The sequence below is a fragment of the Frankia umida genome (assembly GCF_023242945.1).
GTDB classification, from domain to species: Bacteria; Actinomycetota; Actinomycetes; order Frankiales; family Frankiaceae; genus Frankia; species Frankia umida.
This window is the reverse complement of sequence record NZ_JALKFT010000001.1, coordinates 368,430-530,266: the sequence shown is the minus strand read 5'-3', so window position 1 is coordinate 530,266 and position 161,837 is coordinate 368,430. Positions and strand designations below refer to the sequence as shown.

Below are 161,837 nucleotides of genomic sequence, written 5' to 3'. Positions count from 1 at the left end.
CCGTTCGGGTCGAACCGCTGCCAGGCACCACTACCATCCTGACTCGTCAGCAGATGAGTGCTGTTCTGCCAGGTATGGGTGAAGTTCTCCGGCGCATGCGGAACCGGCCGCTGCACCGTCGCCGTCCCGGCCGGAACATCGATCTCCAACCGGCCGACCTGAGCTCCACCGATATCCCGCGCCGGCATCTCCAGGCCGATCAGGTTCCCGTTCGGGTCGAACCGCTGCCAGGCACCACTACCATCCTGACTCGTCAGCAGATGAGTGCTGTTCTGCCAGGTATGAGTGAAACTCCGCCCAGCACCAGCACCCGGCGGGTGCAACGTCGCCGTGTTGGTGCTGGGATGCACCTCGAGGTGCCCGCCAGCCATGCCAGAAATATCATGGACTGGAGTTCTCAGGCCGATGAGCTGACCACTGACGTCGTACTGCCACCAGCTGCCGCCATCGTTTCGGCTGGTGAGCCGATGACCGCCACCATGCCAGGTGTAGTCGAAGACCTCCGAAACGCTGCGATCCGCCCGGTACAGGGTCGCGGTGTCGGTTTCGAGGTTCACCTCCAGCCGGGTACCGGGGTGACCGAATCCGTTGTGCACCGGGATTTCCAGGCCGGTGATGTCCCCGCCGGCGTTGAACTGCTGCCAGGAGCCGGTGCCGTCCTGGCTGGTGATCCGGTGGCTCTCGCCCGACCGGGTGTAGGTGAACTGTTCGGTGTGGCCGTCGTGGGTGCGTTGCAGCGTCGCGAGTTCGCCGCCGTCGAGGATCTCGAGTTCACCGAGGGGACCGGTCTGGCCGTGGAGCGGGGTGCCGCCGCCGAGCAGCCGGGGTCGTTCGATCAGGGAGAGCCGCAGGGCCTCGTCGTCCGCCGCGCGCAGCACGCGGGGGTCGAGACCGAGGTTGTCCAGCCGCTCCTGCGCGGCGGCGAAGCCGGTGAGCGCATCGTGCAACCGGCCGTCGGCCGCCAGCTGCGCGGGAGTCATGGACGCCTTGCCCTTGACCGCCGCCGAGGAACCCTCACCGAACGGCCGCGGGGTCGAGCCCGGATTGAGCTGCTGGTGTTCGGCGCGGGCCTGCGTGAGACGCACCTCGGCGATCCGGAACTGCTCCCAGGCGTGGTCGCCGGCCGCCGCGATCGGGTTCGACACCCCCTTCGCCTGTAGGTCGTCGATGGCGCGCTGGTGCACCGACTCGAGGATGCGCAGGTTGCGGTCGGCCCGGGCCACCTGGAGCGGATCTGTTCCCAGCTGCGAGCCGCCGCCGAGCCGGACGGTGCCCTGAACGTTCTCGAGGCTCTCCCGGGCCCCCCGCACGGCCGCGGCGCTGTGCGAGAGATCGTCGAACGCCCCGCCCAGGCCCGGCACGCCGCCGGACTGTTCGGGCCGCACCGCCAGCGGGGTCGGCGTGTGCCCGGCGAGCGCCGGGTTGGCCTGCGGCGCCGCCTCGGTGCTGGGCCGACCCGCGGGAACGCCGGCGGTGTCCAGACCGGGCCGCACGCCTCGCTCCCCCGCCAGGGACGGATCGACGATCTTCGCGCTCACCCCGTCCGGAACGGAACTCGCTCCCGATCCCCACCCCGCTCCGGAGCGGTCCGCGGTGTGCGGCGGTGTGGCCAGCAGGTTCAGCACATCGCTGGTGAGCCTGGAGTTCGCCAGCGCGCCGGGCCGGGCCGCGGAGGTACCGGCACCGCCTCCGGCGCCGTTCGAGACCAGCGCCGAGACCGGTGTGGGCGTGGCCGGTGTCGGCGTGGCCGCCTGGCCACGGATCTCCACTCCGCCGGCACCGATGACCACCTCGACCTGCGCGGCCGCGGGCCCCGGCGCGGCGTTCACCGTCTGGGCACCTGGCAGCGAGGTGGGCCCACCCGGGTGCAGGGCCACGACGCCTGTTCCGTCCACGGCGCCGCTCGGCGGCAGATGGACGGACGTCGCGAGGTCCGGATGGGCGGCGCCGACCGAGGGCAGGGGCGCCGGCGAGGCCAGCCGTCCGCTCTGGCCCAGATCGCCCAGCTGGCCCGCGTTGCCCAGATGGTTCGCACCAGGAAGCTGGCCCGCGCCGGGAACGTGGTTCAGACCAGTCACCGGGTTCAGGCCGGTCGCGTGGTTGAGGCCGGTCAGGTGGCTCGCGCCGGTCAGGGGGCCGGCGTCACCCAGGAGGCCGCCGACGTGGCTGAGGCCGCCCAGCGCGGGGGGTGCGGCCGGCAGGTTGGCCGGGCTCGCCCCGATCACGACCCGACCGTCACCGGCCGCGCCAAGGTTGAACGCCACCTGGGTGTCGGACATCCGCACGGCCGAGATGTCGCCGCCGAGCGCCGCGTTGATCTCGGGCAGTCTCCCGGTGGTGGGCAGGTCACCGGCATGGTTCGCGGCGAGCCGGGCCGCCGAACCGAGGTCGCCGCCGGAGTGCGCCCCCACCCCGCCCAGCTGGGTCAGCTCACCCAGCCGGGTGAGGTCGCCGGCCGAAGGGACGGCCCCGGGCAGCTGCGCACCGTCCATGTGGATGGTGCCGTTGACATGGATGGTGCCGTTGACATGGATGGTGCCGTTGACATGGATGGTGCCGTCCAGGTGGACCGTGCCGTCCAGGCTGGTGGTGCTGCCCAGGTGCGGGCTGCCCAGGTGGGTGCCCGAGATGGACGGGACGTCCGTCAGGCCGGTGGCACCGCCGTGGGCCAGCGCGGCGCCGTTCGGGAGCTGGACGCCGGAGACGACCATGGTGGGCAGGTGCACGTTGGACGCGCTGGCGCCCGGCAGGTGCAGGTCGGGCGTGGACACCCCGGCGGTGGCGAGCCTGCCAGGCAGCCCGCCCCCACCCAGCTGGGCCGAGACGCCGCTGCCCAGGTTCGCGTCGATGGCGGAGACGCCCTGGGCTGGCTTCGGCACGATCAGGCCCGAGTCGGTGCGGGTCAGGCCAGGCCCGGGCGGGTTCACCGCGTGCAGGACGCTGTCGCTGATCCGCAGCGACCCGCCGGCGAGCTGCGCCAGGTTGACCTTCTCGACGAGGTCCGCGTACTGGCCGGTACGCATCAGGCCCCGGCCGAGGACCGCGAGGCGGAACGCGTCGTGCACGCCGAGCACGCCGATCTCGACACCGTTGAGCGGAAGGAAGATCTTGAGCCATTTCCAGCCGCCGAACTCGTTGCTCAGTACCCGCGGCACCGCCCGTACCCCGGTACCGAGCAGGCTCGCGATCTCACGGGCGAGCCCGGGGACCGCGCGTACGCCCGCGACCAGCGCCGCCGGCAGTCGGCCGCCCGCCACGGCGATCGAACGCAGCAGGTCCACCGAGGCCGCCGGGGCTGTCACCACGAAGTTCTTCAACGTGATCGCGCCGCGCGCGGCGAGTCCGTCGGCGGCGGTGAAGGTGTGGAACACCCACACGCCGCCGCTGCGGATGGTTCTCGCGACGGTGGCGGCGATGTCGCCGATGCCGTCGACGACCGTTCTGAACGTGAGTGTCGAGATGACATGCCAGAAGTCGGCGCCGGCCCGGACGATGGCCGATCCCGCCGAGGCCACGCTGGTTTTGATCACCTTCGCGGTGGCGCCGGCGATGCCCTTGAGGGTCGACAGCGCGATCAGCGGCTTGGTGGACGGGCCGAGCAGGCCCAGCAGCCCGAGGGCGAGGCCGCCGATGTTGGTCTTGCCCTCGGCGAAGTCGACCACGGCCTTGACCGCCATGATCGCGCCGAGGCCCAGGGCGATGAGGCCGAGCGTTCCACCGGTGAAGATCGCCACGACCGAGATGACCAGCACGATCCAGCCGAAGATCTCCCAGAAGACCTCGCAGGCGGACTTCTTCGGGTTCGGCGAGTGGATGAGTTCCCGGGCCGAGCGGATCGTCGCGGCGGCGGTGCGTGCGGCGGCCTTGAGGTCGGCGCCGGCCTGCTTGGCGTCCGCGGTGAGGGTGGCCTTGCGGGGGTCGTCCGCGGCGAGCCCGGTGGCTTCGCTCAGCGCCCCGTCGGCGCGGGTCTGGGCTTCGCGCAGGGCCGCGATGTAGGTGCGCACGGCCGGCTCGGTCTGGTGGAAGGCCTCGCTGACACCGCCGACGAAGTCGCGGATCGCCGTGGAGATGGTGTCGCGCAGCCAGTCCGCGGTCTTGCCGACGAAGGCGCCCTCGCCGCTTTTGGCCACCACCTGGTTCAGGCCGGTCTTCGCGGTGTCGGCGTGGCCGGCCATCGTGACCATGAAGTCGGCGACGCCGCCCAGCGCCTCCGGGTCGCCGGGAGTCGGATCACCGCCCAGGCCCAACGGCGACCAGTCGGTCGGTCGTGGCATCCGAGCCTCCCGCCTGCGTGCGGCACCGCGCTGTGGCCGCCGCGTCTCCGGTCGGAGTCGACGTCCCCATCAGTGAGACGCAGCGGTGCCACGTCAGGGTTCACCGCCGCACGGATCCGCGAACCGTGCGGGCCCCGCCGCGCGTAGTAGCTGGTGGGAATGACCCGCCGGTCACCCGCATCGCTGCGGACAGGAGCCGCCATGGCCGACATCGTGCTCGACTACGGGCTGTTGCACGAGCTGTCCGGCACGCTGCGCACGTTGCGCGGGGAGATCGAGACGGACGTCGATCACGTCTCCGGTCGCGCCATCGTGAGCACCACCGGTGAGGTCGGTTCCGACGTGGTCGGCGACTCGACGCTGTTCGCCGCGCTCAGCGCCTTCTACGCCACCTGTCATCAGCCGTTCAAGGATTCGATGACGAAGCTCGCCGATCTCGCCGACCTGCTCGACAGCGTCGCGAAGGCGTTCTTCGACCAGGACGCCGACTTCGCCACCAAGGTGAACTCCGCGCGGTTGCAGTCGTCCATCGACACCTGGCAGTCCCAGCAGAACGCCTGGCAGCACTATCAGGAGACCAAGGACAAGGTCGTCACCTACCAGTACTACGACGAGAACGGCGTGTTGCAGACCGCCACGATCCCGTTGTGGGGCAAGGACCGCCCGCCGCCCCCCAAGCCCGGCGAGCGCCCGACCAGTGTCTCCGGCCCGGGCGGCACCACCAACTCCTCCAGTCAGCAGGTGGACGCGAACGGAAAGATCATCTCGGAGACGAGCACGGTCACGACCGCGAACGGCCTGAGTTACACCGAGACGACCACCTACACCTACACCGACCTCAACGGCGACGGAAAGCCCGACAACGTCGACTACACGACCACGGTGACGCACTCGGACGGCACCAAAGAAGTGATCACCAAGAAGACCGGCTCCGATCACGGAACCGTCCTGACCAGCACCACCGACGACGGCACCACGACGACGACGGTGACTCCGGGCCAGAACGGCGCCTACCACAGCGTCACCGTCGACCCGAAGGGTGAGACGACGACCACCGATGTGGCCGTCGGCACGGACGGGAAGGGCACGAAGACCGTCCTGAACGCCGACGGCAGCACCGACACCTACAGCGGCGACCCGGTCAAGGACCGCTGGACCCTGACCTCCCACGAGGACCCGCCGGTGGACGACACCTACTACGCCCCGGTGTTCTGATCCGGTCCCTCCCCCTCACGTTCCCTGCCCGCCCGCGGGCCCGAAACGACAGGAGCGGCTCATGGCCGACATCACGATCGACTACGCGAGCATCGACACCGTCGCCGCCTCGCTGAACGCCGCCGTCGCCGAGACGGTGCCGAAGCTGACCTCGCTGCAGTCGGCGGTGACGGCGCTGCTGTCCAGCGGCGGCGGCCTGTGGCTGGTGAAGTCGAGCCCCGTCCTGCAGCAGCAGTACGTCGACTTCAACACCTCCGTCACCGCGGCGGTGAACAACATCATCAGCTTCGCGAACCAGTTCAACAACATCGCCTCGCAGCTGCAGGCGATGGACTCGGCCATCGCCAGCTCCTGAGCCCGTCCACAGCCCGAAGGAGAACGCCGCTCATGGCAGACATCGACGTCGACTACGCCCAGGTCAACTCGCTGGCAACCCGGCTCATCAACGAGGGCACCGAGATCACCTCGACCCTCACCCGGTTGCAGGGCCAGGTGACGGAGCTGCTCACCAGCGCCGGCGGCCTGTGGATGCAGCAGTCGAGCCCGGTGATGACCGCCCAGTACACCGAGTTCAACGCGTCGCTGACCGCGGCGATCGAGAACATCCCGAAGTTCGCCCAGAGCTTCCAGGCCATCGCCCAGAACCTGCAGTCGATGGACGCCTCCCTGGCCAAGCCGGCACCCGAGGCCGCCCAGACCTGAGCCGGCCGGCCCGGCGGCTACTTCAGCACCGTGTGCGGGATGACGATGGCGCGCAGCGTCCCGGCCGCGTCGGCGACATAGCCGCGGCCGGGCCGTATCCCGCCGCGCAGCAGGCTCGGCGGGATACGGCAGCCCACCAGGTCGCCTTCCAGGGAACTCTGCGGCGCCAGCAGCACGCCCTGCCGGGAGCGCCGGGCCTCCCCCAACCAGCCACTGATCGCCTGGGACAGCACCTCGCCGCTACCCGCGTAGGCCAGGCCGACCCCGCGGTCACGCCCGGAGGCGACGATCGGGCGCAGCGCGGGCTCCAACGGTGAGTTGAACCCGAACAGGTCCACGTCGTCGACGATCAGGACGGCCGGCCCCTCGACGGTCAGCGGTTCGGCGCCGGTGAGCACCTCCGGGGCGGCCAGCCGCACCTGGGGGTGGGCGGCCAGCCGGCGCAGCGGCGACTCCCGTGGGGTCAGCACCACCAGGTTGGTGCCGCCGGTCAGCAGGGAGACGGCGATCGTCGCCAGGGTGTTGCTGCGCCCGGAACCGGGCGGTCCGGCGACGAGGAAGGTGTGCGACCGGCCGGCGAAGTCGAGCAGCACCGGCGCCGCCTCGTCGCCACCGAGACCCAGCAGCGCCTGCAACGGTCGGCGGTCGGCGACCGCGACGCGTTCGAGCGCGTCCGCGAAGGTCAGCGCGCCGGGCAGCGCCGCGACGGGGAACGCCCGGCGCTCGGCGGGCACGTCCCGGTCGCGGGCCAGGGCGCGCACCCCGATCCGGCGCAGCGCCGTGGCCTGGGCCTGCCCGGACGGGTCCGGGTCGAGCAGGGCGATCTGCAGCTCGGCCTGGTTCGTCGAGTGCCAACCGCGGCCGGGTGGGACGTGGGCGGGAATGCGCTGCTGCGGGACGCGGATGGTGGTGTAGTCGGTGCGCTCGCCCATCCGCAGCAGGATGCGATGGTCGTTGAGTGCGCCGGCGCGCCCGGCGAGCAGGCCCCGGTCGGAGGTCGCGACCACGTGGATACCCGCGGCCGTGCCCTCGCGCAGCAGTGTGAGCAGGGATTCGTACCGCCAGCCGCCGTCGGTCTCGGGCAGGGTGGCGGCCAGGGAGTCCCAGCCGTCGACGAACAGCAGGATGTGGGCGGGGCGTTCACCTTCGGGCATCGCGGTGCGCAGTTCGTTCAGGTCCGCGCAGGAGTACTGGCCGAGCAGCCCCTGGCGGCGGGCCAGTTCCGCGGTGAGCCGGTTGAGCAGCCGGCCCAGGCGTTCCAGGTCGGAGCCGGTGATCACGGCGCCGGTGTGCGGCAGTTCGGTCAGCACCGCCAGTGCCCCGCCGGCCGCGTCCACCCCGTAGAGGTGGACGTCCGCGCAGGAGCGGGTGTGCGCCAGACCGGCGGCGAGGGTGCGCAGCACCTGGGATCGACCGGAACGCTGCGTGCCGATGACGAACAGATGCCCGAAGGTCGCCAGGTCACAGCTGACCGGCCGCTGGACCTGCTGGTGCGGAACGTCCTCGAGCGCGTACGGCACCGCGTGCGGGCCGCCGAGCCGGCGCAGGTCCTCGAACAGGATCCGGCCGGCGAGCGCCGGCAGCCAGGGACTCGGCTGGGCCTGGTAGCTGGTCTGTTCGGCGGCGCCGCGGATGAGTTCGACGAGCAGGTCAAGCTCGGTGGGGGCCAGCTCGTCCGGTTCCCCCGGGCCGCCCTCGGACGGGTCGTCTTCCTCGTCCAGGGCGGGCCGTGGCCGTCCCAGCGCCGTCCAGGTCAACGGGACGGCGCGGACCACCCGGGCGCCCTCGGGGGTCTGCTCCGGCGCCGCCCCGCCCGCGGGGGCACCGCAGTAGGCGGTCTGGAACAGCACCGTCGAACGATGCGCGAGGCGGGCCAGGGCCCGTCCCGGGGTGGCGGCGGGGATCAGCGCCGCGTCCTTGGTGTCGACGACGTCGGTGCTCTCCATCGGGTCGGTCACCCGCAGGGCGATCCGCAGGTTGGTGTTGGCGCGGATGTCACCGGTCACCACCCCGGCGGGCCGCTGGGTGGCGAGCACCAGGTGGATGCCCAGGGAACGGCCCCGCTGGGCGAGGCTGACCAGCCCGGGGATGAAGTCGGGCACCTCCCGGGCGAGCGTGGCGAACTCGTCGATCACCAGCATCAGCCGGGGCAACGCCGGCAGCCGCGGGTCTCGGGTACGCAGCGCACGGTAGTGGATGATGTCCTTCGCGGCGGCTTCGGCGAGCATCACCTCGCGGCGGCGCAGCTCCGCCGCCAGGGACTCCAGCGCCCGTACCGCCAGCGCCGGGTCCAGGTCGGTGACCATGCCGAGGGTGTGCGGCAACCGGGCGCAGCCGCGGAACGCGCTGCCGCCCTTGTAGTCGACCAGGACGAAGACCAGCTCATCCGGACGGTTGTGGGCGGCCAGCGACCCGACGAGGGTCTGCAACAGCTCGGACTTGCCGGCGCCGGTGGTCCCGGCCACCAGCGCGTGCGGCCCGTCGCGGACGATGTCGAGTACGACCGGCCCGTCGAAGCCGACCCCGAGCGGGAACCGGGTCGAAGCCGGATGCGTCTCCCAGGCCGCCGCGATGCGTCCCGGATCGGGCGGTTCGGGCTGGTCGGGGCCGGCGAGACCGAGCAGTTCCAGCAGCCGGGTCTGGTCGGGCAGCCCGTCGGCGGCGGCCGGGGTGATGTCACGCAGCGGCGCGAGGGCTCGGGCGACCCCGTCGCACCAGTCGGCGCCGACCAGATCAGGCCGGATGCCGGTCAGTTCGGGCACGTCACTGCGGCGCACCGACAGCTCGTCGTGTTCGCAGACGACGACGGACGTGCACTCCTCGGGCAGCAGGCGGATCTCCGCGTCCAGACAGATCGAGAAGACGCGCACCGCGGGCCCCTCGGTGAGCACCTGGATCATGCCCGGCACGTCGCGCAGCCGGCGGGCCCCGTCCGCGAGGACCACCACGTCCGGCTGGGCGAACATCACCGGGCCCAGCGCCGAACCGCGGGCGACGGTGCGGGCCCGGATCTGCGCCTGCAACTCGGCCACCCGATGCGCGATCGTCTCCGGATCGTTGCCGATCAGCACCGGCGGCGCGCCCTCGCCCATCTCCCGCGGCGGGCGCACATGTGGCAGCCAGCGCACCCACTCCCAGCTGGTGCGGCCGGCGGCGTCGGTGAGCACCACGATCTGGGTGTCACGCGGGCTGTGCAGCACCGCGCACTGGGTGAGCAGCCAGCGGCCGAGGGCGTGCAGGGTCGCCCGCTCTCCGGCGACCCCGACGACCCCGAGCGCGGCCAGATCCAGCGCCAACGGCACCTGCGGGACGTTCCAGCGCAGCCGACGGTCGTGATCGTCGAGGGCGGGATCGTCCACCTCGATCAGCGACGGCTGGTCGACCGTGCCGACCCGCAGCAGCAGATGGTCCGGGTCGGTGCGGCGCCGCTCCCACAGCCGGTGGCCGGGGCAGCTCGCGGTCAGTCCGACGAGCGCCGGGTCGGGGGACGCCGCGCAGCGCGCCTGACGTTCGCCGCGCACGGCCACCGCCAGCGCCAGTTCGGCCTCGGCCCGGGTACCGCGGTAGCGCGCGGACTCCGCCCGGAACCGCCGACGGCCGCTGCGCCGGTCCTGCAACCAGTTGGCGAAGGCCAGCAGCGGACTGAACAGCATGATGACCAGGAAGAAGTACGAGTTGAAGAACCAGACGAACGCCAGCCCCAGCAGCAGCGGGGCCAACATCAGCAGCAGCGGGATGGGCCGACGGTTGGGCGGCGTCGGCGGCGTCGGGAACCGTTTGCGGGAGGTCAGCAGCGGCGGCACGAGCCGTGGCGGCCGGTTGAAGTCGAGCCCCAGCACATCCTCGGACGGGCTGACGTCTGTGTCCGGCTCGAACCGTTCGGCCAGTCGCAGCAGCAGCGGGCCGACGACCAGATCCTCCCCCACCGCCCAGGGCACGCTGCCCGGCGCGTCGGGACCGTAGGGCGGCCAGTCCGGTGGCAGCGGCGGCAGCGGCAGGTCCCGCGGCTGCACCCGCATCGCCGCCCGATGGTCGTCGGTGAAGGTCATCTGCGGGGGGCGAGGCTGCGTCGTGGCGACGCCGTCCGGGGCGAGCTCGCTGAGCCAGGTCTGCCCCTGCTGCCCGATGTGCAGCACCGCCGCCAGCGGCGGGACGCCCGGGTCGAGCAGCCGGACCGTGACGCCCTCGGCGGCACCGATGTCGTGCGCGCCGAGTCCGAGCCGCCAGATCCGTCCGGCCCGCGGGCCGCCGACGACGTGCAGTTCGAACGTGCGGTCCGCCCGCACCGCCGGGGCCAGCGGCTCGACCGGCCCCGCCGGGGCACCGAGGCCGATCCGCTGCCCCGGGGTGATGCCGCTGGCGCGCACCGTCTCGGCCGGGTCGAGGGCCCGCCCACCGAGGAAGCAACGCTGCTCCGTCTCGGCGAGACCCGCGGCGAGCTCCCGCACGGAATCGGTGGGCCGCAGCCGCACCAGCATGTCGCCCGGCTCGCCGCCACCGGTACCCGCGGCGCCGGGCCGGCCGGACTCCCCCGCCAGCCCGGCCGGCGTCGACCGCTGCCCACCGAGCGTTCCCGCTGTTCCGGGTGTTCCCGGTGTTCCCAGCAGGCCGAGTGGGCCCGAGGTGACGCCGGCGGTCCCCGGCCCGGTCGGCGCCAGCGGCCCGGGCAGGCCGGCTGCCGGCGCCAGGGGGTGCCGCGTGCGGGTTCGCTGGGCCGCGTCCGCCTCGATCGTCAGGATGACGTCCGCGCTCATTCCTCCGTCGCCACCGTTCCCTCGGTGCCCGGCCGCGCGCCGGCCGTCCCGGCCGCGGCCGGACCCGGTGCCGCCGCCACCCCGGCCGCGGCGGCCTGGCGACCCTGCTGCCGGGCCGGTTCCGGCTGCGCCAGCTCACCCGCGTCAACGCCGGGCACGCGCCAACGCCCAACCGTCCCCCGGCGACCTTCCACGGTCCGGCCAGCGGCCGGTGCGGCCTGCTCGGGCGGCGCCGTCCACCTCGACGCCACCCGCGGTTCGGCGGGCACCGGTGGCCGGGTGGGCGCTGATGCTTCGGCGAGCACCGACGTCTCCGGAAGCGCCGACATCTCCGGAAGCACCGTGGGAGGCGGTGGGAGGGGCGATGCGGTCGCGGTCGCTCGGGCGAGCAGTTCGTCCAGCGCGGAGGGCACGGTCAGTTCGGCCGGAACCGTCAGTTCGGCCGGAACCGTCAGTTCGGCCGGAACCGTCAGCCTGGCCCGTAGCCGGGCCCGCTGTCGGACGGCCCGGGCCAGGCCGCGCTCGAGCGGGCCGCTGTCGATGTGCAGGGCGAGTTCGGGCGCCGTGATCCGGCCCGCGGCGTCGATCTCCAGACGCCAGCGGGAGCCCGGATGCCGGCCGATGACGAGCACCCGCAGGTGTCGCTGCCGCTCGGCGACCTGGCTCACCCGGGCCAGGTCCGCCCGGGAGGTCGCCGTGCAGATCAGAATGGTCGACACCATGGTGTCCGCCACGTCGTCGCGGTGGCCGTCCGCCGGCTCCACCTGGCCGGGCTGGTCGGCCTGGTCGGCCTGGTCGGCCTGGTCCAGCCGGTCGAGTGCCGCGTCCAGGGTCGGTCCACCGAAGCCGGGCAGCACGAGGTCCGTGACGATCAGATCGATCTCCCTGGGCACCAGGATGCCGGCGGCGAGCTGGGCGGCGATCGCCGCGCCAAGACGACGAGCCGGGCCGGACGGACCAGCAACGGTGCCCACGCCCGGCAGCACGGCCAGGTCGACCATGCCAAGGGCACCGTCCATCGTGGGGAGCAGACCGAGCGCGACGGGACAGCTGCCCTGCGCGGCCAGCTCGGACAACGCCCGCCGCGGGGAGCGTGCCGGGCCGCCGAGCAGGTGGGCCTCGTGCACGCAGGGCCGGTTGAACACCCGCAGGCGGATACCGGATTCCTCGTCCATCCGGCTGACCGCGATGGAATCCGTGCGCACGGCGGCCAGGAACGCCCGTCCACCCGCGCTGGCCTCGTCCTCGGCCGGCACGGCCGTCGCGATCTCCGTCGTGTCCCGGCCGGCGGTCGCGGCCCCGACGGCACCGGCGTCGTGGACATCCCCGACCGCGGTGGCGTCGGTGGCGTCCGGACCGGTGGTGGCCTCGGGTGGGAGGCGGGACGGGGATGGGGGCGGGACCCGCTCGGCCGCCGCGTCGAGCAGGAAGGCGGTGCGGGTGTCCAGGCCGAGCCGTGGGTGGGCGAGCAGCCTGGCGATGCGGCGCGCGTCCCGGCGAAAGCGCCACGGCGCCGCGACCAGCCGGGTCAGGTCCCGCAGACCCGCGGCGAACTGCCGGCATCGGTAGGTGAGGGTCCGCCGAAAGCCATGGGTTCGGGAGAACCACTGGACGAACACCACCAGCAGGATGAACGCCACCAGCCCGGTCAGGGCCACCGTGATCGCGGTGTGGTGGGTGCGCAGGAAGTCAGCCACGGGTCCACCGCTGGTACGAGCCGCCGTTGCAGCCCAGCGCGTAGACACTGCCGCTGGCGTTGCTGTCCAGGCACCGTCCGGACGCGGCGTTGGTCAGCGTCACCGTGCCGTAGCCGGCGTCGGTGGTCCGCCACTGCTGGCTCGCGGTGTTCTGGCAGGTCCGGGTGAACACGTCCCCGGAACTGTTGCTGTCCAGGCAGAACCCGGTGGCCTGATCGGTGAGTACCAGCCGGCCGTAGCCGAAGACCCGCCAGTGCTGGTACTGCCCACCGTTACAGCCCATCGTGTAGCTGACCTGGTTGGCGTTGCTGTCGAGGCAGAAACCGGTCGCCAGGTCGACGAAGGTGAAGGGGCCCGCCGGTGCGGCGGGTGGGGCCGGCGCCGCGATGGTCGTGCGCACGGGAGCCGGGGCGCTCGTGCGGGCCCGGGTCGGGGCCGGGGCTGCCGTGCGGGCCGGGGCCGCCGTGCGCGCGGGTGTGGTGGGTGCGGGCGCGGGCGCCGGTGAACGGGCCGGCGGGGGCACAACGGCATGCGCCGGCGCGGCGCGGCGGGCCGGCGGGGCGGGTGTCGACACCGGCGCGGCGGCCAGGCTCGCGGGCGGGGTCGGCGGTGCCAGGCTGGTGGGGGCGGGCGTCGGAGTGGGCGTGGGCGTCTCGCCCGTGGCGCTGCGAGCCGCGGTCGGTGAGCTGGCCCGGGGTGAGCTGACCTGGGGTGCGCGGTCGGCGGTCAGCGTCTCGTCGCCACCGAAGCGTCCCGACGTGCCCAGCAGGACGGCGAGCAGGGCGAGCCCGGCGAGAACACCGAGGCCGACGAGCGCGCCCCAGGAGCGACCCGCCATCCGTGCGCGTGGCCGACGAGCACGGGGTGCCTCGCGCCACGCGGCGAGGAAGGCATCCGTGCCCTCCTGCGGGGGGTGTGCCGGGTCGGACACTGCCTCACCTAGCCGTTCAGGGCATTTACCCGGATATGTATGAAATTCCCGCGGCCCATCCAGATCGGTCCCATCGTGCGAAGAGGGAGGTTACCCAATGCATTCGGGCGGGTCGAGAGCGTCATCGACCGTTCACGTTCGATTCGCGAGCCGGCCACCCAGGGCTGCCATCCAGCCCAGGCGACGCCAGAACGGCAGCCCGCGGCCGCCAGCCCCCAGAATGGGCCAGACGACGGGACCGGGCGCATCCGCCTGGCGCGGGCGACCACCCGACCGCCAGAACGGAGGGGACGCACCGATGAACGACGAAGCGCCCGACCCCCACCGGACAGCGCAGCCCAGCCAGCATCGGCTCGCCACCCTGCTGGTACTCGTGGATGGCCGGCTGCCGGCCGGTGGGCACGCGCATTCGGGTGGCGTCGAGGCCGCTGTCACCGACGGCAGCCTCACCGGCGTGGCCGACCTCGACCTGTTCCTGCTCGGCCGGCTGCACACCGCCGGCGTGGTCGCCGCCGCGTTCGCCGCGGCCACCACCCATGCCCTGAACGGGCCAGGCGCGGATGGTCCGGCGCGACTCGACGAACTGGACGCCGAACTCGACGCCCGCACGCCCTCCCCCGCCCAGCGGACCGCCAGCCGCGCCCAGGGCCGCACCCTGCTCCGGGCGGGACGCGCCGCCTGGCCGGTCCCACCCGGCCCCCGCGCGCCGCATCACCCGCTCGCGCTGGGCATGGTCGCCGCCGGTGGCGGTCTGCGCCCCGCCGATGCCGCCCTCGCCGCGGCGCACCTCACGGTCACCGGCCCGGCCACCGCCGCCATCCGGCTGCTCGGCCTGGATCCCCTGGCCGTCACCGCCGTCCTGGCCCGAACCGCGCGGGAGGTCGCCGAGGTGGCGCGGCTGGGCGCCGACGCGGCCAGCTGGTCTCCCCGCGCCCTGCCGGCCCCCGCCGGCATCCGCCTCGACCTGCTCGCCGAGCGGCATCGCCTCGCGGACCTGCGCATGTTCGCGTCGTAGCCGGCGGGCCGTCGCCGTCCTGCCGGCTGCTACGTTGCCGGGATGCGCGCCCATGCGGCAGTTCGGGTCGAGCGCGACGTCCGCGGTGCGCTCCGGGTCGCCGAGCTGCGCTCGGCGGTTCCGCTGGTGCTGCGGCTGACCGGTACCACGCCCGCGGGGGTGTCCCCGCCGACGGCGACCGTTCATCTGGTGAGCGCCGCGGCCGGCCCGCTGGCCGGCGACGAGCTGCGGTTGGACCTGACCGTGGGCAGCGGGGTCCGGTTGGTCATGCGCTCGGTGGCGGCCATGGTCGCCCTGCCCGGACGCGGGGCTACCGGGCCGTCCCGCCTGGTCGTGCGGGCGTGGGTGGACGACGACGGCGAACTCGACTTCCAGCCGGAGCCGACGGTGGTCGCCCGCGGCGCCGACCATGTGGCGGTCACCGAGGTGAGCCTGGCCCCGTCCGCCCGGCTCTGCCTGCGGGAGGAGATCCTGCTCGGCCGGTTCGACGAACCCCCGGGGGCCTACCACGGCACCCTGCGCGTGGACATCACGGCCGGCCCGCACGACCGCACCCCGCTGTTGCGCCAGGAACTGGCACTCGCCCCCGACCTGCCGGGACTACACGGCCCCGCCCACCTGGGCCCCGCGCGCGGGGTGGGCGCACGCCTCGTCGCGGGGCCCGCATGGGCCGCTCAGGCGGCCAGGGCCAGGCCCGTCACGGTGACGGATGGACGTGGGGAGGCCGCACTCCTGCCGCTGGCCGGCCCCGGCTATCTGGTGACGGCACTCGCCATGGACGCCGTCACCCTGCGCCGCCTCCTGGCCATCTCCCCCACGCCTGATCCCCCCGCGTCCGAACCCTCCGGTTCCGAACTCTCCGGTTCCGAACCCCCCACGCCGCATCCTGACCGCGGACAGTGAGCGGGCTCGCGGGTCAGGGGACGGGCCGCGAGCGGGTCAGGAGGACGAGGTGCTGCTGGAGTTGGTGGCGGTGGGGTCTGCGGGGGTGGCGGGCACGGGGAGGTCCCAGGGGTCGCGAGGGGGCTGGACGACAGCGACGTGGGGGGCGGCGACGTGCGGCGCGAGGGTTGTCGTGCCCAGGCCGCGCCGCTCGGGGGTGCCGTGGCCGTCGTAGGTACGGCCCTTCCAGGCGGCGCCGCGGCCGGCCCGCTTGAGCCGCGCGGAGTCGACCGTCATCGCCAGGTAGAGCGCCGCGGCCCCGGGCAGCAACAGCGCGGACGCCAGCGGCTGCCGGTAGTAGCGGACCATCGGGACGTAGGTCAACGTCATGATCAGCCAGGTGACGGCGCCGATCAGGGCGACCGTGAGGTCCCCGGCGGCGATCCCGACGACGGTGGCGACCACCGGCACCAGGAACACCAGGCTCAGCCCCAGCACCGTGCCGATCAGCAGGAGCGGCGAGTGCCGCAGCTGGGCGTAGGCGGAGCGGGAGACCATCTTCCACAGGTCGGCCAGGCGTGGGTACGGGCGGCGGCTGTGTACCTGGTCGGCGAGGCCGAGCCAGGTCCGTCCGCCGGAACGCTTGATGATCCGGGCGATGGCCACGTCGTCGATGACCGCGCCGCGCACCTCGGCGAGCCCGCCCGCGCGGATCAGGGCCTCACGGCGCACCAGCGAGCAGCCACCGGCGGCCGCCGCCACCCGGGACGTCGACCGGTTCGACCACCGGAACGGGTAGAGCATCGCGAAGAAGTAGACGAACGCGGGGACGATGATCCGCTCCCAGAACGTGTCAGCGCGCAGCACCGCCATCTGGGAGACCATGTCGAGGCGCTGGGTGCGGGCGGAGGCGACCAGCGCCGTCAGCGACCCGGGGTCGTGGGCGATGTCGGCATCGGTGAGCAGCAGGAACTCGACGTCCCCGGCGCATTCGATGCCCCGGCGCAGCGCCCAGAGCTTCCCCGTCCAGCCGGGGGGTGGTTCGGTCGACGCGGTCACGGCCGCCGTCACGTTCGAGCCGCCGCGCTGCGCCGCCTGTTCGGCGAGGGCGCGGGCGACCTCGGGGGTGCCGTCCGTCGAACCGTCGTCGACGAGGATGAGCCGGACCGGACCGGGGTAGTCCTGGGTGAGCAGGCTCGGCAGGGTCACGGGCAGTACGTCCGCCTCGTCCCGGGCCGGGATGACGATCGCGACGCTCGGCCAGCTCGCCGGGGCCTGGCGCCGCGGCAGCCGCTGGTCGGTCCGCCAGAAGGTGCCATGACCGACGGCCAGGTACAGCCAGGCGAGCAACGAGGCGAGGGCTATCCACTGGAGTACAGTCACAGAGAGTAATCCTGCCACGAAGGTCGAACTCCAGTCGGGCGACCGGGGTAATTGTGTGTAAAGAACCGTCCGCTCGGCGGGTACCGCCCGCGGTGGCGCCCCGTCCGGCTCACCACCGCCAACAATGCCGCTGACCTGCGAGAATGCATCCCCACCCGGCCGGAGGCAACCCGTTCGCGCACGGACCGGTGGGCCAGGATCGCCGGCCCGGTGCACGGGCGGGATGACCCGGCCAGGCAGCGTAAGCGGGCACCTCGGTGCCCGGCGAACCCACACGTTGGGAACCCCCGGCCCACCGACGGACACCACACCCCCTTCAACCCCCGCATGGGCCAGCGGCTGCACCATAATCGGGGGGTGACCCGCCGTTCCGAACAGACGACTGACACCCGTGCGGCGCTCGTCGCCGCCGCCCGCCGTCGGTTCGCCGAGCAGGGGTTCGCCGCCACCGGAACCGAGGAGATCGTCGCCGACGCCCAGGTGACCCGCGGCGCGCTCTACCACCACTTTCGCGACAAGGCCGACCTGTTTCGCACCGTCATGGAACAGGTCGCCACCGAGGTGGCCGAGAAACTCGTGGCCGGCGAACTGGCCCGCGACGCGCAGCTCCCCAGTGACGCCTGGACCCAGCTACGCACCGGTTTCCAGTCCCTGCTGGACATCTCCACCGCGGACAGCGACTTCCAACGCATCGTCCTGGTGGATGGTCCGGCCGTGCTCGGCAGCGAGGCCTGGGACGCCCTGGTCGAACGGCACGGCTATCGGCTGCTGTCCGAATGGCTGCAACGGGCCATGTCCGAGGAGGGTATCGACCAGTTGCCGGTCGCCCCGCTGACCCGTCTGGTCGCCGCCCTGCTTTCCGAGGCGAGCATCTACACCGGGCGGGCGGCCGATCCGGACGCGGCCCGGGTCGAGATCGGCATCGTGCTCGACCGGCTGATGCGCGGCCTCAGCCGCGGCGGCGATCTCAGCGCCCAGCCCTCGGTCGGCGCCGAACCGGGCAGCCGTCCGCGCTGATCCCCGCGGGGGATGCCGGTCCTTCCCGGCCGCGCATCCCCCCGCCCCGCCGAGGACGAACGTCGATACCCACGACATCCGCGATATCGGCCCCACACGCACGAACGCCGCCCCGGCCGGGAAGGGATCCGGTCGGGACGGCGCCGCTCATATTGTGCGCTGCCGCGTCACCGCAGGAACATCGCGGTGGCGCCGGGGCAGCGCGGTCGTGCCTGTCGTGCCTGTGGTGCGACGCTGCTGTGGTGCTGTGTCACCGGGGTCGGACGCGGGGCTCAGGCCTCGCGCACGGCGCGGATCGACTCCTTGAGCGAGCCGATCGTGGCGAGCACGGCGGACGTCTCGTACCCGCAGTGCGCCATGCAGTTCGCGCAGCGCGGGTCCTTGCCGCGACCGTAGGAGTCCCAGTCGGTGGTCTCCACGAGCTCCTTGTACGAGGAGACGTACCCGTCGCTCATCAGGTAGCAGGGCTTCTGCCAACCGAACAGCGAGTAGCTCGGGATGCCCCACGCGGTGCAGGCGAGCTCCTTCTTCCCTTCCAGGAAGTCAAGGAACACCGGCGAGTGGTTCAGCCGGAACTTCTTGCGCCGCCCCTCGGCGAAGACCTTGGCGAACATCTCCCGGGTCTCCTGGACCGCGAGGAAGTGCTCCTGGTCGGGAGCCTTCTCGTACGCGTAGCCCGGGGAGAGCTGGATCTGGTCGACCTTGAGGTCGTCGTTGAGGAAGGTCAGGATGTCGATGACGTCCTGGGGGCTGTCATTGTTGAAGAAGGTCGAGTTCGTGCCGACCCGGAAGCCCGCGGCCTTCGCCGCGTGGAACGCCCGGACACACTCGTCGAAGGTGCCCTCCTTCTCCACCACCGCGTCGTGCCGCTCGCGCAGCCCGTCGATGTGCAGGACGAAGGTGAAGTAGGGCGACGGGGTGAAGTTCTTCAGCTTCTTCTGCAGAAGCAGCCCGTTCGTGCAGAGGATCACGAACTTCTTACGCTTGGTAAGCTCGTTCACGATCTCGTGAATCTGCGGGTGCATGAGTGGTTCACCGCCCGCGATCGCAACAACCGGAGCGCCGCACTCCTTCACAGCGGCGAGAGCGTCGTCGACGCTCATGCGCTGCTTCAGGACGGACGCCGGGTGCTGGATCTTCCCACAACCCGTGCAGGACAGGTTGCAGGCAAACAGTGGCTCCAGCTCCAGCACGAGCGGGAAGTGCTTGCGACGCAGCAGTTTCTGCTTCGCCAGATAGGTACCTACACGGAGCTGGTACCGCCACTCGACCGCCACGGCGTAGCTCCCCTCTCTTTGGTCTCCGGTTAATGACCGATGATCGCTGCACTGACCATACAGCCTGTACGTACAGCCTGCATGTCGATCGCTCGATGAAGTGCCGCACAACCGGATCCCCTGCGTGACCGCATCCCCCATCTGGGCGGAATCAGACAGCATCTCGCCAGGTCAGGGGCAATTCAGGGACCGAATGTGCCGCGTGCCACCCAGGCCGGAAACGGCTACTTCGACGTCTCGTCGGACGTGTCAGGAGCGCTTCCGTTTCGGCCGGGTCTCCCCGGCGGCGCCCGCACGCCCGACGCCGCCAAGACCATTTCTGTCACTGAGAGTGACACAATCAATGCCCACGCGCGACTCGAGGACAGCCCACCACCCGGACGACACTCCACGTGTCCACCGGACCGGGACAGGAATCGCGATCCCGGTCCCGGTCGCGCGGCGGGTGGGTGAGGTGGACCAGGTGTCGGGATCGCCAGGTGCGGACAGCAGGGTCGGCCCCGAAGGCGGGCCGGGACAGACGAATCCCCGGGCCCGCCGACCACCTGGCGGGCCCGGGGAACCCGACGTTAGGACGTGGCCCGCGAGGCGGCCGGCCGCGACAGCGGTGCCGGCGAGGAGTTCCCCGCGGCCCGACGCAGCTCCTTGGGCAGATGGAAGGAGATCGACTCCTGGCCGACGGAACGGACCGTGACATCGGTCGGGCCGAGGCCCGACAGCGCCGCGGTCAGTTCCTCGACCAGTGCCGGCGGTGCGGACGCCCCGGCCGAGATGCCGACCGTCTCCACCCCGGCGAGCCAGGACAGCCGCACGTCACCGACGTTCTCCACCAGGTGGGAGGAGACACCGTCGCGGTTGCTGACCTCGACGAGGCGCACCGAGTTCGCGCTGTTCGCCGAGCCGACGACCAACACGAGCTGCGCCTCCTGGGCGACCTTGCGCACGGCGTTCTGCCGGTTGGACGTCGCGTAGCAGATGTCGGCCGATCCGGGGCCGACGATCGCCGGGAAGCGTTCCCGCAACGCGTCGACGATCTCGGACGCCTCGTCCAGCGCGAGGGTCGTCTGCATCAGGTAGGTGACCCGTTCCGGGTCGGGGACCTCGAGGTCGGCGACCTCGGCCGGCGACTGGACGAGCTGGATCCGCCCGGGCGACTCCCCGAGGGTGCCGTCGACCTCCTCGTGGCCGGCGTGGCCGATGAGCAGGACGGTGTCCCCGCGGGCGGTGAACCGGCGCGCCTCCGCGTGCACCTTCTCGACCAGCGGGCAGGTGGCGTCGATGACGGACAGCTCGCGCCCGTCCGCCTGATCCCACACCGCGGGGGCGACACCGTGCGCGGAGAAGACCACGGTGGCGCCGGCGGGCACCTCGTCGAGTTCCTCGACGAACACCGCGCCGCGGGCGGCGAGGTCCGCGACGACATGGGAGTTGTGCACGATCTGCTTGCGGACGTAGACGGGCGCGCCGTGCAGGTCCAGGGCGCGCTCGACGACCTCGATCGCCCGCTCGACCCCGGCGCAGAACGCCCGCGGCTCGGCCAGCAGCACCGTGCGCCGACCGACCGCCGCGGCCCACGCGGCCAGCGGCGTACCGAGCCGGCTCATCGTGAGCAACCCCCGCACACCGCGGCGGACCAGGTCGAGCCGACCCAGCGGCTCGTCCATGGTGTCGACGATGACGCGGACGGCCGCGAACGGCACGTCCCCGCTGCCCTCGGCGATCGGCGCGCTCTCCATGTCGACGGCGATGGCGCCGGTGGCGGCGAGCCGGGTCCGCTCGCTGCCGTGGGCCACCCTGGGCACGGTGATGATCGGGCCGACGTGCACGGTGAAGCCGAGTCGGCGCAGGTCACCGGCCAGCAGCGGAGCCGAGGCGCACGGGGTGACGGTCCCGTCGGACGAGCGGACCTCCTGCGCCACGACGATGTGCCCGGGTTTCACCCCGGGGGCGAGCCCGCCGGAGAGGCCGACGATGGCGACCGCGTCGGGCCGTGCCTCGCGGACCACCCGGGCGGCCTGGCGGGCTCGGTCGGGGCCCATACCCGTCCGAATCATGATCGTGTCGGAGGGCAGCCCGGAGCGGCCGGCCGCCATCGCCTCGAACCGCAGCGCGGTCGCGACGACGAGTCGTCCCGTCCGGCTCGCACCGCCGGACGTCCCCGCCACCGCGGAGGCGGCAGCCGGGGTGGTCGCGGAGGCGGAGGTCGCGGCCGGGGTGGTCGCGGCTGGATTGGTGACAGCCTGGGTGGTGGTGGTGGAGGTGGCAGCCGTGGGGGCAGCGGCGGCGGTGGGGCGACGGGCGCCGGCGGCCGGTGTGCGGAAGGGCAGCACGGGCGCGCGCGACGGGTCCGCGGGTGCTCTGGAGGGAACGGACGGTGACAGTGTGTCCTGGGCGGGGATCACCGCGGGCACGGCCACCGGCGTCGGATGCTCTCCGGCGACGGTGCCGTCCCCGCCCGGGGATGCGGAGGTGTTCATGGTGTCGTTACCCCGGTGAGGCTCACGTACCGGCCGAGTGCGGTCAGAGGGAACACCAGCCGGTACAGGTTGTAGTTCAGGGAGAAGTCCCCGGGGAAGCCGGTGCCGGTGAAGTGGGGCTCGTCCCAGGTGCCGTCCGGACGCTGGGTCTCGCACAGCCACCGAACCCCGCGTTTGACCGCGAGGCTGTGCGGGTCGACGGCGAGCAGGGCGAGCAGGGCCCAGGCGGTCTGTGACGCGGTGAGCGCGCCACGTCCGATCCAGGCCGGGTCGGTGTAGGAGCGCAGGTCCTCACCCCAGCCGCCCTCGGGAGCCTGGTGTTCGAGCAGCCAGCGCACCGATGCCGTGATCGCCGGGTGGTCGGTCGGCACACCGGCGCCGATGAGCGCCGGCACGACCGCACCGGTGCCGTACACGTGGTTGACGCCCCACCGGCCGAACCAGGAACCGCCCGGCTCCTGGTTGTCCAGCAGCCACCGCACCGCCCGCTGGGTGATCGGGTGATCGGAGCGGCCCAGGTCGGCGAGCATCTCGACCAGGTGGGCGGTGACGTCCGCCGACGGTGGGTCGACGACCTCACCGAAGTCGCAGAACGGGATCTTCATCGCGAGCATCTGGACGTTGTCGGCGTCGAAGGCACCCCAGGCGCCGTTGGACGAGCGCATCCCGACGCTCCAGTCGACCCCGCGGGCGGCGGCGGCGCGGATCGCGGCGGCGAGCGCCGGATCGGCATCCTCCACCGTGTTCGGCCGGCTACCGAAAGCCCCGGCACCGCCGTGTGAACCGGCCCGGCCGGCGCCGGTGACCGAGGCGTGTCCGTCACCGAGCAGGCGGCGCAGCGCCAGAACGACTTCGGCGGTGTCGTCGACGTCCGGATAGAAGTCGTTGTCGAACTCGAACGCCCAGCCGCCGGGGGCGAGTTCGGGGCGGCGCACCGCCCAGTCGCCGGCGACCCGGACCTCCTCGTCCACCAGCCATCTGCCGGCCTTCACCATCGCCGGATGGTCACCGGGGACGCCGGCGTCGGAGAGCGCGACGACGGCGAGCGCGGTGTCCCACACCGGTGACTGGCAGGCCTCGATCTGGCGGGCCGGGCCCTCGGGGGTGTCCCGGCGGATCACGTAGCGGTCCATGCCACGGAACGCGGCGGCGATCACCGGGTGGTTGAGCGGGTAGCCCATCAGGTGCAGGGCCATCACCGAGTACACCCAGGGCGGCTGGATACCGCCCCAGCAGCCGTCGGCCTCCTGGCGGGCGACGACCCACTCGGCGGCCCGGCGCAGCGCCAGGCTGCGCAGCAGCTTGATCGGCCGACGCTCGTAACGGTGCAGCAGCTTGTCGAGCCGCTCGAAGGCTCCCTCCCAGCTGCGCAGGGGCGCCAGCTTGCGGGGCGGCGCCGCCACCTTGAGCTCGTCGATGTCGAAGCCGAGGTCATGCGCCGGGCGCAGGGAACCGACGATCGTGAGCGCGACGATCGTCTGGCGCGCCCAGCAGGCGAAGTCGTAGACGTTCAGCGGCAGCCAGGACGGCGCCAGGATCAGCTCCGGCGGGATCACCGGCACGTCGTCCCAGGACCACTGGCCCAGCGCCGCCAGCCAGATCCGGGTGAACACCCGGGAGGCGGCGATGCCGCCCTGCTCCCGGACGAGTTCGGCGGCCCGCGCCATGTGCGGCGCGTCGACCGCGTCCCCGGCCAGTCGCAGCGCGATGTAGGCCTCGACAGTGGTCGACAGGTCCGCCGGGCCACCGTAGAAGGTGGCCCAGCTGCCGTCGGGCTGCTGCTGGGAGCGGATCCAGCGGGCGGTCTGCTCGGTCTCCTCGACACCACGGATGCCGAGGAACTGCTTCATGAACAGGTCCTCGGCGTCCATCGTGACGTTGGTCTCGAGGTTGCCCTTCCACCATCCCTCGTCCGCCTGGAGGGCGAGGAGATGGTCACGGGCTCGCTGCGTCGCGACCTGGGCGCTGGCCGTGACGGCGAGGTGCGCGGCGGCCGGCGCGGTCACCGCACCCGACACGTCCGGTGGACTGGTCGGCGCCGCCGCCTCCTCGGTCAGCGGCGGCGACGACCGGGAGATCCCATAGGCCTCGGCGGTGGCGGGCACCGGGATGGCGGGCCGCTTCGGAGTCTCCTGCGCGGACGGAGCAGCCGGGGACGGGTCCGAAGTCAGGCTCATCGACGACTCCCCTCGTCGTACGGGCGATGGTCAAACAGGCGATCGTCGGGGTGATCGCCGACCGCGTGAGCGCCGGTGCGCACCTGCGGCCTCCTAGCTATCGCGCTCGGTCACGAAACGGGCGAGGGCGAGCAGCTCGGCCTCGACCTGCGCCGGCATCGACAGCGAGCGCAGAACGCTCTCGCAGGCCTCGAGCTGCCGGTCGGCCTCGGCGGTGGTCCATTCCCGGCCACCGGCCCGCTCGACGAGTTCGGCGATGTGCCTCAGTTCCGCCTCGGTGGACTCACCCGACGCGGTCAGGAACGCGCGCAGTTCGTCGGCGGCGGCTCCGCCGGCCTCCAGCGCCACGACCACCGGCACCGACTTCTTGCGCGAACGCAGGTCGGAGAGCACCGGCTTGCCGGTGACGGCCGGGTCGCCCCAGATGCCGAGCAGGTCGTCGATGAGCTGGAAGGCGGTGCCCAGGCGCGAACCGTACTCGGCCAGGCCGTCGACCATCTCGTCGCCGGCCCCGGCGAGCACGGCGCCCAGCGACGCCGAGCAGGCCAGCAGCGCGCCGGTCTTGCCGTCTTCCATCTGCAGCGTGTCCGCGACCGTCACGTCGGTGCGGCTTTCGAACATCAGGTCCTCGGCCTGGCCGCGGACCAGGTCCTGGATACCGGCGCTGAGGATCAGCGCGGCCCGGCGCGCCGGGTCGCCCTCGACCTCGAGCAGGATCTGCACGGAGAGCCCGAGCAGGGCGTCGCCGGCCAGGATCGCGCCGTCGGCCCCGAAGACCGTCCACGCCGTCGCGCGGTGGCGGCGCTCGCGGTCGCCGTCCATCAGGTCGTCGTGCAGCAGCGAGAAGTCGTGCACGAGCTCGACGGCGCAGGCGGCGGGCAGGCCCACCTCCGGCGGCGCGCCCGCGGCCTCGGCCGACAGCAGTGCCAACGCCGGACGGACGAGCTTGCCGCCCGAGCCGGTCAGTGGCTTGTTCTCGGCGTCGACCCAGCCGCGGTGGTAGGCGACAATGTGGCGAAGACGCGGGTTCAGGCGGTCCACCACGGCGCGCAGCGCCGGGACGGTGAGGGTCCTCCCCCGCTCGATCGCATCCGGAACCGTCATGGTCATACCGGGAATCCCCCTGTGGATGAGTGCTCCTGCTGGCCGGTGGTCACCGGTCCGACAGCCTCCGTGGAACCGGCGGCTGTCGCGTTCGCTCCCCGTGGATCCGGAAAATCCGACGAATCCGATGGTTCTGGTCTGTCCGGCAGGTCGTCTGACGCCTGCCGTGGCTCCACCGCGAGCCCGCCCCGCGCCGCCGACGCCGCTGGCCCAGCCGACACGGCCGACACAGCCGGTGCGGCTGGCACGGCCGAGGGCCGCTCAGCCAGGTCGACCAGGTCGGCCAGGTCCCCCACGACTACCCCCATGCCCGCCAGGCTCTCACGGGCCGCAGCGACTCCGCTACGCACGGCCGATTCCATGGTCGCCGGCCAGCCGGTGTCGGTGTAGGTACCGGCCAGGGCAAAGTGCGCCAGGCCGGTCGACGCGCCCGGGCGCAACGCGAGCGAACCGGGCACCTGTCGGAAGGTCGCCGTGCGCTCCCGGGTCACGAAGACCTCGATCGGCTCGGCGGCCCGCGCGGCCGGGAACAGCCGCGCCATCTCCTCGGTGAACAGCGTCGCGACGTCGCCGGCCGGCATGTTGATCCACGGCTCGGCGGCCGACTGGGACAGCGCCAGGTACTGTGCTCCGGGCGGCCCGGAGGCGGCCAGGCCCGAGGAGATCGTCCGGTCGAAGATCCACTGGATCGGCGAGTCGACGACCGCGAGGAACGGGCCCTCGATCACCTGACGCGGGTAGATCATGTGCACGTTGATGATCGGCGAGTCGCCGAGCGCGTGCAGCCGCCGCGCGTCGACGGTGGCGCCGTCGGGCAGCAGCCCCGCGGCCGCCGGCGCCGGGGTGGCGAGCACCACCGCGTCGGCGTACAGCGAACCGGACGGGTCCGCCCCGGGCACGGCCTCACCCCGGCTGGTACCGCCGGCGGTCACCGAGACCCGCCAGCCCGCGCCGTCCGCGGTGACCGAGCGCACCTTCACACCGGTACGCACGTCCGCGCCGACCGCGGTCAGGGCCGCCAGCGCCGCGTCACCGTGCAGACGTGACAGCGGCACCTCCGCCCAGCCGATGTCGCCGGCGTCGGCGGCCTCCAGCAGGCCGGTGCGCACCACCTTGGCGGCCAGGCCCAGCGAGGCCTCGTCCGCGGGCAGGTTCAGCGTCGCCACGGTCAGCAGTTCCCACAGCGCGCTGGTCGCCGCCGGGCCCTGGCCGTGGCTGGCGAGCCAGGCGCCGAACGAACCACTGTCCACCCGCGGGGAGCGTTCGTCGAGCCGGCCGAGCTGGAACGCCGCGAGCCCGGCCCGGACCCGTTCGGCCAGCGGAAGCGCCTTGTAGCCCAGCAGCGCCGGCGCGAGATGCAGCGGCGCGGGCAGGCGCACACTGGTGCGGCGCAGCCGGGTGCGGGTCTGGGTCGCACCGAGCAGCACCGGGACGTCCAACCGGGGCTGCAGGGTGGTCAGGTGGGTCACGCCGAGGCGGGCGATCAGCCCGCGGTAGGCGGTGCAGCAGCGCATGAACACGTGCTGACCGGTGTCGATCCACAGCTCGCCGCGGCGAAACGACGTCGTCGCCCCGCCGAGGCGCGGCCGGGCCTCGAGCATCGTCACCCGGGCGCCGGCGTCGGCGGCGACCAGCGCCGCGGCCATCCCGGCCAGGCCCCCGCCGATGACGACCAGGTGCGGCTGACCGTCCGTCCCGGCGGCGCTCATGCGGCGCTCGTCTCGGGGCGTCCGGCGAGGCTACGGGCGGCGACGACGGCCTTCTGCCAGCTGGGCAGCGCGAGCCGGCTCTCCAGCACGGCGGCCGGCTCGTTCTTGATCCGACGGTTGAGCCGCAGGTAGATGCCGGCCATCGCACCACAGCAGGCGGCGCTGCGCCGGTCGAGCAGGTCGAGCAGCACCATGCCGCGGTCGTACCAGTCCTCGGCCCGCTGCGCGGCGAAACGCAGGTAGCCCAGCAGTGCCACCTCGGGTCCGCCCAGACGGCCGCTGGCGTCCACGGTGAGGTCGACGCCGAAGTCCTCGAGTTCGCGGGCGGGCAGGTAGATCCGACCACCGAGCAGGTCCTCGCGGACGTCACGCAGGATGTTGGTCTGCTGCAGCGCCACCCCGAGCGCGTCGGCGACCGCCGGGGCGTCGCGCACGGACGCGGCCTGTTCGGTGCCGAAGATGCCCAGCGACAGCCGTCCGATGGTGCCGGCGACCAGCCGGCAGTAGCCGACCATGTCGTCGAAGGTCTCGTATGTCGAGCCGTGGACGTCGCTCTCGACACCGTCGGCGAGCTCGATGAACGCCTCCAACGGGATAGGGAAGCGGCGGGCGGCATCGGCCAGCGCGACGTAGACCGGGTCGGTGGAGCTGTTCTCCCCGAGGTCGTTCACCTCGGCCCGCACCTCGGCGAGACCGGCGAGCTTCTCGGCGTCGGGCAGGTCACCGTCGCCGATGTCGTCGAGGCGGCGCGACAGGGCGTAGACGGCGGACAGCGCGCCACGCTTGTCCGGCGGCAGCAACCGGATGCCGTAGGAGAAGTTACGAGCCGCCTCGCGGGTCAGCGCCTCACAGGACGCGTACGCCTCGACGACGGTCGGCCGGCCGACCAGGCGCGGGAACTCGGCGCTCATCGGCCGCCACCCGCCACACCGGAGCGTCCCGCCACAGCGGAGCCGCCGACCGAGGCGCCGGCGGGGTCGCCGGTCACCGGTGGCCGGGCGGGCAGGCCGCCGGCGCTGGTGGCGCTGGCCACCGCGGCGGCGGTGCTGGCCGCGGCACCCGAACCTCGGGCGGCCGAGCGGGCCAGGGCGAGGGCGATGGCACCGGCCATCCGCGGCTTCGCCGCCTTCGGCGTGCCGCTGAGCACGTCGTAGTCGGCCCGCCGGATCGCGTCGAGCGCGGACCGGCCGCCACCGACGAAACCGGCCAGGGCCAGGCGCAGGCGACCCGGCACCATCGAGACCAGCGGCGCGCCCGCGTCGATCACGGCGCGGGCCCGGGTGACCTCGAAGGCCATCAGGTGGCGCACCGCCGGACCGGCGCTGGGTGCGCGCAGGTCGTCCTCGGTCACCCCGAAGGCGTCCAGGTCCTCCAGCGGGAGGTAGATCCGCCCTGCGGCGAGGTCCTCGGCGACGTCCTGCCAGTGTTCGACCAGCTGGAGCGCGGTACAGACCCGGTCGGAGAGCACCACCCGGTCGGGGGTGGCCAGGCCGAACACGCCGAGCACCATCCGGCCGACCGGGTCGGCCGACAGAGTGCAGTAACGCACCAGGTCGTCGAAGGTCTCATACCGGGTGACCAGCTGGTCCTGCCGGTTGGCCTCGACCAGCCGCTCGAACGGCTCGGCCGGCAGGTCGCAGGCCCGCACGGTCGGGGCGAGCCGGCGCAGTACGGGTAGTTCCGGCTCGCCGCCGGCCCAGATCACCGCGAGGTCGACGTCGAGCCGGTCCAGCAGCGCCAACCGGTCGCCGTCGGCCTCGTCACCGAGGTTGTCGACGAAGCGGCAGTAGGCGTACAACGCGTTGAAGTGGGTGCGCACGGCGGGCGGCAGGACGATCGGTGCGACCGGGAAGTTCTCCGCCGGCGCTGCGAGCAGCAGCTGGTCGGCGGAGGTGGTCAGGCCGGTCGTGCGCGGCGGCGCGGCCGTGCGCGGTGGCCCGGTTGGGGCGTCGATAGCGGTCATACGCCTCTCCTTCGATGACGGTCCGCACCCCGGGCGCGGTGTGCCGGATCGGGACTGCGCGAACGCCGTGACCGGCGCCGCGACTCGGACTACCGAGGGTCAGCGCCGATAGTCGACCAGGTGGTCAGCCGGGACGGGTCGCGTCCGCCGGGCGGCCGGGGCGGGACGGATCATCCGAACACCCCGGCCAGCCCCCGGTACACCGACGGCGCAGCGTCGTGGATGCGCACCGCGCCACGCAGCCAGGCCGGCGTCCAGACCTCGGCGCGCCCCCTGCCGGTGGCGGCGAGCATCCGCTCCGCGACAAGCGCGGGCGGGATCGGCCGCGGCCAGCGACGCACGTAGGGCGCCCCACGCCGTTGGAAGAACGGCGTGTCCACCACACCTGGGATGCACAGTGTCACCGTGATGCCGCGTCGCCCGACCTCGGCCCGCAACGCGTCGGTGAAGCCCACCATCGCCGCCTTGGTGGCGGAGTAGGCGACCTCACCGCGCACGCCGAGCGAGCCGGCGATGCTGCCGACGATCAGAATGCGGCCGTGGCCCCGGTCGAGCATGGCCGGTAGCATGGCCCTGACCAGCGCCATTGGCGACAGGACGTTGACCGCGACGAGCTGTGCGATCGCGTCGGGCGACATCGCGTCGAACGGGCCGGCCGCGCCGAGCCCGGCCGAGCACACCACCAGATCGATGTCTCCAAGCAGTTCCGTGGCCCGGGAGGCCACATTGATCTCGGCTCCTGGGACAGCCAGGTCGACCGCGATGCGGTGACTCTCCGTAGCAGCAGCGACTTCGTCCAGGGCGGCGCCGTTGCGTCCGACGAGCAGCGAACGGCAGCCACCGGCGGCCAGCAGCAGCGCGGCCTCGCGACCGATGCCACTCGAGGCGCCGGTGACGACCGCCGTGCGCGGCGGCCAGGCTGGCGTGGTCGCGCCCGTGCGCGCGACCCGGTTGGCGAGAACGGTCAACCCTCCGTCACGGAAAGCAGGCCGGGACCGTGTGCTCATGACACACCACTTCCGGTCGTTCCTTTCACGCAGTTCTCCCCCGCGGGCACTGGTTGCACGTCACCTACTACTTTCCCCACTCATCTCGCCCCGCGTCGCGAGGTGGTGCGATCGCGCGAACTCGTCCGCCGGATCGGCGCGGTGGCCCCGGGCACAGGACCTGACCGACCGGAACAGCTACTCGATATCAACTGTCGAACTGCGGACCACGGTGCATCGGCAGCACCGCGCGAGCGCGTGCACTGCCTCCTCCATTCCACCGTCCGATCGCCGGATCGTCCATGGTCAGATGGGCGACATCGGGTGGGTGGAACCCCGCGGATGGCTCCGCACTCCCTATCACACTCCCTGTCGGGCGATGCCCCTCCGGTCAGGGAGGTGACTCCCGTCAACGCCGGGTGAGTGACCCGTTTGACGGACCCATGATGGTTTCGGGATCTTCCGGGTAACCGGATGACCACTTCATGGGCGGACGATTACGGTGATTTCTCACCACGTTGTGGGGGGCGGATTTACACACCGACCCGGATGGGGACTCCCCGGCACCCGACCGGCCCAAACGGGCTGCACAGCCCCGTGGCCGCAGTGGGCGACGACCCTCCGCCGCCCCGGCCTGAACGGGCCCGACGACGCCGACCAACCGGGAACCAGGCGCATTCGGCACACCTCCCGCGCCGCGGCGAACAGGTCGACACCGCGGGCAGGACGACCCGGTCGGGCATCGTCTCAGCGCTGATCCATCCTCCACACGACAACACCCTACCGGCACTCACAAAGAGGTTCGAAAGAGACGATTTACCGAACATCGCGGACGAGCCATCGGCCGGCATATCCGGCCACTCGTGATATCCGACACATAGTCTCTCCTCATGTCCGCCGATGGTCCAGATGTGGCGAACACTACGACGATACCGGCACGTTCGGTGGTCATACCCGGAGGGAGACCCCCGATCGGATACCCAGTCGATCCACCCGATTACCGATAACCGGGGATGATCGGGTCGTCCGACCATCCGGCGGAGGCCCTACCCCGGGTGGTTACCCGGATGGTTTCCGGTCCGCCGATCACCGGGATCCGGCTTTCGGTCGCGGCCGAATCCCGGCCTACCCGCGGGGCCGGACAACCACCGGGGCCTCGCTGCCCAGCGCGGCCAGTGCGGCGGCCACGATCTCCCGCCGCTCCTCGCTGGTGACCAGGCACGACGAGGCGATCGAGGTGGCCGACGCGGCCGAGCCGGTCGCCGTGACCGAGCAGGCCACGGCGGTGGCCCGTTCCAGGGCGCGGCTCATGATGCCGGCCTTCAGCGCTCCGATCGCGCAGCGGGCCCGCAGCAGCCGTGCCTCCGACGGGTCCGGACCGGCCAGGGCCCGCACGAGCATGCGCTGCAGCGAGAGCATGTCCTGCTCGCCGATCCGCCGGTGGATGATCGAGGGATCGTCCGCCAGTAACAGCAGCATCCCGCCCGCACTGGCCATCACCTCGGCGATCCGCTCGATCACCAGGTCGGGGCTCGGCGATGGCGTCTGGCGCGTCAGCTCCGCCAGCCGCCCGAGGTCCCGCACGAACGGTTCGAGCAACGCGTCGAGGATGGTCTCCTTCGACGGAAAGTGGTAGTAAAGCGCCGCCTTGGTCACACCGAGCCGCTCGGAGATGTCCCGCACCGACGTTCCGGCGTAGCCCTGCTCGCTGAACAGGGCGGCGGCGGCGGCGAGGATGCGCGACCGGGTATCTCCCGAGGACCGCGGGGACTGTGGTGACCGGGAGGGCTGTGGTGATCGGGAGGGCTGTGGTGACCGCGAGGACTGTGGTGACCGCGAGGACTGCGCGGGCTTGGCCAGGGGGCGCACCTGTGCGGGCATGGTGGTGCTCACTCTCCGATCCAGTACGCCCGGATGTTGCCGTCATCCCCAACCTACCGATCGATCGGTAAGCCTGCGCGTCCGGATCGGCCGATCGCCACCGAGGTGCCGCCGGCCAGCTTCGCTACCGCGACCGAGGGTTCACTCGACGCCGCCGCGGATGAGGCGGGCGGTCTCCTGCGCTATCCGACTCAGCGACTCCTGCGGCAGGTCACGCTCCGCGGTGGACGCGCTGATCCGCGGCCCCGGCCGCAGACCGAGGTAGGCGGCGGCCGCCAGAGCAGCGCCGAGCAGCGGCGCGACGACGAACAGCCACAGCTGACCCACCGCCCAGCCGCCGACGAACACGGCCGGCCCGAGCGAACGGGCCGGGTTCACCGACGTCCCGTCCATCGGGATGCTGATCAGATGGCACAGGGTGAGCACCAGGCCGATCGCGAGGCCCGCGAACCCGAAGGGCGCCCTGACATCGGTCGCTCCCAGCACGGTGAACACCAACAGCGCGGTGAGCAGCACCTCGACGAGAAAGACACCGCCGAGACCGAAGCCGCCCGGCGAGTGGGCGCCGTAGCCGTTGGCGCCGAGGCCCCTGGTCCCGGCCGAGTAGCCGAACGGACCCGAGTCGGCGAGCAGCCACACCGTGGCCGCCGCGATGATGCCGCCGACGCACTGGGCGACCACGTAGCCGACCGCGTGCCGAGGCTGGATCTTGCGGCACAACAACAGACCCAGGGTCACCGCCGGGTTCACGTGCGCGCCCGAGATCGGACCGATCACGTAGACGATCACCAGCAATGCCAACCCGAAGGCCAGCGCGATCCCGAGGGTACCCATCACGTCGCCGGCCAGCACCGCCGTTCCCACACCCCCGAAGACCAGGACGAACGTTCCGATTCCTTCGGCCAGGTACCTACGCACGTGGCCTCCCCCCTGCACCGGGACGCGCCACGAGCCGTGGCCGGACCGCAGGACGCGTCCACCTTGATAACTACGGGTCCTGAAATGGTTCCACAGAGTCCCGAAGTTCGCCGGGCGACCAGCCTGGACGGTGACGGATCGTGCCCGTCGATGCTCAGCGCACTCGGGAGGTGACCGCACCGTCCGTGCTGGCGGGACGCTCGGCGCCGTACTCGAGGTAGCCGGCCCGCCGCGAGGTGCCGCGCAGCCGGGCGGCGGCGGTGACCCGTCGGGCGTGCAGCGGGGGTAGCAGCGCGCCCACCTCGTCGATCGGCACGAAGGCGAAGTTGACGAGTTCGTCCATGTCCAGCTGGATGCGCTCGCGCCAGTCATCGGTGAGCCGCCCGCCGTCGAAGACGAAAAGCAGCATCTCGCCCTCGAGCCAGCCGTCGTGTGGGCGCGGCGCCCAGTCGACGGCCAGCAGCTCGCCGATCGGCGGGGTGATGCCGAGTTCCTCCTCCACCTCACGCACGCAGGCCGCGTACGGCGACTCACCGGGTTCGACGAAGCCCCCGGGAATGTCCCAGCCGGGCTTGTAGGACGGCTCGACCAGCAGGACCCGCTGCTGGTCGTCGAAGAACAGGGCACCGGCCGCCGCGAAGGGCCGCGCCATCGGCGGGAAGGTCCCGCCCGAACTCGCCTCGCTCACGGTGGGCACGCCCCTGACCCCCCGTCGCCGCGCCCCCCGCCCCCCCCCCCCCCCCCCCCCCCCCCCCCCCCCCCGGGGCCCCCCCCCGCCCTACCCACCCGTACCGAATCGCACTCCGCCATGAGATCCACGCCCACCCGTCGTCCAGGGAGTCTCACGATCCCCATTCACGTACATCATCATCCGACCCAGGACCAACGGCCAGACAGTACAGACAGCCAGACAGCCAGACAGCCAGACAGCCAGCCAGCCAGCCGGACAGCGAGCCAGCCGGCCGGCCACGAAGCCGACCGCGTGCGCGGTGGCATCCTCGATACCCGACCACGAAATGCGCCGTCCTGCCAGTGATTCACCTCCGTGGACCGGCGAAGGATACGCGCGTCCAGGTGAAGACGGGAAGCCACAGCAATGCACGAGACAACGGGTTAATTTCGCTGACATCTACAGCACTCACCCCCGCGCCTTCACCACCACCGGGCGGCATTACCCGTCGCCGTCGCCAGATGGCCCGAGCGTCACCGCCGACCGACGCCGACAACGCGGTGAGAACGACACACCACCGTGACCGCCCGCCTTCAACCTCGAGACATCTCCGCAGTTACGTCAGATTTCTCGTAAAAGTGTTGTTTTTGCGGATTTTTGGTCCTTGCTTCGACCGCGGTGGAGGACCTTCCGGCGACATCGGAGATCGGCCGGCGAAGCCGCGGCGCACCCCGCGCCGACGAGCCGCAGGCGTGGCTCCCGCGCAGGCCCGCCGACACCGTTCGAGTCGGATCGCCACCGGCGCCCTCGGTGATGTGATTCCGGACAAGTAGCAAGGCCAGAGCGTCGCCAGGGGCTTTTCGATCATACCGGCAGGGAAGGGTGATGGACCGCGGCGGCTACCCGGGGCCGTGGCGTGAGCGCTCCGGCCGATCCGACCGAACACCCGCGGATCCGAGTTGGTGACTCATCGCTGCCAACCCACCCCGTTCGGCATCAGATGATCGCGTCGAGCGAGCCGGCGTATGCCCCGCTGACACCCTCTCGATCCGCACCGGACTCGGCCGCTGGAGTCACAAAAGAATGTCTTGCCAACCGCTTTAGGTTGCCCTAACTTAGCTGAGGTTAACCGCAGGATTTCGCAATCGACAGGCCACCGGGCAACCGCGGGCTACGACGGACGGAGGCCACGTGCTTCCCACATTTGTGATCGGGCTCCGCGAGGGCCTGGAAGCGGCGCTGATCGTCGGGATCGTCGCCGCCTTCCTCCGCCAGCGCGAGCGGCGGGACGCGCTGCGCCAGGTCTGGCTCGGCGTCGGTCTCGCCCTGATGCTGTGCCTCGGAGTGGGCGTCGGGCTGCACGTGCTGGACCGGGAGCTGCCCCAGCGTCAGCAGGAGGGCCTGGAGACGGTCATCGGGCTGATCGCGGTCGCGATGGTCACCTACATGATCGTCTGGATGCGCCGGCACTCCCGTGACCTGCGGGTCTCCCTCGAGTCGGCCACCGAGTCGGCGCTGGAGAAGGGCTCCACCCGGGCACTGGTGCTGATGGCGTTCCTCGCCGTGCTGCGGGAGGGCTTCGAGACCGCGGTCTTCCTCATCGCCGCCTTCAACGCGAGCAACAACGCCACCACGGCGGGCGGTGGCGCGCTGCTCGGCGTGGTCATCGCCGTGCTCATCGGGTTCGGTATCTACCGCGGCGGGGTGCGGATCAACCTGGCCCGCTTCTTCCGGGTCACCGGTGTGGTCCTGGTCGTCATCGCCGCCGGGCTGCTGGCCACCGCCGCGCACACCGGGCACGAGGCGGGCTGGCTCGACATCGGCCAGTCCCGCACGGTCGATCTGAGCTGGCTGGTGCGCCCGGGCACGGTGCTGGCCAGTGTGCTCACCGGCGTCCTCGGGTTGCAGCCGCGGCCGGTGGTCGCCGAGGTCGTCGCGTGGCTGGTGTACCTCGTCCCGCTGCTGCTGTACGTCACCTGGCCGGCCAGGCGTCGGCCCAGCCCCCGTTCCCCGGTCACCGCGCCGTCGGACGGCCCCGCGTCCGAGCCGGTCGCCGCGCGTGAGGCGGAGACCATCGAGACGTCCGCCGTCAACACGACCAGTTCGGCGGAGACCTGAGAGCACCGCGTCAGCGGTGTACATCGCATCAATGGACAGACGAGATAGGGGCACCACGTGCGTCGCGCACCAGTCGCGTACAGCGCCATCGCCATTGTCCTCGCGACGAGCGCCGTCGCCTGCGGAGAAAGTGATTCCGGCAGCTCCGGCGGTTCGGGATCCGGCGAGAAGCAGACCGTCACCCTCACCCTGACCTCCAAGGGCTGCTCGCCGAGCGTGACGAGCATCCCGGCGGGCCCGACCACGTTCAACGTGGTGAACAAGGACGCGGGCGCGGTCACCGAGGCCGAGCTGATGAAGGGCGACACCATCCTCGGCGAGAAGGAGAACATCGCACCCGGGCTTTCCGGGTCGTTCTCCCTGAACGTGAAGCCGGGCAGCTACCAGCTGTACTGCCCCGGTGGTTCCGGCCCGGAGAAGGTCGACTTCACCGTGACCGCGGCGGCGAGCGCCGCGCCGGCGACGACGTTCAGCCCGCAGGTCACCGCGGCGCTGACCGCCGCCACCACCGGGTACGCCACCTACGTTCGCCAGCAGGTCGCGGACCTGGTGAAGAACACCGCCGCGTTCGTCACCGCGGTGAAGGCCGGCGACCTCGACCAGTCCGCGAAGCTGTACGCGGCGCCCCGGCTCAACTACGAGCGGATCGAGCCGGTCGCGGAGTCCTTCGGTGACCTCGACCCGGCGATCGACGCCCGCGCCGACGACGCGCCCGACCCGGCGACCTGGACCGGCTTCCACCGCCTGGAGAAGGCGATCTTCGCTGACAGGTCGATCGCGGGCCTGGGCACCGTCGCCGACCAGCTCAACACCGACGTCGGCAAGCTGAACTCGCTGGTGGCGACGGTCTCCTTCCAGCCCGCGCAGATCGCCAACGGCGCGACCGAGCTGCTCAACGAGGTCGGCCAGTCGAAGATCACCGGCGAGGAGGAGCGGTACAGCAAGCTCGACCTGCTCGACATGCAGGGCAACATCGAGGGCGCCGACAAGGCGTTCAGCCTGCTGGAGCCGGCACTCAGGACGCTCGACCCCAAGCTCGCGACCACCGTGCGGACCCGGTTCACCGCGATGTACAAGGCCCTCGAGCCCTACAAGAAGGGCGACGGCTACGTCTCCTACGACACGGTGACCGAACCGCAGCGACGCACCCTGTCCCAGGCAGTCGACGCCCTCGCCGAGCCGCTGTCCCAGGTGGCCGGCATCGTCGTCAGCTAGCCCCCGGCCGCCGGGCTGACCCGGCAGTCGACGCGTTTCACGGCAACAGGCCTGGGGCCGGACGGTGACACGTTCGGCCCCCACCGGCATGAGATGGCCGGGCATGCTGGATCGGTCGCTGACGGTCGATCACCCTGGCAACGCCCGGACCCCGCATGAAGAGGAGCACGTCATGGTCGAGCGGTTCACCGTGTCCCGACGGCGAGCGCTGTTCGGCGCGGCGGGACTGGCCGGAGCGGGGGTCGCGGGCGCCGCGGCGGTGGCGGGCTGTTCCGACGACGGTTCGTCGGCGGCCGCCTCGTCCTCCCCACCTGGGCTGGTGCCCTTCCACGGCGCGCGCCAGGCCGGGATCATCACCGACGCGCAGGACCGACTCGCCTTCGCCGCCTTCGACGTCTCCCCCGGCGTGGATCGCGCCGCGCTGCGCGACCTGCTGGTCGGCTGGACCGCGGCCGCGGCCCGGATGGCCGCCGGCCAGGCCGTCGCCGACGACGAGGCCGCCCCGCAGTCACCGCCCCGGGACACCGGGGAGGCGATCGGTCTCACCGCAGGCAACCTGACGATCACCTTCGGGGTCGGGCCGAGCCTGTTCGACGACCGGTTCGGCCTGGCCGCCCGGCGCCCGGCGGCCCTCACCGAGATCCCGGCGATGCCCCGCGACAACCTCGACCCGCAGCGCAGCCACGGCGACCTGTGCATCCAGGCCTGCGCGGACGATCCGCAGGTCGCCTTCCACGCCGTGCGCAACCTGCGCCGCCTCGCCCAGGGCACCGCCGTGCTGCGCTGGTTCCAGCTCGGCTTCGGCCGTACCAGCACCACCAGCGACAGTCAGGACACCCCGCGCAACCTGATGGGCTTCAAGGACGGCACCAACAACATCAAGCGGGAGGACACCGCCAGCCTGGACCGGTTCGTCTGGGTCGGCGAGGGCGGCGACCAGTCCTGGATGCGCGGCGGCACCTACGCCGTCACCCGCCGCATCCGGATGCTGCTGGAGGCATGGGACCGCGACTACCTGCTCGACCAGGAGAACGTCTTCGGTCGGACGAAGGTCTCCGGTGCGCCGCTGGGCGCCGCCGAGGAGTTCGACACCGTGCCGCTGACCGCCCGTGGCAAGGACGGCGAGCTCGTCATCGGCGAGGACGCCCACATCCGCCTGGCCGCGCCGGCCACCAACAACGGCGTGACGCTGCTGCGCCGCGGCTACTCCTACACCGACGGTGTCAGCCAGGAGACCGGCCAGCTCGACGCGGGCCTGTTCTTCATCGCCTTCCAGCGCGACCCGCGCACCGGGTTCATCCCCGTGCAGCGTCGCCTCGCCCTGTCGGACGCGCTCAACGAGTACATCCAGCACACCTCGAGCGCGGTGTTCGCGATCCCACCCGGTGTCCGCGACGGCAGGGACTTCTGGGCCAGCGGCCTGTTCGCCACCTGACGGCCAGCTCGTCCAGCCGGGCGGGGCCGTCAGTCGAGCAGGGCCGTCAGTCGAGCAGGGCCGGGGCGGCCGGGTCGTCCAGGAAGGCGAACATCAGGCGGAGCTGCTCGGCGGTGATGCGGTTGGTCGACAGCGGCGGCAGCGCGTCGCGGGTGAACCAGCCGACATCGGAGGTCTCCAGCCCACCCGCCGCCGTTCCGCCGACCACCCGACACCGAATGAAGATCTTGTAGGTGTCGTTGGGGTAGGGCGGATGCGCGTGGCGACGCTTGTCGAGCACACCGAGCAGCCGCACCGGCTCGGCGACGAGCCCCGCCTCCTCCCAGATCTCCTTGACGACGACCTCGGACGGGGTGAGTCCGACATCCGCCCAGCCGCCGGGCAGTGACCAGCCACCGTCGGACCTCTCCCGCACCAGCAGAATCCGGTCGGCGTCGAAGAGCACCCCACGCACGTCCACCTTGGGGGTTCGGTAGCCGATCTCACCGGCGAAGATGCCTTCGGCCACCGGCACGCTGACCGCCGCGCACCGCGCCGCGATCTGCCCGGCGAGCACGTGGAGCTGCTCGAAACGCTCCAGGTCGTACGGGTTCTCGCAGTACGTCAGGCCCGACTGCGCGATGGAGTACAGCTCCCGCACCCAGGCCAGCCAGTCCGGGTTGTGCGCGCCGGTCGCAGCCCACGCCGGTTCGGCACCCCCCGCCCGCTCCGTGCCCGGCGGGGGGTTGGCGCTCGGCGGAGCTTCGCCGAGTTCGGTGGCGGGCCCGGGGAACGAATCGGAACGCTCGGTCACCCCGTGATCCTCCCCCATCAGCCGGCTCGCGACCGGCACACCGCCCGTACCCGGATGTGGCCACCGCGACCGGAGTCCCGGCGTGGTGGTCGCGGGGGTGGGTCGCGCCCACCCCCGCATCGGTGTCGCCGGGCTAGTCGCCGGTCTCGCCGGTCGTGCCCTGGGCTCCCGCGGTGAGGGCGGCCAGGAGGTCGGCGATGTGGGTCTCGACGGCGGCGCGCTCGAGGCCGGCCGCGCTGAGGATGCCGGTGCCGTCCTCGACGGCGAGCAGCGCGAGCAGGAGATGCTCCGTACCGACGTAGCCGTGGCCCAGTCGCAGGGCCTCCCGGATGGCGAGCTCCAGCGCCTTTTTCGCCGCGGCGTCGAACGGGATGAGCGCGGGGACGGTCGCGGACCTGGGCGGCAGGGCCGCGGCCGCCGCTGCCAGCAGCGCGTCGGGCTCGACGCCCACCTCGCGCAGGACCCGCACGGCGATGGACTCGGACTGGTCGAGCAGCCCCAGCACGAGGTGCGCCAGGACGATGTGATCGTTGCCGGCGGCATGCGCGGCGTTCTGGGAGGCGACCACGACGCTGCGGGCCCGCGGGGTGAAGCGGTCGAACCCGGTGGCGCCGTGCAGGTCAGCCGGGTCGTTGGCGGCCTTGGCGACGAACCGCTTCTGCGCGGCCTGCTTGGTGACGCCGAGGCTGCGGCCGATCTCGGTCCAGGACGCGCCGGAGCGGCGGGCCTGGTCGACGAAGTGGCCGATCAGATGGTCGGCGACCTCGTCGAGATGGTCGGCGAGCAGGACGGCGTTGGAGAGCTGGTCCAGCGCGTCGGTGTGCGCGGAACGGATCGCGTGGATCAGATCGTCGAGGCGGACGGTGGGGGCGACCTTCACGGCTTCACTCATGCGTCAACCTTAGGTTGACGACATCCCAGCGTCAACCCTAAGTTGACGATTTGCGTGCTCGGGGGCACGGGGAACGTCACCGCCGACCGCGAGACCGCCGGACGGCTCAGAGCGGGCGGGACCATTGGGCGCACCACGTCCTGACCGGGGGGCACCGGCACGTCACCGGATGGTGCAATGGGCCAGTGACGGCCGGAGCGGATCATGACAGCGGTGTGGTGTCGGACGGGCGACTCGAAGAGCTGGTGCACGCGGTGCTCGAGGCGCCCGCGCCGTGGGCGATCGTTCAGGCCGGCGAACCGGTGCTGCGCCGGCCGGCCGCGCGCTACGACGGGCAGCTTCCCGACGAGCTGCTGCACCGGCTGCTCGACGCGATGCGCGCCTACCTCCCCGAACGGGGGGTGGGGCTGGCCGCGCCGCAGATCGGCATCCCGCTCGCCCTGGCCGTGATCTCCGATCCCGCCACCGTGCCGGCCGAGTTCGCCAAGGCGCGGGAGCGCTCGCCGCTGGCCGCCTTCGACCTGATCAACCCGGTGCTCACCCCGATCGGGACGTCCCGGCGCACCTTTTACGAGGGTTGCCTGAGCGTCGTTGGCTACACGGCGGTCGTCACCCGCCATCATCAGGTCCACCTCGACGCGTTCGACCGGCACGGCAACGCCTACCAGCGGGAACTCACCGGCTGGCCGGCCCGGATCGCCCAGCACGAGACCGACCACCTGCACGGCGTGCTCTACCTGGACCGGGCTGAGCCGCGCTCGCTGTCCTCGATGGTCAACCACGAACGACTCTGGACCCAGCCGACCCCCCTCGCCGCGGCCCAGGCCCTGGGATTCCCCGCGCCGACGGACCCGTCCGTAGCCGGCGGCCACGAGTCGCAGTCAGGTGCCGGACAGACCGGTTGAGCCATCCGCAAGGCGGACGAAAGGCCCTCCCGTCATCATGGGAGATCGACATCGGAGTCGTCGGCCAGACGACCGGCACCGCGGGACGCGCCCCACACCGCGCCTTCGCGACAGTCCAGTCCGGCCCCGCCTGTGCGGGTGGGCGCCGGGCGGTGAGGGGCATCATGGCGGAGACCGCGAGCAGCGCACCGGTACGGGTGAACGTGCCGGAACAGGACGTTCGCAGTCCGCGGCGCAGACTGTCACACCTGTTCGATCCGGGCACCCTCGAACTGGACGAGATCGTCGCCGGCAGCCGGGTGGTGACCGCCCGGGGGCGGATCGACGGCGCGGTGGCCGTCGCCTTCTGCACCGACGGGACCCGGATGGGTGGGGCGCTCGGCGCGACCGGCGCGGCGGAGATCGTCGCCGCCATCGAGACGGCGGTCCGGCTGGGGCGGCCCGTCATCGGGCTGTGGCACTCCGGCGGGGCGAACCTCAGCGAGGGAGTGGCCTCGCTCGACGGTATCGGCCGCATCTTCGCGGCGATGATCCACGCCTCCGGTCGTATCCCGCAGATCTCGGTGGTGCTGGGGCCGGCGGCGGGCGGGGCGGCCTACGGACCGGCGCTGACCGACGTCGTCATCATGGCGCCCGAGGGGCGGGTCTTCGTGACCGGACCAGACGTCGTGCGCAGCGTCACCGGTGAACAGATCGACCAGGAGGGTCTGGGTGGCGCCGAGGCGCACGGGCGGCGCTCCGGGGTCGTGCACGTGCTGGCCACCTCCGAGAGCGACGCCCTGGCCCGCGCCCGGCGGATCACCGGGCTGCTCACCGGCGCGCCCGGGTTCGGCGCCCAGGACGCCCGCCTGCGGCGGCTCGATCCCGACTTCGACCCCGGCTCCGACGCCGACGCCGACCTCGACGATGGCCTCGGCTCCGAGCGGGGCTTCGAGGTCGTCGACGTCGACGCGTTCGAGCAGGCCGAACAGGGCCGTCCGGACCCGCGCAGCCTGCTTCCCGAGCGACCCCGGCGGGCCTACGACGTCCACCCGCTGGTGCTGCGCGTTCTGGACGAGGGGCCGCATCCGTTCGAGGAGCTGCAGGCCCGCTGGGCGGCGAACGCCGTCGTCGGCCTCGGCCGGCTCTACGGCCAGCCGGTCGGCGTGATCGCGAACAACCCGATCCGCAAGGGCGGTTGCCTGGACTCGCTGAGCGCCGAGAAGATCTCCCGGTTCGTGCGGATGTGCGACTCGTTCGGCGTCCCGCTGGTGGTCCTCGTGGACGTCCCCGGCTATCTGCCCGGCGTCACCCAGGAATGGGACGGGGTGGTGCGCCGCGGGGCGAAGCTGCTCTACGCCTTCGCGGAGGCCACCGTGCCCCGGGTGACCCTGGTGACCCGCAAGTCGTTCGGCGGCGCGTACATCGCGATGAACTCCCGGGCGCTGGGTGCCAGCGCCGTGCTGGCCTGGCCGGAGGCGGAGGTGGCCGTGATGGGCGCCGAGGCCGCGGTCAACATCCTGCACCGGCGGGCCCTCGCCGCCGCCGCCGAGGACGAGCTGGCGCACCTGCGCGGCCAGCTCGTCGAGGAGCACACCCGCGAGGCGGGCGGCGTCGAGCGGGGCATCTCGATCGGTGTCATCGACGCCGTCATCGAACCGCGCGACACCCGCCGCCGCATCGCCGCGGCCCTCGCCGCCGCCCCCGCCCGCCGCGGCCGGCACGGAAACATCCCGCTGTAGGACCCGCGAGGCGCATCCGCACGGAGCCGTGGATGTTCGCGGTAGGCACCGAGCCATTCTCGAGGAGCACCCGCCGAGCGCCGAGCCACGCCGTCCAGCCTCGTTCGCCGTGCCGAGGCTTGGTCGACGCCATGCCGAGGGTTCATCGGCTCCACACCCTGGAAATCACCAACTATCCCTCGGCATGAGGTTCTCGTCGCCAGATCTCCGGCCTTCTGGATGCGGCAAGCGGGATCCTTGACCCCGGAACCCAGCCACGGACAATCCCAGCCGACGACCGTCAGTAATACCCAACCACATTCGGCCACATTCGGTCATGTTCGGCCACCATCAGTCGCGACTGGATGATGACTGGGGTGTGGGACGGCATCCGGCGGGGATTCCCCCAGAAGTCTCCGCGCAGGCGAGACAACCCTGGTGGGAGAGGGAACCTACTCGGATCCCTTCCGGCTCGGCACCGTACGCGGAAGCTTCACCGCCATGGGCACGCGACGATGGGGGCAGCGGCGATCCCTCGGCGTCCAGGGAAAACGAAAAGCGGGAGGACCTGGTTATCCGCGGTGACCGCCGCGCGCCTGGGTCAGAGACGGGGGTCGACGGGTTCGGATTCGAGGGCGAGGACCGCGAAGACGCATTCGTGGACCCGCCACAACGGCTCCCCGGCCACCGCCCGTTCCAGCGCTTCCAGTCCAAGTGCGTACTCCCGCAGTGCCAGCGAGCGCTTGCGGCCCAGGCCGCGTGAGCGCAGCCGGTCGAGGTGCTCGGGCTCGGTGTAGTCGGGACCGTAGATGATCCGCAGGTACTCGCGGCCACGGACCTTCACACCAGGCTGGACGAGGCCACGCTCGCCACGCACCAGAGCATCGGCGGGCTTGACGACCATCCCTTCGCCACCGGCTCCGGTCAGCTCCTCCCACCAGCGAACGCCCGCTGCCACCGAGTCGGTGTCATCCGCCTGGACGGTGATGTGCCGGGTCGCGGTGATGAGAGTCGGATCCGCGGCGGCGAGCCGTCCGGCGACGTCAAGATGCCAGGAGTGCGGGCGCTGCGCACAGGTCGCTCCCGTCGTCGCCCCCGCGGCCCCCGCCGGTGCCGCTGGTGTCGCTGGTGTCGCTGGTGTCGCTGGTGTCGCTGGTGTCGCCTTCGCGGCGGAGGCCAGCAGCATGAACGGGGCTATGCGGATGCCGGTCAGGCCGTCGACCGGCCAGCAGTAGCGGCGGTAGGCGTCGGTGAACGCCTCGGCGTTGGCGAGTCGGGTGCTGGTCCGGCCAAGCAGGTCGGCGACGTCGATGCCACGGCCGGCGGCGGACGTCAACGCCTCGAGGGCGACGGGCAGGGCGCCACGGGCGGCGGCTCCCGCGGCGGCGTACTGACGGGCGACGAGGTCGCTGGCCTTCGCGCTCCACGGCATGATCTCCGCGTCGAACACCAGCCAGTCGGCGGCGAGCTCGTCCCACAGACCGGCGCGTTCACTCGCGGTCCGCAGCCGGGCCAGCAGCCCCTCGGTGAGCTCCGGTGCGAAGAACGGCCGTCCGGTGCGGGTGTACACCGCGCCGGTGGCCGCACCGGACGGGCCGTCGGTCGCGCCGAAGCGGGTGGCGGCGACGCCCGCGTCCCGGCAGAGGACGACGACGGCCCGCGAGCCCATGTGCTTCTCCTGGCAGATGAGCCGGTCGACCCCGTCGGCGCGGTAGGCCGCGAACGCCTCCGCGGGATGTTCGAGCAGGCCGGGCTGGGCCGACGTCGGCGGTGGGCTCATCGTCGGCGGCAGGTAGACCAACCACCGCGGGTCGAGCGCGAAGCGGCTCATCACCTCCAGCGCCGCCAGCGCGTTCTCCTCGTCGATCCGGACGCGTCCACCGTGGCGGGTCTCCAGGAACCGCCGTCCGAGCACATCGGTGACGTCCAGCAGGTCCACCACCCCGACCGGACCCCTGTCACGCGGGGTGACCGGCGGGCTCACCTCGATCGCCAGCCCGGACGGACCCGCGTCCGGCGCGATGGCGGACGCGGTCGGCGCAGTCGTGGACGCGGTCGGCGTGATCGTGGACGTGGACGGCGCGGACGTGGACGGCGCGGACGGCTCGGACGTGGACGGCTCGGTCGGGGTGGTCTGCGGGTCGGTCAGCGGGCGGGTGGGTTCGACGTAGACGCGGGCGGCGGGGACGGCGACCAGCTCGCGTTCGGGATAACGCAGGGCGCTCAGGCTGCCGCCGAACACACAGCCGGTGTCGACGCACAGGGTGTTGTTGACCCACTCCGGTTCGAGCGTCGGGGTGTGGCCGTGCACGACCGTCGCCCGGCCGCGGTACTCGCGTGCCCACGGGTGCCGCACGGGCAGGCCGTACTCGTCGGTCTCGCCGCTGGTGTCACCGTAGAGCGCGAACGAGCGCACCCGGGCCGAGGCGCGGCCGTGGTAGGCCTCCTTCAGGCCGGCGTGCGCGACGACGAGGCGTCCCGCGTCGAAGACGTAGTGGGAGACCAGGTCCTGGCAGAACGCCGTCGCCCGCGCCTGGAACTCGGCCGGTTCGGCCGCCAGCTGCTCCAGCGACGCGGCGAGACCGTGACCGATCGTCACCTTTCGGCCGGCCAGGGCGCGCACGAGCTTGTTCTCGTGGTTGCCGCAGACGGCGAACGCGGTGCCCTCGGCGACCATCCCCATCGCCAGACGCAGCACGCCGGGGACGGCCGGCCCACGGTCGACGAGATCCCCGACGAACACCACGCGCCGCCCGTCCGGATGCCACGCCGAAACGGGCCGTCCGCCGTCACCACCGCCGCCGTCTGCACTGCCGTCGTCTGCACTGCCGTCGGCGTCGCGGCGCAGGTGGTAGCCGAGGCGGGTGAGCAGCCGCTCGAGCTCGTCGAGGCAGCCGTGGACGTCGCCGATGATGTCGAACGGGCCGGTCTCGTGGCGCAGGTCGGTGAACAGCTTCGTGTACTCGATGGTCGCGTCCGCCACCTCGTCCACCGAGCGCAGCACGTGGACGCGGCGGAACCCCTCCCGGGCCAGGCCGCGCAGCGACCGACGCAGGTCGGCGGCCTGGCGGCGGATGACGGCGGGACCGAAGGCGCGGTCGGCACGGTCTGCGTTGCGCGCCACGCAGACCCGTTCGGGCAGGTCCAGCACGATCGCCACGGGCAGCACGTCGTGTTCGCGGGCCACCTGGACGAGCGACGCCCGCGCCTTGGCCTGGACGTTCGTGGCGTCGACGACGGTGAGCCGTCCGGCCGCGAGCCGTTTGCCGGCGATGTAGTGGAGCACGTCGAAGGCGTCCGGTGTGGCGCTCTGGTCGTTCTCGTCGTCGGCGACGAGGCCACGGCAGACATCCGAGCTCAGCACCTGCGTCGACCGGAAGTGCGCGCGGGCGAACGTCGACTTCCCCGACCCCGACACCCCCACGAGCACCACCAGACACATCTCGGGAATCGCCAGCGTCCTCGCCTCAGGTACCACCCCGACCTCGGACGCGCTGGCCTCGGACGCGCTGGTCTCGGACGCACGGGCCTCGGATGCGGCGTCGGATGCGGCGTCGGATGCGGCGCTCGGGTCGGTCAACGGTCGTCCTGCCGTTCGAGGATGGCGAGCTGGGTGGGGGCACCGAGGGTCGGGTCGGTTTCGCCGATGCCGCCGAGGCGGGCCGTGTACGGGTAGGTGGCGCTCAGGCCGTGCACCCAGGTGGCGAACTCGGCGCGGGTCCACTCGAAGCGGTGGTCGCGGTGGCGCGGCGTCCCGGCGGCGAGACCCTCGTAGCGGACGTTGAACTCGACGTTCGGCGTGGTGATCACGACCAGACGCGGACGGGCCGCGCCGAGCACCGCCTCGGCCAACGCCGGCAGCCGCGGCGGGTCGACGTGCTCGACGACCTCACTGAGCACCGCCGCGTCCAGCCCGGCCAGGCGGGCGTCCCGGTAGGTCAGGGACGAGGCGACAAGGCGCAGCCGGCCGCGGACCCGTTCGGGCATCCGGTCGAGGTGCAGCCGGCGGGCGACCAGCTCGAGCGCGCGGTGTGACACGTCGACGGCGATCACCTCGGTGAACGCCGTGTCGGCGAGCAGGGCGGCCACCAGTTTCCCGTCGCCGCAGCCGAGGTCCGCGACGCGGCCCGCTCCCGCCGCCCGCAGCACGTCAAGGATCACCTCGCGCCGCTGCTGCGCCAGCGGCACCCGTTTCGGCGCCGCCTCGGCTTCGGCCGCGGACGAGGCCCCCGCGGAGCCGACGACCGCCTCCGCCCCGGCACCGGCCGCATCAACATCGGCCGCATCGGTGCTGGCAGAGTCGGTGCTGGCGGGGTCGGGTTCCTGCTCGGTGGGGACGAGGCCCGGTTCGAAACCGGTGGCGATGCTCTCGTCCGGGAGGTCCTCGGCCACGGCCAGCTGGGCGAGGGCGAAACTGGCGAGTCCGCGGCGGTGGGCGAGGTAGCGGCGGGCGATGAGATGGCGTTCGGGATGCTCCCCGAGCCAGCGCGCCCCCTCTCGGACGAGCTTGTCGGCCTCGTCCCGTCCGACGTAGTAGTGCTTGCCGTCGTCGAGGACGGGCAGCAGCACGTAGACGTGGGTGAGCGCGTCGGCGAGGCGCTGGGTGCCGGTCAGGGTGAGATCGTGATGGGGTGCCGTGCCCCACTCGGGAAACCGCGGGTCCAGCGGCGCGGGGCGGGCCTCGACGGCCCAGCCGAGCGGGGCGAACAGCCGCTCGGCGAGCGCCGCCCCACCATCACGGCACGGCACCGCGGGAATGCGGATCTGCAGGGGGATGGCGGTGGCGGCCAGTTCCGGACGGGACGTGCAGATGCCCGCCATCGCCGTCGAGAACACACCCGCCAGGGCCACCGCGAGCAGGCTGGATGCCGCATACGGCCGATCGTCGACATAGCGTGCCTGCGCGTCCGCCGCCGATCCGCCGCCTCTGCCGCGGCCGCCGCGACGACCCGCGGGCCCGCCGCCTCGGCCGCGGACAAGGCCGACCGGGTCGATGTCGAGCAGCAGCGCCGCCGTCGTGCGCTCCACCGTGGCCTCCGGATAGAACACGTGCGCCGTGCCGGCGGCGGTGGCGAACTGCTGCGCCCGCTCGGGATGCTTGTGCAGCAGAAACCCCAGGTCAGTAGCGGGCCGTACGGTCGTCGACACGGTCAGCAGCACATCGGCATTCTGCCAACCACCGACCGATCCGGCTAATGACTTTCCCCGCACACCGCTGCCAGTGGGAGCGCCGCGCCACCGTCGACGTTCGAGGTCGTCGCGGTGCGCGCCCCGGCGCCCGGGGTGGCCATCGCCCACATCCGACGGCAGGCGAACGACGCCAGCGGATTCTCTGAAATGGCGCTTTACACCCTGGTCGAGCGGGACGGCCAGTGGTGGCTGGCCGCCGCCCAGAACACCCCGATCGCCGCACCCCCAGCGCGGACCTGACCCGGCAGTCAGCCCCCGTCGCTCACTGCGTGAAGGTGGGCAGCGCGGTCAGGAACGGCCGCACCTCCAGCCATTCGTAGATCGGCGCGCCGTCCGGGCCGGGTGCGGCGGACAGCTCGCCGGCGAGTTCGAGGGCCCGCTCCCAGGACTCCACATCGATGACCATCCAGCCGGCGATCAGATCCTTCGTCTCCGCGAACGGACCGTCGGTCACCGGGGGACGGCCCTCGCCGTCGAAGCGCACGAACGCGCCTTCGGGCGAGAGCGCCTGCTCGCTGACGAACTCGCCGCTGCCCTCCAGCCGGCGGGCGAACTCCTGCATGAACCGGATGTGCGCGTCCACCGCCCGCGGCTCCCACTGGTCCAGCGGCGGGAAGTCGACAACCCGGTCCGGGCCACCGCGGTAGTGCTTGAGCAGCAGGTACTTCATCTCGGTTCTCCTTCGGTATCCGGTGGCCCGTCGCGGCCACTCATGCCCCAGGGACGGAGCCGGCCCACCGTTCTCGACACCCGACGCCGAAGAATTCCGAGATTTTTTCGCCCCCCGCCCGGACCGGCTCAACGCACGCCGTAGCCGTGCAGGAACACGCGCACTCCGGCGTCCGAGGTGGCGTGGATCTCGGCCGGCTCGAGCGCGACAGCACCGTGCAGCGAGCGCTGGCCGCTGTCCCCGGCGACCAGCAGGACCAGGTGAGCCGCGGCGAGGTCGGCATCGGCCAGGGACAGGTGCCCGGCGTCGGCGATCCGCCGCAGGTGGGCGGCCAGTGCGCGCCGGACCCGCCGCGGCCCCTGCTCCTGCCAGGCCTCCAGCGTGGCCGGCGGAACATGCGCCGCCTCCGCGATGACCTGCCGCACGAGCGTGAAGTGATCGGCGAACTCCGGGGCCGGTGTCGCCCAGACCCGGCCGAACTCGAGCAGGTCGGCCTCGATGTCGACGATCTTTCCGAGATACCGGTCAGCGAGGATGATCTGCGCGTCCGCGACCCGGCGGGCACTGTCCACGATCACCGCGTGGAACAGCCCCGCCTTGTCGCCGAAATGGTTGTAGATCGTGCGGCTCGAGGTGCCGGCGGCCCGGGCGATCGCGTCGACGCTGGCCCGGGTGTACCCGTCGCGGGCGAACGCCGCGAGCGAACCGTCCAGAAGGTCGCGCCGCTTGTCGCCGGCGCGCCACGAACGCCCCGTCCGCGCCGCTCGACCGGAGGCGGCATCGGCCACACCCGTGCGGATCCCGCCCTGGCTGTCCATGGTTCCTCCTCGCCGCCGAGCATAGCCACGGCGACCTTCAAGTACAACGCACGTTGCACAAGATGCAACGATCGTTGTAAGTTCGGGAGATCCACCCGTCGACGAACAACGATGATCGAGGTGTCAGGATGATCCGAATCGCCATCGTGATGGGCAGCACCCGTCCGGGCCGTCGTGTCGACCAGGTGGCCACCTGGGTGTTCCGCGAGGCACAGGCCCGGGTGGCCAGCGCCGACGACACCGTCGTCGAACTGGTCGACCTGGCCGACTTCGCCCTGCCGCTGCTCGACGAGCCGGTCCCGGCCGCGATCGGCGACTACCAGCACCCGCACACCCGGCGCTGGGCGCGGGCGGTCGCCTCCTACGACGGCTTCGTCTTCGTCGTCCCCGAGTACAACCACTCGATGCCGGCCGCGCTGAAGAACGCGATCGACTACCTGTTCACCGAGTGGAACGACAAGGCCGCCGGCTTCGTCAGCTACGGCATCACCGGCGGCACCCGTGCCGTGGAGCATCTGCGGCTGACCCTGGCCGAGGTCAAGGTCGCCTGCGTGCGCAGCCAGGTCGCGCTCTCCCTGTTCACCGACTTCGAACTGACCGACCCGGCGCTGCCCGGCACGTTCCGCCCGGGACCGCACCACGGGCAGATCCTGGACCGACTCCTGGACGAGGTGCGGGCCTGGTCGCGGGCGCTCGCACCGCTGCGCCCGTCGACCAGCCCGCCGGTACCCGGCCCGACATCGGACGACGCCGGGGAGAGCCTGGTCGGCGGATGACCGGCGCCGCGGACGACCGGCTCGGCCGGCGACACCAGGACCAGCCCGGTGCCAAGCCGTCGTCCGAGCCATCGTCCGAGCAGCGGATCGGCTGGCCGGTCTGGCGGCTGGCGGGGGTCATCGTCTTCGGCGCGTTCGCCAGCGGGATGGACGCCTCACTCGCCAACATCGGCCTGAAGTCGATCAGTTCCGACCTCGGCTCCACCCTCGCGACCACCCAGTGGGTGACCAGCGGTTATCTGCTGGCTCTCGCGGTGTCCCTGCCGCTTTCCGGCTGGTTGGGCCGCCGGTACGGGCCGGGCCGGGTGTGGCTGGCAAGCCTCGTGGCCTTCACCGTCGCCTCGGGGCTGTGCGCGGCGGCGCCGACCGTCGCGGGCCTCATCGCGCTGCGGTTCCTGCAGGGCCTCGCCGGCGGGCTGCTCATCCCCGCCGGTCAGACCGTGCTGGGTCGGGCGGTCGGCTCGGCCCGTCTCGGGCGGGTGATGGCCACACTCGGCATCGTCGTGGCCGTCGCGCCCGCGCTGGGTCCGGTGATCGGCGGCCTGATCCTGCACGGTGGGTCGTGGCGCTGGCTGTTCGCGATCAACCTGCCGATCGGGGCCGTCGGTCTGGCCCTCGGGCTGCGCTACCTCCCCCGCGGCGAACGCGGCCGGGCACCGCACCTCGACTGGCCGGGCCTGCTGCTGATCAGCACCGGTCTGCCCGCGCTGGTGTACGCGCTCACGGCCTGGGGGGACCGCGGCTCCCTGGCGCATCCCGTCGTGGTCGGGGCGCTCGCCGTCGGAGTGGGTGCGCTCGCCGCCTTCGTGGCCCGCTGCCTGCGCCACCGCGAGCCGCTGCTCGACCTGCGGCTCTACCGGCGCAACCAGGTGTACCGCGCCGCGACGGTCACGACCGGCCTGACCGGGATGATCCTGTTCGGCAGCGGTCTGGTGTTCCCGCTCTACCTCCAGGTCGGTCAGGGCCAGAGCGTCCTGGCGACCGGTCTGCGGCTGCTCGGCCTCGGCGCGGCGACGGCGCTGGTCATGCCCGCCGCCGGGCGGCTCACCGACCGCCACGGCGGCGGGGTGGTGTCGGCGATCGGCTGCGCGACACTGGTCGCGGTCAGCGTCGCGTTCGCCCTGCTGCCGCTCGACGCCGGCGAGGTCGTCATCCAGATCGTCCTCGCCCTGTTCGGCGCGGCGACCGCGTTCGCGGCCGTCCCGGCGGGCATCGCCGCCTACAAGACGGTCACCCCCGAGCAGCTCCCGGACGCGACGACCACGGTGAACATCGTGCAGCGCGTCGGCGGCGCGCTCGGTGGGGCGCTGTTGGCGGTGGTCATCGCACGTAACCTGCCCGACGATCCCGAGGGGGCGTTCCGGCACGCCTTCTGGCTGATCGCCCTCACCGGTCTGCTCGGCCTGCTGTCCGCGCTGTGGCTCCACCACGCCCTGCGCGGGGCAGAACAATCTGGTCGCACGGGGTGCGCTCCCCGTCCGGGCGGAGGTTCAGCGCCCGTCGAGCCAGGTGCGGGCGTTCTGGAAGATGCGTAGCCACGGGCCGAACGTCTCGTCACCAGTGCCCAGGCCGGGTTCGTCCCCGGCGCTGTCGGTGCCGGTGCGGACGGGCAGCCAGGAACGTTGCTGGGTGAGGAAGGCGCGCTCCGGGTGGGGCATGATCAGGGTGACGCGGCCGTCGTCGGAGGTGACGGCCGCGACGGCGGCGGGGCTGCCGTTGGGGTTGGCCGGGTAGTCCTGGGTGGGCTTGCCGTGGTTGTCGACGTAACGGGCGGTCACCGCACCGGGGGTGCCGGCGGGGCCGAAGTCCATCCGTCCCTCGCCGTGGGCGATCGGCACGGCCAGCACCGAACCGGCCATCCCGGCGAACAGCACCGACGGTGAGTCCTCGAGGAGCAGGCTGGACACCCGGGCCTCGAACCGTTCGGAGGTGTTCTCCAACAGGGTCGGCCAGCCGGTGGCGCCGGGGATGAGCGTGCCGAGGCCGGCGACCATCTGGCAGCCGTTGCAGACACCGAGGGTGAGCGTGTCCGGGCGGTGGAAGAAGGTGCGGAAGGCCGCGGCGAGGTCGGGATGGGCGAGGATCGACTTCGCCCAGCCAAGGCCAGCGCCGAGCACGTCACCGTAGGAGAAACCACCGCAGGCCGCGAGCACGTGGAAGTCGTCGAGGGCGGCGGTGCCGGTGAGCAGGTCGGTCATGTGCACGTCGACCGCGTCGAAGCCGGCCGCGTCGAACGCCGCCGCCATCTCGACATGCCCGTTGACGCCCTCGTCCCGCAGGATCGCGGCCTTCGGCCGGGCGGACCGGGCGGCCGCGGCTGGTCCGGCGGCGGCCGGTAGCAGGGGGAACGTGATCCGTTCGGTGATGCCGGGGTCGGCGTCGTCGAGGATCGCGTCGAACTCCGCGTCGGCGGTGTCGGGATTGTCCCGCAGCCGTTGGACGAGATAGCTGGTCGTCGCCCAGACCCGTTCGAGCTCCGCCCGGCCGTTCGCGTAGACGACCGTCTCCCCGTCGCGCAGCACGATCCGCTGCGTCAGCGTGGGCCGGCCGAGGACGTGGACCCGGTCCGCGCCCAGCGCGGTGGCCAGCACCGCGACCACCCGGTCGACGGCGGGGCCCGCCACCTGGAGGACGGCACCGAGTTCCTCGGCGAACAGCCGGGCCAGCAGCGTGCCACCGGGCAGTCCGGCGAGGTCGACGTCGAGGCCGACCCTGCCGGCGAACGCCAGCTCGACCAGCGTCGCGAGCAGGCCGCCGTCGGACCGGTCGTGATAGGCAAGCACGTCACTGTCGGCGACCAGCCGCCGGGAGGCGGCGAAGAACGCCCGCAGCACCTCGGCATCGGCGTCGGGGACGTCCGCGGGCGCGTGCCGTCCGTACGCCAGGGCCAGCGCCGAGCCACCGAGCCGCCCCCCGGTGCGGCCACCAGCACCGACACCCCTGCCGGCGCCGTCACCGTCGCCAGCGCCGTCGCCGGAGAGGTCCACGAAGATCAGGCGACTGTCCTCGTCGCGGGCGAGCTGGGGGGTGAGCACCCGGGAGACGTCCGCGACCGGCGCTCCGGCGGTGACGATCAGCGACACCGGCGAGGTGACAGCGTGTTCGCCGGTGTCGTCCGTCCAGACGGTGCGCATGCTGGTGGAGTCCTTGCCGACCGGGATCGGGATGCCGAGCTGCGGGCAGAACCGTTCGCCCAGCGCCTCGACCGCGTCGTAGAGCGGGGCCTGCTGGTCGTCCACGCCGACGGCGGCCATCCAGTTCGCCGAGAGCGCCACCTGACGCAGGTCGGCGACGGCGGCGCCGGCCAGGTTGGTGAGGGCCTCGCCGACCGCCATCCGGGCCGCGGCCGGGGCGTTCACGGTGGCCAGCGGTGTGCGCTCCCCCATCGCCAGCGCCTCACCGGTGCGGCTCCCGTACGCCGACGCGGTGACGGCGACATCGCTGACCGGCACCTGCCACGGCCCGACCAGCTGGTCGCGCACGGTGTGACCGCCCACCGTGCGGTCACCGATGGTGATGAGGAACTTCTTGCTGCCGACCGCGGGCACCCGCAGCACCCGCTGCACGGCCTCGGCCAGCACGATCCCGGACTCGTCGAACGGCGCCGTCGCGATGGTGACCGAACGTGCGGTGCGGGTCTGTCGGGATGCCTCCCCGAACAGCAGCGACATCGGCACGTCCACCGGCGCCGTCGCGAACAACCGGTCGCGCACGACGAGACGCTGCTCGTCGGTGACCGTGCCGACCACGGCGAACAGGCAGCGTTCCCGCGCGCACAGGGCGGTGAAGGTGTCCAGATCGGCGGCGGCGATACCGAGCACGTAGCGTTCCTGCGCCTCGTTGCACCAGATCTGCAGCGGGGTCATGCCGGAGTCGGCGTTCGGCAGGTCGCGCAGCTCGAACACGGCGCCGCGGCCCGCGTCGTGCACCAGCTCGGGCAGCGCGTTCGACCAGCCGCCGGCGCCGACGTCGTGGATGGACACGATCGGGTTGGCCTCGTCCAGCGCCCAGCAGGCGTTGATGACCTCCTGCGCCCGGCGCTGCATCTCGGCGTTGCCGCGCTGCACCGAGGCGAAGTCGAGCTCGGCGTCACCCGCGCCGGTCTGCATGCTGGACGCGGCCCCGCCGCCGAGCCCGATCAGCATCGCCGGCCCGCCGAGCACGATGACCAGGTCGCCCGCCGCCAGCTGTCCCTTGCCCACCAGCGCGTCCCGGACGTTGCCGATCCCACCCGCGATCATGATCGGCTTGTGGTACCCCCACCGCTGGCCAGGAAGGTCAGCGGTGTCGCCTGGGCCGTCCGGTGCCTCGAAGGTGCGGAAGTAGCCGACGAGGTTCGGCCGGCCGAACTCGTTGTTGTAGCCGGCGGCGCCCAGCGGCGCATCCGTCATGATCTCCAGCGGGGACGAGATCCGCTCCGGACGGTCCTCCTCGCCCTCCCACGCACAGTCGTCGCCGGGGATGCGCAGGTGGGAGACGGTGTAGCCGGACAGGCCCGCTTTCGGGACGCCGCCGCGGCCGGTGGCCCCCTCGTCGCGGATCTCCCCGCCGACACCGGTCGCGGCACCGGGGCCGGGCGCGATCGCGGTCGGATGGTTGTGCGTCTCGACCTTGACGAGGATGTGCGCGGGACCGTCGTGGCGACGGTAGGTGTGGGTGTGCGGGTCCGGGTAGAACCAGGACGCGGGTTCGCCGCGCAGCACGGCCGCGTTGTCCGAGTACGCCGAGAGCACGTTCTCACCGGAGCGCGCATGCGTGTTGCGGATCATCGCGAACAGGCTCTTCGGTCGGGACTCCCCGTCGATCACCCAGTCGGCGTTGAACACCTTGTGCCGACAGTGCTCGCTGTTGACCTGCGCGAACATCATCAGCTCGACGTCGGTCGGGTTGCGGCCAAGCTCGCGGTACCTCTCGCCCAGATAGGCGATGTCGCCCGCGCCGAGCGCCAGGCCAAGGCCGGCGTTGGCCCGGGTGAGGGCTACCTCCCCCTGGGTGAGCAGGTCGACGTCGGTGTGCGGCTGCGGCCGCCCGGCGGCGAACAGCGCACCAGCGGCATCCAGCGACGCCTCGACGACCTCGGTCATCCGGTCGTGCAGCAGCGGAGCGAGAGCGTCCAGGTCGAACGGGCCAGAGCCGTAAAGGTAGTAGACCGTACCCCGCTCGATCCGGCGGACGGCGGCAAGCCCCGCTGACGCGGCGATGTCCGATGCCTTCGACGACCACGGCGAAATCGTCCCCGGTCGTGGCAGCACCACCAGCATCGCCGAAACTGACGCACGGTCTCCCGTGAACGGCTCCCCGTAGGTCAGCAGTCCCCGCAGCCGCTCCTCGTCCGCTTCGCCGGCTAGGTCGACGAAATGGACGTACTCGGCCGCGACATCCGTCACCGCCAACTCGGCCGCCCGCAGCCGAGCGACAAGCCGCCGCCGAGCCGGACTGGTCAGCGCCGCGATATCTCCGTACGTCCTCATGCCCACCTAACCGTAACCGTGTGACGCATTCATATTGCGCCACGTTTCGGCTGACCCCGTCAGAGGCTATCTGATGCGGACCCCCTTACGCAAGAGTTCCTCCCGAAGTGACCAGAAAGTCTTTTTGATCGAGTTACGCGGGAACACCAGTGGAGGCGTCGCTCCGATGTCAGGAAGAAATCGACAGCCCTCCTCCACCAAAATTATCACTCGATCCTGCCCGTATCGGCCCTGAAACAGACCTACTTCGTGAACGACGTTCTGTCGAGCAAATCCGCGACCATGCTCAACGAGATCCTCGGTGGTCAGCACGCAGATGGCGGTTCCGCACAGGTTCAGATACTTCTCGAGGACACTGCTGACCTGACTGCTGCCCCACACACCCGACTCGAAGCTGTGGACCGGGGCCGCAAACTCGCGCTCGAGATATTCCTTGACTGCCAACCACTGTGGGTCTCCTCCATGCGCGACGAAAATTCCGCCAGGGTGCGGATCCTCATACCTCTCCGCTTCCCTGGCCGCAATAAAACTACGGGTCAGGGCAGCAAAGCTGGCATGACCCTGACTGCCCACATACCTGAGCTTCTGCCGCGCCAGCCGCATGCCGAGCAGCGCACCCAACTCCAGTTGCAGGCGCGTGCTGCCGAGCACGGAAAGAAGCCCGGCGGCAAACACGTCACCAGCACCCGTTGCATCCCGGATTTCCTCGGTGGGAAGTGGCTGCTGCGGAAAAACATCAGCAGCGATCCGGTCGCCGTCCTTGCGGTAGAGGGTAATTCCGGCCGGCCGTTTGACCAGGACAACCGCCTGCGCGCTTGCCATAAGATCCAGTACTCGCGCCGCAACTTTTTCGTCCGACTCTCCTGGACTTGCCCGCCCCATCAACGCGAGTTCGGCGGCGTTGAGCAACAGATAGTCGGCCAGGGCGACCATGCCGAGTACGTCGACGGAGCGCTCGGCCGACCAGACGTGGCCTGGGTCAAAAGTAATGGCGACGTTCGGCGAGGCAGCCCGGAGCATGGTCAGCAACCGCAGCAGCCTCGATGGCGTTTCTGGGTCAAGAAACGACGTCACGTGAACAACACGGGCACGGGTCAAATACGAGACGATCGCCTCAAAATTTTCCTCTATAACGGCACCCATGCGAGCATTCGCACCACCATGAGTGAGCAGGGTCCTTTCCCCGGCATCCATCAGCGAGAAGCAGACCCCGCACATCGCCTCCTTGATGGGGTAGGTCTGGCAGGTGTCCACCCCCCAACGCGCCAGTTCTGCGATGCTGGACTGGCCGCGCAGTGGCACCCGGCCGGCCACGCCCACATAGCCCAGTCGAAGGTCGAGACGCATCTGGGCGAGCGCGTAAATCGCATTGAATGCGGACCCGCCCAGCGATGACGAAAGAGACGACGCATCGACGAGTTCCAGAATCCCGTAGATGGTCCTCTCGTCGACCGCGCTTTCCCCGCCCCAGGTCAGCGGCATCGGGCCACCGCTTCCGACGGCAATACCACCGTCCGCAAGCAGCCGACGCAGCCCAGGGTCGCCGGACGTATCGGCGATGTAGTCGAGGTTGAGCGCACCGATACCGACGATGTCCAGCGGCTCGGGCAGCCCAGGAACACCTGTCGGAGGTGGCTCGGAGTCAGGAACCGTGTCTGGCCGGGACAGGTGCTGAGTCAACTGCGGTTCTCCTTCATCACGACCGGCCGGGTCCAAAGGTTCGCCGGGCAGCGTGGCAACGACATGTAGCCGAACCGATCCGCGGCGACCGTCATTGCATCATCCCCTCCCTGCGGAGCATCCGTTCGAGCTCGACAAAGGAATCCTGGACACTACCCGGCCGGAACCCAAGGCAAAGGAGTCCCGCCATGTTACTGAAGATATGACAGCCATCCTGAACAAGTAGCGCAACCCGGTCGAAACCGAAATATCCCTGCAGGTAGCCAGAAAAGTGGACGAGCCGCTCGTCGGCCCGGCTGGCTGGACGGTCCGAGTCGGCCTCGGGTGCGATCACACAGATCGCAAAGCCGGACTCCTCGAGCTGCCGGCGAGACAGGCTCGACGGCATCGCCCCCGGATCCGTCGGAGTGAGCCTGGTCACGCGCACCGCGCAGTTCTCCACAAGAAATCGCTCCAGCGGTTCCCAGGTCGAACCACCATCGTGCGCGACAAGAACCGCGTCTCGACGCGGCCTCGGCATAGCATACTGTGCTCTGGTCTGCAGGTATCCACGTGCCAGGTCCGGAAAACGAAAATGACCACTGGCAGCCATGTAGCGAATCTTCAGACGAGCCAGGCTGGTGCCGAGGTGCGCGCCGAGCTCCAGCTTGAGTCGCTGCGACAACAACGCGGAGATGACCGCCGCTGCAAACACATCACCGGCTCCCGTGGCGTCCTCTATGTCCCGGTCGGGATCTGCAAAGTCGTAGGTGTAGCGACTCATGTCGGCACTCGATCCGCCAGCCTCACCGGAGAAAACTTCAATGAGGTCATAACGTTTCGTCACCAAAACGGTCGCCCCTGGCGCACATCTCCGGACAACTCTGCGACCAAGCTCGTCGTCAGCCTCTCCATGGGAGTATGATCCCAAAGCCTTGAACTCCTTGTAGTTGACAAACAGAACATGCGTCAGCTCAAGTATTCGCAGCACGGCCTCCGTTGGGCGAACGGCCCATTCATGGCCTGGGTCGAAACAGATCAGGAGATCGGGGTTTCGAGCAACCACCGCCTCCAACAGGCGCGCCACGGCATCCGGAGTCCTCGAGTCCAGGAACGAAGTGAGGTGTACGGCTCGAGCGCCCGCGAGATAAGCCACAAGATCATCAAATCGACTGTCGACATAACTGGCCATTTCCAGGTTGGCACAGGGCGAGGTGAGCATAACCCGAACATCATCTTCGATGAAGGAGAGGCAGATCCCGGCCCTCAGGTCAGGACGGACCGAAACCATCCTACGATCTATTCCGAGGTCCACCATCTGCCGCAGAAAGGAAAGGCCGGGCGCCTCGATGCGGCCAAGCACGCCGACGTATCCAAGCGTGAGACCGGCATCCATGTTAGCCAGGGAAAAGATGGTGTTCCAAGCGGAGCCACCCAGCGAGGAATCCAGCGTGTGGGCGCCCAGGTTCTCCATCGCCCGGAGGACCACCTCCTCGGCGACCGGTCCCTCTGCGTTCCACTCGAATCGTGAGGTCGACTCGCCGATTTTCTCTTCAGCCCGCGCAGACAGCCGCGATGCCGTGGCGATGAAGTCGACATTGAACGCCCCGACGCCGACGAGATCCGGCACAGCTGGTAGCACACGTTCCCCCGATGATCTGCTGGGAAGCCAAGAACGGTAAAGTGTCGCAACATATCATCATGCGCGGCCGAGCCTGCTGTCATCCGAATCTCCATCACCGACGAGCGTTCCGGTAGACGCAGGTAGGTACAGGTAGCTGAGAGTTCGCGGCAGGCAGCTTGCTCCGACGCCGCACGGGGCCTTCACCGGAACCCGGGGTGGGTGGATCGCTGATCTTCGAGCAGTAACCAGCGCTCTTCACCTACAGGCGGCAGCGCGTAGGCGATCCCTATCAGTTAGCGGTTACACACGACGCGGCAGCGGCGTGCACGAGACCCGGGCGGGCTGGCGGATCCGTCCGCCGCGAACAGTCGCCGTCCCGGACCCCGAACTCCCCAGCCGCTACACCCCGCGGCCAGCCACGGAGCAAGATCACAGCAAACAGGTCGCCGTGGGGGGCAAATCGGGCACGAATGCCCCCACGACGACCCCTTTGGCTCTCAGCGCCCCACAACAGCCCGCAACATCGCTACAGAAAGTAACTTTGTTCGAGAGCGGCGGAGCGGGACGGTGCACCTTCGTCGACATCGCGCTACGCGGCCGGCAGGGTGAACACCACACACGTTCCGACGGCGCGATCGGTGTCGAGGCGGATCGTGCCACCGTGGTATTCGATGATCTTCTTGCAGAGGGCGAGGCCGATGCCGGTTCCGGGATAGTCCTCCCGGCTGTGCAGGCGTTGGAAGATGACGAAGATGCGCTCGCTGTACTGGGCCTCGATGCCGATACCGTTGTCGGTCACGCTGATCTGCCACCGGTCGCCGTCGCGTTCGGCGCCGACGTGGATGACCGGAGTGCGCTCGGGGTGGCGGAACTTCAGGGCGTTGCCGAGGAGGTTGGTCAGCAGGATCTCCAGGTGGGCCGGGTGTCCGGCGACCGTCGGCAACGGGTCGTGGGTCAGCCGCGCACCGCTTTCCCGAACAGCCAGCTCGAGACCTTCCAGGGCGCGGCGGTGGACCACGTCCAGGTCGACGTCCTCGGCGGGGTGATCCGCCCGGCCGGCGCGGGAGAACGCCAGCAGGTCCTGGATGAGTTTCTGCATGCGGGCGGCGCCGTCGACGATGAAGCCGATGTACTGGTCGCCGCGTTCGTCCAGCTGGCCGCCGTAGCGGCGCTGCAGCAACTGGCAGAAGCTGGTCACCTTGCGCAGCGGTTCCTGCAGGTCGTGCGAGGCGACGTAGGCGAACTGCTCGAGGTCGGTGTTGGAGCGGCGTAGTTCCTCGGCCCGGCGGTCGAGGTCCGAACGGGCCTGTTCGGAGGCCACGAGGGCGGCGGCGAGGCGATCACGCATCAGGTCCACGGTCCGGGCCACGGTCTGGATGTCCGCGGGACCGCCGGTGCGGATCGGATGGTCGAAGTCGCCGGCGGCGACCCGGTCGGCGTCGCTGGCGAGCCGGGCGAGCGGTGCGGACACGGCGCGGCGCAGACCCACGAACGCGAGGACCGCACCAGCGAGGATCACGGCAGCGATCGCGCCGAAGGTCCAGTTCCGCAGCCGGCGCACGTGCATCAGGTCCGCCCGGGCCTCGGCACGGGCGGCGCCCAGCTGTTCCTGCAGGGTGTGGCTTGCCGCGCGCAGGGCGTCGAACGCCGTCTTGCCGGTGGTGGCCCGCGCAGTCGCGAACGCCACCGGTGCGCCCGGAGGTGCGGCGACGACCCGGTCGGCGTACACCCGGTGCCAGCTGGTGGCCCGTCCGAGCAGGTCGTCGAGGGTGTCAGTGCGGCTGCCGTCGGCGGTCAGCAGCCGACGCAGCTCGCTGGCCAGCCGGTTCTGTTCCTCGACCCCCTGGCGGTACGGCGCCAGGAACTCGGCCTGCCCGGTCATCCCGAAGCCGCGCACGCCGGCCTCCTGGCCGACCAGGGCGGCGTCGAGGCGGACCGCGGCGAGCAGGGCGGGGGCGCTGCGGTCGATGAGGCGCTGGTTCACCGAGGTCGCGTGGGCGAGCAGCCAGGTGCCGAGCACACCCAGCGTGACCAGCACCACCAGGGCGCCGCCCACCCCGGCCGACAACCACCGGCTGGTGGTCCAGCCGGACGGCCGGCCCTGGACCGCCTGTTGCGACGTCACCTTCGTCCGCCTTCCACCGGTCCGTCGCACCGGGGGTCCGCCCGCCGGACACCCTTCAAGATCGCCACACTGGACGTCCCGGTCATGCCATGATGACGTGGCACCAACCACCGCACGACGAGTGTGGGGCGATCGAAACCGGGATCCGATGACCGCTGCCGCACCAAGCCGCCCCTACGACATCCTGCTCGCCGAGGATGACGCCGGTGACGCCCTGCTCATCGAGGAAGCGTTCCTCTCCCGTGGACTCGGCCAGAATCTGCACACTGTCGGTGACGGGGTGCAGGCCCTGCAGTACCTGCGTGACCCGGCCCGTCCGCGGCCGGACCTGATCCTGCTCGATCTGAACATGCCACGGATGGACGGCCGCGAGACGCTTGCCGCGATCAAGGCCGACTCCGAGCTGCGCACCATCCCGGTCGTGATCCTCACGACCTCCGATGCGCCCGACGACATCGCCGGCAGCTACCAGCTGCACGCCAACGCCTACGTCTGCAAACCCACCGATCTGGACGACTTCCTCGGCACCATCCACACCATCGACGACTTCTACCTGGGCCTGGTTCGGCTACCTCGTCCCTGACCGGGCACCTGCGGCCCACCGCACCCGCCCGGTCCGTCCCAGGTCTGATCCACCCCAGGTCTGATCCACCCCTTCCTGGTCCGTCTCACCTGTGGCCCGAGTCCGGGGACTCGGCTATTTTCGGCAGGAACATTCGACTGTCATCGGCCGTGCACGACAAGGGTGGGAGCAGTGACCGCGGGCTCGGAGCGGGACCTGACCCCTGTGGAACGTCAGGCCTGGCAGCTGTTGCAGACGATGCCGGTGGGCTTCATCGCCTGGGATGGCGACTGGCGCTGCAACGGTGTCAACCCCGCCGGTGAGCGGTTGTGCGGCCGGTCTCGCGAGGAACTGCTCGGCAGATCGCTGTGGGAGATCTTCCCCGCGGTGGTCGGCACCGAGTTCGAGACGGTCTACCGGCGCGTCGCGCGCCTGCGCAAGCCGGAGAACATCGAGATCTACTACCCCGAGCCGCTCTGCCGGTGGCTGGACATCCACGTCATCGGAGACATCGAAGGCACCGGCGGGGTCGTGGCCTACTTCCTCGACGTCACCGAACGCCACGAGATCCTGGAGCGGGAACGGTCCATCACCCGGTCGCTGCTGCACGCGTCGGCGGAGCGCGACGTGGCGGCCCGCCAGGCCGCCACCCTGGCCGAGGTAGCCCTCGCGCTGACCTCGGTGGACACCGTCGAAGCCCTGGAAGCCGTCGTGGTGGGCCAGGGGCTGGCCACACTCGGTGCGGACGGCGGTGCCGTGGTCTCCCCCGACGAGACCGGCAACTGGCGGATCACCCTCAACGCCGCCCTCGGCGAGCGGGCCCGGCTCACCTACAGCGCCGTCCCGTATGACAGCCCGCTACCCAGCTGCTGGACCGCCCGGACGGGGCGGCGCGTTCTGCTGCCCACCGTCGCGTCCGGCCACGCCTTCGATCCGATCATGGCGGACGTCTACGCCGACACCGCCCGACTGGGCTGGGCCATCCTGCCGCTCACCGTGCAGGGGGAGGTCCTGGGCAGCCTCGCCGCGGCCTGGGTGGACGAACACGAGCCGTCCGCGAGCGAACTCGACCTGCTCGACGGCTTCGCCGCCCAGTGCGCCCAGGCGCTGCACCGCATCCGCGCGACCCAGCAGGAACGACAGACCGCCCGGGAGGTACGCGAACTCGCGGAGGCCCTGCAACTCGCCCTGTTGACCCCACCACCCACCCCCGCCGGCCTGCAGATCGAGGTCCGCTACCAGTCCGCCCAGGACGCCGCCCGGGTCGGCGGCGACTGGTACGACGCCTTCGAGCACACCGACGGCTCGACCGTCCTGGTGATCGGCGACGTCACCGGGCACGACAGCACCGCGGCCGCGAAGATGGCGCAGCTGCGCGGGCTGCTGCGCACCCTCGCCTACACCGCCGACCTCACCCCCGTCGCCGACGGTCGCATCCCCGCCGACCGAAGCCCTGCCAGCCAACCCTCTGCCAGCCAACCTTCGGTCAGCCACGTCCCGGCCGGTGGACAGGACCGTCCGGACCGGTCCAGTCCACTCGCCGCCGTTCTCAGCGCCCTCGAGCACACCGCGGCGGGTCTCGGCGTGGACGCCCTCGCCACCGTCGTCCTCGTCCGCGTCGAGGCCGCTGCCGACCCCGGCGACAGCGACGCCGACAGCCTGCGTACACGCACTGTCCACTGGTGTAATGCCGGACATCTGCCGCCGATCCTCGTGCACGCTGACGGATCCACCGAGATCCTCGAAACGGCCCGGACCGACCTGCTGCTCGGCTTCGACACCCACGCCGACCGCCATGACCACAGCGCGTTCCTCCCGCCCGGTGCCGTCCTGCTGCTCTACACCGACGGCCTCGTCGAACGCCGCGGCACCTCGCTTGACGAGGGACTCGACGCCCTGCGCGGGGTCCTGACCGGCCTCGCCACCGAAGGCCTTACCACCGAATCCCCTGCTGGCGAAGGCCATGCTGGCCAGGGCATTGCCCTTGCCGGCCTCTGCGACGGTGTCCTGGCCGCAATGGCGCCGCGGACCGGAGAGGACGACATCGCGCTTCTCGCGCTGCGCGCGGCGCCCCTGTACCGGTCGTTTCCCGCCGGCCCCTGAACCAGATTCCGACCTGCGTGGCCACGGCAGCTCTGGGTACGTACGAAGCCGACTGGAATTCCGGTCCCGTGGGCGCACGCCGTCTGTGGTGCTTTTCCATGGCCAGGTACAGGAGGGGTCGCGTGCCGAAGGGCGATCAGCTGGATTTCGAGGCGGCCGACCGGGGTCTGATCGGCGCGCTGGAACCATGCGTCGTGCGGGATGAGGCCGGCCGGACGGTGTGGGACAACGAGGCGTTCCGATTCCTGGCGGACGAATGCCCACCCACGGTACATCCGAGCCTTTGGCGACAGTCCCGACTGTGCGCGAGGCACGGCCTTTACGAGGTAACCGAGGGGCTTTATCAGGTGCGGGGCCTGGATCTGTCCAACATGACACTGGTCGAGGGCGAGCGCGGAGTGGTCGTCATCGACCCGCTCGTGTCCACGGAGACGGCCGCCGCGGCACTCGGACTGTACCGGCGACATCGGGGCGACCGACCGGTGACCGCGGTCATCTACACCCATCCACATATCGACCATTTCGGCGGGGTCGCCGGAGTGGTCACCGGCGGGGTCCCGATCGTGGCACCGGTGGATTTCATGCGGCACGCGGTGACAGAGAACGTCTACGCGGGCGGGGCGATGTTGCGCCGCGGGATGTACCACACCGGCGCGTCACTGGAACCGGGGCCTCGCGGGCTGGTCGGTACCGGCCTGGGACAGACGGCGTCAGCCGGCACGGTCTCGTTGATCCCGCCGACGGTGGACGTCACCCGCACCGGGCAGGAGGAGGTCCTGGACGGGGTCCGGTTCGTGTTCCAGATGACGCCCGGCACCGAGGCGCCGGCGGAGATGAACTTCCTTCTTCCGGACCATCGTGCGCTGTGCCTGGCGGAGAACGCCACCCACACTCTCCACAACGTCCTGACGCTGCGCGGTGCGGTGGTGCGCGACGCCCGCGTCTGGTCCCGGTATCTCCAGGAAACGATGATCCTGTTCGCGGACGAGGCCGATGTGGCTTTCGCCTCGCACCACTGGCCCACCTGGGGCACCGCGGCCATCAGAGCGTTCCTGGCGGACCAGCGGGACACCTACGCCTATCTCCATGACCAGACCCTGCGGCTGATGAACCTGGGTTACACGGGAACCGAGATCGCCGAGCTGGTCGAGCTGGATCCCGAGCTGACGCGGTCCTGGCACACCCACGGCTACTACGGCTCGGTCAGCCACAACGTGAAAGCGGTCTACCAGCGCTATCTGGGCTGGTTCGACGGCAATCCCGCGCATCTGTGGGAACACCCGCCGGTGGAGTCGGCCCGCCGATATGTCGACTGCATCGGCGGGGTGAAAGCGGTCGTGGCGAAGGCGCGGGCCTACCGGGACGACGGCGACCTTCGATTCGCCGCCGAGCTCCTCAACCATGCCGTCTTCGCCGATCCGGCGTCGGAGGACGCCCGGGACCTGCTCGCCGATGTCTACACCCGCCTGGGATTCGGCGCGGAGAACGGCACCTGGCGCAACTTCTACCTCACCGGAGCCCAGGAACTCCGCCAGGGCACGGCCCACGGTGCGGCGGACGTCGACACCACGGCCCTGGCGGGCGCACTGACGATCGAGCAGATCCTCGACTCCTTCGCGATCAGGATCAACGGCCCACGAGCCTGGGGGCAGGCCTTCACCCTCGACTGGGCCATCACCGATCAGAAGGAGATCCACCGCAGCCTGCTGTCCCACGGCGCCCTGACCCACTGGTCCGATCCCGCCACCGATGCCCCGGATGCCACCGTGCGCCTGTCCAGGGCGGAACTGCTCGGCTTCCTCGGCGGCCGGATCCCCGCCGACGATCTCACGGTCGACGGCGATCCGAGCGTCCTGTCCCGGCTGCGATCGCTGCTCGACGACCCGAATCCCGCCTTCGCGATCGTCACTGCCTGACCCCGGCTGGGAGAAACCATGACGTTCACCTGTCGGTGGAGCTGCGGACCACGGGCACGCAACCGCGGGCGTAGACGCGGCGGACGACGTCCTCGATGTCGGGTTCCTCGACGGTGAAGTCGAGAACCTCGGCGCGCTGCGCGACGGCGGCGAACACCTGGGCCGCCGTGGTGATCTCCGCGTCGAACGCGAGGCGTTGCCGCAGCCCACGGGCCTGGCTGGCCAGATGGCGGGTACCGAGAACGTCGGTCAGGTCTGTCGTGGGTTCGGCCAGCACCACGGCCAGCACCCGTTCGGCGCCGGACGCGCGGGCGAGACCGGCCAGGTCGCCGTCATAGGCGAGCCGGCCGTGGTCGATGACCAGCACCCGGTCGCACAGCCGCTCGACGTCACCGTCACCGGGCAGAGCATGGATCGCGGCCAGGATCCGGAACGACTCCCGCAGCGGCAGGTCCCACCACAGCTGGGAACGCTGGCCGAACACCACCCCGACCTGCCGGGCGATCCGGCGACGGTCGGCGACCGGTCGCAGCCCGCAGGTCGTCACCGTCCCACCGGTCGGGACGAGAATGCCGGTGAGTATCTTGATGGTGGTGGACTTGCCGGCGCCGTTCGCGCCGATGTAGCCCACCGCCTCCCCCGGCAACGAGCCGACCCCGCGCGCCGAACTCGCTCGTCGCGATGTCGGCCGCACCCCGGCGGTAGCGCTGATTGTTGGTTTCGTGGGTCACACAACTGTCTCACTTCCATTGTTGTTCTAACCGGCCGGGTCGGGCGGTGCCGTAGATGATCCGGACACGGCGGGATAAACTCGCGGCGCCAGCCGGGGCGGCGACCAACGCGGAGCGGCGAAGCGCTCGCACACATGGCGTGCGGCACTTCGAGTGCACCTTCCATCGGCGAACATTCCGAAGGTCAGCGGCAACGCCGATTTCGCCGGGGCGGCGACCGCGAGCTGGAACTCACCCGGTATCGACAGGTGCACGACGATCATGTCGCGCACACCGACGCGCTCGCCTCCTGGGCGGACACGACCTCGGGTACGCCCTCGGGCACCCCCTTGGACGTGCCCCCGGACCGCCGCCGCGGCCCTGTTCGTCTCCCCGCACCCGGTGCGGGATCACCGCAGGGGCGCCTTCGACAAACTCCGCGAGGGAGTCCGGCGAGAGCCCGCCACCCGCCTGATCCTGAACGAAGCCAGTCGGTCGCGACCCGTACATGGCCGCCCGGAAACAGGCCGGCCGAGTCAACATCGTTTGTTTGAACGGGTGAGTTACGCGCCACAGGTGTGACACCCCCAGCGATTTTCTCCATTGCACCTCGCTGACCGAACTTTTGGCAGGCGGTGCATTCGAACAAGGGGTCAGGTGGGAGGATGCCCGGGAAGATCGAGAGGAGATCTTGTGAATAATGCCGGACCCGAGGGTGGACACGGTGGGAACGTCCACGAGGTCACGACATTGATGGCGCAGCGGGCCCCTTCGTGGCCCCCGTCAGCGGCGCCCGCCAGCACGGCGACCTCCGCGAAGCCGACGACGCCCGAGGTGCCGGCGATTCCCGTGCAGGCCCACGTCGCCGGCGGCGTCGACGACCCCGCCGCGCCGGCCACCTCCACGCGGCTGGCGGACCTCGCGCCCCTGACCGACGACGCCGCCTGGGTGCGGGTGCCCGTGAGCCGAGCACGGGCGGCGGCCGGGCCCGTGCTCGCGGTCGTCGTCGTCCTGATCGGGGCGGTGTACCTGACGTGGCGGGCCGGTGGCCTGGGCGGCACCGGGGTCGCCGGTGGCCTGTTCTACGCGGCGGAGGTCGCAAGCTACCTCGCCATCGTGTGGACGGCGGTGATGACCGCGCGCATCCGGCCCGGTCTGGTCCGTCGTGCGCCGGCGCCGGCGGGGACGCTGGACGTCTACGTCACCGTCTGCGGTGAGCCGGTGGAGATCGTCGAGGCGACCCTGCGGGCGGCTCTGGCGATCGACTATCCGCACCACACCTATGTTCTCAATGACGGTCGGATCGCCCGGCGGGACAACTGGCGCGAGATCGACGAGCTGGCCGCCCGGCTGGGGCTGACCTGCTTCACCCGGACCGACGGGCCCAGGGGCAAGGCCGCGAACCTCAATCACGCCCTCGCCCGCACCACCGGCGAGGCGATCATGACTTTGGACGCCGATCACATCGCCGTCCCCGACCTGGCCGAGCGGGTGCTGGGTTATCTGCGTGTCCCCACGGTCGGGCTCGTCTGCACCGAGCAGCGTTTCGACGTCGGCCGCTACGACGTCCTCAACAATGCCGAGCCGATGCTGTACCGGGCGGTGCAGCCGGCGAAGGACCGCGACGGCGCGGCGAGTTCCTGCGGCAACGGAACGTTGTACCGGCGCACCGCGCTCGAGTCCGCCGGTGGTTTCAGCGAGTGGAACATCGTCGAGGACCTGCACACGTCCTACGAACTGCACTCCCGGGGTTGGCGCAGCGTCTACCATCCCCAGCCGGTGTCCGTCGGTATCGCACCGGCCACCGCCGCCGAGTACGCGCGTCAGCGCAGCCGTTGGGCGATGGACGGCCTGCGCCTGACCTTGTTCGACAACCCGCTGCGCAAGCCCGGCCTCACCGGTTGGCAACGCGCCCACTATCTGCACACCGGCGTTGGTTATCTGGTGGCCTGTGCCCAGATGATGTTCCTGCTCGGTCCGCCGCTGAGCGCCGTCGCGGGAATCCAGATCGCCGCCGGAACCTCCCTGACCGCCTACATGCTGCACGCGTTGCCGTATCTGATGGGCTCGATGCTGCTCGTCGCGTATCACGCGGGCCTGCGTGGCGCGCATCGGACGATCGCGAGCACCCTGTTCAACGCGCCGCTGTACGCGTTGGCGTTCATCCGGGTGGTGATCGCCGGACGGCCGGAGTCGGGCACCACCGCCAAGACCGCGCTGCCGAGAATGTCCCTGCTGCTCCTGCCGCAGGCACTGTTCGCCGCCGCGCTGATCGTCACCATCGTCGTGGTCGGGCTCGGCCGGGACACCGCCGACCTGTCCGCGCTGGTGTGGGCCGGGGCGCTGCTGGCGATGATCGCCGGGCCGCTGTCGGCGATCTCACGGCGACCGTCGCTGGCCGAACGGGCCCAGCTGCCCATCCGCATCACCATCGCCGCGACGGTGCTCGGCCTCGCCACGACCACCCTGCTCGCCGGCTGAGCGCCGGTTAGAATCCGTGTCGATGCGCCTCATGCTGCTCCGACACGGCCAAACCCCCCACAACGTCGCCGGCGCCCTCGACACCGGGCGTCCGGGTGCCCCCCTGACCGTGTTCGGTCAGGGGCAGGCACAGGCGCTGCCCGGCGCGCTGCGCGGGCAGCGGATCTCGGCGATGTACGCCTCGGTCCTGATCCGCACCCAGCTCACCGCGGCCCCCCTCGCGCAGGCCCGCGAGCTTGGGGTCACCGTGCTGGAGGGCCTCGAGGAGATCACCGCGGGCGACCTTGAGCTGCACACCGCCCAGGCGTCCGTCACCGAGTACCTCGACGTCATCGGCAGTTGGATTCACGGCGATCTGGGCCGTGCGATGCCCGGCGCCGACACCGGGCACGCGTTCGTCGACCGTTATGACGCCGCCCTCGCGTCCATCTCGGCCGCGCACGACGACCACGACGGGGTCGTCGTCGTCAGTCACGGTGCCGCGATCCGAGCCTGGGTCGGCATCCGGGCCGCCGGCGTCGGTTCGGTGGAACATCGCTGGCTCGCGAACACGGGAATGGTCACCCTCGAGGGCAGCGCCGCGACCGGCTGGACCTTCGTGGACTGGCACGCCCAGCCGCTGGGTGGCTCCGTTCCCGCCGACGTGGCCGCCCACGACGTCACCGGCGCCCCGATCCCCGAGTCCGTCACCGAGAACTAGGCACCGTCCCTGCCTCGTTCGACCCCGGTCATCAGCACGTCGGTCATCGCCTGCCCTCCGGCGGCGATGCGTCCTCCGGTGGCGATACGTGTCCGCCAGTGGCGATGCGTCCGCCGGTGGCGGTCGGCCCGCGGCTCTCGACGGTCCTGCTCAGACCTGGCGGGCGACCCACTGATCGATCGCGGCCACGGCGGCGGACGGGTCCTCCAGCATCCAGAAGTGGCCCAGCCCCGCCAGCCGCAGGACGTCCGCGCCAAGCGCCCGTGCCACCTCGTCGGAGCGGGCGGCGTCGTCGAACAGATCCGCGGTCGGCTGAAGCACCAGTCCCGGTCGGGTCGAGGGACCAGACGATGCCGCCGCCCAGCCGGTGTGCACGTTCGGCACCGCCGACCGGTAGAGGTCGAGGATGGCCGCCGCCATCGTCGCGTCGAAACGCGCGGCCATCTTCCGACCCTCGGCGGCCGGAACCCCGAACTGGACAAGCTGGGCGAAAAGGTTAGCCGGGTCGTCGAAGGAGGTCGCGAGCGTCTTCTCCATCCACCGCTCACCGTCGCCCGGGGTCTGCCAGAGCCGCGCGAACTCGTGCCACCCGTAGTCCGGATGGGAAACAGCGGCGACGTCGACAGCCCAGCTGCGCACCCGATCCGGATACGCCGTGGCGATCCGCAGGACCAGCAGCGATCCCCAGTCGTGGCCGATCACATCGAGGGGACCTGGGATCGACTCGAACTGCCGGAGTATCCAGTCGACCTGGGCATCCCGCCCAGCGGTGAAACCGGGTGGCGGGGCCGACCCGAAGCCGGCGAGTGTGACGGCCACCGACGGCGCGTCAAGCCGAACCCGAACGGCGTCCCAGACATCCGCCGTCTCCGGCACACCATGGACGAGAACGACGGTCACAGCGCCCATTATCCACCACGGTCCCCCCCGCACCATCGTCGCATCGCCGAACAGCCGCTGGTTATCCGGCCGCCACGCGGGACGCTGGAGATGGGCCAGACACCGCCGACCCGCACCAGGGGACGGAAGCAGTTCCACCGAAGCTGTTGTTCACTCGATCCGGAGTCCGGAGATCGCCCGCGAGATGATGAGTTCCTGGATCTGCTCGGTGCCCTCGTAGATGTCCATGATCTTCGCGTCCCGGTGCCACCGCTCGACCGGGAACTCGCGGGTGTAGCCGTAGCCGCCGAGGATCTGGATGGCGCGTTCGGTGACCCACACCGCGGTTCGGCCGGCATACAGCTTCGACATCGACCCCTCCGCGTTCTGGTACGTCCCGTTGTGGGCGAGCCAGGCCGCCCGCCAGGTCAGCAGCCGGGCCGCGTCGATCTGGGTGCACATGTTGGCGAGCATGAACGCGATGGACTGTTTCATGATGATCGGCTGGCCGAAGGCGCGGCGTTCCTTGGCGTAGTCGAGCGCGTATTCGTAGGCGGCTCGGGCGACACCGAGAGCCTGGGCGGCCACGGTGGGGCGGGTGGCTTCGAAGGTGGCCATGGCCGGCTGCTTGCCGGAGCGCTCGCCACTGGGCCGTACGAGCGCCTCCCGAGCGCGGGCCAGTTTCGCGTCGAGCTTCTCCTTGCCTCCCAGCAGGTGCGAACCTGGCACCCGCACGCCCTCGAGAACGACCTCCGCGGTATGGGAGGCCCGAATGCCGTGCTTTCTGTACTTCTGGCCCTGACTCAGGCCGTCGACCCGGGGAACGACGAAGCTCGCCTGCCCCTTGCTGCCCAGGTTCTTGTCGACGGTGGCGACGACGACGTGGATGTCGGCGATGCCACCGTTGGTGATCCACGCCTTGGTGCCGTCCAGGACCCACTCGTCGGTCCTCTCGTCGTAGACGGCGCGGGTACGCAGGGAGGAGACGTCCGATCCCGCGTCCGGCTCGGACACGCAGAACGCGCCGAGCCGGACGTCGTCGGCGGTCCCATAGCACTGCGGGACCCATTCCATGAGCTGCTCGGGAGTGCCGTTCGCCGCGATGCCGGCGGCCGCCAGCGCGGAACCCATGATGGCCAGGCCGATACCCGCGTCGCCCCAGAACAGTTCCTCGACGGCGATCGGCAGAGTGAGGCCGGTCGGGTCACCAAAGGTGCCGTTGCTGACGAAATCCACACTGTAGAGACCGATTCTGGCGGCTTCCTGTACCACCGGCCACGGGAACTCCTCGCGCTCGTCCCACTCGGCGGCCACAGGGCGCATCACGTCCACCGCGAAGTCGTGTACCCATTTCTGCAGTGCACGCTGGTCATCGTTCAGCGAAACAGAGAAGTCGGTCATCTTCGACCTCCGGTCGACAGGTTTGCACTGACAGTTCATGTGACGGCGGAACGTGTGACGGCAGAGGTTCGGCGGTAACAGTGTGGCGGTCGCTCGCCGGCGTGCCTTCCTACCTGCTCGTCGCCAGTCCGCCATCCACCGGGATGACCGCGTGCCGGGTCAGGTGATGGAGGGCCGCCTTGCTCGCGGAGTGGGCACAGGTAGGCCCGACCGGAACCGTCAGCCCGTCGATGCCGCCGACGTTGACGATGCGGGCCGGGTCGTCGTCCGTGGCCGCCGCCTCGACCGGCCCGGTCTGGAGCAGACCGCGCGCCATCATCATCCCGATGCCGCGGGTGCCGCCGGTGACCACCGCCGTCCGGCCGGTCAGGTCGAACAGGTCCACCCGTCGTCCTCCTCGTCGATCGACACGACAACGGCCGTCAGCAGGTGACAGCCGGCCCGGTCTCCCGCCAGACCAAGGAGTCGCACCGGGTGGTGGACGATCGTGGTCAGACCCGCTTCGAGGCGGTGCGTCACTGGTGTCAGCGACGTCCGCGACCGAAGTCACAGCTTGTATACCAATGTGCCGGTTATGCGGGCAAGCAGAAGGAACCGTCGCGGGACGTCGTCCCGTGAGTGCGGCCTGGCACGACCCGTGCCACCGCAGTCCGATCTCCTCGCAAACCTGCCTGGTCGCCGGATCCGGCTTCGACCAGAACACTTCGATGGGGGCATCACCCGTTCGACGACTGTCACCCGACCCGTCGTCTACTCACACCACGCCACGAAAGAAGGCGTCCTTCTCGCCGGCGTTCGCCGAGCCCGCGAGAAACTCGAAGGCCTCCTGGACGCGTTGGACGTCAACGGGATCTCGACCAGGCCACCCGAACCTTTTCCGTCTTCCCCGCGCATCGCCGAACGGCCGCGGTCATCCGGCCGCGAACGCGCCCACCCGCCGAAGATCGCGAACCAGTGCGTCGACCAGGTCTCGGGTCACGTGCCGCATCGTGAACAGATGGGCACAGGGTCGCCGCTGCCCGCGGACGTGGGTCGTCTCGTACGACAGCGAGTACTTCTGGACGATCCAGGGGGCGGGCCGGCGGAAGCGAACGGTGAGCGAGAACGGGCTGCGTGCGACCCACAGGTCAAGGCCCAGCGCCGTTTCGAGCGCCCGCAGACTGCTCTCGGCGTACGCCGCCATCCGGTCGCATTCGGCCGCCCACCGGGCCTGGTCGTCGTAGGAGTGACGGGCCAGATAGTCCCACATCAGCAGCGGCGAGAAACCGTTGCGCGATCCGGCGAGCGTCGTGTCGGATGAACCCGTGTACTCCACCTCCCGCGGCGGAACCATCTGGAATCCGGTACGGGTCATGAAGATTCCGCACGGCCAGGGCGCCCCCATCCACTTGTGGCCGCTCGCGGTGATGGAGTGCACCGTCGGCAGGCGGAAGTCGAACACCGGGGGTGCCGCCGCGACCAGGCCGGCTCGACGGGCCATCTCCAGATAGGGCGCGTAGCCGGCGCCCAGAGCACCGTCGACGTGGACCCAGTACCCGGTGCGCAGATCGAAACCTCCGGAACCGTCCTGCTCCTCGGCGGCGCGGTCATCGTGGCGGCCGCGGTGGTCGTGGTGGACGGGGCGTTCGTCCAGGCCGTGTTTCGCGCAGATCTCGTGCACCGTCCTCGACGCGACCTCCACATCGTCGTAGGCGCCCTTGAAGGTCGAGCCGTAGTTCAGGTTGACCAGGATCGGAAATCCGCGGGACGCGAAGAAATCCACGAGTACCGCCAGGCAGTCGATGTCGATCGTGCCGTCGCCGTCGGCGCCACCGAGCGACGGCACCTCCGCCGGCCAGGGGGTGCCCGGGGCCAGCGGGTTCTCGTCCGGAAACCAGCGGCGGCCGACGTCCTGGAAGGTGTCGACACCCAGCAGTCTGGTCGCCTTCGTCAGCGAGTAGTGCGTGTCCTGCGAGTAGAAGATGACCGGGTGGTAGCTGTTCGACCTCGGCCCGGCCGGATCGCCGGCCGGGCCGTACCGGCCACCGCCAGACGACCACGAGTCCTGTCCCGAATGCAGCATCAGCTGCCCCGACAGGTACTCCCGGGCGTTCCACAGGCCGTACAGGTTTCCTTCGCTGGCGCCCATCGTCAGCGAATATCCCCAGTAGGATTCGGGGTCGTCCCGGCGATGCGGCCATCTGGCGTTCCAGAGGGAGGCGAAGTAGTCGAGAACCGCCCGCTCGAGGATCTTCGAGTTGTGGGTGTAGGCGCCGCTCTGGTATGGATCACCGACATTGTTGAGAGCCAGGCCGAGGTAAGGGCCAAGCCGCTGCTGGTAATCCAGGTCGCCGCTGACCTGGAAACCCACCGAGACCCGGCACTGCTGCTCCAACCAGGAGCGAAAGTGGTTCTCCGCCGCCGCGTACTGCTCTTCGGTGAGCCCGCTGGCCGGTAGCTGGAACTGGCCGTAGGGGATCTCCGGGATGCTGGCATAGCTTCGGCGCGGGTCGCTGCTGGGCGGTGTCACATCAGGTGGGCCGGACATCAGCGAGAGCCCGCCGAAGGAGTTCCGCCAGGGCTCGTCCGCCGGTCCGAAGGCGATCTCGGGAACGCCTGGCCCCGGGTCCGCATGAGGTTCTGGCATCGTCGCGCTGTCCGGTCGAGCGTCTCCCGCCTCCCGTGTGATCACGCCGCCGGCGGATCCGGTGCGCGCCAGACCGGGTAGAGGGAGGGTCCGCCGGCCGGTAGCACGATCTCGTCGCCGACCCGCCGCAGGCCCATCTCCAGCCACAGGTCGCGGTTCTGCGGGCTCGATGCCTCCGCGTACAGGCCGCAACCCCGCAGTTCCTCCAGCTTCAGCAGGGCACGTATGAGCAGAACGGCCCGCCCGACCGCGGCTGGCTCCGGACGCGCGGCGGCGAACATCACGTGGTAGTGGGCCGGCAGGCCCGGCGGGTGCTGATCATCGAGGGCGCGCATCAGCGCGACGGCCCGTTCACCGCACTCGCCGCAGGCGTCGGCCAGCCGCTGGAAGTACCGGGTCTGTTCCAGCTCGCTCAACGCCGGTTCACCGGGCGGCGACCACACGGCGACCGCGGCGTATTCCGGTGCGACCCCCACCTGCCCGCCGTGTTCGAGCAGGAGCTCGGTGGTGATCCGGAAGAAGGCGGCCATCGATTGTTCGCGGTTCGCGGCGGCCGGTGGAAAAGCCCAGTTCAGGATCGGGTCCGGGTCGAATGCCCGGGTGAGGGTGTCGACCACGGCTGCCATGTCCGGCGTCGCGGTGATCAGGACCGAGTTTCTCCGTGGTCTGCGGGCGTGACTGACACTCGTCGTCGGCGTGGCCATCTCGGCACCTCTTCCTGCGACCCGTGAACCGGGTTTCCGGGACCTGTGGACCGGACCGGGAGAAGACGGCGCCCTGTCGCCGGGAACCGGCGTTTCTCCCGCAGCCGTGGTCAGTGTCGCACCGGCACCGGTATCGGCCACAAACCACCAGAGGACAGCCATGGACCGATAAGTCTTCGGAATACCAGCCGGTATTCCTTGACAGTGCGCCCGAACACCCGGACCAGGCGCCTCCGTGCGGCTCGGGACAGCGGGCCGAATATTTTTTCACATGCCGAGACGCGGATATCAGTGATTCACCACACAGGTTGCACGCCGGCAGAATCCGAGCATACCACCGGTGAACTCTGCGGATTCCCGACGGCCACCTCGATGGCTCCGATGTCGCATTATGCTGTTCCCCTATGGCCCGATAGACAGATCGGTGTGGCCGCGCCGGCGGCCAGGGCGCAGCATCGGTCGGGGAACGTCATCCGGCGTTGACGGGAGCACAGCTGGTGTCCACGCGAGATCTCTACACGCAGACCCCCGAAACGGACCGCTGGGCCGCCGGTGCCGGCGGCCACCCTGTTTTCACCTGGGAATACGATCCCGAGCGCGGCAGGCTGCTCGACCTGTACCAGAAGGGCAAGGACCGGCAGTGGGACTCGACCACGCGGATAGACTGGGATCTGCCGGTCGACCCCGAGGATCCGTTGGGTATTCCCGACGAGGCGAACGTCCTGTACGGAACGGACCACTGGAACCGCATGTCGGCCACCGATCGTACGCAGGTGCGCCGGCACGCCGCCGCCTGGCAGTTCTCCCAGTTTTTGCACGGTGAGCAGGGGGCGCTGATCTGCGCGGCGCGCATCGTGGAGACCTCCCCCGGTCTGGACGCGAAGCTCTACTCCGCCACCCAGGTGGTCGACGAGGCCCGGCATGTCGAGATCTACACCAGGTTCCTGCACGAGAAGATCGGCCTGCTGTACCCGATCAACGACAGCCTTCAGGGCCTGCTGGCCGACAGCCTGAACGATTCCCGGTGGGACCTGCCGTATCTGGGCATGCAGGTCCTCATCGAAGGTCTGGCGCTCGCAGCCTTCGGTCTGATTCGGGATGCCACGACACAGCCACTCGCGAAGCAGCTGCTCACCTATGTCATGCAGGACGAGGCCCGGCACGTCGCCTTCGGACGCATCGCGTTGCGCGACTACTACCGGCAGCTCTCCGACGCCGAACTCCGGGAACGCGAGGAGTTCGTGATCGAGGGCTGCCACCTGATGCGTGACCGCATCCAGGGTCTCGAGGTCCTGGAGAACCTCGGCCTGCGCACCGACGAGGCCCGGCGGATCGTCGAGGCCAGCGAGACGATGCGGCTCTTTCGCACGCTGCTGTTCGCCCGGGTCGTCCCGTGCGTGAAGGACATCGGGCTGTGGGGCCCGCGGCTGCGGCAGGCCTACCTCGACCTGGGCGTCCTTGACCTCGGCGACGCCGACCTGGACCTTCTCATGGCCCAGGACGACGCCGCCGCCGAGGCACTCGACGTCGCACGCGTCCACGCGGCGCAGGAACAACGAGTCGCCGAGGTGCACGCGACCATCGCCGCCGGCCAGAACGGCAGCGCCGCGCCCGGGCCGCCTACCGCTGGACGGTGGCGGTGAGGCGGGCGTAGCCGAGGACGTGGCTGGACAGGGTGAAGCCCACGACGGCGGGCGGCGTGGTGGGTGCCAGGGCGAGGCTGGGAACGTCCAGGGCGTAGACGGTGAACTGGTAGTGGTGGGCGATGTCGCCGACCGGCGGGCACGGCCCGAAGTAGCCGGCGACACCCGCGTCACCGGTGCCGGACACCGCGCCGGACGGCGGTGTCACGCCGAGCCGGGTGGCGGAGGCGGGAATGTCCCAGACCAGCCAGTGCCAGAAGCCCGAGCCGGTGGGTGCGTCCGGGTCGAACAGGGTCACCGCGTAGCCACGGGTACCTGCCGGCGCCCCGGTCCAGCCGAGCCGCACCGGCTGGTTGGGGTTGTCGCAGCCGAATCCGTTCGCCCAGTGGGTGGCCGGCAGCGCACCGGGCCTGCGGCGCCAGGAGGTCGCGCAGCTGGCCGCGGTCAGCATCGACTGGTACATCCGGTTGGAGCAGGGACGGGTGGGCATCCCGGGCGCCGAGGTACTGGATGCGATCGCCCGCGCCCTGCTGCTGTCACCGGCCGAACGCCGCCACCTGCACCTGATCGGCCGCGGCGAGGCACCCATGATGGACGCGGCCGTGCCTGTCCCGGTCAGCGACTCGCTGCTGGCCCTGCTCAACGGCATGCCGCTGCTGCCCGCCTACCTCACGGATTTCCGCTGTGACATCCTCGCCCGCAACGCCGCCGCGGCGGCACTGTTCGGTGAGAACTTCGGTATCGGCGAGGCGGCCAACAGCGCCTGTCTGATTTTCCTGGACCCACGGACCCGGGAGACCCAGCTCGACTGGACACGCATCGCGCGGGAGACCGTCGGGAACCTGCGCGCCGATTTCGCCCGTCACCGCGAGGACGCCCGACTGGCGGAGATCATCGCACGCCTGCGCCAGGAAAGCGCCGAATTCGCCGCCTGGTGGGACGACCACACGGTCAGGGAACGCTCCCACGGTGTCAAGCGCATCCGCCACCCGGTGGCCGGTGAGATGACCGTCGCCTCTGACATTCTCGCCACCCTCGGCGACTCCCACCAGCGCCTGTTCGTCGTCACACCGGTCGACGCGGCGACCGAGCGCGCCCTGCGCGCCCTCATGACCGACCACGGCCGAACCATGACCGGACGGCCACCCCGCGCCACCCAGGAAACAGCCGCCGCACCCGCCCAGGCCAGGATGCCCGGGTAGATCACGGGTCGGTGTACTTCTTCGACCGCAGCATCACCTGGGCGTCGCGGGAAAAGCCCCCGTCTTCTCCGGTGGCGGCGAGGCGGGCGGCCGGTGGTCGCCATACCCGCCGCGTGCCGGTGGCGGGTAGTCGTAGCGCGAGTCGCGCCTGTCGCCATAGCCGTCGGGCCGATAGCCCCGGTTGTCGTACGAGGACATCTGGCGGATGGCCTACGTGCGCGGCCCGGAGGGAATCATCGTCTCCCTGGCCGAGCGGATCGGCTGACCCGCGGCTGGACACCCATGCCCGCCGCCCAGCGGTTGTTACCTGGTCGTCGTCGGTGAACCGGCCGACGGTTCCGATCATGTCGGCGAGGACCCGCTGATCGAAGTCACCGCGACATGCCGCCGGCGGGCCGTCAGCCCGCTGTGCCGTGGGCCGCCGGTGGGGTCTGGGTGCGGGTCTGGCGGCTCGTGCCAGCTCCGGTGTTCGGGTTGGCGTCGCGTCCGAGGCGCAGCGCGGAGACGAGGAAGAAGATGCCGCCGAGCAGGGCGTAACCGCCCAGGTTGCGCACCGAGTCGTGCGACGAGGCGGCCTGGAGGAGAAACGAGATCCCGGCGACCGCGGAGAGGGCGCCGCTGGCGATCATCGACCACTGGCCGCCGAGGGCGGCGCGCCGCGACAGCGCGACGACGAGCTGGACCAGGCCCGCGACGATGGCCCAGACTCCCCACACCCGCAGGACGGCCGGAACACCGGAGGCCGCCGCGAAGGCCAGCCCGACGGCGGCGATCCCACTGATCGCGATGTTGACCTGGAGTCCCCGGGCGGAGCGGCTCGCCCGGCAGGAGCGGGCATCGACGATGGCGGCGCCCACGTCGAACAGCGGGTAGATCACGAGCAGGGTCGCGCTCACCGGCCCGATGCTCGACCCGGTCAGAAACATCACCACGGCCCAGACCAGAGCGAACCCGAAACGGAGAAGGTAGAGCCTGCGCAGCGCCTGCGCGACGGCGCCGAGGTCGGCGGACGGGGCGGTGGTCGTGGTCACAACAGTTCCCTCCTGGAAGAAAGACCGTTCTCTCTTGCGGCGCAAGCCTGGCACGATGCCTCCTTGACCGCAAGACCGATCGTTCTTTCCGCTAGGGTTGCGCGATGGCAGCACGGACCCGCCTGGCGCAGGACGACCCGAACGCGAGCTCCTCGGGGCGGCCGGAGCGATCCGAGGCACGGGAGCGGCTGCTGTCCACGGCCAGCAGGCTGTTCTACCGGGAGGGCATCCGAGCGGTCGGGGTCGAGCGGATCCTTGCCGAGGCCCCGGCCACGCGGGCGACGTTCTACCGGCATTTCCCTTCGAAGGAAGACCTCGTGCTCGCCTACCTGCGCGGCGTCGATGCCGGCACGCGGGCTGGCGTGCGGGCCGCCGTCGAGGCCGCGCGGTCTCCGGCCGACGCGCTGCGCGCGATCGGGACCGCCGTCGCCGACAACCTGGCCGCGCCGGAGTTCCGCGGCTGTGCGTTCCTCAAGGCCGCCGCCGAATACCCCGACCCCGACGACCCGGTGCGCCAGGTGATCCTCGAACACCGAACCTGGTACGCGACCACACTCACCGAGCTCTTCACGCAGGTCTTCGGGGACTCCCCCCGACGAGGCAACCCCGAGCACGCCGCACGGCATTTCGTCCTGATTCGCGACGGCGCCATGTCCGGCGCCCACCTCGACGGCGTCGACAGCGTCGGCGACGCGTTCCGCCGCGGCGTCGAGGGCCTGCTCACCCTCCTCCACTGAATGTGAGGAACGGGGAATCCGGCGGGCGCGGTCGGCGAACAGGCAGGAGCCGCCTCGGCGAGGCAGACAGTCGCGAGCATGGAACAGTGCCCAGGCAACGGGGGACGTATGGCCTGGGCTGGAGCCACGGGACGTCGAGGACAGGACGCCGGGTCGACGGGCGCGGCGATACCGCAATGCGCCCGGGCCAGCTGAAGTGATGCCGCGCCGACTCGCTGACCTCGGAATCCTGGCGTATACGACGGAGGCCAGCGGCGAGCCGGCGCGCGGTTCTCGGCCGCGAGCCGCGCTGTTCCCGTCTGGGCCTCGCGGTGGTCGTGTTCATCGGGAGGCGGGGCCGGGACTCGTTCGTCACAGGCCGAACTGCTTCTTCACGCCGTCGAGGAAGGTGTCGTCGGTGGCGGCGGCACGGCTGGCCACCAGCTCGGCGGCGTAGGGGCCCGCGGTGTAGCGGAGCTGGTTCGTGCCGTCGGTGGCCGCCTGGAAGATCGTCTCGGCGACGACCTCGGGTGCGTCGCCGCCGGCACCCAGCTGTGCCTGGGCGGTGAGGAACGCCGCGACGACGTCGCGGTACTCGGCGAGGTTCTCGTCGTTCGTGAAGTCGAACGAGCGGCCGCCGAAGTCGGTGTCGACGAAGCCAGGCTCGATGATCTTGACCTTGACGCCGATGGCGGCGAGCTCGAAGTGGAGTGCTTCGCTCAGCCCTTCGACGGCGAACTTGGTGCCGTGGTACAGGGTGCCGAGCGGGAACGTGACCTTTCCGCCGATCGACGAGATGTTGACGATGGTGCCGCCGCGGTGGGCGCGCAGGTGAGGCAGCACGGCCTTGGTCGTCTCGATGAGGCCGAGGACGTTGACCTCGAACTGCCGGCGGACCTTGTCCATCGGCGTTGCCTCGAGCAGCCCGTAGGCGCCGTACCCGGCGTTGTTGACGAGCACGTCGATCGCGCCGAACCGGTCGAGGCCGGCGTCGACCGCCGAGGAGATGGAGGTCGGGTCCAGGACATCGAGCCGGGTGACGAGGACGTTGTCGAGCCGGGTGAGCTCGGTCTCGGCCTCGGGGGTGCGCATCGTGGCGATCACGTTCCAGCCCCTGGCGTGGAAGTGCTTCGCGGTGGCCTTGCCGATGCCGCTCGAGCTTCCGGTGATCAGAGTCGTCTGGGTCATGGTCATCTCCTGGGTGTCAGCCCGGCCTCGTCGGTCGGTGCCATGTCCCTGACGGTAGGGACCACAACCGCCGGTGTGACTCGCAGAACACGCCAGAGGACCTGCTGATCCCGCCAACCTTCGGACGGGTTCCCCCGTGCGATCGGTGATCCCACCGGGTCGGAGGCGGCGGCGGATGCACCCCTAGGCGGGAGGCAGAGCGCGCGGGCGTGCGGCGTGTTCGGCCCGCACTGAGTCGGGGGTGCACCCCGTCCACGTGCGAAAGGCCCGGTAGAAGGAGTTCGTGTCGTCGTAGGCGAGCAGGTAGGCGATCTTGGCGATGCCGAGCGTGCTGTCCGTGAGGTAGTGACGGGCGAGCTGTTCGCGAGTGCCGGTGAGCACGGCCTGGTAGCTGGTTCCCTCGGCCTGAAGCTGGCGTTGCAGGGTGCGGGAACTGGTGGCGAGTTCGCGGGCCACCGTGGTCATCGCGCTGTCGCCCGCAGGAAGGATCTCGTGGAGCACGGCGCGCACCCGGTCCGCGGTGTTGGCCGCGGCCTGGAGATCGGACAGTCGCCGGCGCAGCTCGGGAGCGAAGAAACGCCACATGGGCTCGTCCTCGGTGAGGAAAGGTCGCGTGGCGTCCTCGGGTGCGAAGGTGATCGAGTCGGCCCTGCCCCTGCGGACCTGCACACCAAAGAAGTTCGAGATCTCGTCGGAGGCCTCCGGCGGCCGGCGGGCCGCGACGCGCACGGCGTGGACCGCGTGGCGGGTGCCCAGCCGCGCAAGCGCCACGAAGAAGGCGAGCTCGGCGATGCTCAGCAACCGCGGCGGGTTCGTACCCGGCGGCCAGTTGAAGGTGATGGTCAGGCCGCGTGGGCTCCTGACCACATCGAGGACGGTGGGCGCGATGAGCGGCTTGAACGTCGCGATCCGCTCGGCCGCACTCGCCAGGTCGGGACTGCACAGCGCGGCGAACAGCGGCGGGTCGAAGACCTCAGCCGAGATCGCCCGTCCGATCCGCACCGCCAGGTCGGGGTCCCCGGTTTCGGCGTCAAGCGCCTCCCAGAAGCGGTAGTACTCGTCGGTGGTCAGCCTGGCCGGCCCGTCACCGAGAAGCCCCGCCGGCAGCCGCGCCCGCCTGAGCACGCGCCCGAGCGAGGCTCCGATGTCATGCAGGAGCGCGCGAACACCGGGATCAAGAGTGAAACGCTCGGTGGTCATCGCCTGCACCGTAGCAACGGCGCCGCGGCGATCCCTCGTGCACCGGTTCACCCGCACCCGCACCCGCGCCGGTGGCGGTGCTCGGACCGCGGAAGCGCCTGGCGTTTCTACTGGTAGCGGGGCCGTCCCAGGTGAACGACCCCTCTCGTCGGTGGACCTCCATCTGCGCCGACCGAGGTGCTCGGCGCCCTCCGCGTCTCTCGGCATCGGCACCACGTCAGCGCCATTCGACACCGCGTCGACCGACAGACACAGGTCGGCTTGTCCGGGTAGCAGCGTCACCGACTCGAATCCATCACGCTTTGTGGTGTCTGGGTGGCCCCGACCTCAGAGCCGCGGGCCGCTTCCTGGTCCGGCTCCGGCATCGAATCTTTCTTCTTGCCGACAACAGGCAAGGTCAACAGCAGCACAGCCGCTCCGAGGAGTGCGACGACCGAGATCCATCCCGCACCAACGTGCATGGCATGGATAAAGGCATGATCAGCATCCTGAGAAAGAGTTGGCCGATGGATGGCAGTGGCGACGTGGCGGGCCTGTTCGGCGGACACTCGCGCCTGATCCCGCGCTGGAGCCGGTACACCTGTCAGCGAAGGTTCGATCGCGCGTCGATACGTGATCGACATAATCGTGCCGCCTACGGCGATGCCGATCACACTGCCCGTTTGTCGCACAGTGTTGGTGACCGCCGATCCTGCACCAGCCTGTTCCAGCGGCAGCTTGCCGATCAATGCCGCCGTGACGGGGCCGATCACCATACCGATCGAGAGGCCCTGTACCAGCAGCAGGATCTCGATCCAGGCGAGTGGAGTTCGCAGCCCGAGAAACCCGTACCCGCTCATGGTCAGCGCGGCCACGGTCAGAGCTGGCACGGCGACAAGACGTAGCGACAGGAGGCGGACCAGGCGCGGAGCGAGGAGCGCCCCCGTGAGCGCGCCGAGCGCGGTCGGGATATTGGCCAATCCGGCCTCCATCGGTGAGAATCCGAGCGCTCCTTGCAGATAGAACGCGTTGTAGAAGGTTATGGCAGCCACACCAAAAAGCAGTAGCCCAAGCGCCGCGTTTCCGCCACCGAACATGCGTTGCGCGAGCAGTCGAGGATCAAACATGGGCGTCTTGGCACGCAGCTCAACAAGTACGAAAACGGCCAGCAGAACCAGACCGGCAAGGATCGGCGCCCAGACATCGGTGCGGCTCCAGGCAGCCACCTGCCCCGCCCGGATCAGCCCGTAGGACAATGCCACGAGCCCACCGACCGAGAGCAACATTCCGGTCGGGTCCAATGGCCGCCGAGTGGGGCTGCGGAAATTCGGCACCAGCACCGCGAGCCCGACAAGCGCCAATGCCGCGACCGGGACGTTGACCAGAAAGACCGAGCCCCACCAGAAATGATCGAGCAGGAGCCCAGCCAGCACCGGGCCAGCAGCCATTCCGACACCGGCCGACGTCGAGAAAACGCTGACCGCGGCAGCCCGCGCGGGGCCGGTGAAGGTCCACGTAAGGATGGCCAAGCTGGCGGGCGTGATCAGCGCACTACCCACCCCCATCGCAGCTCGAGCTGCGATCAGCTGGCTCGCATCGCTTGCGTACGCCGCCCCCAGCGAGGACCCGGCGAAGATCACCAGTCCACCGGAAAACACAGTCCGGTGACCGAAGCGATCGCCCAGCGCTCCTGCGGTGAACATCAATGTGGCGAAGACCAGGGTGTACGAACCGGTCGCCCATTGCAGCTGACCGGGATTGGCCCCCAGCCCGCGGACCGGATCGGCAAGGGTCTCCAGCGCAGCGCTCAGGACTGTATTGTCCAGCCAAATCAGCAGCGAAGACAACATGAGAACGACAAGAATCAAATTCTGCTTGAGCTTCGACAATACTGGAGGCGTGGCCATGAACACCTTCGGGCATCGATCATCAAGGACCTTAATGGCCGAACCATAAGCAAGATCCACGGCGCTGTCAAGTTTGTGTTTTCTTGCCAGGACCGTTGCAACAGAACGGAACCTATGCCCTCTGTCAGGTTTACAGGAGAGGTACTTTTGTGCCCTTCGGCCAATGTGCGAGCGGAAGGATTTCATGAACCCGGAGAGTGGCGACCGGGCAGATTTCATGCCTCCGGAGAACTGCCGAACCATGTCCTGCCACCCCAGCCCGGCAGTGCTCTGCTGGACCCGCGTCGACCACCCACCTCACGCTGACGAGGTGATTCAGCATCGGCTCCGCAGGGCCCACGGTCCGGCCGAGCAGCAGGAGTCCAGCGCGACCACGGGTGCCGGCCCACTCGGAAGCATGCAAGGAGCGGAGGCACGCTCGGGAACGCGTGACCTTCCCTGTCGATGACGTGGCACCCAGCGCCGACCGGTTGCTCACCGGGGCGCAGCACGGTTTAGGTGTGTTGTTCGGCCGGGGCGACAGCACCGAACACGAGACGGGCCGAGTGCGGGCCGCGGAACAAGTCGAACAGGCGGATGCGCGTGCCGCCCGCGTCCACGACGGGGGTGACGGGGGCACGGTCTCGGGTGACGAGCGGGCCGGTGACGTCCGGAGCACGGTAGGTGATATCGAGGCCGAAGCCGTCCTCGCCGCGCTTGTATGCGTCCGGATCTTCCTGCCGGTACTGCTCCAGCAGAGCGGTGCTGACTCCGATGGACGCGCGCGGCGACAGTACGCGGCTCGCTCTCACAGGTGTCAATCATGGTCTCGGCCGCCAGTTTCCAGTCGAGGCTGTAGGCGTCCTGCACGCCGGTGTTCATGCACTGCCCGCCTGGTCGGCGGGTGGACGTGGGTCCTTCTACACGCACTTCGCGGGCAAGGAGGACCTGCTTGCGGGGCTGCTACAGGAGGTCGCCACGGCCAGCGACGAGTGCGCCAGCATGCCGGCGCACTCGTCGGACTTCTCCGACCCCGACGCGATCCGGTACCACATCGCCACCTACTGGCACGTCCACCAGGAGCACGCCGCGACGATACGCACGCTGAGCAGGCCGCGCTGGTCGACGAGGGTTTCGCCCGGACCCTGCGCGAGTTCCGTCGCACCCGGTTCGACGACATCCGCGACCTCGGAGAAATCCAACTGCCAGACCTGACACGGATCCGGTCGGCGGCCCAGCGAACACTGCCTTGCGGGCTTTCACGAGCTCACGCCGTTCGCTCTGGTGGTCGACCGGCTGGAGCAGCCCGCGGCGACATAACGCCCGCTCAACCGACGACACCGACGCGAGGTGACCATCGACGGCCATCATCACGTGGATCTTCCGATGACCCGGGCAGGCCAGTCCACGGGACGATGATCAGTCACTTTCGCGCGACCGAACCAGCACCTGCTGTCGCACGCGAGACAAAAATAATCGATCAACGTTGCCTCGCAGCAGACTCTCCGGTTGATCCTGGATGCATTGATCGGGAATCGCGGAATTTGATCTCACGCGCAATCTGGGGCCCTACCAGGAAACCTGGGAGGGGGACAGGAGGGCCGAGACATGATTATCGCCCGCCCGGTACTCCCATCAATCAATTCCCGGGAACCAGCAGATCTCCAATCCGCTAAGGAGTGGCGAATCCAATGTGGCACATCGAAACCATATCTACCCGAACGGGCGAGCAGGGCGCGATTTGGGGAGGTTCGGGTAACGCAGTGGGCCCTCGGCCACTCGGCGACCGGCTTGGCCCACAAGGAGCAGCTTATATCGTATCGGCAGGCGACCTCGGTTCGCTGACAATTGAGGACACCGGCGCGGGCCCGAACTCCCGAACCTGGTCGCTGCTGGTAAACGGAAAGCATCAGTATCTGTACCGCGACGAGGGCATGCTGAAGATCAGCATCGACGCCGCGAACGTGGCAACCATCGCAGGTGGTACCGCGCCGCTCTCGGTTCCCCTGCTGCGAGAGATGGACGAAACAGGCCCGCTCACTCAGCAGATCATGAAGCTCGTTTCCACCGCACCCAGTCTCTACCCGGTATGGAACAGCGACCCAATGACCCTGATGTTTACCGCCGGTTTCCCGAAGTCCTCAATGATCAATCTCCGCGAGGGGATCGGCGGCGCTCCGGACTGCTGTACACAGTTCATGGCTTGGCTCAAGTCGGTGCAGTTCACGGCCGGGTGGGAAACGGATGCGGAAGCCAGCAACTGGCTCGGCTGCGCACTCTGCAAAGGACTCATTGTTGGCGCCGCTGCCGCAGCATTTGTGGTCGTCGCCGCAGCGTGCATAGCGGCCGGACCCGTCAGCACACCGGCCATTATCGCACTGCTCGAGACGTCGAGCTCGATTGCCGCACTTGCCAGCGCCGGAGGAATGACCGTAGAGGGGGTGGCCAACATGGCGGTAGGAGTATTCTTCGCCGCGGGCGCTACGGCGTTCGTGATGTCGATAATTGATTCAATATGCGCCGATACGGGAGCGTGCAGCAAATCATCGGAGCAGGCCCTTCTGGTCACGGGAATCGGGTCCAACATGGACGTAACGGGCAGGTAGACCGGAAGTTCGGCTCCGCGGCGGCGAACATCTGGTTGAGGCAGGGCAGCGCCCAACAGTCGTTACGGGTCTTTTCGGAGTGGTCCGCTGAGCTTCCACAGCCAGATGATCGAGCAGGCCAGAGTCAGGAACGCCTGATACATGTCGGCGCGGCGTTCCCAGCGGGTCCGGAACCGATGGAACCGCTGTGGCAAGGTCCTCAGATCCGACGCTCCAGGAGACGCTGCCAACGTAGACGCCGGAGACTCCAACGGGCCGAAGCCGACCCGACAAGCCACGCCCCCCGCCTCCACAGGGGCGCCGCAACCGTCCTACTGGCTACATCGCTCCCAAAGGGAGCGGATCGCCCGATGCCCACATTGGTGGAGGTAGCGGGAATCGAGCCCGCTCAGGACCGGGTCGGGCATGATCGATCGATGATGAGCCCTGCGAGCCCTCCGGGTTGGTGACCTGTGCCCGGTTCTGGCCCAACGTGAACTGGACCCTGGTCAATGACGCGCCAGACCGCGGGGAGTCTCCTATCGACGCCTCCATCAGCCAGCGGATCGACCTGAAACCAGGTGACCAACCTACCGGGACGGGCGAGATATTTCGCGACGCACTGAAAGGCACCATGAGTCTCGACAACATCATCGCGACGCCTCTTGGGCTGGAGCAAGAGGCCTCTACGACCATCATCACACCCCAGAATCGAGACAAATTCGGCTCACGCCGTACGGGTGCGCTTGGGACAACTATCACCAGTCAGGAACGCCGCATCTACGGCCTCCGGCCCCGGTGGCACCTGGATGCCCTGAGCGCCACCGGGCGATAGAGGGTCTCCCTGGTTCGCTCCGGCGGTCACCCCCCACCCTCACCTGCCAGAGGGCATATGCACCCCGACGTGCGGCCTGGCTGGCATGCCGACCAAACCAAGGCGATGGTGGTCAAGGAAGACGTAATGCAGCGAAGTAACGACCAAGAGCCAGACGAGCAGGCGGAGGACCGACTCGGCCGGTTTGTCAACGGCCCCGGTGACAGCATCGTCTACGGCCCGGATGGCAAGCCGTCGAAGCCCGGCGATCCGATCCCCGAACGCAGGAGCGAGCCGATGGCGGACGAGTGACCAGTGCGAGGTCGGCGGGGCGCCAGACGGGGGACAGGCCCCTGTCAACAGCTCCGCCAGCGTCCAGCCCGAACCCAGTGCGGCACGGGCGACGTCGAGCGCAGCTCGACAGCAGAAGGTTCGGGGGTCGTCCCCGAAAAGCATCGCGGCCCGCCGGGAAGCTGACTGACGGTCAGCGACCACGGCGGGCCGACTCGTGGACCTAACGCACCACAACAAGAACCAGACGATCTTGGTTCAGGGCCCCGAAATCACCGTCCGCCCGGTCGCCGCACGGCTTCTGACCAGGGACGACGCCCAATGAGCGCCGAGCTGGCGACATCATCCACGGATGCGAACACACATTCGGAACACCTGGCGGGTCCGGAGGCTTCGGTCCGTCTCGTGACCGTGATGGTGGGGATCGTGGTCGGGCTGACGTTCTTGTTCGGCTTCGGCAACGTCGCGACGCTCGGTATCCGTCTGGGCATTCCGACGGGCGAAGATTCCCACGTCCGTCTCTCAGGCGGGCAGGACGCCAGCTCGATCGACCGGAACGTCTCCAGATCGGGCCAACGTGGGTGCGCGGGAGCAAGACCTGCTCCACCGGTCCCGCGCCGAGGACGTCCTGCACTGGCAGAAATACCCGGCGTCGAGGTCGCCGACCGCATCCGCCAGATCCGACCAGGGATCAAGGTCCTCTACCTGACCGGCTACGACCAGAGGACACCCGCCAGAAACGGCATTCCGAAACAAGCCGTGAACCTCCTTGTCAAGCCCTTACGAGGCCGGTCGGATCCCGCACAGCGACGCAGCGGACCTGGTCGACGAGCACCAGTAGATCACTCTTTCGACCATCGACGAAGACGACCGGCTCGGCTACGGGTGCGGACGGAGCTGGGCGGCGCGGCGGGTGAGGTAGCGCTGTTCGGGCAGACTGGCGGTCATTTGTGCGGCTCGTAGGTAGGACTCTCGAGCGGCGTCAGGGTCGCCGGCCTGCTCCAGAAGATGCGCGCGGACGGCTTCGAGGCGGTGGCTGTGGGCGAGTCGGTCGTCGGTGTCGAGAGTACCGAGCTCGACGAGGCCGGCGGTCGGGCCGTGGACCATGGCGACGGCGACGGCGCGGCTGAGGGTGGCAAGGGGTCCGGGAGCGATCTGTCCGAGCACGTCGTAGAGGGCGAGGACCTGTGGCCAGTCGGTGTCGGCGGCGGTCGGGGCCTCGTCGTGGAGGGCTGCGACGGCGGCCTGGACCTGGTACCGGCCGACCGGTCCGACGCCCAGCGTCCGGGTGAGCAACGTCTGCCCTTCGGCGATCGCTGCTCGGTCCCACAGGTCCCTCTGCTGGTCGGCGAGGGGCACGAGGGAGCCGTCGCGGTCGGTTCGCCCCGCGCGGCGGGCGTCAGTGAGCAGCATCAGCGCCAGCAGCCCCGCGGCCTCGCCCTCGTGGGGCAACAGTTGGTACAGCAGACGGGTGAGCCGGATCGCCTCGGCGGTCAGGTCCACCCGGATCAGGTCCGGTCCCGACGTGGCTGTGTACCCCTCATTGAAGATCAGGTACAGCACGCGCAGGACCACCGCGAGCCGGCTGGCCCGGTCGGCGGAGGTGGGTAGTTCGAGCTGGGCGCCCGTGTCGCGGATGCGTCGTTTGGCTCGGCTGATCCGTCGGGCCATGGTGGCCTCCGGTACGAGGAGCGCCGAGGCCACCTGCGCGGTGCTGAGGCCACCGACCGCGCGGAGGGTGAGTGCGAGCTGTGACGGTTGCGACAGGGCGGGGTGGCAGCACAGGAACAGCAGGACGAGCGTGTCGTCGGGGTCGGCTGCGGGCGGCTGGCGGGTCGGGTCGAGCGCGGCGGTTGCTTCGCGGCGGCGTCGGGCGCTGTCGCTGCGCCAGTGGTCGACGAGCGACCGGGTGGCGACGGTGGTCAGCCATGCTCGGGGCCGGTCCGGGACGCCGTCGACGGGCCATTGCAGGGTGGCGGCGAGCATCGCCTCCTGGACCGCGTCCTCGCAGGCGTCGAACTGTCCGTGGCGGCGGACGGGCGCGCCGAGGACGTGCGGCGCGAGGTCGCGCAGCAGGTCCTCGGTCGGCTCGGTCACGATCGCTCGCCTCACATCTGCTGGGGAGGCTCGTCCATGATTCGACGGACTTCCATCGGGTGTTCGGTGACTGCGACGACCTGCGAGGCGATCTCGACCGCCCGCTCGCGACCGCACTCGACGACCCAGTACCCGGCGAGAGTCTCCTTGATCTCGGCGAACGGGCCGTCGGTCGGCGTCGGCGCGCCGTCGGTGAACCGCACAGTCGTGGCTTGGGTCGGGTCGGTCAGGTGCCGGCTCTCGACGACCTCGCCGGACTCGCGCAGTTCACGGTCCGTCCGCATCATCGTGGCCTGCATCTCGGCGATCCACTCCGGGCTGCGATCCGCGAGGGAGGTACCTAGTCCACCGAACATCATGATCATGTATTTCACAGTGATTCCTTTCCGTCACGCGCCCCGGTCGTGGGCGCCAGCTCCCGGTCGGAGCAGCGGCCCGGATCTGGACATGCCGGCGCAAGATTTTCCCGCCCTGGCGTTTCTGCACGGCGATTCGGTGTAGCGGTGTCGGTTGTTGCCTCGACCGGTGTGCGGCGGTCCCCGCCCTGTCCGTGAGGGCGGGAGCGGCCGGCGGACGAGCGGAAGAACCGGTCGAAGATCCGGTCCAGCTCGCCGGGGGCGACCCCGGGGCCGCGGTCACGGACCTGGATCTCGACCCGGAGGCCGCCGCCGACGCTGTCCTGAGCCACCTCGACCTCAGCCACTTCGAGCTGGGCCAGGCTGACCTCGGCAGGGGTGCCGGGCGGAGTGTGGGCGCGGACGTTGGCGAGCAGGTTGCCGAGGACCTGCCGCAGCGCGTCGGGGTCGCCGACGGTCCGGCATCCGTCGGGTACGTCGGCGACCAGCGGCCGGTCCGGCTCGACGGCCGCCGCGTCCGCCACGGCATCCCGGACGATCTCCGAGACGTCGAGGCCCTGCGCCCGCCACTGCCGGCACAGGTCGAACCCGTCGGCATCGGGCAGCATCACGTCGAGCAGCAGCAGGTCGGGCCGGTCGGTGGTGACGGCGAACGTCGCCTCCGCGCCGCAGCTGGCGGTGGCGGTGGCGACCTCGAAACCGTGGAACCGCAGGGCCATCCGGACCATGTCGACGATGTTCGGCTCGTCGTCTACCACCAGCAGCCGTGGCGCCTGCCCGTTCCCGTCCACTCCCACCCTCACCCCTCCGTGCCGGCCTTCGCCCAACTCCGTGGCCTCGTTCCGGCTGAGGGCGGACGGCGCGGCCACGGATCGCCATTCCAACCGAGCGGCATGTGAGCTTCGTTCGAGGGATGCCGCGCGACCCGGTCACACGGTTCTCGCCGCCGGCTCACATCCGATTCGCAGGCGGGGCTGGTCTGCTGGCACCGCCGCGACGGAACCGTTCCGTCGGCGGCCCCCACAGCCTGGTCGGCGTCCCGCCGGCCTCCACCCTCCCAGGAGGCGCCATGCCCCGACATCGTCGGATCAGCCCGCGGGTCCGTCTCGGTGCCGCCGCCGTCGCCGGCGCGCTCGGACTCGCGACCGGCACCGTGGCCGTCGTGACCGGCCCGCCGTCCCCGGCCTCGGCCGCCACGTTCGCCGACGCGGCGAGCGAGCGGCCGAACATCGTCCTGATCCTCGCCGACGACCTGGACGCGACGACGTCGCCGTACTGGGAGGCGATGCCGCAGACGGCGGCGCTGGTCCGCGACACCGGCATGACGTTCTCGAACGGTTTCGCGCCGACACCGATCTGCTGCCCGGCCCGCGGCTCACTGCTGACCGGGAAATACGGCCACAACACCGGCGTGCTCACCAACAGCGGTGACGTCGGCGGCTGGGCGACCTTCGCGGCCAACGGCAACGAAGAACACACCGTCGCCACATCTCTCGAGGGCGGCGGCTACCGCACCGCGCTGGTAGGCAAATACATGAACGGCATCGAGGACGCACCGGAGCACATCCCGCCCGGCTGGTCGGAGTGGTACGGCAGCGTCGACAACAACTTCTACACCGGCTACAACTACGCGCTGAACGAGAACGGCCAGATCGTCCAGTACGGCGGGTCGGACGACGCGGCGAACTATTCCACCGACGTGGTGGCCGCGAAGTCGACCGACTTCATCAGCCGGGCGGCCGGCGACGACGTGCCCTTCTTCCTGTACGCCGCGCCCACCGCCCCGCACCTGCCGCTGCCGCCGGCGCCGCGGCACACCGACCATCCGTTCGCGACCGCCAGCGCGCCGGTCACCCCGAACTTCGACGAGGCGGACGTCTCCGACAAGCCGTGGTGGCTGCGAGCCAGTGCCGGTGAACGGTCAGCCCGGGTCGCGGCGATCAACGATCCCGATTACCAGGACCGGATGGGATCGTTGTACGCGTTCGACGACATGGTCGCCGGCATCGTCGACACGCTGCGTGAAACCGGCGAGCTCGACAACACCTACCTGGTCTTCACCTCGGACAACGGCTACAACCTGGGTTCCCACCGGCTGACCCAGAAGATGGCCCCCTACGAGGAGTCGCTGCGGGTGCCGATGGTGATCAGCGGGCCCGGTGTCCGGCCGGGGACCGACGCCCACATGGTGGCCGGTCTCGACCTCGCCCCGACGTTCCTCGACCTCGCCGGGGTGCCGGTTCCGGCGGACGTCGACGGCCAGTCGATGACGCCGCTGCTGCGCGGCGAGCAGCCCGCCTCTTGGCGGTCCGACCTGCTCGGACAGTACGCCGGGCCCGGCCTCGACGGCCAGGACGGCGTCATCCAGGAACAGGTCGAAGGCATCGCCGGCGTCTATCTCGACCTGCCGCCGTGGTCGGGCCTGCGGACCGATCAGTACCTCTACGTCCGCTGGTACGACCTCGACCGGAACCCGCAGGTCCATGAACGCGAGCTCTACGACCTGGCCAGCGATCCCTACGAGCTGACGAACCTGCTCGCCACGCCGGCAGGCGTGGCCGCCAACGCCCAGCTCGTCGCCCAGCTCGACGCCCGCCTCGACGTCCTCGCCACCTGCGCCGGAGCCTCCTGCCGAACCTGACCCGGCCCGGTCGTGCCGCCCGCGTCCAGGGCAAATCTCTGGGCGCGGGCCCGCGCCGGAAGGCCCTGCGACCTCGGAACCATCTCCCAGCAGCGGCAACACCGGGACCAGGACCCAGGGCTGCGGCAAGTTTGCTTGGTAGCGACTGGTGGGCCGTGCTGAGGGTTTCCGGTGGTTCCGGGTGGCGGGTTGGTGCCGGTGGGCGGGACCCGAAGGAGAGCGGGCATGACCCTCGGGTGATCATGGAGGTTCCTACGCCAGCCTGATCATCCCCGAGGCGCCATGCCCGCCGCACCATTATCGTCGTCTGCCCCTGTCCTGGATCAGCTGGCTACCGCGGTGCCAGCCGGTGGCCGACCGGTGCCGCCGGCGGATCTGTTCGCCGTGTTCGAGCTGGTCGCCGACCCACGGAAACGCCGGGGCCGCCGCCATCGGCTGCCGGTACTGCTGACGCTGGCGACGTGCGCGGTGCCCGCCGGGGCGCGCTTGTTCGCGGCGATCGCCGAGTGGGCCGCCGACGCGAAGACCAACGAGATCCCCCTGGTCAAGGACCTGCTGGCCGGACTGGACCTGACCGACACGGTGGTCACCGCCGACGCGCCGCACACCCAGGACGACACCGCCGCCTGGCTCCTCGAGCGCGACGCCCACTACCTGATGGTCGTCAAGGCGAACCGGCCGACCCTGCACGCCCAGCTCGCGGCCCTGCCCTGGACGAAGGTCCACACCACGTCGAGAACGACCAGCCGCGGCCACGGCCGCGCCGAACGCCGGACCGTGAAGGCGACCGAGATCCGTACCGGGACCGACTTCCCGCACGCCGTCCAGGCCGTCCGGATCACCCGCCGCCGCCGGTCGCTGACCAACGGCAAGGTCACCAGCGAGACCATCCACGCCGTCACGAGCCTGCCCTCCCACCAGGCCAGCCCGGCCCTACTCGCCGAACTCGCCCAAGGACACTGGGCGATCGAGAACCAGCTCCACTGGGTCCGCGACGTCACCTACGACGAGGACCACCACCGCGCCCGCACCGGCAACGCACCCCAGGTCATGGCCAGCCTCCGCAACCTCGCGATCACCATCCTGCACCTCACCGGCACGAACACCATCGCCCAGGCGCTACGCCACCACGCCCGCCGACCAGAACGACCACTCCAAACGATCAAGAGAGTCGGTTGCTAACCAGCAACTTTGCCGCCGCCCTGGCGTCACCCCGGTCTCCACTCCGCTGGGCGCCGAACACGACGCGCACCGAGAGCGATCGGCAACGGGGGCAACGAACGAGAGGAGAAGTAGATGTCCATCGTGCAGGAGGTCGGCCCGTCGGGCGTTACACAGGACCACTGGTTCGACCTGCCGATCACCATCGTCAATGACGACGGCTGCGTGGCGAGCGACGACTGCGACACCTCGGATGGCTGCTCGTCGACGTGCCCGTCGGCGTGCGTCAGCGCGTAACGAGGTAAGCGCCGTGCCGCCTCGACGGTCCTGGGGGCGCGGCGTGGAAGGGCACATGGCCATCGTGGCGGTTGCAGGAAGGAGCATGCGGATGGGCGGGATGCTGTACCGGCCGGCGGGTCCCGCGTTGCTGCGCGCTGCGGCCCGCCCGCTGGATGGCGTGGTGTCGGACTGGCCGGTGTTGGAGGACGCGGCAGCGTGCCGGGGCTGGTTGGCGAGGGTCTGGCCGCAGGCCCGGGAGCCGGTCGGGCTCGCCAGCGGTGCGTTGGCCGCGCGGGTCGAGCAGATCGTTGCCGGGCATCCCGTCGCCGACCGGCGGGTGCGGGCTGCTGCGGTGACGGTCGTGCGGTACCTGGTGCGTTCCGGGGCCGCTCGACGCCGTTCGCGCTGTTCGCGGGTGTCGCGCCGGCCCGGTTCGGCCAGGTGGCGTCGGTGCGCATCGGTGATCGCCATCGGTCGACGCTTCGGGCCGATGCCGCGTGGCTGGATGAGATCGTCAGCCGGCTGGAGGCGGGCCCGGTCCTGGCGCGAATGGAGGTCGTGTTCAACAGTCTGGCTGTCGAACGAGCTGGGCGGCTGGTTGTGCCTCGCGCCGACGGCCACGTCGAGATCCCTCTGACCCCACCGGTGCGGCTCGTGATGGATACCGCGAGAGGACCAGGGCGGTTCGCCGAACTGGCTGACCGGCTGGACGAAGAGTTCGCCGGCGTCGGCCGTGAGCGCATCGAGGCGATGCTGCGCCAGTTGGTCGCCGAGCAGTTCCTGACCAGCGGTCTTCGGGCACCGATGACGGAGACCGCTCCGCTCGGTCACCTGGTCGCGGCCCTTCAGCGAGCTGGTGCCTGCGATCTGGCCGAGGTCGGGCTGCTTGCGGATGAGTTGGCCGCGATCCACGCCCGGCTCGGGGAACTTAATGCAGCGCCGGAGCTGGGAGCCCAGGCGGGTCCGCGTGCGGACCTGATCACGGTGATGGACCGGGTCAGCCCGCAGCAGCGCTCGCCCATGGCGGTCGACCTCGTCCTCGACTGCGACCTGCACCTGCCCATGTCCGTCGCTTCGGACATGGCCGTGGCCGCCGGCGTCCTGACGCGGCTGGGTCGGGAGCCGCTGGGACCAGCCGCGTGGGCGGATTACCACCGCCGGTTCGTCGAACGCTACGGTGTTGACAGCGTCGTTCCGCTGATCGACGTGCTTGATGGGGCATCGGGGCTTGGCTATCCGGCGGGATATCCGGGCTCGGTGCTGCCGATTCCCGCGGCGACGGTGAGCGATCGAGACCAACGGCTGCTCGCGCTGGCCTGGAAGGCGCTTGCCGGCAACGGTCGCCCTGAGCTCACCGACGCGCTCATCGAGCATGCCACCGCTCGCGATTGACACGCCCGCTCTGAGCAGCGATCGAGAGTTCTTCTTCGAGGTGAGGTGAGCCGCCCTGCAGGCATACGTCGAACAGACATCGGGGTGGGATGATGCGGAACAGCACATAACCGCTGACAAGGAGTTCGCCGATCTGCCATTTGCCGTGGTCGAGGAGATCGCGCTGCTCCCCGACGCGCAAGGTCGTGGCATTGGCAGCCATCTGCTACGGGGCATCCTTCGGGCTGCTCAGCGGCGCGGCGTTCCGGTCCGGCTCAGCGTCTTCGTCAACAATCCCGCACAGGCTCTCTACATCCGCCTTGGTTTCGAAGTCGTGCGGATCGAGAATCCGCGCATGTCGATGCGGTGGGCCCCGGACAACGCGTGAGGCACCCCCGTTTCCCGGTCTTCAGCCGAACGTGCCTCCGAACGGGACAGTGGCCCGGCCAACGCTGGCCGCGGCCCGACGGGACCGGTCAGCGAGCTTTCAGGATCATCGTTCCTGTTTAAGCAGCTCGACGATGACCGGGTGGTCGTGGCCAGCGGAACGTGATTGTTGGCCGATGGAGACCGAGCACCCGGTTCACAGATCTCAAAATTAACGTGCGGAACATTCGGCGAATCTGATGTTCTGACGGTGTCTACGGCGTGACGTCAGACGGGGCGGCGCGTCCTGCGGGCGGAGGGGGCGGGTTTTCCTCGGCGGCTGCCGCCGAGCCGCGCACCGGATTCCCGGCTTGGCCGTTCGGCGCGCAGGTTGAGGGGCTGGCCGGCGATGCGGGTGCGGGTCAACGCCTGCTGGGTGTCCTTGGACAGGTCGGTGGGAAGTTCGACGAGGCTGTAGTCGGCCCGGATGTCGATCCGCCCGAAGTCCGCCCGGTCCAGGCCGCCCTCGTTCGCGAGCGCCCCGACGATCTGGCCCGGGGTGACCCGCTGGCGATGCCCGACCCCGATCCGGTAGGTGGCATAGACCGGCCGCGGCCCGCCCGCGCCGCGAGCGGGCCTGTCGCGGGCAGGCGGGGCGGTGTCAGGCGGGAGGAGGAACTCCCCCGGTTCCTGGCGGGTCATCACGGCCAGCGCCGCGGCGATGTCGGCGAGCGGAACGTCGTGCTCGTGGGTGTAGCCAAGGACCAGGTCCCTGAAGACGGCGTGGGCTGGCGCGTCGAGCGCGGCGGTGATCGCGTCGTGGAACTTCGCGACCCGCTGGGCGTTCACATCCTCCGCGGTGGGCAGTTCCATCTCGGCGAGCGGCTGGCGGGTAGCTCTCTCGATCGCGGCGAGCAGGCCCTTTTCCCTGGGGGTGACGAGCAGCAGCGCCTCACCGCTGCGCCCGGCGCGGCCGGTACGGCCGATGCGGTGGACGTACGACTCCGGGTCGGTGGGGATGTCGTAGTTGACGACGTGGGTGACCCGTTCGACGTCGAGGCCGCGGGCGGCGACGTCCGTGGCGACGAGCAGGTCGAGAGTGCCGTCACGGAGCTGGGCGATGAGCTTTTCGCGCTGCGGCTGGCTGAGGTCGCCGTTGATCGCCTCGGTGGCGAACCCGCGGCTGCGCAGCCGCTCGGCGACGTCCTCGGTCGCCGACTTCGTCCGCACGAAAATGATCATCGCTTCGAACGGCTCGACTTCGAGGACCCGGGTGAGCGCGTCCATCTTGCGCGGCCCGGCGACGGTCAGGAACCGCTGCCGGGTGTTCGCGGCGGTGACGGTCCGCGCCCTGATGGTGATCTCAACCGGGTCGCGCAGGTACTGCCGGGAGATGCGGCGGATCGGCGCGGGCATCGTCGCGGAGAACAGCGCGACCTGCTTGGCGTCGGGGGTGTCGGCGAGGATCCGGTCGACCTCCTCCTGGAAGCCCATCCGGAGCATCTCGTCGGCCTCATCGAGGACCAGGGTGTGCAGGCCGCCCAGGTCGAGCGTCCCGCGTTCCAGGTGGTCGATAACCCGCCCGGGAGTCCCGACGACGACCTGCGCGCCACGGCGCATCCCGGCCAGCTGGGGAGCGTAGGCCTGCCCTCCGTAGACGGGCAGCACATGCAGGCCGGTGAGGTGGTGGGCATACCGGCCGAACGCCTCGGCGACCTGCAGAACCAGTTCCCGGGTCGGGGCGAGCACAAGCGCCTGGGTGGAGGTGCTGCGCACGTCGATCCTGGACAGGATTGGGAGAGCGAACGCGGCGGTCTTGCCGGTCCCGGTTTGGGCGAGGCCGACGACATCGCGGCCCGCGAGCAGGGCGGGGATCGTGCCGATCTGGATCGGCGACGGCACCTCGTAGCCGAGTTCGGTGAGGGCTCGCAGGACCGGGGTACCAAGCCCGAGGTCATGGAACGTCGGCTGGTCTTCGGACTCGGTCACACCTGAGAGTACGGCTCCTGTGTGGCAGCCCGGCGAAACCGGGGCTCAGGCGGCCGGACCGGCCTCCCGCGCACCACTCAGTCGGCAAGGCGCATTCAGGGTGCGCCGGCGACGGTCAGGACGAGGCGACTGACGGGGGCGGCACGGGCAGGCCGGCCAGGGTCGCGTCGATGACGGCGACAAGTTCACCCCGGTCCAGCCCGATCCCGATCAGGGAGCCGATGCCCCGGAAGCCGACGACCAGCAACGTCGCCAGCGTGACCGGCTCGGCCGCTGGATCGAGGTCGCCGTTGCGCTGCGCGGCCCGCAGGCAGTCGGCCAGGGCCGCCCGCTGCGCCTCGAAGCTCTGGCGTAGGCGGGCCGTGCCGTCCTGGTCGCGCCCGGCCAGCTCGACGGTGAAGCGGCTGGCCATGCAGGCCAGCTGCTCGGGGTCGTTCAGCTGCCGGTCGAGCGAGTCGATGAGATAGGCCCGCAGGCGCTCCATCGCGGTCTCGTCCGGGCCGGCCAACGCGGCTGCGCCGCACGCCTCGTCCTGGTCGCAGTAGTCCCCCAGCGCGGCCAGGAACAGCGCGTGTTTGTCGCCGAAGGCGGCGTAGAGGCTGCCGCGGCCGAGCCCCGTCGCGGCCGAGATGTCGTCGAGACTCGTCCCGTCGAAGCCGTTCTTGCGGAATGCACGCTCGACGGCCGCCAGCACCTCTTGCCGGTCGAAGCCAGGTGGGCGCCCCATCGATCGATCGTAACCACGGATCTCGTTGTTGGCGGAATAGTCCAGAACCCTGAGCGTTCTTTACTGAACAGTCCAGATCGTTGGGCGTCCCCTGCCGACCGGGCGCCGCGCGCATGCGCCGGGCCCCGACCGCGAGATGCGAGCCAACCTCATGACAGAGCAGGACACCCAGCCCGACCAGGCCGGTCCCAGCCCCCAAGCTGTCCCGCTCATCCCGAGCCAGCGCCGTGCGGCCACCGGCGCACGGTCCGTCTCCCCGGCCCTGCTACTGACGATCCTGTCGATCGCGAGCTTCCTGGCCCAGCTCGACGTGTGGGTCACCAACGTCGGCCTGCCCGCCATCGGGCACGGCACCCACGCAGGTTCCCTCGCAGACCTGAGCTGGGTGCTCAACGGCTACGCGATCGTCTACGCCGCGCTGCTGGTACCGGCCGGCCGCCTGGTAGATCGGTTCGGCCGCAAGGGTGGTTTCCTGCTCGGCCTGATCGTGTTCGCCGTCGCCAGCATCGGCGCCGGCCTGTCCGGCGACATCTGGGTGCTGGTCGGGTTCCGGGTCCTGCAGGCCGCCGGTGCGGCCCTGCTCACCCCGGCCAGCCTCGGTCTGGTGCTGCTGACCGCGCCGCCGGCGAAGGTCGGCACCTACGTGAAGATCTGGTTCACCACCGGCGCGCTGTCGGCGGCTTCCGGCCCGGTGCTGGGCGGCCTGCTCGTGGAGGCGTCCTGGCGGTGGCTGTTCCTGGTGAACATCCCGGTCGCGGTGGCCGCGCTCGCGCTGGGCGCCCGTTACCTGCCCAGCAGCCGGGACGCCGACGACCACCTGCCCGACCTGCGCGGCGGCGGGCTGTTCATCGTCGCGATCGGCGCGCTGGCCCTGGGGCTGGTCAAGGCGCCGGACTGGGGCTGGTCGAGCGCCCGGGTGATCGTCGCGTTCGTCCTCGCGGCGGTCGCGCTGACGTGGTTCCTGGCCCGCTCCGCCCGCCACCCGGCGCCGGTCATCGCCCTCTCCCTGTTCCGGGACCGGGTGTTCACCACCGCCAACCTGGTGGCCTTCGTCGCCTTCGTGGCCTTCGGGATCGAACTGCTCTCGACGATCCTGTGGCTCCAGGGTCACTGGCACTACTCGGTGATCCGCACCGGGCTGGCCTCCACGGCCGGCCCGGTGATGTTCGCCGTCGGCTCGGCGGTCGCGGAGACCCTCCAGACGCGTACCCGGCTGCGGGCGGGACGGATCGCGGTCGCGGGCGCGCTGCTCGCCGCGGTCGGCACGATCATGCTGATTCTCCTGGTCACCGACGACCCGCGGTTCGTGGCCGCGTTCCTGCCGACCTGGGTGGTCCTCGGCCTGGGTTACGGCCTGGCGGTGCCGACCGCGATCACCCGGGCGACGGTCGGCCTGCCGCCGAAGGACTCCGCGACCGGCAGCGCGATCGTGACGATGGCCACCCAGCTCGGCTCGGTCATCGGAATCAGTGTCCTGGTGGCGATCCTGGGCCGCGCCTCCGGCGCGGCGAGCGAAGCGGTCTTCCAGCACGCCTGGTACGTGGCGGCCGGAGCGCTCGTGGTGGCGGCCCTCGCCTCGTTCGGCCTGGACTCGCAACCCACGGCGGCGGCTGGACCAGACCTCCCGCCGGTCGGAGCGGGCGCCGCCGACGCCGGCGATCCGGAGGCGGCGGTCGGAGTGTGAGGACGCCGCCGGCTTAGGCCGGCTCGGTGTCAGCGGCCGTGGGCGCGGCGAGCGTGGCATCCGGGCCGGCGAGCCGGTCCGCGCCGAGTGCGGAACCGACGTGTCGACCGCGGGATCCGAGGGGGCACGGTGATGTCTTCCGGCACTGCGGATCTCCCGAGGCAGGGGCTGTCGAGCACGCCACCGTCGACGACCTGGACACCGAATTCGCCGATGCTTTTCTCCTCGCTGTCCGCGAGCGCGACCTCACCGGGCTCGGCCGATTTTCTGACGACAACGAGCTCCTGCGCCGGGCTGGGGTCACGATGGATGGCGGGCAGCCAACCGTCGCGGGGGGTGACCGCCTGGGCGATCTCGCGGGCCCGGCTGACGATGATGCCGTCACGTTGCTGCGCGGGCAGGTCCAGCAGTACCTGTGCGGCGTGGCTGGCACCCGCGGCGATCTCGCCGTCGTGGAGCAGGCAGGCGGCCTGTTCTAGGTGCACCAGGGCCCGGTCGAGGTAGTCGTCGGTGGGGTAGAGCTCCAGCGCGCGCCGCTGGGCTTCCCCGGCGCGTCGGCTGTCGTGCAGGTGGGTGAGGGCGTTGCCGTGGTGGAAGCGCAGTTGCGCTTCGTTGTAGCCGAACGCCGAGTCGGTGGTGTCGTCCGGGGTGAGAGCGGACAGGATCGTTTCGGCTCGGGTGATGGCGGTGTCGGCGTCGGTGGGATGGCCGAGGATCGCGTGGGCGCGTGCCTCCAGGGCCGCGGCCAGCACCGCACCGACGCAGACCGTACGTCCGGCCGCCGCCTGGGCCTGCTGGGCGACGAGTGCTGCCTGCCTGACGTCGAAGGTGTAGAAGATCGTGTACGCGTCCTGGGCGCGGACCCAGGAGCTCAGGGCGGGGTCCCCGGCTTCGTCGGCGGCGAGGCGAGCGGTACGCCCCCAGGATCGTGCGGCGTGGCGGGCACCGAGCTTGAGGAGAGTCAGGCTGATGAGTCCGGCCATCTGGGCGATTGTCCGGGTGAGGCGGCGCGTCACGCTGGCGGGATGCGGGCGGGCGAAGGCTTCCGACAGGTCGGTGAAGTCGGTGGTGAGGTCGTCCAGCAGCAGGCGAGCGGGCTGGTAGCGCGTGGCTCTCCCATGTGCCGCGACCAGGAGGTCCCAGTCGTCGAGGCTTGCCATGCTGGTCGAGGTGGTGAGGCTGTCGGTCACCTGCCGGCGGAGCTGTTCCAACGCGGTCAGGTCGTCGGTCTCGGTGAGCTCGACGTGGCTGCCTGTCTGGTCCTTCGGTCCGTCGTCTTGCCCGGCCGCCCGGCCGAGGCAGGGGCCGAGGGCCTGCGTGCGCTGGAACTCGCCCAGACCACAGGCTCCACCCGCGCCGACGCCCTGCTCGACGGCATGGCGGGAGCGCTCACGGGAAACGATCGGGTGGTGGAGGTCGGCCAGTTCCTCGCCGCGCGCCGGGTCGTGAGCGCCGCCAGGAGGAGACAGCCATTCCTATGATCACCACGGCGACCAGCGCCGAGGTGACGCGAGCCGGAGCACGGGCGGCCGTGCTGCCGGTGGGCAGCTTCGAGCAGCACGGCGCCCATCTCCCCCTCACGACGGACACGTTGATCGCCCAGGCGATCGCCGAGGCTGTGGCTGACGCGTACGGTCTGCTGCTGCCCCCCCCGATCACGTTCTCGTGCTCCCACGAACACGGCTCCGCACCGGGAACCGTGAGCATCTCCTCCACCACCCTGACCGCGGTCATCCACGACGTCGCCGCATCGCTGCGCCGTTCCGGCATCCCCGTGCTGGTGCTCGTCAACGGGCACGGCGGCAACTACGTCCTGAGCAACATCGTCCAGGAAGCCAACGTCGACGGGCCGGCCATGACCCTGTTCCCTGGACGGGCTGACTGGACGGCGGCGCGTACCGAAGCCGAGCTGGAGACCGACGGCCATGACGACATGCACGCCGGCGAGCTGGAGACCTCCATCCTTCTCCACGCACACCCTGACGTCGTCCGGCCCAGCTGGGAGAGCGCAGATGAGGGCGGCGGCCCGCGCCCTCATCTGCTCATCCATGGCATGCAGGCGTATACCCGGACCGGAGTGATCGGCCGCCCCTCCCTCGCCACCGCCGAAAAAGGCAAACGGCTGCTGGACAGCCTGGCCACCCTGATGGCCGACCACCTCGACGCGCTCGGACTGCCTGGCCGCTGACCGGTCGCGCACTGGCCTCCGCCAGCACTCCGAGCCGCGCCTGGCCACTCGAACATGGAATGGGGCTATGCGCCCGAGGTCTGGGCATACGCGGACCAGGTGTGAGCGTGATTTGGCATGGCCTTGTCGGTGGGCGACGAGATCGGCGTGGAGGTACTCTCCCCCAAGCGGCTCCACGACCTCCGACACGGCTCGGTTTCGATCATGCTGTCCAAGGGAGTCGACATCACGATCGCCTCGAAGGTCGTCGGTCACTCTTCGACGTCGGTCACCGCGAACCTGTAAGCGTATCTGCTGCGGTCGACCGGCCAGCAGGCGGCGGAGACGGTGGCTGCCGCGATCCCGCGCACAACGGTTCGTCCCCACCCTGTCCTCACCACCGGAACCAACGGCGGCGGGATCGTGAAGGGCGGAGGCTTCGGGCCTGGTCAGGGGCCTGCCCGTAAAGGACAGACCCCCACCAAGCGAGTGGAGGTGGCGGGAATCGAACCCGCGTCCTCCGGCACCGAACCAGGGCTTCTTCGGGCGGAGCCTGCTACTTGTTTCTCGGCCCCGTCAGACTCGCAGGCAAGCTGACATAGGCCCAGTCGCTGTTTGGTTTTCCGCCTTGCCCCGCGACCGGGCCAAGCGGTGATCCTCCTAGCGACGCCAGACCCTGGGCCGGAGGAACTCCCAGGCTGACGGTTGAACTACTTAGGCCGCGAGGGCGTAAGCGTCAACAGGCTGCGTCTTGTTGGCAGCTGTTTTTTTGAGCGGAGCGTTAGCGAGATAACCGCTCATCCTCGACCCGCTTCCCCTGTCTCGACGTCCGAAGTCGAAACCGATCACCCCCAGGTACGACGGTACTGAGGGTCGAGTCTACCCCAGGACCGCGCGGACACCGCCCCGCCGCGAGACCATCGCGGCACGAGACCACGGCGGCACGAGACCACGGCAGCACGCGCGCCGCGGCGGGCATGTCCGGGCGCCCGGGATAGTTGTATCGGCAACAACGTTCGTGCGGGCACCTCGTCCGCCGCCTTCGGGGAGAGCATCGTGGCCATCAAGGAACTGGGGCACCTCGTCCTGTACGTGCGTGACCTCGAACGCTCCGTCACCTTCTACCGGGACGTCCTGGGTTGGCGCCAGGTGTTCCCCTACCCCGCGGACGACACCGGCGGCCCGCTGCGCGCACCGGTGGCAGCGTTCTCCTCCGGGCGGACCCACCATGAGCTGCTGCTCATCGAGGTCGGCGAGGATGCGGCCGCCGTCCCGGCCGGGCGCCGGCTCGGCATGTACCACTTCGGGCTGAAGGTCGGTGACAGCGACGACGAGCTGCGCGAGGTGCTGGCGACGATCCAGCGCGCGGGCGTCCAGATCGTCGGCGCCTCCGACCACACCGTCACGCACAGTCTCTACATCCTCGACCCGGACGGCAACGAGATCGAGCTGTACATCGACGTCGCGGACGCGGACTGGCGTTCCGACCCGGCCCTGGTCGCCGCCCCGATCCGTCCGCTGCGCCTGTAGCGAGCCGGCCGGGCAGGCAACGGGGCAACGGCTGGCGGACGGCGGACGGCGGACGGCGGACGGCGGACGGCGGACGGGCCTACCGGAAGCGGCTTCCCGCGCGCTGCGCGTGGACGAGGTCGGTGGGGGCGGTGGCGGGCGAACCGGCGTCGTACGGCGGCTGCGGGTCGTACTCGATGCCCAGTTGGATGCCCTGCGCCCGCCGGTCCCCGGCGATGCGGCCGGCGAGCGCGAGCGCCATGTCCAGCCCGGACGACACCCCGGCCGCGGTGACGTACTTGCCGTCGAACGTCACCCGCTCGCGGCTCGGGACGGCACCGAGGGCGGCCAGGGCGTCCACGGCCAGCCAGTAGGTCGCCGCCCGCCGCCCGCGCAGCAGGCCGGCGGCGGCGAGGATCAGCGAGCCGGTGCACACCGACGTCGTCCAGGTGCTCGTCCGGTCCACCGCACGCAGCCAGGCGTGCACCGGGCCCTCGGTCATGTGGTCGCTCTGGCCCGGCCCGCCGGGCACCAGGACGACATCCGGGTTCGTCACCTCGGCCAGCGGCGCGTCCACGGTCAGGCCCAGCCCACCGGACTCGTCGCGTACCGTCCCGACCCGTTCGCCGACGAAGACCACCTGCGCGTCCGGTAGCTGCCGCAGTACCTCGTAGGGCCCGATCGCGTCCAGAACCGTCACCCGTTCGAACAGCAGGATCGCGATCCGCATGTCCGCTCCTCGCCCGCACCCGGCACTCCCAGTCACTTTGGGTGACACTACGCCGGTGGCGGCGTCCGAGGAGCCGGCGGATCGGCGGGAGACAGCGGACCGGCGGGTGTGGCTGCTGATGGTGATGGCCGGGCTGACCGGCCTGGTGGACGCGACCAGCTACCTCGGGCTCGGCCACGTGTTCGTGGCGAACATGACCGGCAACGTCGTCTTCCTCGCGTTCGCCCTGGCCGGCGCCCCAGGACTGTCCGCCGACCTGTCGGCGCTGGCCCTCGTCGGTTTCCTCACCGGCGCCGCCCTCGCCGGCCGGATCGGACGGCATTCCACACCCGGACGGCACTGGCTGCTGGTCGGGATCGGCACGCAGGTCACCCTGCTCGGCGCGGCCCTGCTCGCGGCGATCCTCACCGACGCCGTGGGCACCGGCGGTGGGCACGACCCACGGCTGCGGTACGAGGTGGTCGTGCCGCTGGCGATGGCGATGGGACTGCAGCACGCGACCGCGCGGCGGGTGGCCGTCCCCGAGGTTCCGACGAACGTGCTGACCACGACGCTGACCGGCCTGGTCGTCGACTCCCGCCTCGCCGGCGGACCCGGTTTCCACGCCCCCCGCCGCCTCGGCGCGCCCGCGGCGATGTTCGGCGGTGCGCTGCTCGGCGGCGCCTGCCTGCTGCACGTCGCAGCCCTCATCCCGCTCGCCCTCGCCACCGCACTCGCGCTGGCCTGCCTGCTGGCGACAGCCCTCGGACGTCCATCCGACTCCTGAGCGCGGCCGTCAGGCGCTGCCCTCAGTCCAGCCGGGCGGCGACGGTGGCAGCGGCAGCGATGGCGATGGCAGCGGTGACGGTGAGGCTGGCGGCGATGGCGATGGCGATGGGGCTGCGGCTGGCGGCGAGACGGGGACGCAGACCAGGGCCCAGGGTTGGTCGCGTAGCCGGGTCATCATGACGGTGACGGCGGGACCCCCGGGAACAAGGTCGCGGCGGCGCGGAAGCAGGCGGCGGCGCAACGCGTCGACGTCACCGGCGAGGCCACGCCGGCGGATCTCCAACGACCCGATGCCGCGGGTACGCAGCAGCGCGCCCAGCCGGCGCACGTCGAACGGCAGATCGGCGTCGATGCGCAGCAGGCGCGCGAACGGGGTGTCCACCGGATCGTCGGACGTCAGAAAGGCGATCATCGGGTCGATCTGCCAGGCGTCCAGGCGGCGCGCGAGCTCCCCCACCAGCCCGGCACGGGTCACCGCGGGGCTGGGGTCATACAGATACCCGCCGGGAGCGCCGAGCCGGCCGTCCGAGTCCGGCGCATCCGGCTCCCCCACCAGGCTCACCGTTCGCTCCGGCCCGGCCGCACCCACGGGGCCTGCCCCGTCGGCCGGGCCTGCCGGCGCCTGCTTTGACGGTTCCGCGGAACCGTCCGACGGGACGGGGCGCAGGATCGTCGCCCGGCGGCGGGCGGAGGCGAGCGCGGGGGAGAACAGGACGGCTTCCTTGAGGTCCCGGCCGTCCGCGACGAACTCGATCTCCCAGCCGGACGGCACCACCGCGACGTCGATCCCCGGGGCGGCCTTCACCGCCACCGCGGCGACCTGGTCCACCAGGGCGAAACACCACGGCAGCGGGGGTTCGCAGGCGGACGATCCCAGCCGCCGATCCCCGGCCCGCCGCGCCGGATCGACGAACACCCCGTCGAACCCAACAAGATCAATATCCCGGACGTCCGCCAGCCGCGTCCCGACCCGCGCGCTGATCCCCGCCCCCGCATGCCCCGCGGACGTGACAGCGGACGTGCCGTCGCCCCGCCCCGCGCCGCCGAACCCGGCGCTGTCCGTCGCGGCGCTGTCCGTCGCGGCGCTGTCCGTCGCGGCGCTGTCCGTCGCGGCGCTGTCCGTCGCGGCGTCGAGTGCGGCGTTGTGCGCGGCCATCCACAGGTGCAGCGGGTCCCGGTCGACCAGCAGGATCTCCCGGTCGGCCGTGCCCGCCTCGCCGTCCGCCGCGTGGACCAGGGCCTGGGCGTCACCGCCGATACCGGTACACAGATCCGCCAGCCGGGCGAGGCCCGCGAAGCGCTCGGCCCGATGCGCGGCGGCGGCCTGCGAGGACGCCTGCTCCAGCCCGGCGCGGGTGAAGAACATCCGCTCCGCGAGCGCGAACTTGGCCTGGGCATGACGGCGCAGCTCCGCCTGGCCGAACGCGACCGCGACCAGCTCGGCCGGCACCCCCTCGGCCCGCAGCCGCGTCCCCACCGCCAACTCCCGAGCCGCGACTGCCCTGGACCCACCCTGCCCGGCATAGACGGCGCAGGCCGCCGCCAGGACCTCAACCCCCCGCGGGGTGAGCAGAGCCTCGAACCGCGACAGCCGCCCAGCCTCGCCAGCACCGTCACCGGCATCGGCGGCAGCGGCGGCATCGGCGCGGTCACCGGCAGCGGCCGGAGCGGCGGATCGGCTGGTGCTCAGCTGTAGCGGCCCTTGACCCGGCGGCCCATCTCGCGGCTGATCTCGCGGGCAGCGTCCCGATCGGCGAGGGCGTGGCGCTTGTCGTAGGCCTTGCGACCACGGGCCAGGGCGATCTCGATCTTCGCCCGGCCGTCCTTCCAGTACAGACTCAGCGGAACGAGGGTGAGGCCGCCCTCCTGCGTCTTGCCGACGAGCTTCTCGATCTCGGCCCGGTGCAGCAGCATCTTGCGCTTGCGCCGTGGGGCGTGGTTCGTCCAGGTGCCCTCGGTGTACTCCGGGATGTGCACGTTGTGCAGCCAGGCCTCACCGTCGACGATCTGGGCGAACCCGTCCACGAGTGACGCCCGACCGGCCCGCAGCGCCTTCACCTCGGTGCCGCGCAGCACCAACCCCGCCTCGTACGTGTCGAGGATTTCGTAGTCGTGGCGGGCCCGCTTGTTCTGCGCGATGGCCTTGCGCCCCTGCTCCCTCGGCACCGTCTGCGCCCCTTCTCCCTACACCGTCCATCATCCGCGAGTACCCGCGACCCACGTCCAGCGACCCACGCCGAGCGACCTACGTCCATCAACCCGTGACCCGTCCACCCGAACCGCCGCGCCCGTCCGCGACCCGTCCGCGGCCAACCTGCGGCCCGCCGACGTCCGCCCATCCAGCAGCGCCCTTCCATCGTATCGATCATGCGAGTCCACCCGGCACCCGCCACCGCGGCCCGAACACCAAACCCATCATGCCCGCGCGCCACCCGCCACGGATTATTCGGCCCCCGACCGCATCGTCATGGGCGTCCCGTGACGACGAGACGAGATCCACCACTAAAAGCGATGAATCCATGGCACCTAGTGGCAATGAAGCGCCAAACACCTCGACACCCCCGAACCACGGTCACGTGATCATGAGATGCCGAGGGTTCGTCAAGGATTTCGGCCCCGGAAATCCGAACAGCCCTCGGCATGGTGCCGCACAACCCTCGGCATCTGGTGGCGGCCGGGGTTTCGTCCGGTGGGCCGTGAGGCGATGGGGGTTCGGACGGGAGATGAGGACAGGGACCGGGGGGCGACAGGGACGAGGACCGGAGGCGACCAGGACCGGGACCGGGACCGGGGCAGACAGAGACGGGGGCTGGGGACCAGGACGCGGGGACCAGGACGCGGGGGTGGGGTCAGACGCGTAGGTGGCGGCGCAGGGCCAGGGAGGCCATGGCTGCGGCGGCGAACAGGCCTACGGCCAGGACGGCGGCGGCGGATTCCCAGACGGCCGACCAGTCGAATAGGGGGAAGGTGGACTGGCGGGTGAACTGGCCGTCCACCAGCAGGACCTTCGCGGCGACCAGCAGGCCGGCGGCGCACAGGCCGCCGACCACGCCGGCGACCGCGCTCTCGAGCACGAACGGCGCCCGGATCGTCCCGTTGGACGCTCCGACCAGACGCATGATGGCGGTCTCCCGGCGTCGACCGTGCGCGGAGATGCGGATCATCGTGTAGATCAGGGCGAACGAGGCCAGGGCCTGGACCGCGGCGAGGGTGAACGCGCCGATCGTGAAGGCGTCGAGGAAACGGTAGAGCGGCGCCAGCAGGGCCCGCTGGTCGCGGACGGCCTCCACCCCGTCGAGGCCGGTGTAGGTGACGACGACATCGCCGGACGTGCGGGGGTCGGCCAGAGTGAGGCGCAGGGCGGCGGGCAGGTCCTCGGGGGCGACGCCGGCGACGACGTCCGGGGAGCCGCGGAAGTCCCGGCGGAACCGGTCGAAGACCTGCTGCTTGCTTTCGTACCGGACGGCGGTGATCGCCGGGTCGGCGTGCAGGTCGGCCTCGAGGGTGGAGCGCTGCGCGGGGGTGATGGCGTCGGTGAGGTCGATGACGACCTCGAGCTGGCCGAGCAGGTAGCGGTCGATGGTGTGCACCTGGGCGCGCAGCAGCAGTCCGGCGCCGAGCATGGCCAGGCAGATGGTGATCGTGACGATCACCGAGGCGGTCATCGCGAGGTTGCGACGCAGGCCCGTCCACCACAGTGCGGCCAGCGGTCCCGGCCGCATCAGCCCACCGCCCCACGCGAAGCCGGCACCCCGGACGCCCCGGACACCCCGGCAGCCCCGGACGCCCCCGCGGTTCCGGACGCCCCGACAGCCCCGGACACGCCGGCAGGCCCGGCAGCCCCGGATGGCCCGCCAGCCCCGGGGGACCATGGCAGTTCGCGGCCGGACTGGGTCGGGATGCTTGGCGCGAGGGGTACGGGGGCGGTGTCGTAGCCGCCGCGGGCCTCGTCGCGTACGAGGGTGCCGTCCGACAGTTCGAGGACACGGCGGCGCATCGCGTCGACGAGGGCGGCGTTGTGCGTGGCCATCAGGACGGTCGTGCCGGCCTGGTGGATGGCGTCCAACAGGTGCATGATCTCGATGCTGGTGGTGGGGTCGAGGTTGCCGGTGGGTTCGTCGGCGAGCAGCACCCGTGGGCGGCCGACGAAGGCCCGGGCGATCGCCACCCGCTGTTGTTCGCCGCCGGAGAGCTCGTCCGGGTAGCTCTGGGCCTTCTCCCCCAGCCCGACGAGTTCCAGTGCTTCGGGGACGATGCTGCGCACGACATGTCGGGGCCGTCCGATGACGTCCAGGGCGAAGGCGACGTTGGCGGCGACCGTCCGGTTCGGGAGCAGCCGGTAGTCCTGGAAGACGCAGCCGACGGTCCGGCGCAGACGCGGTACCCGGCGGTCGGGGATGCGCGCGACGTCCTGTCCGGCGACGACGACCTGCCCGCTGGACGCCCGTTCCTCCCGCAGGAGCAGCCGCAGCAGCGTCGACTTGCCCGAACCGGACGGTCCGACGAGGAACACGAACTCTCCCGCGCCGATCTCCGCGCTGACATCGGACAGAGCGGGACGGATGCCGCTGGGATACCACTTGCTCACCGCGTCCAGGACGATCACTGCACCCTCCTCACGCAAGGCACCACGCTGCACACATTCCGTGACGGAGATGGTAGGGCGTGACCGGAGCCGCATCATGCGGGCGCGCCGCCCGGCGGAGTTTCCGGGTACGCACGGTCATGCTTCGGACTGACAGTGAGCGCGGCGAAAGGGCGCGCACGGGCGTACCGTGAAGGCGTCACGGTTCTGCCACGACATCAGACCCGGAACGAACCTCCCCGGCGAGACGTTTGGTGTTTTCGCAGGTGCGGTCCGGTGCCGCGGGAAGGAGGCGGCATGGGCAGCGAGGATCTGGTCTGCGCGAGCTGCTCGGGTCTGGTGATCGAAGGCCGGTGCCCGACGTGCCGAGCGTCCCGGGAGTACCTGCGGCGTAACTCGCCGAACCTGTCCCCACAGCTGTTCCTGACGATCCTGGTGATCATCATGGTGCTCACGGCGCTGGCTGTTCGCCACGCCTCCTGATCGCCTGGTCCCGTCCCGTCCGTGACACCGCCAGCAGGTGAGGGAGCCGCGCGGGTGAGCGCCGAACCCCCAGCGCGACCCGGGCCTGCCGCGCGACCCACGCACACGCCACATATCGGCCTGGGCACGCGCACACCGAGCGTCGGTGCGGCCGCGCGCACACTGCGTCTCGGTGCGGCCGCGTGCGCACTGGGCCTGCTGGCCGGGCTCGGTCTGGTGGCCTGCGGCGACTCCGCCAGCACCAGCGACTCCCCCGTCGTCAGCCCGGCCGCCGGCACCTCCGCATCGGGCACGGCCGCATCGGGCAGCACGGCGTCTCCCGAGGCGCTGGGCTCGACCACCGGCGCGAACGGTGTGCGAACAGTGACGAGCGGTCTCGCCGCCCCCTGGGACGTGGCGTTCCTGCCCTCCGGCGACGCCCTGATCAGCGAGCGGGACAGCGGCCGCATCCTGCGTCTGCCGGCTGGTAGCAGCACCCCAAGCGTGCTGACGACACTTCCCGGCGTCGTGCACCACGGCGAGTCCGGCCTGCTCGGCCTTGCCGTCTCCCCGACGTTCGCCACCGACCGTTACATCTATGCCTATTACACGTCCGCGCAGGACAACCGCATCGTCCGCTTCCGCGTGACCGGCGGCGGAACCGGCGCTGGGGCGGGAACCGGCGCTGGCACGGGAACTGGCGCTGGCGCTGGCGCTGGGGCGGGAAGCGGCGGGGCGGGGGGCGTCGGGATGCGGGCCGAGGCGCCGACGCCGATCCTCACCGGTCTGGCCGCCGGGGTCATCCACAACGGTGGGCGCATCCGGTTCGGCCCGGACGGGATGTTGTACGCGGGAGTCGGCGACACCGGCGACCACACACTGGCGCAGAACCGCGAGCGCCTCAACGGCAAGATCCTGCGCCTGCGCCCGGACGGCGGTGTCCCGGCGGGCAATCCGTTCCCCGGCTCGCTGGTGTACAGCCTGGGGCACCGCAACGTCCAGGGCCTCGCCTGGGATGGCGACGGCAGGCTGTGGGCGTCCGAGTTCGGCCAGGACCGCTTCGACGAGATCAATCTGATCGTCGCGGGCGGCAACTACGGCTGGCCGGTCGTCGAGGGCACCGGTGACACCGACGGCGGCCGTTTTCACAATCCCCTGGTCACCTGGACGACCGCCCAGGCATCCCCCAGCGGCATCGCCATTCGCGGCTCCACCCTGTACGTCGCCGCCCTGCGCGGGCAACGGCTGTGGGAGGTGCGACTCGCCGGTGCCGGCGTCTCGGGGCGGCCGACGGCGGTCCTGACCGGTACGGCGGGCGCGGGTCGGCTGCGGGCCGCTGTCAACGCCCCCGACGGCTCGGTCTGGATTCTCACCAACAACACCGACGGCCGCGGCCGGCCCCGCACCGGCGACGACCGCGTCCTCGCCCTGCCCTGACCTGACGCGCTGCCCTGACCTGACCGACCCCGCCGTGACGCGTGATGTTCAGTGACGGTGCGGGTGGGTGTGCGCGGCCAGGGCTGCGCGGGCCGCGAGGTGGCCGTCCAGAAGACGGTCGCGCAGGGCTACCACCTCGCCGACGACGATGACGGCGGGCGAGGCGATGTGCGCCTCGGCGGCACGGGTGGCGATCTCGGACAGGGGTCCGACGACGACCGTTTCGTCCGGGGTGCCGCCAGCGTGGATCACGGCGCTGGGGGTGTCCGCGGGGCGGCCGCGTTTGAGCAGTTCCCGGCTGACGCCGGCGAGGGCCGTCACTCCCATCAGCACGACGATCGTGCCCGGGCCGGTGGCCAGGGCGTCCCAGTCGACGGTGGAACCCGGGTGGGAGGGGTCGACGTGACCACTGACGATGGTCACGTCCTGGGTGACGCCCCGATGGGTGACCGGGATGCCGGCGAGCGCCGGGACGGCGACGGCGCTGGTCACGCCCGGGACGATCTCGCAGGGTAGGCCGGCGGCGGCGCAGGCCAGTGCCTCCTCGCCGCCACGGCCGAACACGAACGGGTCGCCGCCCTTGAGCCGGACCACCCCCAGCCCCCGGGAGGCACGGTCGACGATCACGGCGTTGATCTCGTCCTGGGTGAGGTTGTGACCGTGCGGCGCCTTGCCGGCGTCGACGATCTCGCTGCCCGGCCGGGTCTCTGCCAGCAGTTCCCGCGGGGCCAGCCGGTCGACGACGACGACGTCCGCGATCCGCAGCAACCGCAGGCCACGGACAGTGATCAGATCCGCCCGCCCCGGCCCGCCACCGACCAGCGCCACCCATCCAGCGACGAATCCGCCCGACCCGCCCGGCCCGTCCGAGCCGCCATAGCTGTCCAGCCCGTCATGGCCATCCGACCCGTCATAGCTGTCCAACGCCACTCGCCTCCGCCCGCCTGCCAGACCCCTGCCCGCCAGAGACCGACCCACCCCAAGGGGCACGACTCATCCCAGTGTGCGGGTTGGCCAGCACCGACGGCGCGGAACCCCCAGATGCGTCACACCCTCGGACGCCCCGGCGTTCCGTAGGCAGTGCCGCCGTGCAGCGCCGCCGTGCGGTGCCGTGTGGTAGCTCAGGCACCGCGGCCGAGACGCCAGCGGGCCGCGCGGTAGGCCCGCCAGCCGGAGCGCAGGCTGCGCCGGGCGCTGGCGAGGGCATCGCGGTGGCCCTGGGCGACCAGGCGAAGGATCTCGACCGCGCCGGCGGTGGGTTCCACGACGAGCCGGCTGATCGCGAACCGGGACCGGATCGGCTGGTGCAGGCGGTAACCGATCTCGCAGGCGGAGCAGAACCCGGCCGCGGCGACGACGCTGCGCACGGACGCGCAGTGGTATCCGAACGGATAGGAGAAGCTGTCCGGGCTGCGGCCGGTGTTCTCCTCGATGGCCCGACGGCTGGCGGTCACGTCGTAGCGGGCGAGGGCGGTGGGGACGACGTCCAGCTCGAGGTGGCGATGGCCGTGCGAACCGAGTTCGACGCCCTCGCCGGCGAGGGCGGCGAGATCGGGCCAGTCCAGCAGGGGAAGGTTACGTTCGCTGTAACCGTCGAGCCAGGAGGCGCGGCGGCCGGCGTAGGCGGTGGGGACGTAGAGGGTGGCGCCGGCGCCGACGTTCTGCAGCGCGGGCAGCGCGGTGGTGACGAAATCCTCGAAGCCGTCGTCGAAGGTGATCGCCACCTGGCGACGCTCGGGATGCGCCAGCGCGTCGGACAGACCGGTGAGGTGATAGCCGTTCGCGGACAGCGCGCCGAGCTGCTCGGCGAACGCGCCCGGCGGGACCTCCCAGCGCCGGAAATCGGCGCTCACCGAATCACCCACGCTGTGATACATCAGGACGGGCAACGGAGTCGCGAGGGGAGGCTCGATCAGGCCGGTGTCAACCCCGGGAAGTGCGGTCGTCATGGTGGTCACCATCACTCCCTGCCCGCCGCGGCGGCTGCTACGCCCGGATTAGGCCGGTCAATTCCGCGTATCTGCCGGTGTGTGCAGAACTGGGGGTACACGGGCCGCACTCCCTCCGCGACGACGGTGCTCAATCGTGGACGAACAGGTGACACGGACGTACTTCCCATGAGGGTTCCCATCAGGCGTCGCAGCGCGCGAACCGGACGGAGCGAGCGAAGTTTAAACATCGAACGGTGCGCGAACTACTCCGGGACTCTACACGCGCATACCGGGCGTGCCAATGGTCCCGACCGCCGTGCCCGGTGCGTCCGGCGGGGATCAGGAACCACCCACCCGCGGGGACCCCGGGCCCCCCGTCACCACGATCAGATCGAACAGAATTTCACCGGATGGCCACGGTGGATACGCCTCGAACCCGCGAAAAAGGATATCTACCGGCCATCCGGCGGTGTCGTGCGGCGCCGGATGGCCGACCCGATCACGCCCGGCCCGATCACGCCGGGTTCTCGGCGGAACGCCGCCAGCGGATCTCGGCGTCGATGAACGCGTCGAGTTCGCCATCGAGAACGCCGCCGGTGTTGGAGGTCTCGGTGTCGGTGCGCAGATCCTTGACCAGCTGGTACGGATGCAGCACGTAGTTGCGGATCTGTGAGCCGAAGGAGACGTCCTGCGGGCCGCCGGTGATCCGGGCCTTTTCCGCGGCTTCCTCGGCCCGGCGCCGCTCGAGCAGTTTCGCCTGCAGGACGATCATCGCCGCCGCCTTGTTCTGCAACTGGCTGCGCTCGTTCTGACAGGTGACCACGATGCCGGTCGCCAGATGGGTGATCCGCACCGCGGAGTCGGTGGTGTTGACGCCCTGACCACCCGGGCCGGATGACCGGAAAATGTCGATCCGAAGTTCCTTGTCGTCAATATCGACATGGTCGGACAGTTCGACGACCGGTGTGACCTCGACGCCGGCGAACGAGGTCTGCCGGCGGTTCTGGTTGTCGAACGGGGAGATACGCACGAGCCGGTGCACCCCGTGCTCGCTGCGCAGCGTCCCGTAGGCGTAGGGGGCCTTGATCTGGAAGGTCGCCGACTTCAGGCCGGCCTCCTCCGCCTCGGAGGTGTCGAAGACCTCGGTGGCGTAGCCGTGCCGCTCCGCCCAGCGCAGGTACATCCGCAGCAGCATCGCCGTCCAGTCCGCGGCGTCGACACCGCCGGCGCCGGCGGAGAGCTGGACGATCGCGTCGCGCTCGTCGTACTCACCGGACAGCAGCGTGCGCACCTCGAGGGCGGCGATGTCCGTGGTGAGCGCGGGCAGGCCGGCGGCCGCCTCGTCGAGCAGGTCGTCGTCCCCGAGATCGACCGCGGCGAGGAGATCGTCGAGCCGGCTGCGCAGCCCCTCCACCCGAGCGAGATCACCCTTGGTGGAGGACAGTCTGCGGGTGACCGCCTGCGCCCGATCCTGGTCTGACCACAGCTCTGGATCCGCCGCCTGCTGCTCGAGCTCCTCGGCGCGGCGACGCAGCGCTGCCAGGTCGAGCACGGACTCGATGCCGCTGAGCGTGGCATCAAGCTGTTTGATCTCCTCGGACAGGTCGGCGGCCATGTCATTCACCTTACCGGGACCGTCGCACACCCACCGAAGCACCGATCTTGGCCCCGCACGCGTCCACACGTCCACACGTCCACCGACCCCCGTCCCGGCCCGGTCGCGGCGGTCGCCACCCGGTCGCGGCGGTCACGACCGGCCCGGTCACGGTAGTAGCGCCGGCCGTGGCCCGGCCGCGGGCTCGCGTGGCCCGCCCACCCATCCGTCACACGTCGCAGCCGTCCGGTGGCGGACCGGTCCGTGGTCGACCACGGACAGCCCGATCCGCGCCACGGCGCCAGTCGTGAAAGAACACATCATCGAAACATGCAATGTCCTGACGACATCGCGGTGAAACATGAAACGACGTGCCGGGAGCATTTGACCAACCAGCACCCGCGCCAAGGACAATCGAGTCCGCACCGGACCAGCGCATCCACTCGGATGATCGGCCGTCCCGGCGCTCGCGGCATTTGACGAAGAGATCTGGCCCACATCGTGGGCGGGGACGAACACCGGCATATGCGGCATCGAAAGGATATCTTCAGGTGCGGACTTCAGCGTTGAATTCGCCGAATGTCCGATGCTGTGTGTGGGATGCAAGGAGGCTGCGATGGCAACCGAAACCTGCCCGCTGACCGGTCGGACCGCCGGGTTAACCCCGATGGCCGCACACCAGGTCGCCGCCCGTCACCGTCCGCTGTCTCCGGGCCGCGGCGTGACCGTTCCCGCCGAGCCACGAAGGTTGCCGTCATGCCCCACCCGACCCCTGGCGCGAGAGCGGATCGAAGAACGGTTCTCGTCGCCACCAGCCTCGCGATGGGCGCCATAGGCATGGATGCCGACAGCACCGGCCCCGGCCCGTCCACTCCCGGCGGCCTCATCGGCCGTGAGCTCGCCCGTCACGCGGACGAGCGGCCCGCCGTCCTGCACGAGGTCTGCTCCGCTGTACTCGACGCGGCCGTCGGCGCCTACGAGACCACCGAACTCGCCACGACCGCCGCCGCTCTGGCCGAACTCGAGCAGGCGACCCGGGCGGTACCCGGCCGACACCGGCTGCGCGGGCGCGCCGCCCTGGACTGGATGCGTCTGCACGCCGCGGTCATGACAGCCGCTGCCGCCACCGCCTACGACCGAGGTCGGCACGCGGACGCCGCCATGCGGGCCGACCGGGCCGCGGCCCTCGCCCGCGCCGCCGGCGACGGTCCGCTCGCCGCGCGGTCCCTGGCGCTGCGAGCCCGGATCGTCCGTCCGCACAGCCCCGCGGTCGCCCTGCAGATCGCCGGGGTGGCCGCCCGGATCGCCGGGTTCAGCGCCACCCGCGCGTTGATCGCCGGCAAGGTCGTGACCAGCGCCTACGCCGCCACCGGCGACGCGGCCGGGGTCCGCGAAGGCGTCGCCCGCGCCTGGCAGACGATGGAACGCCTCGACGACACCGCCTTCGGCACCCCCGGCTTCGCCCTGGAGACCTACTCCCCCGCAGACCTCGCACTCGCCTGCGCCGAGGCACTCACCACCGTCGGCGCCGCCGACGAGGCCACCCCGCACCTGGAACGCGCCGCCCACCTGGTCACCGGCTCCGGCCAGACCGGAATGGTCGTCTCGGTCCGGATGGCCCAGGCCCGCGCGGCGCTGGCCCGCGAGTTCCCCGACCGCGACGAAGCCGCCGACCACGCCGGACGAGCCGTGGCCCTGTCCGCCACGCGCCCCGCCGAGTGGCTCGCCCGGCTCGTCCGGGACGTCTCCGCACTGTCCGAGCAGCGCACCGGCGAAGGCCTCGACGACCTCGTCGACGCCACCACCCCCTGGTTGCACCGCGAACCCGAACCGGACCCGCGCACCGCCCGGCTCCCCGCCCGTTTCACCCTCGGCGCCACCCCCGCCACCGGCCCCGGTAACGCCGCTGCCCGCGGGCTGGGTTCCCCCGTTCTCGGCACGACCGGCTTCGGCGCGACGGGTTTCGGCGCCTCCGGCTTCGGCGCGACGGGTTTCGGCGTGTCGGCCGCCACCGCCTCCGTCCTGCGCGCCGCCGCCCTCAGCGCCTACGGCGAGGGGACGTCCAGCGTCGACACCATGGAAGGCGACAGTCAGAGCACCGGGAGCGCCGCGGCTGGCGAACGGGGCGCTGACGAACTGAACGCTGACGAGCGGGGTCCTGGTGAGCGGGGTCCTGACGCGCGGGGCCCTGGCGAGCTGAACGCTGACGAGCAGGGCGCTGGCGAACAGGGCGTCATGGTTCGAAGGGCTGGCGGACCACCGACTGTGCCTGCGCCCCGGCCCGAACGGTAACCGGCCCGACGCCCAGCACGCCCACCACCGGCAGGTCGACCGTCCGCGTTCCTTCCACCCGCACCGTCGCCGCATCGACGAGGCTCGCGGACAGGGACGTCCGCCCACTGGGGTCGGCCTGCTGCTGGTACCGCGACACCGTCTCGTCGATGTCCGCCAACGGCAACCGGTCCAGCGTGCCCGCGGCGGTGTACACGGCGTTCTCGTCAATCCGCTGCGCCGCGGCCAGGGCGGCGCCGTCCGCCGCCGATGCCACCGAGCGCCGCGCCAGGTACACCGCCGACACGTCGGTCACCACCACCACCAGCATTGCCGCCACCATCAGATAGCCCAGGGTAAGAATCAGAATCGTCCCGCCATCCGACGGCTGCGGCTGCGGCTGCGGCTGCGGCTGCGGCTGCGCGGATACTGATGCCATATTCCTGCCACATCCGGTTACCCGGGCCTGCCCGGCGAACGGGCCGCGGACCACGAGCCGACCTGGGCGCGTCCGTCTCCGCAGCTCAGGCACGCGATTTCTCCTCTCCTGAGCCGCGGTCGTCCGCCGATTTCCCGCTCACCGCCGGACCCGCTTCTCACCGCCCCCGCATTGTAGAAGTATCAATTCCACCCGCCGCCAGGACCATCCCGGCTCGGACCTCAACGGCCAGCGGACGCCCGTGACACGCCAGCGCCATCCCACGGGACGGACCAGCGGGACAGCCGATTCCAGGCACCGTGGAAACACGACCCAGACGCCTTCTGGAGAATCGGGCGTCGCCCGGCCAGAACGCGGCCACAATCGCCGGGACGCTCGCGGACCGGCTCTCAGCCGCGCAGCGCCCGGTAGGTGCTGACGGCGGCGGGGTGCAGGGGAAGCGGCTCGGTGTTGATGAGGTTGCCGACGTCGAGGTACTGGGTGCCGCGAGCCTGGGCGGGGACGAGCTGGCCCGCGTGTTCGACCAGGGCGCGGACGGTGTCACGGACCACCGAGTCATCCGTGTGGGTACCGGTGACCAACAGGTTCGGCACGCCGATGGTGCGTACGGCGCTGACCGAGCGGTAGCTGCCGGCGGGCAGGGCGAGCTGGTCGTAGTACCGGCCGTACCGGGCGCGCAGGGCGGGAACGTAGTCGCCGAGGTCGAGCAGGCGGATGCCCCAGGCCCGGTCGGCCTCGGCGAGCAGCGGGGTCGGGACGCCACCGGACCACAGCATCGCGTCGATCATGTTGTCGCGCAGCGCGGCGACGGCGTCGGTGAGCGCCAGATGCCGGGTCTGTCCTGGCTGCACACCCGCGGTGGCGAACAGCCGCTCGCCGAACAGCGCCGCGCCCGAGCCGTTCGCCCCCAGCGACACCGACCGTCCGGCCAGGTCCGTGAGCGTGCGCACCGGACTGTCCGCACGGACCACGAGCTGCATGTAGTTCTCGTAGACCCGGCCCAGCGCGTACAACGTCATCGGACGGCCACCGAAGGCCGGGGCACCGATGCGGGCGGCGTCCAACGAGTCGGCGAGGGCCAGCCCCAGGTCGGCGGTGCCGGCGGTGACCGCGCGGATGTTCTGCACGCTGCCGAGCGTCGGGATGACCCGGGCGTCCAGCAGTGGTCGGAGCAGATTCGCGAACTCGATGTAGAAGCCGTCCGGTTCGCCCGCGGCGATCGAGATCGTGTGCCCCGAGCGCCCACAGGCCGCGGTGAGTCCCGCGGTCACGGCGCAGGCCGTACCAAGCGCGCCGCCCAGCAGCACGTTCCGTCGGGAGATCGTCATGCCGCCGGCCCCCGCGACCCGCCCGAACCCGACCCGCGCGAACCCGATTCCGACCCGCGCGAACCCGACCCGCGCGAACCCGACCCCGACCCGTGTGGACCCGACCCGTGCGCGCCCGGGGACCGTTCCTCGTCGGGTGTCCCGTCCGCCGCGGTGGTCCGCTCCGAGCGGACGCTCTCGTCCCGCGTACCGTCCCGATCCACGGGGACGTCCACCTCCGGCGTCACGGACAGGCCCGTCCGCGACGCCGCACGCTCACCGACGTCGCCGTCCCCGCCCCCGGCCTCGGCTCCGGCCCTGGCCCTGGCCGGCCGCGGTGGAACGTCCACCTCACGGGTAAGCGAGACGCTCGCCCGCCCCGCGCCAGACCCGCTCACGCGCTGGACGTCCGCGCTGCCAGGACGCTGGATGCCGACAGTGTCAGCACGCGGCACCTCGGCACGCGGCACCTCGGCACGCGGGGCCTCGGCACGCGGGACGCCGGAACGTGTGCTGCTGGGTCGCTGGGTGGCGGGGTGCGTGGGGGTCGAACGCGGGCTGGGGGTCTCCGGTGGGCGGGTGGCGGTGATGGTCTCGCGGCGGGTGCGGCGGTGGGCGCGGTGGCGGCGCAGGACGGGCAGCAGGATCGTCGGGGTGGTGTCGGCGCGGATGGAGTCGGCCAGGTTCACCCCGTCCGCGTGGCCGTCGGTGCGCGCGGCGCCGGAACCGGAACCGGAGGTCGTCGAGATGGGCGCGGGGGCTGGCCGGGGGCCGGCGGGCAGGTCGACGTCGACGGACAGGCCGTGCGGCGACACGCGCGCGAGGATGAGGCGTCCGCCGTGGTTGGTGGTGAGCCGTTCGGCGATCGCGAGGCCGAGGCCGGAGCCGGTGGCGGCGGGGTCCTCCGGGCGCAGGGTCGAGGGGCCGCGGCGGAAGCGTTCGGTCAGGTGCGGCAGTTCCGATTCGGGCACGCCGGGGCCGTCGTCGGCGACGGTGATCCGGCCGCGGGCGGCGGGCCAGCGAGCGCTGACCGTGACGGTCACGGTGCTGCGGGGGGCGTACTTGATGGCGTTGTCGATCAGCACGTCCACGATCTGCTCCAGGTCGGTGTCCGTGCAGCGCAGGGGGATGGGTCCGGGCGGGGTCCGGTCGAGGAGCACGACACCGCGGGCGCGGGCGGCGGTCGTCCAGAACTCGATGCGGTCGCGGGTGATGGTGGCCGCGTCGCAGGTCTGCTCGGACGGGGGTCGGGCGGCGAGTTCGGTGGCGGCGGCGTCGGCGACGGCCAGGGCGCGCATGCCGTCCAGCAGGACCTGGAGCCGGCCGGCCTCGGCGACCATGGAGGTGTAGGTCTTCTGGGCGTCGGGGGGCAGCCGGTCGGCGAGGGTGTCCATCCGCAGCCGCAGGGCCATCAGCGGGTTGCGCAACTGGTGGGAGGTGTCGTCGATGAGGGCACGCTGACGGCGGGCCGACTCGGTGACCACGTCCGCCATCCGGTTGAACGAGGTGAGCAGCGTACGCACCTCGGACGGCCCCTGCTGCGGCGGGACGTAGGCGCTGTGCACGCCCTTGCCGACGGCCCGCAGGCCGTGTTCCAGCTGGGTGATGGGACGCAGCACCCAGCGCACCAGCAGCAGGATCAGCGTGGCGAACAGGGCGGCGATGGCGAGCACACCGAACAGGACGTGCTCCCAGACCCGTCCGACGTCGGCGGCGGCCCGCTCCCGGCTGCTCAGCAACAGGACCGCGCCGGACACCTCGATGCCGTTGCCGACCGGACGGGCGAACACGACCTGGCCACTCGACCAGGGCCGCAGGTCAGGCAGGCTCGCCTGCCGCTGGTTGCGCAGCGCCGCGTCGATCGCCCGGTCCACCTCGGGTCCGTCGGGCAGATCCCCGCGGCGCACGATCGGCTGGCCGGCGGCATCGACGACGATGACGGCGTCGCCGTACAGGTCGGCATGCGCGTCGATCTCGGGTTCGAGCTGGTCCGATCCGGTCACGGCGAGTTCGGCGAACCGGTTGATGTCGGCGGTGCGCCGGCCGACGAACCGGTCGGTGCGTTCCGCGGCGGTGGTGTAGAGCAGCGGGACGGCGAAGGCCGCCAGCGCCGCGAGCCCGGCCGCGATGAGCACGATCAGCAGCCGTCTACGCACCTCAGTCGCCCAGCCGGTAACCGAAACCGCGAATGTTGTGCAGCGGGCTCGGCCGGCCAAGCTTCTTGCGCAGTTTCGACAGATGGACGTCGAAGGTCCGCGACACGGCGACGTACGCGTCGCCCCACACCTCGTCGAGCAGCTGTTCGCGGCTGACCGCGGTGCCCGCCTTACGCGCCAGTACGGCGAGGATCTCGAACTCGATCCGGGTCAGCACCACCTCCTCACCGGCCACCGTGACCAGGTGGGTGTCGAGGTCGATGGCGACGCCGCCCACCTGAACCCGACTGATCGCCGGGATGCCCTCCTCCCGTTGGGCGCGGCGCAGCACCGCCTCCATCCGGGCCAGCAGTTCGTCCATCCGGACCGGCTTGAGCAGGTAGTCGTCCGCACCCAGGCGCAGACCGCGGACGATGTCGCGCTCATCGGTACCCGACGCCGTCAGCACCAGGATCGGGGTGGCCGCCAGCCGCCGCAGCCGCCGCAGCACCTCCAGCCCGCTGATGTCCGGCAGCCCCAGGTCCAGCAGCAACAGGTCCGCACCCCGATGGCGCAGCAGCGCGTCGGCCCCTCGGGTCACCCATTCGACCGGATGGCCGCGGGCGTCGAGCACATCCTTGATCGCACCACCCACGCCATGGTCGTCCTCGACCAGCAACACACGCATTGACGCCTCAATCCTCCAGCCACGGCCACAGCCGCGGAAGCCCCTCCACTCCTGGATACGTGCGCCGAGGACCAGACCAGCAGGCGAAAGCTCCGCGGGGGAGAACACCCACCAACCACAGGCACGTTGTGGCTACCACTTCTTCGCGTTCCCGGGGCCCCACCGAAAGATCTGACAGCCCGACCCCCACCCACGCCATACCCACCACACACCCAAGCTCGCGCCATTTGGTCACAATCCGTGGCCACTGACCCCGCCGCGCCCCCGTCCGCAGCCGTCCGCGACGACCCCGTGCACCCCCCATCGCCCATCGGGTACGAACACACGGACGAACCCACCTGAGGAGGACGCACAACCTTCCCGCCCAGCAAGGAGTCAGTGGCCAGCGACCACCCCCGCCTCACCCCACCCTGACCGCGCGCCGATCGCAGCGAGGCGACCTGGACGGCCCGCCGGGCTCAACCCGGACGCGCCCAGACGGTCACACCAAGTGGTCAGCGCCGAGGGGCCAGCACCGAGTCGTCAGCGCCCAGGGGTCAGCACCGAGAGGTCAGCGCCCAGGGGTCAGCGCCAGACGGTCAGCGCCAGACGGTCAGCGGCTCTCGACGGCGGGAGCACTCGGGACGTGCCAGAGCCGGATCGTGCCGTCCCGGCTGCCGGTGGCGAGCAGACGGCCGTCCGGCGAGAAGACGACCGCCTGCACAAAGTCGGTGTGCCCGGTCAGCGGCCCGCCCAGCGGCTGTGGGGCCCTGCGGTCGCCGAGATCCCACAGCCGGACGGTGTTGTCGAAGCTGCCGCTGGCCAGCACCCGTCCGTTCGGCGAGAAGGCCAGCGACCACACCGAACTGCTGTGGCCGCGCGGCAGCGACGAGAGCGGACGGGGCGCACTCGGATTCGTCGTGTCCCATAACCGGATGGTGGTGTCCTTGCCGCCGGTGGCCAGGGTCCGCAGGTCCGTCGACATCGCCAGGCCGTAGACCGGACCGGAGTGCCCGGTCGACAGGTCCGCGAGCAGGCTGGGCTCGGACTCGGCGGTCATCCACCACAGCTTGATCCGCTGGCTCTTCTCGTCGCCGCCCGAGGTGGTCAGGTACGCGCCGAGCGGATCGGCGGTCTGGCGCACCCAGTCCACCGGCGAACTACCCGCGGCCAGCTCTCTGAGCAGATGCGGATGGCGCAGATCGGTCACATCCCAGTACCGGACGATCCCGCTTTTGGTCCCGTCCATCAGTCGCTGCCCGTCCGCGTTGAACGCCACCCAGCTCAGCGAGGTGGCGCTGCGCGGAAAACCGACCGGCAGCAACCGCGGACGGGACGGATCGCGCACGTCCCACAGCTGTTCCGAACCATCCCAGTTCGCCAGCGCCAGGACGTCCCCCCGCGGCGAGAAGGCGACCGCGAGCACCCCCGCCGTCGGTGGCGAGGTCACGCCGAGCGCCCGCGGACGCGCCGGATCACCCACATCCCACAGCCGGACGGTGCCGTCCTTGCTGCCGCTGGCCATCGTGCGCCCGTCCGGGGCGAACGCCAGCGCCGCCACCCAGTTGGTGTGCCCGGTCAGCGGTCGCCCGATCAGCCTGGCCTGCCGCTGCTCGCCACCGCCACCTTCGCCACCGCCGACGAGCAGCAGAACCCCCGTCACCGCCAGCCCCGTGACCACCACCCCAGCCGCGACCAGAACCGCCCAGCGCCGCCTGCCTCCCCGCCTCCGTTGCCTGGCCCCGCTGCGCCGCCGCTGGCCCCTGCCCCCCGCCGCAGCACCCACGCCTCCCGAGGCCACCCCCGACACGGGCTGTCTCACGTCCCCTGGCTCCCCCACCACGTCCGCTGCCGCCACTGCCGCCCCCGACGCTGCCACTCCTGACGCCGCCGCCCCCGACACCGCCGGCCCCGACGCATCCACCCGCGACACCTGCGCCCCCGATCCATCCGCCGCCGACCCTGCCATCCGCGGTTCACCCGCTCGCGCCCCATCCGCCCACGGCTGCGCTGGACGCGGCTCCGCTACCCGTGGCGCCTCCGCCCGCGGCCCAGATGCCGCCGTCGCCGAGGCAGAGGCAGAGCCCGCCGGTGCCGGTGCCGCTCTCGCCAACAGCGATGCCAGTGATCGCCGCCTCTGCGGCCGAGATCGGTCGACGACCGGCTCATCCGGTATCGACGTGGGAGCAGCCGTCTCCCCGCTCGCTGGCAGGGCCGCCCAGTGCAGTCTGGACGGCCGCTCGGCGATGGCACGGACATCGTCGTGCAGTCTGATCGGCACCCCGGACCGCATCACCCAGCTCGGGCCATAGACGTCCGCGGCCGCGCGCGCCAGGGCGAGGGCGAACACCCGCGCCGAGTCCGGACGTTGTGCCGGGTCCGCGGCCAAGGCGGCGAGCACCACCTCCCCGACCTCTTTCGGCACCGCTGCTGGCAACGGCCCGGGAACGATCGGTCGGAGTCGAGCCACCGACACCGGCCCCGCCCGCACCAACGGCTCCACCGTCGACGCACCCGACGAGCCCGGTGGCCCCGCACGCGGCGGCAGCGGACGCGGCGATGGCAGACCCAGCGACCACGTCTCCTCCTCCCCGGGCCAGCCCGCCTGGCCGGCCTGTCCCTGGTAGCCCGCCGCGCCTGGATGACCCGCGTCGCGCGGACTGCCCAGGTGGTCGGGGTGGTCCAGGCGGTCGGGGTGGTCCAGGTGGTCGGGGTGGTCCAGGTGGTCGGGGTGGTCCAGGTGGTCGGGGTGGTCCAGGCGGTCGGGGTGGTCCAGGCGGTCGGGGTGGCCCGGGTGATCGAGATGGCCCGGGTGATCGAGATGGCCCAGGCGGTCGGGGTTCACGGGACGGCCTGCGAGCAGGTGGTGCAGCACCATGGCGAGCCCGTACAGGTCCGTCGCCGGACCGACACGCCCGCCGGCCAGTTGCTCGGGAGCCATGAACAGCGGCGTGCCCACCACCGCGCTCGCGGTGACCGGTGCGGCACCGATGAGCTTCGCGATGCCGAAATCAACCACCTTCAACACCCCGGACGCGTCGAACATGACGTTGTCCGGCTTGATGTCGCGGTGCAGCACGCCGTTGGCATGCGCGCAGCTCAGGGCATCCGCCACGGCCAGCCCGATGGCACAGACCGCGTCGGGACCGAGCTGCGCCCGACGCTGGGTCAACGTGCCCCCGGACAGCCGCTCCATCACGATCAGCCGCAGCCCCTCGGCCTCCCGGTAGTCGAACACCCGCACGATGTGCGGATGGTCGAACCCCGCGAGGATCCGCGCCTCCGCCGAGGCCGCGGCCTGCGACCTCGGGTTTCTGCCCGCGGCCAGCACCTTGATCGCCACGTCACGCTGCAGGCTGGTCTGCCAGCCGGCCAGCACGAGGCCGAAGCCACCCGAGCCGATCTGGTCCCCCAGCTCATAGCCGGGCAACGCGGCCTCGATCTGCGCCCGCTCAACAAGCACAGCGTCCACCCGAACAGAAACAACGCACACGGACAGCCACCGCTATTGTGCCCTTTTCTCCCAGCACAAGCCGCGAGTCTACGGTCCCCGGCCGTTTAGCTACCCGGCGGCGCTGGACACCGAGGCCACAGGCCGCGCAGAAGCCAGCTGATGGACCGGCGCCATATGCCCTGAGCAGCCAGAATCCACCAGAGCCGAGCGCATACGCGGCATCTGCACCACGACGACGGACTCGCGCTGCGCCTGAGCGACCGCGCTGGCCAGCTGCCACCGTTGCTGCCACTCGAGCAGGTCACCACCGCACGCGCGGACGTAGGCGCTGACCACCTCCCACCGCGGCAACGCCCGGCCGTCCGCCGCGCGAGCGAGATGCGCGGGCGAGAAATGGGCAGCCTTCGCAAGCTGCCGGTAGGGAATCGCGCCGGCCTGCTGGCGCAGTTCGCGCAACGCCGCCGCGAAGTCGCGGACAGGTCCGGGCATGGTGGAAAGCGGACGCTCAGGTCGAGCCATGGTCATCTCCTTGGCGCGCGTCGACCAGCCGCCCCCCGTAGACAGCAGTCCCCTGTATCCCGACCACGCGTCCCACCGATTTTATCCGCACGGATCCCCGTTCCACGCCGGAACCCTCCGTCTACCACCTTCGGACGGCCACGCCTCCCGCGCGCCACCGTCATCCCCGCCACCACGCCACCATCGCCCGCACCACCATGCGGAACGAGAGACCGCCCTTGCGCACACCGCCCACGGCCGCGCCAGGTCTCCTCCGTCCCACCGGACGCCAGCGATGTCGTCACGCTCTGCCTCCCGCACCGCCCCGAGTCACCCACCGCCCCGAGTCGCTGTCGCCGACTCCGCCGCTGCGGTCACCGCCCGCGCTGTCGACCGATACCAGCGCAAGCCCTGACGCCGATGTCCGAGCCGCCGATGTCCGAGCTGATGTCAGCGCCATGGTCGATGCCAGTGTCATTACTGATGCGGTGTTTCTGGCCAGGGTCCGCCTCGCGCAGGTGGTCACTGGAACCGTGACAGAAACGCACCCTGGTCAAGGTAGGAGAGCGCTCGCATTCACCTTCGGAGTGCTTCCGATCCGACGAACCATGACCACAGCGCCACCCACCTCACGAGCACGGCGCCAAGGCGCAGCCTGGATCGACGGTCGGGACCCACCCATCGCCGCACCTCCAGCCGTGAACCATCACGTGTTACCCCGGCCGGCTCGCCCCGCGGGCAGCCAGCCAGGGTACTCCCCCTACCATCTCGAACAATGACCTCAGAGCTTCAGCCCACCGAACAGATCCGGGAGCGGCTGGCAGTTCGGATTACGACGCGGACGACGAAGCGGATCAATAAAAGCCGGCGGAACAAACGACGGACGACGATCCCCGTCGATCACAATCTTCCAATGCTCTCGATGCACCCGATCATGATGCTGATCGCAAAGCAACGTCAGATTATCCAATGCCGTCACACCCCCCACCTCCCACCCGATCACATGATGCGCCTCACACCACGAAGCCGGCCGATCACAATGCGGGAACGTGCATCCACCATCCCGCTTCACCAACGCCGTACGAATCTTCGGCGGCACCACCCGCTTCGTACGACCCACATCCAACGGAACACCCTCCGGATCAAGAACGATCCGCGTCACCGCCGCGTCACATCCGAGCCGTTCCACCACCTCCCGCGGCAACGGCCCGCCCCACTGCGTCATCGCCGGCACGTTCCCACCACCGAACAACGTCTCCCAGCCGATCGTCACCTGCAGATGCGGCCGCGTCCCTCCCGCCGACGGACCGACATTCGCCGACAACCCCCGCCGCACGAACTCCACCAGAGCGTCCGCCCTCCGCCGCGACGCACCACGCGGATCCCGCATCCCGTCCTTCGCCGGCACCGGAGCCGACAACGCATCCACTGCCGCCCGCAGCAGCGCCGCACCCTCCGCGTCCAACTCCCCCCGAATCAGCGTCGTCCCACCCGCCGTATCGAAAAACGACAACGTACGAGCCGCCCGCGGATCCCGCCGTGCCCTCCTGGCTGCACCACCGGACCCGCCACTCTGACCAGCCTGACCGGACCCGCCGTTCTGATCTGACTCCCCGTCCCGACCAGAGCCACCGGACTCACCAGCCGGGCCGTCGGCAGCACCCCCGCCGGTCTGGCTTTCACCCGCGCCGGCCTTCCCCTTCGCCTTGCCATCACCGCGGGAATGCTCACCCGTACGACCATCCTCATGAGGATCCGCACCGCCCGGCGACCTGTCCACCTGCGTCAGCTGCTCCAGAAGCACCAAGGCGGCCTTCTTCAACTGCTGACGATCCATCAGCATCCCCTGCTCCACCAGAAAATGCTCCACCTCCACCCGCTCCTGCGCCGACACCTCGGGAGGCAACGCCTCCATCGCCTCCACGATCACATGCGCATGACCCGCGGTGATCCGCGCCCCCGCCAGCGCCTCCCCCGTCACCAGATACGGACTCTCGAACAACTCCCGCGCCAGATTCACCATCCGATTAGCCTCAAACCGCGGTACCAACAACCGCGCCGCCAACCATCCCGCCAAATCCGATGCCCCCGCCTCCGACGCCAACCCCCGCGCCCCCGCCTCCACCAACACCCGACCCCGCAGCGCCGCCAACCGAGCCTCCACCTCATGCACCATCAACAAAACCTCCCGCAACTCCTCCAGCGACCATCGCCACACCTCCCCCACCACCAGATCCTCGACCGCCGACGACAAAACCCCCGCCAACGCTTCCGGATCCACCCACCCCCCAGAACCACCAGCACCACTCCCGCCGGAAACGCCCTCGCGAAAATCATCACCAGACCAGTCAGGAACAGCACCAGAAGCAGCACCTCCACCCTCATCCGAAACAGGCACCGAAGAACCAGGAGAAACCCCGGGATCCGCCTGCGAAGGCGAAACCGGAACGGAGCTGCCAGACGGCTCAAGGCCAGCAGAATCATCCGAGCGAAAGATCATAAAATGACCATATCCCACCCCGCCCCACATGTCGAACACCCATTCGAACCTGTGGATAACCAGTCCTGCGGTCGGCACCCAACCCAAACGGTCTAGAGAAGACCTAGCCATAGATAACCAAAGCGCTTCCAGCCGCCCGACCACTACCATCTACCACGATGGAACAAAAGCACAGGTCGGGCTACACTCGGTGATTCAAAATGCCCGACCCGGCGCCAGGGAGAGAAAGACGACCTTGGTGAACTGCACCCACCGCCGTCCCGCTGGGCAGCAGGCGTCGCGGGCGACGTAGCTCGGACACCGACCCGGAGCTGGGTAACAGTCCGTGACATCTGTGACCGTCAGGGCCCAGGCCCAGAAAGGAGTGCCGCGCAGAGCGCGGCCGTCCGCCAAGCTGACGAGCTACCGAGAACACCCACCCAAGGTCCGGCGAGCGGACTGCCTGCCGACCGGTCGCACGGTCAGACGAAGACGGACAGCACACATGGCGGTCTGGCCATACGGTGCAGGTCTGACGATGCGAGGTGAATGTGCATACGGAGCTGTACACCACAGTGGCGCAGGTCCTGCCGGTCTTCCTGCTCGCGCTGATGTGGGACTCGGCCTACCTGGACCGTCTGCGCGCCCAGCATCGGCCACGCCGGGGCGGCCCACAACCCGGCTACTTCTGGACGAAACCCCGGGTTCGGCTGTTCATCCTCGGCGTGACCGTCGCGGTGATGTGCACCGTGTTGCTGACCGTTCTCGTCCTCGCCGGCGCCGTGGCGGACAGCGCACCGGTACGCGCGGTGGTGGTCGTTGGGCTGGTGCTGGCGATGGCGGTCCTGGCCTTTCGCATCTTCGTCGATGTCCTGACCGCCACCCGCCTCGACCCGCCCGCCGGCGACAACGGTGGCGACACCGGGTAGCAACATCGGCCATTCGCCGCCGGGCCACTGTGATGTCGACACCGGGCAAGGTCGCGAACGGTTGATGTCGTCCCGCCGGCCATCGCGGACGGTGTCGATGGCCGGCAAACGCCTCCGAGCGGAGACACGAACGGCTGACGCTCTGGGCCACGCCCGGTCCGGCTATGCCCGGACCCACCGCCAGCCGCCGCTGTCGGCGCAGATGATCGCCACACCGTTGGCGGCGATACCAAGCAGCCCGTGGTGGATCCTGCCGCAGAGCTGGCCCGCCTCGTAGCACCTCCCCGTACTGCTCAGTGGCCGGCAGCCAGCCGACGAACTGTTCGCCGACGTGGCAGCCGGCGCCGAGGCAGGTGCGGGCGCCGCCGGTGCCACGGACCGCACCGGAGCGGGCGCGGCAGCCTGCGCCGGCGCGGCAGCAGCGGGTGCGGCAGCCGCTTGCGCGGGCGCGGGAATGGCCTGTGCGGGTGCCGCCGCAGGTGCCGCGGCGCTCCCGGCTGGGGGCTGGGCCAAGGACGCAGCGGCCGGCGTGCTCGTGGCCGCGGTGACGGCGGCCGAGGGCGATGCCGATGCCGCGTTGCGGGCGCTGGGCTGGCCGGCCGTGGATGGTGTGGCCGATGCGTCGGCCGCCGGGCTCGGCGATGAGGCCGCCAGCGGCGCGGCCCGATCCGCCGCCGTGGGATTCGAGGAGCTCTTCGACGATGGCAGCAACAGCCCGACCAGCACGAGCAGCCCGATGACGAGCACGACACCGCCGGCGATCTGACGCCGCGACAGTCCGCGGAAGAACCCCACCACCCGTCGGTTCAGCGTCGTCACCACCCGGATGTAGCCGGGGCGCTCCTGCGGACCCGATTCCTGCATGTTTCCCCCCGTACTCCCTCGGAGTGCGGAGGCTACCCGCGGCTGCCCGATGCTCGACGTCCACCCCCCTTTTCCCAGCTCAAGGGGCCAAACCAGGCGATGCCAGCAGAGCACCCGGCCTCACTCCGCAGCACAGCAGCGGCGGCAGCGGCGGCAGCGGCAGGGAGGGGAGGGGAGGGGCCGCGGTACCGGTCAGACGGTACGAACGAGCAACGTATAGATGTCGGCGCTCCGGCCAGGGCCCGTCGGCCCGGACGACCACCGGTCACCGACCGGCTGGTCCAGCATCCCAGACCCGATCAGGTTCCGAATCGCGATGAACGTGGCCGAGGAGCGGCATCGATTCGCCAGTTCGATCTTTTACTGTTAGGCGTTCTCCGCACCCGATGACTCGGCATGGGCGGCGATGATCTGCACTATCTGCTCTTGCAACCCGCGTTCAAAGGCTGGTGTGGTCCAGTCGCCATCGGCGAAATCCGTCCCCACCACGGCTGTGACCTCCTCCACCTGCTGGCCGCCGTAGAATATCCTGGCCACGTAATATGCAGAGCTCATGGTACTGGTCGTAGCTCTCGAACACCGCAGTCCACGAGCGTTTCTCGTCGATGACGATGTTCGCTGCGAACTCAGGCCAGGAAAACGTCACCACTCGCCTCCCTGCTGGTTGTGAGGAAGGTCAGCGACATCCAGGCGGTCAGCCTGCCGCAGCTTCCAGGTTCCGCCTCAGTATGCACCGGTGTGGCCAACCTCGACCTGACGAAGCCGGCTAGAATTCGCTCCTCGGCGCCGTTCCCGACCTCCTGGAGTGTTCTCGTGACCAATCAGGACATCGCACGGCCCGTTCCCGGCCGATCGCGGGGATGGCCGACTCGGCGGTCCCTGGTCGGGCCGCTCGCGGTGGTTGTGGTCGTTCTGCTGGTCGCCATGGCGAGCCTCACCGGCTGGTACCGGGTCAGATTCCACGCCTGGCCGTGGCCGTCGAGCATGCCGGACCGGGTGTCGTACTGCGAACGCGGCTACACAGGTCCGGGCCAGCCACGCGCGTTGGCCGCAACCGAGGCGCAGGAGAGTCTGCCCATACGGCGCGTCGGCTATCACGGTCTGCGTCCGCTCGGACAGGAGATGTATGCCAACCCGCTCCCGGCGCGGACTCGGTGGCACCACGGAAGCAGCTTGTCGCTTCCGTGCGCCATGACCATGACGGTTTACCTACGTGACTCCGACGATCGGTACGTGCCCTACCTTCTCAGCGGCGGCCCGTGACCTACAGCTCGGGTTCTGTCGGTTAGCACGGAACTGGTCGATGAGCACAGTGAACTTCCCGTTGACGGCCTCCCGCCCGCCGGGCGTCGTGGACTACCGCGATCACCAGCGCGATACCCTGCCTGGTATCAGCTCGTCCCATGCCGTGCGCTCGCGGAGGTCCCTCATGTCCGGGATGACGCCCACGTGGAGGCATGCGATCGCCTGCTCTGGGCCGAACAGGGCCCCTCGCCGAAGCCCGCGTCCGTGGGACCCGCGAGTGGAACTGACCAGGCGAGTGGAGTTCACCCACTGTGCCGTGACGCCGCATCGCACCGCGTGAGCGCCGTCGACCGGTGTCCCTGCGGCTCCCGCCGGGAATACGCGCAGTGCTGCGAGCCGTTTCATCTCGGGAATCCGGCACCGACCGCCGAGGCGCTCATGCGCTCCCGATACAGCGCCTTCGCCCGTGGCCTCGCGCCGTACCTGCTGCGCACCTGGCATCCCGCGACGCGCCCCCGCCGCCTGGGCCTGGACGCCGATCTGACCTGGCGCGCCCTACAGATCGTCGACACCGTGGACGGCGGGCCAGACGACGACTCCGGCGTCGTGGAGTTCCGCGCGGTCGCGCGCACGGCGAACGGCGAACATCATATGCAGCACGAGCGCAGCACGTTCACCCGGATCGACGGCCGTTGGGTCTATGTGGATGCCGCGGCCGGACCCCTGCTCCACGACCAGTGAACCTTGGGCCATCCGGATTCCAGGGTCCGCATGACGTCGTGAAACAGCGTGATCCCAGGTGGCCCCGTGAACGCAGGAAAATCCTGCTATGGCTGGGGATCCTGGCGGTTGGCGCGGAACTGGTCGATGATCACGGTGAACTGGCCGTTGACCGTGACATCGGTGATGCCGGCGAACAAGGCACCGGTGCCGGGCAGGGAGACCACGGTGCGGACACAGATCACGAACGAGGCGCCCGGTTCGAGGGTTTCGGCGCCATCCCCGGGATTGCCGGCGCCGCAGTTCGTGCCGGTCGGGGCGAAACGGACCTGCGGCGTGTCGGAAACGCCCTGGTCTCGCAGGGCGAGTTCGGCGGCCAGGCGGGCACGGTTGACCCCCTGCGTCGCGCTGTCGGCGGTCGCGAAAGCGCGACCGGCCTCGCGGGCTGCCTGGGTCACACCGAAGGCGGAACGTTGCACCGAGAAGACACAGAGAAACAGATAGACGAAAGGTACGAGCAGCACGATCGACAGTCCCACGAACTCGATCATCGCGGAGCCCTCGTCAGCGGCTCCCCATCCCCGCACCCGCCTCCCGGCAGCGGCCCGCGCTCGTTTCCCCGACCCCGCTCCTCGTCGCCGTCCCCAGACCGCGGCCCGGGCTCGCTCCTCCCTGACGCCTGCCGCCCCTGGCCGCCCCCAGAAAGCGGCAGCCAGCGCGGGACGGGCCCGGTCCATCGATCGCACCACGCGTCGCACCGGGCCGACCGTCGAACCCGAGCCGGACGTCGAACCCGAGCCGGACGTAGAACCGGGACCGGACGTCGAACCCGGGCGGGCCGCGGGCGTCACGGCACCTCCTTGACGGCGTGGCCGGTGACCGTCAGCGTGACGCCGTCACCGAGGGGAACCAGGACGAGCGGGACAACCACCTTGCAGGTCACCTGGACGAGCGGAGTGGCGTCCGGGCCGTCGACGTCCACGCCCGTGCAGGTGGTGTCGGCTCGCCCGGGGATCGTCCGGGCGATGAGCGCCTGGGCGTACGGGCCGCCGTCCGCCGAGGTGACGCCGAGGTTGGCCGCGTGCCGGGCGCCCTCGGCCGCGTCGGCCGCGAGGGTGTTGCGGACGTAGAGGACCAGCCCGACCTGCAGAATCCCGAGGAACAGGAGCAACAGCAGCGTCCCCACCAGGATGAACTCCACCACCGAGGAGCCCTCGTCCGCTGGCAGCTCCCCGGTGGCGGGCAGGCCTCCGGTGACCGGTAGGCCTCCGGTGACCGGCAGATTTCCGGTGGCTGGTAGACCTCCGGGGGTTTCGACGGTCGCGGCCTGCTGACCGTCCACGACCGGTTCGTCGGTTGTGCGCCTACTTGCCGCCGCCGCCACCACCGACTCCGGAGACCGAGTTGATGGCGGAGTTGAACAGGTTCTGCAGCGCGGGAGTCGCGAGCGTCGCGATCGCCACGACCAGCGCCGCCGTCATCACCGTGATCATCACCCAGCCGGGAACGTCACCCCGGTCGCGGTCATCGCCAGGGCTGCCGCTGCCGTCGCGGGGGGTGGGGCCCGCGGCCCAGGCCAGCCACCGCGCGCTCAGGGCCCGTCCGGCCTGCCCGATACGCCGTCCCATGATCTCTCCTTCGCTGTTCGGTCCGAGAGGACGCGCCGCGGATCATCGGCGCGTCGTCTCGGGACCGTGTGTGGGCACCGCGTCGTGCCATGCCTGCGTGCCGTGCCAGTCGTGCGCGTGCGCGTGCGGCCAGTCGTGCGCGTGCGGCCAGTTCGAGTCGGTGCGCGACGTCCGACATGTGGGACTCGTGAAAGTCCGGTGTCGTTGCGCGCGCGGGGGAAGCCGCCAGGCGCTCGGCGTCGGTGCGACGGTCACTGGGCGATCACGGTGAAGCTCACCAGGGCGGGATAGAAGGCGAAGATCACCGTGGTGGGCAGGACGAGGAAGACGACCGGGATCATCATGGCGATCTCCTTGCGGCCGCCGGCTTCGAGCAGCTGGCGTTTGCCGGCCTCGCGGGCGTCCACGGCCTGCGCGCGCAGGATGTCAGCCAGGGGGGTGCCGCGCTCGATGGCGACGGCCATACCGTCGACGAAGCGGGTCAGCGGCGCCAGGGCGGTACGGGCGGCGATGCCTTCCAGAGCCTGGACGAGGGTGGCGCCGGCTCGGGCGTCGGCGAGCGCCAGACGCAGTTCGCGGCCCAGTTCGCCGTGGGTGAGGCGACCGACCCGCTCCAGGGCCCCGATCGCCGACTCACCGGCGGTGACGGCCAGGGCGAGCAGTTCGGCGATGGTGGGGAACTCCAGCAGCATCCGGTCCTCGCGGTCGGCGATCGTCCGGGTCAGCCAGTAGTCGCGTCCGACCACACCACCGGCGGCGCCGGCGACGACGAGGGCGACGCTGACCAGCGCGGGCGGGCCGATGCCGACGGTGGCGCGCAGCCCCAGCAGGAACGCCCCGAACAGCGCCCCGCAGGCCGCGCACACCACCTGCTGCGCGCGGAACTCCTCGATGCCGGTGCGCCCGCCGGCCTGGGTGAGCCGTCGTTGGAGTCCGACCCGTCCGCCGAGGAAGCGGTCGAGGCGGCCAGCCACATCCGAGAGCAGCGGACGCAGCAGCGCCTCGATGGCGACGAACCCCGGGCGGTTGGATGACCGTGGCCGGTCGGCGAGCAGCCGGGACGGACGTGGGGTGTCCCGCAGGTACGGGTCGATCCGGTCGGCGAGCTGGATGCGCCGGGCCCGCGGCGACCGGTACACGATGATGACCAGGCCCAGCCCGAGCAGCAGGCCGAGCAACGCGCCGGCGGCGACCATCGTCACGCTGCCACCCCTGTCACCACGCCCGTCACACCCGTCACACCCGTCACCACGGTCGGAGCCGTCACCGCTGGCACGGCCGTCATCCCCAGCCCTCCCGTCCGGCTTCGGGACCGGGATGCGGGCCGTCCGGACCGAAGCCGGGATCCGCCACGCCACCCGGCCAGTCCAGGCCAGGCCCGCCGCCGTTCGGATCTGGCGGCCAGCCCATCGGCGGCGACCCGGACGACCCGAAGGGACCGGACGGGCCGGACGACCCGGACGGGCCCGCCGAACCCGCCGAACCCGCCGTGCCAGCGGAGCCGGACGCGGTCGCCGTGGCGAGGGTGGGTTCCGGGTCGGTCGCGGGCAGCGCCGGCCGGGCACCGCCACGCAGCACACGGCCCTCCTCGGGGAGCCGTCCGATCCGGCGCATCAGGATGTAGGCCAGGCCGGACACCGCGCCGCCACCGACGAGGACCGCCACCCCGGTCGGACTGTCGTAGGCCTGCACGTTCTGCCCACGGGTGGCGAGCAGCAGCAGCACGATCCAGGGGGCGGCGAGGGCGAGCCGGGCGGCGTTGACGGTCCAGCCCTGGCGGGTCTCGAGTTCGGCGCGGGTGCGGGCATCCTCGCGCAGGAACGTCGACAGGGTGCGCAGCAGACGACCGAGGTCGGTGCCGCCGACCTCGCGGGCCATCCGCAGCGACTCGATGATCCGGTCGGCGATGGGGTCGGCGAGCTCCTCGGCGAGGCGATCCAGGCAGGTCGTGAAGGAGCCGGTGGCACCGTAGTCCTCACCGAACCGGGTGAACGCCGGCCGTAGCTGCACCGGACCGCGCACGCCGACCGCGGCGAGCCCCTCGGGCAGGGACATGCCGGCACGGACGGCGCTGGCGAGGTTGTCGACGACGTCCGGCCACAGTTCGCGCAGGTCGTGCATCCGGGCATGGCGGCGACGCACCACCAGGGTGCGCGGGATCATGGCGGCGAACAGCGCGAACGCGCCGGCCAGCGACAGGGTGCCGGTCAGCGCCAGCACCACCAGTCCGACCAGAGCACCAAGCCCGGCGCTGATCGCGACGAACTGGCGCGGGCCGAGACCGCGGATTCCCGCCTGGGCCAGCAGTTCGGCGGTGTTGTGCTCCCAGCGCGCCACCGCCGCCGCGAGCGCACCGCCACCGCGTGCACCGGACGACCGACCGCTGGTGACGATCAGAAACAGGCCCAGCCCGCACAACAGACCGAGAAAGATGCCCATCTAGCCCTCCACCGCGATCTCGGACCAGCCATCACCGGTCGACTGCCGCCGCCCGGACGGCACGTGCTGGGACGTCGGTGGGTGCTGGGACGTCGACGAGTACGGCACCGACGGCGCGGGCGGTGGCATCGGCGGCGGCTGGCGCGTCGGCGCGGACGGCGGAAGCTGCGGGGATGGCGGAAGCTGCGGGGTCGGCGGGAGCTGCGGGGTCGGTGGCAGCGGTGGCTGGACGGGCGGCATCCGCTGGGCCGGGGAGGGGTCCAACGGGTGCGGCGGCCCCGACGGATGCGGCGGTGGCGCGGGTGGACCGGGCGGACCGGGCGGACCGGGCGGACCGGGCGGACCGGGCGGCGCGGGTGGGGGCGGGGGCTGGTAGCGCGGCTGCTGGTACTGCTGGTAGCCGCGCTGGTGCTGGTCGTGGTCGCCGTGGGAAAGCAGGCTCGGCAGGTCGTAGCCGGCGCGGGCGAAGCGCTCGACGTGCGGCGGGTAACCGTCCGCGCGGACCAGGCCGTCGGCCCGGGTGCGGTAGATCTGGGCGATCTCCACGATGTCGCCTTCCGCCCGGCCGGGCAGCGCGACGATCTCGGTGACCCGGCGCCGGCCGCTGATGTCCTTGGCGAGATGAACGACGAGGTCGACGCTGGCGGCGACGGTCGGCACGACGAAGGCGTGGCTGACGTTCTCCCCGGCCAGCAGCGGCAGGGTGCACAGCTTCGTGACCGCCTCGCGGGCGGAGTTCGCGTGCAGGCTGCACATACCGGGCAGGCCGGAGTTCAGCGCGATGAGCAGGTCGAGTGCCTCCTCCTGGCGGACCTCGCCGACGAGCAGGCGGTCGGGGCGCATCCGCAGCGCCTCCTTGACCAGCCGGCGCAGCCGGATCTCGCCGCTGCCCTCGAGGTTGGCCTGGCGGGTCTGCATGGCCACCCAGTCGGGGGAGCGCAGCTTGAGCTCGAAGACCTCCTCGCAGGAGATCACCCGTTCCCGGGCCGGGATGGCTGATCCGAGGCAGTTGAGCATGGTCGTCTTGCCGGCCTGGGTGCCGCCGGCCACGATGATGTTGAGCCCGGCGACGACCGAGGCCTCGAGGAACGCGGCGGCGGCGGCGGTGATCGTGCCGAGACCGACCACCTCGTCCAGGCTCGCGGCGCTGAGCACGAACTTGCGGATGTTGATCGACCAGTGCACCCGGGTCACATCCGGGATGACGACGTGCAGGCGGGAGCCGTCCGGAAGCATGGCGTCGACGAACGGGGTGGACAGGTCCACCCGTCGGCCGGACGATTTCAGCATTCGTTCGACCAGGTCCTGAACCTGATCGGCGGTGAGAATCGTGGTCGTGAGCTCGCTGCGACCATGCCGGGCGATAAATACCCGGCCCGGCTCGTTGATCCAGATCTCCTCGATGGTCGGATCGTCGAGATGGCGCTGCAACGGGCCGAAGCCAGCGACCGCGTCGTAGACCAGGCGGGCGGTGAGATCCCGGTCGGCGACCGGTGGAAGGTCGCTGACCAGGACTCGTTCCTCGTAGTCCGCCAGCACCTCGTGCACGAGATTGCGCACCAGCGCCGGATCGCGCACCGGGTCCAGGGAACGCCGACGGACGAGTTCACGCACCTCGTCCTCGACATGGGAGGTGGCGTCCATCCACCCGTTGCGTGCCACCGCCACGAAAACCGCTGCTCCTCCGGCCGTGTCTCTTCCGCCGCCCGCCACGCGACCAATAGCTACGAAGCGTAGAAAGAGGGTCACCGCCAATCAAGCCCCGAACTTCGGGACAGACGCATCAACGTTCGCACAACCTCGTAGCGACCCTCAGGCCGGGTAGGACACAACAAGCTCACGGAGCGCACAGCGGCCGACCTTGACTGCCCCGATGATTACTCTCCGCATCAATTTTGCGGTCACGGTTAGGTACGGAACGGGGCAGGAGCGTCGCTGAACGCACACGTCGGGTGCACACGACAGCGCACGGAGCGCCCCGGAAACGCCCGTGGGACTACGGCCTCGAATCCGCTCGGAGGCGATAGCCTCGCAGCGTTCCCTAATCCGCACACCCGTCGTGTCACATTCCGCCCGCTGGATCGACCGGTAGAGACTCCCCCACCCTGCCGATCTCATCCGACAGACGGTCCACACCTGCCTCGGGGGTCACTTCCGTGTCCGGTCAGCCATCGCCATCTGGGCTCGCCCGCCGTCCGCGAGATGCTCGTCGGACCGCTGTAACGGTGCGGGCGGATCGCATCCACCCGGGCACGACCGCCGGACCGAAAGGTGCGGGGCGATGAATCAGAATCCGGAACCGGAACCGTCCGACAGGTTCACCAAAACCGCCTGGGAAATGTTCTGGCGAATTGTCGAGAACTGCCCGATCGCGGTATTCGCAACGGATGCGACGGGCCGGCTGGTCTTCGTGAACGAGACCTGGTCGACGCTCACCGGGCTCCCCCGCCACCACGCCGTCGGACTGCGCCTGGACGAAATCCTCCAGCCGGAGGACGTGGCCACTGTCAGCAACCACTGGCAACGGCTGATCACCCATGGTGATGCGTTCTCGGTCCGGATTCGGCTGGCCGACGCCGACGAGCCGACCCGTCCGGCCGCGATCCTGCACACCGTCGAATCGACCTCGGGCGACGGCACCCGCCGATTCGTCGGCACGCTCACCCCCGCGCCGCCCATCGCGCTCGACCCGATACAGCTGGACCCGGCGCTGCTGGACCCCGAACTCCTCGACCCCAGCCGCTTCGACTTCCGCCCGCTGGGCGTCGATCCGCGGGGTGTCGATCCGCGGGGTGTCGATCCCATCGAGTCCATCAGGGCCGAGCCCATGGACGTCGGGCCGCTGGGTCTCGGGCCGCTGGACCATGATCTGCTGGGCCACGGGCCCTTCGGTGACCTCGGGCCGTTCGCCGAGGACCAGTCCTTCGACCCAGACCCCTTGTTCGACCACGGCACGTTCGATTCCAGCGCCTTCGACGAACCGGGCTCGTTCGATGGGCGGACGTTCCAGCAGCGTCCGTTCGAGCGTGGCGCCTTCGACCAGGAGCTGTTCGGCGACCCGTTCGACGAGGCCGCCCGGGCCCTCGGCGCGGCGGACGGGCCCGAGGACGGACCGACACACTACGAGAATCCGTCGCGTCACGAGGATCCGACCGATCGTCGCGACGGCCACCCGCTCGGCCATTCCGCCAACCATCCGGCCGGCCGCCGACTGCCCGACCCCGCCGCGGGTCAGGGTTCGGCCGCGGGTCAGGGTTCGGCCGCGGGTCAGGGTTCGGCCACGAGCCAGCATCCGACGTCCGAGAAGAACCCGCGGTCGGGCCACCGGGGGCCGTCCGGTCAGGGCGCGGGCTCCGACCAGGAAACCGGCGCGGACCGTGGGCTGGCCGGTGACCCGGAGCGGCGCTGGAACGTTCCGCTGCCGCGTCGTCCGATGCCCGGCGAACCCACACCCGGACGGCAGGCGCCGTGGGGAGCGGTGGAGGAGCGTCCGCCGACATACCCGCGCGGTGCGCTGCCACCCGGCGCGGAATGGCGGGCGGCCGTCGTCCTGCACCGGGACGAGGAGGCCGACCTGCACCCGGATGACATCGGACGGACCAGGTCCGCGCACCACCACGACGGCTGCGGCTGCATGTTCGCGGAGATGCGCCGCATCGAGGATGCCTGTCGGGATCGCGAACGGTGGCTGATCACATTGCTCGCGGAGCTCACCACCGCCGTGCTGATCGCCGATCGGGACTGCGCCGTCGTCGCCGTCAACCAGCTGTACTGCGACCTGTTCGACCTGGCCGAGTCGCCCGTCGACCTGGTCGGCACCGATTGCCGCCGGCATCTGCGGCCGCGGGCCGGGCTCGTTGACGACCCCTCCGGTTTCGCCGCCCGCCTCGACACGCTGCTACGCCGGCGTCGGACCCTGCGCCGCGAGCCGGTGATGTTCGCCGACGGACGCTTCTTCGAGCGCAGCCACATCACCCTGGCCGCGGGTGACGGCTACCGCGGCCATCTGTGGCTCTACAGCGACGTGACCGATCGCCGCATCCTCGAGGCGGAGATCGAAGGCCTCATCTCCGGGCTGTGACACCCCTGGGCACCCGTCCGCCGGCAGACGGGTGCAACGGTCGACACCCGTGCCGGCGGACGGCACACTACGGCGGTCTCAGACGCCGCCGTAGTGGCGGACCTGGAGGTCCTGGGCCTGGCCGACCCAGTCGTCGGAGATGATCCGGTCGCCGAAACCGTCCAGCATGCGCGCCAGCCGCTCGACGTCGGTGTCGCCCATCTCGGCGAGCTGCCCGAAGGTCGTGATGCCCAGTGTCCGCAGCCGGGACTCGATCACCGGGCCGACCCCGACGATCTCCTTGAGGTTGTCCCCGCCGACAGCGGACGGGTCAAGCAGCCCGTTCCACCGCGGGGAGGACTCCATCACCACCTGGCCGCCGGCGGTCTGCTCGCCGGTGGCCCCGCGCCGTACCCCGGGCGAGGTCGCGAGCCCCGCCGGGCCACGTAGCGGCGCCCCGGCCACCGCTGACGGCCGTTCCTTGGTCACCGCCCCCACCGGACGAACCCGCGCCACCGGAACCTCGACCGCCGTCTCGACGTCCACCACCTCGGCATCCGCCGTGGCATCGACGTCCGCCACCGGATCGGCATCCGCCGTGGTTTCGACGTCCGTCAGCGGATCGACCGTGGCCGCCTGCGGCGGAACCGCCCGCGGCGCCACGTCCGCCGCTGTCTCGACGCCGGTCGGCGGTTCGAGACCCACCGCCGACTCCGAGCGGGTGATGCGGCTCAGCAGCCGCTGCCGCTCGACCGCCCATTCGGCCTGGTGCCGGTCAAGCCGGGTGCTCAGAGTGGCCACCTGGCGCTGGGCGTCCTCCGCCTCGGTGCGGGCCATCGCCAGCCGGGAGGAGAACTTCGCGGCCCGCCCTTCGGCCTCGTCCAACTGCTGACGAAGGTGTTCGGCCGCCTGAACGAGCTCGGCGACGGTTGGCCCGCTCGGTGGTGCGACCCGCTCCGCTGCCCCGTCGAGGGCGTCATCGGCCCCGTCGGAGGCGACCCCGGCCTCGGTCACGGCCCCGGCCGCGATCGCGACCCCGGGCTCGATCGCGGCGTCGTCATCGATCTCGACCGAGGACGGTCCGGCCTCGGACACCGGACGGGTGACCGCTTCCACCCGGGCCCGCAGAGCGGCGTCGATCTCCTCGACCCGGGCGCTCGCCGTGACGGCGTGCCGCTCGGCGGCGGAGGTACGCTGCTCGGCCTCGGCTGCCCGCTGCTCGGCCACCGCCAGTCGGGCCGTGAGATCGGCTCGCTCCAACGCGGCGTCGTCGCGCTGCCGACGCAGCAGATCGACGAGTTCGGCCACCGGCTCCACCGCCCGCACCATGTGCAGCGGCATTGTGATCGGCCCGGTGGTGGCCAGCTCGGCACCCACCGCCGGCCTGCCAGCGCCCCACTCGCCCCCGGCCGGCTCGCCCTCAGCCGGCTCCGCCTCGGCCACACCGGGCTCGGCCACACCGGGCTCGGCCACGAGTCGCTCGCTCATGGCGGGTTCGGGCGCGACCGGGTCGTCATGGACTGGTCCGCTTGCCACCGGTGCGCCCGCCACCGGTTCAGCCACCACCGGTTCAGCTGGGACGGGCGCGGCCAGGGCGGGTGCAGCCGCCAGAACGGGTTCGGTCGGGACGGGCTCGGCTGGCGTGGCGGTGGTCGTGGACGTCCCGGCCGGCTCGTTCGCGGATCCGGCGACCGGGCGGCCGATCGCGACCACCGGCTCGTCCCGGGAGGTGCTGGAGACCAGCCCGGGCCGGGTGGCGTCGGTCGCGTCCGTGGTGGCGGTGGTGATGCCCGGCCGCTGGGTCGCGCGTTCGGTCCGGATCTGCCGGCGCAACGGGGCGATCAGGAACACCCACGCCAGCGCCGCGCCGATGACCATCGCCACCAGCACGTACGCCAGGATCTGCCCGGCGAGGTACAGCATGGGCTGTCAGCCTCCCTACCGCGGTGGGTCGTTCGAGATCCACACCCGTGCGACGGGAGCCGGCATCTCGCGACGAAGAATGTCAACAGGAACAAGGGGGTCTCACCGCCACCACCGCCCGGATCAGGATCCGAGCGGACGGGAGCGGCGCTATCCCCATTATTCGCAACAGCCGACGTGGACCGCGCCCCGGGGAGCCCCAACCGTTGTCACCCGCACCGGTAAGCGCACGAGGATTCCGATCCGTGTCGGACCGTCCGGTATGTGTGCCGACCCGGCGCGCGACGCGTGCACATCCGGATGCCGGCCGCCATCCCGGGCGCGCGGCGATCAGGCCGGGTGGCCGATCCGCGACGCGCGGTGCTCAGAGCAGGTCGGGGAGTTCCTGGGGGGCGAACCAGAGCAGTTCGAAGCCCTCGGCGCTGTCCACGGTGAAGGCCGCGTCCGTACCACCGAGGTCAGCCTCGAGGATCTGGTCGGCGGCATCGCGGACCGCGGCGAGCACCTCCTCGTCGCCACCGTCGTCCACATGGATGGCCTCGATCGCCGACCACGGCACCGGGAAGTCGAGTTCGACGGCGCCGCGGTCCAGGTCGTCACGCACCCGGACCTGGCCGTCGGCGAGTTCGGCGACGAACACCAGCCGCCGGCGGGGGGCCTGCGGATCGGCGTCGAGCAGGCGCAGGCTGGCCCGGGCCGCGTCATGCAGGACGGCGTACTCCAGCTCCTCCTCCGACTCCGACTGGGCGTACCACTCACGCAGGGCGGGGGTCACCGCGTAGCCGGTGCCGGCGGGGACCTCCCCGGACTCCCACACCGGGCGGGCGGCGGCGAGGGTCGAAGGCAGGTAGACGCGCACGGCACCAGTCTGCCAACCGGCCACCACCAGATGACGCGGCGGGTCGCCGGACGGCTCCGGTTCGGCTGCCATGGCCAGGCCCGCTCAGCCGGCGAGCCCGAGGCCCACCGGCGGATCGTCGCGTCGTTCGGGCTGGGCCAGCCCGTCGGCTGACGGGGTGCGGCGGGGGGGCGGGGTGGCGCGGTGGCGGGTCCGGGTGGTCGCCCGCAGGAAGTCGGTGGTGGTGCTCAGGCTGGTCTCGAAGACCTCGGCACGGCGGGTGAGATCCATCAGGTTGCCGCCCATCGCCATCAGGTCGTCCGGCCCGGGGCAGATGACGGTGACCCGGGTGCCCACTCCCTCGAGCAGGGCGACCTCGCGCAGCAGGCGGCGGGTCGCGGCGCGGCGCACCTGCCGTTCGACCAGCGCGACCGCCCCGCGGGGCCGGTCGGTGGCCAGCGAACAGGCCGGGGCGACGACGACGACCTCGTCCAACCCGACGTCGACGAGCAGATCGACCGACGTCGGCGAGCGTGTCCCACCGTCGACGAAACGCTGGCCGTTGACCTCGATCGGGGCGTACCAGCCCGGAATGGCGCAGGAGGCCATCACCGCGTCCGGCAGGCTCATCCGCGGCGCCTCGGGGGAACCGAACAGCACCCGGTCGCCGGTGTCGAAGTTCATCGCCACGATGCGCAGCGCGGGTCGGTCGGGCCAGTGGTTCGGGTCCACGCCGGCACGTCCCATCCCGGCCAGGACCAGGTCACCCACCGCGGAGATCTTGCCGCGTCCCTGCGGCAGCAGCGCGGCCAGGGTGACCATCGGGGTGGCGTGCCGGGGGTGCAGGGCACTCGCCGTGAGCAGCCGTGGCGAGCCCATCCGCATCTTCGGCCTGGGCGGCAGGGACGCTCCGAGATCCCGGTAGTCCAGGATCGGATCGCCCGACTCGTGGATGCCGCGCTCCGAGTTCGCCATCGCCTCGACGCTGATCCCGAGCCCGAGCAGGGAAGCCACCACGGAGCCGGCGGAGGTGCCGACCACCAGATCACTTCGCGCGAGATCGCGACCGGTCTCGGTCTCGACGGCGCGCAGGGCGCCGATCATCCAGGCGGAGCCGAGGACTCCGCCCGCGCCGAGAACCAGGCCTCGACGCACCGTCCGCCTTCTGCTCATCGTCCACCTCCTGGCGCGGCACCCTGACCGGCGCCCAGGAGGGTGGGATACCCCGTTGCGGGGCTCCTGCCGCCCCCGGAACACCGGGGTGTCGTTCTGGCCGCCCGGCCCCGCCCAGCCGGGGCGGCCTCGCGCGCGAAGGTGGCGCGGGCAGGGCCGTCAGGCCGGGCCGGAACGGACTGGGACGTCTACTCCGGCGGTTCTTCGCTCTCCTCCGGAAAACTCGTCTCCAGCACGCCCCAGTTGCGTAGCCGCTCGGCGAAATCCTGCGGTGTGGTGTCGTGCAGCAGGGCCAACGCCCGAACGTCACCGTCACGGATGGACAGCACCCGCCCGGCGTAGTCGTCACGCTGGCGCTGGATCTGCGCCACCCAGCGCCGGACCAGGGCGGACGTGTCCGGTGGGGCCTCGCTGAGTTTCTCGAGGTTGAGCACCGTTCGGGGACGACGCTCCCGCGGCGGCAACTGATCCTCGCTGGGGAGCAGCGCCGACACCGGCACTCCGTAGAACCCAGCCAGCTCGGACAGTTGATGCACGCTGATCATGCGGTCGCCGCGTTCGTAGGAACCGACCGCGGCGGTCTTCCAGCGGCCCCGCGACTTCTGTTCCACCCCCTGTAGCGACAGACCCTGCTGGATCCGAATAGCTCGCAGGCGGGCGCCCACTGCCTTCGCATACTCCCGGCTCATCCGACACACCCCCAGCCGTCTCGCCCGAGCATCCCTGCGCCGGCACGGTTCGCCGGCGCGGCTGCGCCCACGAACCGGAGGGCACCTTCTCGGCATGCTCACACTAACGTAACGTCGCCAAAGTGAGACTCACGTACGAACACGCGCAATGTCACCGATCGGTTACGCGTCTGCACGAAATAGCACGCTCAGACTTCATTGAGCAGTCGGTCAACGACAGATTACGCTTGATCGTAGCTTCTTGAGCGCTTTACGTAAGATCCCTTTCACGTCCCGACCGAAACCACTCCACACAGCGATGCCCGTGAATCGCGCGCTGTAACCGTCTCGACTACCAAGAGCCGATGATCCGAACACCGTATGTCACGGTTATGCCAACGGCGTAACTGTGAGTCGCCTGCGACCGAGCAATCAACCGGGCGGTGATGTGACCGTGACGGCCTAGCGGGACTGGCGGCGGAAGGCACCCCGGCGCCGCGACGCCGCCGGCCGGCCGGCCAGGCGAGCGGCGAGCTCACGGATCGCGAGCCGGGCCGGGGAGGCGGGGGCGATGTCGCGCAGCAACTGGCCGGCGACCTGGGCGGCGTCCAGCCCGGCGAGGTCGTAGGGCACCAGCGCGACCGGCTCGCTGCCGGTGTGCCGCAGGATCGCCCGGCTCACCTCGCGGGCCGGCTCGCCACCCACCACCGAGGCACGCAGCCGGTTGACCACGATCAGCGGCTCGACGGACGGCACACTCTCGCGCAGATCCGCCAGACCCCGGACGAAGCGGACCAGACCCACCGGCTCCGCCGAGGCGACCGCGAGCACGATGTCCGCCGCCTCCAGGACAGCGAGGGTCGCGCCGTTACGCCGCGGGGCCGCCGTGTCGAACGACAGCTCCTCGTCGCTCTCCAGGCAGAAGCCGCAGTCGACGACGATGTACGCCGACAGCCGCCGGGCCAGCGCCAGGACCGTCTCCATCGACGCCGGGCGCAGCTCCGGCCAGCGCGACGGACGGGAGATCCCCGGCAGCACCCGCAGCCCGTCACCGAGATCACGACACAGCATGGCCAGGCGCGGCACGTCCAACAGGCCCTGGTTGGCCGAACGGGCCGCGGCGGCAAGCCCCGGCGCCTCCTCCAGCAGGCCCACCAGCTGGCCGATCGCCCCCCCGTAGGAGTCGGCGTCGACCAGCAGGGTCGAGACCCCGAGCGCGGCGATCTCCGCGGCCAGGCACAGCGCGAGGGTCGTGCGACCCGGCGCACCCGCCGGACCCCACACCGCGATCACCCGCCCGGCACCGACCTCGGGCACGTCCGCGGCGTCCCCACCGACGCCGAACGGGGCGAGTTGACCGAAGCCGGGCAGCGCCTCGCTGTAACCACTCGGCCAACCGGGGGCCGCGGTGGAACCGTTGCCGACCCCCGGATGCGTCGCCAGCGCCCGGGACGCCTCGACCACGGCGCCGGCGACCACCTCGGCGGTCGCATCGGCGGGAATGACCGCGGCGACGCCGAGCTGGCGCAACCGGCGGTCCGCGTCCTCGTCCCCGGGGGCGATCAGACCGACGACGGCGATCCCGGCGATGGCCAGGCGGGTCAGCGCGTCCCGGTCCAGCCGGCGCAGGTCGGCGGACAACAGGGCGGCGCGGGCCGCTCCGGTGGTCGCCGCGGCCAGCAGATCCGGCAGGTCGACGCAGCGGCGGACCACCGTCACCCCGAGATCGCGCCGGTCGAACGCCGACACGAGCCCCGCCTCCACGTCCGAGTCGGTCACCGCGGTCAGGATCGGCAGGCTCACCGCCCGAACCCCGCGGTGGTGGTCGGCCCGGACGCGCCGACGCCACCGCTGGCATCGCGTTCCAGCTTCACGACATCGACCCGCTCGCTCTGCGACGCCGCCACCGCCCCGATCGCCCCGTCGATCGGCACCCGCAGGGTGATCGACCGGTCGCCGCTGGCCAGCTTCTCCATCTCGACGAACTCGACGTCGTGCAGCGCGAGTGTCTCGGCACCGGCACCCACCGCCGGCGCGGCCGTGCCGTTCGTACCATTCGTGCCGGTGGCGTCGCCGCCGGACGTACCTGCCGGGGTTCCGCCCGCCGCGGCCGCCCCGGCCTGGAAGACGTAGATGTCCACGTGATCACCGGACTCGAGCGCCGGCAGCCGACCGGCCTTGACGATGACGGGCACCAGCCGGGTCGCCGGCCGGTCACGCCCGGCGAAGTCGCCGCCGCTGACGAACTCGCCGGCGTTCACCGGACGGGCGAGCGTCGCGCCGGTCAGGTCACCCACCCGGGCACCCGGGTAGTACCGGCCGGATGTGGTCCCGTCCAGCCGCGCGGACACCGTGCCAAGGTCGCCGGCGACGACGACGTGCCCCGCGGGAAGATCACCGCGAGCCACCACCCACTGCCGGGACGAGTCCGCCGTGGCGAACAGCCGCGCACCGACCACCACCGAGACGAGCACGAGCAGCACGCCCACGAGCAGCCGGGAATCCCGCCAGCGCCGTCGCGTGATCCGCCGCGCCGGGGGCGAGACGGGCGGTGCGGACGCCTCGGGACGGACCGCCGCGGCAAGCTCGGTCACCGGGAGACCTCCCTTTCTCCTGGCTGACCCGCCAGCGCTGGAACGCACCCTCCGGTCGCAGAGCGTACGTGGTCTAACAGCTCGAACCTAGTCATACCGGTGAGCCCGGTGGCCGCACAGCACCGCATCCCACCACATCCGACCACCCAGCGCAGCATCAGGCCACGCAACGTCAGAACTGCCCCACATCCCGACGTGTCCGGATGTCGCCCCCACCTGTTGGACGCGCAGGTCACCCCGGTCGATGCGCGCCCACGCAACGCACATAGTGGCCACAATGCGGTCACGGCTGGACCTGGACCTGAACCTGGGGCTGGCGGCCAGACCGCGGCCCGACCCGCCCAGCCAACGATCCCAGTCGAGGCGGTCGAGGGCGAGCGTGAGCTTTCGGGCGTGACTGGGCGCAGTTATCCACAACCTGAAGCATCTGCAGACGATGAACGGTGGAAACTCTGATACACACGTGAGGAGAGACATCCGGTCTCAGGAGGAGGACCCGATGAACGACCGCTTCCTTCAACTCAACGACGTGGCCGAGATCCTCAACATCTCCTCCAGCCAGACCTACGCACTCGTCCGCTCCGGTGAGCTGCCCGCGATCAAGATCGGCGGGCGTGGTCAGTGGCGGGTCGAGCGCGCCGAGCTCGAGGGCTACATCCAGCGCGCCTACGAGCAGACCCGGGCGTTCGTGGCGGCCAACCCGATGACCCGCGGCGAGGGCATCCCCGAGGACTGAACCCCGGGAGCCGAACGCCGAGAACCGAACACCGGCCCGTACCCGGCCGACGTCCCGCGGACATCCGAGCCGGTGGCGCCAGGGCGTGTCCAGTCGGTGGCGGCAGGGGGCGTCCGGCCGGTGGTGTCAGGGCGCCCAGTCGGTGGCGGCAGGCGCCCGACGGGGGTGCCAGGCGTCCGACCAGGGGCTTCAGGGGATGCGGCGGATGTAGGCGAGGGCGTTCAGCGGCAGCGTCCAGCCCGAACGGATCTGCCCACGGCGGGCGAACTCGCCCACGGCATGCTCGGCGACCTCGAGAAAGTCGGCCCCCACCCGGACGGGCGTGCCGTGCAGCGTCGTCCCGTCCACGAACCGCAGCGTGCAGGTGGACCTGTCCCGCACCAGTCCCCGCAGGACATAGCGCAGGTCAAGCTTGGCGCCCAGGGGCCCCTCATGCCCGGGAGCGGCGGAGATGACCGGCAGGTTCTCGACGGCGAGCAGCGCGCGCATCGGCACCAGCACCTCCGTCGCCCCCGGTTCGGCCAGCAGCAGCCAGTCCATCCCGAGCGCCGCGAGCGTGCCGTGCAGGCTCTCCCCCGCGTGCTGACCGCCGAGCACCCGCAGGCGGGTCGGGTAGCCCACCACCGGCCGCATCCGGTCGATCATTCGCAGGTAGCCGGCCTCACGGCGGCTGCGGTCGGCGAGTTCGGAGGCGAGTTCCGCCGCTTCGTTCGCCTCCCACTGCAGCTCGAGATCGGCGAACAGGTCCTCCCAACGCATCGGATCTCCTTCGCTCGGCGTCTCATCCAACACATCTCGCGACAACCCAGCCTGCCCGACTTCATCCGGCCCGCCCGGCCCGTCGGGCCTGGCCAGCCCGTCGGACGGCCCAGCCGCGCACAGGTTTCGGAGGCAACCGGGATTGACAGTCACACAGAAGAGGGTTACACAACCAAACACAGGCAAACGAAGAGTTTCGATACCATCCGCGAGACAGCACACCCGACAGGCAGCACCTCGACGGTCACCACTGCGACGGACTACGCACCAACGGACAGGGGATTCGATCATGGGCACGGGACGAGTGCGGCGCACGTTGGCGCGACTCGTCGGCGCGGTTGGCGCGATCGTCGTGGCGATCATCCTGATCGCCTTCGGACCACGCGCCGCCGATCTTCCCGCCAGCTTCCACGACCTGCCGGACTGGTTCACCGCCGCACCCGAACAGGGGCTGGTCACGATCATCGCCGCGGTGGCGTGGCTGTGCCTGCTGTGGCTGTGCCTGGGCGTGCTGCTCGCCGCGGCGGCGGCCCTCCCCGGCGGCCTCGGCCGGCTCTCGGGCGCGCTCGCGCGCCTCGTGCTGCCACGGGCGATGCGCCGACTCGTCGAGGTCAGCCTGGGCGTCACCCTCGTCGCCGGGATCGGGCCGGTGATGACCGCGCTGCCCGCGATGGCCAACCCCGTGGTTCCGGCCAACCCCGCGGCTGGCGTCACCGCGGCGGCCTGGCCCGACCTCGACCGGCAGGCCGCCTCCCGCACGCCGCTGACGGCCGACCTGTCCCGTCCCAGCATGTCCACCGCCCCGACGCTCCCACCGGCCACGCCGGCCCGCTCCGGCGATGCGGCGGTGAGTCCCAGCCCGACGCTGTCGGTTCCCGGCGTGGACGTGCCGATTCCGATCATCGACCTGCGCGAGACGGCCCCAGCCCCGACGACGGCCGCTTCGACACCGGCCGGGTCGGCACCGGCCGCGTCCGCACCCACCGAATCTCCGGAGGCCGCCCGCGGCGGTGTTCCGGTGCACACCGCCCCTGACCCCGGCGCGTCCGTCCCGCTCACCCCCGCCCGCGTCTCGGCGGACTGGCCCGACCTCGGCCGGCCCAGCGCCGCGGCACCGCGAGCGGCTGCTCCGTCGACGACACCGCCCGGCCCGGCCCCTGCCGGCGGTACCTCGTCCGCCTCGGCCCCTGCCCCGGCCGCACGTACCACCCACGCACCCAGTCCTGCGCCCGGTGCCGACAGCGCACCGGGCGCAGGTACCGCCGCGGCGCCCCCGAACGACCCACTTGTTCCGTCCGCGCACCGTGGCACGGGTGTACCCGCGGCCGGCGCGGCGGGCAGCGGCCAGTCGGGCGAGGAGATCGTCGTCCGACGAGGCGACACGCTGTGGTCCATCGCGGCCCGTGCCCTCGGCCCCGACGCCACCACCGATCAGATCGCCGCCGAATGGCCCCGCTGGTGGGCCGCCAACCTGGGCGTCATCGGCCATGACCCCAATGTGATCCTTCCCGGCCAACGCCTCACACCACCCACCGGGCCCTGACCCCGCCCGCCGTCCACCGGAGCCAGCCGTGAACGCAGTCTGTGCCCTGCCCCATCCGCGACGATCCACGGCCGACCTCGGCCTGCGGCTGTTGCCCGTCACCGCCTGCGATCCGCCGTTCGACGGCGAGCCCGGGTCGCGCCCCGCCGGACCCCACCCGGCCGGGCCGGCCCACGCCGCGTCCCACACGCCGATCGACCGCACGCCGCGGCGGCTGCCCATGCCCGACCTGCTCTTCACCGAATGCGGCCGGCCATCCCCGCGCTCCCCCGGCCCCGGCACCATCTCCGGCACCGCCGCGACCACGACAGCGACCGGCCCTTCCACCAGCCGACCCGGCGATGGCGGCCAGCCCAGCAATGGCGGCCGAACCGCCAGCGGCAGTCGGTCCGCCAACGGCAGTCGGTCCGCCAACGGCAGTCGGTCCGCCAACGGCGCAACCACGTCCGGCAGGGCTACCACCAGGGGCACGGCCACCGGCAGGTCCACCTCGACCAGGACCGGTGCGACCACGGCTGGTGCGGCCACAGCCAGGACAGCCAAGGGGGCGACCGCCCATGGCGCCACCGCCCGCGCCGCCATGGCGGGCAACGCCCCGGCCGCGGGCGTCGGTGCCGTGGCGGACCAGCGCGCCGGCGAGGCCGGGCCGTCGCTGTCACCCCGGGTCGCGGCAGTGATCGTTGTTCGGGCGATCGTCGAGGCCCTGGCCGGTGCACGGCCGGTGTCGCACCTCGCCCGCTGGACGACCCCGCGGCTGCTCCACGATCTGGAGCGCACCGCCGCCCAGATCACCGACCGGCATCGCGGCCTGGTGCGTAGCGTCCGGGTCAGCGAGCCGCGACCCGGTGTGGCCGAGGTGTCCGCGGTCATCAGCCGCGGCGCCCGGGCCGGCGCCCTGGCCCTGCGCATGGAGTCCACAGACGGCCGGTGGCGGGTCACCACCCTTCAGGTGGGCTGACCTCCGGCCGCCCCAGGCCGTGACCGGGTTCCCGCGACCGGCCCGGTCCCGGCTTTCACAGCTTTCGTCCTGACGGTCGGACGGAGGGCATCCGCACGGATCGTCATGGCCGTGGCGTTGTTCGTTCTGCCCGACCATGGCGACCCCCTGGCCGCTTCGAGGGCGACCTACCAGGCGGGGCCGGCCCGCCTGGAGCCGGCGGTCAGTGACAGGTGAGCCGAGGGACCGCCTTGATGCCGGTCCCTCGGTCCCTGAGGCGTCCAAGGCCAGGCCAGGCCCAGGCGGGGCTACTCGGCGGTGTCGGCGTTGCGCCGGGAGGGGTCGCCGTGGCAGCGCTTGTACTTGCGGCCGGAGCCGCAGGGGCAGGGGGCGTTGCGGGCCGGGCGGCCGTTGGCGCCGGTGGACGAGTCCGAGTCGCCGCCGGCCATCCGGCCTGGCCCGCCGCGCCCGCCAGGGCCGAGGGTGGTCGCACCGTTGTCGAGGACGGTGACCGGACCGGAGCCGCCGTCGACCGAGGGGGCGGTGTAGCGCAGCCCACCGGTGGGACGGCGTGGCTCGAGACCCTTGACGAACACCGGCGGCGGGGTGGGCTGTGCGGGCGGCTCCGGGGCGGGTCGTTCACCGACGGCCGCCGGGTCGCCTGTCTGGGGACCACTCCCGTCGGGCACGACCGTGGGTGGCGCGGGCAGGACGGCGGCACCGGCGGGCCCGGCCACGGGCGCGCTTGGCTGCTCCACCACCTCGGTGGCCTCGGGCTCCTGGCCCGCGACCTGAACCTCGACGTTGAACAGAAGGCGGACGGACTCCTCCTTGATGCCTTCCATCATCGTCTGGAACATGTCGAAGCCCTCGCGCTGGTACTCGACCAGTGGGTCGCGCTGCCCCATCGCCCGCAGGCCGATGCCCTCCTGGAGGTAGTCCATCTCGTAGAGGTGCTCACGCCACTTGCGGTCAAGGACGGCGAGCACGACCCGACGTTCGAGTTCGCGCATGACCGGCTCGTCGTCGGGTGTGTCGCCGAGTTCGAGTTCGCGCCGGTCGTAGGCCTCCTGTGCGTCGGCCTGGACATCCTCCAGCAGGTGGTCGGAGCTCAGACCGTCACGGTCGTCGACCTCGGGAGCCTCCACACCGACCGGGTAGAGCTGGCCGAGCGCCGTCCACAGGGTGGCGAGGTCCCACTCCTCGGGGAAGCCGTCCGCGGTGGCGCCGCGAACGTAGCCCTCGATGGTGTCATCGACGAAGTGGCGGACCTGCTCGTGCAGGTCGGCGCCGTCGAGGACCTTGCGCCGCTCCTCGTAGATGACGGTGCGCTGCTTGTTCATGACCTCGTCGTACTTGAGGACGTTCTTGCGGATCTCGAAGTTCTGGCCCTCGACCTGGGTCTGGGCCGACCGGATCGCCCTGGTCACGATCTTCGATTCGATCGGGACGTCCTCGGGGATGTTGAGGCGGTCCATGATGCCCTCGACGGCGGCGGCGTTGAACAGCCGCATGAGGTCATCGCCGAGGGAGAGGTAGAACCGCGACTCACCGTTGTCGCCCTGCCGGCCGGCGCGCCCGCGCAGCTGGTTGTCGATGCGGCGCGACTCGTGCCGTTCGGTCCCAAGGACGTACAGGCCGCCGGCGGCGGCCACCTCCTCGTGCTCGCTCTTCACCGACTGGCGGGCCTTCTCCAGGGCCTCCTGCCAGGCGGCCTCGTAGTCGTCCGGCGTCTCGATCGGCGACAGGCCGCGCTGACGCAACTCGGCCTGGGCGAGAAACTCCGGGTTGCCGCCGAGCATGATGTCCGTGCCTCGGCCAGCCATGTTCGTCGCCACCGTGACCGCGCCCTTGCGGCCGGCCTCGGCGATGATGCTCGCCTCCCGCTCGTGGTGCTTGGCGTTGAGCACCTCATGCGGCACACCGCGCTTGTCCAGCTGCTTGGACAGGTACTCGGACTTCTCCACGCTGGTCGTGCCGACCAGGACCGGCTGGCCCTTCTCGTGGCGCTCGGCGATGTCCTCGACGACGGCGTCGAACTTGGCGATCTCGGTCTTGTAGACGACGTCCGCCTGGTCGATGCGGACCATCGGCTTGTGCGTGGGAATCTGGACGACGCCCAGGTTGTAGATCTGCTGGAACTCGGCCGCCTCCGTCATGGCGGTACCGGTCATCCCGGAGAGCTTGTCGTAGAGCCGGAAGTAGTTCTGCAGCGTGATCGTCGCGAGGGTCTGGTTCTCCTGCTTGATCTCGACCTTTTCCTTGGCCTCGATCGCCTGGTGCATTCCCTCGCTGTAGCGGCGGCCGTGCAGGACACGCCCGGTGAACTCGTCCACGATCAGGACCTCACCGTCGGTGACGATGTAGTCCTTGTCGCGCTTGTAGAGCTCCTTGGCCTTGAGCGAGTTGTTCAGATAGCCGACCAGCGGGGTGTTCACCGACTCGTAGAGGTTCTCGATGCCGAGCTGGTCCTCGACCTTCTCGACACCGGACTCGGTGATGGCGACGGTCCGTTTGCCCTCCTCGACCTCGTAGTCGACGTCCCGCTCGAGCAGCGGGGAGATCCGGGCGAACTCGGTGTACCACCGGGTCGGATGGTCGGCCGGGCCACTGATGATCAGCGGAGTACGGGCCTCGTCGATGAGGATCGAGTCGACCTCGTCGACGACGGCGAAGTTGTGGCCGCGCTGCACGAGTTCGTCGGCGCTCCAGGCCATGTTGTCGCGCAGATAGTCGAAGCCGAACTCGTTGTTCGTGCCATAGGTGATGTCACACGCGTACTGGGCGCGTCGGACACCGGGCGACATCTGCGGATGAATGATCCCGATGCTGAGCCCGAGGAAGCGGTGCACACGGCCCATGTTCTCGGCGTCGCGCTGGGCGAGGTAGTCGTTCACGGTGATGATGTGCACGCCCTTGCCCGCCAGGGCGTTCAGATAGGACGGCAGCGTGGAGACCAGCGTCTTACCCTCACCGGTCTTCATCTCGGCGATGTTGCCGAGATGAAGCGCCGCGCCACCCATGATCTGCACATCGAAGTGACGCTGGCCCAGCGTGCGCCGAGCGGCCTCGCGCACCGCGGCGAAGGCCTCCGGCAGCAGGTCGTCCAGGGTGTCGTCACCCTCGGTGAGGCGCTGGCGGAACTCGTCGGTCATGCCGCGCAGCTCACCGTCGGACAGCCCGGTGAAGTCATCCTCGATCAGATTGACCTGCTCGGCGATCGCCTTGAGCTTGCGCAGAAGCCGGCCCTCACCGGCACGCAAGATCTTCTCTAGAACCACGGGCGAAACTCCTCCGGCAGGCATGTCGGCGACGTCACCGACGACACGATGCTAGCCCCTGAACCGACGCCTACATCCGACCATCGGATGCGGTTCCCGTAACGGCGCTCGCGGCGGACCAACGAAGGACGGGAGGACTGCTGATCGACCGGTTCCCGACTGGTTTACGGCCGGTTCCCGACGCGCGCTCCGACCCGAGCCGCGAACCCCGCCGTGGCCCGAGCGCGGGCGCGGGCGCGACGCACAGCCGACTCACACCCTTCATCCCACCCAACGATCGACGGGCCCGCCGGGTGCCCGCCGAACCCGGCCACCACCGCGGGACGTAGAACTGTGGCCATGCCCTCTCTCGAACCGGCGGAGATCACCGCCGGCCGCCTGCACCTGCGCCCCTGGCAGCCCTACGACATCGACGCCGTGTACGAGGCCTGCCAGGATCCGCAGATCGCCCGGTGGACCCGCCTGCCGCGGCCCTACGGACGGGCGGACGCCGAGTCCTTCGTCCGCGACCTGGCCCCCACCGCCTGGGCCGAGGGGACCGGCACCCCGTTCGCGGTGGTGGACGCGACGACGGAACGCCTGCTCGCGTCGATCTCGCTCACGGACATCTCCACGTCCGGGGAGGCCGAAATCGGCTACTGGTGCGCGGAGCACGCCCGCGGCCAGGGCGTGATCTCGCAGGCGGTGACGACCGTCACCCGCTGGGGCTTCGCGATGCTGGACCTGGCGCGGATCGAGTGGCGTGCCGCCGTCGGCAACGACGCCTCCCGACGGGTGGCCCAGCGCACCGGCTTCGTTTTGGAGGGGACGCTGCGCCAGGCCCTGGTGGTCGACGGCGGCCGGCGGGTCGACTGCTGGGTCGGCTCCCGACTGCCCACCGACCCGCCACCGCGGCCCGAGCTCAGGTGATCTCGAGCAGTTTCTCCCGCACCGCGTAGACCACGGCTTCCATCCGGGAGTGCAGCTGCAGCTTCTCGAGGATGTTACGGATGTGGTTCTTCACGGTGTTCTCGCTGATGAACAGCTGCTTGGCGATGTCCCGGTTGTTCATCCCCTTGGCGACGAGCCGCAGCACCTCCATCTCCCGCTCGGTGAGCCGGGGGGTGGGTAGCTGCGGCCGGTCATCCTTGTTCTTGATCATGGCCGCGAACTCGCTGAGCAGCTTGGACGCCATCGACGGGCTGATCAGGCTCTGCCCGCCGTAGACCGCACGGATGTCCGCCGCCACCTCGTCGATCGAGATCTCCTTCAGCAGGTAGCCCATGGCACCCGCCTTGATCGCGTCGTAGAGGTCCGCTTCCTCGTCGCTGATCGTCAGCATCACGATCTTGGCGCTGGGCACCGACTCCTTGATCGCGCTCGTGGCGTCGATCCCACCTCGACGGGGCATCCGGACATCCATCAGGACGATGTCCGGCGCGGTTTCCTTGGCCATGGTCACGGCCTCGCTGCCATCGGCGGCCTCGCCCACGACCTCGATGTCGACCTCCTGGCCCAGCACCATCTCCAGCCCACGGCGGAACAGCGCGTGGTCGTCGACGATGAGCACCCGGATGGGGTTGGCCCCCGATGGCGTCGGGGCCACCTCCTCGGAGCGCGGCTCCTCCACCGTCATGTGACCTCCCTGAGACCGTTGCTACCCCGACCCGTGCCGCTGCTGGCGACCGCACAGGGCAGCGGCAACAGCGGCACGGTCATGTACTTCGACACGCGAGGCAAATGGTCCCACGTCAGCCGGTGGACGTGACCTGCAGATCGGCTAAAGAGCGGCGGAGCTCGCGTAGGCGTCGTGTTCCCGGGCCGCCTCACCGGTCTGCGACCGGTCGTGGGACAGCGCCGCCTCCAGCTCGCTCGAACCGGTCAGCCGGATGACCCCGTAGTCGTAGCCAACCCGCCGGTAGACCACGCTGGGCAGGCCGGATTCGGCATCCAGGAACAGGTAGAAGTCGTGCCCGACGAGCTCCATGTTCGACAGGGCGTCCTCCAGCGTCATCGGGTCCGCCTCGTGCGTCTTCTCCCGGACGACAAGGGGGGCCTGTTCGGGTGACTCCGCCTGGTCGGCCTGCTGGCGGACCGCGTTGACCTGCTCGACGGAGGCCGCGACCACAGGACGGGCCGCCGCGGGCCCCGTCGCCGGGCGCCGCTCGTCGGGGGTGTGGTGGCCACCCGGCGCGAACGAGCCGTCGAGGGGCATCAGGCTTTCCAGCGGTACCGCGGTGATCCCGGCCGGCTTGCTTCCGGCATGGTTGGAGTGGTGGCGGACCCGGCGGTCAGCGGCGCGTCGCAGCCGTTCGGCCAGCTTGTTCGCGGCAAGGTCAAGAGCGGCGTAGCAGTCGTCGGCGGCGGCCTCTGCCCGGATCACCGGCCCCCGCGAGTAGACGGTGAGCTCCACCCGGTCGCAGACGTCAGCCAGGCGCGGGTTGCGCTCCTTCGACAGTTCGACATCCACCCGGATGATGTGGGAGTCCAGCCGCTCAAGCTTGGCGAGTTTGGCCTCGACGTGCTTGCGGAACCGTTCCGGTACCGCGGTGTGCCTGCCCTTGACCACGATGTCCACGCGATCCACCTCCCGTTCAAGTGTCCGGCCACCTGACCTGCGTTCGCAGCCGGCCCAGGTGCCGGTGATCTCATCGCGCCCGCTCGTGCCCCCGTATCTGCTCCCGTGCCTGACCGGGATGCTCGAGGGGCGCCCTGTCCACTCTGGTAACACCTTTCTGTCGTGCCGTTGCGCCGGTCGCGGCGGTCTGCGGATGGTTGCCCGCGATCGGCTCCTTCCCCACTGCGCCGGCCCTACTCCGATCGCACGCCCAGCATCCGCACGACTGATGCGCTACGCCGTTCGCCGTGCCCGGGCGAGCACTGCCCGACCTGAGCGTCTCGTGCACACGCGTCCGCAGGGCGCGTACCGGTAGTTTCACCCGGACGGGCCATCCAGCCCCGCCAAGCCGACCTCTGCGCGCGTCGCCGCCGTCCCCAGCCGCCGGGCGGGCGTGGCGGCACCCGTACGTCGCCGGGGGGTGGCCGCCACGAACACGGCCGCATACGGGCGCAACGCGCCCTCGCGCAGCGCGCGAGCGGCCTCGCTCACGGTGGCGCCGGTGGTCACCACGTCATCGACGATGAGCAGCCGTGGACCCCCTGGGCTGACCGCCTCCAGCGTCGCCGCCCGGGCCCGCAGCGCGAACGCGCCCGCGAGGTTGTCCGCCCGAGCCTGGATGCCCAGACCGGCCTGATCGGCCAGCCGCCGCACCGGGTGCAGCACCGGTGCCACCCGGACCCGGTAACCCCGGCCGCGGAGCACCACCGCCGCCGCGGCGCACAGCATCTGGACATGATCGAAACCTCGACGCCGCCGAGCCGCCGCCGACGACGGCACCGGGACCAGCACCACCGCCGGACCAGGCCGGGCGTGAACGATCACCCGGGCGAGCGCGGCCCCCAGCGGACGGGCGAGATCCGTTCTGCGCCGCTCCTTGTAGGCCACCAGCAGCGCTCGGACCTGAGCGCCGTACCGGGCCGCCGCCAGGCAGGGCGGCGGCCCACGGCCCCCCCGGGGGGGGCAGGGGGCCCCCCGCGGCGCGGGGCGGCGCCCGGGCCCCAGGCCGGGAACTCGTCGAGGTGGGTGAGTACGGTGTCGGCGCCGGCGGCGCGCAGTTCGTCCGCCGAGCATGGGCCGGTGGTCAGGCCGACCGCGTGCGCACCCCCGGCGCGGGCGCCGATCATGTCACCGACGTGGTCGCCGACGAAGATGTCGACGTGCTGCTCGAGCAGGGCCGCGCCCTTGGCGTCCGCGAAACGGGCGCCTTCGACGACATCGACGGCCAGGCCCACGACGGCGAGGCTGGCCTGGGCGAGAGCGGTGTTCTTGGCGGTGACGACGACCACCCGCCCGCCGTGGCGGCGTACGGCGGCGACGGCCCGTGCGGCACCCGGCATCGGCGCTGACGCCGGTATGGCGTGCACCGCGTACAACTGCCGGTAACGATCGGCTTGGGCCGGGATCTGCGCGGCCGGAAACCAGTAGGCCAGTTCGGTTTCCAGGGGCGGCCCGAGGCGGCCGACGACGGCGTCGCCGTCGACGGCGACGCCGGTCTCCGCGGACAGGGCCGCGAAGGTCGCCCGGATGCCCGCCCGGGCGTCGAGCAGGGTCAGGTCAAGGTCGAACCCGACCACCGGGGTCGATGTTCGCCACCGCGGCACCGGTTACAGCACGGTGGGGACGGCGGCGCCCTCGGCGACCATCGGACGCCCGCGGGCCTGCCAGCCGACCATGCCGTCGGTGAGGTTGCGGACCTGCCAGCCACCCTGCGCCAGGTAGCTGGTGACGGCGGCGGAACGCCGCCCGGAGCGGCAGACGACCACGATGTCCTTGCCGCGGGGAACCTCGTCGAGGCGGGCGACCACATCCCCCATCGGGATGTGCAGCGCGCCGGCGATGTGCCCGGCGGACCACTCGTCGGACTCCCGGACATCGACGAGCAGGGGCGCGCCGTCCGTGGTCAGGTCGATGGGCAGGTCGTCGGCGCTTACGGCCGGGATCTGGTCAGAGCTCACCGCCCCATCCTGCCATCCGCCCGCACCGACGAACCATGCCCGGATGGCCAGCCGGGTGTGAACCGAATATCACCGGGAGTCGGCGGCCGGTGCGGTCAGCGCAGCGGCTGGGCGAGGTGGGGAACGAGATCAGCCGCGGCGGCGCGGGCCAGCAGCGCCTCGACCGCGGCGAACCCCTCGTCACCGAGATCGAGGCTGAACTCGTTGACGTACAGCTTGATGTGCGCCTCGACGACGTCGGATTCCATCTCCTGCGCATGCGCGAGGACGTACTCATGGGACGCGGACGGGTCGGCGAACGCCCGCGCGACGCTGTCGCGCACCACCGCGGACAGCGCGGGACCGTCCAGTCCGCGGCGGGCGAGGATGGCGCCGAGCGGGATCGGCAGCGAGGTCCGCCCCTCCCACCAGTCGCCGAGATCGGCCACCGCCGTCAACCCGTAGGACGGGTAGGTGAAGCGTGACTCGTGGATGACCAGGCCCGCGTCATACCGACCGGCCCGCACCGCCGGCATGATCTGCTCGAACGGCAGGACGTCGATCGCGGCCAGGTCGACACCCGCGGCCCACAGCCGGAACAGCAGGTAGGCGGTGGTGCGGGTGCCCGGAATGGCGACCCGGGCGCCGCGCAGATCGGTGCGCCCGGCGGTGAGCACCAGCGGCCCGCAGCCGCGTCCGAGCGCACCGCCCGAGGTCAGCAGCTGGTAGTCGGCGAGCAGCCAGGGCAGTGCGGCGTACGAGACCTTCACCAGATCGTCGAGTCGCCGCTCGGCGCGACCGTTGAGCACGTCGATGTCGGCGTAGGTGACGGTCACCGCGGGCGCGTCGGTGACCTGCCCGTGCAGGAGGGCGTGGAAGGAGAAGGTGTCGTTCGGGCAGGGCGAGATGGCCAGGGACAGCGGCCGCGGCTGCCCCGGTCGGTTCGTGCCCGGCTGGGTGTCAACGCTCATCCACCGCTCCACTGTCCCTGGTGCCCCACTGCCACTGGTGCGTCGGGCTACCCGGTGTGCGGGCCGACGCCGTTGCCGTTGTGCGCACCCTGGCCGGCTCCGGAGGAGGTGACCGTTTCGGCGACGGCGACCAGGCCTTCGGGATGAGCCACCAGGGCAGCGGCGGCCATCCGCAGGCTGGCCAGTGCCGACGGCAGGTTCCAGGCCGCGCGGTCACGCCGACCGACAGGGTTGCTGACCGCCCGGATCTCCACCGCGGGCACCCCGAAGGCACGGGCGGCGAGTGCCACCGCATAACCCTCCATCGCCTCGGCGACCGGGTCAAGCCGCTCGGTCAGGGCGGCGGCGCGGCGCTCGGTGCCGGTGACGGTCGACACGCTGACGACGGTGCCGGTGACGATCCGCCGGCCGGTGGCGTCCAGCACGGTGCCGAACCGGGCCACCAGCTCCGGGTCGGGGCGGGCCGTGGACGAGCCCAGGCCCAGGTCATCCAGGGTGAGGAAGGCGCCTTCGGCGCCGGCTCGACCGTCACCGGCGCGGTGGGTCGGCGCGCCGGTGGAGTGGAAACCGAGGTTGCGGTCAAGCTCGCTGATCCGGGTGGTGGCCGCGGGCGGCTCCTCGTCGAGGCCGGACTCGGCGCCGAGGTCCGCGGCGACGATCCGCTCGGCGACGACCAGATCGCCGATCTCGGCCCAGCCGCGGAATCCGCCGGCCACGCCCATCATCAGCACCAGGTCGAAGGGCTGGCCGCTGGCGTTGGCGACAGCCAGCGCCGTCGCCGCCCCGGCCGCCGCCGCGGGTCCGCCGGTGCCCGCGGCGAGCACCGTCACCGGGCCGCGCCGCCGGCCCACGTACGGGCCCAGCGTGGATGTGGTGAGCAGTTGACGGTCCCAGTCGGGAGAGACCAGGTTCGCCGGGCCGGCGGGTAGCCGGGTTCGCCCGCGTGACCAGCTGCCCATAAGTCCCGCGCACACCGCGTCCGCCTCAGCGGTCACCGCGGTGACGATCAGGGTGCGGTTCACGACCGCCTCCGTGTCATCGTCTGGAATGTCCTCGTCCGCCGTCCTGAATGTGCGGGTCGATTCGCCTGAATGCCACCGCACCGGACGGCAAGGTAACGGCACGGGGTTTTCGATGTGGTGCAAATCGGACGTGTTGCCGGACCATAGCACCACAGACGACACTGCGTGTCGTCGATGGCCGTGTGCGGCATGGCATGCGCATTGCGTGGGCTGCGGCGGTGTAACGGGGGTACCCGCGTTGAGACGCCCGCCGGATCGGGCACCGAGGTGCTTACCAGCTGACCATCACCCCCGCACGTCAACCCGGTGGTTGACCGCCTGGCTGGTATGCCTCGGCGGGCATCGTTTCGGTCGGCGGCCAGGTCTGCTCCGCGGACGTCGGGACGGGCATGGCCTGCGGGTCCGGGGTGACATCCACCGGCGCTTCCGGTTGGCCGCCCGGCCACGGATCCGACGGGACCCGTGGCTGCGCGGTGAATCCGGCCCGGGCGGCCTGGCGGGCCTGGTGCAGGGCGCGGGACTGGATGACGCCGGTGATGACGACGACGATCGCGGCAAGGGCGAAGCCCAGGGTGCCGGGCATCTCGACGAGGCCGATCGCACCCCCGGCGACCCATGCGAGCTGCAGCGCCGTCTCCGAGCGTGCGAAAGCGGAGTTTCGCGACGATTCCGGCACGTCGCGTTGGATGATCGCGTCCAGCGCCAGTTTGCCCATGGAGCCCGCGAGGCTTGCCAGCAGCGCGGCGAGCAGCGAGGTGAACCGGGTGTAGGTGACGGCCGCGCCGACACACCCTCCGGCCGCCAGGATCATGGCCAGCACCAGGATGCCC

Annotated in this window: 126 protein-coding genes, 1 other RNA gene and 2 pseudogenes (1 of these 129 only partly in view); 45 read left to right on the top strand and 84 right to left on the bottom strand. The window is 70.9% G+C overall.

Translation table 11 applies throughout. From position 1 onward, the window contains the following. On the bottom strand, window positions 1-4,274 hold a 4,274-nt coding region (locus MXD59_RS02085), incomplete at its 3' end, for a hypothetical protein (protein WP_248823200.1). Window positions 4,275-4,475: 201 nt separating this feature from the next. Between MXD59_RS02085 and MXD59_RS02080 the strand changes: the two genes are divergently transcribed. The 3 genes from MXD59_RS02080 (at window position 4,476) to MXD59_RS02070 (ending at window position 6,191) form a co-directional block, all read left to right on the top strand. Further along, on the top strand, window positions 4,476-5,489 hold the full coding sequence (locus MXD59_RS02080) for a hypothetical protein (protein WP_248823199.1): 1,014 nt from the start codon (window positions 4,476-4,478) through the stop codon (window positions 5,487-5,489). 61 nt (window positions 5,490-5,550) lie between these two features. Further along, a complete protein-coding gene (locus MXD59_RS02075) occupies window positions 5,551-5,844 on the top strand; it encodes a WXG100 family type VII secretion target (protein WP_248823198.1) in 294 nt (97 codons plus the stop codon). Between the two features lie 32 nt (window positions 5,845-5,876). Further along, the gene (locus MXD59_RS02070) at window positions 5,877-6,191 is read left to right on the top strand and encodes a WXG100 family type VII secretion target (RefSeq protein WP_248823197.1); all 315 of its coding nucleotides are present in this window, start codon (window positions 5,877-5,879) and stop codon (window positions 6,189-6,191) included. A 17-nt stretch (window positions 6,192-6,208) separates the two neighbouring features. Here MXD59_RS02070 and MXD59_RS02065 read toward each other — a convergent pair whose 3' ends face one another. The 3 genes from MXD59_RS02065 to MXD59_RS02055 are packed head-to-tail and all read right to left on the bottom strand — an operon-like array spanning window position 6,209 to window position 13,573. After that, on the bottom strand, window positions 6,209-10,945 hold the full coding sequence (locus MXD59_RS02065; protein ID WP_248823196.1) for an FtsK/SpoIIIE domain-containing protein: 4,737 nt from the start codon (window positions 10,943-10,945) through the stop codon (window positions 6,209-6,211). Beyond that, window positions 10,942-12,642, bottom strand: coding sequence for a hypothetical protein (locus tag MXD59_RS02060; protein ID WP_248823195.1), 1,701 nt, complete (start codon window positions 12,640-12,642; stop codon window positions 10,942-10,944). Before MXD59_RS02060 ends, MXD59_RS02065 begins: the two co-directional genes overlap by 4 nt. Continuing rightward, window positions 12,635-13,573: an RICIN domain-containing protein gene (locus MXD59_RS02055; protein ID WP_248823194.1), complete on the bottom strand. Its 939-nt coding sequence runs from the start codon at window positions 13,571-13,573 to the stop codon at window positions 12,635-12,637. Before MXD59_RS02055 ends, MXD59_RS02060 begins: the two co-directional genes overlap by 8 nt. 298 nt (window positions 13,574-13,871) lie before the next feature. Between MXD59_RS02055 and MXD59_RS02050 the strand changes: the two genes are divergently transcribed. Together MXD59_RS02050 and MXD59_RS02045 are read left to right on the top strand one after the other, a co-directional pair. Continuing rightward, complete coding sequence (locus MXD59_RS02050) at window positions 13,872-14,588, top strand: urease accessory protein UreF (protein WP_248823193.1); 717 nt, start codon at window positions 13,872-13,874, stop codon at window positions 14,586-14,588. Between the two features lie 42 nt (window positions 14,589-14,630). Continuing rightward, a complete protein-coding gene (locus MXD59_RS02045; RefSeq protein WP_248823192.1) occupies window positions 14,631-15,491 on the top strand; it encodes an urease accessory protein UreD in 861 nt (286 codons plus the stop codon). 36 nt (window positions 15,492-15,527) lie between these two features. Here the strand turns inward: MXD59_RS02045 and MXD59_RS02040 are convergent, their stop codons facing one another. After that, window positions 15,528-16,853: a glycosyltransferase gene (locus MXD59_RS02040; RefSeq protein ID WP_248823191.1), complete on the bottom strand. Its 1,326-nt coding sequence runs from the start codon at window positions 16,851-16,853 to the stop codon at window positions 15,528-15,530. 327 nt (window positions 16,854-17,180) lie between these two features. Between MXD59_RS02040 and MXD59_RS02035 the strand changes: the two genes are divergently transcribed. Then, a complete protein-coding gene (locus MXD59_RS02035) occupies window positions 17,181-17,870 on the top strand; it encodes a TetR/AcrR family transcriptional regulator (RefSeq protein WP_163550288.1) in 690 nt (229 codons plus the stop codon). Between the two features lie 272 nt (window positions 17,871-18,142). Here the strand turns inward: MXD59_RS02035 and hpnH are convergent, their stop codons facing one another. From hpnH to MXD59_RS01980, 11 genes are all read right to left on the bottom strand, one after another. Further along, a complete protein-coding gene (gene hpnH, locus MXD59_RS02030) occupies window positions 18,143-19,147 on the bottom strand; it encodes an adenosyl-hopene transferase HpnH (protein WP_163550287.1) in 1,005 nt (334 codons plus the stop codon). Window positions 19,148-19,716: 569 nt separating this feature from the next. After that, window positions 19,717-21,624: a 4-hydroxy-3-methylbut-2-enyl diphosphate reductase gene (ispH, locus tag MXD59_RS02025; protein ID WP_248823190.1), complete on the bottom strand. Its 1,908-nt coding sequence runs from the start codon at window positions 21,622-21,624 to the stop codon at window positions 19,717-19,719. Continuing rightward, window positions 21,621-23,801, bottom strand: coding sequence for a terpene cyclase/mutase family protein (locus MXD59_RS02020; RefSeq protein ID WP_248823189.1), 2,181 nt, complete (start codon window positions 23,799-23,801; stop codon window positions 21,621-21,623). Before MXD59_RS02020 ends, ispH begins: the two co-directional genes overlap by 4 nt. A gap of 93 nt (window positions 23,802-23,894) precedes the next feature. Then, window positions 23,895-24,911, bottom strand: coding sequence for a polyprenyl synthetase family protein (locus MXD59_RS02015; protein ID WP_248815134.1), 1,017 nt, complete (start codon window positions 24,909-24,911; stop codon window positions 23,895-23,897). Next, window positions 24,908-26,614 carry a hydroxysqualene dehydroxylase HpnE gene (hpnE, locus tag MXD59_RS02010; protein ID WP_248823188.1) on the bottom strand — a complete coding sequence of 569 codons (1,707 nt, stop codon included), beginning with the start codon at window positions 26,612-26,614 and terminating at the stop codon, window positions 24,908-24,910. Before hpnE ends, MXD59_RS02015 begins: the two co-directional genes overlap by 4 nt. Then, a complete protein-coding gene (gene hpnD, locus MXD59_RS02005; protein ID WP_163549504.1) occupies window positions 26,611-27,525 on the bottom strand; it encodes a presqualene diphosphate synthase HpnD in 915 nt (304 codons plus the stop codon). The genes hpnE and hpnD overlap by 4 nt, the downstream gene beginning before the upstream one ends. Further along, entirely contained in the window at window positions 27,522-28,577 is a 1,056-nt protein-coding gene (gene hpnC / locus MXD59_RS02000) for a squalene synthase HpnC (protein WP_248823187.1), read from the bottom strand. The genes hpnD and hpnC overlap by 4 nt, the downstream gene beginning before the upstream one ends. 170 nt (window positions 28,578-28,747) lie before the next feature. Beyond that, window positions 28,748-29,584, bottom strand: a complete 837-nt coding sequence (locus tag MXD59_RS01995; protein ID WP_248823186.1) for an SDR family NAD(P)-dependent oxidoreductase — start codon at window positions 29,582-29,584, stop codon at window positions 28,748-28,750. 1,104 nt (window positions 29,585-30,688) lie between these two features. Beyond that, on the bottom strand, window positions 30,689-31,456 hold the full coding sequence (locus tag MXD59_RS01990; protein WP_248823185.1) for a TetR/AcrR family transcriptional regulator: 768 nt from the start codon (window positions 31,454-31,456) through the stop codon (window positions 30,689-30,691). Between the two features lie 129 nt (window positions 31,457-31,585). Continuing rightward, window positions 31,586-32,362: an MIP family channel protein gene (locus MXD59_RS01985; protein ID WP_248815128.1), complete on the bottom strand. Its 777-nt coding sequence runs from the start codon at window positions 32,360-32,362 to the stop codon at window positions 31,586-31,588. 154 nt (window positions 32,363-32,516) lie between these two features. Further along, window positions 32,517-33,059, bottom strand: coding sequence for an NUDIX domain-containing protein (locus tag MXD59_RS01980; protein WP_248823184.1), 543 nt, complete (start codon window positions 33,057-33,059; stop codon window positions 32,517-32,519). Between the two features lie 1,164 nt (window positions 33,060-34,223). Between MXD59_RS01980 and efeU the strand changes: the two genes are divergently transcribed. The 3 genes from efeU (at window position 34,224) to efeB (ending at window position 37,800) form a co-directional block, all read left to right on the top strand. Then, a complete protein-coding gene (efeU, locus tag MXD59_RS01975; RefSeq protein ID WP_248823183.1) occupies window positions 34,224-35,150 on the top strand; it encodes an iron uptake transporter permease EfeU in 927 nt (308 codons plus the stop codon). A gap of 57 nt (window positions 35,151-35,207) precedes the next feature. After that, window positions 35,208-36,365: an iron uptake system protein EfeO gene (efeO, locus tag MXD59_RS01970; protein WP_248823182.1), complete on the top strand. Its 1,158-nt coding sequence runs from the start codon at window positions 35,208-35,210 to the stop codon at window positions 36,363-36,365. A 172-nt stretch (window positions 36,366-36,537) separates the two neighbouring features. After that, window positions 36,538-37,800: an iron uptake transporter deferrochelatase/peroxidase subunit gene (gene efeB, locus MXD59_RS01965; RefSeq protein WP_248823181.1), complete on the top strand. Its 1,263-nt coding sequence runs from the start codon at window positions 36,538-36,540 to the stop codon at window positions 37,798-37,800. A gap of 46 nt (window positions 37,801-37,846) precedes the next feature. Here the strand turns inward: efeB and MXD59_RS01960 are convergent, their stop codons facing one another. After that, window positions 37,847-38,593, bottom strand: coding sequence for an NUDIX hydrolase (locus MXD59_RS01960; protein WP_248823180.1), 747 nt, complete (start codon window positions 38,591-38,593; stop codon window positions 37,847-37,849). A 133-nt stretch (window positions 38,594-38,726) separates the two neighbouring features. After that, entirely contained in the window at window positions 38,727-39,485 is a 759-nt protein-coding gene (locus tag MXD59_RS01955) for a Clp protease N-terminal domain-containing protein (protein ID WP_248823179.1), read from the bottom strand. Window positions 39,486-39,670: 185 nt separating this feature from the next. On the opposite strand from MXD59_RS01955, the gene MXD59_RS01950 reads away from it, so the two are divergent. Both MXD59_RS01950 and MXD59_RS01945 read left to right on the top strand, forming a co-directional pair. Continuing rightward, window positions 39,671-40,390, top strand: coding sequence for a peptide deformylase (locus tag MXD59_RS01950; protein WP_248823178.1), 720 nt, complete (start codon window positions 39,671-39,673; stop codon window positions 40,388-40,390). 164 nt (window positions 40,391-40,554) lie between these two features. Further along, window positions 40,555-42,111 carry an acyl-CoA carboxylase subunit beta gene (locus MXD59_RS01945; RefSeq protein ID WP_248823177.1) on the top strand — a complete coding sequence of 519 codons (1,557 nt, stop codon included), beginning with the start codon at window positions 40,555-40,557 and terminating at the stop codon, window positions 42,109-42,111. Window positions 42,112-42,691: 580 nt separating this feature from the next. Here the strand turns inward: MXD59_RS01945 and MXD59_RS01940 are convergent. From MXD59_RS01940 to MXD59_RS01925, 4 genes are all read right to left on the bottom strand, one after another. After that, window positions 42,692-45,670, bottom strand: coding sequence for a polynucleotide kinase-phosphatase (locus tag MXD59_RS01940; RefSeq protein ID WP_248823176.1), 2,979 nt, complete (start codon window positions 45,668-45,670; stop codon window positions 42,692-42,694). Further along, the gene (locus tag MXD59_RS01935; RefSeq protein WP_248823175.1) at window positions 45,667-47,250 is read right to left on the bottom strand and encodes a 3' terminal RNA ribose 2'-O-methyltransferase Hen1; all 1,584 of its coding nucleotides are present in this window, start codon (window positions 47,248-47,250) and stop codon (window positions 45,667-45,669) included. Before MXD59_RS01935 ends, MXD59_RS01940 begins: the two co-directional genes overlap by 4 nt. 292 nt (window positions 47,251-47,542) lie before the next feature. Then, the gene (locus MXD59_RS01930; RefSeq protein WP_248815117.1) at window positions 47,543-47,950 is read right to left on the bottom strand and encodes a YciI family protein; all 408 of its coding nucleotides are present in this window, start codon (window positions 47,948-47,950) and stop codon (window positions 47,543-47,545) included. A gap of 128 nt (window positions 47,951-48,078) precedes the next feature. Then, window positions 48,079-48,768, bottom strand: a complete 690-nt coding sequence (locus MXD59_RS01925; RefSeq protein ID WP_248815116.1) for a TetR/AcrR family transcriptional regulator — start codon at window positions 48,766-48,768, stop codon at window positions 48,079-48,081. A 128-nt stretch (window positions 48,769-48,896) separates the two neighbouring features. Between MXD59_RS01925 and MXD59_RS01920 the strand changes: the two genes are divergently transcribed. Beyond that, on the top strand, window positions 48,897-49,544 hold the full coding sequence (locus tag MXD59_RS01920; protein ID WP_248823174.1) for an NADPH-dependent FMN reductase: 648 nt from the start codon (window positions 48,897-48,899) through the stop codon (window positions 49,542-49,544). Next, window positions 49,541-51,079: a DHA2 family efflux MFS transporter permease subunit gene (locus MXD59_RS01915; RefSeq protein WP_248823173.1), complete on the top strand. Its 1,539-nt coding sequence runs from the start codon at window positions 49,541-49,543 to the stop codon at window positions 51,077-51,079. The genes MXD59_RS01920 and MXD59_RS01915 overlap by 4 nt, the downstream gene beginning before the upstream one ends. Here MXD59_RS01915 and purL read toward each other — a convergent pair. The 4 genes from purL to MXD59_RS01895 form a co-directional block, all read right to left on the bottom strand. Continuing rightward, window positions 51,035-55,015: a phosphoribosylformylglycinamidine synthase gene (gene purL / locus MXD59_RS01910; protein ID WP_248823172.1), complete on the bottom strand. Its 3,981-nt coding sequence runs from the start codon at window positions 55,013-55,015 to the stop codon at window positions 51,035-51,037. The two genes, MXD59_RS01915 and purL, sit on opposite strands and share 45 nt — an antisense overlap. Window positions 55,016-55,081: 66 nt before the next feature. After that, complete coding sequence (locus MXD59_RS01905) at window positions 55,082-56,695, bottom strand: PfkB family carbohydrate kinase (protein WP_248823171.1); 1,614 nt, start codon at window positions 56,693-56,695, stop codon at window positions 55,082-55,084. 91 nt (window positions 56,696-56,786) lie between these two features. Next, window positions 56,787-58,304, bottom strand: coding sequence for a carbohydrate kinase family protein (locus MXD59_RS01900; protein ID WP_248823170.1), 1,518 nt, complete (start codon window positions 58,302-58,304; stop codon window positions 56,787-56,789). Between the two features lie 583 nt (window positions 58,305-58,887). Then, the gene (locus MXD59_RS01895; RefSeq protein ID WP_248823169.1) at window positions 58,888-60,423 is read right to left on the bottom strand and encodes a sensor histidine kinase; all 1,536 of its coding nucleotides are present in this window, start codon (window positions 60,421-60,423) and stop codon (window positions 58,888-58,890) included. 148 nt (window positions 60,424-60,571) lie between these two features. On the opposite strand from MXD59_RS01895, the gene MXD59_RS01890 reads away from it, so the two are divergent. The 3 genes from MXD59_RS01890 to MXD59_RS01880 all read left to right on the top strand — a co-directional run bounded on the left by MXD59_RS01890 (window position 60,572) and on the right by MXD59_RS01880 (window position 65,004). Next, window positions 60,572-61,006 carry a response regulator gene (locus tag MXD59_RS01890; RefSeq protein ID WP_248815110.1) on the top strand — a complete coding sequence of 145 codons (435 nt, stop codon included), beginning with the start codon at window positions 60,572-60,574 and terminating at the stop codon, window positions 61,004-61,006. A gap of 171 nt (window positions 61,007-61,177) precedes the next feature. Then, complete coding sequence (locus MXD59_RS01885) at window positions 61,178-63,088, top strand: SpoIIE family protein phosphatase (protein WP_248823168.1); 1,911 nt, start codon at window positions 61,178-61,180, stop codon at window positions 63,086-63,088. Between the two features lie 122 nt (window positions 63,089-63,210). Further along, complete coding sequence (locus MXD59_RS01880) at window positions 63,211-65,004, top strand: alkyl/aryl-sulfatase (protein ID WP_248823167.1); 1,794 nt, start codon at window positions 63,211-63,213, stop codon at window positions 65,002-65,004. Between the two features lie 25 nt (window positions 65,005-65,029). Here MXD59_RS01880 and MXD59_RS01875 read toward each other — a convergent pair whose 3' ends face one another. Beyond that, window positions 65,030-65,650 (bottom strand): ATP-binding cassette domain-containing protein, encoded by a 621-nt coding sequence (locus MXD59_RS01875; protein WP_283096163.1) that lies wholly within the window; start codon window positions 65,648-65,650, stop codon window positions 65,030-65,032. 898 nt (window positions 65,651-66,548) lie between these two features. Between MXD59_RS01875 and MXD59_RS01870 the strand changes: the two genes are divergently transcribed. Together MXD59_RS01870 and MXD59_RS01865 are read left to right on the top strand one after the other, a co-directional pair. Then, window positions 66,549-68,195: a glycosyltransferase family 2 protein gene (locus MXD59_RS01870; protein ID WP_248815103.1), complete on the top strand. Its 1,647-nt coding sequence runs from the start codon at window positions 66,549-66,551 to the stop codon at window positions 68,193-68,195. 22 nt (window positions 68,196-68,217) lie between these two features. Further along, window positions 68,218-68,895 carry a histidine phosphatase family protein gene (locus tag MXD59_RS01865; protein WP_248823166.1) on the top strand — a complete coding sequence of 226 codons (678 nt, stop codon included), beginning with the start codon at window positions 68,218-68,220 and terminating at the stop codon, window positions 68,893-68,895. A 150-nt stretch (window positions 68,896-69,045) separates the two neighbouring features. Here MXD59_RS01865 and MXD59_RS01860 read toward each other — a convergent pair whose 3' ends face one another. From MXD59_RS01860 to MXD59_RS01840, 5 genes are all read right to left on the bottom strand, one after another. Then, a complete protein-coding gene (locus MXD59_RS01860) occupies window positions 69,046-69,795 on the bottom strand; it encodes an alpha/beta fold hydrolase (RefSeq protein WP_248823165.1) in 750 nt (249 codons plus the stop codon). A 150-nt stretch (window positions 69,796-69,945) separates the two neighbouring features. Continuing rightward, window positions 69,946-71,175, bottom strand: a complete 1,230-nt coding sequence (locus tag MXD59_RS01855; RefSeq protein ID WP_248823164.1) for an acyl-CoA dehydrogenase family protein — start codon at window positions 71,173-71,175, stop codon at window positions 69,946-69,948. Window positions 71,176-71,284: 109 nt separating this feature from the next. Next, window positions 71,285-71,560 (bottom strand): Rossmann-fold NAD(P)-binding domain-containing protein, encoded by a 276-nt coding sequence (locus MXD59_RS01850; RefSeq protein ID WP_248823163.1) that lies wholly within the window; start codon window positions 71,558-71,560, stop codon window positions 71,285-71,287. Between the two features lie 525 nt (window positions 71,561-72,085). Continuing rightward, window positions 72,086-73,801, bottom strand: a complete 1,716-nt coding sequence (locus MXD59_RS01845) for a pyridoxal-dependent decarboxylase (protein WP_248823162.1) — start codon at window positions 73,799-73,801, stop codon at window positions 72,086-72,088. Window positions 73,802-73,842: 41 nt separating this feature from the next. After that, window positions 73,843-74,427, bottom strand: a complete 585-nt coding sequence (locus MXD59_RS01840) for a GNAT family N-acetyltransferase (RefSeq protein WP_248823161.1) — start codon at window positions 74,425-74,427, stop codon at window positions 73,843-73,845. 575 nt (window positions 74,428-75,002) lie between these two features. On the opposite strand from MXD59_RS01840, the gene MXD59_RS01835 reads away from it, so the two are divergent. Continuing rightward, entirely contained in the window at window positions 75,003-76,148 is a 1,146-nt protein-coding gene (locus MXD59_RS01835; RefSeq protein ID WP_248823160.1) for a ferritin-like domain-containing protein, read from the top strand. Here the strand turns inward: MXD59_RS01835 and MXD59_RS01830 are convergent. Next, window positions 76,126-76,638 (bottom strand): YbhB/YbcL family Raf kinase inhibitor-like protein, encoded by a 513-nt coding sequence (locus tag MXD59_RS01830; RefSeq protein ID WP_248823159.1) that lies wholly within the window; start codon window positions 76,636-76,638, stop codon window positions 76,126-76,128. The two genes, MXD59_RS01835 and MXD59_RS01830, sit on opposite strands and share 23 nt — an antisense overlap. On the opposite strand from MXD59_RS01830, the gene MXD59_RS01825 reads away from it, so the two are divergent. Next, window positions 76,538-77,350: a helix-turn-helix transcriptional regulator gene (locus MXD59_RS01825; protein ID WP_248823158.1), complete on the top strand. Its 813-nt coding sequence runs from the start codon at window positions 76,538-76,540 to the stop codon at window positions 77,348-77,350. The two genes, MXD59_RS01830 and MXD59_RS01825, sit on opposite strands and share 101 nt — an antisense overlap. A 398-nt stretch (window positions 77,351-77,748) precedes the next feature. On the opposite strand, the gene MXD59_RS01820 is transcribed toward MXD59_RS01825, so the two are convergent. Further along, window positions 77,749-78,381, bottom strand: a complete 633-nt coding sequence (locus MXD59_RS01820) for a hypothetical protein (protein ID WP_248815093.1) — start codon at window positions 78,379-78,381, stop codon at window positions 77,749-77,751. 104 nt (window positions 78,382-78,485) lie between these two features. On the opposite strand from MXD59_RS01820, the gene MXD59_RS01815 reads away from it, so the two are divergent. Then, window positions 78,486-79,118: a TetR/AcrR family transcriptional regulator gene (locus MXD59_RS01815; protein ID WP_248823157.1), complete on the top strand. Its 633-nt coding sequence runs from the start codon at window positions 78,486-78,488 to the stop codon at window positions 79,116-79,118. A gap of 351 nt (window positions 79,119-79,469) precedes the next feature. On the opposite strand, the gene MXD59_RS01810 is transcribed toward MXD59_RS01815, so the two are convergent. The 5 genes from MXD59_RS01810 to MXD59_RS01790 all read right to left on the bottom strand — a co-directional run bounded on the left by MXD59_RS01810 (window position 79,470) and on the right by MXD59_RS01790 (window position 84,552). Beyond that, window positions 79,470-80,285 (bottom strand): SDR family oxidoreductase, encoded by an 816-nt coding sequence (locus tag MXD59_RS01810; RefSeq protein ID WP_248823156.1) that lies wholly within the window; start codon window positions 80,283-80,285, stop codon window positions 79,470-79,472. 183 nt (window positions 80,286-80,468) lie between these two features. Beyond that, complete coding sequence (locus MXD59_RS01805; protein ID WP_248823155.1) at window positions 80,469-81,485, bottom strand: AraC family transcriptional regulator; 1,017 nt, start codon at window positions 81,483-81,485, stop codon at window positions 80,469-80,471. Between the two features lie 278 nt (window positions 81,486-81,763). Then, window positions 81,764-83,614 (bottom strand): MFS transporter, encoded by a 1,851-nt coding sequence (locus MXD59_RS01800; protein WP_248823154.1) that lies wholly within the window; start codon window positions 83,612-83,614, stop codon window positions 81,764-81,766. A 251-nt stretch (window positions 83,615-83,865) separates the two neighbouring features. Beyond that, window positions 83,866-84,162, bottom strand: coding sequence for a hypothetical protein (locus tag MXD59_RS01795; protein ID WP_248823153.1), 297 nt, complete (start codon window positions 84,160-84,162; stop codon window positions 83,866-83,868). A 249-nt stretch (window positions 84,163-84,411) separates the two neighbouring features. Beyond that, window positions 84,412-84,552 carry a hypothetical protein gene (locus MXD59_RS01790; RefSeq protein WP_248823152.1) on the bottom strand — a complete coding sequence of 47 codons (141 nt, stop codon included), beginning with the start codon at window positions 84,550-84,552 and terminating at the stop codon, window positions 84,412-84,414. A 489-nt stretch (window positions 84,553-85,041) separates the two neighbouring features. Here MXD59_RS01790 and MXD59_RS01785 point away from each other — a divergent pair, with 489 nt between their 5' ends. Further along, window positions 85,042-85,956, top strand: coding sequence for a hypothetical protein (locus MXD59_RS01785; protein WP_248823151.1), 915 nt, complete (start codon window positions 85,042-85,044; stop codon window positions 85,954-85,956). A gap of 871 nt (window positions 85,957-86,827) precedes the next feature. Continuing rightward, window positions 86,828-87,061 carry a hypothetical protein gene (locus MXD59_RS01780; protein WP_248823150.1) on the top strand — a complete coding sequence of 78 codons (234 nt, stop codon included), beginning with the start codon at window positions 86,828-86,830 and terminating at the stop codon, window positions 87,059-87,061. A gap of 858 nt (window positions 87,062-87,919) precedes the next feature. Here MXD59_RS01780 and MXD59_RS01775 read toward each other — a convergent pair. From MXD59_RS01775 to MXD59_RS01765, 3 genes are read right to left on the bottom strand one after another with little or no spacing between them, the layout of a single operon-like run. After that, window positions 87,920-89,137 (bottom strand): RNA polymerase sigma factor, encoded by a 1,218-nt coding sequence (locus MXD59_RS01775; protein WP_248823149.1) that lies wholly within the window; start codon window positions 89,135-89,137, stop codon window positions 87,920-87,922. A gap of 11 nt (window positions 89,138-89,148) precedes the next feature. Then, on the bottom strand, window positions 89,149-89,502 hold the full coding sequence (locus MXD59_RS01770) for a YciI family protein (RefSeq protein WP_248815160.1): 354 nt from the start codon (window positions 89,500-89,502) through the stop codon (window positions 89,149-89,151). Between the two features lie 5 nt (window positions 89,503-89,507). Further along, window positions 89,508-90,290 carry an ATP-binding protein gene (locus tag MXD59_RS01765; protein ID WP_308301617.1) on the bottom strand — a complete coding sequence of 261 codons (783 nt, stop codon included), beginning with the start codon at window positions 90,288-90,290 and terminating at the stop codon, window positions 89,508-89,510. A gap of 272 nt (window positions 90,291-90,562) precedes the next feature. On the opposite strand from MXD59_RS01765, the gene MXD59_RS01760 reads away from it, so the two are divergent. The 5 genes from MXD59_RS01760 (at window position 90,563) to MXD59_RS01740 (ending at window position 95,333) form a co-directional block, all read left to right on the top strand. Continuing rightward, complete coding sequence (locus MXD59_RS01760) at window positions 90,563-92,134, top strand: sulfatase family protein (protein WP_248823148.1); 1,572 nt, start codon at window positions 90,563-90,565, stop codon at window positions 92,132-92,134. Between the two features lie 360 nt (window positions 92,135-92,494). Further along, the gene (locus tag MXD59_RS01755) at window positions 92,495-93,316 is read left to right on the top strand and encodes an ISAs1 family transposase (RefSeq protein ID WP_248823147.1); all 822 of its coding nucleotides are present in this window, start codon (window positions 92,495-92,497) and stop codon (window positions 93,314-93,316) included. Between the two features lie 114 nt (window positions 93,317-93,430). Continuing rightward, window positions 93,431-93,592, top strand: a complete 162-nt coding sequence (locus tag MXD59_RS01750; RefSeq protein WP_248823146.1) for an FxLD family lanthipeptide — start codon at window positions 93,431-93,433, stop codon at window positions 93,590-93,592. Between the two features lie 198 nt (window positions 93,593-93,790). Then, entirely contained in the window at window positions 93,791-94,966 is a 1,176-nt protein-coding gene (locus tag MXD59_RS01745; RefSeq protein WP_308301616.1) for a lantibiotic dehydratase family protein, read from the top strand. Window positions 94,967-95,021: 55 nt separating this feature from the next. Beyond that, window positions 95,022-95,333, top strand: a complete 312-nt coding sequence (locus MXD59_RS01740; RefSeq protein ID WP_372511870.1) for a GNAT family N-acetyltransferase — start codon at window positions 95,022-95,024, stop codon at window positions 95,331-95,333. 266 nt (window positions 95,334-95,599) lie between these two features. Here MXD59_RS01740 and MXD59_RS01735 read toward each other — a convergent pair whose 3' ends face one another. Continuing rightward, window positions 95,600-97,300 (bottom strand): DEAD/DEAH box helicase, encoded by a 1,701-nt coding sequence (locus tag MXD59_RS01735; protein ID WP_248823143.1) that lies wholly within the window; start codon window positions 97,298-97,300, stop codon window positions 95,600-95,602. Between the two features lie 115 nt (window positions 97,301-97,415). Beyond that, on the bottom strand, window positions 97,416-98,027 hold the full coding sequence (locus MXD59_RS01730) for a TetR/AcrR family transcriptional regulator (RefSeq protein ID WP_248815076.1): 612 nt from the start codon (window positions 98,025-98,027) through the stop codon (window positions 97,416-97,418). A 151-nt stretch (window positions 98,028-98,178) separates the two neighbouring features. Here MXD59_RS01730 and MXD59_RS01725 point away from each other — a divergent pair, with 151 nt between their 5' ends. Continuing rightward, entirely contained in the window at window positions 98,179-99,711 is a 1,533-nt protein-coding gene (locus MXD59_RS01725; RefSeq protein WP_248823142.1) for an MFS transporter, read from the top strand. 29 nt (window positions 99,712-99,740) lie between these two features. On the opposite strand, the gene MXD59_RS01720 is transcribed toward MXD59_RS01725, so the two are convergent. Next, window positions 99,741-100,901 carry an NsdA family TPR-like regulatory protein gene (locus MXD59_RS01720; protein ID WP_248823141.1) on the bottom strand — a complete coding sequence of 387 codons (1,161 nt, stop codon included), beginning with the start codon at window positions 100,899-100,901 and terminating at the stop codon, window positions 99,741-99,743. A gap of 87 nt (window positions 100,902-100,988) precedes the next feature. Here MXD59_RS01720 and MXD59_RS01715 point away from each other — a divergent pair, with 87 nt between their 5' ends. The 3 genes from MXD59_RS01715 to MXD59_RS01705 all read left to right on the top strand — a co-directional run bounded on the left by MXD59_RS01715 (window position 100,989) and on the right by MXD59_RS01705 (window position 102,184). Continuing rightward, on the top strand, window positions 100,989-101,192 hold the full coding sequence (locus MXD59_RS01715) for a hypothetical protein (RefSeq protein ID WP_163550160.1): 204 nt from the start codon (window positions 100,989-100,991) through the stop codon (window positions 101,190-101,192). Then, window positions 101,189-101,899 (top strand): creatininase family protein, encoded by a 711-nt coding sequence (locus MXD59_RS01710; RefSeq protein WP_248823140.1) that lies wholly within the window; start codon window positions 101,189-101,191, stop codon window positions 101,897-101,899. The genes MXD59_RS01715 and MXD59_RS01710 overlap by 4 nt, the downstream gene beginning before the upstream one ends. Window positions 101,900-102,016: 117 nt before the next feature. After that, complete coding sequence (locus MXD59_RS01705; RefSeq protein ID WP_248823139.1) at window positions 102,017-102,184, top strand: site-specific integrase; 168 nt, start codon at window positions 102,017-102,019, stop codon at window positions 102,182-102,184. Between the two features lie 181 nt (window positions 102,185-102,365). Here the strand turns inward: MXD59_RS01705 and ssrA are convergent. Next, window positions 102,366-102,731: a transfer-messenger RNA gene (ssrA, locus tag MXD59_RS01700) on the bottom strand. A 203-nt stretch (window positions 102,732-102,934) separates the two neighbouring features. Here ssrA and MXD59_RS01695 point away from each other — a divergent pair. Beyond that, on the top strand, window positions 102,935-103,408 hold the full coding sequence (locus MXD59_RS01695) for a VOC family protein (RefSeq protein WP_248812906.1): 474 nt from the start codon (window positions 102,935-102,937) through the stop codon (window positions 103,406-103,408). Window positions 103,409-103,487: 79 nt separating this feature from the next. Here the strand turns inward: MXD59_RS01695 and MXD59_RS01690 are convergent, their stop codons facing one another. Continuing rightward, complete coding sequence (locus MXD59_RS01690; RefSeq protein ID WP_248823138.1) at window positions 103,488-104,117, bottom strand: DJ-1/PfpI family protein; 630 nt, start codon at window positions 104,115-104,117, stop codon at window positions 103,488-103,490. 55 nt (window positions 104,118-104,172) lie between these two features. Between MXD59_RS01690 and MXD59_RS01685 the strand changes: the two genes are divergently transcribed. Further along, a complete protein-coding gene (locus MXD59_RS01685; protein WP_248823137.1) occupies window positions 104,173-104,883 on the top strand; it encodes a YoaK family protein in 711 nt (236 codons plus the stop codon). Between the two features lie 9 nt (window positions 104,884-104,892). Here MXD59_RS01685 and MXD59_RS01680 read toward each other — a convergent pair whose 3' ends face one another. The 4 genes from MXD59_RS01680 to ftsE form a co-directional block, all read right to left on the bottom strand. Further along, window positions 104,893-106,575: a THUMP-like domain-containing protein gene (locus MXD59_RS01680; protein WP_504858220.1), complete on the bottom strand. Its 1,683-nt coding sequence runs from the start codon at window positions 106,573-106,575 to the stop codon at window positions 104,893-104,895. Next, complete coding sequence (smpB, locus tag MXD59_RS01675) at window positions 106,572-107,051, bottom strand: SsrA-binding protein SmpB (protein ID WP_163550796.1); 480 nt, start codon at window positions 107,049-107,051, stop codon at window positions 106,572-106,574. The genes MXD59_RS01680 and smpB overlap by 4 nt, the downstream gene beginning before the upstream one ends. A gap of 683 nt (window positions 107,052-107,734) precedes the next feature. Next, window positions 107,735-108,607 carry a permease-like cell division protein FtsX gene (ftsX, locus tag MXD59_RS01670; RefSeq protein ID WP_248823136.1) on the bottom strand — a complete coding sequence of 291 codons (873 nt, stop codon included), beginning with the start codon at window positions 108,605-108,607 and terminating at the stop codon, window positions 107,735-107,737. Further along, entirely contained in the window at window positions 108,607-109,491 is an 885-nt protein-coding gene (ftsE, locus tag MXD59_RS01665; RefSeq protein WP_248823135.1) for a cell division ATP-binding protein FtsE, read from the bottom strand. The genes ftsX and ftsE overlap by 1 nt, the downstream gene beginning before the upstream one ends. Window positions 109,492-109,767: 276 nt before the next feature. Between ftsE and MXD59_RS01660 the strand changes: the two genes are divergently transcribed. Together MXD59_RS01660 and MXD59_RS01655 are read left to right on the top strand one after the other, a co-directional pair. After that, window positions 109,768-109,953 (top strand): hypothetical protein, encoded by a 186-nt coding sequence (locus MXD59_RS01660; protein WP_163550688.1) that lies wholly within the window; start codon window positions 109,768-109,770, stop codon window positions 109,951-109,953. Window positions 109,954-110,007: 54 nt separating this feature from the next. Continuing rightward, window positions 110,008-111,369 (top strand): PQQ-dependent sugar dehydrogenase, encoded by a 1,362-nt coding sequence (locus tag MXD59_RS01655; protein ID WP_248823134.1) that lies wholly within the window; start codon window positions 110,008-110,010, stop codon window positions 111,367-111,369. A 48-nt stretch (window positions 111,370-111,417) separates the two neighbouring features. On the opposite strand, the gene cobA is transcribed toward MXD59_RS01655, so the two are convergent. From cobA to prfB, 3 genes are all read right to left on the bottom strand, one after another. Next, on the bottom strand, window positions 111,418-112,257 hold the full coding sequence (cobA, locus tag MXD59_RS01650) for a uroporphyrinogen-III C-methyltransferase (protein ID WP_248823235.1): 840 nt from the start codon (window positions 112,255-112,257) through the stop codon (window positions 111,418-111,420). A 233-nt stretch (window positions 112,258-112,490) separates the two neighbouring features. Continuing rightward, a complete protein-coding gene (locus tag MXD59_RS01645; RefSeq protein ID WP_248823133.1) occupies window positions 112,491-113,318 on the bottom strand; it encodes a polysaccharide deacetylase family protein in 828 nt (275 codons plus the stop codon). A gap of 496 nt (window positions 113,319-113,814) precedes the next feature. Further along, window positions 113,815-114,915, bottom strand: coding sequence for a peptide chain release factor 2 (gene prfB / locus MXD59_RS01640; protein WP_248812899.1), 1,101 nt, complete (start codon window positions 114,913-114,915; stop codon window positions 113,815-113,817). Between the two features lie 816 nt (window positions 114,916-115,731). On the opposite strand from prfB, the gene MXD59_RS01635 reads away from it, so the two are divergent. Beyond that, window positions 115,732-117,186 carry a hypothetical protein gene (locus MXD59_RS01635; protein ID WP_248823132.1) on the top strand — a complete coding sequence of 485 codons (1,455 nt, stop codon included), beginning with the start codon at window positions 115,732-115,734 and terminating at the stop codon, window positions 117,184-117,186. Here MXD59_RS01635 and MXD59_RS01630 read toward each other — a convergent pair. The 7 genes from MXD59_RS01630 to MXD59_RS01600 all read right to left on the bottom strand — a co-directional run bounded on the left by MXD59_RS01630 (window position 117,128) and on the right by MXD59_RS01600 (window position 128,195). After that, window positions 117,128-117,604: a pilus assembly protein TadG-related protein gene (locus MXD59_RS01630; RefSeq protein ID WP_248823131.1), complete on the bottom strand. Its 477-nt coding sequence runs from the start codon at window positions 117,602-117,604 to the stop codon at window positions 117,128-117,130. The genes MXD59_RS01635 and MXD59_RS01630 overlap by 59 nt on opposite strands. Window positions 117,605-117,993: 389 nt before the next feature. Beyond that, window positions 117,994-118,932, bottom strand: a complete 939-nt coding sequence (locus MXD59_RS01625; protein ID WP_248823130.1) for a TAXI family TRAP transporter solute-binding subunit — start codon at window positions 118,930-118,932, stop codon at window positions 117,994-117,996. Continuing rightward, on the bottom strand, window positions 118,929-121,067 hold the full coding sequence (locus MXD59_RS26230; RefSeq protein WP_308301615.1) for a sensor histidine kinase: 2,139 nt from the start codon (window positions 121,065-121,067) through the stop codon (window positions 118,929-118,931). The genes MXD59_RS01625 and MXD59_RS26230 overlap by 4 nt, the downstream gene beginning before the upstream one ends. A 1-nt stretch (window position 121,068) precedes the next feature. Next, window positions 121,069-121,734: a response regulator transcription factor gene (locus MXD59_RS01615; RefSeq protein ID WP_163549238.1), complete on the bottom strand. Its 666-nt coding sequence runs from the start codon at window positions 121,732-121,734 to the stop codon at window positions 121,069-121,071. 592 nt (window positions 121,735-122,326) lie between these two features. Continuing rightward, window positions 122,327-125,176: a protein kinase domain-containing protein gene (locus tag MXD59_RS01610; RefSeq protein ID WP_248823129.1), complete on the bottom strand. Its 2,850-nt coding sequence runs from the start codon at window positions 125,174-125,176 to the stop codon at window positions 122,327-122,329. A 99-nt stretch (window positions 125,177-125,275) separates the two neighbouring features. Then, on the bottom strand, window positions 125,276-125,686 hold the full coding sequence (locus MXD59_RS01605; RefSeq protein ID WP_248823128.1) for a helix-turn-helix domain-containing protein: 411 nt from the start codon (window positions 125,684-125,686) through the stop codon (window positions 125,276-125,278). 760 nt (window positions 125,687-126,446) lie between these two features. Next, window positions 126,447-128,195, bottom strand: a complete 1,749-nt coding sequence (locus MXD59_RS01600; protein ID WP_248823234.1) for an HNH endonuclease signature motif containing protein — start codon at window positions 128,193-128,195, stop codon at window positions 126,447-126,449. A gap of 494 nt (window positions 128,196-128,689) precedes the next feature. On the opposite strand from MXD59_RS01600, the gene MXD59_RS01595 reads away from it, so the two are divergent. Both MXD59_RS01595 and MXD59_RS01590 read left to right on the top strand, forming a co-directional pair. Further along, the gene (locus MXD59_RS01595) at window positions 128,690-129,073 is read left to right on the top strand and encodes a hypothetical protein (protein ID WP_248823127.1); all 384 of its coding nucleotides are present in this window, start codon (window positions 128,690-128,692) and stop codon (window positions 129,071-129,073) included. 331 nt (window positions 129,074-129,404) lie between these two features. Then, on the top strand, window positions 129,405-129,839 hold the full coding sequence (locus MXD59_RS01590) for a hypothetical protein (RefSeq protein ID WP_248823126.1): 435 nt from the start codon (window positions 129,405-129,407) through the stop codon (window positions 129,837-129,839). Between the two features lie 464 nt (window positions 129,840-130,303). On the opposite strand, the gene MXD59_RS01585 is transcribed toward MXD59_RS01590, so the two are convergent. Next, window positions 130,304-130,492, bottom strand: a complete 189-nt coding sequence (locus MXD59_RS01585) for a hypothetical protein (protein ID WP_248823125.1) — start codon at window positions 130,490-130,492, stop codon at window positions 130,304-130,306. 1,026 nt (window positions 130,493-131,518) lie between these two features. On the opposite strand from MXD59_RS01585, the gene MXD59_RS01580 reads away from it, so the two are divergent. Next, a complete protein-coding gene (locus MXD59_RS01580; RefSeq protein WP_248823124.1) occupies window positions 131,519-131,923 on the top strand; it encodes a YchJ family protein in 405 nt (134 codons plus the stop codon). A gap of 86 nt (window positions 131,924-132,009) precedes the next feature. Here the strand turns inward: MXD59_RS01580 and MXD59_RS01575 are convergent, their stop codons facing one another. The 6 genes and pseudogenes from MXD59_RS01575 to MXD59_RS01545 form a co-directional block, all read right to left on the bottom strand. Continuing rightward, complete coding sequence (locus MXD59_RS01575) at window positions 132,010-132,453, bottom strand: hypothetical protein (protein ID WP_248823123.1); 444 nt, start codon at window positions 132,451-132,453, stop codon at window positions 132,010-132,012. A 296-nt stretch (window positions 132,454-132,749) separates the two neighbouring features. After that, a complete protein-coding gene (locus MXD59_RS01570; protein WP_248823233.1) occupies window positions 132,750-133,148 on the bottom strand; it encodes a TadE/TadG family type IV pilus assembly protein in 399 nt (132 codons plus the stop codon). Window positions 133,149-133,266: 118 nt separating this feature from the next. Beyond that, window positions 133,267-133,530 (bottom strand): hypothetical protein, encoded by a 264-nt coding sequence (locus MXD59_RS01565; RefSeq protein ID WP_248812833.1) that lies wholly within the window; start codon window positions 133,528-133,530, stop codon window positions 133,267-133,269. Window positions 133,531-133,781: 251 nt separating this feature from the next. Then, entirely contained in the window at window positions 133,782-134,732 is a 951-nt protein-coding gene (locus MXD59_RS01560) for a type II secretion system F family protein (RefSeq protein ID WP_163550357.1), read from the bottom strand. A gap of 367 nt (window positions 134,733-135,099) precedes the next feature. Further along, window positions 135,100-135,969, bottom strand: a pseudogene (locus tag MXD59_RS01555) (type II secretion system F family protein); the annotation flags it as partial. 402 nt (window positions 135,970-136,371) lie between these two features. Further along, a pseudogene (locus tag MXD59_RS01545) lies at window positions 136,372-137,613 on the bottom strand (TadA family conjugal transfer-associated ATPase); the annotation flags it as partial. Window positions 137,614-138,250: 637 nt separating this feature from the next. Between MXD59_RS01545 and MXD59_RS01540 the strand changes: the two are divergent. Then, window positions 138,251-140,050: a PAS domain-containing protein gene (locus tag MXD59_RS01540; protein ID WP_248823121.1), complete on the top strand. Its 1,800-nt coding sequence runs from the start codon at window positions 138,251-138,253 to the stop codon at window positions 140,048-140,050. Between the two features lie 78 nt (window positions 140,051-140,128). Here the strand turns inward: MXD59_RS01540 and MXD59_RS01535 are convergent, their stop codons facing one another. The 6 genes from MXD59_RS01535 to MXD59_RS01510 all read right to left on the bottom strand — a co-directional run bounded on the left by MXD59_RS01535 (window position 140,129) and on the right by MXD59_RS01510 (window position 147,225). Next, window positions 140,129-141,952 (bottom strand): helix-hairpin-helix domain-containing protein, encoded by a 1,824-nt coding sequence (locus MXD59_RS01535; RefSeq protein ID WP_248823120.1) that lies wholly within the window; start codon window positions 141,950-141,952, stop codon window positions 140,129-140,131. A 364-nt stretch (window positions 141,953-142,316) separates the two neighbouring features. Next, window positions 142,317-142,811 (bottom strand): DUF6912 family protein, encoded by a 495-nt coding sequence (locus MXD59_RS01530; RefSeq protein WP_248823232.1) that lies wholly within the window; start codon window positions 142,809-142,811, stop codon window positions 142,317-142,319. 84 nt (window positions 142,812-142,895) lie between these two features. Next, on the bottom strand, window positions 142,896-143,963 hold the full coding sequence (locus tag MXD59_RS01525; RefSeq protein ID WP_248823119.1) for a patatin-like phospholipase family protein: 1,068 nt from the start codon (window positions 143,961-143,963) through the stop codon (window positions 142,896-142,898). Window positions 143,964-144,151: 188 nt separating this feature from the next. Beyond that, window positions 144,152-144,652 carry a transcriptional regulator gene (locus MXD59_RS01520; protein WP_163550775.1) on the bottom strand — a complete coding sequence of 167 codons (501 nt, stop codon included), beginning with the start codon at window positions 144,650-144,652 and terminating at the stop codon, window positions 144,152-144,154. A gap of 441 nt (window positions 144,653-145,093) precedes the next feature. Next, window positions 145,094-146,434 (bottom strand): CpaE/TadZ family protein, encoded by a 1,341-nt coding sequence (locus tag MXD59_RS01515; RefSeq protein ID WP_248823118.1) that lies wholly within the window; start codon window positions 146,432-146,434, stop codon window positions 145,094-145,096. After that, window positions 146,431-147,225 (bottom strand): SAF domain-containing protein, encoded by a 795-nt coding sequence (locus MXD59_RS01510; RefSeq protein WP_248823117.1) that lies wholly within the window; start codon window positions 147,223-147,225, stop codon window positions 146,431-146,433. Before MXD59_RS01510 ends, MXD59_RS01515 begins: the two co-directional genes overlap by 4 nt. A gap of 499 nt (window positions 147,226-147,724) precedes the next feature. Between MXD59_RS01510 and MXD59_RS01505 the strand changes: the two genes are divergently transcribed. Next, entirely contained in the window at window positions 147,725-147,961 is a 237-nt protein-coding gene (locus MXD59_RS01505) for a helix-turn-helix domain-containing protein (RefSeq protein ID WP_248823116.1), read from the top strand. 189 nt (window positions 147,962-148,150) lie between these two features. Here MXD59_RS01505 and MXD59_RS01500 read toward each other — a convergent pair whose 3' ends face one another. Then, window positions 148,151-148,720 (bottom strand): hypothetical protein, encoded by a 570-nt coding sequence (locus MXD59_RS01500; RefSeq protein WP_248823115.1) that lies wholly within the window; start codon window positions 148,718-148,720, stop codon window positions 148,151-148,153. 289 nt (window positions 148,721-149,009) lie between these two features. Here MXD59_RS01500 and MXD59_RS26225 point away from each other — a divergent pair, with 289 nt between their 5' ends. Together MXD59_RS26225 and MXD59_RS01485 are read left to right on the top strand one after the other, a co-directional pair. Beyond that, window positions 149,010-150,263 carry a LysM peptidoglycan-binding domain-containing protein gene (locus MXD59_RS26225; RefSeq protein ID WP_283096157.1) on the top strand — a complete coding sequence of 418 codons (1,254 nt, stop codon included), beginning with the start codon at window positions 149,010-149,012 and terminating at the stop codon, window positions 150,261-150,263. 28 nt (window positions 150,264-150,291) lie between these two features. Beyond that, on the top strand, window positions 150,292-151,221 hold the full coding sequence (locus MXD59_RS01485) for an Rv3235 family protein (protein ID WP_248823114.1): 930 nt from the start codon (window positions 150,292-150,294) through the stop codon (window positions 151,219-151,221). 287 nt (window positions 151,222-151,508) lie between these two features. Here MXD59_RS01485 and secA read toward each other — a convergent pair whose 3' ends face one another. Beyond that, window positions 151,509-154,481, bottom strand: coding sequence for a preprotein translocase subunit SecA (gene secA / locus MXD59_RS01480; RefSeq protein WP_248823113.1), 2,973 nt, complete (start codon window positions 154,479-154,481; stop codon window positions 151,509-151,511). A 339-nt stretch (window positions 154,482-154,820) separates the two neighbouring features. Between secA and MXD59_RS01475 the strand changes: the two genes are divergently transcribed. Next, entirely contained in the window at window positions 154,821-155,390 is a 570-nt protein-coding gene (locus tag MXD59_RS01475) for a GNAT family N-acetyltransferase (protein ID WP_248823112.1), read from the top strand. On the opposite strand, the gene MXD59_RS01470 is transcribed toward MXD59_RS01475, so the two are convergent. From MXD59_RS01470 to MXD59_RS01435, 8 genes are all read right to left on the bottom strand, one after another. Beyond that, the gene (locus MXD59_RS01470; RefSeq protein WP_163547583.1) at window positions 155,383-156,096 is read right to left on the bottom strand and encodes a response regulator; all 714 of its coding nucleotides are present in this window, start codon (window positions 156,094-156,096) and stop codon (window positions 155,383-155,385) included. The genes MXD59_RS01475 and MXD59_RS01470 overlap by 8 nt on opposite strands. A 144-nt stretch (window positions 156,097-156,240) precedes the next feature. Then, window positions 156,241-157,038, bottom strand: coding sequence for a ribosome hibernation-promoting factor, HPF/YfiA family (gene hpf / locus MXD59_RS01465; protein WP_248823111.1), 798 nt, complete (start codon window positions 157,036-157,038; stop codon window positions 156,241-156,243). 357 nt (window positions 157,039-157,395) lie between these two features. Continuing rightward, window positions 157,396-157,965, bottom strand: a complete 570-nt coding sequence (locus MXD59_RS01460) for a ComF family protein (protein ID WP_248823110.1) — start codon at window positions 157,963-157,965, stop codon at window positions 157,396-157,398. Next, on the bottom strand, window positions 157,899-158,654 hold the full coding sequence (locus tag MXD59_RS01455) for an HAD family hydrolase (protein ID WP_308301614.1): 756 nt from the start codon (window positions 158,652-158,654) through the stop codon (window positions 157,899-157,901). Before MXD59_RS01455 ends, MXD59_RS01460 begins: the two co-directional genes overlap by 67 nt. Before the next feature lie 30 nt (window positions 158,655-158,684). Further along, on the bottom strand, window positions 158,685-159,035 hold the full coding sequence (locus tag MXD59_RS01450) for a rhodanese-like domain-containing protein (RefSeq protein ID WP_163549805.1): 351 nt from the start codon (window positions 159,033-159,035) through the stop codon (window positions 158,685-158,687). A gap of 95 nt (window positions 159,036-159,130) precedes the next feature. After that, the gene (locus MXD59_RS01445; RefSeq protein WP_248823109.1) at window positions 159,131-159,985 is read right to left on the bottom strand and encodes a 1,4-dihydroxy-6-naphtoate synthase; all 855 of its coding nucleotides are present in this window, start codon (window positions 159,983-159,985) and stop codon (window positions 159,131-159,133) included. A 47-nt stretch (window positions 159,986-160,032) separates the two neighbouring features. Further along, window positions 160,033-161,007 (bottom strand): futalosine hydrolase, encoded by a 975-nt coding sequence (mqnB, locus tag MXD59_RS01440; RefSeq protein WP_248823108.1) that lies wholly within the window; start codon window positions 161,005-161,007, stop codon window positions 160,033-160,035. 298 nt (window positions 161,008-161,305) lie between these two features. Continuing rightward, window positions 161,306-161,837, bottom strand: the 3' end of a protein-coding gene (locus MXD59_RS01435) for an MFS transporter (RefSeq protein ID WP_248823107.1). 953 nt of this gene lie beyond the right edge of the window; 532 of the gene's 1,485 nt are visible here — the last part of the coding sequence; the start codon falls outside the window, past its right edge; its stop codon occupies window positions 161,306-161,308.

Coding starts and splice junctions, on each gene's coding strand:
- MXD59_RS01625 (WP_248823130.1), bottom strand. CDS start 118,932: ATGACGATCTCCCGACGGAACGTGCTGCTGGGCGGCGCGCTTGGTACG.
- MXD59_RS01500 (WP_248823115.1), bottom strand. CDS start 148,720: ATGCGTTGGGAGGACCTGTTCGCCGATCTCGAGCTGCAGTGGGAGGCG.
- MXD59_RS01565 (WP_248812833.1), bottom strand. CDS start 133,530: ATGGGACGGCGTATCGGGCAGGCCGGACGGGCCCTGAGCGCGCGGTGG.
- MXD59_RS01760 (WP_248823148.1), top strand. CDS start 90,563: ATGCCCCGACATCGTCGGATCAGCCCGCGGGTCCGTCTCGGTGCCGCC.
- MXD59_RS01705 (WP_248823139.1), top strand. CDS start 102,017: ATGGCCTTGTCGGTGGGCGACGAGATCGGCGTGGAGGTACTCTCCCCC.
- MXD59_RS01535 (WP_248823120.1), bottom strand. CDS start 141,952: ATGCTGTACCTCGCCGGGCAGATCCTGGCGTACGTGCTGGTGGCGATG.
- hpnE (WP_248823188.1), bottom strand. CDS start 26,614: ATGAGCGCCGCCGGGACGGACGGTCAGCCGCACCTGGTCGTCATCGGC.
- purL (WP_248823172.1), bottom strand. CDS start 55,015: ATGAGGACGTACGGAGATATCGCGGCGCTGACCAGTCCGGCTCGGCGG.
- MXD59_RS01645 (WP_248823133.1), bottom strand. CDS start 113,318: ATGACGACCGCACTTCCCGGGGTTGACACCGGCCTGATCGAGCCTCCC.
- MXD59_RS01945 (WP_248823177.1), top strand. CDS start 40,555: ATGGCGGAGACCGCGAGCAGCGCACCGGTACGGGTGAACGTGCCGGAA.
- MXD59_RS01540 (WP_248823121.1), top strand. CDS start 138,251: ATGAATCAGAATCCGGAACCGGAACCGTCCGACAGGTTCACCAAAACC.
- MXD59_RS01635 (WP_248823132.1), top strand. CDS start 115,732: ATGGATGCCGACAGCACCGGCCCCGGCCCGTCCACTCCCGGCGGCCTC.
- MXD59_RS02015 (WP_248815134.1), bottom strand. CDS start 24,911: ATGACCATGACGGTTCCGGATGCGATCGAGCGGGGGAGGACCCTCACC.
- MXD59_RS02035 (WP_163550288.1), top strand. CDS start 17,181: ATGGGCCAGCGGCTGCACCATAATCGGGGGGTGACCCGCCGTTCCGAA.
- MXD59_RS02080 (WP_248823199.1), top strand. CDS start 4,476: ATGGCCGACATCGTGCTCGACTACGGGCTGTTGCACGAGCTGTCCGGC.
- MXD59_RS01750 (WP_248823146.1), top strand. CDS start 93,431: ATGTCCATCGTGCAGGAGGTCGGCCCGTCGGGCGTTACACAGGACCAC.
- efeB (WP_248823181.1), top strand. CDS start 36,538: ATGGTCGAGCGGTTCACCGTGTCCCGACGGCGAGCGCTGTTCGGCGCG.
- MXD59_RS01630 (WP_248823131.1), bottom strand. CDS start 117,604: ATGGCATCAGTATCCGCGCAGCCGCAGCCGCAGCCGCAGCCGCAGCCG.
- MXD59_RS01585 (WP_248823125.1), bottom strand. CDS start 130,492: ATGAGCTCTGCATATTACGTGGCCAGGATATTCTACGGCGGCCAGCAG.
- MXD59_RS01890 (WP_248815110.1), top strand. CDS start 60,572: ATGACCGCTGCCGCACCAAGCCGCCCCTACGACATCCTGCTCGCCGAG.
- MXD59_RS01925 (WP_248815116.1), bottom strand. CDS start 48,768: ATGGACAGCCAGGGCGGGATCCGCACGGGTGTGGCCGATGCCGCCTCC.
- MXD59_RS02050 (WP_248823193.1), top strand. CDS start 13,872: ATGAACGACGAAGCGCCCGACCCCCACCGGACAGCGCAGCCCAGCCAG.
- ispH (WP_248823190.1), bottom strand. CDS start 21,624: ATGAACACCTCCGCATCCCCGGGCGGGGACGGCACCGTCGCCGGAGAG.
- MXD59_RS01600 (WP_248823234.1), bottom strand. CDS start 128,195: ATGTGGGGCGGGGTGGGATATGGTCATTTTATGATCTTTCGCTCGGAT.
- hpnC (WP_248823187.1), bottom strand. CDS start 28,577: ATGACCGCTATCGACGCCCCAACCGGGCCACCGCGCACGGCCGCGCCG.
- MXD59_RS01520 (WP_163550775.1), bottom strand. CDS start 144,652: ATGAGCCGGGAGTATGCGAAGGCAGTGGGCGCCCGCCTGCGAGCTATT.
- prfB (WP_248812899.1), bottom strand. CDS start 114,915: ATGGCCGCCGACCTGTCCGAGGAGATCAAACAGCTTGATGCCACGCTC.
- MXD59_RS01815 (WP_248823157.1), top strand. CDS start 78,486: ATGGCAGCACGGACCCGCCTGGCGCAGGACGACCCGAACGCGAGCTCC.
- MXD59_RS01690 (WP_248823138.1), bottom strand. CDS start 104,117: ATGCGGATCGCGATCCTGCTGTTCGAACGGGTGACGGTTCTGGACGCG.
- MXD59_RS01920 (WP_248823174.1), top strand. CDS start 48,897: ATGATCCGAATCGCCATCGTGATGGGCAGCACCCGTCCGGGCCGTCGT.
- MXD59_RS02065 (WP_248823196.1), bottom strand. CDS start 10,945: ATGAGCGCGGACGTCATCCTGACGATCGAGGCGGACGCGGCCCAGCGA.
- MXD59_RS01470 (WP_163547583.1), bottom strand. CDS start 156,096: ATGACGGTGGAGGAGCCGCGCTCCGAGGAGGTGGCCCCGACGCCATCG.
- MXD59_RS01660 (WP_163550688.1), top strand. CDS start 109,768: ATGGGCAGCGAGGATCTGGTCTGCGCGAGCTGCTCGGGTCTGGTGATC.
- MXD59_RS01865 (WP_248823166.1), top strand. CDS start 68,218: ATGCGCCTCATGCTGCTCCGACACGGCCAAACCCCCCACAACGTCGCC.
- MXD59_RS02070 (WP_248823197.1), top strand. CDS start 5,877: ATGGCAGACATCGACGTCGACTACGCCCAGGTCAACTCGCTGGCAACC.
- MXD59_RS02075 (WP_248823198.1), top strand. CDS start 5,551: ATGGCCGACATCACGATCGACTACGCGAGCATCGACACCGTCGCCGCC.
- MXD59_RS01475 (WP_248823112.1), top strand. CDS start 154,821: ATGCCCTCTCTCGAACCGGCGGAGATCACCGCCGGCCGCCTGCACCTG.
- MXD59_RS01525 (WP_248823119.1), bottom strand. CDS start 143,963: ATGAGCAGAAGGCGGACGGTGCGTCGAGGCCTGGTTCTCGGCGCGGGC.
- MXD59_RS01770 (WP_248815160.1), bottom strand. CDS start 89,502: ATGATCATGATGTTCGGTGGACTAGGTACCTCCCTCGCGGATCGCAGC.
- MXD59_RS01930 (WP_248815117.1), bottom strand. CDS start 47,950: ATGAAGTACCTGCTGCTCAAGCACTACCGCGGTGGCCCGGACCGGGTT.
- MXD59_RS01615 (WP_163549238.1), bottom strand. CDS start 121,734: ATGCGTGTGTTGCTGGTCGAGGACGACCATGGCGTGGGTGGTGCGATC.
- MXD59_RS01780 (WP_248823150.1), top strand. CDS start 86,828: ATGCACCCCGACGTGCGGCCTGGCTGGCATGCCGACCAAACCAAGGCG.
- MXD59_RS01830 (WP_248823159.1), bottom strand. CDS start 76,638: ATGCCCACCCGTCCCTGCTCCAACCGGATGTACCAGTCGATGCTGACC.
- MXD59_RS01915 (WP_248823173.1), top strand. CDS start 49,541: ATGACCGGCGCCGCGGACGACCGGCTCGGCCGGCGACACCAGGACCAG.
- MXD59_RS01605 (WP_248823128.1), bottom strand. CDS start 125,686: ATGGCTCGACCTGAGCGTCCGCTTTCCACCATGCCCGGACCTGTCCGC.
- MXD59_RS01800 (WP_248823154.1), bottom strand. CDS start 83,614: ATGGTTCGGCAGTTCTCCGGAGGCATGAAATCTGCCCGGTCGCCACTC.
- MXD59_RS01445 (WP_248823109.1), bottom strand. CDS start 159,985: ATGAGCGTTGACACCCAGCCGGGCACGAACCGACCGGGGCAGCCGCGG.
- MXD59_RS01810 (WP_248823156.1), bottom strand. CDS start 80,285: ATGACCCAGACGACTCTGATCACCGGAAGCTCGAGCGGCATCGGCAAG.
- MXD59_RS01805 (WP_248823155.1), bottom strand. CDS start 81,485: ATGACCACCGAGCGTTTCACTCTTGATCCCGGTGTTCGCGCGCTCCTG.
- MXD59_RS01785 (WP_248823151.1), top strand. CDS start 85,042: ATGTGGCACATCGAAACCATATCTACCCGAACGGGCGAGCAGGGCGCG.
- MXD59_RS02020 (WP_248823189.1), bottom strand. CDS start 23,801: ATGAGCCTGACTTCGGACCCGTCCCCGGCTGCTCCGTCCGCGCAGGAG.
- MXD59_RS01725 (WP_248823142.1), top strand. CDS start 98,179: ATGACAGAGCAGGACACCCAGCCCGACCAGGCCGGTCCCAGCCCCCAA.
- MXD59_RS02045 (WP_248823192.1), top strand. CDS start 14,631: ATGCGCGCCCATGCGGCAGTTCGGGTCGAGCGCGACGTCCGCGGTGCG.
- MXD59_RS01855 (WP_248823164.1), bottom strand. CDS start 71,175: ATGACCGACTTCTCTGTTTCGCTGAACGATGACCAGCGTGCACTGCAG.
- MXD59_RS01710 (WP_248823140.1), top strand. CDS start 101,189: ATGATCACCACGGCGACCAGCGCCGAGGTGACGCGAGCCGGAGCACGG.
- MXD59_RS01730 (WP_248815076.1), bottom strand. CDS start 98,027: ATGGGGCGCCCACCTGGCTTCGACCGGCAAGAGGTGCTGGCGGCCGTC.
- hpnD (WP_163549504.1), bottom strand. CDS start 27,525: ATGAGCGCCGAGTTCCCGCGCCTGGTCGGCCGGCCGACCGTCGTCGAG.
- MXD59_RS01840 (WP_248823161.1), bottom strand. CDS start 74,427: ATGGCAGCCGTGGTCGACACCCTCACCCGGGCATTCGACCCGGACCCG.
- MXD59_RS26225 (WP_283096157.1), top strand. CDS start 149,010: ATGGGCACGGGACGAGTGCGGCGCACGTTGGCGCGACTCGTCGGCGCG.
- MXD59_RS01575 (WP_248823123.1), bottom strand. CDS start 132,453: ATGATCGAGTTCGTGGGACTGTCGATCGTGCTGCTCGTACCTTTCGTC.
- MXD59_RS01505 (WP_248823116.1), top strand. CDS start 147,725: ATGAACGACCGCTTCCTTCAACTCAACGACGTGGCCGAGATCCTCAAC.
- ftsX (WP_248823136.1), bottom strand. CDS start 108,607: ATGCGGCCGGGACCGCTGGCCGCACTGTGGTGGACGGGCCTGCGTCGC.
- MXD59_RS01995 (WP_248823186.1), bottom strand. CDS start 29,584: ATGAGCACACGGTCCCGGCCTGCTTTCCGTGACGGAGGGTTGACCGTT.
- MXD59_RS01845 (WP_248823162.1), bottom strand. CDS start 73,801: ATGCCAGAACCTCATGCGGACCCGGGGCCAGGCGTTCCCGAGATCGCC.
- MXD59_RS01955 (WP_248823179.1), bottom strand. CDS start 39,485: ATGAGTGAAGCCGTGAAGGTCGCCCCCACCGTCCGCCTCGACGATCTG.